This is a genomic window from Fusobacteriaceae bacterium (genome assembly GCA_031272775.1).
GTDB lineage: Bacteria > Fusobacteriota > Fusobacteriia > Fusobacteriales > Fusobacteriaceae > JAISST01.
Genome location: JAISTB010000005.1, coordinates 1 through 168,712 on the forward strand (window position 1 = coordinate 1; position 168,712 = coordinate 168,712).

The window sequence follows — 168,712 nt, forward strand, 5'->3', positions numbered from 1 at the left end:
TTGAGCGTCTTCCAAAGCAACTCAAATGTGTACTCAAAACGCTGAACTAATCCTTCTTGTTGCAAATCATCAAAATCATCTATTTCTTTGTCCTCCAAGGCGGACCGAAGTAATGTAAATGCCTTGACAAAGTGTTTGAACCTTTGCTTCCAACGAATCTCCTGATCTTCCATCTTATTCCATCTCCTTCAATCCGGCTCGCTGATTCCCCCCTCTTTCCCCATAAAATACCACATTTACAAGGATTTGTCAATCATGAAAACAATTTGCCCACATATTCAGCCTGATATAAAAATAGACAGGCGTCGTCCCGTCCATTTTTGTTTTCATTGTAAATCTCTTCAAATCAAGCAAGTATACCACATGACCTTTTTATCCTCAATCAAAATGCCTGTGTAAATACTCCGTGACTGCGGAAATAACTTCCGCCGCATTGTCGATCTGCCTTTTAGCATCTTCCGCAGACACCTCGAAAAAATCCTGATAATCCGTGTCACTTCTTATCGCAAAGGCTGTTCGGACAAAATCCGATATTTCCGCATCAAAAGTCCTCGTTTTAATATACTCCCGCTGAAAATACGAAATTACCGCCGAGTGTTTTTTAAAGTCTCTTCCGTCAAGGGCCAAGATGGCTCTCAATGCATTGAACATCGCGTAATAAGATCGCGAAGCGCTACTGTTATAACTGTCATGATCATACAGTAATTTTGCATCCGCCAGAATTTCATTCGCAGAGTTTATTCTATATTTTGCCAATTCTCTATTGCTGTCCATCGTACACGATCCCCTCCGCAAGCACATTTTGATAGAACGGAATGGAATCTTGCCATTCCGTAAACGTCTTTTTGTCCTGCAAAGTGAACGAGTGAAATACTCCATATTCGAGATCCAAGCCGGTTCCGTAATGGGCGAAATCATAGCGATATTTGGCGAGCTCTTGCCGCTCGACATCCGCAATGATCATGATATCGATATCCGATTCCTCATCGTAGCTTCCTTTGGCATAAGAACCGAAAAGAATAACCGAATCCAAACGGTTGCCGAAAAGTTCCCGAGCATATCCGTTTACCTTCCCCAGCATTTCCTTTACCTGCTCCTGCCTCATGCTCATGATCTCACCTCTTGCCTGTTTCATTCAAAATTATTATGCGCGCCCCTCAATCCCTCGGCTTCATCAACGGGAACAGAATCACGTCCCGGATGGACGCGGATCCCGTCAGGAGCATAACGACCCGGTCCACGCCGATCCCCATGCCGCCCGTGGGCGGAAGCCCGTATTCCAGCGCCTCGACATAGTCGTCATCAATAACCGGCGTCGCTTCATCATTGCCTCGGACGGCTTCCTCCACCTGGGCCTCAAAGCGGCTCCTCTGGTCAGAGGGGTCCATGAGCTCCGAAAAGGCGTTGGCGTATTCCCTCGCGTCAATGAAAAGCTCGAATCGTTCTGTAAACCGCGGGTCTTTGTCATTTTTCCGGGCGAGCGGCGAGATCTCCACGGGATGGCCGTAGACGAAGGTCGGCTGCACAATTTTTTCCTCGCATTTTTCCTCAAAGAACTGATTGATCACGTGCCCCACGCTGTTCATATGGGGCGCGAGCTCCACGTGATGGGCTTTGGCCAGGGCTTTGGCCTCCTCAAAGGTCATGGGCTGGAAGAAATCAATGCCGGTTTCTTCCCGAACCAGTTCCACCATATGTTTTTTCTGGAAATTTTCCAGGATGATCTCTTTGTCGTTGTAAATAATTTTGCTTGTCCCGTTGATTTCCTTGCAAAGCCAGGTCAGAAGGCTCTCGATGAGCTCCATCATCACCGAGAGGTCCGCGTAGGCCTCGTAGAGCTCCACCATGGTGAATTCGGGATTGTGTCTCGTGTCCATGCCCTCGTTCCGGAAATTTCTACCCATTTCATATACTTTTTCAAGGCCGCCCACGATGAGCCGTTTCAGGAACAATTCAGGAGCGATCCGCATGTAGAGGTCCATATTGAGCGTATTGTGGTGGGTGATAAAGGGTCTCGCGTTGGCGCCGCCCAAGATGCTGTGCATGAGAGGCGTCTCCACTTCCAGATAGCCGCGCTTGTCCAGGAACTCCCGGATACCGCTGACGATCCTTGTCCTTTTGATAAAGGTCTCCCGGACGTCCTTATTCATGATGAGGTCCACATATCTTTTGCGGTAGCGGATTTCCACATCCTGCAGGCCGTGGTATTTTTCGGGAAGCGGCCGGATATTTTTGGAGAGCAGCGTAAATTTCAATACCCGCAGCGTGAGTTCCCCCGTGGTCGTCACAAAGAGCGGTCCTTCGACGCCGATGATATCCCCGACGCTGATCTTTTTCACGATGTCAAAAACCTCATCCCCCAGGGCGTCTTTGCGGATATAAATCTGAATTTTTCCCGAAAGATCCTCCAAGTCCGCGAAATAGACCTTTCCCTTGCCCCGGAGCGACATGAGCCGCCCGGCGGTCTTGTAGGTCACGCCGTCATCTCCCGCTCCCGCGATGAGATCCGCGATCCTGTGCGTCCGTTCATAGCGTCCCCCGAAAGGGTTCACGCCGAGATCCTTGATTTCATTGACCTTTTTCCATTTTTCGGTCATAATCGGATCTTTTTCAATGATATCGAAATATTTTTCCACTTTTCACTCCTCGATGTTTTTTATTCGTTTTAATTCAATGTTGATAATAATGCTGTACTTTTTTCGCTCCAGGACGAACCCGGGAATTTTTGCCGGATATAGGTCAGGTAATTCCGGCATTCCGAAATATTGCCCAATTTTTGCGACGTGAGTCCCAGATTGTAATAGAGCTCGGCCTGCCTTTCGGCGGTCTTTTCAGATAACAGAGCGGATCTGTAATTATTGAGGGCGACCTGGTATTTGCCGGTGTTGTAATTGCATTGCCCCATGTAATAGTAAATCCGAGCGGTTTCCGTATAATTTTTATTGACGGAAAGGGCTTTCTGGAAAGAATCGAGGGCCGACGCGTAATTTCCGCTCCGGTAGGCCTGCTCGCCCGCGGTGTAATAGCCCTGGAACGTCTCATAATTTTTGGCGGCCAGCTGCTGCAAGGGTGACGCGCCGCCGGGGGTAAGGGTCCCCGGAGTCTGCCCCGCCGGCGTTTCCATGGCGCCGCTTACGTATCTTTGCCCGCGGACGGGATCTCCGTTTTTGAGGTACCAGTTGCCCACATAGCTGGCGATTCTCTCGTCGGGCGTATCCCTGTAGACCTGCTCGAGGAATTCCGCTTCCCGTCTCGTGATGTTGTCCTTGGCCAAAAGGACATTGGCGACTTTCTCGTTGGTCTCCCTGTCCATGGACGAATATTCCAGCAGCACGCCGTCAATGGCCACATCGGTTACCCCTGTGCCGTAGAGGGCGTCGGCCACCATTTTCCGGTCGGCGCCGGAAAATGTGCTGTATTTTTTGAGGAAATTGTATTCGCTGCGAACGGTCCTGGCGTCCCGGGAGGCCCCGGCCGCTTCCAGCAGCCGCATAGAATTGTCTTTGGTGTAGGCGCCGTTGGGGAAAATGATCTTGTAGAGCGCGACGCTGTCTTTGAGGCCCGTATAGTTCCTGTTGTCAAAACAGCGGATCACGATTTCCCGGAGCTCGCTTTCGGAAAATTCATATCTTGAAGAATTGCTGATCGTAATCCTGCGCTCCGAGGCGCCTTCGGTCACGACGGTCACGAAATTTCCCTCATAGATACTCCGGAAAATCAGGTTTGTCGTGACTTTCCGCAAATCATAGGAAGAATTTTTCGGACTGGAAACCATCCGGAAAGTGCTGTCCTCCCGGGCAAGGGGGATATAGAGGTATTCCCCGATATAACTCGCCGCCGAGACGACGTCGGTCGTGCGGATCGTCGTCCGGCTTTTGTTGTTCTTCATATCGGCCGAAAGCTCATCCAATATCCGGGTCGGCGTGGATTCCGTCAGAGTGATCCTTTCCCTGGGCAGTTTTTCCGCCGCCACAGGCCTTGAAATCCCCGTATACATGCCGTAGCCGCCGCCTCGGGACCTGCCGCCTCCTCCCGTACATCCGACAATGAGGAGTGAAACTACCGTTACGCTGAGAAGCTTGATATTCATCTTTCCTCCATTTTTCATTTTTCTATAGTCATGTCCGCAGATCAAAAGTAGTCTTTGTCATCGGCCTCGTACAGGTCGTCGATGATGTCGATGGCCTTGTCGTCTTTGTCATAATATTCGTCGTCATCGTAATCGATGAGGTCTTCGTCGGGCTCGTACTCGTCGTGCCAGTAGGTGAGCACTTCCGCCGTTTCTTCCTCATCCTCGACAAGGCTGATATCGTCTTCATCCTCGTCATATAAAAAAACGTAATAATCCCCCTCGGCTGATTCGGCGATGATATAGTAGTTGTCCTCATAATCCACGCTTTCCTTTACATAAAATTCCTGTTCGTCATCGTCGATGGTGTAGTAAAAACTATCGCCTTGTGAATACATGTTTCCCTCCTTGACAAAATTACAGCAAAAATATACATTATTTGTTTCATATTCTATTTGTGGTATTTCCCGTGGTGCAAAATACTGAAGCCCCGATAAAGTTGCTCCAGGAGAATCAGGCGCATCAGCTGGTGGGGAAAAGTCATCCGTGAAAAACTGAGCGCGTAATCGGCCCGGGCCGCCACTTCCGGCGAAAGACCGTCGGAACCGCCGATCACAAAGACGAGTCGGCCCTTTCCTTCCGTCGCAAGCGCCTCGAGCTTCCCGGCGAATTCTTCCGAAGAGAGGCTTTCGCCGCCGATGGCCAGAAGAATCGTATAGCCCTTCAGCTTTGCCAGTTGCCCGAGGACCGCGGCAGATTCTTTTTCCACGGTAAGGGCCTTAGTGTCGGCGCCGCTTTCTTCTTTGATTTCAAGGATCCGGACGTCCGCCCAGGGCGACAGCCGCTTGAGGTATTCCCGGCAGCCCGCCGTCAGGTAATCTTCTTTGAGTTTTCCCACGCAGAGGAGCGTTATCGTCACGGCTCACTTCCTTCCAAAGCGCTTTTCGAGGTCGTCTTCGCTAATCCGGATAAAGATGGGCCGCCCGTGGGGGCAGGTATATTTTCCGATTTCATGAAGCCTTCTTATTATATCTGTCATTTCTTCATTTGTCAACCGCTCATTTGCTTTGACCGAACCCCGGCAGGCCATGGAAATCAAGATATTTTCCCGGATATCGACGTCTTTGCCGTCCTTGATATTTTGTAAAATTTCCCGGAACACATCGGCGACGCTGTCCCTGAACTCAAAGGTCGGCACGGCGAGAATCGCGATCTCATTCTCTCCGCGTTCTTCAAAGTCGAAACCGAAGGCGGAGAAGATCTCCCGATTGTCGGCGATCAGCTGCTTGTCCCGGGGATCGACCGGCAGGGCAAGCGGCGTAAGCAGCAGCTGTTTTTCTATGGATCTCCCGTAATATTGGGCTTTCAGGCTTTCGTAGCGGATGCGTTCGTTGACGACATGCTGGTCGTAGATCTCGAGATTGCCTCCGCGCTCGACAAGGATATAGGTCCGCAGCAATTGACCGATCACGCGAAAGGGCGTCCATGACCCGGGAGTCGTTTTTTTCTCCGGCTCGGGCGTCTGTCCGGCATGGTTTTCACGGTCTGCTTTTCTCGGCGTGTCAACGGCGCTGCTGTCCGCGAAATAGGACTCCCGGAAAAAATCCGCGGGTCCGGAGGATTCTCCGGTCTCAAAGCCCGAAGTCGCCGGTTCAAAGACCATCGGCGGGCTTTCCGTCCGGAGCGTGGGCCAGGCGGGACGCTCAGGCGCGGCGGGCTCGCCGGATTCAATGATTTCTCCCGGCGCCGCCGACCAGGGATTCGGGGTCATGACGAAAAAGTCTTCGTTCCCGGCGATGGCTTCCCGCACTTCCCGGGCCACATCCCGGAAGATGTTGCTCTCGTTGGAAAATTTCACGATTTTTTTTGACGGATGGACATTGACGTCCACAAGGGCCGGATCGAGCCTCAGATCGAGGATCACAAAGGGATACTGCCCCTTCATGAGCTTCGTGTAATAGCCTTGAAGGACGGCGTCTTCCAATAATTTGGAGCGCACGGGCCTGCCGTTCACAAAAAGAAACATGGCGTCCCTGCCGCTTTTGTAGAGCTCCCGGTTGCCGAGGCGGCCGAGAGAAAAGGCACGCGAATTTTTGAGGGCGTCGGGCGAGAAAAGTTCGGCAATCGCGTGATCCAGGCCCCGTCCCGAGGTTTCGAGCGCCTTTCTGCCGTCCAGGGCAAGGGATATGGCCACGTCGGGATTGGCCAGAGCCTCCCGGATCAGGATGTCTTTGATGTTGGCGTATTCCGTCGCCGCTTTCCGGAGAAATTTGAGCCGGGCGGGCGTATTGAAAAAAAGCTCGCGAACTTCGATGGTCGTCCCCCGATTCATGGCAAACTCGTTGAGGGAAGTAATTTTCCCACCCGATACCGTGATCCGGTGCCCTACGGGGTCTTCCTCCGCCCGGGAAGAAAGCGTCATTTTTGAAACCGCGGCCACGGAAGACAGAGCTTCCCCCCTGAACCCGTAACTCGTCAGCCGAAAGAGGTCTTCCTTCGCGGATATCTTGCTGGTCGCGTGACGCTCCACGGACAGGAGCAGATCATCCCGGACCATGCCCCATCCGTCATCCCGAATCGTCAGGGTTCGCCCGCCCTGACGGATATCCAGTAGAATTTTTTTGCTTCCGGCGTCAAGGGCGTTTTCCAAAAGTTCCTTGACCATGCCCGCCGGGTTGTCGACGACTTCGCCGGCGGCGATCATATTGGATACCGCTTCGTCCAGAATTCTGATTATGCCCAAATTTGATCCCTTCTTCATTTGTCCTTTTTTACATTATACGAAGAACAGGCCGGAATTTCAAGGGTTTTTTATATTTTCCCGGAAAAAAACAAAAAACCCGCGAAATCGCGGGTTTTTCTTTGCTCAGCGGTAACGTCCGCCGCCTCTCCTCGGGGGAGGAGGCGGCTGCCTTCTCGGCGGGGCAGGTCTGTGATTGTAATTGTTGCTTTCGTTGACGGCGATCAACGCCCCTGTGGTGATGAGGCCGCCTGCGAGAAGCTCGCTGTTTGTACAGCCTGTCATGGTCGAAAGGGCGCCAGCGATCAATACGGCTATGACAATGAGTTTTTTCATATGTTTTCCCTCCTTCGGGCATGGGGTTGGTGTTTCGCTTTTATTCAGTTATACAGGAGTTTTTTGTCTCCATGATGTCGCGGGCGGTCTTTTTTTGTTACCCTTCGCCCTTGGCCCGGATCTCCCCGGTCGCGTACTCATATTTGCTCAAAACGTTGCCGTCTTCGTCAAACTCAAGGATCGTCCCCTCCGGTTGGCCCCCGGCGTAGCAGACTTCTTTTTTCAACTTCCCGCTCTTGTAGTAGCAGCGGAGCTTGCCCTCGGGTTTGTTGTCCAGCCAGTTGAGCTCCCATTTGACCTCGCCGGTCCGGTAGTAGTTTCGCGAGAGACCGTTGGCCCGGTCGTTTTTGTAGACGCACTCCTCCTTGACGGCCCCGTCCTTGTAAAAACTCCGGGAAACGCCTTCTTTTTTCCCTTTTTTATAGATAATCCGCCACTTGATCTCGCCGGTTTTGAAAAAGCCGGTGACGGGTCCGTCAACCAGGCCTTTTTTATAGGTCGCGATAAATTTTTTGTTCTGTTTTTTGTCGCTGTCCCAGGTGATCCATTCCCCCTCCCTGAGACCGTCGACGTAATTTCCCGTCGAGAGCAGGAGATCTTTACTGTTGGGAGAGACGCCTTTCAATTCTTCAAAATACCCGTTTTTTTTGCTTTCGCTCATTTTGCTCACCTGGTCTTTCCCGCTTTGTACGTGTAAATCAAAAATCCGGTATTGAACTTGGTATCGTTTCGGGAGTCGTTTATGTTTTACGGGCTGTCTCTGAAAATCGAAACGCATTTTTGTTTGATCAATTATACCACAAATACCAAATAAATTATACGGAAATTTTTGCTTTTTTCCTCAATTTTTTTCCGGTTTTTTTGAGGGACCCCGATCAGCGTGAATTGTATTTCTGCATGAGTCTTTCGGTATCCATATCCCGGATAAAGTCTTCGGCCGCCTCCTTCGCAAGCGTCAGCATTTCGTTGACCGCGTTCTGTTCTTCTTCGGGGAATCTCCCCAGCACATAGTCAATGGTCTCCATGGTCGGGCGTCCGACGCCGCATTTGACCCGGGCAAAATCCTCACCCACGTGTGCGATAATGGATTTCAGTCCGTTATGGCCCCCCGATCCCCCCTGGATCCGCACGCGGATCCTGCCGACCGGAAGGTCGAGATCGTCATGGATCACCAGAAGCTCCGTCCTGGGATCGAGTTTGAAAAAGCGGATGACCTCAATCAGAGATTCGCCGCTGTCGTTCATGTACGTCATCGGTTTCAAAAATAGGATTTTCTCGCCCTTTACCGTGGTTTCCGCCAGCAAACCGCGCATTTTTTCCCGCTCCGTCGTCACGCCAAAGGCGGCGTACAGCCGGTCAAGTACGCAAAAACCGACGTTATGCCTCGTTTTCGCGTAACGTTCGCCCGGATTGCCCAGACCCGTAATCAGTTTCATGGTTATTCTCCTGTTTCTTTCAGCATTCGGCGCTGTAGTGGAATTTCGCGAGGCCCCCGAGGGAGGTCTCCCGGTATTCCTGTTTCATGTCCCGGCCGGTTTCGCCCATGGTCCTGACGACTTCGTCAAAGGAGACCATGTGCTTTCCGTCGGTAAAAAGGCAGTACACGGCGGAATCAAAGGCTCTGGCCGCCGCGACGGCGTTTCGCTCGATGCAGGGGATCTGGACATAACCCCCCACGGGATCGCAGGTCAGGCCCAGATGATGTTCAAGGCCCATTTCCGCCGCATATTCGATCTGATCAAGGGTCCCGCCCAGCAAAAAACAGGTCATGGCCGCGGCCATGGCGCAGGCTGACCCGACTTCGGCCTGACAGCCTCCTTCGGCGCCGGAAATTGTGGCGTTTTCCTTGATCACATTGCCGATGAGTCCGGCGATCGCGAGGCCCTTCAGGATTTCCCGCTCCTTGAGCTCATATTCCTCGGCGAGGGCGTACAACAGCCCCGGGACAATGCCCGCCGCCCCGCAGGTGGGGGCCGTGACTACGATGCCGCCGCTCCCGTTTTCCTCGGCCACCGCCAGCGTATACGTAAATATTTTCGCCAGAAGCCCCGTCTGGGACTTCATGGTCCTGACTTTTTTGTAAAAGCTGTTGGCCCGCCGCTTCAATTTGAGGCTGCCGGGCAAAATCCCCGTATGCTCGACGCCCTTTCGTACGGCCTGACGCATGGCGGCCCAGATGTCTTTGAGGAAGGAAAAGATTTCCTCCCCCTCAAAGGCCGTCACAAATTCCCAATATTCCCTGTTTCCCTCGTCACACCAGTCCCGAATTTCCGAAAAACGCGTGAAGGGGTAGATTTTTTTCACGTCCCGCCGGGGTTCCCCTTCACCGACGATGGTCCCGCCGCCTACGGAAAAAACGAGCCAGTTGTCCAGTTCCTTGCCCTTTTCATTGAGGGCCGTAAACTTCATGCCGTTGGGATGGAAGGGCGGGACGACCTCAGGCTTGAAGAGAATTTCGATCTCCGCCGGCAAAAGGGTCTTTTCGATGACGGCGTCTGTCAGATGTCCCTTGCCGGTCAGGGCAAGGGAACCGTAGAGCTCGACCCGAAAATATTTGCCGTTAGGGTGTTTTTCCCGGAAGGCCCGGGCCGCCCTCTCGGGTCCGATGGTGTGGGAACTGGACGGTCCGTTCCCGATTTTGAACAATTCTCGCAGCGTATCCATTCGCGGCGCCTCCTGATTTCCGTATGTCCTATTGTTGTCTGATCTCTCCGCCGTATTTTTTCGCGATGATCTGTAAAATCTTTGTGGTGATTCCGTTGATTTCCTTTTCCTCGAGGGTGTCGTCCTTGTTCCGGAAAACGAAGCTGATGGCCACGGACATCTTGTCGGGGGCGATGTTTTCCCCCCGGTAGATATCGAAAATATCGACTTTCTCGATGAGGGCCGAGGCCTTTTTGATGTCGGCCAGCATATCGCCGATGACGGTTCCCTTATCGACGACGATCGCCAGGTCACGGGTCGCTTCGGGGTATTTGACGAGGGGTTCGTAGGTGATCTTGGTGTTTCTGTATTTTCCGATCTTGACGAGATTGAACTCCGCGACGTAGGGCGTCTCTTTCTTGATCTCGAGGGCTTCCTGCACGTCGGGGTGGATCTGCCCGAATGTGCCGACAACGTCTTTTCCGACTTTGATATCGGCGCTGCGGCCGGGGTGGAAGGCCTTGTTTTTGCTCCGCTCGATGTAATATTTCTTTTTCATGCCGAGATATTCCAAAAACAGCTCCACATAGCCCTTGAGCTTGTAAAAATCAAAGGCCGCGGGTTTGGATTCCCAGACGGAACGGTCATGCCGGCCGGCTATGGCAATGCAGGCGTGGAGTTCCTCTTTGGCGAGATCCCCTTCGGCCCTATAGACCTTGGCGACCTCGAAAAATCGTAAATCCGTAAAATTCCGGTTCAGATTGTCCCTGAGATTGAGAAGCAGGCTGTAGATCAGGGACGTACGCATAACGGCCATATCGGGACTCAAAGGGGCCAAAAGCGTGATGGTCTTCGCGCCCGGCGTAAAAAGCTCCACGGCTTTTTTCGAGACAAAGGAATAGTTGATGACTTCCTGAAGCCCGATGGTCTTGAGAATGGCCTTGGCCTCATCGGAAAAAGCGATATCCGGATCCTTGACGCCCGAACGGATGCTTTCCACGGGCATACGGGGCTCGATGTTCTTGAATCCGTACATGCGGATCACTTCTTCGTAGATATCGGCGGGAATCTCGAGATCCCTGCGGTAGGAAGGCGGAATTACCGTGATCCGCTCTTGACTTGAATTCTTGATCGCGATGCCGAGACTCGTAATGATCTTGGCGATCGTGTCGTAGCCGATATCCTTTCCGACGAATTTGTTCAGCTTTTTGAGGTCAATATTGATTTCCGTGGGCTTCAGGCTCTCGGGGGACTTGCCCCATTTGTCGATGAACTCACAGAGGACGTCGCCCCCCGCGATTTCCGCTATCAGCGCCGCCGCCCGCTCGCTGGCCGCGTCGATATTCTCGATATCCACGGCCCCCCGCTCATAGCGGTACAGGGCGTCTGTGGTCATGCCGAAGCGTTTTCCGGTAAGTCTTGTGCTTTCGGGCTCAAACCACGCCGCTTCGAGGAGAATGTTTTTCGTCGTGGGCTCGATCTGGCTGCCGAGGCCGCCCATGACGCCCGCCAGGGCCACGGGTTTCTCCGCGTCGCAGATCAGAAGCTCCCCGTTTTCCATTTTTCTTTCCACTCCGTCCAGCGTCACGAGGATCTCGCCCGGTTTCGCCTTCCGGACCACAATGGTCTTTTTCCCCAGCATATCCAGATCAAAGGCATGGAGGGGCTGATTGTATTCAAACATGACAAAATTGGTAATGTCTACGATATTGTTGATGGGTTCGTGGCCCATAGCCCGTATTCTCGCCTTGAGCCATTCGGGGGATTCGGCGATGGTCACGTTCTGGATCACGCGCCCCGTATACCGCTTGCAGCGCTCGCCGTCCTCGATCCGGATCGTCGCCTCGGAAGACGTCGTCTTCATGGTTTCGTTCAGGATGACCTGGGGATATTTTACCTTGCGCTTGTAGTAAGCGGCCAATTCCCGGGCGATCCCGATATAAGAGAGACAGTCGGGCCGGTTGGGCGTGATCTCCAGTTCGAAAATCACATCGTCCAAACCCGCGTATTTCCGGTATTCTTCGCCTACAGGGGCGTCTTCCGGCAGGATGATGACGCCGCTCTTGTCGCGGCCCACGCCCAGTTCCGCCTCGGAACAGACCATACCGCAGGATTCCACATCCCTTTTGACGGCTTTCTTGATCTTAAAGTCCCCGGGGAGCACGGCCCCGATTTTGGCGACGACCACCTTGTCGCCCAGCCGGTGGTTCGGCGCGCCGCAGACGATCTGGACCGGCGCCCCTTCTCCGATATCGATCATCAGCACTGTCAGGTGGTCCGATTTGGGGTGCATTTCATAACTTACGATTTTTCCGATCACGACGTGATCGAGATGTTCTCCGGGATAATGAACCGCTTCCACTTCCTGGCCGATCATGGTCAGGGTTTCCGTCAGTTCCTCCACGCTTTCCTTGAGTTCGATGTATTGTTTTAACCAGTTTAACGAGATTAACATGAATTCCTCCGCCGCATATTCTCTTTATGCTGTTTTTTTCTTTTCTTTTTTCGGGATATGATCTATTTGAATTGTTTTAGGAAACGCACGTCATTTTCAAAGAAGGCCCGCAGGTCGTCGATGCCGTGTCGCAACATCGTAATGCGCTCCATGCCCATGCCAAAGGCGAAACCCGTGTATTTTGACGCGTCGTAACCCACGTATTCGAGCACCTTGGGGTTTGTCATGCCGCAGCCTAAAATCTCGATCCATCCGCTTCCCTTGCAGACCCGGCAGCCCTTGCCGTGGCAGAGCACGCACTCGATGTCCATCTCGGCGCTGGGTTCCGTGAAGGGGAAGAAATGGGGCCGGAAACGGACGTTGGTTGTCCCGAAGACCCGCCCGGCGAAGTGCATCAAAACGCCCTTGAAATCGGCGAACGAGATATTTTCCCCGACGACAAGGCCCTCGATCTGATGAAACATCGGCGTATGGGAAATATCGTAGTCGGGCCGGTACACGCGCCCCGGCGAGATCATCCGGAAAGGCGGCGTATGCGAGAGCATATAGCGGACCTCCACGGGAGACGTGTGGGTCCGGAGCACGACGTCGTCGCTGATGTAAAACGTGTCTCCGGGATCTCTGGACGGATGGTTTTTCTGGATGTTGAGCCCGTCAAAATTGTTTTTCACGTACTCCACTTCGGGACCGTCGGCCACGTCAAAACCGAGATCCATGAAGATTTCTTTGATAAAATCCGTCGTTTCGGTGATCGGATGCAGGGATCCGGTCTCCACGGGTTCTCCGGGAATGGTGACGTCAATGGTCTCCGCGATCAGCTTTTCTTCTTTCAATTTCGCGGAAAGCTCGGCGAATTTTCCGTCTAGGAGCGTCGTAAAATATTCCTTGGCCTCGTTGAGCGCCTGTCCGGCCGCCGGTTTGTCTTCCGGCGCGAGATTTCGCATCTCTTTGGCGAGTTCCGTCAGCGCCCCCTTCTTCCCGAGGATCTTGATCTTCAGGTCCTCGAGGTCGTTGAGAGCCGCGGTACCCGCGATCTTTTCCCGGTACAGGGTCTTGAGCGATTCTATTTTGCCTTTCAATTTGTCCTCCCCAATAAAAAACTTGATTATTTTTATATATTTTTTGTTGCTTTTCTCTTTGTAGGCTATGGATCAAGGGATTTGTGTGAAAATGAGATCCTGTCGCCGTCGATTTCCACAAGGCCATAACGGCCGTCTTCGGCGGCGCCGGGATTGAACAGGCTTAAGCTTTCCCCTTCTTCAAGATAAGGCCGGTGGGTATGCCCGAAAAAGGCGATTTTGACGCCGATCGCCAGCCCCCTTTCCCGCAGTCTGTCATAGGTCCGCTTGACCTGATATTTGTGCCCGTGGGTCAAAAGGACCGGATGACGCCCCAGATACGTAACCAGCTCGTCGGGCCGGCCGTGGGTGAAAAAATCACAGTTGCCGGGGACGACGCTGCAGGGCGTGTCGGGAAAGAGCTTCGCCAGCTCCTCCCCGTCCCGGAGATGATCGCCGCAGTGGATCATGACGTCGGGCCTTTCCGCTTCCACCATGCGCGCCAGCGTATTCAGTTTTTTGTGGGAGTCGGAAACGACGAGGATTTTCATGGCTTTTCCCTATCCGATAAATATGGGCGCTTTACATTTTTCGATGAGCTTGATGCCGTTTTTCCCGATGATTTTCTCAAAGAAATAGCTCCGGCTCAAGTTGCCCATGATCAAAAGATCAAAAAGATCGATCCGTTTCAGGATATTTTCGTAGCTGTCGCTCTCCAGGGCCTCGTGAACGACGATTTTCCCCTTGCCTTCCAGGTATTGCTTCAGGATATTTTCCTCGAGCTTTTTGTTGATGGAGGCCGAGGCGAATTTTGTGATCTCCGGAAAAAGCGTCGTAAAATGGTAGCAGCTGCGGTTGATCTTTACGCCGTCGTCGTTGGCGATCAGGACGTTGTCAAGCTTTTTCAGGGGATTTTCTCCGATGAAGATGATGCACTTGTAATTGCCTTTGAGGATGCTGAGGGTTTTTTCGCTGAAGACTTCGTTTTTCGCCATCAGGAGCAGATCGCAGGCCTTCATTTTTTCGGTCACGATGTCGACGAAGAGCCCGATATCCACCTCCAGCTCGTTTTTGATCCCCTTTGCCCGCAGGAGCGCCTGAATATGCTCCACATCGGCCTTTTCGATTTCTTCCCAGCCCTGGAACAGCATGGGCGAACGGCCGCCCAGGATCATGCTGTCCCCGGACGTAGACATGACGCGGTTTCGGGAAATGTCCTTGATGTAGAGCGGGACAATCTCAAAATCGCAATTGTTCTGCAAAAACAGCGCGCTTTCGAGGATCTTTTCCCTGTCCAGCTCATTTCCGAATAACAGCAGCGCTTTACGCATGGTAGCCCTCCTTTTTTCCTTTGGTGTTACCGACAGTATATTGTACACTTTCCGGGGAAATCAGTCAACTGTTCCCTGGTCATCGTCGTCGCCGAAAGCGGTCTCATCACCGTTTTCGTCGTCTTCATTTTTTTCCGGCTGTTCCGCCTTGAGGGCGGCTTCGGCGTCAAATATGGACATTTGGGGCGTGTTCTGGGCCTGTTCCTCCTCGTCCTCGTCGTCTTCGGAACGGACGATGGTCACGGATACGAGTTTCTCGTCCTCGGTGACGCGCATGATGCGCACGCCCTGGGTCGAGCGGCCGAACAGCGAGATGGTCTCGACGCCGACTCTGATCACGACGCCGTTGGAAGAAATGGCCATGATCTGCTCTTTGCCGGTTACCGCAAGAACGGTCACGACGTTTCCGGTTTTTTCGCTGCATTTGATGTTGATGACGCCTTTGCCGGATCTGGCTTGCAGCGGATATTCATCGATTCTGGTCCTTTTGCCGTAGCCGTGCTCGGTGACGGTCAGAACAAACGTGTTCTCCTCTTTGATCAAAAGCGCCGAGACGACCTCGTCCCCTTCCCGGATATTGATGCCCCTGACGCCCATGGTGTCGCGACCCGTTGAGCGGACGTTCTCGTCGCACTTGAAGCGGATGGCGTAGCCGAGTTTTGTGGCGATCAGGACCTGCTCCCGGGCTTTGTCCTCAATGAGGCCCACATAGATGATGTCGTCGTTTTCCTTGAGCTTGATGGCCTTGAGGCCGCTGCTGTTGATGTTCCTGAAGTCGGCCAGGGACGTCATCTTGACGAGACCGCCCTTTGTGATAAAGATGATCTCGGCCTTGGGCTCAAAGTCCCGCGTCACAATGACCGAGCGGATCTTTTCGTCTTCCCGGAGCTTGATGATATTGGCGATGAGTTTGCCCCGGGCCTGTCTCGAGGATTCGGGGATCTCGTAGACCTTGAGGTTGAAGACCCTGCCTTGATTCGTAAAGATCATCAGCGTATCCAGGGTTGTGGCCGATTCGATGGACTCGAGATAGTCGTCCTCAACGGTATTCTGGCTCGAAACCCCTTTGCCGCCTCTTCGCTGGGCCCGGTATTTGCTCAGTTCCATGCGCTTGACGTAACCGCGGTTTGTCAGCGTGATGATGACGCTTTCGTCCTTGATCAGGTCTTCCTGGGTGATCTCCAGATGTTCGTCCTGAATCACGGTTCTGCGCGGATCGTTGTATTTGTCTTTAAGATAGTTCAACTCGTCCTTCATGATCCCGTAGATCTTGTCGTCATGGGAGAGAACGTCTTTGAGGCCCGTGATATAGGCGACCAGCTGCTGGTATTCGTTTTCGATTTTTTCCCGTTCGAGGCCGGTCAGGCGCTGGAGCCGCATATCGAGGATGGCCTTGGCCTGGGCCTCGGAAAAGGCGAATTCGTTTACGAGGGCCGCCCGCGCCACGTTCACGTCCCGGGCGCCCCGGATGATGGCGATGATCCGGTCGATATGATCAAGGGCAATCCGGAATCCGGCCAGAATATGGGCCCTTTTCTCGGCCTTGTCAAGATCGTACTTCGTCCTTCGCACAATGACGTCAAAGCGGTGCTTGATGTATTCCTCCAGCATTTCCTTCAGCGTCAAAACCCGCGGGATATTGTTCACGAGGGCCAGCATAATGACGCCGTAAGTGCTCTGGAGTTCCGTGTATTTGTAGAGCTTGTTCAAAATCAGCTCCGGTTCTTCGCCTTTTTTGACCTCGATGACGATCCGGATTCCTTCGCGGTTCGATTCGTCCCTGAGGTCCGAAACGCCACTGACGCGCTTATCCCGCACGAGATCGGCGATGCGCTCGATGAGCGTCGCCTTGTTCAGCTGGTAGGGAATTTCGCTGATGATGATGTTGGATTTCCCGTTTTTGAATTCTTCGATGTCGGCTTTGGCCCGGACCCGTATCTTGCCGCGGCCCGTCGTGTAGGCGTCCAGGATCCCGCTACGACCGTCGATGATGGCGCCCGTGGGAAAATCGGGCCCCACGATATAGGCGCAGAGGTCTTGCGAGCTCAAGTCGCGGTTGTCGATCAAGGCCGTTATTCCGTCGACCAATTCCCCCAGATTGTGCGGGGGAATGTTTGTGGCCATGCCCACGGCGATCCCCGTGGTTCCGTTCAAGAGCAGGTTCGGGAGCTTGGCGGGCAAGACTTCCGGCTCGTCCAGGGAGTCGTCGAAGTTCTTTCGGAAATTGATCGTGTTTTTGTCGATATCTTCCAGCAATTCCTCGCTGATTTTGCTCATGCGAGCTTCCGTATACCGCATGGCGGCGGCGGAATCGCCGTCGATGGAGCCGAAATTGCCGTGGCCGTCCACAAGGAGATAGCGGTAGTTGAAATCCTGCGCCATGCGGACCATGGTGTCATAGACCGCCACGTCGCCGTGGGGATGGTATTTACCGAGGACTTCTCCGACGATTCTCGCGGATTTTTTGAAGGGTTTGTTGTAGTTCATGCCGAGGTCGTTCATGGCGAAAAGGATCCGCCGGTGAACGGGCTTCAGGCCGTCCCTCACGTCGGGAAGGGCCCTGGCGACGATGACGCTCATGGAATAATCCAGGTACGATGTTTTGAGCTCATCTTCGATATATCTGTTTTGAATTCTGTCCGTTAATGTTGACATTCCTTGATTTTCCTCCGGTTTCTATTGATCAGGCTTCGGATAATTAGATATCCAGATTTTTTACAAACTCCGCGTTTTCTTCGATGAATTCCCGGCGGGGCTCCACTTTGTCCCCCATCAGTTTGTCAAAAAGCATGTCCGCTTCCCGGGCGCTGTCGATGGATACTTGCAACAGGATCCGGTTTGCAGGGTCCATGGTCGTTTCCCAGAGCTGTTCGGGATTCATTTCCCCGAGTCCCTTGTACCGTTGCAGCGTATAGCCTTTTTTCTCGGGGGCCTCGGGCTGGGGGGCCTGGGGTTCGGCGAAAATTTCGTCCTCATCCCCCGCGGCCTCCGCGGGTTCCTCGCGGATTTCCTTCGCGCCGAAGGAACCGGTAATTTCCGCCAGTTCCCGATCGTTGTAGGCGTAGTAGATTTTTTTGCCGAAGGTGATCTTGTAGAGCGGCGGCTGAGCAATATAAACGTTTCCATTTTGAATGAGCTCAACCATATGCCGGTAGAAAAAGGTCAGCAACAGTGTCCGGATATGGGCCCCGTCCACGTCGGCGTCGGTCATGATGATGATCTTGCCGTAGCGGAGTTTGCCGATATCAAAATTGTCGTCGATATTGGTCCCGAAGGCGATGATCATGGATTTGATCGTATCGCTCTCAAGGGCCCGGTGGATCCCCGCCTTTTCCACGTTGAGGATTTTCCCCCGGAGCGGCAGGATGGCCTGGTTGTAGCGGTTTCTGCCCTGTTTGGCCGAGCCCCCCGCGCTGTCTCCCTCGACGATATAGATCTCACATTCGTCGGGATTCTTGGACGCGCAGTCAGCCAGTTTCCCGGGCAGCGCCCCTATGGACAGGGGACTCGCGCGAAATACGGATTCGCGGGCTTTTTGAGCCGCTTCTCTGGCCTTTTTGGACATCAGAATCTTTTCGACGACCAATTTTGTCGTATTGGGATTGTCCTCAAGGTAGATCTTGAGGTCCGCGCCCACCACGGAGGAAACAATGCCCGACACCTCGGAATTTCCCAGTTTCGTCTTTGTCTGTCCCTCAAACTGGGGCTGGGGCACCCGGACGGAAACCACGGCTACGACCCCCTCACGGATGTCGTTTCCTTGCAATTTCCCGTCTTTTTCCTTAATATATCCCTGATCCTTCCCCACATCGTTGATGATCCGGGTCAGGGCGGTCCGGAAACCGGCCACATGGGTCCCGCCTTCGTGGGTATTGATGTTGTTTACAAAGGAATAAATGACCTCGGCCTGATCCATCGTATAGGTCAGCGCCACTTCCACGGCGACTCCGTCCGAGTCCCCGCTCATAAAGATCGGCTCCTTGACAATGATGTCCTTGTCGGGATCCTTGTCGGAAACGATTTCCTTGATGAAATCGACGATGCCGCCGTCAAAGCTGAAGACGTCTTTTTTGTTGGGCTCTTTACGCAAATCGAGCAGCGTTATCTTGAGACCTTTGTTGAGGTAAGCCAGTTCTTTGAGCCGCTGTTTCAGGATCGTGTAGTCGAAGACCAGCGTCTCGAAGATCACGGCGTCGGGCTTGAAGCGGACCGTGGTCCCGTGCTTTTCCGATACGCCGATTTCCTTTACGTCCTCTTCGGGGGCGCCGCGATTGTATTTCTGGTACCAGATCCGTCCGTCCCGTTCGACCAGGACCTCCACCCAGAGCGAGAGGGCATTGACGACGGATATACCCACGCCGTGCAGTCCGCCTGAGACTTTATAGTTGTTGTTTTCAAATTTGCCGCCGGCGTGCAGGACGGTCATAACGATTTCAAGGGCCGATTTACCATACTTCGGATGAATATGCACCGGTATGCCCCGGCCGTTGTCGATAACTTCGATGATGTTGTCGGGCAGGATTTTGACGAGAATCTCGTCGCAGTAGCCCGCCAGGGCCTCGTCCACGGAATTGTCCACAATCTCCCAGACCAGGTGGTGGAGTCCCCTTTCCGATGTGGTCCCGATATACATACCGGGGCGCTTCCGGACAGCTTCCAGTCCTTCGAGGACCGTGATGCTCTCGGCGTCATAGTTCTGTCCGTTGATCATTGCTTCATTACTCATTGATTCCTCCCATTCGTTTTGTTGAAACTCTATATCAAGGGCGTTCTTTTTTCAGGAATACGCCCAAAAGTTTACGCGCGCAGTTGAAATTTCAGCCGGTTTACGGCAATCTCTCCGCTCTTGTCCAGTTCGCCGAAGAGCGTTTTGATTTTTTCGAGATAGTCCGGCCCGTTCATCGTCATAAAATGGAGTATGGTGGGGTTGTCCACGAGGACGTGGAGCGTATCCCCCCTGAGGGTCGAGACCCGGGAATATTCCGCCAGTTCGCCGGCGACGCTTGCCCAATGGGCCCGGATATAGCCGGCCTGCATTTTTTTATCCCGTCTGAGCCAGGCGAGGAGCAGATCTCCCACAGGCGTGATTTCATCCATTGTCGATCTCCCCTTTTTCCACGATCCAGGCGGCGCAGGGAATGTCCAGTTTTTCCGTGGCGCTCATGAAGATCTGGATATTTCGTTTTTCCAAATAACGCAAAAGGCTGTAAAGCCTCGTTTCGTCAAAGTAAGAGGTGATGTCGTCGATGAGGAGAACCGGCACTTCTTTTTTGTTCCGGAGGATCATATCCATCTCGGCCATTTTGAGGGAAAACAGAATGGACTTTTTTTCCCCCTGGGAGGCCGTCGTCTTCGCTTCTTGCCCGTTCAGATAAAAGAGGAAATCGTCTTTCTGGGGGCCCGTCAGGGAAAATCCGAGGAGGGTCTCCTTTTGGCGCAATTTCCCGATTTCTTCCCGAAGGGCCTGTTCGATCTCGGGCAGGGTTTTTTTCCGGATATTGCCGAGGGCGCAGGCATAGACGAGTTCCAGTTCCTTTGTCTCATCGAAGAGCTTGCGGTAATTGAGGCTCAAGACCGACGAGAGGATCCGCACGTAGTCCACGCGCGTTTTCATAATGGCCGCGCCGGCTTTGACAAATTCGTCCTCGTAAACGGAAAACTCGTCGTTTTTCCAGATTTTTTCCTTGAGGTATTTGTTCCGGATTTTCAGCAAATTTTGAAATTTTCCTGCGGTCCGGAAGAAATCCGGATCAAATTGGGCGATTTCCCCGTCAAAGAATTCCCGCCGCACATTGGGCATGCCGTTGATGATCGCGACGTCTTCGGGGATGTAGGCCACGACGTTGAATTTCCCGTAAAAATCCTCGTAGGGAATCCGTTTCCCGTTCCAGACAAACTCCTTTTTCCCTTCAAGGAGCTTGACGATCAGCTTCTTTTCGCTGACGGAATCCACATAGGCCGCGTGGGCCCCGCATTTTGTCCGGCCGAATTTTACAAGCTCCCGCTGATTCTTCGTCCGGAAGCTCTTGCCGGTACTCAAAAAATAGATGAGCTCAAGGAGATTGGTCTTGCCCTGCCCGTTTTTGCCGTAGAGCAGGTTGATCCGGGGGGAAAAGGCAAGGGAGGCGTCCGCGAGGTTTCTGAAATTGACGTAGTTCACTTCCGAAATATACAAATGTCCGCTCCTTGAGGCTCATTTGACGACCCGGATCGTTTCTCCGGCCGTCTCCGCCCGATCGCCGGCGTAGAGTTTCCTCCCCCGGCGCAATTCGGGCTCGCCGTTTACGGTCACAAGGCCTTCGAGGATCATGCCTTTGGCCTCTCCTCCGCTTCCCGCGATGTCGGCCAGTTTCAGGAGCTGGTCCAGTTTGATGAATTCCGTCTTGAGCCGGATGGTTTTCATGGCTGTAGTCCTTTCTTGCGTTACTTTACTTTCCGCGCGTTTAATATTTGACTCTGGCGTCCTTCACGATCTGATCGAGGAAGGCGTCAAGGGCCATGGCGGTCTGCTCGTTGGAGCCGTATTTGCGGATGTTGACTTCATTTTTGGCCACTTCATTTTTCCCGATTACGAGCTGCACGGGGACCTTGTACTTCCCGTTGGCTTCCCGGATCTTGTACCCGATGGTCTCGACCCTGTCGTCGACCTCCGCCCGGATGTTCCGCTCCAGAAGCTCCTCATGGATTTTTTTGGCGTAAGGAATGCAGTCGTCGTTGATCGTGAGGATCTTGACCTGGACCGGGGCCAGCCACAGCGGGAAAGCGCCGGCGTAGTGTTCGATGAGGATGCCCACGAAACGTTCGATGGAACCGAACAGGGCCCGGTGGATCATAATCGGGCGTTTTTTCGATCCGTCTTCGGCGATATAGGCCAAATCAAAGCGCTCGGGCAGGTTCATGTCCAGCTGGATCGTGCCGCACTGCCAGATCCGGCCCATGGAATCCCGCAGCTTGAAATCGAGCTTGGGTCCGTAAAAAGCGCCGTCTCCGGGGTTCAGCTTGTAGGCGAATCCGGCCTTTTCGCAGGCGAGGGCCAGAGCTTTTTCCGCGATGTCCCAGGTGGCAATCTCGCCGATATATTTTTCTTCGGGCCGCGTCGAGAGCTCTATGGTAAAATCGAGGTTGAACACGTCATAGACTTTTTTGTAGAGCAGAATGACGCCGCAGATTTCATCGGTGATCTGATCCTCCCGCATAAAGATGTGGGCGTCGTCCTGGGTAAATGTCCGCACCCGGAAGAGTCCGCTCAAAGCCCCGCTGGCCTCATGTCGGTGCACGAGACCGAGTTCGCCCGTCCGGATCGGGAGATCCCGGTACGAATGTATACTATTTTTATAGATTAACATGCCGCCGGGGCAATTCATGGGCTTTATGGCAAATTCCGTGTCGTCGATTTCCGAGGTGTACATGTTTTCCCGGTAGTTGAACCAGTGTCCCGAGATCTCCCAAAGCTGCCGGTTCAGCATGATGGGCGTCTGGACGAATTCGTAGCCCGCTTTCCGGTGGACTTCCAGCCAGAAGCTCTGCAGGGCGTTGCGGAGCGCCATGCCCTTTTCGAGCCAGAAAGGAAAGCCCGGCCCGTACTCGCTGATCATAAAAAGATCAAGTTCTTTGCCCAGTTTCCGGTGGTCTCTCTTTTCCGCCTCTTCCATCATCTTGAGGAAGCCGTCGAGCTTTTCCTGGGAGGAAAAGGCGTAGCCATAAATCCGTTGCAGCATTTTGTTTTTGGAATCCCCGCGCCAGTAGGCGCCGGCCACCGAACGCAGCTTGAAGGCCTTGAGGGCCCCCGTGGACGGCACGTGGGGACCGCGGCACAAGTCGATGAATTCCCCTTCCTGATAAAAGGAAAGCACGTCTCCCTGCGCGATTTCTTTGATAATCTCCACTTTATAGGGTTCGTCGGCCTTTTCAAAGAAGGCGACGGCCTCGTCCCGCGTCATTTCCAGGCGCTGGATCTTGATATTTTCTTTGACGAGCTTTTTCATTTCCGCCTCGATCAGAGGCAGATCCTCTTCGGTAAATTCCCGGGGCGGGTCGAAATCATAGTAAAAGCCGTTTTCGATGGCGGGCCCGATGGCAACCTTTGTCCCCGGAAAGAGCCGGATGACCGCCTGGGCCATCAGATGAGCCGTGGAATGGCGGATGATCTCCTCGCCTTTCTCGCTGTCCCGGGCAATAAAGGAAATCCCGGCCGCTTTTGTATCTTCGGTAAGGGTCGCGCCCATGTCGAAATACCGGTCCCCGATTTTGGCGGCGACCGCTTGCTTCGCGACGCCGTCGCCCATTTCCTTGGCGACCGCGAACAGGTTCAGCCCTTTTTCAAACGTTTCTTTCATCTTTCTGTTATCCTCCTCAGTTTTCATTTATAAGAATTTCACTTCAATCGTCCAGCACATGCTCGGGCTTGATCCCGTCAAAGAGCGTGGCCTTGGGGGAAACTTTGCCCTTTGCCCCTTTGTCGGCCCCGATGCCCAGAATGGGATTGCCGGGGAACGTCAGGAGCTTGAATTGCAGAGCCACCTTCCACTCGTAATCTTTGGCCGCCGAATTATAGCCGGTCTCATAGGCCACGGACCACTGATAATAGCCGAATTCCTTGCCGATCTCTACGCCCAGCCCCTCGAGGGCGCCTTTTTTTCTGTGCTTGTTGAGGACCTGGCTGCGGGTCTCGTAAATATGCCCGTAGGTCTTGATTTCCCAGCCCCGGCTGGGTTTACCGATCTTGGCGTGGAGGGAAATCTTGTGCTCTTTGTCGAGCTTGACCCAGTCGGTCCCGGACCAGCCGTTATTGATGGTCATCGACCAGCCGACCCCGATCCGGTTGCGGGAATAAACCAGTCCGCCGTTGATTTCCTGCAGCGAACGCAGATAGTCTCCGGTACGCCGGTAGCGGGCCTCGTTGATTTCTCCGCGGATCCATACCCGGAAATTTCGCCGGAAATTCCCGGTTGAAAACAGCTCGTCGCGGATCCGGTCGATATTGAAACTGTGGATATTCCGCGTATTCTGGCGATTCCGGAGGATTTCTCGTACCCGGTCCAGTTCTTCGGGCGTGAGACTTTCTCCTTCCTTATTATACTCCTTTTTCCCGTAATTTTCCAGATCTTCGTTGAAAAGTCTGTTGTCCCTGTATTCGTAGGCCAGATAGAGCACGTTGATGTTCCTCGCGTTGTAGCGCTGCCGGCCCAGGACGAGTTTTTTTCCGGCGTCCTCCTTGTGCCGGTACGTCGAATAGGATGCCGTATAGCGGTGTTCAATGTCGCCGGTATCCACATACTGCACGAGATACGTGCGGTTGTCGGCGTCGATTTCCCGCATCCCCGTGCTCAGATTGTCCCGGATGTCGGAACCCACGCCGTAGCGCAGCGCGAGCGTATCGTCATTTTTGAAGCGGTAGCGCCAGCCATAGCTGTCGAGGACGACTTTTTCCCGGCTGTCGTCGGCGTTTTTCATGTGTTCAACGGCCGAGCGGATCGTGTCCCTCGTGTAGTTCAGGCTGTGCCGGCCGTAATTTACCGTGACGCCTATATTTTCATAGCCGAGGTTGTTGAAATTTTTATCGTCAAGGCGCTCGTCGGTATAGTACCGGTTTTTTTTGTACCAGGCCGAAGCCTTGGTTTCGTTGTCGAGAAGAAAATCCAGCCTGTGCCCGAGGATTTCGTTTTTGACCAGGCCGGGCATACCCGCGTCCCAGGCCTTTTTGTAGTCGACCGTATAGCGGGTTTCGGTGTTGCCCAATTCAAGATTGAGACTGTCCGTGACCTCGATTGCGTTTTCCTTGCCGTAGAGCCGGATTTCCTTGGCCGTGGCCTTTCGCCCGCTGTCCCGGGCCGCGGGTCCCGTTTTCAGGGAACCTTCGTCATAGGCATATCGGGTTCCGGTCAAAAGGATCTTGTTCGTCAGGGAAAAATCCACGCTCCGCCCGGGGTCGTTGGTATTGTCCATAAGCGTCAATGAGTGGTTAGCCTTGATGATGCCCCGCAGTGACGCGTCCTCCCCCGTCGTCGGGGTATCGGTCCAGGGATTGTGGCCCTCTTTATAGACGTCATAGCGCAAATCCGCCGATATGGCGGCTTCTCCGAATTTCCCGAGGGAAATCTCCTCTTTTTCCGCGAGGATTTCATAAAAATCCGATTTATTGACGTATTTTCGGGACGAGCCGTCATAGAGCCCTTCCCGGGAGAGGAATTCCTCTTCCGTCCGGCCCGCCGTCACCCGGATTCGGTGATCTTCCGTGGAGATATCGGCCCAGGCCGAGACTTCGCGGAAATTTTGCTCCAGGAGCGTTTCAAAACGATTGTATTCCATGTCTCTGGGGTTGTTGGCGATGAGCCCGGTCCGGAGGGCGTCTGTTCCCCTGTCGAGGATCCGCCGGTATTCGCGCATATCCGCCCCCAATTTCAGCGTATAGTCCCGGGGGAGTTGATATTCGCCGAGGGAAATCCGCAGATCCTTGCTGTCATAACGCACGTATTCCCGCACGGTCGTCGGGTTGTAGGAATAGCGGAAACGCGTTCCCAGCAGGGACGACACGGTCACGAGGGAATCGAGGTTCGGATCCCGCTCAAAATTCTGCAGAGGGCGGAACTTGTCGCCGTTTTTCTCGTCGTAACTGAAACCGACCCGGCGTTTTTTGTCAAAGGCCTCGAAGCCGAAGTTTTCCGCTCTGGATTTGTCGTCGGAAGCTGTCGATCCGGGATCCATATCGTAGAGATACTGGTAGTAGCCGCCGATCCGGTAGTCGTCGTTGTCCTTGATCAGGGAAAAATGCGAGTAGAGGTCGTTGTCGGTGACGCTGCCGTAGTTGATTTCGTCGATGATGTCGTAGACCATGAGGCTGTAGCTTCTCTTGTCGTCGGTCAGCTTCAGGATCCCCTTGAAGGAAATATCCTCCCGGGGGCCCATGCCGTGTAAGTCCGCGTCCAGCGAATAAAAGCCGATATTGCCGTCAAAGGCCGGCCGCGCGGTGGGGATGGCGTCGGCGGGATTGTCAAACCAGTTGCGGCTCTCATAGGTATTGATGAGCTCGTCAAGCTTTGGGATCATGCTGCGGGTCCCGTACCAGGAATTAAAGGAAAATCGGCCGTAGCGGTCATTGTACTCGTGGCTGACGTTCCAGCGATAACGCTTGCGCTTCTGCTCGTATTCCATGGGATTGCCCGCGCGCATGCCCTCCGTGGCTTTGCTGTAGACGAGATAGTCGTCAAGATTGACCTTCGTGGTCCCGAAGCGTTTCGTCGTGAACCAGTTTTCCCAGCGCCCGATCAAAAATCCCATCTTGTCGGCGAATTTGGGCGCGAAGCCGCCCCGGTAGCGGCTGTCCTTTTTCCCATACAGCACGCCCCAGCTGAGCTGCCAGCCGTAATAGTCGTCGCTGGTCCATGTCGGGAAGAGCGGCACTTCCGAGCCTGCCCGGATATTTTGCCGGAACCAGGGGAAGCGGAAGGGGAAATAATCTTTTTTCCCTATGAAAAAATCGCTGTTCCGGAGCGTCACTTGCTTGTCGACTTCGACCACGATACGGTCCGACAGAAAATGATAGCCCCCCTCCCGGATGTCGCTTGTGGCGACGACGGCTGAATCCGTGGTGATCCGGCCCTTTTCGAGGGTAACGACGCCGTTTTTGTATATGATCCGGTCGCCGCCGAAATAAATCCGCGTGTTGGGCGGCTCGGCCAGCGTGATTTTCGAAACGTCCAGATAGCCGAAGGCCCGGTCAAAGACCCCTTCGTCGCCGGAAACGCTGATTTCCCCTCCTTCCGCCTCGATCTTGATCTTGACGATCCCGGGATCGATTTCGGCGATAAAATCGCCTTCGGCGTAGACGGTTTTCTGATCGGCGGCGCGTCTGACCGTAAAGGCCTTGATCTTCATCTGCTCGTAGTTGAGGTTCACCCCTTCGGGGGAATGGACGGTGTCTTCGGAAAAATCGACGTCAAGAGACTCCGACACGCCAAAAACATCCTCGCTCTTGGGGGATTTGGTCGCGCCTGCATCCGGGAGCGCGAACTTATTGCCCGCGTTGAGGGCGCCGGCGCACAAAATAAAGAAAATCATGGCGCAAATCCGTCTTTTCTTCATGGTCCGTCCTTGCGTTTATCTTCTGGCTTTACGCCTTTTTGATGAGTTTATAGAGGTTCAGGGCGAATATGGTCTTGAAGTCCGCCGTGGCTTTTTCGATTTCCCCCAGGTCCGCCCAATGGTCCTCAAGGATCTCCCCTTCGTCGAGACGAAGGCGCTCGGGCTTGCCGGCGGCTTTTTTCAATTGCGCGATATAGACGAAGAGCCTCTCGGTGCTGCACCCGGGCGAAAGAATCAGGGATTTTTCCGGCGTGTAGAGCAGCGTATAATCCCCGGGCCCGTAGCCCGTTTCCTCCCGCAATTCCCTGTGGAGCGTCGTCAGCGGATCTTCGCCCGCTTCCATGATGCCCGCGGGCACTTCAAGGAGCTCTCCCCGGTAGCCGGGCCGGTACTGTTTCACCAAGAGGGCCTTTTCCCCGGCCGCATCCAGAAACAGCGCCGCGATGGCGTTCGGTTTGTCAAGATACTCCAATGTAAACCCGCTCGCGGGGTGGGGCTCCGTCGCGATTTTCAAAAATTTCAGTTCTTCCGTTTTCATTCCTCCCGTGTTTCCTCCTCTTCGTTTTCTTTTTCTTCCTCCCTGCGCCGGATCAGGAGCAGCACTTCATGGAGCTCCTTTTGCTTTTGCAGGTAGGCGTTTCTGCTTTTTTCCCTGTGGCTGGCGACAACTTCCATGACCGGATGCAAAACCCCCGCGACGATCCCCGCCGCAAAGCCGTTGTTGTAGAGATTGAGCCCTCCGTGGACGACGCCGATACTCTGCACGACCGCGATGTGGAGCCAGCCCGCGACGATTCCCCAGTGGGCTCCGTAGACGCCCGGAATGGGGGCCAGGGCCGTGGCGAAGAGCGCCGAAAGGATGATCGTAAACGTCGACGTGTCGGTTCCGTATTTGCCCAGCGAAACCCCGATCAGGATCGGTATCGTATTGAAAATGGATTCTCCGTAGGCCGAGAAGCCCACCAGCGTAAAGATCGCCGCGAGGAAGGGCCCGTTCAGGGTCATGCCCCAGATGTAGACAAAGGCCAGGCCGATAAAACCCATGACGCCCATGTTGATCAGCGTCGCGCCGAAGCCGTATTTGACCACAAAATCGGCCTTGTATCCGCTGTCTTTGAGCAGGGCCGGATAGCCCCGGAACGAGTTCCCGTTCAGGTAAAAACCGATGAGGATCAGGGAAAAGAACAAAAACATGCAGATGATCCGCAGCGACAGGTCATATTGCGTGGAAATGAGGCTCCGCGGCGTCACGTTGAATTTGTACAGCTTCAGGATCGAAGTCGTCACCGCTCCGATGATTCCCCCCACAAAGCCCAGATTGTAGAGATTGAAGCCTCTGTGGAACTCAAAGAGTTTTTTTGAGAGAGGCGTCACGATAAATCCCAATATAATCCCCAAAAGCAGCGCGTTGATATAGGAGGTCTCATGCCCGTCCACCCGGAAGGCCACTTCGCTCACAAAGGGGGCCAGGGCCGTGGAAAAGGAGATGGCCGGGAAAACTTCCTTGAATTCCGTATGGTCGTAATAGCCGTACAGGATGCCGCCCAGGTAAAAGGGCAGGATGTTGAAGATATTCTTCCCGAAAAAGGAGAAGCCGTAGACCGTAAAAAACGAGGCGAGATGGATGCCCGAGATCTTAACCCTCAAAAGCTTGACGAGGGCAAAATTAAACGCGAAGATCAGCGTGGCGTTCAAAAAGGTGGCCCCCACCCCGCCGATCAGGAAATAGTCCGTAATGAGAATGGCCTGGGATGTGGCGATGGTTTTGAGCCCCTCAAGGATGTTTTCGTCGTTGACCATGACATCAAGCCAAGCGAAAAGGAAAAGCAGCAGGCTCGCCAAGACGATCGTCAAAACGGCTGCCCTTCTCTTTCTTTCTTCTGTAAGTTCCAGCATAATTCCTCCGGATGCAAGTCCTTCCGACCGTGTTTGAGTTTCCGGATCGAAAAAACGGTATACAACATGATATTATGTTTTTCGAAAAAAGTCAAGTTCGGATGTTTGATTTTCGCCCCCTTTTCTGAAATATCATTTGACAAATGGGAAAAACTGTGATAATATGTAGCTTGCATGGAAGGCTATCCTAATTGGTAAGGAACCGGTCTTGAAAATCGGCGTCGTAAGACTTCAGAGTTCGAGCCTCTGGCCTTCCGCCATACGTCCGGTGAGATGCCCGAGAGGCCGAAGGGAGCAGTTTGCTAAACTGTCGTACGGGAAACCGTACCGTGGGTTCGAATCCCACTCTCACCGCCAGCAGAAAATAACGAACGTTCACTTCCGGCGTCGCGCCTCGTAAACGTTCGTTTTTGGTTTATATCGCTCTATTTTGGGGCAACCGCCCCGTACAAAAACCGCTCCTCTTAGTCGGTTTTGCCATGATTTCCGCGTCCGTCGGAGCAACCGCCGCAATGCTTTTTGCCCTGCGGGCCGCGGCCGCCCTTGCCGCCTTTGCCGCGCTCCCCGAAGCCCCTGCCGCGCTGCGCCATGAAGGCTTCCATGGTTTCCCGGCGTTTCTCAAAATCCTCATCGGGGAATCGCTCCTCGCAAGCTTTGATGATGCGCCCGAGGGTTTCCGAAAAGGCCGCCAGCTCCGCATCGCTCACCCCGTCAAGGACGCTTTCCGTCCCGGACGCTCTCTCATTGACGTTCCCCGCTGCTTTGGCGCCTTCTTCCGTCAGCTTGATGATGGAGACGCGTTTGTCCTCCGGAGAGGACTCACGGGTGATATAGCCGCTCTTCTCGAGTTTTTCCAGCAGTTGCGCCGTGGATTGCTTCGTAAGACCCAGCAACCAGGTGAGGTCGCGTTGGCTGATTTCCGGTTTGATTTTTAATATTGCGAGGACCCGTCCCTGCCCCATATGCGGGTCGCGGGTATTCTCGTCGCGCCCGGAGCCGCGGAAAGACGCGCGGCGCATCAGCATTTGCAGTTGTCTGAGTTGTTCTGCTACCGTTGTTTTGATTTCGCTCATTGTGTTTTCCTCCTTGAAGTGATCTTTATTTTGTTCATAATTTGTCCAATACCTGACCGTCATGTACTTGACTGATTGTAGTATAGCACGGCTTTGATTTTTTGTCAAGCACCTGACTAAATATTTTTCAATATCTTTTCCAAGCTGCAAAAAGTTGCAAAATCTGCTATTATATAGGCGCAATAAGTTGCAATCCCCCTTCCAAAAACATATTTCTTGACTTTTTCCGCGTTTGCTGATATAATACTTAAGCTGGCCAGGTTGTCAGCATGAAACAAATGAATATCATTTCAAGAAGAAACGCCTGTTTCTCACCTTATGGACCCGTAGGCGGTCACATCGGGTTATGATGTACAAAATTCGATTGCATAATTATGCAGTTTTGTATTGAGCAGGGTTTCCGTACCCTGTTTTTCTTTATCATGGAGGTGTGTATTATTTCTGAAAAGGTTAGAATCAACGACAAAATCAGAGGGAGGGAGTTCCGGATTATTTCTTCCACCGGAGAACAGCTGGGGATCATGGATCTTGCGGCCGCGATGAATCTCGCGTCCGAGCAGGGCTATGACCTCGTCGAAATCGCTCCCAACGCCAATCCGCCCGTTTGCAAAATCATGGATTTCGGAAAATTCAAGTATGAGCAGACCCGGAAAGCCAAAGAGGCGCGGAAAAATCAAAAACAGGTCGTTGTGAAAGAAGTGAAGGTCACGGCGAGAATCGATGACCACGACCTCGATACGAAAACCGCGATGATAGAGAAATTCCTGTCGAAAGAGCACAAAGTCAAGGTGACGCTGATGCTGTACGGGCGCGAGCGCATGCACGCCGCCCGGGGCGAGCAGACCCTCAACGAAATTGCGGAAAAATTTCAGGAAATCGCTGAAGTTGACAAAAAATACAACGAAAAGCAGAAATATCTCATGCTTTCACCGAAAAAAGCCTGAGCAAATCATTCTTAGTGGAGGAGGTAACACCAAATGCCAAAAATGAAGACCCACAGAGGGGCCAAGAAGAGAATCAAAGTGACGGGAACCGGGAAATACGTGATCAAACATTCCGGCAAAACCCACATCCTGACGAAAAAAGACCGGAAGCGGAAGAACACGCTGCGAAAAGACTATGTGGTCGGGGAAACATTGAAAGAGCATATGAAGGGACTTTTGCCCTACGGAGAAGGAAGATAAATCTATAGGAGGTTTTGATCATGAGAGTAAAAACAGGAATTGTCAGAAAAAGAAAGCATAAAAAAGTCCTTGACGCGGCCAAAGGATTCCGCGGAGCGTCGGGGGACGTCATAAAGCAGGCAAAACAGGCGACAATGCGGGCCATGGCCTATTCCACCCGGGACCACAAAGTCACGAAGCGGAAAATGCGCCAGCTGTGGATCATCCGGATCAACTCCGCGGCGCGGATCAACGGGATTTCTTATTCCACATTCATCAACGGCCTGAAAAAAGCGGGCATCATTCTCGACAGAAAAGTCCTGGCCGATATCGCCCTCAACAACGCGGCCGAGTTCGCGAAACTGGTCGATAACGCCAAAGCGGCGCTGTAAGGTTGCAAATTCAAACATAAGACGCTTCTCTTTGCCCCGGCATCGGGTACGTTGATACAATGGCGGAAATAGCTGAAAATAAGCCATTGCGCTTACATAAACTTCTAGGAGACAGGCAGAATACATTCGCTGTGGTTCCGGGCAGTAAGACCAGGTTTCGACTGATATTGGAGCCGATGAAGGAAAACGGGCGCGTTTTCGAAGATTTTTCAGATTTGCCGTTGGTTTATAAAAAAGAAAGCTATCGTTAAAGTACCCGGGCGGGGGCTTCCGCTCGGGTTTTTTAATTTTAAAAAATGTCGCTTTTAAAGCGACCACTTCCCGATAAAAATGTGCTAAGATGAAAGTACCCGAAACGCGAGGGAAGTTTTTCCCCGGCGGGACATTCGGCCATTCGATATGACGGGAGGTAAAAAATGAAAGAAAATTTGACGGAACTTGTGGCAATTTTGGACAGAAGCGGCTCCATGCAGGGCCTGACGGCGGAAACCATCGCGGGCTACAACAAGTTTCTCGCGGAACAGAAAGAACTCCCCGGAGAGGCAAACCTGACGACGATCCTCTTTGACGACCGCTACGAGGTTCTTCACGAAGGCGTTCCTCTGCGGGAAATCCGCTTCATCACAGAAAGAGAATACTATACAAGGGGGTCGACCGCGCTCCTGGACGCGCTGGGCAAGACCATCAACGCCGTTGGGGCAAAATTGGCCCAGACGCAGGAAGAAGAGCGCCCGGGAAAGGTTTTGTTTCTCGTAATCACCGACGGCTATGAAAACGCCAGCCGAGAGTTTACGGCGGAGCAGATCCGGCAGATGGTGGAACATCAGCGGGAAAAATACAAGTGGGAATTCCTATTTCTCGGCGCGAATATTGACGCCTTCGCGACGGCCTCTTCCATGGGGATCGCGCATGCCTACAACTATACGGCCGATAAAATACGGACCGGTATTATCTATAGCGCGCTGTCCTGCGCGACCAGGAGTTTTCGAAAATGTGCGAATCTCTATGAGGACGAGACCTTCGACGCATTGATGAAAGAGGCTTATGTGGGGCCGAAAGACAAGAAACAGAAGAAATAAAGGGGAAGGGGGCTGTAAAATACCTGATTGACAAAAAACCAAGAATGTGGTAAAGTAAAAATATCAAAATACCAAAATTTCAAGGAGCAGACAATGACTACAGCCCAGACAACCCAACTGAATAAAACAATATCAATTTCTTCAAAAAACCAGATCACAATTCCCAGGCAAATCATGGAGTATTTAGGCTTTGAAAAAGAAGCTCGAATCAAGGTTGTTGGAAATTCTCTTTTGGTAACCCCGGTCAGAGAAGAGAGCAGCGAATTTTCCGAATATATTTTAGCGGATCTGATCAAAGAGGGATATTCCGGGGATGAATTACTTGAAGCCTTCAAAAATAGGCAAAGAGCGATAAAACCGGCGATTCAGGATATGATTGAACAAGTCTTGAAAGGAAAACTTTATACGCATGAAGAAGTGTTCGGAGTGAAGACGAAATGACTTCACTCCTTTATTCGCCGGCAGCTGCGCGATATTTCAAAAAAATGAAAGACGCGCAGTTGAAGGCCAAATTCGAAAAAACAATACTCATGATTCAAGAGGATTATACTGTAACTTGATGAGCCGGTATCAGACCCTACAAGAAAAAATAATTTTGTAAACCGCCTTTTGTATGATATCATCAAGAAAACAACAAGATATGATAAAAGGTTTGGGGATCCGTATGAACACGAAATTAGATGCAGATTTAAAAATTATCATAAATGAAATTCAGGCCATATTGCCTGGCGCGCGCATCATCTTGTTTGGCTCTTATGCGTCTGGCAGGGAAGGCCGGGACAGCGACTTGGATCTCTGCGTCGTTGCGGACCATTTTTCCGGTCGTAGGCTTGATATGATGCACGCGATTCGAAAAGCCGTCGCTGGAAAAATCAAATATTCCCTGGATATTCTTTTGTACCGAAACAGCGAATTTCAAGAATACGCAAAATCAAGGCCGCGACTTGAATATACAATTGCAAACGAGGGGGTAGTTGTGAATGCCTGATCGAGAGCTTGTTTTGGCATGGTTGAACTGGTAGAAAGGGATATGAAAAATGCCTTGCAGCATGCAAAGGAGATATTGATGCTGTTATTCCAATACTTCAAAATAAGGGCATCACGCTCGAAAGCTGATGAAAAAATCTGCGCCGGATAGGCGCAGATTTTAACTTTAAAGACTGCTTCTCGTTACAATGCAAGCCAAACTTATACGGTTATTTTCAGCCCCCTCTCCGAAGGGGGCAGCGAAGCCGCCGGGGGTTGCGCCGCCCTCCTCACAAAAAAATGTCGCTTCCAAAGCGACCATTTCCCAATCGAAATATGTTATGATATCACTATAGGCCCTGATCGCTATCCATCATAAATTATACGAAAATTGTATCAGCAGGAAAACGGGGTAAAAAATTCTCAAAAAAATATTTTTCAGAAAGACAAAATCTGTCGTTCCCTCTGTGCTATACTATTCCTGACAAGCAAGCGTGACGTAGTCAACGTTCAGATTCAACCATGGGTTGCGGGATCGTAAGATCCCCCAGCCCCCTTTACATCCATCATGGATCATGCGGAAATACTCTTGTGTCAAAGGCATCGGAATATATCTCAATTGTCCGTGGTGGATTTTTTATGGTCCAAAAAGGAGGTAAAACATGCCTGTTCCCAAGTATGGGTATTCGGTAAAAAGCGATTGGGTGAGAAAAATCATTTCTGTCGCGGTAAAGATGACGGATTTTCTCGGCGGGCGTCTCGATGTGTTTGCGGATGTGTCTGCGATTCCTCAGTCGATCAAGGTCAAGGGGGAGGATTGGCCGCTTCAGAAGCGAAATTTCTACGGTCGCTCGACGGCGCCGGAAACCAATAGTTGCGTGATGTATGAGGCGTTTTACGGGAAATGAGGTTGTCGGAGCGCCCGGGGGCGGGGGACTGCGGGGGAGTCGGCCGGGAAATTGCGGAGTGGGCTGGAGGGCTGTTTGTGGCCTGTAGGTTTTTGCATATTTCCGATATGCGGGAAAAAGGCGGAATTTTGGGGGTAAATGAAAAGGGGGTTGTGGGTGGCGTGTGGTCTGCAATTGTGACAAGGGTAAAGATGAAGGGCGGAGTTTTGGGGGGTTGAGGGGGTGAAATTTATCAGGTATAATTGTGAGCTGTCACATAGATGAAAAGCCGGTAAATTAGCTCGCTGTGTAAATTTTCTATGTGCCAAAATCATCAAAAAAGACACAAAAAATAATTTACTCTCCGAAATTGGCTTTTTTGTGGATTATCCATAAAAAAACCCGTAACTTGCGGGATTTAAGGCCTTGACAATCGGCGCCGAGTAGGCTATAATAGAAGCAATTGAACGCACAATTATACCTGATAACTGACAGCCTTCACATTTCTGACAAAATGCCGATTTGACGCGCCCTTTTGACGAATAAAGCTCCAAATTTCGTATTGCACTGGCTGAATTACGCACACAATTGTAAAAAGTACAAAAATATAAATCCACCAACGTTTTACGGGAATACGACCCTCAAAATAGAGGCATTTGCCTTGATCGTGGTTGGCATGACCTACAAGATCTTTGCTGAAATTTGATCACGCCAGAGAACAGGATCCCAAGGCAGCATTTTCAAGAAGATTTACCGGTTTTTCGATACTGAGAGGCCTCCCAAACGAGAGCGGACATTACAAAAGATCAAAGCGAGGAGAAAATGACTAAGAAATGCAGGGATTGCCATCACTACAGCGGAATGAAATGTGATCTGGGGCGCACTCTACGCACCAGAAGCCCATCCTCAACATGCGCCTTTGCGGATCCCACAAAAAAATGGTGCTGTAATTGCCGCTTTTACCAAAACGAAGTCTGTAACCTTCGCACGCCTCGCAGAACAAGCGTAACCTCTACTTGCCCGAATTTCACGAAACATATCATGGTATGAGGAAGACAAAGTAGCTCTGAAGTCCATTAGAGGAACAACTTTTATCATATAAAACAAGGAGGATTCATGAAAGAGTATTCTGTAGAAGAAGTTCAGAAACGGATTAGCGAAATTCAACGGGAGAATAAAATTCCGGGTATTTTGATTTGTGGCCAGACTGGAGCCGGAAAATCTTCCGTAGTAAACTATATTTTCGATGAGTCTGTTTCAACAGCAGGTGTAGGAACCCCGTGTACCAAAGGTATCAAATTATATCAGAACAACACAGTAAACATCTATGACAGCGAAGGCTATGAAATAGGGAGCGAAAAACAAGCACATTATGAAAAATTGATTTTCGATGATTTTTTACTTCAAAAAAAAGGATACACTGAAGATTCTATAAACATCATCTGGTACACGATTTCTGCCGCTGGAAAGCGATTTACAGATCTTGATATAAGCTTAATTAAAAAAATCTCTCAAGAAGGATTTCCGATATGCGTATTACTCGCCAAAATAGATGAATTGGATGACAAGAGTTTATTGGAACTTGAAAATGAATTAAAGAAAGCTTTGCCTGTTTTTCCTATTTTTAAAACGAGTATCTTGGCAAAAAACGACGAAGCGGTGGCGAAATATTGTGACTGGGAAAAAATCATTACATGGACGTACGAAAAATTGCCCGAAAACCTGAAATTTAGATATGTATCCGCATTGCAAGAATGTCTTGAATTAAAACGAAATACAGCCGATAACTACATAAATCTGGCTTCTCTCGCTGCTGCGGGGATTGCAGCGTCGCCGATTCCATTCAGTGATGCGGCGCTTCTGGTTCCTCTCCAGACAGGATTACTCATGGAAATTTGCTCTTTGTATGGAATCAAAATCAGTAATTCAGGCATATTTTCCTTTGTTTTGGATATAGGAGTCAGCCAATTGGGAAAATCTATAGCGGGAAATCTTATTAAGCTTATCCCTGGCATAGGTACTGCAATCGGTACAATGATCAATGTAACCGTCGCATCTACAATCACAAAGGCTGTCGGAACTGCACTTTCTGAGGCTATTTATATTCAGTGTAAAAAATCGACTGAAGGAAAAGCTCCTGTAATCGACATTGAAGCGATCATCTCTTCCGGTGAATTTATAAAAAAGGTCATAGAAATGTATAAATCTACAAAGGTATAGGTGTTGTCGTGAACTGTGAAAACCATAACAACATTATGATTTTAGGACAGACCGGAACCGGAAAAAGTTCCTTGATTAACTATCTTGCTGGAAAAGAGGTAGTCAAAACGGGAATAGGGAGACCTGTGACACGTAAAGGTCAATGGGATAAAGTAGCCTTTGCCTCACCAAACAACCCGGAAAAAGAAATTACCATAATTGACAGTTGGGGCCTTGAAGCCAATAAAGCTGAAGAATGGAAAAAGGAAATATTGGGTAAACTCAGTGAATCTATCTCTTATGAAGAGATGATCCTTGGGACCATTTATTGCATATCTTATTCGAATGCAAGAATACAGGAATTTGAACTGGATTTGATTAAAGTAATGCTGGATACCGGATACAAAATCATTATTGCTTTTACAAACTCAGATGATAGCGCCTATCAAGAAAAGAAAATCAAATATAGAGAAATTTTTAACACTCATTTTTCAACCTATACCGGGCAATATTCTATGATCGACGTATGCGCCTTTTCAGTTCCAAAAATTGGTCAACCAAAACCGAAAGGAACTTTCGGCCGAGAAGAACTCCTTAATGTTTTGGAGTCAGATGCACGAAGCAATTTTATAAAAGTTTATAGATCACATCTAAATTCGTGGAAAGAAGAAAGCCAAAATACGTTGAAAATATGGTATACACAGAGTTTTAAAAAAGCCCATGAATTTGAGGGTCGATTTCATGATACAAATACTACGATCGCAAAAAAGATAAATGATGAGATCAACATAGCGTTCAAAAAAAGCTGTGATAAAATTTCTACCAAATTTGTTAATTATATGCGAGACGCCCAAGGCTATTACGACATGTTCTCAGGGACTTTTTCAAAGACCAAACTTACTGGATTACGGAAGTTCAAAGACGTTACGTTTTCAGCTACAATAGTGGGAGAACTATTTAACAAATATGTTGTCAAAGAAGATCTCAAAAAGGGATTGAAAGACGCCATCTGCAGAACTAAGAATGAGGCAACAGAAAAAATTAACCTAAGTTACTCTGAGGCACTCAAAATAATTGCTTAAAAAGGTGATTTTCATGACGCAGACGCAAAATCTCTTATTTTTGAATAATATAAGCGATGAAACAAAAATAAACATTTTTCTATGTGGACAGACAGGGGCGGGTAAATCTTCTATTGTGAATTATATCTTGAAGGAGAATCTCGCGAAAAACAGCGATACCAACGTTACAACAAAAGGGATAAAATCCTATCATAAAGGCGACCTGGGAGAATTGTGGGATAGCGACGGGTATGAAATCAATAATCAGGAGCACTATAAAAGCCTTCTGCATGATTACTTTAAGTTGAGAACACAAAACAACTATGATGAAGTTCTATTGACATGGTTCGTGGTAAACGGAGCCACAAAACGCTTTACTTCTTACGATCAACAATTGGTAGAACTTATTTCCAAAAAGGCAGGCCACATTGCGATAGTAGTAAACAAGATCGATGAACTGAGTAGTAGCCAGTTAAGTCAATTTAAAGATTCCATAAAAAAGCAAAATCCAGAAGGAAATATTTTTCTTGTCAGCACAAAAGCCGTTGAAAACTCAGAACTCATAACATTTTGCGAATGGGATGCTTTGTTCGATTGGACTTACAAAATTGGAAATTCAGGTAATACTGTAATTCGCTTACTGCAACAGCGAGCGGAAAGCGGAGATACGGAAGCTCAAAAGGAATTAAGTATTCTGTTTGAAAGCAAAAATGCGTTCCTGCTGGCAATCAAGTACATAAAATTAGCGGCAAATGCCGGCGATAAAGCAGCATGGGTGAAAATGAAGGAACTGGCAATCAAACATGCAATTTCAAATCAAACCAAAAGCTGATAAAGGAGGAACAAATGGGGAGCTATCGATTTGATCATGATCTTGAATTTTTCAGAACATGTTCGCATGAAGAACTTGAAGAGCTGGAAACCATTCTGATCTGGGGGACGAAGAAGAATAAAGATCAGAACAAGCGGAATATTTCAGAGCAAATTACACGCGAACCTTTGTGGAAGGAATTCCATGAAACGGACAGAACGAAATATTGGTCATTGCTGGCAAGAGAATTACAGGAATATGGGGGCAATACAATTATCAACACAGGCAGAGGTGGCGGCGTATACTATAGAGAAATTCTGGAAGATGTAATGAAAAAAGTAAAAACACCTTTTGACGGGTCACTTAGCACCTCTGTTAATGAACAGAATTTGTTATCCAAGGTCTTTGCAGATTCTATGTGTAATTTTTCCAAAGAACAACAAGAACGAATCATTAGAGAGTTGGATAAAAATGGCTTTCCATCAAATCTGGCTGAAATAGGAACTGGGATAGTAGAAATGCTAAAATTGGGAGGCATGGGAACAGTGATCAGTTACTTTACGGGACCTATTGGATGGTTATATGCGGGGGAGTGGATAATATTTGGACCCGCATACCGGATAACTAAACCTGCCGTGATTCGAGTCAGTATATTGAGAATAATCAAAAGCGCTGAACTGAACAATGAAGCAAATTGCTAAAAAATTATTATAGGTGGTACCCATGCGTGAATTCATAGCCAAATTGAATTTAAAAACTATCTTGCAAATATTGATTCTTCCAGCTATTTCTTATGTCCTGCATATAGCCTATCGCAAAAACAAGTTTATCAGAACACGATTGAGAGGATTGGGATCTTGGATCGGAAAATTGCTTGACATAATCTTAGACCGCCCTCCTAAACCGAAACCCGAATCTATAAACGAGACGCCATCCATTCAAGACAATGGCAAAAATATCGAAACCAAATGCCCTGAATTTACCGAGCAATACCAAGCGCAGAGGCAAAAACTGAAATCTCCGACCATTTTCGTTTGTGGCTATAGCCGCAGCGGGAAGAAATCTCTCATAGATGCCGTTTTCTCCAGAGTCGTTCAAGCCGAAGTAGACGATGCAGACAGCGAACTGACGCAGGACTATGTTGGATATCTGAAAAATGATCTCGTCATTTGGAAATCTCAAAATTGGAAACCAGAGCGCACAGATGACGCGTTCGAAGCGCGGATAAAAGACTTTTTCCAAGAAAAGCGGACAGATGAAGGGTCTTTGATCTGGTTTACTATCCCAAGTGATGCTGACAGTTTGAAATACGAAAAGACCTTTCTGAAGAACATTTTCAATCCGGCAAAAGACATCGTAGTTATTACAAAATGTGATCTTAAAGATAAGAAAAAAGCGATAAAAATATTACGAAAAGAAATCATGACTTGTAACGTTCCCAAAGATCGGATTATTGAGACCAATGAACAACCCGAAGGTTATGATAAGCTTGCATCACTTACTCTCGCATCTCTTGCTGAACCCTATAAAGATGTCTTTGCAGACGAACAGACAAGACGAACTGTCAAAATTGAAATGATCAAAAGCAAACGAAAAGCGGTGGATGCAGATGCAATAATTAAAAATGCCATAGATAGCGCTTCCGCCAATATAAAAAGTTCAATTTCTATTTCAAACATCAACAACTTTTTCCCGATACAGTTCGGCATGATCGGCAAGCTGGCAGCATTGTTTGGTTTGGATGATGAAATGCAGAGAAGAGTGAAATCTCGAATCTTGCCTGACATCTCCAGGGTAGACTCTCTTTTGCACGATTTGATTCCGAAATATGAAGGAAAGGTCAATGCCAAAACGGCTAAGCAATTGACAAAAGCGATCGGCCTGTACGCTAAAGAGAGCTTTCAGGCGGCAGTCATTGGGAAAATTGAAGGAAAAACAGATAAAGAAATCATAGAATTTGACAAAGCTCTTTTTAAAAAATGTTACACGAAAGCTCAACAAGGGCTGTTGGACAAGCTCAAAGCACATGTATGGAAGCGAAGAGCATCCACAGAGAAAAGTTCTGCTTCTAAATGACGCTGAAAAGAAAACTCCCCGCAAAAAACAAAAAAAAATTTACACAACGACAAAATCTGTCGCCCGTCATGTTGTATACTATACTCACAAGGCGGGCGACTCCTCTGAACAAAAGCGAAACAAGAGGAATCGAGGGCTGAGCCGAAAATAAGGCCCAAAGCCTAAATTCCGCCTTGAAAACGCTTGATTGGAGGAAAAAATGATGGTTACAAATTTGAAGGAAATGTACGCGCCCCGATGGCAGGAAAAAGTCCTGCAAAACCTTGACAAGGGCGACCTTGAAAGCTATGCCAAAGCCCTGCTTGAGGCAAGGGAGATCTTCACGGAAGCCGTGAAAAATTCAGAAATCGAAACTACTCTCTTTGCCGAGATCTTTACGATGGATGAAAACAGCCTGGACGAAGCGAACAAAGTAGCGGACGCCTGCGAAAGAACGCTGACGCAAGGCCTCAAGCCTCGCTGGCTGACGCTCAAACGCGTCGACGAAGCCTTCCAGACTTATGAGCTGGCCCTCAAGATCCTCAACGCGATCAGGAGATTCGAGGAAAAAGATTATTGGATCGTTGTCGACAGGCAGCTTGAGCTTTATCAGTGGAAAAAAATGACCGCCCCTTCTCTAAAAAACCTTGGCACTGGAGGTAGCAATGAAAAACCCTGATTTGAAAAAAGAAAACGGAACCGAACCGCAGGAAAACACAAAAAAAGTTCTCCCGATACTCGACCGGGCGGAACTGGACCGAAGACTGGAAAAAATGTCCCGGAGCCTCATCTATCGGGCAAAACAAGCAGTTAAAAGAAAACTGTTGAACCGGGGAAAATCCTTTGATAAAGTGCGCCCAGAGATTTTCATTTCTTGCTATTTGGTCGCTCCGCCGTATAGAAAGGTTTCTACAATAAATGACATCGTAAACAAAATCAAAGCTCTGGGGTATGACGCCATGTTGGATAAGCAGAAGGGCTTGACCGAAGACGACAGAGGCCGCTTTGTTCCCAGCAGCCTGGTTTTCAAATTTAAGGCCAAGGGAGCAGAAGAATATCATGTGGCCGCGTCAGACGACCGGAAAGATTACGAGGACGCGCTGAGTTTTCTCGAAGGAAAGAAAACCGGTGATATCGAGCGGATCAAGCGGATGCTGGGGCTGGAGGAAGCGCCTTCGGGCGATACAGCAGACGGCATGGACGAGAAGAAACAGGATAAAGAATAAGCGAACAGATCGCAGGGAGGCAAAATGCTGGGGATTGAGATCCCGCAAACGATCAAGGACAAAATCCTCGAGAGAGACAGGGACGCGGATCGACAAAAATCGAAATAAAAAGACCGTGAAAAAAATATTTTTTATAACGACAAAATCTGTCGTTGCTCATGTGCTATACTGAGTTTGAAGAGAAAAAAACCAATCAGTCAGGAGGTAAACCCTATGCAAGCGATCGGCGTAAGAATTCTGATTTTCGCTGTCATCGTTATTAACGGGATAATCTGGCTTTGTTCGTCCGATTAGCTCGGCGGGGTAAGAATAGGCATTGCATTCATAATAAGGGGAGGTTGATTTTTTGAAAAAATATGAACTCACTGCGCAAAAGAGAGTAAAAAGAGACGACGGATTCCGCCACACGCTTTACCGAATCCGTGCCTTGCGTGACTTCGAAGATGTGCTCGAAGGACAACCGGGCGGCTGGGTGGAATCAGAGAAAAACCTTTCCCAAGAGGGGAATTGCTGGATTTATGACAACGCCGCAGTTTACGGCAGGGCAGTTGTTTCCGGAGACGCAAAGATCAGAAATTTTGCCCGGATTAGCGGAAACGCCGAAATTTGTGACGAAGCTTCCGTCCGTCATTACGCTAAGGTGGATGGGGAAGCGATCGTCAGAGGCGGCGCGTCGATTGAGGATTTTGCCTGTGTAAAAGACGGCGCCGTCGTAGACGACCTGGCAAAAATATCTCAAAACGCATGCGTCATGAATCACGCACAGGTATCGGGCGAGGCTGAGGTTTACGGAAATGCCCGGATTACCGATGACGCCAAAGTCGGCGAAGGAGCAAAGGTCTACGGAAATGCGCTTATCGGAAAAATGTCTCTACTTTTCGGTGAGTCCGAAGTTTATGACAACGCCCGGGTAATCGGGGATATCTTTGGGGTTTCTGACAATGCGAGAGTCTACGGAAACGCGCTTGTCAACGGAGAAACCGGATACGCCAGCGATACGTCATTTATTTGCGATAACGCCTTATATGCTTCCTGCGGAAGTTTGACAGAAAATGCAAGCGTTTCAGAAAACGCGCATGTATATGATTTTGCCAGCCTCAATGACAATGCCTCCGTAGAGGGAAACGCAACCTTGAGAGATAACGCCGAGATTTGCGGCGACGCCATTGCCTGCGGCAACGCCATTGTCAAAGAAAACGGCAGAGTTGAAGGCGACGGCCTTGTTTCAGACGATGACGTAGTCGACGGGGAAAAGGTCATCACGGAATAAGCCTGATCTTGTAAAAATCTAAAGGAGGACTCATGAAAAAATACGAATTGACAGCAGAAAAGAAAATCTGGATCGAAGACGAAGAAGAACGCAAAATCCTTTATCGTATCCGAGCCCTTAGAAATTTTGATGATGTTCTGAAAGGAGAACGCGGTGGTTGGGTCGAGTCGGATTCCAACCTCTCTCAAGAAGGAAGTTGTTGGATATATGATGATGCGGTTGTTATCGGGAACGCATCCGTATCGGAAGACGCAAAAATTTACGCTTTTGCCGTGATAGGAGGAAACGCCCGGATTTCAGGGAACGCTTGGATTAGCGACAACGCTTGTGTGGGGGATGACGTGACCGTATGTGAATATGCCGGTCTTTCAGACCAAGCCAAAGCGCTTGATTCGGCTGTCATCAAAGGAGAAGCCACGATCTTAGGAAACGCTGTTATCATCGGTCACGCGGAGATTTCCGGAGGCGCCCGGGTAAAGGGAAATTCAAGAATCAATGAAAACGCGAAGATTTACGACGACGCAGAAGTAGAAGGAAACGCCATGGTCACTGGAGAAGCCCAGGTTTACGGCAATGCCCTGGTCTGCGATAATGCACTTGTAGGAAAGAACGCCAAGATCTATGAAAATGCCCGCATTACCGGAAACGTCATGATACTGGGACAAGCGGAAGTATATGGCAAAGCCCGGATAGCGGATAACGCGAAAATTTACGAGTCGGCCAGAATATTTGATGAAGCCTCTATCGGAGGAAACGCGAGGATTTTTGACAGCGCGAAAGTATATGACAGCGCCGGAGTGACAGATAACGCAACCGTAAGCGGAGATGCGGAAATTTACGGAGATGCCGTTATCGGAGGCAATAGCGTGATTACAGAGGGCGAAAAGATATTCGAGTAATCGTGAAATACCATTCGGACAGGAGGCGGCAAAATGAAAAAAACCTCAGGCACAACCAAAAAAAAGAAAGAAACGGCAGAAAAACTCGCGGCCATCAAGAGTCCTTTTTTGAGGTCCATCCTTGAAAAGGCCCCCATGGCCTTGGGCAACTATGATTTCATTTTGAATATCCTGAGCAGTTTCACCGGAGAGAACGAACCCCCGTATCTGGATCTCCTGATGGAGGAAGCCGCTATTTGGGGCATCATGGATAAAGAATATGCCGATGGCGAAAAATATATTTTTGTGGATTGCCATCCCTTTGAGATCTGTGCAGAAACCACAAGAAAAATCGCTGCGGAAATCCTTCCGATCACTTACGACCTCGAGAACAAATATGCGGAAAGATGGCAGAAGGCCATGAGGAAATGCAACCCGGAAATTCCCCTGAGCTGCCGGATCGCCCTGTCGGATGCGGGTGCGTTTTTCGAGGAGACTGTCGTGGAAGTCATCAAAGAAGCGGCTCACAGAATGTATGCCCCGAAACGGCTGTTTGGAGACCTTGTCGGCAGGATAACAGGTATTGATTTCGTAACCCCCGTATGGAGAGGGGTAGCAGGATTGGCTTTAAGTACGGCTGAGGGATTTCGTGATATATTGGGAACGCTTCCCGGGATTTCCAATCTTCACGCCCTCTTTGAGGCTTGGGTTCTTCGGGAAATGTGCGAACAAGGTGAGGAAGCGCCAACAGTAGAAGAAGCGCTTGGGGCAATGAGAGAAATCTGTCTTGCCCTCCGGGATCTGGGAGCAATTGATCAGGTGACCCTGGATTCTTTTATGGAAATGACGAATTTGGATGCGCTCTTTAAGGGAAAACTGAAAGAGAAAATCAAAAAAAACCGCACAATGGATTTGGGAAAAAAATACGCTGAAAGATGGAAAAGCAAAATTCCGTGCGTATTGGATCCTGAAAATTCCAAAACCTTCCGTCTCGTCTTGCTACGCGCGGAGCAAATTTTGCAGCTTGCCTTGAAAGATCTACGGATTGACGACGAAAGGCTCCGGCAGGCGGAAAAAAGCGCCTTGATTTCCAATTTGACCGAGCTTGCTGAGGCGAGAGATCTTCAAGCTCGACTTATGGGCAAAGAAGTCGCTGCGGATTATGCGGAAGTGAAGACAGCCGTCGGAGAATACGAGACGGCCCTGCTGGCGTTGAACGCGTTATAAGGGAGGAGGGTAAATATGCAAAACGGTTTTGAAAGATTTCTTGAATTCACTGCATCCGGGATTGTTAAAGTAATTATTGAGATCTTTAAAGCGATCGGCGCAAGAATTCTGATTTCCGCTGTTATCTTTATTATCGGGATAATCTGGCTTTGTTCGTCCGATTAGCTCGGCAGGATAAGAATCGGCATTATCAATATTATATCAGGGAGGTGTACAAATGAATATTTATAATGACTGGTATGTACTTTCGCTTGTAGTCGTTGGTGTGATTATCGCGGCCTGGATCAAGAACCGCGAATTAATTATAAGACTTTACAAATCGTTTAAAGATTACAGACTACAAATGAAAAAAGACAGAGAAAAGTACGAAGAACATGAAAGAAAAATGACAGAAGAGTACGGTCCAAGGGAGTGGGCCAGAATTAAAGAACAAAGACGGAATATTTTTTACACAGACTGGTATACCGAATACGAAGACCGATACAAAAAAAGATACAAAAAAAGAAGGTCTTAATTTAAGACCTTCTTCAGGGAGCGCGGAAATATGAGCGAAAATGGACTAACGGCAGCCCAAGAAACCCTAAATGTGATACTTGACTTATCGTTGCCGTAGGATTTTTATACTGGAATTATAAAGGCGGAAAAAAATGAAAAACCTTGATCCCCACATCCCCACATCCGCGATTCTCGAACTGACCTACCGCTGCAATCACCGGTGCAAATTCTGCTTCTGCCCCTGGGACGCGCCCGAAACAGCCCGCTATCCCTACGAAAAGGGGCAAGAGCTGACGCTCGCCCAATGGAAGGAAGTCCTCGATATCCTGAAAGCCCAAGGCGTGCGCGCCCTGTCATTATCGGGCGGAGAACCCCTACTGCGGGAAGACCTGCCGGATCTGCTTGACGCCATCCGGAAAGACGGAACCCTCAACCGGGATTCCAAGATTGTCGTGATCTCAAACGGCAAAGCCATGAGCGAAGACTGGCTGAAGCGCTTCAAAAAATATGACGTCCATCTCACGCTGTCTCTTCCAGGGATTGCGGCTTTTGAGGAACTTACCGGAACCGATAACGCGGGCGGCGTCCTCCACTGGCTCAGCCGCGCCCATGAAGAGGGCCTCACGACCACCTGCAACATTCCCGTTACGAAAAAAAATCTCCATGAGCTTTATGAAACCATAGGAAACGCCCTTCTGGCCGGGGCCGACATGGTCCTCGTCAATCGCTTCCTGGTCGGCGGTCGCGGCGTCGCCAACCGTACGGAACTGGAACTTTCAAACAAAGAAATCAACGAAATGCTCGATATCGCCGAAGAGGTTTTGGGAAAAGGAAAGCGAAGAGGCTACACCGGGACGGAAATCCCCCGCTGCGTCATTACAAAAGGGGTGGAACACTATAAAAGCATCGGAATCGGAACCTTGTGCGGGGCCGCGAAGACTTTTCTCGCGGTCGATCCGGCGGGCAATCTCCGGGTCTGCAACCACTCGCCTTTTGTGGTCGGGCATGTCTTCGACAAAGATTTCATCACCGACGGCGCATATTGGGACAGATTTCTCAAAAGCGACTACAAGCCGGATTTTTGCAGAGGCTGCAAAGATATTGAACGCTGCGATTGCGGGTGCAGAGAGGCCTGCCACATCGTGGACGGAGATTTGGGGGCCTGCGACAATCTCCTCCCGCTCCGGTGAGTCATAGGTCGTGGGACCGCGCCATGATCATTCCCGGATTCCCTTGAAATTGCCCTTCAACGCATGATCGTTCCAATTCTCAGGAAGAGGAGTAGAGATTTGTGGAAGGAAAGATGCTGTAGACGTAATTCGATTCACTCATCCAAATCCTCCATGTCCAGAGCATTTCTTAATTCAGCGGCGGTTTTATAGGTTTTGGCGCCATTAGCGACCGCTTCATGGGCTTCTTTTACGTCCTGTTCCAAATTTGGCAACCAAGCATAGGGGAAGGAGGATCCGCAACCAATTCAAAGGGAATGCGCCGGGTTATTCGTACCTGATACAGAGCGAGGTTGATGTAATCACTGATTGTCATTCCCATTGCGTTCAGGATTTCTTCAGCTTCTTTTCGGACATCGGGATTCACCCTTGCATGAATGTTCGCTGTTTTTGAATTTTTCGATGCGATCATAGAAATCACTCCTCGTATTAAGGTTTTAATAAAAGTATGCACGAAATGGGTCGCAATGTCAACACAAATTTAAGATTCATTGCCGTGAATATGGCTCTGTAACCAAAAATCTGCGCTGCATTTGCGCAGATTTTTTCAAAAAGACGAAAATTCCTCAGAATCTCCCCTTCGCAAGGGGAGACGTCGGCCGCCGGGCCGACAGAGAGGTCGAGGCAAGCGGGGCGAGCAACTTCCAGGCGTAGCAGCCACAGCCGAGACTGAATATTCGCCCAGCGTAACTAGCCAAAGATATTCTTCTTGACATTGTGCGCATATCGTGCTAAAATAAGGCGAGAATAAACCAAAGCGCGAGGTGATCAGATGATGTCAACAAATATCAATATCAGAACGGATAAAGAATTAAAATCGCAAGCTCAAGCCCTTTTTGCCGATTTGGGATTGGATATTTCAACGGCGGTCAATATTTTTTTAAGACAGGCTGTCTATAAACAGGGAATTCCTTTTGAAATCTCAAAATCTGCTGATAATTTGAAAAACAAAAAACTCCCTTTTTCTACGCTAAAAGGTGTTCTGGCCGGAAAAGTTACGATGGCAGACGATTTTGACGCTCCGATGGAAGAATTTACGGAGTACATGTGATGCGTTACCTGCTTGATACACATGCGTTAATTTGGTATATGGAAAACTCCGATAAACTTCCATCTCAAGTTAGAGAGATTATTGAGCAAACCGGAGATAGTATTTGTATTTCAGTAATTTCTCTCTGGGAAATTGCAATTAAAGTTTACAACGGAAAGCTGAACTTAAAAATCTCTTTTGATGAATTACTTGATATCGTTGAAGCAAGAAAATTTAATCTATATCAAATTACAAACCGATATCTGAAAAGCCTTTCGGCGTTGCCATTTTTTCATAAAGATCCATTTGATAGGCTTTTAATTGCAACAGCAATCGCTGAAAAAATGACTTTGGTCACTGCTGACACAAATATTCATCAGTACAACTTAAATTGGATTTGGTGATATCAGCCGATCCTTTGTTCATTAGTGCAAATCCACAATATATTGTTATATACCATGCGCAAAAGGAGTATAGCTGAAAAATTAGGCGTGACGAGGCAGACCGTAATTTATAAGCTGCTGTATTTTGCGGTATTCTACAGGACCGCTGATACGGCCAACAGGAGCTATTCGGATGAAGTATGAGGTATTGCCGGAATTTGAACGAGAGTTTAAGAGGCGCCGTGATCATTCCCGTTGGGGAGGAATCGGCGTTATGAGGCGCTTGAAAATATTTTTGTGCTCCTCGTGGATATACACATCGAAAAAATCGAGACTCTTGTAGGGGCTGACGAGTTTTTGGATCGCCTCCTGCCAGATTTTGCGGTAAAAGGCGTAATCGCCCGCTTCGAGTTCCGACGCCGCGAGATCCCGGTAGATAAATTCGACCTCCCGTTTCCGGAGTTCCGTCAGGATCAGCTCCTTGATCCGCGGGAAATTTTCCGGCGTCAGTTCGCTCAGGGAAAAATACGCGACCAAAAGCTCCCGGGCCGCGTTTTTTTGATGGAGGAGCTTTCGGAGGGCGCTTGCGACAAAAGACGGGTCAAGACGTTTGAGGATTCTCCCCGCGTATTTGCCGCGCCACGGAATAAATGGCATAAAGGAGTCTTCCCGGTGCAGCCGCGAAAAGCGGATGTCTAAGATCCGGAAGCCTTCCGCCAGCGAGCGTCTGCGAAACACATCCTTTTTCAGTCCCAGATCGACGAGATAGCGGCTTCCGATATGATTGAAGGCCGAAAAGGTCAGATCCTTTGAGTTTCCGTAGTTCCGGATATTTTCTTCGTAATCGCTCTTGTCCGGAAAATCCTTCAGGTATTTTCCCAGGACAGCCGGACGCTGCCGCTTGATGCCGACGGCGTTGAACGTATGGCAAAGGGGCGTCCGTCCGTAGAGCCGGTCGGCGTTGATCGCCGCGAACTGCACGATTCCCCCGCCCAGCGAATGTCCGCAGAGCGCGATGGCTTGGGGATCCAGATGAAATTCCTCCACGAGCCGCCGGAAGACCTCCACGCCCTCCAGCAACTGCCGGGAAATGGCCCCTATGCTGATGGCCACGTCGGCCACCACAAAGTCTTTGTAGACTTCCTCGAGGGAAGAACTCTCGCTCCCCCGGTACGCCAGCGCGTATTCGTCCCCCTTCCGGAAAACGACCGCGTAAAAGCCGCTGTTCTTGATGATATTGCGGCGGGCGCTGCGGTTGTCGACGTAAAAGACCGACCATTCCCGTAAAACTTCCGAAAAGGTCTCGAGAAAAATCTCTCTGTAGGCGGCGTCGCTGATCACGAATACGTTGCAGCTGAGTCGGTTTTTTTTGTCCGCGCGGAAAAGCTCCGCCAGATTTTTTCCGTAGTCCTCAGGCGCGAAGTCACAATAGGCCAGGATGCTCAATAGCAGGAATTCCCCTTCGGTAATCACAATCTCACGCTTCCTCATGAAAAAGCAGACCTGAGGATTCAGGTCTACCTTGGTCTTATCATTTTACTCCGCTTTCTTGCCGCGTCTTCCTTTGGGTTTCGGGGTTTCCGCCGGGGGCGTATCCGCGCCTTCCGCCGCCGTTTCAAGGACGATTTCCGCCGCAGCGGGGATTTCCGTTACGGAAATTTCCGCTACCGGGAGATCCGCCACGGGAACCGCGTCGACGAGGATTTCTTCCGTCGTGACGATTTCAACGGGCACGGCTTCCGCCGCCTTTACTCTTCTGCCGCCGCGCTTTTTCGGCGCCGCCGTTTCGGCTTTGGGGGCTTCGGCAACTTTGGGTTTTCTGCCGGGCCGTTTCTTTACGGGCGCAACCGGCGTTACGGCTTCATTGGCCACGACTTCGGGCAGGGCCGCGCTTTTCCGTTTCCGGGTTTTTACGACCTTCGCTTCCGCCGGGGCTTTGACTGCTTTAACCGCTTTGACGGCTTTTGCGGCCTTGACCGCCTTTGCCGCTTTGACAGGTTTTTCCGCTTTGACGGCCTTCACGGCTTTGGCCTTTTTGACGGTTTTCGTCTCTTTTACGGGCTTTTCCGCCTTCACTGCCTTCGTTACTTTAACCGCTTTTTCTGCCTTGGCTGCTTTGACCGCTTTGGTCGCTGGCGCCGCTTTTACGGCTTTGGCCGCCTTCACGGCTTTCGCTGCTTTTACGGGCTTTGCGGGTTTTGCTGCTTTTGCGGGCTTCGCGGCTTTGGCCGCTTTCGTTACTTTAACCGCTTTTTCAGCCCTGGGGGCTTTTTGAGCGGGCCGCAGGTCTTTTGCTTCCGCGTAAAAGTTCAGCAGGATGTCCTCAAGGACGTCTTTCTTCCTGCTCCGGGGCGGCAGCGACACCCGTAAAAACACATGGGCGATTCGCTTGAAATCCGCAAACTCCACCTTTTGCGCCCTGCTCAGTTTGATTTTCGCTTTTTTCGGTTCGGCCGCCTTCGCGGCCTTCACTGCCTTTCCGCCCTTGCCGCCTGTCTCCTCAAGGAGCTTCGCCACAGGCAAATCAAAGACCTTCGCGAATTCCTCCAGTTTGTCCAGGGACATGCCGTTGCGTCCCGCTTCGATTCCGGCTATGCTGTTTCCCACTCCGCTGTATTTTACTTTTTTCGCCAGTTCTTTTTGTGTGATCCCCTTTTCCTGTCTGTACTTTTTTACGTTTTCACCTAAGATTTTTCTGATTTTCAATGGAACCTCCAAATATAGATTTAATGGTATATTGAAAAGATATTTGCCCCATGGTGAATGAATCATACGCAGGTGTTTATTTAAGCTTGTAATATTTTCAATCGCATGGCTTTAAATTACCCATATAATAGCACAAATCTTCCGCTTTGTCTACAACAGAAATAAGTTTTCAATATATTCTTTGATCAATATGTTTTTTTGTAGCGTTCCTTGATAATTCCTTTTTTGTACGCGTTGAGAAGCTTTTTCAGATCGTTGACCTGCCGCTGGAGTTCCCTTCCGATATCGGTATCCCGTACTCGGGTACGGTTCTTGACGTCTTCGACGATCCGGGACGAAGACAGGATGTCTTTGCCTTCGACGATGGCCTTTTCTCTCGATTCAAAGGGCTCGTGGGACACCAGTTTCAAGCCCCAGGAATTGGAAATCAGCGTATAGCCCGCGATGCCGGTTTCCTTCTGGTAGGCCTTGGAAAATCCGCCGTCGATGATGAAAAGTTTTCCGCCGGCCTTGATGGGCACCTCGCCCTTTTTCACCTTCACCGGCACATGGCCGTTGATGATGTGGGAGATCGTGGGATTGAGGCCGAATTCCTCAAGAATCATATCGCAGATGTCTTCCTTGTCGTAAAGGCTGTAATATGGATTTTTCATCTCCGTATGGGTCGCCTTGTCGTCGATGAAATAGCGCTCAAAGGTCTTCATGGCGTGCTTTCCGAAAAGCGGCGAGTACGGTCCGCACCAGAGATACCAGATAAAATCAATATACTTTTGATTCCGCGCGGGATTTTCCCTGGACAGATAGGCCGTGCGAACGATCTTGTCCAGTTCGTCCAGATATTTTTTTCCCTTGATTTTTTTCCCGAAGACGTCCACGTCCTGGAAGGTCCCGTATTCCCTGAGCGGGATGCAGCCATGATACAGGAGATTGTTGTTGTAGCATAAATACATGCTCCCCTTCGTGATCAGGAACTCCACGTGGCGCTGCAATTTTTCCGAGCGCAGGAAAAATTTCTGGAGCTTCGTCATGATTTCCTCTTCGCGCTCCGTGAGGCGCAGCGGATCTTCGGGATCCACGGTGGGGAAATTTTTGTCGTTCAGGGGATAGTCGACGCCGTCCACGTTGAGCGTCCAATCCTTGTAATTGAGCCGGGACAGGCAGTCCCTGTCATCCATCTGCCACTCGGGATACTGCCCGATCAGTTGCCCCTCAAGTTTGAACTGGATCACGGATATAGCCTTGTGAATACGCGCCATGAACTTGCTTTTTTCGCCCTCTTTGGGCATGAACCGGACGCAGGGGTCGTTGCCGTAGGTATCCATGGCAAAGGTCGCCAAAGGCAGCAGATTGATGCCGTAGGCCTCATCGAGGATGTCGTTGTTGGAATAGCGCGCGCAGATCCGGACCACATTGGCGATGCAGGCCCGGTTGCCGATGGCGGCCCCCATCCAGAGCATATCGTGATTGCCCCACTGGATGTCCGCGTCGTGGTAGCGCTCCAGGAGATCCATGATCAAATGGGGGAGCGGTCCCCGGTCATAGATGTCGCCTACGATATGGAGCTTGTCGATAATCAGATGCTGGATCAGCCGAGAAATAGCCACGACAAAGGAACGGGCCCGACCGATGGAGATGATCGTATCGATAATGCTCTCCACGTATTCGCGCCGGTTGACGAGGTCTTTGCGCTCATAGATCAGCTCCTGCAAAATGTACTGGAAATCGGGCGGCATGGCCTTTTTGACCTTGGAGCTCGTGTACTTGGACGAGACGACGCTGCAAACCTCGATGAGCCGGTGCATGACGCTTTTGTACCACATGTCGATGTTCCGGCCGCCCTGACTCAGCAGATCGATTTTTTCCCGGGGATAATAAATCACCGTGGCGAGCTCGGTTTTTTCGAAGTCGCCGATGGTATCGCCGAAAATGTCCTTGATTTTTTCCTTGACGGCGCCCGATCCGTTGCGGATCACATGGTCAAAGGCCTCGAATTCCCCGTGGATATCCGTGAGAAAATGTTCCGTTCCCTTGGGCAGATTGAGGATCGCCTGCAAGTTGATGATTTCCGTCGTGGTCTCCCCGATGTTCTTGAACCGGGCCGCGAGCAAGCGCAAGTATTTGAGCTCGCTGTCCGATTGGGCCTGTGTTCTTTCGTTCATGATTGTTTCAGCCACATGATCACCTGCTTTTTAGGTTTTTTGCTTATGGGAAAATACGGGCGTGGAATCCACGCCCGCATACCGGTATACGCTGTGTTATTTGTTGAATTTCAACGCCGCCTGAGCCGCCGCCAGTCTCGCGATGGGCACGCGGAAGGGGGAGCAGGACACGTAGTCAAGGCCCGCTTTGTGGAAAAATTCCACGGAGCTGGGATCGCCGCCGTGCTCGCCGCAAACGCCGATCTTGAGGTTGGGTCTTGTGGCCCTGCCGCCTTTCACGGCGCCTTCGATCAGTCTGCCGACGCCCACCTGGTCCACCCGGGCAAAGGGATCCGATTCGTAGATCTTGGCCTTGTAATAGGCGTCGAGGAACTTCCCCGCGTCGTCCCGGGAGAAGCCGAAGGTATACTGGGTCAGGTCGTTTGTCCCGAAGGAGAAGAATTCGGCTTCTTCGGCGATCTGGTCGCCGAGGATGGCCGCCCGAGGCGTTTCAATCATGGTGCCGATCATATAGGTAATGTCGGACTTCTTGTCCTTCTTGACCTGCTCGGCCACTTCGATAACGGTGTCTTTGATATATTTGAGTTCTTTTTTGTCGGTAATGAGCGGAATCATGATTTCGGGCACGATGTTGTAGCCCTTTTCGTTTTTGACCTCAATGGCCGCTTCCATGACTGCTTTCGTCTGCATTACGGTGATTTCGGGATAGGTCACCGAAAGCCGGCAGCCCCGGTGTCCCATCATGGGATTGAATTCGTGGAGTTCCACGCATTTTTCCTTGACCTGTTCGGTCGTGAGGCCCATGTCTTTGGCCAGCGCCGCGATTTCCTCGTCCAGCTGCGGCAGGAATTCATGCAGCGGGGGATCGAGATAGCGGACGGTCATGGGTCTGTCGCCGAGGGCTTCGTACATGGCTTTGAAGTCGGCCTTCTGGAAGGGCAGCAGCTCGTTGAGGGCTTTCTCCCGGGCTTCCTTGGTATCGGAAAGGATCATCTGGCGCATCTTGTGGATCCGCTTTTCGTCGAAGAACATGTGCTCGGTCCGGCAGAGGCCGATCCCTTCGGCGCCTAATTTCACGGCGTTTATGGTATCCCGGGGCGTGTCGGCGTTTGTCCGGATCTTGAGCGTCCGGAATTTGTCGGCCCATTCCATGATCCGGCCGAAATTGCCGCCTATGGCCGCGTCTACGGTCTTGACGTCGCCGAGGTAAATTTTGCCCGTGGATCCGTCGAGGGAAATGTAATCCCCTTCTTTGACTTTGGCGCCGCCCAGTTCAAAGTATTTTTCCTCTTCTTTGATCTTGATGTCGCCGCAACCGGCCACACAGGCGGTGCCCATGCCCCGGGCCACAACGGCCGCGTGGGACGTCATGCCGCCCCGGGCCGTCAGGATGCCCTGCGCGGCGTTCATGCCTTCGATATCTTCGGGAGAGGTCTCCAGTCTCACCAAAACGACCCGCTCCCCTTTTCCGCCGACCCGTTTGGCGTCTTCGGCGGTGAAGTAGACTTTACCGGCCGCCGCTCCCGGAGAGGCCGGAAGGGCAGAGCCGATTTCCTTCGCTTTCTTCAACTCCGCCTGGTCAAAGGTCGGATGGAGCAGCTGATCGAGGGATCTGGCCTCGATTCTCGTGACCGCTTCCTCAATCGTGATTTTCCCCTCGTCGACAAGGTCGCAGGCGATCTGAAGCGCGGCGTGGGCCGTGCGCTTGCCGTTTCTCGTCTGGAGGAAGTAGAGTTTTCCTTCCTGGATCGTAAATTCCATGTCCTGCATGTCGCGGTAATGCTCTTCGAGCGTATTGGCGATCCGCATAAATTCCTTGTAGCACTCGGGCAGGTCTTCCTGCAGCTTTGTGATGGGCTGGGGGGTCCGGATACCGGCCACGACGTCTTCGCCCTGGGCGTTGATCAGATATTCGCCGTAGATTTTCTTTTCGCCGGTCGAGGGATTCCGCGTAAAGGCCACGCCCGTTCCGGACGTGTTGCCCATATTGCCGAATACCATGGTCTGGACGTTGACGGCGGTGCCCCAGTCGCCGGGGATGTCGTTCATCCGGCGGTACACGACGGCCCGCGGGTTGTCCCAGGAAGAAAATACCGCGCGCACGGCGGCCATCAACTGCTCAACGGGATCCTGGGGGAAGTCGGAGCCGATTTTTTCCTTGTACAGCACCTTGTATCTGGCGATCAGTTCTTTCAGGTCGTCGGCCGTGAGGTCCGTGTCGTATTTGGCGCCTTTGGCTTCTTTGACTTCGTCGATGATGCCCTCGAACAATTTCTTTTCCACGCCCATGACGACGTCGGAGAACATCTGGATAAAGCGCCGGTAGGAGTCATAGGCGAATCTCGGGTTGCCGGTCTTTTTCGCGAAGCCTTCCACCGATTTGTCGTTGAGTCCCAGATTGAGGATCGTATCCATCATGCCGGGCATGGAAACCCGGGCGCCCGAGCGGACGGAAACGAGCAGCGGATCGTCCATGTCGCCGAATTTTTTCCCGTTGACGGCTTCCAAGTCCTTCAAGTAAGAAAAAATCTGATTCTTGATGTCGTCGGATATTTTGAGCCCGTCGGTGTAGTAGTCCGTACAGGCCTCTGTGGTCACGGTGAATCCCGGGGGAATGGGCAGGCCCAGATTGGTCATCTCGGCAAGATTCGCCCCTTTGCCGCCCAGCAGATTTTTCATTCCCGCGTTGCCTTCTTTAAATGCGTACACTCTTTTCATGTTTTTCCTTAAAACCTCCTGATCTTTATCGTTCTGAAATGTTGTAAACTTGTCATACTTTGCCCTTGCAGCCGTCGGCCCCGCCGCGCTCCGGCCCCCTGTATACAAAGGAACGAAGACGGAGTGGGGCTTCTATATTATAATACAAATTCCGGATAAAAGCAATTGTCAGTTTTTTTATTTATAAAGGCCATATTGCCCGATATAGGCCGCAACTTCCGGAGAAACCATTTGCCCGATATCCCTGCCTTCACGGATCGCCGCCCGCACTTCAGTGGACGAAAGGGGAAAATCCGGACTGTCGGCCTGAAGGATGTTTTCGTGGCGCAAGAGGCCCCTGTACCCCGCCCGCTTGAGGACAATGACGCGGCTCAAAGCCAGAATCCCGCGGTAATTTTTCCATTGGTCGAAATACGCGAGGGAATCCTCCCCGATGATCTCATAGTATTGATGCGCCTCCCCGCAGAGTTTGCGGAAGTTGCGCAGGGTGTCATACGTATAGGCCGGTTCGGGGTCCCGGACCTCCATATCGGAAACGATCACGTCAGGCATGCCGGCAAAGGCCAGGCGGCACATGGCGAGCCGGTCTTCGGCGGAAGCGGCGCCCTCCGCCCGGTGGGAAGGCACGCCTACGGGGACGACGAAGAGCTTTTGCAGCGCGTAACGGGGCATAACCCAGGAGACCACGGCCTCGTGCCCCAGATGGACCGGATCAAAGAGCCCGCCGTAAATCCCGATATTCATGGGCTCTCCTCCCACAGTTTTGTGATTTTCTCGAAAAGGGGCGCGACAAAGGGATTTTCATCTTCTTTATTTCCGATACTACGACAAATATTGTCGTACTCAAAGTTTGCGATCCGGAGAAAAGCCGCTTCATCGGGCACGTAGCGTTTTACCAAAAGAAGATACGCCGCCAAGGCCAGCCTGCCCCGGGGAGGGAGGTCCCCGTCGCCCGCGGTCTTTTCCCAAAGCTCTCGCGGGGAAAATCTCCCGTCGGTCAGCTCACCGGGATCGTAAAAATCATCCCGGTATTTGACGGGATAGCTCAGCGAGAGATGAAAGAGGGCGTCGTCAAAGTCTCCTTTGCGGTCAAAGTCCGCGGGAAAATTGATCATCGCCACTACCCAGAGGGCCTTGAGACTCTTGATCCGGCCCGTCAGGGCAAATCTCGCCAGCGTTTCAAAAAACAGCGCCTTATCCCGTAAATACAGCTCTTTCCCGAAGCGTCTCGCGTAGACGAGATCGCCCCGGGCCATGGTCTTGCAGAAGCGGTCGTGAACGATCCCGCCGTCCAGCCCCGATAGCCGGTCAATCTTGGAGATCGCGGCTTTTTCCGCGGGATCGGCCTCCGCAAAGAGCGCGGCCGTCAAAAGTTTTTCCTCATCCAATAACGAAAAAACAGGGAAGGCGTAATGAAACGCTTTCCTTGTGACGGCGCCCTTGGGATCCCAGGAAAACCAGCTGCGTCTGTCGAGATAAGCGGCAAATTCACGCAACAGGGCTGTCTTCCCGCCTTCCCGCAGCATTTTCCCGACGGCCGCTTCATCCCGGTTCCCGATGATCGCCTGGAGGCGTTTGTCGCGCCCGGCCGCAAGGGCCGCCCGTTCCCGGAAAGCGGGCTCTTTCAAGATTTTTTTTCTATTCTTCATGGCTTTACGCTCCGACCGGTTTCAAGGAATTATCCTCAATCATGGTAAATTCGATCTTGAGGACGAGGAGATTTTCAATCTGTATGCCCTCGGGCATCTTGACGAGGTCCTTTTCCGTCGTCAGGATGAAGGCCGCCCGTATGCTTTCGGCCCGTTTCTGGATCATGTTGAGGTCCCGGGGTTTCAGATTGTGATGATCGAGAAAGTCGATTCGTTCAATATAGGATGGATTCAGGGAAATCACGGTTTTCTCGAAATTGAGGGGATTGGCCAGTCCCGAAAACAACAGGATCCGCTTGTCTTTGATCCAGAACAGGGGCTTCGGGTTTCCGTAGACGTCGCACAAGGCGACGACGCCGTGCTTGGCGAGGGATACGGCCTTGTTTTCCCGGAATTTCAGGAAGCGCCTGACCGTCTCCACTTCCTTTTCGCTGGCGAGATCCGATTTGGTGATAATAAATTCGCTGGCCCGGGGCATGGCTTTTCGAAAATTCTCCCGGAGCCGTCCCTTGGGCAGCAGTTCCCGGTAGCCGAAAGGGTTCGTGGCGTCCACCAAGACGATGTCCCGGTCCCGTTTGAGCTTTCTGTGCTGAAAGCCGTCGTCAAGGATAATCGTATCGACGCCGAAATGCTTTTTCGCGAAGAGACAACCCCGGTAGCGGTTTGCGCTGACTATAACCGGCACATTGAGGTTGAGGGCGTGCATATAGGGTTCGTCGCCGCTTTCGAGGGCCGTGGAAAAGATCATGACGCCGTCGCTGACCAGGAGCGGCTCCCGTTTCCGTTTGCCCCGGTAGCCCCGGGAAATGACGGCGACGCTGCGCCCCATTTTGCGCAGGCGCTTCGTATAATACTGGACGGCGGGCGTCTTTCCGGTCCCGCCCACGGTGATGTTCCCGATGCAGATGATCTCGACGCCGGCGACGCTCCGGACCGGCAGGAGCCCTACGTCATACAAAAAATTCCGGCAGGTGGTGATCAAATAATACACATAAGATAAAAACTTCATGAAGTTCCTCTTTTTCTTTCTTTGGGCGGCCCTATTTCTTCTTCATGGCCGCCTGGGCCTCTTTGGCCGACACGGCGGTTCCCTTGTTTTCCCTGAGGAATTCGTTGAGTCGCTCCCGCAGATTGACGCCGGGGATTTCCGTCACGCCGATCTCCTTGTTCATGGTCACGCCGATGATGCCGTCCGATTGGGTCATGGTCGTCTTGTTGTGGGTGATCAGGATGAACTGGGATTTTTCGGTAAATTCCTTGAGCTTCTTCAAAAGTTTCATCGTATTCGTCTCGTCGAGGGCCGATTCGATCTCGTCGAGGAAGGCGAAGGGACTGGGTTTGTACATGAAGATCGCGATCACAAAGGCAATGGCGACCATGGATTTTTCGCCGCCCGAGAGCAGAGACAGGGGCAGGCGTTTTTTGTTTTTGTATTTGACCGAAATGTCGATGCCGCACTCGTCAAAATTGTCGGCATCAATGACGTCGAGCTTTCCGTCCGAATTGTTGAGGGTCTCGGCGCACATCACGGAGAAATTGGCGTTGATCGCGTCATAGGCCTGATAGAACAACTCCCGGATATTCCCCTCGATTTCGCTCTTCATTTCCTGAACTTTTGCCTTTCCGTTGACCATATCGTCTTTCTGGCGTTTGAGCTCGGCCACGGTCTTTTGCAGTTCTTCAAATTCATCAATGGCGAGCACATTAACGTCGCCTAAGCTTCTGAGTCTGCCGTCCAGGCGCTTGAATTCCTCTCTGGAGGCCGTCAGCTCCCCGTCGGGGATTTCTTTCGGCGTAACCTGCTCCAGCGGTTTCAGTTCCTCTTCCAGCGTCAGCAGGTCCTGACTGTATTTTTCGATGTTTTTTTCGGCAAAGGCGATTTCGTTTTCCCGCTTGCCAAACTCTTCCTGCTCGGAGAGCCGTTTGTCGTTGATTTTTTCCCGCTCTTCGTCCAGTTTTTTGTCGGCCGCCCGGAGATCTCCGGCGCCGCCGGTCCGCTCGTCGTACTGCGCCTCAAGGTCTTTGATATCGCCGACCAGTTTTTCGATGGCCTCTTTGAATTCGACGATCAGCGCTTCGTTTCGCTCAATGTCCTTCCGGTCGTTTTCGATTTCCGTCTCAAAGGTGAGGATCTCGTTTTGGATGTCCGCTTCAGTTTTCAAGGCCAGTTCGATCCGATTTTTGAGATTCATATAGCGAATCCGAACCGTTTCGTTTTCTTTTTCCTTTTCCCCGATCTTCGCGTTGATTTTCGTCAGGGCCTTGTCGTCTTCGACAAGCTCCGCCTGCAGGGTCGCCTTGAGGTCCTGAAGTTTTTCCCATTCGTCGCGGGTTTCGCCGATCCGGCGTTCATACTCGGCGATGGTTTTTTCCGAAAGCTCGATTTCGGCCTTGATCACGTTGCCGTTCCGTTCCAGGGCGTCTACGGCCGCGCCGGCGGTCACCAGGTCTTCCCGGATTTCATTCAGATTGTCCTCGAGGTCTTTGATGGCCTTCCCCAGCGCTTCGCCGCTATTCTCGATTTCTTCGATATCCCGACCCAGTTGCGCGTATTCTCTTCTGTCCTTTTCGATGACGATCTTGAGCGCCTCGGTTTTTTCGGTCAATTCGCCGATCTCACGCCTTCTCGACAGCAGGACATTGGCGCCGCCTTTTTTGGAAACGCCGCCGGTAATTCTTCCCCGGGCGCTCAAAAGCTCGCCGGAAAGCGTCACGACGCTTCCGCCGAAGAGTCCCTTTTTCACGATGACAAGGCCCGTGTCCATGTTTTCGACCACGAGCATGTTGCCCAGGACAAATTCCGCGGCCTTTTCGTATTTTTTGTCCACGGCGACGAGGTCCGCGGCGATGCCGATGACTCCCGTAAGGCTCGATTGGAAGGTTTTTTTGCCGCCGGTTTTGATCGTATCGAGGGGAAGGAACGAGGCCCGTCCGGCTTTCCGGAGCTTCAGCATCTCGATACATTCCTTGGCCGCGTCGCCGGTCTCGACGATGATGTCCTGCAGGTTGCCGCCTGCGCCCGCCGTGACCGCCCGCTCATAGCGCTCGGGGATGTCCACGAGGGAGGCGAAGGTCCCGGCGATGCCTTTGATCTCGCTGCCCAACACTTCTTTTACCGCTTCGCTGTAGCCTTCGTTTTGCTCTTCCGCCGTGATCAGGGTACTGAGCCGCTGGCTGTCCGTGTTGTACTGCATCGTATCCTGTTCGATTTTCCGGCCCAGCGCCGAATGTTTTCTGCTCTTTTCATCGGATTCCGTCGAGAGCAGGGTTTCCTGTTCCTTCTTTTCGTCAAGGAGTTTTTCCTTGACGGAGATTTCGGCTTCCTTGCCGATCTTTTCGCTTCTGGCCTTGGTGATGTCCTTTTCCCACTGGACCAGTTCCTTTTTCCGGGCGGCGACGGCGTTTTTTTCGTTCGTTATCCGGCTGCCCTGTTCCTGCGCCTCGATATCCCGCCGGTGCTGATCCATTTCATAGTTCTGGATTTTCGTATTCTTGGCGTCATATACGCTCTGGAGCTCGTTCTTTTCCTTTCTCAAGGCCTCGAGTTCCGCGTCTTTTTTTGTGTTTTCGCTTTCGGCGGCGGCCACTTCCTTTTCGTCGGCCAGCCGTCCGGCTTCTGTATCGGCCAGCTGTTGCTTTTTTTCGGCGACGCGGTCTCCGGTATATTCGATTCTCCGTTTGAGCTGATCAATGGCGCTTCCGCAACCGTTGATTTTCTCGCCGTTGACGTCCCGTTCGCTCTTCTTTTGCGAAATGGCGTCGCTCAGATCCTTGTTTTGGGCGTCGAGCTCCTCCATGCGCCGGTCGATTTCTTCTTTTTCGGCCTTGATGGCTTCCTGTCTCGCCACCAGAGCGGCGATGGACGCTTCAAGGAGCTTTTTTTCGTCTTCGGCCTTGATTTTTTTCAGTTTTTCCGCTTCAAGCTGCCCGGTCCGGAGCGTCTGCTCCGTCAGGTAAATGCCTTTGGCGAGCTGATTCCGGGCGTCCCGGATCTCCACAAATTTCACGGCCTCTTTGGCCTGCTTTTCCGTTTTATCCCGGTTGGCCTGCTTTTCATTCAAAATGAGATCAAGATCCTCGAGGCTCCGGTCAAAGCTCTCGAGTTTTTTCTCGGTGTCCTGTTTATTGCTGATGAGCTTTTTCGTGCCCGCCGCTTCTTCGATAATGCTCTTGATTTCTTTGGGTTGGGAATTGATGATGCGCTCGACCTTGCCCTGCCCGATTACGGAATAGGCGGATTTGCCGATCCCCGTATCGAGGAACATGTTGTTGATGTCCTTGAGCCGGACCCGCCTGTCGTTGATGAAATATTCATTCTCCAGAGCGCCTTTTTTGTGGCTCAGCTTGCGGGTGACCTTGATGTCGTCGCTGTCGTAGTCAAAGTAACGGTCGAGATTGTCGAGGGTCAGGGAAACTTCGGCGTAATTTACATTTTTGATCTCTTTTCCGCCGGAAAAGATGACGTCCGAGCTTTCTTTCGCCCGAATCGTCTTGTAAGACTGTTCCCCCAGGACCCAGAGAACCGCGTCGAGGATATTGGATTTGCCGCTGCCATTGGGGCCTATGATGGAGGTGATCCCCTTGTCAAATTCAATATATTTCCGTTCTCCGAAAGATTTGAACCCATAGATTTCTATGGCCTTTAGATACATGACATCACCCTGCGAATGAGTATAGATACGCAACAAAACCGAGGAGCGCCGGTTCGTCCGGCTCCCGTCGGAAATCATCAGTTGTTTCAGGCAAGTACATTATACTATTTTTTTGCGGTTTTTGAAAGCGTTATTTAATTTTTCCGCCATATTTTTTTTATCTTTGACCTTTTCGGAAAAATGATGTATCATAGGATAGGGAAACCCGTCGACGGGAAATATTTTTGTTGTAAAAAAACCGCGGGGAGCGGAAAAAGGACCGGAAAGCAGATGAAAGCTGAAGAAAGAATTCACCCCGAAGCCTGTGAATTGATGAAAAACGCCATAGCCGAAGCGGGCGGCAACGAAGTGTTCTTCCGCGGGATCCCCGACGACCGGGGGATCGTCATGAAGGCCCAGGTGCTCGCCCGGGGCAATCGGGGATCCGTCCCCGCCATTTTGAAGATCATGCGGAAGGGCGAGGTCATCCTCCACAACCATCCCTCGGGTTATCTCTACCCTTCGGACGCCGATACGGAAATCGCCTCGGTCTACGCCAACGCCATGGCCGGCGCCGCCTATATCATCAATAACGACGTCACGGAGCTCTATGTGATCACGGAACTTCTGACCGACAAGAATGTCCCCATCGATATCGGACATTTTTTTGCGGAAGACGGGATTCTCCTCAGGACCTTCCCCGATTTTGAATACCGCAAAGAGCAGCTGGAAATGGCGCTTCACATCGAAGAGGGGCTGAACAGTGAGACGAAAATTATCGTCGAGGCGGGGACCGGCACCGGAAAGACCCTCGCTTATCTGATCCCGGTCATCAAATGGGCCAAGCTCAACAAAAAACGGGCCGTCATCAGCACGAACACCATCAATCTCCAGGAACAGCTCCTCAACAAGGACATTCCGATCGTCAAGAAGATCATCGGGGAGGACTTCAAATACCTCCTCGTCAAGGGCCGGGGCAATTATCTCTGCAACCGGAAATACAGCAAGGCCGCCGTGGGGGAAAATATAGACGTCTCCGATTTCAGCCACGAGCAGAGCGTCCAGATCAAAGAGATCCTCAAATGGGGCGCTTCGACCCTGACCGGAGACCGTTCGGAGCTGGCCTTTGAGGTGGACGGGACGATCTGGGAGCATTTTTCCAGTGAAACCGACGTCTGCGCCGGGAACAAATGCCGCTTCCGGGATGAATGTTTCTTTATGCGCTCGCGGAATGAAAAGCGGCAGGCCGACATTCTGATCACGAACCACCACATGTTTTTTTCCGATCTGGCGATCCGCAAGGAAACAGGCTTTCAGACGGATTTCGCGATCATTCCCGACTACGGGCTGGCGGTCTTTGACGAGGCCCACAACGTCGAAAAGGTAGCCCGGGATTATTTTTCCCTGGAAATTTCCAAATACGGCTTTACCAAAGTCATGAACTATATTTACGCCTTCGAGGGCAAGCGGAAAAAGCAGGGCATGCTGGAAAATCTCTATCACTATCTGCGTACCTCGGCAACTGAAGATAAGGACGAGCTGCTCAAAGACCTCGACGACGTCAGGAAGGCCCACAGGACGCTTCTTACCGCCGGAAGGGAGTATTTCAACTACATCATCGACAGCTTCTCCAAGGGTCAGGAAGGGACCTTCACGTTCCGGATCAAAAAAGAAGAGATCGGCATGAACCGTTTTCTCGAGCGGATGGCCTTTTACCGAGAGGAATTTTCCAAAGAATATCTCGCCTACAGCAAAAAAGTCATGCGCCTCGTGACGCCCCTGGAGGACGATCCCGATCCCGAGGGGACGGTTTTGGACTTTGTCAAGTACCTGAAACGGCTCGACGCCTTTTTCAATACGCTCAAATTCGTCAACGCCTTCGAGGACGAAAACTATATCTACTGGATTGAGGTCAACAGCAAGAAAAGCAACGCGAAGCTTTTGGCCACGCCGCTCAAAATCGACCAGGAACTCAAACAGCACCTGTATCTCCATCTGCGGCAGATTATCTTTACGTCTGCGACCATCGCCATCGGCAGGAGCTTCGCCTATTTCAAGGGCTCTCTGGGCCTAAGCGATGAGCAGACCATCGACAAGGCCATCGCGTCACCCTTTGACTATGACCGGCAAATGAAGGTCTATGTGCCCCACGACGTGCACGAGCCCAACAGCGCCGCCTTCGCCGGAGAAATTTCCGAATATCTGAAGGGTCTTCTGACAAAGTCCATGGGGAAGACCTTCGTGCTCTTTACGTCCTACAAGCTCTTGAACTATGTCTATTACATGATACGGGACGATCTGGAGACGCTGGGGCTCGATCTTTTTATCCACGGCATGGCCCCCCGGACGAAGCTTCTCAACATGTTTCTCCAGAGCAAAAATCCCGTTCTTTTCGGCACGGACTCCTTCTGGGAAGGCGTCGACATCAAGGGGAGCCAGCTGAGTTCCGTGATCATCGTCAAACTCCCCTTTAAGGTCCCCAACGATCCCGTGACCGAGGCCATTATCGAGCATATCGAGTCCCAGGGACGAAATTCCTTCCTCAATTACCAGGTTCCCGAGGCCGTGATCAAATTCAAGCAGGGGATCGGGCGCCTGATACGGAGCAAAAGCGACCGGGGGATCATTACGATCCTGGACAACCGCGTGATTCACAAGCGCTACGGGCATTACTTCCTTGAGTCCATTCCCACGAGGAATACGCTGGTGGCGTCCAAACTCGATATTTTAAATGATATCGGCGTTCTGTTCTGAAAGCGCTTGTATTATTCCGGAAAATGTGATATAACCTTAAGATAAGCTGTCAACGCAAACAAGGGAGGCCCCATGAAAACCATCAACCTGTTCGGGATCAGGATTTCCCTCGACATTAAAAAGAACATGAAAAACGACCTCAATCGCTATTCCCCCGCGTCCACCATGCGGGAGAAGATCCTGTACCTGATTTTGATCATGGTTATTTTTGTACTGAGCTCGAAAATTTTCCTGATCTACCACAACAAAAGCTACAAAGTCGGGCAAATCGCCGAAACGGACATCTACGCGCAAAAAAACATCGTATTTCGCGACGACGAGGCCAAGGAAAAGATCATCGACGACATGATCAAGGCTTCGGGCAGAGAGTATGTGTACTCGGGCGAGGCCAAGGGGCTGTATCTTTCTTATTTTCACGACTTTTTTACCGAGATCCGGGAAGTAAAGACGCGGGTTTTGCCCGAGGTCCATATGAAGGACTTCGAGAAAAAAATCGGGAAGAGCATCCCGGAAGATATTATCAAATCCCTTGTGGCCATGCCGGATAACGATCTGGAAGCGCTGCAGAAATCCACGGAGGATTTCCTGACCCGGGTCTTTGACGAAGGGGTTTACCTCGATACGGTGGAAACCCGGATGAGCAAGGAGGCTATGGCGGAATTGGCCGCTTTTCCCGTGTTGCAACGCCGTCTCGTGGACTTGTTTCTCGTGGCCAACTACAAATACGACGCCGAAAAAACCAAGCGCAAAATCTACGACAAAGTGTCCCAGATCCAGGACCAGTATCTTGAGATCAAGGCGGGGACGCTATTGGTCAAGACCGGGGAGATGTTGACCGAAAAAAAGATCCGTATCCTTGAGAGCGCCAATATTTATTCGCTCCGGAAGGGGATCTTTTATTTCGCCGGCAATATCCTCTATCTGGTCCTCGTGTCCGTTGTCTTTTACATGCTGCTGTTCACACAATTCCGGGAGGAGATCCTCGACAAGGGCAAATACCGGAGTACATTTCTGATCCTGATCGTGGTCTTTCTGGCCGCGAGAATTTTCGGGGACAAATACCTCTACGGGCTGCCCATCGATACGGGGCTGTTTTTGCTGGTACTCATTACGAAAGAGCGCTTTTCCAAAGTCATGTTTCCCTTTATGCTGATCTACATGCTGCCCCTGGCCGAATACAATCTGCTGTATTTCTTTATTTACGCGGTGTCCTTTCCGCTGACCTGCTACATGATGCGGGACGTGACCACAAGGGCCAGCATCATCTCGACCGGCGTCAAATCCGCCATGTTCCGCGTATTTTTGTTTTTTATCCTGACGCTGCTTTTGAAAATCGACAGCTCCTACCTGATGCTCTTCGGGGCGGAGCTCCTGATCGCGGGACTCGTGTCGGGAACGCTGGCCGTCGCGCTTTTGCCCTACTTCGAGCGGACGTTCAATATCCTCACGGTCTTCAAGCTCCTGGAATTGGGCGATCTCTCCCATCCGCTCCTGAAAAAACTCTCGGTGGAAGCGCCGGGGACCTTCAGCCATTCCATGATGGTCGCAACTCTTGCCGAAAAGGCGGCCATGGCCCTCAATCTGAACCACATCTTCGCCCGGGTGGCCTGCTATTACCACGACATCGGAAAGACGAAGCGTCCGAAATTTTTCACGGAAAACCGCGAAGGGGAATCCAATCCCCACGACGACATTTCACCCTTTATGAGTAAGCTCATCATCGCCAACCACACGAAAGACGGCGTGGAAATGGGGCGGGAGGCCGGAATTCCACTGGAGATCCGCAACATCATGCTCGAGCATCACGGCACGACCCTGATCGCCTATTTTTACAACAAAGCCAAGACCATCGACCCCAACGTCTCCGAAGAGGATTTCCGCTATCCGGGACCGAGGCCCCGCAGCCGGGAAGCGGGGATCATTTTGCTGGCCGACGCCATAGAGGCCGCGGTCCGCTCCCTTGACGACAAGACGCCCAAATCCATGGAAACCATGATCCGGGCGATTATCCGGACAAAAATAGAAGAGAATCAGCTTGAGGACACATTCCTCACGTTCAAGGACATTGAGGTCATCATCGCCTCCTTTATCAAATCCCTTGCGGGCATACACCATGAGCGCGTGAAATATCCCGGTCAGGAAGCGCCGAAAGCCCTGGAGCACAAAGCATGAGTAAATCCGTGATTGAAATAAATACCGATATTATCGATTTTGACATTCCGTCGAACGAAAAGGACATACGGGACTACGTGAGCCGCGTGCTGGCGAGGGAATACCCCTCTGAAAAGCCCGTCTACCTGTCACTTCTTTTGACAAGCGACGAGGCCATCCGCGTCATCAACCGGGAATACCGGGACAAGGACGCCCCCACGGACGTCATTTCCTTCGCCTACCATGAGACAGGGGATTTCGACGTCGGCCCCTACGACACGCTGGGGGATATCGTGGTTTCCCTCGAGCGGGTGGCGGCTCAGGCCGCCGATTACGGGCACAGCGAAAAGCGCGAGCTCTATTATGTGATCACTCACGGAATTTTGCACCTTTTGGGCTATGACCATATGACGGAAGACGACAAAAAGCGCATGCGGGAAAAGGAAGAGGAGCTGTTGGGCGCATTCGGCTATACCCGGGACGAACCCGTAGAAGGCATGAAAAAAGCGTAATGAGGAGAACCATGGGGGACAAGAACTGGCGCAAGCATTCCTATATCGAGGGCATCAACACGGCAATCATGGGGATTATCGACGCGATCCGAACGGAATATCACATGAAATTCCACTGTTTTTGCACGATACTCGTGATCGTGGTGTGCCTGTTTTTGAATTTGACCCGGACGGAGCTCTTTGCCCTCAGCGTCAGCATCGCCCTGGTGTGGGTGGCGGAGCTCTTCAATACGGCCGTGGAGACCGTCGTCGATCTCGTGACCGAAGAAATTGATCCCCTGGCCAAGCGGGCCAAGGACGTGGCTTCGGGGGCTGTTCTCGTGGCCGCGGTCAACGCGCTGCTCGTAGGATTTATGGTCTTCGGACGGACGCTGGAGTTTCAGGTCGCGAAGAATCTCTCACGGATCCGGAACTCGAGCCCCGCACTTTTTATGCTGATCATCGCGGTCCTCATGGCCCTGGTGATCGCGCTGAAGCTCATCTTCAAAAAAGGAACGCCTCTAAAAGGCGGGATTCCCAGCGGGCACAGCGCTCTGGCCGCTTCGCTTTTTACGATAATTTCCGTTGTGACGAAAAATACCAAGGTCGTGGTTTTGGCCTTTCTGATGTTGATCCTCATCATGCAGTCCCGGGTGGAAGGACGGATCCACACGCTTTTGGAAACAGTCCTGGGGGCCTTCCTCGGCTGGATTGTGACTTACGCGCTGCTACGCTTGTTTATCCGATAGAACAACGTTCCGGAAAAAGGAGACGATATGAAAATTCTGCTTTCAACAGTCCTTACCTTGCTTTTTGTGATGGATCCCTTCGGGAACATCCCGCTTTTTATCACGGCCCTCGAAAAAGTCCCCGATGTACGCAGGAAAAAGGTCCTGCTGCGGGAACTCCTGATCGCGCTCGGGATCATGATTTTTTTCATGTTCGCGGGGCACCGCTTTTTGGCCATCATCCAGATCAAGGACTCGTCGTTGCAAGTGGCGGGCGGCTTGATTCTGCTCTTGATCGCGATCAAGCTCGTCTTCGGGACCGATCAGCGCGTCAAAAGCGACGAAAAAGAAGAGGAGCCGTTGATCGTGCCCCTCGCCATTCCGCTGGTGGCGGGTCCCGCCGCCCTCAGTATGATCGTCATCCTGGCGGCGCAGATCTCATGGCTGCTGCTTTTTACGGCTATTCTCACGGCTTCGGTTCTGAATTCGGCCGTGCTGCTCTGTTCGCTCCCGATCAGCGGTATTTTGGGAAAACGGGGTCTGATCGCCATTGAGCGCCTGAGCGGCATGCTGCTGACCGTCATGTCCGTCAACATGATCATGTCGGGAATCGCGACTTTTTTGACCGTCGGAAGGTAGATGAACCATGCAGAAAACAATTCCCCATTCCCGTAAAACGCCCCTCCGGCACGCCATTTTCCTCTTCGTCCCGATCCTTTTCGCAATGTTGGTCTCCGGCTCCGCGCAGTCCAAAGATCTGCCCCGGGGGGCGCGAAACGCCATAGCTCTGATGTTTGCGCCCAAAGAGGAAAAAGACGCCAGCGGCGTCATCCACAACACGATCCTGAGGCGGGAAAGGGAATGCGATCTGTCCCGGTTCCGGCTGTCGCAAGCCACTTTTTTCGCTCAATACGACCCCCTGAAACTCGTTGAAAATGCCCCGTCGCTGCAATATGTGAAAAGTTACCGCTGCGCTATCCGGGACGGGATTGTCCTCAAAGTCGCGTTTGAATACAAAACGGTCCCCGCCTCCTACAACGCGCAGTTGGCCCGGGCCGCCGAAAAAGCGGTAAAAACGATTCTCAAGCAACTGCAATCCGACCACACCGAGGCGGAGCTTGTCTGCGCGATCAGCGACTACATTGCGTTAAACTGCCGTTACGCCTTTCTCAGGGACGGAAAAAGCCCCGATCTGGAAGCCGGCAACGCTTACGCGGCGCTGGTCGGCCGAAGGGCCGTCTGTGACGGATACGCTGGCGCTTTTTTATTGCTGGCAAAAATTTTCGGCCTTGAAGTCCGGAAAGTGACCGGCGTGACGCAGCCCGGGAATGTGGACCACGCGTGGAATCTCGTAAAGGTCGACGGCAGCTGGTATCACGTCGACGTTGCCTGGAACGATCCGAGCCCCGACCGGGCGGGCTATGCCGGACACGCGTATTTGTTGCTCTCGGATAACGCCATGGGTAGCCGGCGCGGCGCGAAAGAAGTCCACGCCTCCTGGCGCAGGGACATCCCGAAAGCGAACAGCCGGAAATACGACAACGCCTTCTGGCGGTATGAACGCAGACCGATTTCCTTCGCAAAAACGCATTTTACCGCCTATGAGGAAAAAATCACCCGAATGTCCTTTGAAGACGTCATCAGGGACGCGGTCCAAAAAAAAGTCGAAGCAAATGTGGAACGCTTCGGTTATCACAAAGATATCCTGACGGAAAAAATGCGCCTGCTTTATCCAAAGATCGGCTTCCGCTATGAAACTAACGACGAGGGCGTCGTGTTGAGCCTTGGCCGGTGGGAGGGAATTTGACGACGCCGGAAGCGCGGGCGCGCGGAACTTTTCCTTGACAAGGGGGAAATTTTATGATAATCTAATATCAAATGTTAGATTATCATAAAAAGGAGGCCCCATGTACATCAAACGCCATATCGAAGAGGCTGTCCGGAAACGCAGCCGGGAAAAAGGGGCCGTTGTCCTGACCGGGCCCCGACAGGTCGGCAAAACAACCCTGATGGAAAATCTCGTTCCGGATTTGCCGAAAATCACCTTCGATTATCTGGATATCCGTCGATCCGCGCAAAATGAGCCCGGCGCCTTTCTGGAACTGAACCCGCCGCCGGTTTTTATGGACGAAGTGCAATATGTCCCGGAATTATTCCCCTACATCAAAATTCATCTCGACAAGAGCAAGCGGAAGGGGGCCTTTTTTCTGACGGGCTCCCAGAGTTTTGCGCTCATGAAAAATGTGACGGAAAGCCTCGCGGGACGGGCGGGTATTCTGGAACTCACGGGGCTTTCTCTCAGGGAAATGCGAAATGAAGCCTGGACGGCGCCATTTTTGCCGACGTCCGATTATTTGTCGGAACGAAAAAAACGCAAAATTGATCTGCCGCTAAAATCCGTATGGGAGATCATCCACAGGGGAAGCCTCCCGGAATTGTTTCAAAATCCGGAAATCGACTGGCAGAATTATTATTCGGACTACATCAAAACCTATATTGAACGGGATGTCCGAAAATTGACGCAAGTGGCCGATGAAATGCAGTTTCTGCAATTTATGAGCGTTTGCGCGGCCATGACCGGACAGCTTCTCAACTTGGCCTCTCTCGCCCGGGATGTCGGCGTCAGCGAGCCGACGGCCAAAAGATGGCTTTCGATCCTCAAGACCAACGGGATTGTCTATTTGCTGAAGCCATATTCCAACAACGCGATCCTCAAAGCGGTAAAAACCCCGAAGCTGTACTTCCTGGATACAGGATTGGCGGCATATCTGACGCGCTGGCTGACTCCGGAAACTCTGTCTTCGGGCGCCATGAGAGGAAGCTTTTTTGAATCCTTCGTTGTGGCGGAAATTCTGAAGAGTTACTATAACGCCGGAAAAGAAGTGGATTTGTATTTTCTGCGGGACGGAAACCAGAAAGAAATTGATCTGCTCATATTCCGGGACAACACGCTCTTTCCGATGGAGATCAAGGCGACCGTCAATCCCTCGGCCGGCGATATCCGCCATTTTCAGATGCTCGCGGCAATTCCTGAGATAAAAACCGGAGCGGGCGGCGTTATTTGCCCGGCCGGCGAATTGCTGCCCTTGCAGGGGGAGCATAAAATTATTCCCCTGTGGGCTGTGTGAAGAAGTTGATCAATCAACCTTTTTTGAAAAAGGAGACAAAAAATGAGCTTGACAAACTATGTGGCGGGGATAGACCTCGGAACATCCAGCGTCAAAGTCTTGATTATGAGTGAAAAAGGCGATCCCGTAGGGCTTGGACAGGCGGAATACGACATCCATACCCCCAAGATGCTGTACGCCGAACAAGATACCGAAGCCTGGTGGGAAGCGACAAAAGCGGCCGCCGCGGAAGCGCTCAGGGAAGCGAAAGTCCCGCCCGAAGCCATTGCGGCCGTCGGATTTTCCGGTCAAATGCACGGGCTTGTGGCCTTGGACAAACACAAACGTCCGCTTGCGCCCGCCATCATCTGGATGGACCAGCGCTCGGCCCGGGAAGCCGCCGATATTAAGACCCTCGCGGCGGAATTGATGGAGACGGAACTCTGCAACCAGCCCGCGGCGGGCATGTTGATCGCAACGCTCCTCTGGCTGAAAAGAAATCAAGCGGAACTCTATGATAAAATCGCCTGTGTCATGCTGCCCAAGGACTATATCCGCTTCCGCCTGACAGGGCTTATCGGGGCGGAATATTCGGATGCCAGCGCGACGCTGGCCTTTTCGGTCAAAAATAATTGCTGGTGCCGGGACTTGATCCGGCGCGCGGGTCTCCGGGAGGATATCTGGCCGGATATCTATGAAAGCACGGATATCGCGGGGCCTGTCTGCAAAGAAGCGGCGGCGGAAACCGGCTTTTCGGAAAAGACCCTCGTCGTATACGGAGCCGCCGATTCCGCGGCGCAACTGACCGGAAACGGCGTCGTGGATGAGGGCGTCGTCTCCTGCAATATCGGGACCGGCTCTCAGCTGGCAACCGTTGTGAAAACGCCTCTTTTCGACAAAGAGATGCGGGTCCAAACCTGGCGCTACGTCATCCCCGGACGCTGGTTCGTCCAGGGGGGGACCTTGAACGGCGGAAGCGCCCTCAACTGGCTCAAAAATAAAGCGCTGCAAACCGCGGCGTCCTATGCGGAACTGGACGCCCGGGCCGCGGAAATTCCCGCGGGATCCGAAGGACTCATCATGATCCCCTTTCTGGCGGGAGAACGGACCCCCTTTCTGGACCCCTACGCCAAGGGCGTGTATTTCGGTCTCAGCATGAAACATGAGCAGGCTCATCTTGTCCGGGCCACCATGGAAGGAATCGTCTACAACCTCAAAGAATGCGCCAAAGTCTTTGACGAAATGCGGCTTTCCAACGCGAAGGTCATCTCCTCGGGCGGAGCGGCCAAAAGCGCGCTCTGGCGGCAAATTCAGGCGGATATCCTCGGGATGCCCGTCTATACCACAAAGACGAAGGAAGAGGCCTGTCAGGGAGCGGCTATCCTTGCGGCCGTGGGTTGCGGCATGTTTCAAGACGTCCGGGAAGCCTGCCGGGCCATTGTGCGGGTCAACGACAGGCCCACGGAGCCTGTCGCGGAAAACAGGAAAATCTACAGCGATCGGCAGGCGGTCTTCGCCGAATTGTACCGGCGGATCAAAGATCTTTATCCGAAGATCTTAACTTGATAGAAGTTGACAAAGGGTTTGAGGGGGAGAAATGACAAAAAAAGAAATCGCCGCTTACATCGATCATACGAATCTGAAGCCGGAAGCGACGAAAAATGACATTTTGACTTTATGTGAAGAGGCCAAAGAAAACCGCTTTGCCTCGGTCTGCATCCAACCGGTCCATGTGGCGCTGGCGAACGGCGCTCTTGCAGGCAGCGGCGTCAAAGTCTGCACGGTCGTCGGTTTTCCCCTGGGGGCCGGCAGCCCAAAAACGAAGGCTTTTGAGGCGGAACTGGCCGTAAGCGAAGGCGCCCGGGAAGTGGATATGGTCATCAACATCGGGCTGGTCAAAGAGGGCAATTACAAGGCCCTCGCAGAGGACGTACGGGCAGTCGTGCAAAGCGCCAGGAAAAAAGACGCCGGAATCCTCGTGAAGGCGATCATTGAGACCTGCCTGCTGAGTGAAGCCGAGAAAACGAAAGTCTGCGAAACCCTGCTTACGACGGGCGCCGATTTCGTCAAAACCTCCACGGGATTTTCCGCCGGAGGCGCGACGATAGCTGATGTGAAGCTCATCAAAGGAGTTGTCGGGGACAAAATGAAAATCAAGGCCTCCGGGGGAATCCGAACCGCCCAAGACGCTCTGGCCATGATCGCGGCCGGCGCGGACAGGCTCGGGTCCTCAAGCGGCGTCGCGATATTGAAGGATTTTGAGGGGTAAAGCCCCCCTCAGTTCTTACCGAACAGCCGCTTGAAGCTGAAGCCCCCTTCCGAGCCCGAGCGGGCCTTGGAATAGAGGTCAAAAGCCACGGCCCCCAGGAGCACGAAACCCTTGATGGCCTGCTGCCAGTCTATGCTGACGCCCATGATGGACATGCCGTTATTGAGCACACCCATAAAAAGGCCGCCCACAATGGCCCCGATGACGGTACCGATGCCGCCCGTCGTCGACGCGCCGCCGATGTAACAGGCCGCGATGGCGTCAAGCTCAAAGCTCTGGCCCGCCTTGGGCGTCGCCACATTGAGCCGGGCCGCGAAAACCATACCGGCCAGCGCCGAAATAATCCCCATATTCGTGTAGACCCAGAACATGACCCGTTCTGTTTTGACGCCCGAGAGCTTTGCGGCCTTCATATTGCCGCCGAGGGCGTAAATATGCCGCCCTTGCACGGTGCGGGACGTGATGAAATGGTAAAAGGCCACGAGTATTCCCAAGAGCACAAGGATGTTGGGGAGCCCGCGGTATACCGCAAATACCAGCATAAAAGCCATGATGACAGCGGAAATGCACGTGATTTTGAGCGCCCAGATCCCCGGCGGGAGCAGATCAAAGTTGTATTCCTTCTGTTTTTTTCTTTTTTTGATTTCGCTCAAGATAAAAAGCCCGGTCAGTACAAGGCCGATCACGATGGTCAGCAGGTGAAATTTCGTCTTTTCGCTGATCACGAGTCCCCCCAGCGGATCGGGGATGTAGCCCGAGGACAGCAGCTGAAACACCTTCGGAAAGGGGCCTTTGGACTGCCCCTTGAGGATAACCTGGGCAAGGCCGCGAAAAATCAGCATGCCCGCGAGGGTTACGATAAAGGCCGGCACCTTGATGTAGGCGATCCAGAATCCCTGCCAGGCCCCGATGGCCGCCCCTACGAGCAGCGCCAGGATCATGGCGAAAAAGGAGTTCATATGGCAATCGACCATCATGACGGCCGAAACCGCTCCCACAAAGGCCACGACGGAGCCTACCGAAAGATCGACGTTGCCGGTCAGGATGCACAGCAGCATGCCGATGGCCAGCACCAACACGTAACTGTTTTGCAGCACGAGGTTTGTGAGGTTCACCGGCCGGAACAGCACCCCTCCGGTCAGGTATCCAAAGAGGATCATGGCGGCCGCCAGGGCGATAACCATGCCGTACTGCCGCGAGTTCTTTTTCAAAAGCGCAAATAACGTGTTCATATTTTCCCCCTATCACATCCGATGTCAGTTGTTGAGGATATGCCGCATAATCTCTTCCTGGGTGGCGGTTTTGCCTTCCAGCTCGGCCGTGACGCGCCCTTCGCTCATGACGTAGATGCGGTCGCTCATGCCGATGATTTCCGGCATTTCGCTGGAAATGAATATGCAGGCCATCCCCCTTGCGGCAAGATCATTGATGATCGTGTAGATTTCGTACTTGGCCCCGACGTCAATGCCCCGGGTGGGCTCGTCGAGGATGAGGATCTTGGGATCGGTGAAGATCCACTTGGAAAGAACCACTTTTTGCTGGTTTCCGCCCGAAAGATTTCCGGCCAGCTGCAAAATCGACGGCGTTTTGGTATTCATGCGGGTTTTCAATTCCTCGGCGGCGCGGATTTCCTCATTTTCGTCGATGACGCCGGTTTTCGCGACTTTGTTCAATTTTGCCAGCGTCGTATTTTCCTTGATGTTCTCGATCATGATGAGGCCGTATTCCTTCCTGTCTTCGGTCACATAAGAAAGCCCGTGCTCGATGGCCTTGGGAATGCTGGAGAGGTTGACTTCCTCTCCGTTGATCCAGGTTTTTCCGCTGATGTTGGCGCCGTAATACTTGCCGAAGACGCTCGTGGCGAATTCCGTGCGGCCCGCCCCCATGAGGCCGGCGAGACCGACGACCTCGCCGGCCCGCACGTTGATATTTATGTTGTCGAGCATTTTCCGCTCGGGATATTCGGGATGATAAACGGTCCAGTCCCGGACTTCAAAGACGACGTCCCCGATCTCGTTGTGGCGCTTGGGGAATCTGTCGGTGATTTCCCGGCCGACCATGCCCTTGATGATCCGGTCTTCGCTGATGGGATCCGCGCCGACCTCAAGGGTCTCGATGGTTTTGCCGTCCCGGAGGATCGTTATGCTGTCGGCCACTTTCGCCACTTCGTTCAGCTTGTGGGAAATGAGGACCGACGAAATGTTGTGTTGGGTTTTGAGTTCGACGAGCAGGTTCAGCAGATTGTCGCTGTCCTTTTCGTTGAGGGCCGAAGTGGGCTCGTCCAAGATCAAGAGCTTTACATCCTTGGCGAGGGCCTTGGCGATCTCCACGATCTGCTGCTTCCCGACGCCCAATTTGTTTACGGGCGTATTGGGGTTTTCGTCGAGTCCCAGTTTTTTCATATAGACGAGCGCGTCTTCCCGGGTTTTGTCCCAGTTGATGATCGAGCGCTTCGCGCGCTCGTTGCCCAAAAATATATTTTCCGCGATCGTCAGATACGGAGACAGGGCCAATTCCTGATGAATGATGACGATCCCGGCCCGTTCGCTGGCCTTGATATCCGAAAAGCGGCAGGGCTTTCCCTCAAAGCTGATCTCCCCCTCATAGGTCCCGTGGGGATAGACCCCCGAGAGGATTTTGACCAGCGTGGATTTCCCCGCGCCGTTTTCCCCCACGAGGGCGTGGATTTCTTTTTTCCGGACGCTGAGCGTCACGTCGTCCAGCGCCTTTACCCCGGGGAAGGTCTTTGTGATATGCTTCATTTCCAGAAGGACATTTTCCATGCGTTCACCTCGAGAAAAGATCCGTAAGCGGCGCAAAGGAAGGGGAGACGGCTTGTTGCCGTCCCCTTCGACCTTTGCCCCTGAAAGGATTTTTATTTGATGCCCAACTGATCTTTTGTATAGTATCCGGTCTTTTCAACGAGTTCGCTGACGGCGTTATCCTTGAAAATCGCGGTGGACTGAAGCAACATGGACGGAACAACATAGGGTTTGCCGTCTTTTGTGCTGCCGTTCTCATAGTCCGTGGTATTGTTGACTTCGGGTTTCTTTCCTTCCATGATCGCTTTCAGCATCTCAACGGTGGCCGCGGCCAGTGAGCGGGTATCCTTGAATACCGTCGCGTACTGTTCGCCCGCGATGATGCTTTTGATGGAAGCGAGATCGGCGTCCTGTCCGCCAACGACGGGGAGAGGCTTTCCGGCGGAGCCGTAGCCGACGCCCTTGCAGGCCTGCAGGATGCCGAGACTGATGGGATCATAGGGCGAAAGGGCCCCGTCCAGCGTCTGGTTCGTGTAGAAGGCGGAAAGCAGGTTTTCCATTCTCGCCTGGGCGGCGGAACCGTCCCAGCGAAGGGTACCCACGACGTCCATGCCCTGCTGACCGGAGCCGATCTTCAGAACGCCCTTGTCAAAGTAGGGTTTCAGGTTGTCCATGGCGCCGTTGTAGAAGAAATAGGCGTTATTGTCATCGGGAGAGCCGCCGAACAGCTCGATAACCTTCGGCTTGTCTTTTGTGGCTTTGTCAAGCTCGAGCCCTTTGATCAGGATGTCGCCCATCTGCTGGCCCACTTTGTAGTTGTCAAAGGAAACGTAATAGTCCACATAGGGGCTGTTCCGGATCAGTCTGTCATAGGCGATAACCGGAATACCTGCTTCATGCGCCTTTTCCAGAACGTCCGTCAGTGAGGAACCGTCGATGGACGCGACCACGAGGGCTTTCACGCCTTTTGTGATCATGTTCTCGATCTGGTTTACCTGATTTTCGATAATGTCGTCGCCGTACTGCAAGTCGGCCTGATACCCCAGAGCTTCCACGCCTTTCTTGACGCTTTCGCCGTCAGACAGCCAGCGTTGCGCGGAACGGGTCGGCATGGCGATTCCGACGGTACCTTTGCCCGCCGCCAGGGCCAGCGAGGCAAATACCAGAATCAGTGCTGCTGCGAAAAATTTTTTCATAAAGTCCTCCTTCTATAATTTTGTGTTCGTCTCATACAGGTAGATTGTTTCATTGCAGACCATGATGATCCAAATTATTACAAAATTTCCGGTGTTCTTTCAGTGAAAAAATCAAGCAAAAATTTTCATGCTATTATATTATACCCCATGTACGGATAAAAATCCATGGATTTTCTTTCGCTTTTTGGGGGGAATTTTTTGTGTTTTTTGATGCGTCGGATTGTTTTTTGAGGAGGATCGGTCATTCCGCTATTTCATTTTTTGATAAATTTTGAAATAAGAGTAGAATTTTTGATTCTTATTTCATTTTTCTTGAAATTTTGAAATAAAAATGCTAAAATACAAATATTATTACAACAAGGAGGATCCTCAATGCAGAACCGCGCCGGAAACTGGAAAAAAAATCTGACCGGGGAATTGTCTTTTCTCTCCTTTGTGCCCGCGCCACTGCCTCCGGATCCGCCGATCGCATTGAGCGATGAGCTTTCGGGGCTTCTTTCGGACGCCAACAGGCAAATCGCGAAACTGGATGCCATGGCCGCCTTTATCCCCGACGTCAACCTGTTTGTTTCCATGTATGTGAGAAAGGAAGCGCTGATGTCTTCCCAGATCGAAGGAACGCAAGCCACCCTTGAAGATATTCTCGATCCGGCCGTCGAACAGAATACAAACCGGAATGTGGCCGATGTCATCAACTACGTCAAAGCCATAGAGTTTTCAACGCAACGCTTGCGGGAACTGCCCCTTTGCAATCGCTTGCTCAAAGAAACCCACGCGATCCTTATGGAAGGGGTCCGGGGACAGGAAAAAAATCCCGGAGAATTCCGCCGCTCGCAAAACTGGATCGGCGGACAAGGCAGCACTTTGAAAAACGCGCGCTATATCCCCCCCGCGCCGACGGATATGGAGACCGCCATGTCCGATCTGGAAAAATACATGAACGAAGACAATCAACAGGATCTTTTGATTCAAGCGGCGTTAATCCATTATCAATTTGAGACCATCCACCCCTTTTTGGATGGCAACGGTCGAATCGGCCGCCTTTTGATTCTCCTTTTCCTCATGGAAAAAAAGCTCCTTGTGAAGCCCGCCCTGTATATTTCTTATTTCTTGAAAAAAAATCGGGTGGAGTATTACGACCGGATGACGGAAGTCCGGATCAAAGGAAATTACGAGCAGTGGATTCGTTTTTTTCTCGACGCGCTGGTCCAATCCGCGTCGGACGCCTCGGAAACCATCATGAAGCTGCTTTCTTTGCACGAAAAAAACTCGGGCATGCTAAACGCCCGGGCGAGAACTTCAAAGCATGTGTTCACGCTCTTTTCCTACGTGGAATCCAATCCCATTATCAATATCCAAAAAACGGCAAAAGCCTTGGGGCTTTCCTACGGAGGGGCGTCCGGCGCAGTAAAGCGGCTGACGGAAGCGGAGATTCTTGTCCGGATGAACGGGAATCGACGAAACCGGATTTTCGCTTATCAAGCGTATCTGGATATTCTGAAAGAGGGGACGGAGATGTAAAGGGGCATTCGTTCTAAAAAGTGTAAGCTGAGAACATTTATTGGAACCAATAAATGTAATACGCTTGCATTTTTTTTCTTTTTTTGTGTATACTATGGGCAAGAGGTGATTCGATTGGAGCGAATATTGACGCAGGATCTGCTTGCCTGGAAAAAAAGACTTTGATTTTGTCCGAATAGCGCAAAACGCCATCTATCAGAATTATATCGCGGACATGGCAAAATATTCCACGCCTGCGGACGCCATCAAAACCATTGCCGTATATGACAGCATTCCCGTGCAGTTGGCCAAAGAGAATAAAAAATTCCCGTATCGCCTGATCAAAAGCGGCGTGCGGGCCAGCGCCTATGAATTTTCGATGGATTGGCTCAAAAAAGCGGGCGTTATCATTTCTTGCAACAAAATCACGGAAGGACAGGTTTCGCTGGATTATTACAAAGATCAATCCTCTTACAAGATTTATCTGTCCGATGTCGGTCTGCTGACCGGCAAAAGCAATCTGCCGGCATCTCTCATCCTTGCGGACTCCTCCATCGGCAGCGGCGTCAAAGGGGCCTTAACCGAAAATTATGTGGCGCAGGAACTCGTGGCGGGCGGGCATATTCCCTTTTATTGAGAATCCTGCGGAAAAGCGGAGTTGGATTTTGTGATTCAACGCAAAGAAGAAATTCTCGCGATTGAATGTAAATCTGCCGAAAGCGTCAAGGCCAAAAGCTTGAACCTGTTTTTGAAAAAATACAACCTTCCCTGGGGAATCCGGATTTCCGCCAAGAACTTCGGTCTGGCGAATCAGAAAAATCGGTTCCCTTGTACGCGGTTTTCTGCATTTAGAAAACTCCTCCCCGGGTATCCCGATTCTCCCCTTGCGCGCGCCCCCATTTGTCTGCTATAATGAATGAAGGCATCCCACATCGATGAAAAAAGGAGAAGCGTATGACAAAAAAACAGGAAACCGGCGGATTGGCAAAGCTGCAAGGGCGGGCGGCAAAGCTCGCGGACGAATACCGGAAAGAATTTGAAGCGATCAGCGATTATATTTTCAAGCATCCGGAACTGGGACTGGTGGAAGTAAAATCGGCGGCTTATCTGACGGGCAAGCTGCGGGAACACGGTTTCACGGTCAAGGAAGATTACTGCGGATTCCCTACGGCCTTCCGGGGGGATTTCGGAGACAAAAAAGGACCGGCAATCTGCTTTCTCCCCGAGTATGACGCCCTTCCCGGCTACGGGAAAAACAAGGACAGGAACGGACACGCCTGCGGACACAACTGGATCGCGGCGGCTACTCTGGGCGCGGCCATTGTGCTCGCGAAAATGAAAGAAGATTTTCCGGGGCGGATCGGCGTCATCGGAACCCCTGCCGAGGAAACGCTGGGCGCCAAGGTCAACATGGTCAATGACGGCGCTTTCAAGGATATCGACGTCGTGTTTCAGGTGCATCTGGGCGACAAGACCAATATCGCCACCCGGGCTCTGGCCATCGATTCGCTGAAATTCGAATTTTTCGGAAAGACGGCCCACGCCTCGGCCTTTCCCGAAGAGGGGATCAACGCCCTCGACGGCGTCAACCTCATGTACGCCGGGATCAACGCCCTGCGCCAGCATGTGACTTCCGACGTAAGGATACACGGCGTGATCCGAAACGGCGGCCTCGCCCCCAATATCGTCCCCGATTACGCGTCCTGCGAGTTTATGATCCGGGCGGAAAAAAGGGAATATCTCGATACCGTGACGAAGAAAATCATCAATTGCGCCAAGGGCGCCGCGCTCATGACAGGCTGCAAAATGAAATTCTCCCCCGTGGACAATCCCTTTGACAATCTCTTGAATATCCCGGCTTTGCAGGATCTCATGGCTGAAAATCTCACGGCCGCCGGCGTTACGGACATCTGTCGCGGCGTTCCGGGCGGGGCGGGTTCCTCGGACATCGGAAACGTCAGCAAGGTCGTCCCCACCATGTATACGGAAATCGGCGTCAAAACCGAAGAAAACTGCTTTGTGCACAACGAAGCCTTTCTCAGGTATGTCAATTCCGAACAATCGAATCATTTGTTGAATCAAGCGGTCAAAGCCATGGCAACAAGCGCGCTGGCGCTCTACACGAACACGGAACTGATGAAAACCGTCCGGCGGGAATTCAAGGAATTGAGCGGAAAATAAAGCCAAATTCATTAAAAAAATGAATTATTATCATATAATCTATATATTATCAATCCTTGACAAAAAGTTGTATAATACGGTATCAATTTAACAAAAAGAATAGAGGCGCAAATGACAAGAGTAGGCGGATGACCGCCGAAAGGGGATTTTGCCGAAACGGAAGAAATTTCGTTGGGAATACAAAGAACATTTGTATTACTGTCATCGGGGGACCGATGGAGAGCTATTCTGTGGAATATTGAAAACGAAGTTGCTCCGCAATTTGTTTTCCCATGACACAGGTGTAGCCGCCTGTGTTTTTTTATCCCGGCAACATACGAAGCAAATAATTTTATTTTCTCAATTGGAGGGCGTATCATGGCAGAAAATATCGAACAGAACAAGAAGACTTTCAAAATGCCGCACACATTTGTCCTGCTGATCGGCTTGCTGATCATCGTGGCCATCCTGACCTGGATCATTCCGGCGGGAGAATTTACCAGAGAGCGCAATGAAGTACTCAAGCGCACGCTTGTGGTACCCGGGTCATTCAAGTATATCGACAGGACTCCCGTGGGACCCTGGGGCGTTGTGCTGTCTCTCGTCAAGGCCATGCAGGCCGTATCGGACATCATTTTCTTCATTTTCTTCGCTTACGGTTCCATCTATATGCTGATCAAGACCGGCGCTTTCTACGGCGGTCTCGGAAAACTCATGAAGGCCATGCACGGATCGGAAGCCGTGATTTTTCCGGTGTTCATGTTCTTATTCGGGATTTGCGGATCCACATTCGGCATGTATGAGGAAACCTACGGACTGATTCCGGCCTTTATGGGAATCTCCGTGGCGCTGGGCTATGACGCCCTTGTGGGAGGCGCGGCCGTCATATTGGGCACGGCAACGGGCTTTGCGGCGGCGACGCTGAACCCCTTCACGATCGGGGTCGCCGCAGGGATCGCGGAGTTGCCGCTCAAAAACGGGCTCCTGTTCCGGATCGTTTGCTTCATCGTGTTCGAAGGAACGGCAATCCTCTATTTGATGCGCTACGCGAAAAAAGTCCGGGAAAACCCCGATTCTTCCCTCGTCAAAGGCCTGGATTTCAAATTCTCGGCCGGCATGACCCGGGAGCAGATGGAAGAGCTGCCCTTTACGACCAAGCACAAGCTGACGATGCTGACCTTCCTCGCCTGTGTGGTTATGCTGATCGTCGGCGTAATCAAATGGGAGTGGTACATCAATGAGCTTTCGGCCCTCTTCATTATCACGATGATCGTGGCGGGACTCATCAACGGCTTTTCCTTCAGCAAGATCGCCTCGACCTTTGTGGAATCCATATCGGACGTCGTGTTCGGCGGACTGGCCGTCGGAGTCGCCCGTTCGCTCACGATTGTCATGACCGACGGTCATATCATCGATACGATCATCAATTCCGTGGCCAATCTGATCGCGTCCCTGCCCAAGGCCGTCTCCTCCATCGGGATGGTCATCGTGCAAAATTTCATCAATTTCTTTATCCCCTCGGGCTCGGGACAGGCCGCGGCTTCCATGCCGATCATGGCCCCGCTGGCCGATACGATCGGGATCAGTCGGGAAGTGGCGGTTTTGGCCTTCCAGTTCGGCGACGGCTTCTCCAACATGTTCTGGCCCACCTGCTGCGGAACGCTCTGCGGGCTGATGAATCTGCCGATCGACCGCTGGTACAAGTTTATCACGCCGCTCTTCGCGATCATGGTGGCCTATCAATTTATCTTTATTTCCGTCGCCAGTTTTATCTTCAAATAAATTTTCTTGAAGAGCAAACCCCGCGAGCTCAGAATAGCGCATAAATTCAGGCGTCCTTTGTGAAGAAGGACGCCTTTTTTCATTACGTCAAAAATTACAAGAAAGAGACGGATTGGATTTCACAGAGTCATGCTATGATAAGTCATACCAAATGTGTTGTTTTTTTCATAAAAGTTTTTTTCTTTTCTCATTTTTCATTTCATACGGGCAGGGCGCAAGGGGATTGCGCCCTGTTTCAATATCCGGATGGTTTTTTCCAGGGTATACAGCGTCCCCTTCTCGAACCGAAGCTGTATCGGCCAAATTTCGACGCCGGCGTCCATGGCCTCATAAAAGGCCGCGGCAAACGCAGGGTCTGTCTCGATTCGGGGCCGGAAGGCGAGCGAATCCCGCAGGACAAGAAAAAGAACGGCGGCCCTGGCGCCGCTTTTTTTCATGGCCATAAGCGTTTTCAGGTGCTTTGCGGCCCGCTCGCTGGGCGCGTCGGGAAACATGGCGACTTTATCGACGGACAGCGAGACGCCCTTGACCTCCACCCAGATGTCTTGCAAGCGGCGTCCCGATTTGCGTTGGACAAGCCAGTCGAGGCGGCTTTCCCCGCAGCGGACCTCCGCCCGCAGATTTTCCGCCCGCCCGAAGGGAGACAGGGCCGGATCGCCGAGGATCCGCCCGGAAATCTCCCGGTGCAGGGAGGAATTGATCAGGATTTCCTCTCCGTCGTCGGACAGAGCCGAAATGACGTCGTATCCGGTTTTTCTGTGAACGCCCGGCCCGGCTTTTCTGACCGTCAGCCTGTTCCCCGGAAACAAAAGCTCCCCGAGCCTTCCCGAATCATGGAGATGACAGGGTTCGGCCGCGCCGTCAATTTCCGCCAGCACAACAAAGCGGTTGGGGCGGGAGAGAAAGCGGGCGGAAAGGCAGGGGGAGACGATCATTACGGGAGTCATGGCTCAGTCCTCGGCGCTTTTTTTCTCGAAAGTCAGCAGGATGGGCGTTCCCTCAAAGCCGAAGGCCTCGCGGAATTTGTTTTCGAGATAGCGGACATAGGAAAAATGCACGAGTTCCGGATAGTTGCAGAACAGGACAAAATGCGGCGGCCCCGCCGAGACCTGCGTCGCGTAATTGATTTTGACGACGCGTCCTTTCCGGGTGGGCGGACTCGTCAGCATCATGGCGTCCTTGAGCACATTGTTCAGGATGCCCGTTGAGACGCGTTTTGTATATTCCACATAAATTTTATCCGCAATACCGAGGAGCCTTGTGGCTCGCTGTCCGGTCTTCGCCGAAATAAACTCCACCGGCGCGTAGGACAAAAAGGGCATTTCCGTATAAAGATAGTCCCGGTAATGCTTCATCGTATTGGTCTCTTTTTCGATAAGGTCCCACTTATTAACCACTAAAATAATCGGTTTTCTTTCTTCGGCGGCGATGGCCGCGATTTTTTTGTCCTGATCGGCGAGGCCTTCTTTTCCGTCGAGCATCAAGAGGCAAATATCCGCCCTGCGGATGGTCTTGACGGCCCGCAGCACCGAATAATACTCGAGACTTTCCTCGATTCGTGATTTGCGTCTGATCCCCGCCGTATCGATGAGGATGTACTTTTTTCCTTCAAATTCGATCAGGGTATCGACGGCGTCCCGGGTGGTGCCGGCGATTTCGCTGACAATGCTCCTTTCCTCCCCCGAGAGTTTGTTGACGAGAGAGGATTTTCCCGTATTGGGGCGGCCGACGATGGCCAGTCTGAGGGCCCCTTCCGCCTCGTCGGGAAATTCAAGGACAGGCATGTTTTCCACGACCGCGTCCAGCATATCGCCGAGGTTGACCTTGTGCGCGGCGGAAACGGCCGTCATCTGTTCGAAACCGAGACCCCAGAAATCATGGACGCTGTCGGCCTGGGTTTCGTAATTGTCGATCTTGTTGACGACGAGAAGCACCGGTTTTTGCTTGCGGCGCAGAACGTCGGCGATTTCCTCGTCAAGGGGATGGATCCCCGCGCGGCCGTCGACGACAAAAAGGATGACGTCGGCCTCGTTCATGGCGACTTCGGCCTGCTCGAGGATCTTGGTCATCATAAAATCCTTGTTTCGGGGCTCGAGACCACCGGTATCCACAAGGACGAATTCTTTTCCGTTCCACTCCGTATCCCGGTACAGCCGGTCCCGGGTGACTCCGGGCGTATCGTCCACAATGGCGATCCGGTCTCCCACGAGATGGTTAAACAGCGTGGATTTTCCCACATTGGGTCTCCCCACAATGGCGACGACGGGCTTCATGGCTTCACCTCGATTTCCCGGGCGTTGTCGATCTGCTCGTCAAGGGAAGCCTTGATGGCCACAATGGCCACCTCCAACTGCGAGAGATCGGGCTCCCGGGTCGTGATCTTCTGCAGCAGAAGACCCGGCGATACCAGGAGTCGCACCCATTTTTTATCCATATGGCGGCTGCTGTACCGCTGCAGTTCATAAGAAATTCCGGCGATCAGCGGCATCACGAGAATCCGCAGGCCGAAGCGCTGCAAGATCCGGGCCAACTGCCCCGCGGGGGGCGTCACGAAGAAATCCACCAGAGAAAAAACCACGATGGCGATAACCATGACGGTCAAAAGAAAACTCGTCCCGCAGCGCACATGGAGCTTCGTGTAGCGCTGGGCCGTCTCGGGCTTGAGTTCGGCGAAATTTTCATAGGCCGCGATGGATTTGTGCTCGGCGCCGTGATATTCGTAGACCCTGCGCACATCGGCGTAAAAGGTGATGACCCAGATATAAAAGACGAAGAGGGCCAGCCGGAACAGCGACTCAAACAAATTGGCGTAAAGCCGATTATTTTTGAATAAAAACCCGCTCAATACCGAGGGGAGCCCGATAAAGATCAAAATCCCCAGGGCCAGGGATACGACGGTCGTCAGAACCGCCTGCTTTTTTGTTAATTCCTGCTCCCCCTCGTCCGCCTGGCTCGCCGAGAAAGTCAGTTCCCGGACGCCGGTCACAAGCGCCTCGAAGAGGGAAAAGGTCCCCCGGATAAACGGGATTTTCGAAATCCGGTTGACCCGGTCGGAGATCTTCGTCCGCTTGTAAACAATCTCTCCGCTGGGCTTCCTGACGGCGGTGGCGATCCAGTTGGGGCTTCTCATCATGACCCCTTCGATAACCGCCTGTCCGCCGATATTCATACGTTCTGTCATTTTTTCTCCTGTCTATCGCACACACTTCAAGATCACAAAGGTCAGGTCGTCTTCCTGCTCGGAATCCCCGCGAAAGGCCGTGACTTGTTCAAGGATTTTCTCCTTGAGCCGGGCCGGGCTATTGTCGTGGTTTTCGAGAATGATCCGCTTGACCCGGTCAATGCCGAAGAGTTCCCGCTCTTCGTTGGCGGCCTCCGTCAGACCGTCGGTATAGTAAAGCACGAGATCTCCGGTCTCCAGCCGCAATTCGCCTTTTTTATAGTCATAACGCTCCATAAACCCGATGGCGACCCCTTTTACGCAATGGGATTCGATCGTCCGGCTCGCGGCCCGGTAAACGAGAATCGGCGAGTGGCCGGCGTTTGAAAAATAGAGCGTTTTGGTATCCGCGTTGTATTTGCTGTGAAAAATGGTGATGAACATTTCTTCCGAGATATCGGGATAGATAATCCGGTTGAGTTCATTCAAGTCTTCCCAGGGCTTCGTGTCGCCGACAATCGAAAGCGTCTTCAATACCGAGCGCCCGAGGGCCAAAAGAAGCGCCGCCGGCATTCCTTTTCCGCTGACGTCGGCGATCGTTACCGAAAAGGAATTGTCGCCGGTTTTCGTATAATCATAGTAGTCGCCGCCGATTTCCTTGGCCGGCTCAAAATAATTTGCGATCTCAAGGCCGCAGATTTCCGTTATATCCTTGGGAATGATCTGGCGCTGGATCCGGGCCGCCACTTCGAGCTCCTGGGACATGCGTTCCTTGACGAGCAGGTCCGCGTAGATCTGGGCGTTGTTGATGGCGATGGAAATCTGGATCACGAGAGCGGAAATCGTCTCCTCGTCGATGTCGTTGAGCTTGTTTTTATCTTCGATGACGTAAATGACGCCCAGTTCTTTGCCCTTCACGTTGAGCGGATACACCATGACAATCTCGTCTTTGTTGATCGCGAAGCTTTTCGAGAGTTCCTCGTAGATCTTTTTATAGTCGGAGCGCCGAAAATTCTTGAGTTCTTCCGGGGAAAAGCCGACTTCCCCCCTGAAACGGATGCCCCCCTTCGTTTTTTTATTGACCAGGGTCCCGTTTTCCCAGAGATACAGCGAGATCCGCCGCACGCCGGTCAACACAAAATAGGCGTCCACAATGATGTTGATGATTTTTTTCAGCTTCAACGCCGAAAGGGCCGAACGGGAAATGGAATTCAGATTCGAGAGGTTCTCAACCTTGCGTTCGAGGATATGGTTGCTGTATTCCAGCTGGCTGGACTTCACGACAAGGGAATTATAGGTCATCTCAAGCTCTTTCCGGTATTCTTTGAGTTCCGTGATCGAGTGATCCAGCTCCAATTCCTGTTTTCGGATCTTGGCCAGGGTTGTCTCATATTCGGCCTTGATCTCGTCATCGGGAAAAATCTGAATTTCCTGCTTTTCCCGCAGGTTTTTCAAGATATTGATCATGACGAGGCTCGTCTCTTTTTTCCTGCGCTCAACCTGGACATAGGAGTAGATAATCAGCGCGAGGACGATAAAAGGCAGGATTAAATACAGTATCATTCGATCACCCATTCCGGATCTTTTTCATTAAAGGGGGGGATTGCTCTCGGAGTGTCCTGTTTTCGAACAGTCACGCCGCGTTTTTCCGACGCCGACTCTTCCCTAAGCGTAAAGGCGCGGAGGTCTCTGGTTCGGATTCCTGATGTTTCTCCGTTTTTGATTTCTTTCAGCGTCTTGATGGCTTGGATTGCGGGGATAATTTTGTAATGCCTGAGCGTCGCGCTTTCCTTTTCCGCCGTCAGCGTGATTTTCCCTTCATAGAGTCTTTCGGGGTCCCCTTTGCGAAATATGAGGAGCGCCGCCTCCGATTCCTCCGCAATCCGGGCGTATGCTTTTTCCGCGATATAGAGCGGATATTTTTCCGCCGCGATGATTTCTTCCGCCGCCCCGTCCGCTTCGATCACGAGATCGGCCAGGATTTCGGGCAGCGTCTCTATGGCTTGTTTTCGGTTTTCAAGGATCTCCGTAAACAGCTCCCGCTTGTCAAATTCCGTATAATTCGCTTCGGGATCATATTCCTTCTCCCTTCCCGCGTAGCGCAGCCAGTAATAGTATTGTTTGTTGACGATGCCCTGCAACTCTCCGAATTCTTCGGGCCAGGCGACGGGAAAGGCCGCCGCGATCGCCTGTTTTTCCCCTTCGTCAAGCTCCGAGGCATAGCGGGCGTAGATCTCTTCCTCCGGGAAGGGTTCACCCCTTCTGATTTGCGCCAGATCCGTGAGGAAGGCTGCCGGCAGGATCAGGTTCAGGGATTTCTTCCCGAGCAGGAGCCTCGCCCCCAGGACGCCCAATTCCTTCAAAAAACGGTCTTTGGCGGCGATATCCCTCGGATATTCGGGCCGGTACAGGCGGTAGATTTCCGGGCTGTCCTTTTTCACGGCCTTCGGAAATTCCACATAGCGGATCCGGTCTTTCCGGCGCACGAAAACGGATCCCCGGCAAAGGGGCGTGAAAAAGATCCCCGTCAGCAGTAACGCCGTGATCGCGCGTATTTTTTTTCCGCTCATGCCGCTCACTTCCCCGTTTGCGTTTCTCCGATGGTCTCGCGAATCCGGACCGCGATTTCTTCAGGTACCAATTGCTTCAGCGCTTCTATGGGCTGCTCCGCGATTTTCGCGACGGAACCGAATGTTTCAAGCAGAAGTTTCCGGCGCTTGGGCCCTATGCCGGGTATCCTGTCCAGGGCTGAAGAGATGACCCGTTTGCTCCGGAGTTTCCTGTGGTAGGTGATGCCGAAACGATGGGCCTCGTCCCGGACGCGCTGGAAAATCTTCAGCGCTTCCTGATCCTTCGGAAAGCAGTAGGGCTCGCTTTCCCCGTATTTGTAGATTTCCTCGTCCCGTTTCGCGAGACTCAGAAGCTCGGCGATCCCTTCTTTTCCCAGTTCCCTGAAGATTTCCCCCGCCGCGTTGATCTGCCCCAGACCGCCGTCGATGAGGACGACGTCGGGGAATTCCTGCGGCTCCAGCTTGCTGTAACGGCGCGTGATGACCTCGCGCATCATCATAAAGTCGTCGGGCGTATCCTTGCAGCGGATCTTGAATTTCCGGTAGTCTTTCTTGGACGCCCGTCCCTCAACGGAGACGCTCATGGAGGCCACGGCGTCCTTTCCCTGGATGTTGGAGATATCAAAACACTCGATCTTGCGCGGGTAGCGCTTCAGGCCCAATGTGTTGTAAATCTTGTACAGGCCCTCCTCGATGACGCTCTTTCTCTTGTAATAACTCTCGATGTCCCGTTTGAGGTTTTCTTCCGCCATTTCGAGCAGTTCCATCCGGCGGGACTTGATTTTCGGAAAATGGAGCTCGATCTTCCGGCCGGCGTATTCGTCCAGAAGCGCGGAAAATTGTTCCGCCTGCGTTTCGATCTGCTGGGAAAAGACAATGTTGCGCGGGATCGGATGCCTGTCATAAAAGGCCAGCAGCGCCACTTCGAAAATGTCCTCGTACAGTTTTTCCTTGAGGTCAATGGTCGAGGAGAGTTTGCCGATGATCTTGCCCTCGCGCACGTTGAGTACGCATAAAAACGCGGTTTCCCCTTCCACCCGAAACGTGAAGATGTCTTCGTCGAGGTCCTTTCCGTATTCGGTGATCTGGTTGCTGACGGCGTTTTCAAGCTCGGCGATCTGCTCGCGATACAGGATGGCCTTTTCAAATTCCATATTTTGCGAGGCCTCGTCCATCTTTTTTTTGAGGCGCGAAATGACGTCGCGTCCCTGCCCTTTGAGGAGGTCCATGGCCGATTCGATCTCCGAGGCGTACTCCTCCCGGACCTCTTTGTATACGCAGGGGCCGAGGCAGCTTTTCATAAAATATTTGAGACAGGGTCGTCCGTAGACTTTTTTCATGTCCTTGTTGCAGTCCCTGATTTTGAAGAGCCGGATAATGGTGTTCTTGAGATGGGTCCCGCCCGAGGGATAGGGCCCGAAATAAAAGGCGTTTTTGCTGTCAAGGGTCTTTGTGGTCCGCAAGATCCGGATATTGGGGAATTCTTCCCGGCTGATCCGGATATAGGGGTAGGTCTTTTCATCCTTCAGCAGAATATTATACTTGGGCATGTTTTTTTTGATCAGGTTGTTTTCGAGCAAAAAGGCGTCCACTTCATTTTTGCAGAGGATAAAGTCGATGTCTTCCACATGCCGCACCAATTCGCGGGTCTTCTCGTCGCCGTGCTCGTGGTTGAAATACGACAACACGCGATGTTTGAGATTTTTCGCTTTCCCGATATAAATGATCTTCTTTTCCCCTTTCATCAGGTAGACGCCGGGGCTGTCGGGGATATCCTGTAATTTTTCCCGCAAACTGTCCTTTACCAATTTCCCCTCTCCTTCTCCCGATGACTCAGGTACAGGTTGAGATTCTCCTTTTTCAGCAATTCCCGGTACAACAGCCACGCGAGGGCTACGGAACGATGCTTGCCGCCGCTGCATCCCATGGCGATCGTCAGATGCTTTTTCCCTTCTTTGATGTAGTTGGGGATTAAAAATTCGAGTAAATCAATCAATTTTGTATAAAATGTCCGCGTCACTTCATGGCTCAGCAGGAAATCGAGGATTTCCTTATCCTCACCGTTTTTCGGCTTCAATTCCGCGTAATAATAGGGATTGGGCAGAAAGCGCACGTCAAACAGCAGGTCGACGTCTATGGGGACGCCGTATTTGAAACCGAAGGACGTCACATGGATCGTGATATCATTGTGGGGGTCCTGGATCGCCAGGGCCCTTTTCAGGACATCGGGAAAATCCTTGGGGTTGATGTCGCTGGTATCGATAATATCCGAGGCCCTGTCCCGGATGACGGACATGATCTCCCGCTCTTTCCGGATGCTTTTGAGCAACGTATCCGCAATCAGAGGATGCCGCCTTCGCGTCAGGTTGTAGCGGTTGAGAATGGCCTCTTCCGACGCCTCCAAAAACAGCAGAAAATAGGGCGTCTTCTCGTAATCGAAGCGGTCGAGGATATCCGTCAGCTCCTCCGCTTTGCGCAAAGAGCGGATGTCTATTCCCAGCGCCACTTTTTCCCGGTTGGACTGCAAAAAATGCGGGACAATTTCGCAGGGCAGATTGTCTACGACATAAAAGCCCAGGTCTTCCAGCAAGTTGACCGCGGTGCTCTTTCCCGCGCCGGAAAGTCCCGTAATGATAATGAGCCGCTTTTGCCGCTGTTCCATAGGAGCGCCTCTTTCTTCGAGAATCGTAAGAGAATCACATTTTTTCAAGGGTTTCAATGCCCAAAAGACCGAGTCCGGTTTTGAGCGTCAGGCTGACGGCCTTGCTCAGCTGACCCCGGGAATACAGCACGCCGTCCTCCTGATTCAGGATCGGGCAGGCGTTGTAGAACGTGTTGAATTTTTTCCCCAACTCAAAGAGATAATCGGCGATGATGTTGGGCCGGTAGGTTTCCGCGGCCTTGAGGACCGCCATGGGGAAAATGAGGATTTGCGCCGCGATGGCCCTCTCCTGGGGTTCCGTGATGACGATGTCCCTGCCGTCTCCCACAGGCTTTCCTTCGGCCTCGGCCCGACGCAGAATGGAGCGGATCCGGGCATAGGAATACTGCAAATAAGGGGCCGTGTTCCCCTCAAAGGAAAGAATCTTGTTCCACTCGAAATGGACGGGGCTCTGCCGGTTTTGGGAGAGATCGGCGTATTTGATGGCCCCCGTGCCTACGACTTCGGCGATCCGGTTTTTCTCTTCCCGGGTCAGATCGGGGTTTTTCGCGTCGACCGTCGCGAAGGCCCTGCGCTTTCCCTCGTCAAGGAGCTGTTCGAGGCGGATCACGTTCCCCGCCCGGGTCGAGAAGGCCTCATCGCCCATGGTCATGATCCCAAACCAGGCGTGGCTCTTTTCAAACTGCCAGCCCAGCATATCGGCGATCTTGAAAATCTGGCGGAAATGGTCCTGCTGCCGCTCGTCGGTCAGATAGATCAATTTATTCACATGATAATGGCTGTTTCTGAACTTGATCGTCGCGATATCCGACGTCGAATACAGAAACGCGCCGTCTTTTTTCTGCACGATGCAGGGAAAGAGCTTGTCCTTTTCGTCAAAGAAGACCACGAGGGCGCCGCCGTCCTCGACGGCCAGCTTTTTATCGACGAGCTCCTTGATGACGTCTTTCATGAGGTCGTTGTAAAAGGACTCGCCGTAATAGGTGTCAAAAACGACGCCGAGCCTTTTGTAGAGTTTATCATATTCTTTGAGGGACTCGCTGATGAATTCCTTCCAGAGCGTATAATTTTCCGGGTCTCCGTCCTGGAGTTTTTTCAGCTCCGTCCGGGCCTGCTCTTCCAGGGCGGGGTCCTTCTCCGCCTCATCGGCGAAGCGCACATAGACCCGCTCAAGTTCCTCGATGGGATTTTCTTCATAGGCCCGCCGGTTGAGCCATTTGCGGTAGCCGATGATCAGTTTGCCGAACTGCGTGCCCCAGTCGCCGATATGGTTGTCGGCGATCACATGGTAGCCGAGGAAGCGCAGGATCCGGGTCACGGCGTCTCCGATAATCGTCGAGCGCAGATGGCCGATGTGCATTCGTTTGGCTATATTCGGGGACGAATAGTCGATAATCACGTCGCCCGCCGTATCGAGAAAGGAAAAATCATAAGTTTCCGTCAGGGTCTGCCGGACGGCGCTGCCCAAAAAGGAATTTTTGAGGAAAATATTGATAAAACCGGGGCCCGCTACTTCGAGGCGTTCGATAATTTCATTTTCCGGAAGGGCGTCCCTGATTTTTCCCGCGATATTCCGGGGATTGTCCCCGATGATTTTCGCGTTCATCATGGCAAAATTCGTCTGGAAATCCCCGAATTCTTCCTTGGTGGCGAGGGTGATTTCCGCCGGCCTCACGGGAAGCGCGCCGTAAAGGGTTGCGATGGTTTTTTCAATGATTCCCGCGATGGCTTTATCCACAACAAGCATAAATTCCTCCTGACATACTGCGTATTTGCTTTGTACAAGGCTTGAACAAAAAAGTGGCGGTCCTCTGCCCGTCACATCAGAAAAACTCCGGCCTACCGCCTTCGATACAGTTTTAGCCGCCAATAAATAAGGTGGTAACCAGATGAAAACAGCATACAGAGTCCGTAATCTATTGAGCTTCAATAATTCGTGACTTTGCTGAGCTACTGTAATCAGCGCCGATCCCGTGACGACATTAGGCCCAAAACCTCAGGAAACTAGCTTGCAGGCCAGAATTTTCTTTAGAGACATTATAACACGTTTTCCGTAAATTTGCAAGTTTAACTTTCTTCCCGTTTGAGATGAAGCTCTCCAAGCTGCCTGTCGTCCACGGGTCCGGGGGCTTCGGTCATCAGACATTGCCCCTTGTTTGTCTTGGGGAAGGGGATGACGTCCCGGATCGACTGCTCCTTGAGCAGGACCATGAGCCAGCGGTCGATGCCGAAGGCAAGCCCGCCGTGGGGCGGCGCGCCGTAATTGAAGGCGTCCAGGAAAAAGCCGAATTTTACTTTCATTTCCTCCTCGGTGAGGCCCAGCCGGTCAAAAACCTTCCGCTGGATCTCCGGGTTGAAGATCCGGATGGAACCGCCGCCGATCTCAAAGCCGTTCAGGACCATATCGTAGGTATTTGTGCGGATATGCTCCGTTTCCCCCGCGAGAAAGGCGTCCATGTCCTCGTCCTTGATGGAGGTGAAGGGATGGTGTTCGGCCTTCCAGCGCCCCTCTTCCTCGTCGTAGCTGAACATCGGAAAATCCACGACCCAGAGGAATCTAAAGGCGTTCTGGTCAATGAGGCCGAGGTCGTTTCCGATCCGCAGCCGGATCGCGCCCAAAGCGCCGTAGACGACCTTCGCCCGGTCGGCGACCACGAGGATCACATCGCCCGGTTTGGCTTCCGTCCGGAGGACGATCTTTTGCAGCGTATCTTCGTCAAGGAATTTGGCGATCGGGGATTCTATGCCGTTGGGGCCCATTTTGAGCCAGGCGAGACCTTTTGCGCCGAAATAGGTCTTGGCCAGGTCTTCGTACTCGCCGAGGATTTTCCGCGTGAATTTTTCGTATGCGCCCGGGGCCGTGACGGCTTTGACGACGCCGCCCGACTGTGCGGCCAGGGAAAAGGCCTTGAATCCGGAATCTTTAACGATATCCGTGAGGTCTTTTAACTCGACGCCGAAGCGCAAATCGGGCTTGTCGGACCCGAAGCGCTCCATGGCCTCCCGATATTGCATGCGCTGAAAGGGGTAATCGGCCGTTTCGCCGGTGATTTCCGCGAAGACTTTCTTCGCGAGGCCCTCGATCGTATCCATCACGAGATTCTGGTCCGCGAAGGACATCTCGATATCGAGCTGGGTGAATTCGGGCTGCCGGTCGGCCCGGAGATCCTCATCCCGGAAGCATTTGGCGATCTGATAATATTTTTCAATCCCGGCGATCATGAGAATCTGCTTGAAGAGCTGCGGCGACTGGGGCAGGGCAAAAAACTTCCCGGGATTGGTCCGGCTGGGGACGAGAAAGTCCCTTGCCCCTTCGGGCGTAGATTTTGTGAGGATCGGCGTATCCACATCGATAAATCCGGCCTCGTCCATATATCTGCGGATCGCCATCAGCATTTTGTGCCGCATCTTGAGATTGTTCAACATACGGGGCCGCCGGAGATCCAGATAGCGGTAGGTCAGACGGATATTTTCATTGAGCGTCGGATCCACGGTACTGACCTGGAAGGGGAGCGTATCGCATTCGTTCAGGATCGTCACGGCCTTGGCGGCGATTTCGATCTCTCCGGTCGGCAGGTTGGGATTTTTGCTCTGACGTTCCCGGACCCGGCCTTCGACCCGCAGGACAAATTCGGGCCGGAAGCGCTTCGCCAGTTTGACGAGGGCTTCGCCGGAATCTTCGGCGCTGACGACGATCTGGGTCTTGCCTTCCCGGTCCCGCAGATCCACAAAGGTCACGCCCTTGTGTTCCCGCAGCGTGTCGATCCAGCCCGAGAGGACGACGTCCCGTCCGGCGTCTCCGATCCGCAATTCCCCCAGATGATGCGTTCTGTACAACATGGTTCCTCCTTACGCTTTCAGCTCATGGAAAATCTTTTCCATGACATTGTTGAAGGGCAGTTCTTCCTGGGTCCGTTTTTCAAAATCCTTGAGAATCACCCGATTTTTATTGATTTCATCTTCGCCGAGGATCACGCAGAATTTGACGCCCAGGCGATCGGCTTTTTTCATATGTGCCTTCATGCTTCTTTCCGTGTAGTCAATGGCGGTCTTGAATCCGCTGTTACGCAGGACCTGCGAAATTTTGACGGCCTCATCGCGGGCCTTTTCCCCGAGCCAGGCTACGTAAATCACGTATTTAGCGGGAAGGAAAGCGTCCAGGAGCATCATGATCCGCTCCACGCCGGCCGCAAAGCCCACGGCCGGAATGTCCTTGTCGCCCAGCTGTTTGAGCAGGTTGTCGTAGCGACCGCCGCCCAGTACCGCCCCTTGCGCCCCCAGTTTGTTCGTCACGATCTCGAAGACCATGCTGGAGTAATAGTCCAGTCCCCGTACGAGACGGGGGTCTTCGGTAAATTTGATGTTGAAGACCCCGAGGTATTTTTTGACGGCTTCGTAATGGGCCCTTTCCGCCTCATCGAGGGCGTCGATGATGTTGGGCGCGTCTTTGACGATATTTTTGCAGGCGTCGACTTTGCAGTCCAGGACCCGCAGGGGGTTGGTGTCCATGCGGTTGCGGCAGTCATCGCAAAGCGCTTCCCGGTGAGGTTCGAGCCAGGCCAGCAAATTGGCCCTGTAGCGTTCGCGGGTGGCCGTGCCGCCCACGGAGTTGATCTTGACCTCAAGGTCGCTGATGCCCAGCGTCGAGAGCAGGAAATACCCGACTTCGATGACTTCGGCGTCGGCTACGGGCGAGGGATCGCCCAGGACCTCGATGCCGATCTGGTTGAATTCCCGCTGTCTGCCGGCCTGGGGCCGCTCGTAGCGGAACATGGATCCGTTGTAATAAAACTTGGAAATGTCCTCCTTGGCGTAAATGGCGTTTTCCAGATAGGATCTGACCACGGAGGCCGTATTTTCCGGTCTCAACGTAATGCTGCGATCCCCTTTGTCCAGGAACGTGTACATTTCTTTTTCCACAATGTCCGTCCCCTCGCCGACGCCGCGCCTGAACAGGTCCGTCTCCTCAAAAATCGGCGTTTTGATAAAGGTATATCCGTAATCGGAGAAAATCCGCGCGGCGGTATCGCTGACCCAGATGTATTTTTCCGCGTCCTCCCCCCAGATGTCTTTTGTGCCTCTGACGGCCTTGATCAATTTCATCCTATCCTCCTGAATGTTGCCTTATTCATATTCTATATATGTATGGTATATTTTAATGTATCTCTCATTATTTCTTAATTTCAGTTGAAATTTACGCTCAGGACTGCTTTTTGTTCCAGAGCTTCTCGATCTTTTCTTTGATCAGTTTTTCATTTTTATTGTCCCCGGGCGTATAGTACCGCTTTTTTTCCTGCATATAGCGCTGCTCGATGAAATTTCCCGGGTAGTCGTGGGGGTAGAGATAGCCCACGCAGTTGTGCTGGATGTTGATCGGGACCTTGTCCATTTTTCCCGCCTCTATATCGGAAAAAACGTCGTTGATCGCGTTGACAACGGAGTTGCTCTTCGTGGAAATGGCGATGTAGATGACGGCCTGCGCGAGGATAATCCGGATCTCGGGCATACCGATCCGCTCGCTGGCCGAAAGGGCCGCGTGGGCCACCAGCATGGCTTCGGGGTTGGCCATGCCCACGTCTTCGCTGGCGTGAATCATGATCCGGCGCGCCACATAGCGCGGGTCCTCTCCGCCGTGCAACAAGCGGCCCATCCAATAGACCGCCGCGTCGGGGTCGCTGCCGCGCATGCTCTTGATCATGGCGGAAATCAGGTTGTATTTGTCGTCGGCCTTGTGAAAGGACGCCTGCCGCTCCCGGAACAATTCCAACACTTCGCGATCGCTGAGTCCCACACAGCTTTTCTGATAGAGCTCAAGATAGTTGATGGCGATTCTGGCGTCGCCCTGAGAAATGTCGAGGATACAGTCGAGGATCTCATCGGATACTTTGTCGGCAAGCTCGAGGTAACTGAGACCCCGGGTCAGGATCGTCCGGATGTTTTCCCGCGAAAGGGGCTTGAACTCGAAGAGCATGACCCGCGACAGCAGGGCGTTGTTGAGGCTGTAGTAGGGATTTTCCGTCGTGGCGCCGATCAGGGTCAGGATGCCGTTTTCGCTGTAGGAAAGCAGCGAATCCTGCTGGAGTTTGTTGAAGCGGTGGATCTCATCTAAAAAAAGAATTGTCCGGGTGTTGTAGAGCTCGATATTTTGCTTTGCCGTGTCCACGACCTTTTTCAGGTCCGCGAGAGAAGCCGTCGTCGCGTTCAACGTCTCAAAGTTGCATTTGAGCGTCTTGGAGATGATCTCACCGAGGGTGCTCTTACCCGATCCCGGCGGACCAAAAAAAACGGAATTCGTAATATTTCCGGTCTCAATCAATTTCCGTAAAACCCCGTTTTTCCCGAGGATTTTCTCCTGCCCGATGAAGCCTTCAAGGGAATCCGGCCGGAGCAAAAGAGACAGGGGCTTCACATTTTCGTAGTTGCGCGTGAAAAGATTCATAGGCCGACACCTTTACAGCAAAAAAAGCCTGGCGTTTATTCGACAGGCCTTGTTATCGCTTGACAAGATACAACAATAACGCGCTTGCAATAAAGACCACTGCGACGATTTTCGTGATTTTGGCCAGAGGGCCGCCGTCTTTGGAAAGGCCGAACACGCTGTTTGTCGCGCCCATTCCGATGCTGCCCGCCATGCCGTTGCTCCGGTCGGGCTGGATCAGGACGAGAATAATCAGGAACAGCGCCGCCACGAACAGAATCAGGGTAAAGATTGTGCTGAGTCGCATTTTTTGTTTCCACCTCCGTTTCACTGTTGAAACGCATAAATTATACCACAAATCCCTTTTTTTATCAAGCAATTCATCGGAAACGGGGGAATTTCCCAGAAATTTTCTCTTATTCCGCTACGCCCAAAAGCGGCGCGTCGTAGGCGAAAAGCGTGTTGTTGATCTCAAAAATATCATATTTTCGCATGGAGATGTAATTTTTCACGACCACGTCGAGCAGGATACTCCCGGAAAAGGCAAAACCCGCCCGTTTCATGAGGTCATCGGCCTCGTCGGGCGTCAATTTCAGCGCCACGATCAAAGCCAGGACGGTTTTTTTGCTTGGCGTATAATTGGGATTTCGGATTTTGCTGAAGAGCTTGCGGTCGATATTGGCCCGTTTGTAGACTTCCACGTCCGTCAGACCCTTTGCGGCGATCAATTGCATGAGGATCGTCGAAAAAGGTTTTTCCAGCTCGACGTTGACGGCGAGCGCGCCGTGGATCATTGCGCCGATTTTTTTCATTACCGGAAATTTATTGTCTGCTAATGTTCCAGGATGCTTCCGGTAGCTCTCTGTTATGGTTTGGCTTTTTGTTTTTGCGGAAGCTCGCGAGATTTCCATTGGCCTTGGGTCTTCGTTCTCATGGAGCAGATCGAACCTTTCGGAGAATTCCAAATCAGCTTCCGCCGGCCCCGGGGCGTCATAAAGAAGCCCCTCGATTTCTCCCCGCAGCGCCGCTGCTATGGGGGCCTGGATCGGCTCAAAGATCACGAGATAAACCAGCGGCTCCGCCTCGTTCGCCAGGAGATAATCCCGGATGCTCTCCGTCGCCACCCGCAGGGCTTCTTTTTTCGGATAGCCGAAGATCCCGCTGGAAATCAGCGGAAAGGCGATGCTCTGGCAGCCGTTTTCCACGGCAAGGGCGAGGCTTTTTTGATAGGACGAGCGGAGCAGCGCCTCTTCGCCGTGCATCCCGTCCCTGTACCGGGGGCCGGCCGTGTGAATGACGTATTTTGCAGGCAGGGCAAAACCCGGCGTGATGACGGAAGCGCCCGTCTCAATGGGCGCCAGCTTGTCGCAGGCCGCCTGCAGCTCCCGACTTCCGGCGGCGCGAAATATGGCGCCGCAGACGCCGCCGCCCTGCAAGAGATGCTCGTTGGCCGCGTTCACAATGGCGTCGACCCGCATTTTTGTAATATCCTGACGGACAATCGTTAAAGGCATGGTTTCCCTCCCGAAATCATTCTTCCCGTAAGTCGTCTTTGTCCCAATTCGCGGGATTATTGATGATGTATTCCGCGATGTGAGCGTATTCGGCCTCATCGCGGATAATGCGTTCGTAATAATTGCGTTGCCATAATCGCTTGTTAAATGATGACCAATTCTCTTGTTTTACGCCGTCCGCATATCGTTTCGTCGTCAGTGTTTTGATACGGTGAACAATATCATTCAACGACAATCTCGTAGGGGCAACCCCCTGTGGTTGCCCCGCACATTCGGGCGATTGCCTATTTTCAGGGCAGGCACGGGGGCCTGCCCCTACGATTTCTATGATCAGGTGGATATGGTTTTGCATTATCGTATATTTGCCTAGTCGGATGCCGTCATAATGGTTTGGCATTTCATCCAACACCGATTTTATCATCTTGCCTGCACCATTCAACGTCATCCCTTCATTCATAATCTCCCCAAACAGACATCTGCGGTCCTGCACGCAAATCGTCACGAAGTACGCCCCGTTCTGCGCATAATCATAGCTTTTTAATCTGACGCTTCTGCGATGGTGTATATCAGGATTGTATCTCATCCCAACCTCCGCTGGTTTGGTTTATTGCATCAAAAAACAAAATTATTGGGATTTGTAGGGGCAACCCCCTGTGGTTGCCCCGCACATTCGGGCGATTGCCTATTTTCAGGGCAGGCACGGGGGCCTGCCCCTACGGTTGGTTTTATCTCTATTGACAAAATTATCGCGGATTACTGTCTTCTTTACTATTATACACGATCCGCTCTCGCTTTTCAATCAGAACTTCCCCTCATCTCCCCCGCCATTTTTATTTTTTTTGTAATTTTCCGAATTTTGTGCTATAATACTATTACCCCGTTTTTTCTTTGCGGGTTCAGAGGAGGCCATATGAAAAAGAGAGTCCTGTTATATACAGCTTTTCTGGTGTGCTCATTTTTCATTTTCTCTTCCCGGTACGACACGTACCGCTTAAAGGCAGCCAATTACCAAAAATTTTACGCGAATATCAGAGCGCAATTGGACGAAAGAGAACGCCGGGAAGTCAAAGCGCAACCGGAGAAAATAAAAGAAGAAAAGAATCCCGCCGCGCCGGACTTTTTTGTATTTCACGCCGGAACATCGGTGAAAAAGCCCTCGGGGCCGAATCCCGTGCGTCTGGTCAGCACCCAGGACAAGTATTTCCGGACCATTGTCGTGAAAGCGGGCAAACCCAAATTCGTCGCCAAGGTCAAGGACCTGAAGCCCAGAGCGGGAAAAAGCAGAAAAGCGGTCTTTATCGATACGCTGGTGCCCATTATTGAAGATATCCACAAGGACATCAAGCTGACGCGCACCCGGGTCGAGAAAATCGCCAAAAAAGGCAGCCGGAGCAAGAGCGACGAAATTTTCCTCAAGGAGCTCTTCCTCTTGTATAAAGTCGAAGGAAACAGCATCGCCAAATTGCTGGACAAGCTCGTCATCGTACCGACGTCCCTTGTGCTGGCCCAGGCGTCCCTCGAGAGCGGTTGGGGAACTTCCCAGATCGCCGTCGGCGCCAACAATCTCTTCGGAATGAAATCCTTTTCCCGGGACGGGCGCGGCTACAAGATGGGAAAGAGCTACTACAAGCGCTATGATTCCATCAAGGATTCCGTCGAGGATTACATGCTGACTCTGGCCCGACACAGGGCCTACGGCAGTCTGCGCAACGCCATCATCAAGGGGGAAAATTCCACCGAGCTCGTGCGCCATCTGAACAACTATTCCGAGCTCAAGGCCGAATACGGCCGGAAGGTCGGGCAGGTCATCCGGGCAAACAATCTGTATTCCTACGACGCATAGCGCGCAGATACATTTTTCTCTTGACGTTCACGGCCGAATAGGTTATAATATATGAACGAACTTTAAAATATTTTAAAACGAGGGAGGTATACCATGCACGTGATAGATAAGGATGCCTGCATCGCCTGCGGCGCCTGTGAAGGAACATGTCCCGTCGGCGCCATTGCGGCCACTGACGACGGCAAATACGGAATCAGCGACGCTTGCATTGACTGCGGCGCCTGTGCCGGCGGATGTCCCGTTTCGGCAATAAAAGCGCAATAAGGCAAAACAAGAGGAGCCGGTCGGCTCCTTTTCACTTGGAGGAGTGATCATGTGGCGGGATATGGGCTGGTATCTCGAATCGGAAGAATTTCTAAGTCTGGGCGCGAGGGCTGTCTTTACGGGGAAGGCCTTCGGCGACGCCAAAAGTCCGGAAACGACGCGACTCCGGGAGCTGCCCGGAATCGGGGAGAAAGCGCTTTGCGCGGGACATCAGGTCCACGGGGAGCAAATCACGGTCGTGGACGAACCCGGACCGCTTTATCGCGAGGACAATGACGGCTTCCTCACGAACCGGGACGACGTCGTCCTCTATACGAAATACGCCGACTGCCTGCCGGTTTTTTTGCTGGACCCCGCGACAGGCGCCATGGGCGTCGTCCATTCGGGATGGAAGGGCTCTTTTGCCGCCGTCGGTCTTTCGGCCCTGCGTCTCATGGAGCGGCGCTACGGAAGCAAAATATCCGATATCCGCATCTTGTTCGGGATCGGGATAGCCGGTCGCAACTACGTGGTTTCCGGAGATTTCCGCGGGCTTTTTGCCGGAAAATTTCCGCCTGCCGTGACCGGAGAGGCCTTTTCTTTCCGGGAGGGAAAAATTTTCTTTGACAACCAGACGTTCAACCGCCTGCTCTTTCGGGAGGCTGGAGTCCCTTCCGCCCATATTTTCACGAATTCCCTCTGCGTCTATGACGATCCCCGCTTTTTCTCCTATCGTCGGGAAAAAGAAAATCCCGGACGAAACGCCGGGATTATTTATCGCCTGTAGGCTCCAGGGCCACGAGCAGGATATTTTTCATGTTTGCGAGCCGCTCCCGGATTTCAGCCGGGAGTTTTACTTTACAGCTGATTTTGTCGCCGTAGCCCCGTTCAATGATCTCAACGCGCTCGTCTTTGAGGAGGGCTTCCGCTTCCCCGGCCCTGTCGTAGGGAAATTCTACAATATATGTCCATTTTTGAATAAATTCGACGGGTCCGGCGGCTTCTACCGCCAATTTCGCGCAGCGGGCGTAACTTCTGACCAATCCCCCCGCGCCCAGTTTGACGCCGCCGAAGTAGCGGGTCGCCACGACGACCACATTTTCGACGCCCATATAACCCAGCACGTCGCCCATGGGTTTGCCGGCGGTTCCGGAAGGTTCGCCGTCATCGTCGACGCGGTAATATTCCTGCCCCCGCTCCGTGACCTTCCAGGCGCTGCAATGGTGCGTGGCGTCGGGATATCTGGTCCGGACGGCGGCGACGAAGGCCTCGGCTTCGGCCCTCGTGGAAACGGGACCGATGGATCCGATGAACTTCGATTTTTTCTCTTCAAAGGAGATTTCGGCTGCGTTTTTTACGCTTTTCATAGGGCATCATGTATCCTTTTGCGCTTTTCCGCGGATCACAAGACCCGTCCCGCGAAAGCGCATATTTTCATTCCGGTACTTGATCCAAAGGATCAGGGCGAAGCAGAGGCCGTAAAAGAGATACAAGAGCAGAGGCGAGGCCGGACTTTGGACCGGCAGGGTAAGCCAGGGCAATTTGCTCAAGGCCCCCAAAAGCCCCGTAAAGACTTTGAAGACAAGTTCCGCGGGCCACAGCAAAAGAAAGCCGAGACCGAAGTTTTGCAGCATGAGGCAGCCGAAGGCCAGAGAAATATAGAGACTCCCCAGGGGAAGCATGACGAGATTGCTGAAGAGCGCCAGAAACGGTAACGCGCCGAATTCCCAGACCATGACCGGCGTGAGAAACAGCTGGATCACAAGCGTCAGGAGAAAAAGGTCGATCCACCTGGACTTTTTCGGATAAACCCGCTCCTTGATCCGGGGAAAGACGCTGACAATGGCCACTACGGCCAGATAGGAGAGCTTGAGGGACGTCTCGCCGGCGCTCAGGGGATCCGCGAACATACTCCAAAGAAAGGATGCGCAGAGGGATTTTTCCGCGTCCACATTTTCGTAGAAGATCTTTCCGGCTATGGTCACGAGCACCATGATATAGGCCCGGGAAAGAGAGGGCGAATTTTTCACGCCCGCGAAATAGAGCGTGATCGCCAGAAGGGCCAGAAGATAGCGCTTTCTGCGCATAAGCGGCAGTTTCCCGGCCCCGAAGAGGATAAAAGAAAACACGATCCCGATATGAAGCCCCGAAAGCGCCAGCAAATGCGAGGTTCCCGTGTAGGAAAACTTCTCCCGGGTCCCCCGGTCAAGGCGGCTCGTGTCGCCCAAGACCACGGCCATATAGAGATTCCGGAAATCAATGGGGGCCTTCTCCAAAAGCGCTTCCGCCCTGGCGGTAAAATAACGGGAAAGGGCGTTGGGCGGAATCTCTGTCGCCGAACTTTTCTCTATGGTGTATGTCCGGATTCCGTGAAAGTCTTCTATTTTCGTAATCGTTCCCTCAAGCGCGTATCGCCCGTCCCGCAAATATCCGACCTTGGCGTAGCTTTTGCGCCGGGGGGCTTTGCCGTCCAGCCGGACGATCCGCCCGCGCCCCTCAAGGAGTTCCAGGCCTATGCTTACGCGGTCGCCTGTCGCATATTCGCCGAAATTGACAAAGGTCAGGATCCGGAAAGCGAGGAGCAGTGGAAAAATCACCGTCGCCGCTTTATTTTTCCCGGAAAAACACGCCCCGCAAAGGCCCGCCGCAAGGCAGACCGCTATCCCCGCCCGGGGGCCGCCGGCCTGAAAGGCGCATAGGGTAAAAAAGCACTCCAATGACAGCACATAAATCAGTTCCATCGTACGACCATCCTTTTATTTTTTAATCTCTATAAATATAGTAGAATATAAACGAAACGGCGAATGACGCGGCTGAGACGAGCATTGTGAGATAAATGCCGCTTTTTTCGACCGTGTGGCCGACGCCGGTTATCGCTTCCCGCAGGCCAGCGCTGCCTCCGGAAACCAAGAGGATCGGCAGGATCAGGATCGAGAGCATAAAGGCCATTTTTAAAAAGAAACCCTGGATTCCGAAGCAGACCCCTTCGATGTGTTGCCCGCTCGTTTGGCTGATCTTTGAGCCGATTTCGCTCAACATGGCCGGCGGGAAGATGAAAGCCGCCCCCGCGATGGGGATGCCCATCAGGGCAAAGAGGACAAAACCGAAGGAGACCGGAAGAAATTTTCCCAGAAAGAACAGCATGGCGGTAAAGATGACCAAAAGCGTAAGACATGCCAGCATGACCCGCCGGTAGCCGTATTTGGCCGAGAGCTTGTTTGTCGGGTAGAAAAAGAGCGCCGACATGCCGAAAAGAATCGCCGACGCCAAGGTGATGGCGCCCTTGCCGTAGCCCATGATGTCCTCCACAATATAATTCATGGCGGCCCTGAGGTTGTTGAAACCCACGAAAAAGAACAGGAGCCCAAAGAGATACAGCACAAAAGCTCTGTTTCGGAAGGCGATTTTGAGCGTATCCCGAAAATTGGCCTCGTTGGTCCCTCCTGTGGAATACTTGTTTTCGGGAACGAGAAAGACCGTCACGAGCCCGCCCGCGAGGCAGAGTACGCAAAGGATCATGACCATGCCCCGGACGCCCCGGGTCACGTCCCCTTTGCCCAGAGTCTTGATCAGAACGCCGGGGAGGATCATGGCCACGGCCGTATAGACCAGCCGGAAAATGGACTGCCACGTCGAGAGGTTGAGCCTCGTTTCTTTGGTATTACCGATCTCCGGAATCAGCGCGTTATAAGGGGCCCCAACGATCGTATAAAACGTAAAAAACAGCGATCCCGTGATCGCGAGATAGATAAAGCTCGTGATTTCCCTGCCCACCGGCGGATAAAAAAAGGCCAGCGTCGTCAAAACCAGCGGGAGGATGCCAACGGCCACAAAGGGAATCCGCCGCCCCCAGCGGCTGTGAAAGCGGTCGGAGGCGTAGCCCACGACGGGGTCCGTGACCATATCGACGAAGCGGGAGATCACCAGGGCCAGCGAGATCAGGAGCGGGGCCATGACGGGCTTCAATCCCGAATTTTCCGGCGGCAGATAAAAATACAGCAGCCATTGGGAAAAAATCTGGTCCACGATGGCGTAACTGACGCCGACGCCGTAGAAAATCTGTATGCTGCGCGGTAAAATTTTCGTTTCCGTTGCCTGCATGGAAAACACCATCCTTTTTATTGTTCTTTCCATATCATGTGATAGAATATTTCGGATTTTCTGGAAAAATTGATCAAATCAATCCGTGATCCGGAAAATTTCCTGGTGCAATTCTGCCATGTCGTGAGGATCTTTTCATTGCCGGTTTTTTTCAGCGCGTTGAGATAGCTCCGGCCCCGCTCGTTGTACCGCAATACGCGGACATAAGGGATTTCCGTCCGGGCCGCGGCCGTTACGGCCTTGGTGAGACCCAAAAGCGCGTGAATCAAAATGCGCTGCGTTCGCGCGGCCGTGTAGCGCTTCGTTCGCACGGCTTCAAAAAAAGCGGGAAAAGCCTGGTGTTTTTTGGCCGCCGCCGCAAGCCGGTTTTCAAAGCCTTCCTCCATATCCTGGATTTCCCCAAGGAGTCCGGGATCGGAGAGGATCCGGTAGCGGAGCAGCGGATAGCAGGCGTTGAGATCGACCAGAAGGCCCCGGTGGCCTGAGTTCATGAGGACGCGTGCCGTTTCTTCGGGGACGTAAGCGTTGTCATAGTCCCCTGCCGCGATCCTGGCCCGGATTTCCGAACTGCTTGTGATCCCGTCCCGTACATCGGCCGACGATTCCCGCCGCTCGATTCTTTTTACGGGAATGAGCGCCATGGGTTTCCCGTGGGCGCGGGCGGCGCGGATATACTCGACGCCCAAAATGTCGTTTGCCTCCAAGCTCGCCTCCGTTTCCAGAGCCAGCGCGTACGCCTTGGGAAAAGATAAACCTTCTTTGAGCCTTTGCCTGAGCTTTTCCCGGAAGCGAACCGTTTCCGTCCGGGCCGCGACGCTTCCCAGAAGGGCCCGATCGTTGCATTCGGAGCCGAAGACGATCCGTCCGCAACCCAGTTCCCCGAGGATGCCTACGGCCCCCCAGGCGAAGATTTCCGCCGTTTGCGTCGAATAAAAAGGCGGGAGTTCCGCGACGAGATCGACCCCCGCGGCTATGGCAAGGTCCGCCCGCTTTTCCTTGGGCAGCAGGGCCGGTTCCCCCCGCTGGACATAATCCCCGCTCATGACGGCTGCCATTACCGCGTCCGGGGCAAGCTCCCGGGCTTTTTGCAGATGCAGGGCGTGCCCGTTGTGAAAGGGGTTGTATTCGACGATAAGGCCCGTGGCTTCCATGTTTCCTCCCGGAGGCGATTGCTTTACGGATTCATTATAGCATATTTTTCGTCTTTTGTAGACGAATTCTTTCAAATAAAAAGCCGGTCTCTTTCGAAGAACCGGCTTATGTAAGCGGTATTGGTAGCCCCAAGGGGAGTCAAACCCCTGTCTGCAGAGTGAGAATCTGCCGTCCTGATCGCTAGACTATGGGGCCGGTTGAGAAAAAATTTCCAGCGAATACTATTATACACGATTTTTGGGATTTTGTAAAACCTTTTCTTTGAAAATTTTGCCGAATTTCGCTTTTTTTTTGCTTTTTTCCTTATTTCAGCGCGCCGTGGCTGATAAAGCCGTCGATCTCGGCGTCGGTGTAAGAAAATCCCCGCAGGACTTCCCGGGTCTCTCCCAGGGAGGCCGCTCTGCCCGCGTGGACATAGCTTGCCGGCGTTTCCGAAAACTTGAAGGGGCTTCCGATCTGCCGCACGGTTCCGCCGCCCTCGACGGGGACGTCAACGACCATTTGCCGCTCCCGGGCGAGCCTGCTTTCAAAGACTTCGTTGAGATCGAGGACGGGCTCGAAGCAGCAATCGGCGTCGGCCATGAGGGTCTTCCACTCGGCGAGGGTCTTCCCTTTGATGATCGCCCGGATTTCCGCCTTTACCGCGGGATCCCCCTCGATATTGCTGTCCGCCCATTCGTCATGGCCCAGGCGCTTGCAGAATTCCCGCTTGAATTTTTCCTCGAGGCCGCCGAAGCTTACGGTTTTGCCGTCTTTGGTGGCATAATTGTCATAGATGGTCCCGCCGTTCAAAAGCGCCGCGCCCGGCTTCGGGGCCTGCCCCGTCACGAGGCACGCCGCCCCTTCGATGGCGTTCAAGGCCATGACGCCGTCCGTCATGGAGATATCGATAAATTGCCCTTTTCCGGTTTCCATCCGATGGATCACGGCCGCCAGGATACCGATTATCGCATTACAGGAGCCCCCCGCCAGATCGGCGATCTGGATTCCCGTCAACTGCGGCGCCATGTCTCCCGTTCCGGAATACCCGGAAACGCCGCCCAATGCCAGATAATTGATATCGTGCCCTGCCCTTTGCGACATGGAATTTCCATGCCCGTAGCCCGTTATGGAGCAATAGATCAGCCCCGGTTGTATGGCCGACAGGGTGTCGTAGTCCAACCCGAGACGTTTCATCACCCCCGGACGAAACTGCTCAATGAGGATATCGTAGTCCTGAATCAGGCGCTTGACGATCTCCACGGCCTCGGGTTCCCTGAGGTTCAGAAGAATCGAGCGCTTGTTCCGGTTGAGCTGGGCCGTCACCGCCGAACACCCGTTTTCCGCGATCAGGGGCGGCTGCCGCTCCAGAATATCCTGTCTCGTCCCTGTGGTCACCCGCAACACCTCCGCCCCCAGGTCCCCCAAGTGCATGGTTGCCAGGGGTCCGGGCAAAAGCGTTGAAAAATCAAGGATTTTTAAATTTTGTAATGCTTTTCCCATTTCATGATTACCTCCCTTTAAAATGCCCCCCAAAAAAAACAATAGACCCGTCTGCGCAAGTCTATTGTCTCTAAAAAGTATTCTATCATTAAAGCGTGTGAGAGCAGGTATATGCCGGTTTATATTCCCGCCCGATACCGGTTTTGCGCTTTAATTTGTTTCTTTTCCGATTGCGTTGACTTTCGCCGCCAGTCTGGATTTTCTCCTGGACGCTGTATTTTTCTTGAGTATGCCTTTGCTGACCGCTTTGTCCAGCTCTTTGTAAGCGACGGACAGCGCTTTGTTGGACGCTTCGGTATCGTTTGTCTCAATGGCCGCCACTACTTTTTTCGCCATGGTTTTCACTCTCGTCTTCACTGACTGGTTCCGCTCCCGGTGCTTTTCTGCGACGAGAATTCTCTTTTTCGCGGATTTGGAATGTGCCAAAATAAACCTCCTGATGATTCGCAATTTCTACATAACGTCATAAAACAAACAAATCTCAATATTTGCCTGTTTTAAGTTACAAAGAAACACTTTTTGTACAATGGACCATTAGTATTTTAGCATATTTTTCGGAAAATGTAAACTTTTTTTCGCGGTCAAGATCTTCTTAGCGGACAAATTCCTCGATCCGGTCAAAGGCCTCCTTCATGAGACCGAGGTCCAGGGTGCAGGCGATCCTGACAAAACCGGGCGTTCCGAAGCCCGCGCCGTCGATGACGTTCACATTGTATTTCCGGAAGAGCTCGTCGGAAAATTCCGTTCCGGACATGCCGGTCCCCCTGACGTCGGGGAAGAGGTAAATGCCGCCTTGGCTCTTGAAGCATTTCAGCTTGGGCATTTTGGCGATTCTGTCGTAGCAGTAGTCTATCCTTTCGCGAAAAATGGGGACGTTCTTCGCCCGAATCCGCTCATAGTCCAGCATGGCGTGGTAGGCGGCCCTTTGGGAAGGCGCCGGCGCGCTGTAGACCATGGGTTCGTTGGCGTATTCCATGACTTCGACGAGCCTGTCCACGACGGAGATCACGTAGCCGACCCGCCAGCCGGTCATGGCGAAATTCTTGCTGTAGCTGCAGACGGAGATGCAGCGGTCCTGCATACCCTCTATGGTAATGGCGGGGATAAAAGCCGTGTCGTAGGAATAATAGTCATAGACCTCGTCGGCGATAACCAGCAGATCATATTTGACGGCCAGATCCCGGAGGATCTCGAGGCTCTGTCGGCTGTAGCAGACGCCCGAAGGATTGCCCGGCGTATTCATGACGATGGCCTTGGTCTTCGGCGTAACGGCAGCTTCGATATCTTCCCTGACGAGCTGGAAGTTGTTTTCGAATTTTGTCTGGACAACGACGGGCGTTCCGCCGTTTGCTTTGATTTGCAGCGCGTAGAGGGGAAAATAGGGCGCCAGCAGAATGACTTCGTCGCCGGGGTTCATGATGGCCAGCATGGTCAGGTACAGACCGTGGGAGGCGCTCGTCGTGACGAAGATGTCTTTGGGCTCAAATTCATAGTTCGTAAAACATTTTTTGTGGTAGTCGCTGATAAGTTTCCGCAGATCCATGAGCCCCTGCGGGTCCGTATAGTGCGTATAGCCCGCCTTGGCGTCGGCCATGGCCTTTTCGATGACAATCTCGTCTGTGGTGATGTCGAGATCCCCGATCCCGAGATTGATAAAGGGCAGTTTGCTTTCCGTTTTCCTGGCGCTCCCCATGGGCCTCGCCAGCACGGCAAATTTGTCTGATATGATCGATCGCATGTGTTCCCTCCGTAAAACAAGGTAAGTGGTCGGGCGGAAGCGTCCGCCCGACCTTTCTGTTATGATTTCCTTTTGTTCCGTTTCAGATCTTATATTTTTCCCGCAATTTCTTGACCGTCCCGTCGTCGATCAGGCTCTGCAGGGCCTTATTGATTTTCTCCAGGAGCTCCGGATTGCTTTTTACGACGGCAATGGCCTTGTCTTCCTGCTGCAATACGCCCACATACAGCGTCTTGGTCTTGTTGTTTTCATAATATTCCTTGGCCACGGACTCGTCCATAACGATGGCGTCCACTTTTCCAGCGATCAGAGCCATCAGGGCGGCGGTGTTGCTGTCATAGGACATTACCTTGGAATCCTTGATCTTTTTGGCGGCCGCTTCTTTCGTGGTGCCGAGCTCCGCGCCGTAGGTCTTTCCTTCGAGATCCTTGGGATCCATGCTCTTGATGGGATTGATCGTGTTCGTCAGAATCGCCGCCGGCGAGGAAAGATAGGGGATCGAGAAGTTCACGTTTTTCGCTCTTTCTTCGGTAATGCTCATGCCGGCGATGGCGACGTCAATGGTTCCCGTCTGCATGGCGGGAATGATGCCCTTGAATTCCCTGTTGTCCCACTTGTACTTGAAGCCCGCCCGTTCGGCCACGAGCTCGATCAGGTCGGCGTCAAAACCGCTGATTTTATTGTTTTCGATGTATTCGAAGGGCGGATATTCCGCGTTGGTCCCCACGATGTACACCTTGTCGTCAGCCATGAGCGCGCCGCTAAAAACGACCAGCAACAGCATAAACAGTTTTACAATCTTCTTCATGATAACCTCCGTCTGTGATAGAATTTAAGATAAAAAAACACCAATTCCTCTCATAGAATCAGTGTCGGGTACACAAGATCAACGTCGTTTCCGGATGAAAAAAACGCAAAGAAGACACCGCATCTAATCGAGGATCCTCAGATAAGCGGACCTGTTGTGAACTGCCTTCCTGCGCCTTGCCGTCATGATGTTCCTCCCAAAATGGAAATTTTTTGTCATTTCCGAATAATAGGGATTATAGCCGATCTTTATTTTTTTGTCAATACTTTTATAAAATTTTTCCCCGGGTTTTCCCCAAGTTGTATAAAATCCGGTGAAAAATGCTCAAAAACGAAACAGGTTTGAAAAAAAATTGCGGGAATAATACGGAAACAGTTGACAATTTTCCGTTTCTGTATTATAATGGCAAAATAGTTATTCTTTCATAATTCACATTGATAAACTTTTGTTACACGCGTACCAATTTTAAGGCAATTTTTTACATCTGCACAGGTTTACTTCAAAATTTTACATCATGTAGTGAGGAGGGTTTATTTTATGGCAGTAGAAGCAGTACAGAAAAAATCTGTTCTCGACAGATTTTTGAGCGCCGTGGAACGGGTGGGAAACAAATTGCCCGATTCCAACTTGTTGTTTATTTTGCTGGCCCTGGCGGTCGCGGTAATTTCAGCGATCTGCGCGGCGGCCAATGTTTCCGCCATTCATCCGGCCACAGGGGCCGAGATCAAGGCATGGAGCATTTTGACCAAAGAGGGCATCCGCTGGGCCATCAAGGCCACATTGGTGAATTTCACCGGATTCGCGCCTCTGGGCGTCGTAATGGTCGCTCTGGTCGGCACCGGCATTGCCGAAAAAAGCAACTTTTTGACGGTATTTATGAGTAAAATCCTTGGATCCGCGCCGCCGAAACTGGTGACGGCCGCGATCATATTCGTGTCCATCAACGGAAATATGGCCGGCGACTCGGCGTTCGTATTCATGCCGCCTCTGGCCGCCGTCGTGTTCCTGGGTCTCGGAAGATCTCCGATGCTCGGCATGTACATCGCCTTCGGATCCGTTGCGGCAGGATTCTGCGCGAATCTCTTCATCAACGGCCTTGATTTCCTCATTGCGCCGCTGACCGCCCAGGCCGCCAAGTTCATCGACCCGGCCTATGAGACCACAGCCGCCAACAACTGGTATTATCTGATCGTTTCCTGTATCCTTTTGACCATCGTGGGGACCCTTGTGGCCGAGTACTTCCTGGCCCCCCGCTTTGAAGGCGTGGACATCAGCAAATACAATTTCGACAAATCCATGCTCAACTTGACGCCCCAGCAGCAGAAAGGACTCAAATGGGCGATTATTTCCCTTGTTCTCGCGATCCTTCTGATCGTTGTCCTCTGTATCGGCAAAGAAGCGCTTTTACGGGATGAAAACGGCTCCCTGATTTCTCTGGGATCCACGCTGATGGCGGGGCTTCTGGTTGTGACGACGTTCCTCTTCTTTGTCCCCAGCGCCGTGTACGGCTTCGTATCGGGACAGTACAAGAGCCACAGGGATCTCTTCAACAGCATGACCGAGGCTTTCAAAGACATGGCCCCCTACGTAATGCTCTGTATCTTCTGCGGACAGTTTACCGCTTACTTCAACAAGAGCAACCTCGGCGCCATCCTGGCCATCAAGAGCGCGGAGCTGCTCCAGCCCGTAAAACAATATCCGATTCCGCTTTTGGTGGGTATCGTTATCATTTCCTGCATCGTCAACCTCTTTATCGGTTCCTCCTCGGCCAAATGGACCATCCTGGCCCCGGTATTCGTACCGATGATGATGATCCTGGGCTACGACCCGTCTTTGACCCAGATCGCCTACAGAATGGGCGACTCCATCACGAATCCGCTGTCCGTGCTCTTCCCCTATTTCCCGATTCTCTTGGGAATCGCGCGGCGCTATGAGAAAGAAACCGGCGTCGGCAGCATTGTGGCCAACATGATCCCGATTTCCTTCTGTTTCGGCGTGACCTGGATCGTGCTGCTCATTATCTGGGTGGTCTTCAAACTGCCGCTGGGACCCGGCGGACAGTTGTTCCTGCCGAACTTCCAGGCTTTGCTTTCGGCGTTCCACTTTGCGTAAGGTCTGCCGGACGCTTGCGCTGTCAAGTCGTGTAAGATTCAATTGAGCATAGCGCATCAATTGCCGGGGGATGTTCTTCGAGCCTTTCCCGGCAATTTTTGTGCATTTACCCCACAGGAGGACAATGGACATCAAACAATTGGCGGAAAAATACGAAAACTGGATCATCGGGCGCAGGCGCTGGTATCACGCCCATCCCGAACTGACCCGATACGAAGAAAAAACAACGGCGGCTCTGCTCGCTGATATGCGTGAAATGGGCATTACGGATATACAGCCCTTTAAGGAGGGCTGGCACGGCTTTATTGCCGCGATAAAGGGAAGGGGGCCCGGCGGGACTGTCATGCTCAGGGCCGATATCGACGCCCTTCCCGTAAAAGAAGAGACCGGATTGCCTTTTGCCTCTGAAAACGAGGGAAAAATGCACGCCTGCGGTCACGACGCCCATATGGCCATGCTTCTGGGCGCGGCAAAAATTCTCCGGGACATCCGGGATGAATTTCCGGGGACCGTGAAGCTTCTGTTTCAGCCCGCGGAGGAATGGGGACTGGGCGCGCCGGAAGTCATGCGGCAGGGAGGACTCGAGGGCGTAGACGCCCTCTATGGCGTTCATGTCTGGTCAAGTCTGCCGGCCCTCGCGTTCAATTTTGAATCCGGAGACCGGATGGCGGGCGCGGGTAAGGGAAGCATCGTCATCAAGGGGGCTGGCGCCCACGGATCCGCCCCCCATCTGGGCCACGACGCCATTGTGGCCGCAAGCGCCGTAGTCATGGGGATCCAGACGATTGTGAGCCGTATGCGGGATCCGCTGAAGCCGCTTGTGGTCGGCGTCGGTACCATAGAAGGCGGCGAGGGTTACAACATCATTCCCTCCCGCGTGGAAATGAGTCTCACGATTCGTTTTTACGACGAGACCCTCGGCAGAGCCGTCGGAGAAATGATCCGGGACGTGGCGGAAAGGACAGCCAAAGCCTACGGCTGCGAGGCGGAAGTCAGCTATCATTTCGGCGTAAAGCCTCTTAAAAACAGCGCCGCCAATCTTGTCCGGATCGCGCAAGACGCGGTTACCAAACTGTACGGGGAAGAGAGTTTGCTTCCCATGGAAAAGCTCACGAGCTCGGAAGATTTTGCCAACTACGGGGAAAAAGTTCCCTATGTCTTCGGTTTTGTGGGCGTACAGAGCCCCGATGTCCCGGGTTCGGAGCAAAACAACCACAACAAGTGTTTCACGGTGGACGAGCGAATCCTCTCGCGGGGGGCTGCGGTCGCGGCGCAGTTCGCGCGGGATTATCTCAAAGAAAGCGGGGTGGAAAAATGACGGATATCGGAAAACTCGCCGGAGTGGCGAAAGATTATATCATTGAGCGGAGACGCTGGTACCACAGTCATCCGGAGCTCTCCTTCAAGGAAGAAAAAACCACGGAGGCCATAATTTCTGATCTCAAGGCCCTCGGCATTACGGAAATCACGCCCATGACCGGCGGCTGGTACGGCTGCGTCGGCGTCATCGAAGGGAGAAAAGAGGGCCCCACGGTACTGCTGCGGGCGGATATCGACGCCCTTCCGGTCACGGAAGAAAGCGGGTTGCCCTACGCCTCACAAAATCCAGGCGTTATGCACGCCTGCGGGCATGATACGCATATCGCCATGCTCCTGGGCGCGGCCAAAATCCTGCAAAGCGTCCGGGCGGAACTCCCGGGCAGGGTAAAGCTCCTGTTTCAGCCGGCCGAAGAATTTGTCAGCGGCGCCAAGGAAGTCATCCGGCAGGGATTTTTGGACGACGTGAACGCCTGCTACGGCGTACACATCAACTCGGTCCTGCCCTCGGGGGCCTTTGATTTTTGTGAAGGGGAGCGCATGGCCGCCGGAGACGGTCTGAAGATTACCGTGGAAGGCATGAGCGCCCACGGGTCGGCCCCTCATCTGGGCCATGACGCCATCGTGGCGGCGGGCGCGATCATCGGCGGCGTTCAGGCCGTCGTCAGTCGCTTCAACAACCCGCTTTCCCCTCTTGTCGTCACACTGGGGACGATCCACGGCGGGCAGCGGGCCAACATTATCCCCCAAAAAGTCGTTATGGAAGGGACCGTCCGCTATTTCGACCGGAATCTAATGACCAAGGTCATCGACGAAATCAAACAGGTGACGGAAAACATGGCCGCCGCCTACGGTTGCGCGGGATCTGTGGAGTACAGGCACGGCGTCGATCCCCTGAGCAATACGGACAAGCGTCTTGTGGAGCTTGCCCGAGGGGCCGTCACGAAACTTTTCGGGAAGGACAAGCTCATTGACCTTGAAAAAAATACCGGCGGGGAAGATTTTTCCTTTTATATGGACAAGGTCCCCGGCGTTTTCGGCAATGTGGGGGCAAGATCCGACGCGATTCCCGAGTCGGCCCTGAGCCTTCATCACGAAAAATTCTCGCCCGACGAGGAGGCCCTCGCCAAAGGCGCGGCGGTGGCGGCGCAATTTGCCGTGGATTACCTCGCGGCCGGAAAATAATCCGCAAAAATATTCTTTGCCGACTATTGAATTCTCAGCCAAAGTGTTATAAAATTTTAGAAGAAAAGAAAAAGCAAGGGGGAGTATTATACTGAAAAACACATGAGGAGGCTGTATGAAATTTTTATTCGCGTCGGATTCATTCAAAGGAACGCTCTCGTCGGAAAAAATCATCGAACTCTTGAACATAGCGGCAAAAAAAGTCTTCCCCCAATGTGAGACGGCCGGGGTACTGATCGCCGACGGCGGCGAAGGGACTGTGGAAGCCGTCATCAAGAACACGAAGGGGAAAATGGTCTCCCTCGAGGTTCACGGACCCCTGATGGAACTCAGGAAGTCCTATTACGGGGAAATCAACGAAAAGGAAGCGATCATCGAAATGGCGGCGGCTTCAGGCCTTCCCATGGTTCCGCCCGAAAAGCGCAATCCGCTCCTGACGACAACCTGCGGGACGGGGGAATTGATCAAGACCGCCCTTGACAAGGGCTTCCGGGATATCGCCATCGCCATCGGCGGGAGCGCCACCAACGACGGCGGCATGGGGGCCATGAGGGCGCTTGGCGTCAGATTTCTGGACGCGGAGGGAAAGGAACTGGAAGGAACGGGACAGGATCTGGAAAAGGTCCGGGATATTGATCTGAGCGGGATTCATCCGGCCGTGGCGGAGACAAAATTCACGGTCATGTGCGACGTCAACAATCCGCTGACCGGCGAAAGGGGGGCCACATTCACCTTCGGCAAACAGAAGGGCGGGACCCCGGAAATCTTGAAGCGGCTCGAAAGCGGCATGATCAACTACGCCGGGGTTGTGCTCGCCAAGACCGGCGTCGACGTGGACAAAATTCCGGGCGCGGGCGCTGCGGGAGGCCTCGGGGCGGCCCTTTGCGTTTTTCTCAAGGCAACGCTCAAATCGGGGATCGAAACGGTCCTTGACCTCATTCATTTCGACGAACTGCTCAACGATACGGATCTCGTCATTACCGGAGAAGGGCGCATCGACTGGCAGTCGGCCTTCGGCAAGGTTCCCAGCGGCATCGGCAAGCGCTGTCGGGCGAAAAACGTGCCGGTCGTAGCCGTCGTCGGCGGTATGGGCGACGGGGCGACGGATATTTACGAGCACGGCGTACATTCCATCGTGACGACGGTCAATACGCCCATGCCTCTCGAAGAGGCCCTGAACCGGGCCGAAGAGCTCTATCTCGACGCGGCGGAACGAACGTTCCGGGTGCTCAAGGCGGGCATGAACCTCAAAAAATAAGCAACGTGACTGAAAAAAAGCTGGCGATCACCGCCAGCCTTTTTTTCTTTCCACCGCTACGATACTGTCCACATTGTCGTTTTCAAGATCCGTCAGCAGGCGGTCCACATTGCCCGGCGCGGGCTTGTACCAGGCCTTTTTCCCGAAGTAGGTCTTGAGGTTTTCAGGGCCGAACTGCAAGCCGTAGCGGGCGTAGATTTCGTTTCTCAGCACATAGAGCTCCGCTCTCGAGCAGCTCTCGAGGTATTCCCTCGTGAAGCGCTCCTTGTCGCTGGGGAAGAGGTAATCCCCCGTCCAGCCATAGACGTCCTCCAACGTCGCCGGATCATAGAACCCGGCCGTCGCCTCTTGCCCGGCGGGTTTCGTGTCCGCTGCAGCCGTAATTTCTTCCACTTTCGCCTCTGTGGACGCAACGGCCGTTTCGACAGGCTTTTCTTCGCCCGCCGTCACCGCCACTGCGCCGTCTTTTTCCGCCGGCGCCGGGGAAGCGCTTTCTCCGGATGGGGTTTCAATTTTGACCGCTGCGGGTTCGGCGGATTTCACGTCAGCCGCGGGCGCCGTCTCCCCGGAAGGCTTTGTGTCCACGATCGCCGCCGCCGCTTCGGCGGGCTTCGTATCCGCCGCGGCGACCTCGATTTTCTTTGTCATGATTTCCGTGTAACCTACGGAATACTGCTCGAGATCCGGGCGCAAGTTGTTGAATTTTCCGACGAGGCCTTGGAATTTTGTCTGGGCCACGGCCTTGGTCCCGATATCGGTGGATGAGGCCAGCTCCAGCACGTCCGTGATCTCCGCAAAGAGGTCGATACAGGCGTCAAGACCGTTTTTCAACTTTTCATGGGATTCGGCGAAATCCGCCGGGGGCTTGAGTTCGTCAAATTTTTGGTGATGGGCTTTCAAGATTTCCCCGATATCCTTGGAGACGCTGAGATTTCTGGCGATGGCCGCGGGATCCTGATTTTTGATGTCGACGATGAGCTGCAGGGCCTTATTCAGGGAATTGGTCAGCGAGACGTCCATTTCCCGGATCGTCTCCCTGTAGGCTTCGAGCTGCTCCACGCCGGCGGTTTCTTTTTCCGTCGCCTGTGGCGTCATATTTTGTGCGTGCGCGAAAAAAGAAAAGAAAAGCAGGGTAAAACAGAAAAATTTTTTCATGATGCCTCCGTGTGTCCGGTCCGATGCGATATAACCGGTATTTGGGATTTGTCACACATTCTGCGCTGAATTGTTTCTGGTTATAGTCCATATTATACCAAAAAATCCGGATTCTGTAAAGTTCGGAAACAATTTTCTTTGGCTTTTCTTTCTTTAATTTTTAAGGCCTAGACGGTCCGTTCGTTTTTGGGTGACATTGTAAAATTCCCCCGCTTTCTGATTCTTTCCCTTGACCGCCATTGAAAAATCGTGATATAATAGTATAGATCCACGAGATTTATTTTACGCCGGTCGCAGGGAGGGATCGCAATGAACGGAATCATCCAGCTTTTCAAATTTATGACCCGCTTCCCCCTTTTCGGATCGACGCCGGAAAATGAGGGCGAGCTGGGCAAAAGCATGAAATTTTTCCCGCTGGTCGGCTTTGCCATCGGCGTCGTGTTATACATCTTTTTATGGATCCTGGCAAAACTTTTGCCGGGGGGTCATATTTTCGTGATCACGACGATTATCGCCGCAATCGGGGTGATGATCACCGGAGATATGCACCTGCGCGGGCTTGCCGCCACCTATGACAGCATATTCAAATACCGGAGCAGGCAGAAGATGCTGGACATGATGAAAGACGACGTGTCCATCGGGACAAACGGCGCTATGGCCCTGGGCATAGCCCTTTTGCTGAAAATCTTCCTGCTGGGGGCCATGCTGCCCAAATATCCGTCCCTGATCATGCTCGTTCCCGTGGCCGGAAGGCTCAACTGCGTCGTCAACTGCACGTATATCGGCGCGGCGAAAAATACGGGCAAGGCGAAACTTTTCGCGGACAATACCAAGGTCGCCGACCTCATGGCCGCCGTCCTGATCACCGTGGGCGTCGTTGCCGTATCGATGATCTTTGTGCCGTCCTTTGCCAACTACAGGCTCATCTTGTTTTTCCTGACCCTGTTCGCTTTCGCGGCCACGGTCATCGCCGGCTACCTGTTCGGCTACTGGATGAAAAAACGAATCGGCGGAATCACCGGCCATACGCTGGGCGCCGTCGTCGAGCAGAGCGAGGTGCTGTTTCTGCTCATAATCTATATGGTCCTCGCGGGGACATTCACCGGGTACTTGTAAAAACCGGGAGTACGGAATCATTTTCCACGATCCGGAAGTGAAAAATGGAGGGAAACAAAGGAAATGACGGTCATCGGCGCCGGATCCGGGAAAAATACCGGAAAGGCGGCTATGGGAGCTTTCTCGATTATGAGATCGTGGAGCTGCTCCTGACTTATTGCATCGGCAGAAAAGACGTGAAGCCCATCGCAAGGGCGCTCACGACGAAATACAAGCATATCGAGGACATCTTGCGGGCGGACGCGGCCGAGCTTTTGAAAATCGACGGCGTCGGGGAGAATACCGCCCTGTTTTTACGTTTGATCGGGGATATCGCGACCCGCCTCTACGGAGAACGACTTGCGGACGTGGATCTCGTCACGCTCAAAAACAAAAACGACTTGCTGGCTTTTTTGCGAGGCAATCTGGCCTTTTTCTCCGTCGAGAATTTTATGGTCATCTACCTCGACGTGAAAAACCGCATCTTGAAGCATGAGATCCTCTTTTCGGGGACCATCGACAAAAGCGCGGTCTACCCCAGGGAGATCATCCGGGAAGTCCTGAACCTTGAGGCAAAATCCGTGATTTTCGCCCACAACCACCCCTCGGGCGACGTGGAGCCTTCGACGAAGGATAAGGAATTCACGACCCACATGCACCGCGGTCTCAGGGAATTCGACATCGCGCTGCTGGATCACATCATTATTTCACGGGATTCCTATTTCAGCTTTCTGGAATACGGGACTCTCCGTTAAGGCAAAAAAGGAGGATTGAAAATCACATTGGAAGAGAGAAAACACGCGCCGTCCTACCACGGGCGAAATCCGGAACGGCAGGGGCCGAGGGCTGTGGAACGGCGTAAAACAGATAAAAACAGCGTTTTCAATATCGTCGGCGTCATCTTTGAGGTCACGCGGAAACGATATTATTTTGAAGTGGTCGATAACGGCGACTACAAGAAGGGGGACTATGTCATCGTGGACACGGTCCGGGGGCAGGAAATCGGCCTCCTCTATACGGACGTCATGCCCATGTCTGAGCAGCAACTGGTGCTTCCGCTGAAGCCTGTCCTCAAAAAAGCCAACCCCAAGGAAATGAAAAAATACGCCCAGCTGCGGGACGAGGCCAAGTCGGCCTTTCTCATTTGCAAGGAAAAGATCGCGGAACACCGCCTGCTGATGAAGCTCGTGGAATCCGAATACACCTTTGACAAGACGAAGCTGATTTTTTATTTTACCGCCGACGGCAGGATCGATTTCCGGGATCTCGTCAAGGATCTCGCCAATATCTTCAAGCTGCGGATAGAACTCCGGCAAATCGGCGTCCGGGACGAAGCGCGAATTCTGGGATCCATCGGACTTTGCGGCAAAGAGCTCTGCTGCCGCACCTGCATCAACAAGCTCGACTCCGTCTCGATCAAAATGGTCCGGGATCAGGGGATCGTCATCAATCCCGCGAAGATTTCCGGCATCTGCGGCAGGCTCCTCTGCTGCATGAATTATGAGTATGACCAGTACGAAGAAGCCCTCCGGGATTATCCGGCCGTGAACCAGAGCGTCATGACGGAACAGGGCAAAGGTAAGGTCATTTCCATCAGTCCCCTGAGCGGCTATCTCTTTGTGGACGTGGAAGGAAACGGCGTCATGAAGTTCGACCTCGACCAGGTGACCTTCAACCGCCGGGAAGCGAGCAAGCTGAAAACATCGGGCCCTGACGGGAAAAAGAACGGCAGGGAACCGGAGAAGGATTTGGACAAAGAATTGGAGAAAGTCCTCGAACCCGGCGCGGTTGAGGAATAGAGGAGAAAATGACGGAAGAATCGTTTATCCGGGGGCCTTATGGCTTTACCTCCGATACCCTGGCCCTCGTCCGCTTCTTTATCCGCTGCCGGCGGGAGAAGCGGGAAGCCGACGGGAAAAAACAACCCGCGATTTTGGATATCGGCACGGGAAACGGGATTATCCCGGTCCTTCTGGCAAGCGAAGGGGGATACCGGAACCTGACCGCCGTGGAGATCCAGGAAGGCGCCGCGGCATTGGCGCGGCAAAATTTCGAGGATGCGGGCATCGCTTCCGACGTGACCCTGATCCATGGAGACGTGCGGGAATTGAAGGCCGGAAACCGTTTTGACGTTGTGATCTCAAACCCGCCCTATATGGCGGTTGACGGGCGAAAAACCAATTTGCTCGAAGAAAAGGCCCGATCCCGGCACGAACTCTCCCTGACGCTGGAAGACCTCGTGGCCTCGGCCAAAAGGCTGCTGAAGCCCGTGGGAAAGCTCTATCTCGTGTACAAGACGACGCGCTTTCCCGAGCTCTTGCAAACCCTCGCGGCCTGCCATTTCGCGCCCGGCCGGACCCGATTCGTGTACGGCGCGCCCGGGAGGCCTTCCCACGCGGTCCTGATTGAGGCCGGAAAAGGGAAAGGCGGTCCCTTTACCCTTGAGGAACCTTTGTATCTCAATTCACAAACGGAGGAGGAAGCATGAACGCGTTCACATTCTACAACCCGACCCGGATCTTTTTCGGAGAAGGGGCCATTTCGAAACTGGAAAAACAACTGAAGGAATACGGGAAAACCGTTCTTTTGACTTACGGCGGCGGCAGCATCAAGAAAAACGGCGTCTACGACGCCATCATGGCCGTGTTCGCCAAAACCGGCAAGACCGTTGTGGAAGTTTCGGACATCATGCCGAACCCCCGGACCGAAAAAGTCTACGAGGGGATCAAGGCCTGCAAGGAACATCATGTGGACTTCATCCTGGCGGCCGGCGGCGGTTCCGTCATCGACTGCACAAAGATGATCGCGGCGGGGGCAAAGACCGACGAAGATTTCTGGGACGCCTTTTTCGTGAAAAAACTCAAATGTCAGGAAGCGCTCCCTTTCGGCGCGGTACTGACGCTGGCGGGAACGGGTTCCGAGATGGACTGCGGCGGCGTCATCACCCAGTGGGACACCCAGACGAAGATTTCCTATTTCAGTCCGCTGCTGTTCCCGAAATTCTCCATACTGGACCCCACCTATACATATTCGCTGCCGAAAAATCAAATGATCAACGGCGCCATGGACACGCTTTCCCACGCCTTTGAGCAATATTTTTCCCGACCCGACGAGAGCAATCTCTCCGACGATCTCGCCGAAGCCGTCATGAAAAACGTCATCGAAAATTTGAATACGGCCATCGCCGATCCCACGGACTATGTGGCCCGCTCAAACCTCATGTGGTGCGCCACCATGGGCCTCAACGATCTGATCGGTCTCGGCAAGGAGCAGGACTGGATCACGCACAAGATCGAACACGCCCTGTCGGCCTTCTACGATGTGCCCCACGGCGCGGGACTCGCGGTCGTCCACCCCAATTACATGCTCTATACCTACAAAAATGGCGTAAGCAAATACGCCCGCTTTGCCCGGAACATCTGGCATGTGGACCCGACGGGCAAGACGGAGGAGCAGACGGCGCTGGAAGGGATCCTGCGTACGAAGGACTACCTGAAATCCATCGGCGCGCCGTCCACCCTGGGCGAACTTGGTGTGCCTGAAAGCAGTATTGAAGCCATCGCGGAGAAGACCATCCTCTACAAGACAAGCTATTCGGACCTCAAGGCGGAGGACGTCAAAGCCATCCTCCGGTTGTGTCTGTAGGAAAAGGGGGAGTATCGTGAAAAAGAATCTCAAATACATCCTTTTGGCCGTGGTGGTTCTGGGCGTGCTGATCACTTTTACGGCCCTTGTGAAACAGGCGGGCATCGTCCCCATCGGGGCGGGCCTCGGGCTCATTATCCTCGGGATCGCCGCGCTCTTTACGCTGTGAACGCTTCAACAGGATCAAAATAGATTTTACCAATTTTACACGGGGGGAACATGAAAACATACGCAATCACGGAAAAGGGGATTTTACGGGAGGCTCAACGCAAAGACGCGGCCCTTGTGCTGGAATTCATCCGGGGGCTCGCCGAATACGAGCATTTGCTGGATATGGTGGAAGCGAGCGAAGAGGGCTTGGCCCGCTATCTCTTTGACGAGAAGAAAGTCGAGATCCTGATCTGCGAGTACGAAGGAAAAGCCGTGGGGTTCGCGCTTTACTTCCACAATTTTTCGACTTTCCTCGGAAAACCGGGCCTCTATATCGAAGACCTCTTCATCTTGCCGGAATACCGCGGAAAGGGTCTCGGCAAAGGGATGTTGACGACGATCGCGCAAATCGCCGTCGAGAGAAACTACGGACGCGTCGAGTGGGCCTGCCTCGACTGGAACGAACCCTCGATCCGCTTTTACAAGAGCCAGGGCGCCGTCCCCATGGACGAATGGACGATCTTCCGGCTGACCGGGGAAAACCTCGCGAAACTGGGCGCGCCCGGAGAGAAAAAATAAATGCTGAAAGACGCGCCGGCTTTTTATCGAATGTGCGTGTTTCCGGCGCTGTGGGAGGAAATTGTGTTCCGGGGAACGCTGCTTTTGCCTTTTTCCCGAAAATATCCCCGGATATCGGTATTGGCGACTTCCGTCCTCTTCGCCCTCATTCACGGGGGCCTGTACCCCAAGGTTTACGCGTTTTGCTCGGGCCTCATCCTGGGGGCTGTGGTCATCAAGACCGGAAAATTATGGCTTACGATCCTGCTCCATTTGATGAATAACGCCCTCGTTTTTTTCTTTATCCTGAAATAATCGGTTTTTTCCGGGAGGTAGCGCATGGATCCCCTGTGGCTCACCTGGGCCAAAAAACTCCAGTCCGTCGCCCAATCGGGGCTGGCTTATTCGGACAATCCCTACGACCGGGATCGCTACGAGCAGATCCGGGAGATTTGCGTCGACATCCTCTCCCGCTATACGGAAGCCGGCGAGGAAAAAATCCGGACGCTCTTCGCCTCCGAAGACGGCTACCAGACCCCCAAGGTCGACGTCAGAGCCGCCATTTTCAAGGGAAACGAGATCCTTCTGATCCGGGAAAAAATCGACGGCAAATGGGCCATGCCCGGCGGCTGGGCCGACGTCGATCTCTCGATCCGCGACAACATTGCCAAGGAAGCCCGGGAAGAGGCGGGCTGCGAGATCAAAATCCGCCGCATGGTGGCCGTCCTTGACCGGCAGCGCCACGTGCGGGACGCCTTCCCCTTTTCCGTCTACAAGATCATTGTGGAGTGCGACTACGTGGGCCAGCATTTTGAAAAAAACACCGAGACCTCGGCATACGGCTTTTTTACGCTGGACAATCTGCCGACGCTCTCTGAAGGCCGGACGAACCGCAAGCAGTTGGAGCTTTGCTTTGCCGTAAGAAAAGAAGCCGCCCACGAAGTGATCTTCGACTGAGCGGCCTTGAATCTGTCCTATATGTGATAAAAGACGCGTTGCGGCGCGTCTTTTTAACTTTCCTCCTTCGCTTTCTCCTTCAAGACCGTCCGCAGAGCCCAGATCCCCATGGGGACCGAAAGCAGGAACGTACAGACGTCGGCTACCGGAATGCAGAGCTGGATGCCGAGGACGCCCAGGGCGGGGACGAGCGTATAAAGCAGCGGGATCAGGAAAAAGCCCTGCCGGGCGAAGGCCAGAATGCTGGCGGGAATGGCTTTTCCTATGGTCTGGAGCATCATGTTGTTTAAAATAATCCAGGCAAAGAGCGGGTAGGTCAGACTCTGGAAGCGCAAAGCCAGCGCCCCCACCCGGATTACCTCGGCGTCGTCTTTCCGGAAGAGGGCGATAATCTTCGGAGAGAAGATAAAGGCCGCCGCGCCCAAGAAAACCAGGAAGATGACCGCGGTCCTCAGGCAGACCCAAAAGGCCTTCTTTACCCGGTCATAGCGTCCGGCGCCGTAATTGAAGCCGCAGACGGGCTGAAACCCCTGTCCGAGGCCCAAAAGGGCCGAATTGGACATCAGGAAAATCCGGTTGACGATGGCCACCGCCGCGATAACCGCGTCTCCGTAAGCGCCCGCCGCGTGATTCAAAAGGATCGTCGCGATGCTCTGGAGGCCCTGCCGGAGGAGCGAGGGAAAGCCGCCCCGGATCATTTCCCGGTAGACCCAGAACGAAGGAGAGAAAGCCTTTACGCGGATCCGCACATTTCCCGGGGCCGAATTGCAACCGACCACGAAGAGCAGAAGACAGCTGAGCGTCTGGCTGATCATGGTCGCGAGAGCCGCGCCTTTGACGCCCATGCCGAACGTGAAAATAAAAAGCGGATCGAGACCGATATTGAGGATTGCCCCGGAGACCATGCCGATCATCCCGAAAAAGGCACTCCCCTGAAAGCGGAGCAGATTGTTCAGCATCAGAGACGAGACCATGAAGGGCGCGCCCAAAAGGATATAGCGCAGATAATCCTTGGCGTAGGGGAGGATGGTCTCCGTGGCGCCCAGGGTCCTGGCCAGAGGCGTGAGGAAGATCGAGCCCGCCGCGAGAATGCAACAGCCGATGAAAAAGGCCGTGATAAAACCCGTAGCCGCCATTTTTTCGGCGTCTTCCATCTTGCGGGCGCCCAGCGCCCGGGAAATATAATTGCCGGAGCCGTGGCCCGTAAAAAAGCCCACGGCCTGGATGATATTCATCAGGGAAAAGGTGATGCCCACGCCGCCGGTGGCGCTTGTCCCCAGAGCGCTTACAAAATACGTGTCCGCCATGTTGTACAGGGCCGACACGAGCATGATGACCATGGTCGGAATGGCCATTTTGACGAGCAGTCTCCCGACCGGAGCCGTCGTCATCAGGAGAAATTTCTCGTCCTGGGCTTTGTCTTTCATAAAAAATCCGCTCCTTCGCGTGGTGTATCGCGCAATCGGCGCTTTGCCGCGATGCAATTTCATGTCATTCTGATTTCAGTTTAGCACGTTTTTGCCCTCATGTCCACCGAAATTTGCTTGTTACCGGAAGTTTTTGCTTTCCCGATGATTTTTACGCACAATTTATCCATTTTTTACTTGCCAAATCGTCATAATATGTTATAATGAATTATTAAGGTACAGAAGGAGAGTGAAATGAAAAAGTTACCTATCGGCATTGACGACTTTGTTAAGCTTGTCGAAGACGGCTATTATTATGTCGATAAGACAATGTTGATCGCCGACTTGCTGGAGCACGGCGGCGAAGTGGTGGTGCTGGAAAGGCCGAGGCGCTTCGGGAAGACGCTGACCCTGCAGATGTTGTTCCACTTTTTCGATATTTCACGGGCGGAAACCAGCAGACCGATTTTTGAAAAGCTGGCCATCGGCAACACCCAATACATGTCCGAATTGGGCAAATACCCGGCGGTTTTCATGTCTTACAAAGACATCCAAGCGCGGAACATGCAGCAATTCCGGACGAATTTTCACAAGAGCATACGCTATTACCTCAGCGAATGTTCTTTTCTGCTGGACAGACTCGGCCCGGGGGACACCGAGGTGTTCCACGATTTGGTAAAAAATGAAAATTCCATTTTCCTCAACAACGCGCTTTTCTTTCTGACAAAATTTTTCTCTACTTATTATAATCAACGGGTGGTCCTTTTGGTTGACGAAATCGAGAGCCTCAGCGCCTATTGCGAATCCGAAGAGGCCTATGAGGAGATGTCCGCCTTTCTCCGGATCCTCTATTCTTCGGTCACCAAAAGCAATCCCTATCTGAAATTCTGCCTGATGTGCGGCATCATGCGCTCGTCCCGGGAAGGATATTTCACCGACGTCACCAACGCCCGCTTCGTTTCCGTCGTGGACGAAGGCTTTGAGACGGTCTGCGGCTTTACGACGGAGGAAGTGCAGACGGCCTTGGCGCAATACGGTCTCTCACAGTACGCCGACGCCGTTCACGAATGGTACGGCGGCTACAAATTCGGCGGAACGGAGATCTACAATCCCTGGTCCGTCGTGCAGTTTATTGCGATCAAGCGCTTCGCGCCCTATTGGGTCCAGACGAGCAACGACGAAGTGATCAACTTCATTTTCCGGATGTCGCTGGATACGGTCTATCACGACATGTTCAATCTCTTCAACGGGGAGAGCATAAGGAAATTTGTCTTTAAAAGCCTGCCCTTCCGTGATCTCATGGCCCGGAAGAAAATCTGGACCCTGCTCCTGTTCAACGGATACCTGACGGCGGAACAGGTCTTTGACGAGACCGGCTACTGCCAGTTGAGTCTTCCGAACAAAGAAACCTTCCTCTTTTTCCAAAACGGTTTTTACGAAAAATTCATCGGCCTCAACAACCTCCATTTTGAGGAGCTTTTGAATTCCCTGCGGGGCAACAACCTCAAAGGAGAGAATTCCTTTGAGACGAATTTCCAGGAAATCTTCAAGGCCCGTCTTCCGGAATTCACGGCGGAGAATCAGGAGGTCTTCTATTACGGTATGATCGGCTGCATGGTTCTGGCGCTCAAGGACGAATACAAATGCTACACGAATATCGAAGGGAAGACCGAAAAAATCGAGCTCATCCTCGAACCCAAGGACAAGAACCGGGACGGCTTTGTCTTTTCCTTCAAAATGGTGGGAATCGGCGGCAGTTTCCGGGAGACCATGGAAGAAGGCCTCAAGGGCATCGACCAGAAAAAATACCGGACGCTTTTCTTTGAAAATGGCGTAAAACGGGCAAGCGCCGTGGCCATCGCCATCTATGAGGACATCCTGCGGGTGTCCTGCGTGACTTTGTAGCGGGAAAAGAGCCGACACTTAAGGCAAGCGATTGATTCCGGGCGGCACAAAAGGAGATGAGGCGCTCATGTGTTACTATATTACGGGAATGATCTCCAAAAGAAGCAACATGGAATATATCAATATGGTGGCTACCGTATTCGACATGGAATTCCGGCGGTGCAAAAACAGATTTGTCCAGGCCCAGCTGGAAAGCGACGAATACTACATCCGAAAGTATTCGGAATTTTGTGATTGCGATACGCCGCTGGGCTTGAAAAGGCGAAAACAACCGGAGCTTTGCCACCTCAAAGTGGATTTTCAGCTGGAAAACTGGATAAATTTTATAAATATAATTATCGTTGAAAAACGCCTGACAGACAAATTCGGGATTTTATTGCATTTTTACGAAGACGGCAAACCGGAAAAAGAAGACATCCGGATCAAGGCGCGAAAACCGGTCAAAGCCACAAAAAGCCGACTCATGAACATCGAGGAGGACGTCCTCTATGTCTTCGGCGCCTGATCGGGGGAGGAACTTGGATGAAAGAAATTCTCGTGATTACCGGCAGCCCCAGAGTGGGCGGCAACAGCGACAAAATGGCCTGGGCCTTTGCCCGGGGGGCCGAGGGAAAGGGAAACCGCGTCTCGTATTTTGAGGCGGGAAAAAAGGATATCCTCGCTTGCATCGGCTGCAACACCTGCTTCACCAGAGGGCAGGCCTGCTCCTTTGACGACGATTTCCGGGAGATGGCGCCGCTTTTGGAAAAGGCAGACGCCGTCGTATTTTGTACGCCGCTCTATTACTATTCCTTTCCGGGAAAAATGAAAGCGGCCATCGACAAATTTTACGCCTTCCTCGTGGGAAAACACGATCTGCGCGGCAAGGAATGCGCGCTGCTCGCCTGCGGATACGGCCACCGGCCCGATGAGTTCGAAGCCCTGACCAAGCTCTATGACCTGATTTATTGCGGTCTCGGGTGGAAAGACCGGGGGCGGGTTCTCGTCCGGAAGGCGCTCCGGATGGGGGATATCGAAAAAACCGACGGATTGCGGCAGGCTGAGGAGCTTGGGGCGTCCTTTTAAAGCATAAGAAAAGCGGAGGGAAAAACATGGAAATCAAAGAGCAATCGATCCATAAACAACGGGCGCTGCTGGCGGCCCAGGTGGTCAAGAATCTCCAGCGCCGACGCTATGAGGCGTATTTTTGCGCGACAAAGGAAGAAGCCCTCGAAAAGGCCCTGTCGCTGATCCCCGAAGGATCTTCGGTCGCTTGGGGCGGATCCCTCTCCGTCGTGGATATCGGGCTCGTGGACGGGATCAAAAAGACCCCGGGGCTCAAGATCATCGACCGGGACCAGTCCAGGACCTGGGATGAGCGCATGGAAAAAATGCGGCAGTCCCTGCTCTGCGACGTCTATTTCAGCAGCACGAACGCCCTTTCCGAAGACGGGATCCTCGTCAATGTGGACTGGCACGGCAATCGCGTGGCCGCCCAGATCTTCGGGCCCAGATCCGTCGTCATGATCGTGGGCATGAACAAAGTCTGTAAAACCAGGGAAGAAGCGTGGAGCCGGGCGAGAAATTACGCGGCCCCCATCAATATCTTCCGTATCCTCGGAGACGCGCAGATCAGCGGCGGCGCCGCCAAAAAAAACACGCCCTGCGCCAAGACAGGGACATGCAGCAATTGTATCAGCGAGGACTGTATCTGCTCATACATCGTGGAAACGCGGGTCTGCCGCTTTCCCGGACGCATCAAAATCATCCTCGTCGGAGAGGAATTGGGCTTCTGATATCGGCAAAAAAAATGGATCAATCGGTTGACTTTGCGCGGCGAAACAGGTATACTATAAGCACTTCATCAAGTGAAAGATTTTTCACTTGCCCGGAAAATTATAGATTCAAGGAGGAAAGCAGGACATGAAAAAAAACACGATCCTGATGGTTGTCGTGTCCGTAATTGTCGTAATCATCCTGATGTTGCTGGATGGCCTCAAAGGCAGCGGCAGTAAGTACATCGGCCAGGCCGACGGCTACGGCGGAGCGAGCAATCCCATCAAAGTAGAAGTTTCTTTGGACGCGGACAAAAAAATCACCGATATCCGGGTTCTCTCCCACGGAGAGACCGACGGGATCGGAACGATGGCAATCGACATGCTGCCCGCGCAAATCGTGAATACCCAGACCGTCGACGTCGACAACGTCGCGGGAGCGTCTATTTCCAGCGGCGGCTTGAAAAGAGCAATTTTGGACGCGTTGGCAAGCGGCGGTCTCGATATTGCCAAATATCAGAAAGGGGCGTCTGTGGCGAGCGCTCCGGCCAAAGCGGAGCCCGCCAAAACCGAGCCCGCCAAAGTGGAAGCGGCCAAGGCCGAGCCTGAGAAAACCGAAGCGGCAAAGCCGGAAGAACCGCCGTTCGATCCCGGCCATAAGGACGCCGTCATTGACGTACTCGTCATCGGCGGAGGCGGCGCCGGCATGACATCGGCCATCGCCGCGGCCGAAAAGGGCGCACATGTTGTCTTGCTTGAAAAAATGCCCATTCTGGGCGGCAACACGACCTATTCCACGGGCGGCATCAACGCGGCCAACACGGATCTCCAGCGGGAGGCCGGCATAACGGACGATTCGGAAGAGATTTTTTACGAGGACACCATGAAGGGCGGCCACAACAAAAACAATCCCGAGCTCGTCAAGACCCTGACCGAAAACGCCAAAAACGCCGTTACCTGGCTGATCGAACGGGGGATGGACCTCAAGGAAGTCGGCATGTTCGGCGGGGCCAGCAAGAAGAGAATCCACAAGCCCACAGGCGGAAAGGCCATCGGGCCCGTCCTCGTGGCGGCGCTCAAGAAAAAAGCCGAAGACCTCAAAATCGATATCCGGCTTGAAAACAAAGTCATCAAGCTACTCAAGATCAACGGCCGCGTCGTAGGGGCCGAAGTGGACAACAAAGGGCATTTCTACAGAATCTTCGCCAAATCGGTCATCATCGCCACAGGCGGTTTCGGGGCCAACCCCGAAATGGTTTCCCAATATAACCCCAGCCTCAAGGGCTTCGGCAGCACAAACAGCAAAGGCATAACGGGCGACGGCATAAAGCTTGTGGGCGACGCAGGCGGGCAACTGGTCGATATGGAACTGATCCAGACCCACCCGACCGTGGTGCACCAGGCCGCCGATATGATTACGGAAGGCATCCGAGGCGACGGCGCGATCCTCGTCAACCGCGAGGGAAAGCGCTTCATCAATGAACTGAAGACCCGGGACGTCGTTTCCGAAGCGATTCTGGCCCAGACCGGCGGCAGCGCCTTCCTCGTCTATGACCAGGAAGTGGCCGACAAGGCCGCGGCCTACAAGGGTTACGTAAAATTCGCGAAGCAGGGCAATACCATAGAGGAACTGGCGAAAAACGCCGGGATCAATGAGGCGGATCTCGTGACGACCATGAAGCTCGTGGCCCAGTACGCGGAAAATCAGTCGGATCCCGATTTCCAGAACGACAAAGGACTTGTGAAGCCGCTGACCAAAGCGCCTTTCTACGCCATCGAAATTTCCCCCGCCGTGCATCATACCATGGGCGGCGTCAAGATCAACACAAAGGGCGAAGTGCTGGGCGCTGACGGTAATCCCGTGGCGGGACTCTTCGCCGCCGGTGAAGTGACCGGAGGCGTTCACGGGGATAACCGTCTCGGCGGAAACGCCGTCGCGGACATCGTCGTATTCGGAAGAATCGCCGGAGACAACGCCGCCGATTACGCCAAGTCCATCTCCGCAGCTACGGATCCGGGAAAACTGGAGGCTTACCTCAAAGACCTGAATGACGCCCTCAAGGAATACAATATCGTCGTCGAGCTGATCAATGACCAGCTGCGGCTGCTCCTGCCGGGCGGGCTGACCTTTGACGTCGGCAGCGCGGCCCTCAAAGAGGACTTCAAGAAATCTCTTGACGCCATCAGCGTGGTGCTGAACAAATATCCCGATACGGCCGTATTCGTGACCGGCTATACGGACAATACCGGCGCCAAGGAAGCGAACAAGAAACTTTCCGAAGACCGGGCGAAGAGCGTCGTGGACTACATGATCTCCAAGCAAGTGGACGGCGACCGCTTCTATTCGGAAGGCTATGGCGAACTTCACCCCGTCGCGAGCAACGCCACCGATGAGGGAAAAGCCAAAAACAGACGCGTCGAGATTCGCGTACTGACCTCCTACTAAAAAAATTCCCCGGTAATGGGCGAAAAACCCTTACCGGGGATTTTATTTTTTAACGTTGACCGACCTTTTTAATCATATCGAAGGAAACGATGAGGGTCATCTGAATTTTCATTTCCTGAACGACGGAAATGGGAACGGAGAAATCCTCGTCGGCCGCTGCCGCCGGCGAGGCCGCCGCGTCAAAGACGGCCATGCGGGCATTGGCCTGACTCTGGCGATACTGAATGGGGCGCGCGGTGTTTTCCTGCACATAGCGGACGTCGCCTACCTCAAAACGTCCGGCTTTGGCAATGGCGGCGGCTTGATCGAGGGCGTCGCCCATGGCGATCTCATAGGCAAGCAGTTTCGACGCCTTCCGGGTCTTTTCCGATACGCCGTATTGCGGTTCGTCCAGGACCACGATATCCGTGGGTTCGATTTTTTTATAGACGTCTCCGATTTTTGCGGCGATGTCAAACTTGACTTTGAGCCGGTGCACGACGTCGGCCGAGTCCTTTACGGTCCCTGATGTGGTGACGACGCCGTATTGAAGCGTTTCCATGTTTTCCGGCTTCACGCCGATTTCTTTGGTGAGAAAATTCTTGAATTCCGTCATGACTTTCGTATTTTCTTCCGTGGCCTTGAGTTTCGCGGTTTTGCTGTCGCCCATGGAAAACTTGCTCGCGTTGGTCTTAAGCTCAAAGGTCAGATAAAAAAACTCCGGATTCATCTGGATCGTACCGCTGCCGACCATGTTGTCGAGAGCGCCGATCCGGATATACTGGCCGCCGTATTGGAGGCTCTCCCGTTCATATTGGAGCTTCAGGAGCTGTACCTGTTCGGCCGTGTATTTTCCGGCGTCCAGATTGAGGTTGAGAACGGATTCTTGCGCCATGGCGAGGGTTCCGTCCAAGGCAAGCAGAATTGCGACAAGGATTTTTTTCATAAGAAACCTCCGGTTTTGGGATAATATTCTTTATACCATATTTTTGTGGCGGAGAAACAACAGGGGAAAAATTCGAAATTTGGCTTGACAGCGGAGGCTTTCCGGCATACAATGAAAGATGGAGGAAAGAAAATTGCGCTTAATTGAACTTGTGTTGATCGGTATCGGCCTTTCCATGGACGCCTTCGCGATCTCCATCGCTTTGGGACTCTCGGTCCCGAGGGCGGGCATCCGGGAAATCGCCATGCCGGGAATTTATTTCGGAGGCTTCCAGGCCCTGATGCCTGCCGTCGGCTATTACGCTGGGACGCGCTTCGTGGATCGGATCAAGTTTCTCGACCACTGGATCGCTCTGTTCGCACTGGGCATTATCGGGATCAACATGATCCGGGAGAGTTTTTCGAAGGAAGCTTCCGTCCAGTACAGCTACAATTGGGGGAAAATGTTGGTTTTGGCATTCGCGACCAGTATTGACGCCTTTGTGGTGGGGGTCACCCTCGCCTTTCTTGCCGTGGGCATATTCCGCGCGGCTTTCGTCATCGGGTTCGTGACGCTTTTGATCTGCATGGCGGGCGTCGTGATCGGCCGTCTCTTCGGGGCCAGGTATCAGCGCAAAGCTGAATTTTTCGGCGGCCTTGTACTCGTCGCCCTCGGTCTCAAGATCTTTGTGGAGCATGTGTTTCTGTAAAATTACCGCTTGCAAAAAACCCGCCAAAATGCTATAATATAACTTGCCCTGCTCGGGACTCGGATCCCGGGCCAAAACCACAGGGAGGAGGTAAACATGAAGCGATACGAACTGATGTTCATCATCAACCCCATTCTGACCGAGGAAGCGCGGGAAGCGGCCATCGAGAAAGCCTGCGACATATTGAAGGCTTCCGGCGGCAACATCCTCAAAGCCGACAAATGGGGAGAACGGAAATTGGCTTATCCGATTGATAAGAAAAAAACAGGTTTCTATGTTTTGGTCACTTTTGAGATCGAAGGAACCGCGCTGACGGAAGTCGAAAGAAAGCTCAACATCGTTGAGGAAATCATGCGCTATATCCTGGTCAAACAAGACGACTAGACCCTTGCGGATCCCGGACAGAAGTGAAAAAATCAAAAGGAGGAAGAAATGCCGGAATACAGAAGAAAGAGAGCGAAACTTCGGGTAAAGGCAGAGGAAATTGATTATAAAAACGTGGACCTTTTGAAAAGGTTCGTTTCCGACAAAGGAAAGATCAATCCCTCCCGCGTTACCGGCGCCAACGCCAAATTGCAGCGGAAAATCGCCAAAGCGGTCAAGCGCGCGAGAAACATCGCCCTGATCCCTTATACCAGAACGGAAAAATAATCGCGATCCATCAAAAAAGACCGCCGAAGGAGCAGTTCCCGGGCGGTTTTTATTTTCCGGAAAATTCACAAAAGGATCTGTCGTCGATCGGATACTATTGACAAGCAAAAAGGAATGGGGTATAATTCTACCATGACGCGGACACAAAAATGTCCGGAAAACACAGGGAATGATTCAGGTATCACTAATTATGGAGGTGTACTATGAGTACAGAGAGCAAATCCATATGGGGGAATGTCCCCATACTGGACACCATCAACAAAGTCCCCGGCGGTCTGATGGTCGTACCCCTGATCCTAGGCTGTCTCGTGAATACCGTTGCGCCCAACGCGCTGATGATCGGCAGTTTTACAACGGAACTCTTCAAAAAAGGCGCCCTGGCCCTGATCGCGGTACTGCTTTTGTGCAGCGGCGCGCAGATCACGGTCAAGACGGCAGGTCTCGCCCTGTGGAAGGGCGTCGTCCTCAACGCGAGCAAGGTGCTCCTTGGCGTCATCCCCGCTCTTGTGGTCGGGAAGCTCTACGGGCAGCACGCGACCTGGCTGGGTCTCACGCCCCTTGCCATGGTTTCCGCCATGTCCAATTCCAACGGCGGACTCTTCGCGGCCCTCGCGGCAAAGTACGGCGATGATTCCGACGTCGGCGCCGTAGCCGTTTTGTCCAGTAACGACGGACCCTTCTTTGAAATGGCCTTTATGGCGGGCGCGGGCCTGGCCAATATCCCTTGGCTGACGCTCTTTGCCGTTGTGGTGCCGATCATCGTCGGCATGATTTTGGGCAACCTGGACGACAAGTTCCGGGAATTCCTGAAACCCGGCGTAATGCTCTCCATCCCTCTTTTCGCCTTCCCGCTGGGCGCGGGCCTGAGCCTCAAGCAGCTGGCTTCCGCCGGACCTCCGGGGATTCTCCTGGGCCTTTTGACCGTAGCCGTAACGGGAATCGGCAGTTTCTTTGTCTTTAAAGCGCTCGTACCGAAAAAATACCGGAGAAACGGCGCCGTCGGCGCGGCTGTGGGAACCACGGCGGGAAATGCGGCGGGTACGCCCGCGGCCTTTGCGGCTGTGGATCCGTCCTTCGCCCCCTACGCTGCCGTAGCGACGGCTCAGGTCGGCGCCTCGATCATTATCTCGGCCATCCTGACGCCCTTTATCGTGGATTTCCTCTACAAGCGGGAGCTGAAGAAACAGGGCCTCGCCGATGAGGGCGGGGGAAAGGTAAAAGCAGGCGGAACGGATCTCTAGACAAACACATCAATATACGGAAAAAAGAGACTGCCGCGACGACGGCGGCAGTCTCTTTTTCTTTCTCTGTATAAAATGTTAACGCATGGGGAGAATATCGATTTCCACTCTTCTGTTACGGGCCTTTCCGCGCTCGGTGTTGTTGCTGGCGACGGGTTCCGATTCGCCGTAACCTACGGTTCGAATTCTCCGTGAAGAAACGCCCCGCCGTACGAGATAATTTTTGATGCTCTGGGCTCTGCGCTCCGAGAGATCGAGATTGTAGGAGGCGCTGCCGTCGCTGTCCGTGTGGCCCGCCACAACGATCCGCGTTTCGGGGTAGCGGATCAGAACGTCCGCGATATCATCCAAGGCGTCGTAAAAAGCCGGACGGATTTTGTACTGATCCGTACCGAAGGTCACGCCGCCGGGAAGATAGAGATTGAGGTTTTCCCCCTTTCTTCTGACTTCCACATTGCCGCGGCCCAGGCGAGAGCGGAATTCCTTTTCCTGATTGTCCCGGTAGGCGCCCCAGCCGAGACCCGCCAGCGATCCCACGGCCGCCCCCACCAAAGTCCCCTTGGTATTTTTGCCGACGGCCTGACCGACAAGAGCGCCGACGCCCGCGCCCACCAGCGTCCCCTTTCCTTTGCTGCTTCTTGCCAATGTATTTGCCGAACCAAGCAACAGTCCCGAGATCAGAAAGCCCGTAATCAGTTTTTTCGTCATCTTTAAAACCTCCTTATTTAATATGGGATATTTTGTGATTGGTTCTATTTTACATGATCTGTATGGCGCGAATATTTCAGTGACAAGAAAATAATCTCGTTGTTTTTTCATCGTTTATTGACATTTTCCGGAAATTCCGTTATAATACAAATATGACAAAAAAGACAACTTCGGAAGATACCGCATTCCAGATCAGATTTGGCGCATAAGCGGGGGTTCGTATGTCCATCATCAGAAAATTAACGCGATATTTCGGTTTCGTTCCCCTTTTTTGCTGCCTGCTCTACGGGGAGGAAGTGGTGGATATGCCCCCCGGACAGGCTACAGACAGCGAAATAAAGGTGCTTTTGACCTTTGACGACGGTCCCGGCCCCTATACGGAAAAGCTCCTTGACGAGCTCAAAGAAGCGAGCGTTCACGCGACGTTTTTTGTCCTCGGATCCCTCGCGAAAAAAAATCCCGACGTGATCAAGCGCATGGCCGAGGAAGGACATACCGTGGCCAACCACACCTGGTCCCACCCGAATCTCCTGACGCTGAATTATCCGAAACAGTTGAGCCAGATCAACCGGACCACCGCGATCCTTGAAGAGCTGACCGGGCAGAAAGTCAAGTTTTTCCGTCCGCCCTACGGCAACGCGGGAAAGAAGCTCGAGCAAGCCCTCGATCTCGTGACCGTGCGCTGGGGTCCCTACGATACGAAGGATTGGGCCGAAAAAAACAGAAAGCCCGCCGTTGTGGCCGATAAAATCCTGCAAGGGCTCGTCAACGGATCCATCATCCTGCTCCATGATCCCCACAAATCGACGGTGGAGGGCGTGGCCCTCGCCTTTTCCAAAATCAAAGAACAGGGGCTTTCCGTGCGCTTTCTCTCTTTGGATGAATATTTCAGCCTAAACGATATTGCGTACAAACCCGGAACGGCCATTTCTTCTTTCGTCCCGAAAAAAGCAAAGAAGCCGCCGGCGGCAACAGATGAAGGGCCGGAAATCACAAGCGCGGAAGTAACCCTCCTGAGGCGTCCCGCTCTTGCGGCAGCCGGCAGGGAAAGCCGGACGCCCGCTCAGGTTTTGGTCAAAAAAACCGCCGTTTCTAAGTCAGTGGCGGCCGCCCGGAGAGACGAACCGCTGATCACGCGGATCCAGCGGGCGAGAAAACTGAGTCCCGAGGAGATCGCCGCCGAACGGGAAAAGAGCCAAAAACGATTTCGCAAAAAAAAGTGGTTCCTGTAAGAAAACAGGAACCGCTTTTTTCATGAACCCCGATCCTACTTCGGTCGTATGAAAATCCGTTTACTTCGATTGGCCCTTGCCGCTGCGATCCGTATATTTCGTGTGGAAGAATTTGTGGGCCAGTTCCCCCTTGTAAGGCTCGCCGAGATATTTGGCGTAGAGCTCCTTGACAAAGGCGTTTTCGTGGGACATTCGGATATCCTTGTGGTAATCCAGATCCTGGATGGCCTCGTAACGCTTCTTGATGACATTGAAGTCTCCGTTGTGGAAAGGCTGTCCTCCTCCGCCGATACAGCCTCCTTTGCAGGCCATGACTTCCACGACGTGAAACTGCTCTTCCCCGGAAAGAATCTTTTCGACCACTTTCCTGGCGGCCCCGAGTCCGTGGGCAACGCCCAGACGCAGCGTCAGTCCGTCGTTTATTTTCACCTCGGCCACGCGGACTTCCTCGAGTCCCCGCAGCGCCACAAAATCGAGATTTTCCAGCTTTCCGTCGGTCACCCACTCGTAGAGCGTTCTGGCCGCGGCCTCCAAGACCCCGCCTGTTCTTCCAAATATGCTGGCGGCCCCGGTGGATTCACCCATGGGATCGTCAAATTCTCCGTCGGGCAGCGCGGCGAGATCGATGTTGTACTGGTGAAACAGCCTGGAAAGTTCCCGGGTCGTGATGGAATAATCCACATCGGGTATGCCGTCTCTGGTAAATTCTTCCCGGGACGCCTCGTATTTTTTGGCGAGGCAGGGCATTATCGATACGCAGACGATGTCCTCCCTGGGAATATTTTTGTTCTTCGCCCAGATCTCCTTCGTCATGGCGCCGAATATCTGCTGGGGGGATTTCGTCGACGAAAGATTGCCTAAAATCTGCGGGTAGTTCAATTCCGAAAAGCGCACCCAGGCGGGACAGCAGGAGGTAAACAGGGGAATCTTGACGGATTTGTCCCCGGCGAGGGCCTTTTCCAGCCTGTGCTTCAGCTCCGTGGCCTCTTCCATGATCGTCACGTCCGCGGCGAAATTCGTGTCAAAAACGGCGTCTATTCTGAGTTTCCGAAGAGCCGTGACGACTTTTTTCGTCACATCCGTACCGCCGGGCAAATCAAAGAGTTCCCCCAAAGCCACCCGCACCGCGGGCGCCATATGCACAACGACCGTCTTTTTGTCGTTGCCGATATCTTCAATGAGCCGGGTGTAGTTGTCGGTCTCCGAAAGGGCGCCGACGGGGCAGACCGCGACGCATTGTCCGCAAAAAGTGCATTTGGTCTCAATCAGGTCCGCGTTGAAGGCCGTATTGACCACGGCGTCGAAACCGCGCCCGAGTCCCGTGAGGATTCCGCAGTTCTGGATGTTCGCGCAAATATTCTCACATCGGCGGCACATGACGCATTTGGCGAGGTCCTTCGTGATCGAGACGGATTTCTGTTTGGGCTGCTGGGCGTGATGCCCCTCGAAGCGGAGCTCCCGGAGTCCGAAATCCATGGCGATCTTCTGCAGTTGACAAAAACCGTTTTTCCCGCAGGTGAGGCAGGTATTGGGATGGTCGGAAAGTAGAAGTTCCAGGATCACCTTTCTGCGGTTCATGACATTGGCCGAATCGGTGATGACTTCCATGCCTTCCCCCACGGGGGTCGTACAGGAAGGGACAAGCCTCCCCATGCCTTTGATTTCCACGACGCAGATCCGGCAGGACGCGCAATTGTTCTTGAATCCGATCTCCTCCATATTCATGTAACAGAGATTGGGAATTCTGACGCCGACCTTGGCGGCGGCGTCCAGGATGGTCGTCCCCTCGGGGGCGACTACGGTTTTGTCGTCTATTTTCAATTTGATCATCTTCATAATCGTATAACCTCCCTGAGTCCTTATTCCATATTGACGGCGTTAAAGCGGCAGGCGCTGTAGCAGGCGCCGCACTTGATACAGAGCTCCTGGTTGATCGTATGGGGCTTTTTCGGAAATCCCGTGATGGCCATGACCGGGCATACCTTGGCGCAGGCCGTGCAACCGATACAATTGCTCTCGTCGATCCTGTAGACCAGAAGCCCCTGGCAAACTTTGGCGGGACAGCGTTTTTCCACAATATGGGCGATGTATTCGTCCTCAAATTTCTGCAGCGTCGAAAGAACCGGATTGGGCGAGGTCTGACCGAGACCGCAGAGCGACGTGGTCTTCACGGTTTCCGCCAGGGTCTTCAGAAGTTTGATGTCCTCCAGTTTCCCGTTTCCGGTCGTAATCCGCTGCAAAATCTCGAAAAGGCGGGTATTTCCGACCCGGCAGGGAGTACATTTCCCGCAGGATTCGTCCAGCGTGAATTCCAGGAAAAACTTGGCGATGGCGACCATACAGTCGTCCTCATCCATGACAACCATACCGCCGGAACCCATGATGGCCCCCTTGGCGCTCAAGTTGTCAAAATCCACCTGAATGTCGAGATCCGCCTCCGAGAGACAGCCTCCCGAAGGTCCGCCGGTCTGGACCGCTTTGAATTTTTTCCCATTTTTGACGCCGCCGCCGATCTCAAAGATGATCTCCCGCAGCGTGATCCCCATGGGGACTTCGACGAGGCCCACATTGGCGATTTTCCCCGAAAGCGCGAAAACTTTGGTGCCGGGGGAACCGGGCGTTCCCACTTCTTTGAACCAGGAAGCGCCGTTCAAGATGATCCCCGGGACGTTGGCGAAGGTTTCGACATTGTTGACGACCGTCGGCTTCCCTAAATATCCGCTGTCTATGGGATAGGGCGGCTTCGAGGTGGGCTCTCCGCGCTTTCCTTCCATGGAGCGCAATAGCGCCGTTTCCTCGCCGCAGACAAAGGCGCCGGCCCCCAGTCTCAGCTCGATGTCGAAGGAAAAATCCGTCCCGAAGATGTTTTTTCCGAGGAAGCCTTTCCTCCGCGCCGCTTCTATAGCGACGGAAAGTCTGTGCATGGCCAGGGGGTATTCGGCCCGGATGTAAACAAAGCCCTTGACGGCCCCGATGGCGTAAGCGCCGATAACCATACCTTCGATCACCAGATGGGGGTCGCCCTCGAGGACCGAGCGGTCCATAAAAGCGCCCGGATCTCCTTCGTCAGCGTTACAAACGATATATTTCTCGTCGGATATTCTGTTGAAAGCCATTTCCCATTTGAGCCCCGTGGGGAAACCCGCTCCGCCTCTGCCCCGGAGACGGGATTCTTTCATTTCCCGCACGATTTCTTCCCGGGTCATGGACGTCAGCGCTTTACGCAAAGCCTCGTATCCGTCGTTTTGAATGAAATCCTCAATGTTCTCGGGATCGATGATTCCGCAATTTTTGAGCACCCGCCGGACCTGTTTCCGATAAAATCCGATCTCGCCGGGATTGTATACTTTCTGTCGGGTGTCCGGATCCGTGTAAATGAGCCGGTCCACGATTTGATGTTTCATGATGTCGCTTTCGATGATCTCCCGGGCGTCTTCGGGCTTCACTTCCAGATAAAAATTGTTTTCCGGCAACACGGCCACGATGGGGCCTTTTTCGCAGAACCCGAAGCAACCGGTCAACGCAGCTTCCACCTGATCTTCCAGCTTGTATTCTCCGATGACTTTTTTCAGGTTGATCAGGATTTCTTCACTCTTGGAAGAGAGGCAACCGGTTTCTCCACAGACGAAAATTTTTCTCTTTTCCATGCTATTCCTCCCTGCATATTTTTCGGTTATTCGTGCACATTCGCCTTTTCCCGGTATTGCTCCAGGATCCCCTTGACGTCTTTGGGCAATACCTTGCCGTGAACGTCCTTGTCGATGACGATGACGGGGGCCAGCATACAGGCCCCGAAACAGCGCAGGCAGTCAATGGAAAACACGCCGTCCTCCGTCACCTGGCCCACTTCCACATTCAGGACCCGCTTCAATTCTTTCAATACCTTCTCGGCGCCGCGGACATAGCAGGCCGTTCCCAGACAGACGGAAATTTGGCGTTTCCCTCTGGGTTCCGTCGTAAAATAATTGTAAAAGCTGACCACTCCGTTGACTTTCGCCACGGGCGCGCCGATCTTGTCCGCGATATATTCCTGCAGTTCCCGGGGTAAATAGCCGAACAGACTTTGCGCCTTGTGCAGGATGGCAATCAGTTCTCCTTCTTTTTCTTCAAAGGATGAAATAAAGGCATCCAGCTCTTGAAAAAGTACGTTTTCGCCTTTGCAAATCATAAGTCCTCCTGAGTGCATATTTATTAGAGATTTAATCAGGAAATCGTGATGAAAATGATTCTGTTTATTACTTCTTTATATACCACTGGAATACATAAATTTCAAGTAAGTTTGGCGGAAAAATTTAAAAAGCGCGGCGCGTTCCTTCGGGCCGCGCCGCACATGGTTCACAGTTCTTTTTTATTTCGCTACGATATTAACAATTTTGTCGGGAATCGTGATGATTTTGACTACGGTTTTTCCCGCTAAATGCTTCCGGATATTGGGGAGCGCCAGGGCCGTCCGCTCGAGGACCTCGCTGGATGTACCACGCGCCGTATCGAAGGTCCCGCGCATTTTCCCGCTGATCTGGACCGCCACGGTCGTGATATCCGTATGGATCAAGTTTTCGTCGTAGGCCGGCCAGGTCTCGTTGAACACATAGCCGGAATTGCCGTATTCCTCCCACAGCTCGTCGGCGAAATGGGGTACGAAAGGCGAGAGCATGATGATGACATTCTTGAGGGCAAGGCCGAAGACATTTTTCGAAAGATCCGTCGCCTTTCCCAAATCAAGGATGTCGGCCTTGAAACTCTGCAATTCGTTGGTGAGTTCCATAATGGCCGCGATAGACGTATTGAAATGATAGTTGTCCTCGATGGAATCCGTGACTTTCTTGATCGTCTGGTTGAGCTTGATCAAAAGGTCTCTGTCCCGGCCGGCAGCGGCGCTCATATCGACGGCGGCGAATACGGCGTCTTCTTTATTCTCGAGGGCCAGTCTCCACACCCGGGAAAGAAAGCGCTGGGCCCCGATCAGGCCGTTTTCGTTCCATTCGAGCTCTTTTTCGGGCGGCGCCGTAAAGATAATGAAAAGCCGCGTGACGTCGGCGCCAAAGGCCGAAATCATCTCTTCGGGATCGACGCCGTTGTTCTTGGACTTGGACATTTTTTCGATCCGGATAACGAGTTCTTCGCCGGTCTTGGCGGAAAAAGCCTTCTCGCCGCTGCGGGTGATTTCCGTCGGGTAGAGGAAGCGGTTTTCCTTGGGGGAATAATAGGAGGGCCCCAGCACCATGCCCTGCGTCAGCAGGCGGGCGAAGGGTTCGTTGGATTTTTTGAGCCCGAGATCCCGCAGGATTTTCGTAAAAAACCGCGCGTAAAGCAGGTGCATGACGGCGTGCTCAATACCCCCGATATACTGGTTGACCGGCGTCCATCCGTCGACGATCACGCTGTCAAAGGGGGCGGTATCATTATTCGGGTCGCAGTAGCGGTCAAAATACCAGGAAGAATCGACGAAGGTATCCATGGTGTCCGTATCCCGCCTGGCGGGTCCGCCGCAGACAGGGCAGACGGCATTTTTGAAGGATTCCGAAGTCTCCAGGGGATTTCCGGCCCCACTGAAAGACACGTCCTCGGGGAGCTTTACGGGCAGATTCTCGTCTTTTTCCATGACGAGGCCGCATTTGGGACAATAGAGCGCGGGAATTGGCGTGCCCCAATAGCGCTGCCGGGAGACGCCCCAGTCCTTCAGACGATACTTGACGGTCCGCGTGCCCTTTTGGTTTTCCTCCACAAAGAGCGCGATTTTCTCAAGGGCTTCCTCTTGCGGCATCCCGTCAAACTGAGCGGAATTGGTCATGACGCCTTCATCCACATAGGCTTCGGTCATGGTATCGGCGTCGAGTTTGATTTCTTCTTTTTTTGCCTTGTCCCAAGGGTTGACGACAACCCGGATCGGGAGCTTGTATTTTTTCGCGAAGGCGAAGTCCCGCTCGTCATGGGCGGGCACGGCCATCACGGCGCCGGTTCCGTAATTCATCAGCACGTAATCGGCTATCCAGAGCTCTACTTTTTCGCCGGTAATGGGATTTTCCACATACCAGCCCGTGAATATTCCGTTTTTCTCGCGGCCTTCGGCGCTCCGCTCAATGAGATCCGTATTTTTCATGCGGGCCACGGCTTCTTTGATGCCGGGATTGACCGCGATGATCTTGTCGACAAGGGGATGCTCAGGGGCCAACACGCAGTACGTCACGCCGTAGATCGTATCGATACGGGTCGTGAACATCGGAAGGTCTTCTCCGTTTTCGACGACTTTAAAGACGATTTCCGTGCCGTAGGATTTTCCGATCCAGTTCTTTTGCATGATCAGCACTTTTTCGGGCCAGCCTTCCCGGATCTCGTCATGGCCGGAAAGAAGTTCCTCGGCGTAGTCTGTGATCTTGAAAAACCACTGTTCCAGCTCTTTTTGAATTACCGAAGTCTCCGGATGCCGCCAGCATTTTCCGTCTTCGACCTGTTCGTTGGCCAGGACCGTATTGCAGTCGGGGCACCAGTTGACCAGGGATTTTTTCCGGAAAACCAGTCCCTTTTCATAGAGCCGCTTGAATATCCACTGGTTCCACTTGTAGTATTCGGGGTCACAGCTGGCGATTTCCCGATCCCAGTCATAGGAAAAACCCATAAGCTTCATCTGACGCTTCATGTTGGCGATATTGGTTTTTGTCCAGACCGCGGGATGCGCTCCGTGCTCGATGGCGGCGTTTTCCGCGGGAAGCCCGAAGGCGTCCCAGCCCATGGGATGAAGGACATTGAAGCCTTTCATTTTTTTGTAGCGGGTCAGCACATCGCCGATCGTATAGTTTCGAGCATGCCCCACATGGAGCTTTCCCGAGGGATAGGGGAGCATTTCGAGGACATAGTAGTTTTCCTTGCCGGGGACTTTGTCCGGCGTCTTGAAAATTTTCTCCCGCTCCCATTTTTCCTGCCACTTTTTTTCTATTTCCCTGAAATTATAGTCTTTCAAAACAGTCACCTCATCAGTTTATCGGGTTATTGTATGATGCGCCCGGGCGATTCCCGAAAGGATCACGCCGCAGGCGACGGATACGTTTAGTGAATTGATTTTGCCGTACATGGGGATTTTGACCAGGACATCACAGTGTTCCCGTACTTTTTTCCGGATCCCCCTGCCTTCGTTGCCCAAGACCAGGACGGCTCGGTCGGCGTAAGGTTCTTCCGAAAAATCGCGCCCGGCGCTCCCCTCGGCGCCGTAGATCCAGAAGCCCAGAGTTTTCAGGCGGTCCAGGGCGAGGGAAATGTTGATGACCTTGCAGATCGGCACATGCTCGATGGCCCCCGTCGACGTCTTGACCACGGTTTCGCTGATCCGCGCGGCGTTACGCTCGGGAAGGATTATTCCTCCTACGCCGAAGACCTCGGCGCTTCGGATGATGGCCCCCAGATTGTGCGGATCCTGGATTTCATCGAGGACCAAAGCGATACATTTTTTCATGGGCGCCAGCCGTTCGAGCATCTCCCCGAATTCCAGGTAATAATTGTATTCGCTGAGAATGAGTGACACGCCCTGGGAATTGAGCGTCCGCTTGTCCGTATAAAAAATCCGGATATTGCGTTCGCCCGCCAGTTTTTTCACAAGGAGTAAACGCTCGTCCCGCGCCCCCTTGTAAATCTCTATCTTTTCAATATTGTTTTCCCTGTTCCGCAACGCTTCTATTACGGGATTGATGCCAATTACTCTATCCATGGATTTTTGCAGACCGAAGGCTCTTACAACCGGATCTTGATCCTTTCGATCTCCGCTCCTAACTTTTTTAGTTTTTTATCGAAAATTTCATAACCCCGATCCACGTGGTAGATCCGGTTGACGACGGAAGTTCCCTTTGCCATAAGCGCCGCCAGGACCAGAGCCGCTCCGGCCCGCAAGTCGCTCGCCATGACGTTTGCGCCCGAAAGTTCCCTGACTCCGGTGATCTTGGCCAGATCGCCGTCGACGCTGATCTGGGCGCCCATGCGGTTCAGCTCCGCCACGTGCATGAAACGGTTTTCGAAGATCGTTTCCTTGATCTCGCTCTTCCCCTTGACCAGGGACAAAAGCGTCATCATCGGCGCCTGGATATCCGTCGGAAATCCGGGGTGGGGCATGGTCACCACTTCCGCGGGCGAAAGATCCGACAGTTTCGATAAAATCCGCAGCGTATTTCGCGTAAAGCGGTATTTGAGACCCATTTCCTCGAGTTTCAACAGGAAGCCGTTCAGATGCTCACGATTGACGCCGCTCACGGTGACATCGCCCTCAAAGAGGATCGCGAGGATGATATAGGTCGCCGCCACGATCCGGTCGCTGATGATCGTATGCTCGCCGGGCGTCAGTTTCTTTACGCCCTCGATGACAACGGTGCTTGTGCCGGCCCCCTTGATCTTCGCGCCCATTTTGTTGAGAAAATCAGCCAGATCCTCAATCTCAGGCTCCCGGGCCGCGTTTTCGATAACCGTGGTCCCCCGGGCTTTCGTCGCCGCCATCATGATGTTTTCCGTCGCGCCGACGCTGGGCATATCGAGGATAATGCCGCCTCCGGAAAGGCCGTTTTTCGCGACCGCGTCCACATAGCCGTTGACGATTTTGTATTTGACGCCCAGGGCCTCAAAGCCCTTCAAATGAAGGTCCACCGGCCTTAGGCCGATATTGCACCCCCCGGGTAGAGACACGTTGGCTTTTCCCGCGTAGGCCAGGATCGCGCCCATGGCGAGAAAGGAGGCCCGCATTTTCTTGACGATCTCATATTCGGCCGTCAAGGTACTCAGGCCGTTATTAGTGATCTTGTAGGCGTGGGGGCCCGCTTTTTCCACAAGGAGACCGAGGCTCGTCAAAAGCTCGATGGACGTCTTGATGTCCCGCAGATTGGGGACATTTTTCAGCGTATAGGTCCCCTTTTCCATGAGCGTAGCCATAAAAACCGGGAGCGACGAATTTTTCGATCCGTCAACCCGGATTTCCCCCATCAGCCGTTTTCCGCCCGTGATCCGGAATGCCTCGACGCCAACCATTTGGAAGACTCCTTGTATTTTTTCGGTAACTATTGAATTATATCACAAAGCAAGCTTTTTGGAAAGCGGAATTTTACTTTGCCTTCCCGAGATAGGCGGCTTTGACGGCTTCGTTTTCCAGAAGCTCCGCGCCTGTGCCGACGATGGTGATTTCTCCCGTCTCCATGACATAGCCCATATCGGCCGCTTTGAGGGCCATATTGGCGTTTTGCTCGATGAGCAGAATCGTCACGCCCTGCCGGTTGATTTCGCGGATAATGGCAAAAACGCCCTGCACGATAAGCGGCGCCAGACCCAGCGAAGGCTCGTCCATCATGATGAGTTTCGGCCTTGACATGAGCGCCCGACCGATGGCGAGCATCTGCTGCTCCCCTCCGGAAAGGGTGCCGGCCATCTGCCACGAGCGGTCCTTCAAGATCGGAAACAGCGTATAGATCCAGTCGAGGTCCGACTCCAGCGAATCGTTTCTCATAAAGGCCCCGATTTTGAGATTCTCCAAAACCGTAAGATTGGAAAAAACCCTTCTCCCTTCGGGAACGAGGGTAATGCCCTCGGCAACGACGGTATCGGTGGGCTGTCCGAGGAGCTCTTTGCCGTCAAAGCGGATGCTGCCCGTGGCAGGCACGAGCCCCGCGATGGCCCGGAGCGTGGAGCTTTTTCCGGCGCCGTTTGAGCCCACGAGCGTCACGACCTTTCCTTTTTCCACGGAAAAATTGATGTTTTTCACGGCCCGGATGCCGCCGTAGGCGACGCTCAGGTCTGTGATGGTCAATAAATTGTTGTCCCTATTCATCCTGCACCCCCAGATAGGCGTCGATAACCCGCTTGTTGCGCTGGATTTCCGGCGGGGTCCCGCTCGCGATCATTTCCCCGAAATCGAGGACGTAGATCCGGTCGGAAATCTCCATGACGAGGTTCATGTGATGCTCGATCATGAAGACCGTCAGCCGAAAGTCGTCTTTGATTTTCTGGATAAACGCAGTCAGTTCGTCCGTTTCCTGGGGATTCATGCCGGCCGCGGGCTCGTCCAGCAAAAGGAGCGAAGGCTGCGTCGCGAGCGCTCTCGCGATCTCCAGATGACGCTGCTTGCCGTAGGGGAGCGCGCTTGAAACCTCGTCCCGCAAGTCGGCGAGGCCCACGATTTCCAAAAGCTCAAGGGCCCGTTTGCGATTTTCCCGCTCTTCCCGTAAGTTCAGACGAAAAATGGCCGAGAGGAAATCGGCTTTTGACCGCATATGGGTCGCGATGAGGATGTTCTCAAAAACCGTGAGACGCCCGAAAAGCCGGATATTCTGAAATGTGCGGGCAATGCCCAGCTTTGTGATTTTATCCGGCGTATGCCGTATGGTTTTTGTATATTTCCCGACATTTTGGGCTTTGCAGATCTTTTTCATGCCGCCCTTGGGAAAATCGGAGATGATGCAGTTGTCCCTGAAATACACGGCGCCGTTGGTGGGGGCGTAAACGCCGGTCACTACGTTGAAAGCCGTGGTTTTCCCCGCGCCGTTGGGTCCGATCAGGGCGACGATTTCCCCTTCGTCCACGACGAGGGAAAGGTTATCGACGGCCACAACGCCGCCGAATTGCATCGTAATATTTTCAAGTTTCAAAACATGCTCAGGCACCGGAACCACCCGCCTTCCTTCCCGCTTTCCGCTTCAGCAGTCCGCGGTATTTCTTGTCTTTGAACCAGAAGTAAATTCCGTCCCAGGAAAATTCCTTCGTCCCCATGATTCCTTTGCGGAAAAAGAGCACGACGAGCATCAGAAGTATTGAAAAGATGACCATTCTGAGTCCCGGGCGGAACAAGGGAACCGGTATGTTCCCGATCATGAGCGGGCTGTCAAAGAAACGCAGCCATTCGAGGCCGTAAGTGATCACAAAGGAAGCGAGGACGGTCCCCGTTACGCTTCCCATGCCGCCCAGCACCACGATCAGGAGAAAATTGTATGTCAACGTAAAATAAAACTGCTTGGGGTCAATGGTTGTGAGGAAGGACGCGTAAAGTCCCCCCGCGATGGCGCTGAAAAATGCGCTCACCGAAAAAGCCAGCTCTTTGTGCAGCGTAAGGTTGATGCCCATGGCCTCGGCGGCCACATTGTCCTCCCGGATGGCCTTGAAGGCCCGACCGTAGGACGAATTGATCAGGAGCATCATAATGCCGATACAGAGAGCGGCGATACCGAACACGGTAAACATGGACGTAATCGGCGGGATGCGTTTGATGCCGAAGGCGCCGTTGGTGATCGTGGGCATGTTGGTGAGGACGATCCGGATGATTTCCGAAAAGCCCAGCGTCGCGATGGCCAGATAGTCGCTTTTGAGCCGCAAGACCGGGTAACCGATCAAAAGGGCCAGAACGGCCGCGATCAAGCCTCCGATGAGGATGGCCGCCACAAAAGGCAGGCGCATTTCCACAAGCCAGGGCGCCATGGGCTCCACATAGAATATGGATTTGATGCTAGCCTTGGGGATCGTGAAAACGGCTACGCTGAATGCCCCTATGGCCATAAAGCCCGATTGCCCCAGGGAAAATAGCCCCGTAAAGCCGTTGACGAGATTCATGGAAACGCTGACGATCGCGTATATTGCGGATAAATTTAATATTCTTTTGACATAGGGCGAGCCCAAATGGCCCCTATCCACCGCAAAGAGAAAGATCACCGCGACAGCGACAAGACAGACCGTACATAAAAATTTGATTTTCTTATCCATGGGCGCTCACACCTTGTCCGTTGTCTTTTCCCCCAGGAGGCCTGTGGGTTTGACGATCAGCATAATAATCAGAAGCGCGAAGGCGAAAGCGTCGCGATAGCCCGTCATCTTCGGGAAAAAGGCGATCAGCATGGGCTCCGTAATCCCGAGGATGAGCCCGCCCAGGACAGCGCCCGGGATGTTGCCGATCCCGCCGAAGACAGCGGCGATAAAACATTTGAGGCCCGGCATCACGCCCACAAGGGGGAAAATGCTCGGGTATTTGGCCCCCCAGAGGATGGAGCCGATAGCGGCCAAAAAGGAGCCGATTCCGAAGGTCGTCGAGATGACCCGGTTGATCTTGATCCCCATGAGTCGCGCCGTTTCATAATCTTTGGAAACCGCCCGCATGGCCATCCCCATTTTCGTCCGATGGACGAGAAACATGAGCGCCAAAAGCAAAAATACCGTAATGATGGGGGTTACCACAGTCACCAGCTGAAAGGACACGCTGCCGAACTGCACAACCTTCGTCAAAAAGGGAATGTTGGGGTATCCCTTGGGAACGCCCGTAAAAATATAGATCGCCAGATTTTCAAGCAAATAGGAGGCGCCGATGGCGGAAATCATGATGGACATCCGCGGGGCGTCCCGTAAAGGCTTGTAGGCGCTTCGTTCCAAAAGCATCCCCAGCAGCACCGTCATCAACAGCACGAGGGGGATTGACAGATAGACCGGAAGCCCCATTCCGGCCATGGTGACCATCATAAAATATCCCGCCATCATGAAGACGTCGCCGTGGGCAAAATTGATCAGGAGCAAAATCCCGTATACCATGGTGTAGCCGATGGCAATCAGGGCGTACAGGCTCCCCAGGGACAGCCCGTTGATCAGGTGCTGGATAAAAATACCGGAGCTCATAGAAGCTTTCCTCCCGCCAGCGGATAAAAAGAATGAAAAGCTGCCCTGCGTTAATTCCAAACGACGAACGTAAGGCAGCTCTATTCATCCGCTTATTGTTGATTGTTCATTGATTTTTTCTTATTTGCCGACGCTCTGGCTGCTCAGGTATTCAAACTTGCCGCCTTTGATGACTTTGATGACCGCGAAATCCTTCTGCGCGTCGCCGTTTTCATCAAACTGGAACGAGCCCGTTACGCCTTCGAGACCCTTTGTCTCCGTGAGGGCTTTGCGGATCGCTTCGCCGTCTGTGGATCCGGCCCGTTTGATGGCGTCCAGGATCACAAAGTACGCGTCATAGCCCAGAGCCGCAACTGCGGGGATAATGGGATCCTTTCCGCCGAGGAAGCCCTTGAAGCCCGGAACGAATTTTTTCGCTTCGGCGGTGGCGGCGGAATTGTTTTCGTCAAAGAATGTCGAGAGCACAACGCCTTCGGCCGCGTCTCCGGCTACCTGGATGATGGACTCGTTTTCCCAGGTGTCGCCGCCCATAATGAGGGCGGAAATCCCCAAGGCCTTGGCCTGTTTGATGATGAGACCGGCCGATACGATGGACGAAGGCGCGAAGATAACGTCAGCGCCGGCGGATTTGGCGTTTGTCAGGATGGAATTGAAGTCCTGCTCATTGGTCTGGAACTGCTGGTCGGCCACGATTTCTCCGCCCAGTTTCTTGAACTCGCGCGTAAAGAAGCTGCCGAGCCCCGTGGAATAGTCGTCGCCCAGCTGGGTGATGACCGCCGCTTTCTTCTTGCCCTGGGCGATGGCGTAATTGGCCAGAACCGTGCCCTGGAAGGGGTCGAGGAAGCAGGCGCGGAAATAGAATTCGTTGCCTTCGGTTACCATGGGATTCGTACAGGAAGCGCCCATGGCGGGAACTTTGGCGTTGCGGAAAATGTCGCCGGCGGCGATGGATACGCCCGAGCCGTAGGAGCCGATGACGGCCACGACTTTTTCTTTTTCCACAAGTCTCGTGGCGGCTACGACCGCTTCGGCTTTGTCGGATTTGTTGTCCACAATGACAAGCTCAACTTTTTTGCCCAATACTTCAGGATAAACTTGGTTGGCGTACTTGATCCCGTCGACTTCCTGGGATCCGCCGCCGCCGTTTTCGCCGGTCAGCGGTTCAAAAACGCCGATTTTGATCGTGTCGTCAGCGGCGAGGACTTTTTCGCCGTATCCGATGGTAAACGCGGCGGCTACAGCGAGAACTGCGGCCATCGATAAAAACAATTTTTTCATGCAGGTTACCCCCTTGAAAATGTGAGTTTGGATTTTTGGCGCCGGTGAAAGGCCGATGCAATACTTTATGACAAATATAGTAAAAATATATCACTTTTTTCGCTATTAATCAAGTAAAAGTTGAAAAAAATAAATGGAACGGAGGAGGCTTACCCGATACCGTGGGATTTTACGTGATTTCAATGGATTTTTTGTTCATTGACAGGCGGATTTAGAGGGTTAAAGGTAGACACGCCGGGCGATTTCGGGTATAATATAATAAAGAAAAGGCGTCGGTTACAGCACCCTAACCAAATGGTTGCAGCAATTTCGTGAATCTGGAGACATTGTCGCCCGAGGATCCGGAAATTTCTCATCAGATGAACAAAAAGAGATTGCACGTCTTAAACGTAAACTTCGCGATACAGAGGATGCACTTGAAGTCCTAAAAAAAGCTATCGACATTCTGGGAAAATGACAGAAAGTGTCAAGAAGTTCCACATTTATGAGCATTGGTAGCGATAGTCTATGGGCGAAGCTTAAGGACTGTAATAAAAGGAAGGAAAAACACTTGACAAATTGAGGAGGAAATAATGAAAAAGGTATTTAAAGAATTGCAAAGTATGATGGTTCTGCCACTTGGTGGTGGCTTCGGTCGCCGGGTGACCGTAGTACTCGCGCCGACCTTGACAAACGTGAAGCCTGGGTGTCGTCGCTCGGCAGAGAGGTCGAGCCCCATCGTCGGTTAATTCTGCATCGAAGCAACCCCCGTAAGGGCGATTTAAATTTTTTCAAGCTTAATTTTGTACCCCAATGTGTTCAAAACTCTTTGAAACGTACTGAAGTTTATTTTTTCCGCTTCACAGCTGCGGATTTTCTGTATGACCGTCGGAGAGACACCGACAAGTTCCGCCAATTTTCTTACGGATAGCTTCTTTTCCTGCATTTGCTCCAACACAAACTCCGACAGGAGAAATTGTTCATATTCCCGGTCGAATTTTTCTTTTTGCTCTGGAACTGCGGTTATGAATTTATCGAATGTTGTCGCCATCATTTCTCCTCCTGGTTTCTGTTCAAGTAATCAATGCGGTATTTTGTCGCCTTTTGGATCTCATTTTCCGGTAGTTTTTCACTTTTCTTATAAAAGCCATTCGTAATGACGATCCTCTTTCCGCGGACGAAAAAGGACAAATATCTGTCTGGTTGCGGTTTGAACGCAAATATATTATTTCCTTCATACCGAAATTTTCGGGTATCAATAATTTTTCCGAAATCAGCCATTTTCTTCACCAATAACAAGAACTTGCGCTTCTGATCATCGGAAACGGATAGAAAATACTCAAAAGCTTCACTATAACCACCTTTATCGTAATACCATTCTACGGTATAATAAATACCGGCATATACCACGCAGGTATCATTATTTAGCATTGGAACAACCATGTGTACTCCCTTTGTCTATTATCATATTTATTGTATCATAAATATGATACGAAGTCAAGGTAGTTTTTACTGATATAAAATTCCTCAGAATCTCCCCTTCGCAAGGGGAGATTCGCGGGTATTATTTGTAACAAGCGTCAAATCTTTACTTTTGGCGCGGGCGGCGATAAGCATATCCAAATGACCGATCAAATTCCCTTTTTTTGCAAATCCGCCCTTTTCTTCCACATTCCGACGCGGCAATAGCGTTAAAATCAAGAACCGTCACGCCTGCGAGAAAGGCGGCCAGTTTCCCCATATTCGACAATCGTTTTGCCCCGAGGTACAGGCTGACTTCGATATATACTCCTTTGAAAGTTATGTCAAGATTTTTTGGAAAAAACGACATTTTCACCGGACCGCATCGAAAAAACTTGCCCTTTCCTCAGTTCCGTGGTATATTATAATGAAGACTGAATTTTAGGAGGTGTTTCCGATGGAACAAATCTTGGAACTGCTGAATCAAAACAAACTTGCCGACGTCCGCAGACTGATCACGGAAGAAAATCCCGTCGACATCGCGGAATTCTGCGAAGAGCTGTCGCAGGAGCAATGCCTCAAATTGTTCCGCATCCTTCCGAAAAACATCTCCGCCGACGTGTTCTCCTATCTTTCCATCGAAAAACAGCAGGAGATCATTGAAGGGATCACCGACAACGAACTCAATTTCATCATCAACGAAATGTATCTGGACGACGCCGTGGACGTTGTCGAGGAAATGCCCGCCAACCTCGTGGACAGGATCTTGCGGACATCCTCGCCCGCCACGCGCAAATTGATCAACCAGTTTCTGAATTATCCCGAAAACAGCGCCGGCAGCGTCATGACCGTCGAGTATATCGCGCTGAAAAACACGCTGACCGTGGGGGAAGCCCTCGAATACATCAAAAAAAGCGATATCGACAGCGCCAGCTACGACACCTGCTACGTCATCGATCCCAAGCGTAAGCTGATCGGCAATATCTCGTTCAAAAGCCTCGTCTTTTTTGACGACGTCCTCGATATCGTGGACGTCATGGAGACGAATATCGTCATGACCACGACGACCCAGGACCAGGAAAATGTCGCCGAGCTCTTCCGGAAATACGACTTGACGTCCATGCCGGTCGTCGATACCGAAGAACGCCTCGTTGGAATCATCACCATCGACGATATCGTCGACGTCATCGACCGGGAAAATACCGAAGACTTCCAGAAAATGGCGGCCATTTCCCCCTCGGACGAAGAATATCTCAAGGAATCCGTCTTTTCCCTGGCCAAGCACAGGATCCTCTGGCTCCTGATCCTCATGATCTCGGCGACCTTTACGGGCCGGATCATCCGTCGCTATGAGGAAGTCCTGCAATCGGTTGTTGTCCTCGCGGCCTTTATCCCCATGCTGATGGATACGGGCGGAAACGCCGGATCCCAGTCGGCGACGCTGATCATTCGCGGGATCGCGCTGGGGGAAATTACCCTGAGCGACATCTGGCGGATCATCTGGAAGGAAACCCGGGTGAGCGTCATTGTAGGCGCGGCCCTTTCGGTAATCAATTTCGCGCGGATCCTGTTTTTTGAGCACGTGCCCTCACAGGTCGCCCTGGTCGTCAGCGTCAGCCTCTTCATCACCGTCGTCATGGCGAAAGTCGTGGGCGGCGTGCTGCCGGTCGTCGCAAAAGGTTGCAAAATGGATCCCGCCATTATGGCGAGCCCGCTGATTACGACCATCGTCGACGCCTGCGCGCTCACGATCTATTTCGCGCTTTCGACGCACTTCCTGCATCTCACGGCTGCGGCGGTATGAGGGAAAATCATGAAGAACACCGTGATCCGATACCAATACGACGGCAGCAATTTTTACGGATCCCAGAAGCAGGCCGACAAAAGGACTGTGCAGGGGGAAATGGAGCAGGCCCTGCGCTTCATTCTCAAAGAGAAAATCCGGCTGATTTCCGCGGGCAGAACGGACCGGGGCGTACACGCCCTCGAGCAGGTTTCAAATTTTGACAGCAGGCTCACGATCCCCTACGACCGCTTGTTTCTGGCCCTTTCCAATCTCGCGCCGCCCGATATCGGCATTCTGTCCGTTGATGAGGCGGAACCCGCGTTTAACGCGCGATTTTCGGCCAAAGAGCGGGAATACCGCTATGTCCTGACCGAACGCAAATCTCCCTTCACGGCCCGCTATCAGACTTATGTGGAACGCCTGCCGGAAATCGACAGATTCCGCGAGATCATGGCCCCCCTTGAAGGGGAGCACAATTTCCGCAATTTTATGCTTGTGGATACCGTGGAAAAGAATCCGGTCAAGAATATCTTTTTCATCCGAATGGAGAACATCGGAGATACGCTTGCGGTAACCGTTCGCGGGAATTCCTTCGGGAAATCCCAGATCCGGCTGATGCTGGGCGCGGCCCTGGACGTCTATTGGGGGAAAAGGCCCGCCGACTATATCCGGAGAATGCTGGCGGAACCCGATAAATTGCTAGAGCGAAAGCTCGCGCCACCCAACGGCCTTTATTTGTCCCGGATCATTTATTGAACGGGTTCACAAAAACGACATCTTATTCCGCGACCGGATTCCCCCTCCGGTCTCTTTTTTAAAGATCATACAACTTTGTAATCAATACAAAAACAGACGATGTTTAAACTTGTTTTGTTCAATGATGTTCAGATAATTGACATATTTCTGAGTTCCCTAAACGTATACAAATCGCCTGTTTCAGAACGAAGTGTTTTTTGGTCGTGCTATTTCCGAACAGTCCAAAAAAGATTTTTTCCACAGAATTCTCCGTGTTTTTTGTGTCCTTGGGAAATGCGGGAAAGCTGATATTACCCCTTGCGGACCTATGAATAAGGGGAATAAGCCACGAAAAGGACAGCGAAGGGCGCCGGATTTTATTGCAATAAAATGAAAATAAATGTTGACAAAATCAGAATTTCTAAGTATTATAAAAGAAGAATCATTACAAAAGTGTTTTTCTTTAATTTGTTGGGCCGAGAAAGAGGTGAAGGGCATGCAAGTTGAGAATATAGGCAATTTCTTAAAGAGCAAAGACATAAGACCTTCCTACCAACGAATCAAAGTATACCAGTATTTAATCGAGCACAAGAATCATCCTACTGTGGACATGATCTACAAGGCATTGGGTCCTGAGATCACGACCTTGTCAAAGACCACCGTATACAATACTTTGAACCTCTTTATACAGCACGGGATCGTAAACATGATCGTCATCGAAGAAAATGAAACCCGCTATGATGCCGATATGCACACACATGGCCATTTCAAATGCGTGAAATGCGGTAAGTTGAATGACGTGATGTTGCCGGAAGACGTCATTGACAGAATCACGGCTGAGGGTTGCGACGTTAAAGAAAAACATATCTATATGAAAGGGCTCTGCAGGGAATGCAAGGAATCCGTCAACAAATTGGTATGAGGACTTTTCCCTGAAAACCTGCGCGACCGGTTTTCGCGTGATCATACGCCGGAGATCGGGCTGGATTAGTTTGTGCCCGAAATCTTGGCGATATAGGAGGTATAAAACGATGTCCTACGGAAAAATCTGGAAGGAAAAGGGCGGAAAATCAGTAGTGGAAGTCGTATCCCGGGATTTTAACGAGGCGGCGCTCTCGGATAAATTCGAAGCGCTGGAAGAAAAGAGCCAGGACGCGGCCGTGGAAAAACACGTCCCCTATGTTGAAGAAACCGCCGAAGGCTATGTGGTCAAGGTCGGCAAAGCCGCCAAACACCCCATGGCGCCCGAACATTTTATCGAGTTTATCGAAATCCTCGTCGACGGTAGCTTCCTGTACAGGAAATACCTGAACCCCGGGGAGGAACCCGAAGCGCTGTTTCAAGTCCCCAAGGGCGGAAGCGTCAGCGCCAGGGAATATTGCAACGTACACGGCTTATGGAAAAATCAGTAAAACTATTTCAGGACAAAGGTGATCAGACATGAAAAAATACGAATGCAAGCTCTGCGGCTATATCTACGACCCCGCCATAGGCGATCCCGATAACGGCGTTGCTCCGGGCACGCCCTTTGAAAAATTGCCGGCCGGCTGGGTATGTCCACTTTGCGGCGCGGAAGTCGCGGAATTTGAGAAAATAGATTAAGCTCCGAACGTGAAAAGCGCCTGCGCGGCGCTTTTTTTCTAAAAAAATAAAAATTTTTCTTTACAAATTCACAAAGAAAAAGCATAATATGATTGTGGAATTTATTCGATTGCAGATGTGGAGAGAATCAGATGAAAAAGCAAATCAAGAGAATCATCATCGCCAACACCGGAAAGATCAGAAGTATGGTTCTTTCGATCCCGACGTTTTTTCTGGCCAAAAAGATGTATCCCGAGGCGGAAATCGTGGTCCTCGCCAGGCGCTACAACTATGAGATCGCGAGAAATCTCCCTTATATCGACCGGATTTTCATTCTCGAAGATTATAAGAAGACCGAGGTGGAAGACAAAATCGCCTATTTCAACGCGGACGCCTTCATCGCCCTCAACGAGGACAAGTACCTCGAAAAGATGGCCAAAGCCAGCCGCGCAAAGATTCGGATCGGCCCCATCAGGAGCTTTTCGGCGCTCTTGACCTGGAACAAAGGGGCGGTGCAACTGCGCTCCAAAGCCGCCAAAAACGAGGGCGAATACAATATTGAACTTTTGAAGAAGCTCAACAGAAAATTGTACGCGGAAAATTATACGCTCAATACGAAGCTCTGGCTCAGCCCCGCCGGTAAAGTGGCCGCCGACGCCTTTTTCAAATCCGGCAATATCGCGGGGCCCGTACTTGTCGTGAATCCCTTTACGGCCGGATCGGGGAAGAATCTCTCCGACGAGCAGTACGCCGCCCTCTTGAAGAAATTTCACGCGAAAAACCGGGATGTCCGGGTGATCATCCTCTGCGAAATCGATCAGGAAGACCGGGCCGCAAAGCTCATGGAAAACGCCGGAAACGAGGGCATTCTCATCTTCCCCAACGGCGGGGATCTGCTGAATATCGCGGCCGTGATCGACAAAGGCAGCCTGTATCTGGGGCCCGTCGCGGGACCGACCCAAATGGCGGGGGCGCTCCGGAAGCCGGCTATCGTCATTTGCCCGGCCCGGCCCAACTACGGCAGAGAGCGCTGGGGCCTCCTCGGCGACGAAAAGGCCATCTACATCACCCCCGACGGCAGACCCGGCAAGAAGGAAAATTACCGGAAAAAGAACTTTGAAACCTACGACCGGGAAGTCGAGGACCTGATCCTGACGGAGCTCGGAAAATTTTTCCGCTTTCATGCCTGAAACGCGTAAGGGGGGATCCCGATCAACATATTGATTATTCATACGGCCTTTATCGGAGACGTCGTCCTTGCGACGCCGCTGATCGCAAAGGTCCGCGATACCTGGCCCGGCGCCGCGATCAGCTTTCTGACCACGAAGACCGCCGCGCCCATACTCGAAAACAACCCCGCCCTGACGGAAATCCTCGTCTATGACAAAAAGGGCTCCGATCGCGGGATCAAGGGCTTTCGGCGCATTGTCCGGCGGATACGGGAAAAACGTTTCGACCTCGCCCTGATTCCCCACCGCTACCTGAGAAGCGCGTTGCTGGCTTGGCTGGCGCATATTCCGCAGAGGACGGGTTACGACCTGTGGCCGGTCAGACTCTTTTATACAAGCCTTGTGCCCTATCAAAAAAATATCCCTGAGGCGGACCGCCTGCTGGGCTTCGCCCCGGGGTCGGGACAAAAAAACTATCCAGTCGCCCTGTTTCCGGGACCTGAAGCGGATCAAAAAGCGGCGGAATTGCTTGGGGAAACCGACGGAAAAGCGCTGATCCTTGTGGCTCCGGGCAGCCGGTGGTTCACGAAATGCTGGCCTCTTCAATATTACAGCGAACTCCTTTCGCGCCTGCGAGAGCGAAGCGACGCGGTAATTGCCCTTATCGGCGGCAAAGAGGAGGCGGCGCTGCCCCTTCCCGCGGGCGAGGGAATTCTGGATTTGCGCGGAAAAACCACGCTGCCGGAGCTGGCGGCGGTCATCTCCCGGGCCGCGATCCTCGTGACCAACGACTCGGCGCCGGTACATATCGCGAGCGCCTTTCCCGGGGTGCAAATCCATGTATTTTTCGGGCCGACAGTCAAAGAACAGGGCTTCGCGCCCCGATCGGCCAATGCCGTGATCTATGAGGCAAAGGGGCTGTCGTGCCGCCCCTGCGGACGTCACGGCGGAAAGCGCTGCAAAGCCGGACATTTCCGCTGTATGATGGACATCAAGCCCGAGCTTGTCCTAAAAAGAATCGAAAACAGTCTCCGTGAGCGATATGATGCTGAAAAAAACGCCTGACCACATGACCATACGCTATGCGACGCCGGAAGCGCTGCGTTTGTATGACGCCGTTCAACAGGGCGCTTTTCGGGCGCTGCGCGTGCTCAAAGACGACGCCCGCAGCTATGTGGCCCTCGTGGAAAGCGAGGCCGGTCAGTTTGTCTATAAAATTCCCCGGGAAAAAAACAGAAGAAAATGGCAGCGCTTTTTATCAATATTTCGGGGCAGTCAAAGCCTGCGGGAATATCAAAATATCTCCGGGATAAAAGACCTCGGCTTTCTCTGCGCGACGCCCCTGGCGGCGGCGGAAAAAAGACGCGGCCCCTTCGTTACGGATTCCTTCTTTCTGTACAGCTGGATCGAAGGTCGGCAGGCCACGGCCGGGGAAGCCCAAGACATCGCCAAAATCCTGAGAAAAATTCACGATTTGGGCTATTTGCACGGGGATTCCCAGCTGGAGAATTTTGTCGTCAATGAAAGCGAACAAAATAAATCGATTTTTCTGATCGATACCCGCTTCCGGCGGAATATCTACGGCAAATTCGGCGCGGCCTACGAGATTTTGTATCTCAAAGACAGTTGCCATGAGGAAAATATTCATTTTGAAGAAGAACAGTCTTTTTTTATAAAGGAGCCCGGCTTTTTTTCCGGTACCTCCAAGTTTTGAGAAACTTGAAAAGGATTTGCGGAAGACGATGAGAATACTGATAATCCGATTGAGCTCCATAGGGGACGTCATTTTGACGACGCCCGTCATCGACGCCTGGAAGGAAAAATACCCCGAAAGCGTCGTGGATTTTCTCGTAATGGCGCAATTCAAAGACGCCGTCAGCGGAAATCCGGCCATCGACCATCTGCTGACCTTCGACAAAACCGTGGTCAGGACCCGGGAAGAGATCCGGCGCTTTGCCTTAAGCCTCAAGGTCAACGGCTATGACTGCGTGTTCGATTTGCACGGCAAACTCCGCTCGCGTCTGATTACCCGCTATCTGGGCGCGAGGACCTTCACCTATCACAAGCGGAGTCTCTGGAAAAGCGTCCTCGTGGCCTTGCACCTGATTCGCTACCGGGTGGACGACACGATCGTACGGAATTATTTCGGCGCCTTTGGCGATTTCGGTCTCTCTTACCGGGGGGAGGCCCTGAAGTTTTATTTTTCCGAAGCGGATAAAGCGAAAACCGCGCCTTACGCCGGCAGACCGGTCCTGGCCCGGGGGGCCTCGAAAAACACGAAAAAATGGCCGCTGGAGTATTTTTCCCGGCTGGCGGCCCTGCTTCACACTTGTTACGGAAAGGAAGTCGTCCTCATCGGCGGAAAAGAAGACGCGGCCGATGCCGCCGCGATCGAAGAGGCCAATCCCGGTTGCTGCGTCAATCTCGCGGGAAAATTGAGCCTCAAGGAAAGCGGGGCTTTGCTTTCCCAAAGCGCCTTTCTCGTCTGCGCCGATTCGGCGCCCTTTCACATGGCGCGAGCGGCGGGCATTCCGACCTTTGTCATTTTCGGGCCCACAAGCCCCGGCATGTTCGACTTCGGGGAAAGAGACGCGCTTTTTTACGCCGGCGTCCCCTGCTCCCCGTGCAGCCTGCACGGGGACAAGAAATGCCCCGGAGGAAAAGGCCTGCGCTGTATGCGGGAAATTACCCCGGAAATCGTCATGGAAAAAATCACGGAAACCATCAAAACAGAGGGATAAAGCATGTCCGGAACGGAAGAAACGAGAGAACAGAGACTCAGGCGAAAGGAACAGGCCCTGGATCTGGCCCTGGGTCAGATCAAAAAAGACTTCGGCGAAGGATCCATCATGCGTCTGGGCGATAAGGCCGACAAAACGGAAGGCGCCATTTCCACAGGGAGTCTGCTTCTCGATTACGCCCTCGGCCAGGGCGGCGTCCCCCGGGGGCGGATCATTGAGATCTACGGCGGGGAGAGCTCCGGAAAAACCACAGTCGCCCTCCATATCATCGCCGAAGCGCAAAAAAATGACGGCATCGCCGCTTTTATAGATGCGGAGCACGCCCTTGACCCCAAATACGCCGCGGCCATCGGCGTCCGCACGGAAGAGCTGCTGCTGGCCCAGCCTGATTACGGGGAACAGGCGCTGGAAATCGCCGACATGCTTGTCCGCTCGGGATCATTGGACGTCATCGTTGTGGATTCCGTGGCGGCCCTCGTCCCCAAGGCCGAAATCGACGGGGAGCTCTCCGACCAGCAGACGGCGTTGCAGGCGCGGCTCATGTCCAAGGCGCTCCGGAAAATTGTCGGAAACCTCGGAAAATCCGAGACCGTTCTGATTTTCATCAATCAGATCCGGGAAAATATCAGCCCCTACAACTTCGGACCCCAAACGACCACCACGGGCGGAAAAGCGCTCAAATTTTACGCTTCCGTGCGGATGGAAATCAAAAAAACCGGTAACATCAAAGAAGGCGATATGATCGTCGGCGGGGAAACCCTCGTCAAGATCACAAAAAACAAAATGGCGCCCCCCTTCCGGGAGGCGAATTTGCGGATCGTCTATGGCAAGGGCATCGACCGTGAAAACGAAATGATCGATATGGCCGTGGCCGCGGGCGTTGTGGAAAAAGCCGGTAACGCCTACCGTTTCGGCGACCTCGCGCTGGGGACCGGAAAAGCCGCGGCGAGGGAGAAACTGGAGCAGGATCCGGCGCTTTTCGCGCGGATCCGGGATGAGGTCATCGCCTTTATCGACGCGTAAAAAGGGAGTCGCAAATGGACGCAAGGGAAAAGCTGGAGGAACGTGTTCGCGAGTACGGGATTTCCCTCTTGAAGCGACAGGATCTTCCGGTAAAGATTTTTCGGGAAAAGCTTTTGAAAAAAATCCTCGGAGACGCGGCCCGAAAGGGCGGGGCGCTTTCCTCTGAGGCAAGCGCCGCCGCGGAAGCGGCCGTTGAAAAGGTCACAGCCTCTTTTTTGCGGCTCGGCTACCTCGATGACGGCGCTTACGCCGAGGCTTTCATCCGCGCCCATGGCTACGGCGCGAAAAAGCTCGCCTGGGCTCTGCGTCAAAAAGGGATCGATCCCGAACTCTGGACGGACAAAATCGCGGAAAACAAAGACAGAGAGCTTGCGGAGATCAAAAGGCTCGCGGCGAAACAGCAAGGAAAAGACAGGCAAAAGGTCATCGCTTCCCTGGCGCGCAGGGGATTTTCGCTGGAAGATATCCTGAAAGCGCTCTCGGATGACGAATAAGGAGGTTGTGATGCCGGGGACCATCTATGTATTGCTGACTGGATTGCTCTGCTTTATCTATATTACGATCGTCTACCTGCCCGCGGTTTACTTTTTGCCCGAGCGAAAAAGCGTGCTCCTGGCCCGAAAGGCCATCGGGATCGTCGGAAAGGGCCTGGTCAAAAGCGGCGCGTTCAAGCTGAAAGTCACCTGGAAAAAAGAAGACGAATTCCAAGCGCTGGATCCTAAAAAAGGAATTATTTTTGTATGTAATCATCAGAGCAATCTCGATATTCCCATCGTCTACACGGCGCTCAGGGGAAATTTCGGCTTTGTCGCGAAAAAAGAGATGAAGCACTGGCCGTTTTACGGCGTCTGGATGCGGAAAATGAAATGCGTTTTCCTCGACCGGAACAATCCCCGGGAGGGGCTCAAAGACATCAAAAAGGCCGTTGAAGTCGTGAAAGAAGGCTATCCGATGCTGATTTTCCCCGAAGGGGAACGCTCGCCCGACGGTACGATCCACCCATTCAAAAAAGGCAGCTTCAAACTGGCTCTCGACACGCGGGGGATCGTGATTCCCGTCACGATCCGGGGCACATTTGCCGTCCAAAGGAAGGGGCAGTGGCGAATCCATCGGGGAAAAGACGTCGAAGTCGTCGTGGACGCTCCGATCGACGTCAGTCTGCTGGGGCCTGACGAACTGAAGACCCTTGACAAACGCGTGCGGGACATTATTATCGATAATTTTACGGCGTGACCATAAACCGGAGAAGCAAAGAAAAGAAGAAAGAGGTGCGGCAAGTGATTATTTTGGGCATTGAAACATCCTGCGATGAAACATCCATCGCGGTCGTAAAGGACGGCAGAGAAGTCCTGTCGAATATTATTTCCTCCCAGGTGGACATCCACCGGGAATACGGCGGGGTAGTTCCGGAAATCGCCTCCCGCCACCATATCCGGAATATCCCGTCCATTCTGGACGAGGCTCTGACGCAGGCTGGCGTTACGCTCAACGACGTGGACTACATTGCGGTGACCTACGCGCCGGGCTTGATCGGAGCGCTGCTCGTTGGGGTATCATTCGCCAAGGGCCTGGCTCTCGGGAAAAATATCCCGATCATTCCGGTCCATCATCTGAAAGGACATATTTTCGCAAACTTCATTGAGCAGGACGTCCCGCTCCCCTGCCTGGCCCTCGTGGTCTCGGGAGGGCACACGAATCTTGTCCTGATCGATGAAAATTATGAATTTACCAATGTCGGCGGAACCCTTGACGACGCGGTGGGGGAATCCCTCGACAAAGTCGCCCGGATTCTCGATCTCGGCTATCCCGGCGGCCCCGTCATCGACAAGCTTTATTACCAAGGGGTCCGAAACTTCCTTACATTGCCGGATCCGCGGGTCGGAAAGTATGAATTCAGCTTTTCCGGTCTGAAGACGGCCGTCATCAATTATGTCAACAGCTCGAACATGAAGGGGACCTCCTTCCGGAAAGAAGACATCGCGGCGTCCTATCTCGGCAAAGTCGTCGATATCCTCGTCAGAAAGACCATCGCCTGCGCGCGGGAGCACAATGTGCGCGGCATCCTGATCGCCGGCGGCGTCGCGGCCAATTCCCTGCTCCGGAGCGAGCTCCGGGAAAAGGCCGAAGCGCTGAATATACCGGTATTTTACCCCGCCATAAGGCTCTGCATGGACAACGCGGCCATGATCGCGGCCGCGGCCTGGTACAAGCTTTCCAATTTGCGGAAAGAGGAAAGGCACAAAATTTTCGCCGGAAATGACCTGAACGGGGTCGCCGCCCTCGAGATCGAGGAGGATCTCTATTAGGGACCGCAGAAAAAAGGGCCAATTTTTCTTGACCGGCTCCCAACAGTTTGATCTCATGGAAAATGTCAGCGAGTCGCTGGCGGGAAGAATCGGGATGTTGGCGTCAGCCAACCGACCGCGCAACGTTGGCTTTCGATTCTCGCGGCGTCCAATCTCGTGTATTTGCTGAAATCTTATCACAACAATCTGACGAAACGGGCCGTCAAGATTCCCAAACTCTATTTTCTTGATACCGGTACATTATTTATAAGAAGGATTGCGCCAAAGCTTGCACGGGCCGCGGCGCTTTTTTATTTGAGCGCCTTTTGGCGCTTCTCCGGCCACTTTTATTGTACCTCCTACAAATTTAAAACAATTTTAGAATATTTTCTTGCTTTTTCTTTGAAAATATGCTATAATTCTGTCACAGACTTATGACAAATTACATTCGCATAAAATCTGGTTTGAAGTAAAAAGTCAGAATCGAAATCCGTCCTGATTTTTTGTTTTTGCGGGTCAGAAGGCGGAACAATAGTAAAAAGGATATTACACGCGCAAAAGAATATTGCGTATAGAAACACTGGGCGTTAAGGTTAATTTTTGGAAGAAAAACGCACCTATTTCAGAGGTCAAACAGAGGAGAAATAATGACAAATTCGACAAAAAATAGAGCTGAATCCCGCACAAATGCCGAAATTTCAAGGAATTTCCGGGCATACCTCACCCTGTCGGCGTTCTTGCTCGCAGGCGTAATTTCCAGGGCGGCCGCATTGCCCCTGCCCCCGGCCGAAGCCTCGGCCGGCGTGCTCCTCAATCAAACGACGGAAGCATTGCGGGAACGGGAAATCAGGCAGGAATTGCGGGAAGAAAAAAAACGGGACCGGAAAGGCATCGAAGCCCCGGAAATCAAAAAAATGCGTGATGAAGGCGGAAACTCCTTCACGTTTTTGTTGCGGGAACTGAAAATTACAACCTCGGAAGTGCTGGGGTCCGCCGAACTTGACCGGATCAAAAAAGACTATGTCGGAAAGAACGTAACGGTCGGCGATCTCTATGAGGCGGTCAACAGAATCAACGCCCTTTACGCGGAAAAAGGCTATATCGTCTGCAGGGCCTTCCTGCCGCCCCAGGAAATAGACGGCGGCGTCGTGAGTATCCTCCTCGTTGAAGGAAAGACCGCCGATATCGCGATTGAAGGGAACAAGACGACAAAAGCCGGCTATATCCTCGACAGAATAGATCTGGTCAAAGGCCTTGTCTCCAATCTGGGAGAACTCAACAAAAGTCTCCTGCGCTTCAACGGAACAAACGATATCCAGACGCGCATCCAGCTAAAAGCGGGTAAGGCCTTCGGAACGACGGATTACCTCCTGACCGTGACAGAACCGAAACATCACCAATTCGTGGTTTTCGCGGACAATCAAGGTTCGGAGTCCAGCGGAGAATACCGGGCGGGCGTCGGTTACACGAACACAAGCCTTTTCGGCTTCCGGGATCAATTTTCCCTGACGGGCGTCTGGACCGGCGGAACGCGCTCCGGAGGGCTTTCCTACAGTTATCCGATCACGAGAAAAGGAGCGCGTATCGGCGCGCATTTTTCCCTCAACAGCGTGGAAATCATCAAAGGCGATCTGAAGGACGTCGACGTCAAGGGCAATTCCTACAGCTACGGCCTCAACATCAGTCATCCCTTTCTTGTCGGCGAAAAATGGAAGATCGATGGGGCGCTCGAATGGGCGCGGCAAAAGATCAAAACCGACATCATGACCTACGAGTGGGTCAATGACGACGTCACGCATTACGAGGCTTCGCTGACCATCAAGCGCTACGGAACGAAAAGCCTGTGGTATATGCGCCACGGATTAACTCACGGGAGCTGGAAAGCCCTGTCCCAGACAAGCAAAAACTATTTGAAATATGAGCTTTTCTCAATCTGGCAGCGGGTTTTCGCCAAAAACAAGACGCTCAGCGTGAAAGTAAACGGACAATGGGCCTTTGCGGATTATCTGCCGAGCTCCGACCAGTTCTACATCGGCGGAGCGGCCAGCGTCAGAGGCTACGCGGAAAACCTGATGGGCGCCGACAGCGGAATTTCCGCCAATGTCGAGTACGCGATCCCGCTGGGGAAGCGGGCGGAAATTTTCGCCTTCGTTGACGGCGGACTCACCCACGGCAAAAACGCCTGGGACGACAACAAGATCGCGGGCGCCGGACTGGGCGTAAAGCTCACCTTGCCGAAGGGGGCGCAGCTTTCCCTGTCTTACGGGATTCCGCTGATCAAAGAGATCAATAACGCCAAGGTCGATTCGGGGAGGCTTTACTTCACGGCCGGCTACAGATTTTAAAAGACGGAAAACAGAGCGTAAGAGCTTAGGGGATAACTTGGATACTTGCGGGACACAGCTTGCGGAGGTGCAAAATGGACAAAACAGTCTTGAAACAAACGGAAAAATGTCTGAAACGATGGATTAAAGAAAAACATATCGGTTTTACCACGGCGCTGCTGGTGGGATTTTTGATTTCGGGGGAAATTGTGGTGGGCGCGTCGGAAATTCAAAGAACCGGCGACGAAACCAAATTAAGCCCCACGGACAGCCGATTTGAGATTTACGCGGAAAAAGTCAACGGGGAGAATGCTTTCAACCGCTTCGGGAAATTCAGTCTCGGAGAAAATGAAATCGCCAACCTGTACTTTAAAGAGGGCGCCGATAAGCCTGAAGCAAGCAATCTCTTTAATTTTGTACGGGAAAAAATCAGCGTCGACGGGACCGTAAACGCCGTCAGAGACGGAAAAATCGGCGGGAATTTGTATTTCCTTTCGCCGGAAGGCATGATTATCGGGACAAAGGGCGTCGTTAATACGGGCTCTTTTTATATGATCACTCCCGAAGGCGACAAATTCGACGCCGCCATGGCTAACGCGCAGAACGGGACCCTTTCAAGCGGCATTGTCCCCGACAGCGCGGGAAACGTGAATATCCCGCTTAATCCCGAAGGAACGATCACCGTTCGGGGAAAAATTTTCGCCACGGACGACATCTCCCTGCACGCGGCCAAAATCACCATAGGCGACAGCAGCGATACCTTCGAAACGGCGACCTCCGGTACAAATAAAGGCAAGCGGACGAACAAGACCGCCGTTCTCAAAACGGGCGTCACGAATTTCGGAAGCGTAGACGGCTTCGGCAATGTCGTCAATATAGCGGATATCGCGTCGAGCGGCCTCGAAACGGGAGCCCTTACGGCAACCCGAACGCCGGGCAAAGGAAATATCACTCTGGCGGCCCGGGCCGTAAAAGCAAAATCTACGCAAATAGTCGATGATATCGTCAATGACGGGAATTTCGGCAATGTGGATGAGCTCATCCGCCACGAGATCAAGGCGGAAGTGGACAGCTACGGCACGCTGGACGCGGCGGGAAACGTCAACATTTCCGCAATAGCCACAAACGGCGACTATTTGAAGACGGAACTGGGCAGAGAACTCTACGATACGGAATATTCCATCGCCGACGTCAAGGCCTCAGTCAATATCCATGACGGATCCATCGACGGCGAAGACGTCGACATTTCCGCAAGAGCGGTCAACTTCTACGATACGCCAGATTCGGTAAAATGGGGCAGCTTCGCGGTAACGAATCTCCTGGGATCCACAACGCCCTTTAATTTCGGCGGGGCTCTGGCCCTGCTTTCGGCCGAATCCGACGTCAACGTGAAACAAAGCGTCTGGATTACGGCCCGGGAAAACCTGAAACTGGAATCCAAAAGCGATGCGTACGCCATATTAGGCGCTTCCACGGCGCTCTTCAAAGGGAATAATTACTACCTCAAAGGGGCCAACGCCATTCCCAGCCTCGCCCTGGCCTATGTGAAAATGGATGTGGACGCGGATCTCACGATAGAAGGAACGCTCACGGCCGCAAAAGCGCTGACCGCCGAAGCCAAAGCCTCCAACGAAATGAAAGCGGCGGCAACGGAAAGTACCATTGCCAACGACGCGCAATTCGGCGTCGCGGTTTTGATTTCCCAAAATACAAATCACGCGAAAGTCGATGTCACTGATACCGCGAAGCTGGAGTCCGCCGGCGCAATGACCATCGAAAGCACGGCCACAAATTCCATTACTTCAGAGGCGGAAGCGAAATTGGGCGACAGCGGCGTCGCCACCGTTACCGTAAATTACTCCGAATACGAGAGCAGCGCCGACATCAATATCGCGGGAAAACTGGAAACGAAAGGAACGGCCGCGGATCTTACCGTATCGGCCGTCAACCGGACCACAGACAATGAAATTCTGACCACGTCCACAGACGGCTTGAGCAAATTCAATCAAAAGATTAGAGGATCGGGATCAGGAGTCGGCCAGATTCTCGATACGCTCAAATCAAAAATGAACGCCGAAAAAAGCGAGTCAAAAACAGAATTTTTGAATATGCTGAAAGCGGGCGCCGCCGTAACGGTCGTCGATCACAAAAATACCGCCGACGTCACGATCAAAGGAAGCGCGGATCTCAAAAGCACAGGGAACCTCGAGGTATCGGCGCAAAATACCGTGGAGGACGTGCATATGGAAACGGCCAGCGACGTCTTCACCACTCAAAAGGATGATCCAGACAAAGTCGCAGTCAGCGCCGGCGTGGCCGTGGTGGACATCGAAAATACCGCCAATGTAACGGTGGAAAACGACGCGAAATTCAACGCCGACAAGGATATCACCCTTGAAAGCGCCGTCAATATGGAATATAGGCGCGTGGAGCGGATGGCCAAAGAATTGACCGACAGCTTCAATGCCATCGGCGACAGCGCCGAACTGTTGCCAGAAAATTTGAAATCGGAATTTGAGGGGATCAAATCCATGTTTGAATCCTTCTGGAACCAGGTTTCAGGCACAACCGACGCGCTGGTCAGCGGGGAGATTTTTGAAATCGATATTCCCGGAGAGAGCGGCGGCAAAAAAAGCGGCTCCGCCATGGAACTCTTGGGCTATATTACCGGGGAAGCCAGCGGCTTTTTCGAAAAAATCGGCGTCCAGATCGACGCCCTGACGGAAGAGAAAAGCCCCACTTATGATGATACGACGCCGACGTTTTATATGCTGACGGCTCTCAAGGACACGCTAAGCAGAGCCACAAGCTTCGCTTCGCCGGGAAGTTACGCGAATTTCAACACAAGAAGCTCCACCGA

General features: G+C 52.6%; 154 protein-coding genes, 3 tRNA genes and 1 other annotated feature. Of the genes, 78 read left to right on the plus strand and 79 right to left on the minus strand.

Annotation, left to right across the window (positions count from 1 at the left end; genetic code table 11):
- The 25 genes from LBQ97_00920 to LBQ97_01040 all read right to left on the minus strand — a co-directional run.
- Nucleotides 1–173, minus strand: a 173-nt coding sequence (locus LBQ97_00920) for a nucleotidyltransferase substrate binding protein (GenBank protein MDR1831278.1), incomplete at its 3' end; no start/stop codon positions are given.
- A gap of 205 nt (nucleotides 174–378) precedes the next feature.
- Nucleotides 379–774, minus strand: coding sequence for a HEPN domain-containing protein (locus tag LBQ97_00925; protein ID MDR1831279.1), 396 nt, complete (start codon nucleotides 772–774; stop codon nucleotides 379–381).
- Nucleotides 761–1,111 (minus strand): nucleotidyltransferase domain-containing protein, encoded by a 351-nt coding sequence (locus LBQ97_00930; protein MDR1831280.1) that lies wholly within the window; start codon nucleotides 1,109–1,111, stop codon nucleotides 761–763. Before LBQ97_00930 ends, LBQ97_00925 begins: the two co-directional genes overlap by 14 nt.
- Nucleotides 1,112–1,157: 46 nt before the next feature.
- Nucleotides 1,158–2,636, minus strand: coding sequence for a lysine--tRNA ligase (lysS, locus tag LBQ97_00935; GenBank protein ID MDR1831281.1), 1,479 nt, complete (start codon nucleotides 2,634–2,636; stop codon nucleotides 1,158–1,160).
- A gap of 29 nt (nucleotides 2,637–2,665) precedes the next feature.
- Nucleotides 2,666–4,090 carry a tetratricopeptide repeat protein gene (locus LBQ97_00940; protein MDR1831282.1) on the minus strand — a complete coding sequence of 475 codons (1,425 nt, stop codon included), beginning with the start codon at nucleotides 4,088–4,090 and terminating at the stop codon, nucleotides 2,666–2,668.
- A 41-nt stretch (nucleotides 4,091–4,131) separates the two neighbouring features.
- On the minus strand, nucleotides 4,132–4,467 hold the full coding sequence (locus LBQ97_00945; protein ID MDR1831283.1) for a hypothetical protein: 336 nt from the start codon (nucleotides 4,465–4,467) through the stop codon (nucleotides 4,132–4,134).
- Between the two features lie 53 nt (nucleotides 4,468–4,520).
- Nucleotides 4,521–4,988, minus strand: coding sequence for a 23S rRNA (pseudouridine(1915)-N(3))-methyltransferase RlmH (locus tag LBQ97_00950; protein MDR1831284.1), 468 nt, complete (start codon nucleotides 4,986–4,988; stop codon nucleotides 4,521–4,523).
- Nucleotides 4,989–4,991: 3 nt separating this feature from the next.
- Entirely contained in the window at nucleotides 4,992–6,812 is a 1,821-nt protein-coding gene (gene mutL, locus LBQ97_00955) for a DNA mismatch repair endonuclease MutL (protein MDR1831285.1), read from the minus strand.
- Nucleotides 6,813–6,935: 123 nt separating this feature from the next.
- Nucleotides 6,936–7,145, minus strand: coding sequence for a hypothetical protein (locus tag LBQ97_00960; protein ID MDR1831286.1), 210 nt, complete (start codon nucleotides 7,143–7,145; stop codon nucleotides 6,936–6,938).
- Nucleotides 7,146–7,242: 97 nt separating this feature from the next.
- The gene (locus tag LBQ97_00965) at nucleotides 7,243–7,806 is read right to left on the minus strand and encodes a hypothetical protein (protein MDR1831287.1); all 564 of its coding nucleotides are present in this window, start codon (nucleotides 7,804–7,806) and stop codon (nucleotides 7,243–7,245) included.
- A gap of 214 nt (nucleotides 7,807–8,020) precedes the next feature.
- Nucleotides 8,021–8,581, minus strand: coding sequence for an aminoacyl-tRNA hydrolase (gene pth / locus LBQ97_00970; GenBank protein ID MDR1831288.1), 561 nt, complete (start codon nucleotides 8,579–8,581; stop codon nucleotides 8,021–8,023).
- A 19-nt stretch (nucleotides 8,582–8,600) separates the two neighbouring features.
- A complete protein-coding gene (locus LBQ97_00975) occupies nucleotides 8,601–9,809 on the minus strand; it encodes an L-serine ammonia-lyase (protein ID MDR1831289.1) in 1,209 nt (402 codons plus the stop codon).
- A gap of 28 nt (nucleotides 9,810–9,837) precedes the next feature.
- A complete protein-coding gene (gene pheT, locus LBQ97_00980; protein ID MDR1831290.1) occupies nucleotides 9,838–12,243 on the minus strand; it encodes a phenylalanine--tRNA ligase subunit beta in 2,406 nt (801 codons plus the stop codon).
- A 62-nt stretch (nucleotides 12,244–12,305) separates the two neighbouring features.
- A complete protein-coding gene (pheS, locus tag LBQ97_00985) occupies nucleotides 12,306–13,310 on the minus strand; it encodes a phenylalanine--tRNA ligase subunit alpha (GenBank protein MDR1831291.1) in 1,005 nt (334 codons plus the stop codon).
- Between the two features lie 77 nt (nucleotides 13,311–13,387).
- The gene (locus tag LBQ97_00990) at nucleotides 13,388–13,852 is read right to left on the minus strand and encodes a YfcE family phosphodiesterase (protein ID MDR1831292.1); all 465 of its coding nucleotides are present in this window, start codon (nucleotides 13,850–13,852) and stop codon (nucleotides 13,388–13,390) included.
- A 9-nt stretch (nucleotides 13,853–13,861) separates the two neighbouring features.
- Entirely contained in the window at nucleotides 13,862–14,632 is a 771-nt protein-coding gene (locus LBQ97_00995) for a hypothetical protein (protein MDR1831293.1), read from the minus strand.
- A gap of 60 nt (nucleotides 14,633–14,692) precedes the next feature.
- On the minus strand, nucleotides 14,693–17,287 hold the full coding sequence (gene gyrA, locus LBQ97_01000) for a DNA gyrase subunit A (GenBank protein ID MDR1831294.1): 2,595 nt from the start codon (nucleotides 17,285–17,287) through the stop codon (nucleotides 14,693–14,695).
- 43 nt (nucleotides 17,288–17,330) lie between these two features.
- Nucleotides 17,331–19,343 (minus strand): DNA topoisomerase (ATP-hydrolyzing) subunit B, encoded by a 2,013-nt coding sequence (gyrB, locus tag LBQ97_01005; protein ID MDR1831295.1) that lies wholly within the window; start codon nucleotides 19,341–19,343, stop codon nucleotides 17,331–17,333.
- Between the two features lie 86 nt (nucleotides 19,344–19,429).
- Nucleotides 19,430–19,729 (minus strand): DUF721 domain-containing protein, encoded by a 300-nt coding sequence (locus tag LBQ97_01010; GenBank protein MDR1831296.1) that lies wholly within the window; start codon nucleotides 19,727–19,729, stop codon nucleotides 19,430–19,432.
- Nucleotides 19,722–20,807: a DNA replication and repair protein RecF gene (gene recF, locus LBQ97_01015; GenBank protein MDR1831297.1), complete on the minus strand. Its 1,086-nt coding sequence runs from the start codon at nucleotides 20,805–20,807 to the stop codon at nucleotides 19,722–19,724. The genes LBQ97_01010 and recF overlap by 8 nt, the downstream gene beginning before the upstream one ends.
- Before the next feature lie 18 nt (nucleotides 20,808–20,825).
- On the minus strand, nucleotides 20,826–21,035 hold the full coding sequence (locus tag LBQ97_01020; GenBank protein MDR1831298.1) for an RNA-binding S4 domain-containing protein: 210 nt from the start codon (nucleotides 21,033–21,035) through the stop codon (nucleotides 20,826–20,828).
- A gap of 40 nt (nucleotides 21,036–21,075) precedes the next feature.
- On the minus strand, nucleotides 21,076–22,995 hold the full coding sequence (gene thrS, locus LBQ97_01025; protein MDR1831299.1) for a threonine--tRNA ligase: 1,920 nt from the start codon (nucleotides 22,993–22,995) through the stop codon (nucleotides 21,076–21,078).
- Between the two features lie 16 nt (nucleotides 22,996–23,011).
- Nucleotides 23,012–26,713, minus strand: a complete 3,702-nt coding sequence (locus LBQ97_01030; protein MDR1831300.1) for a hypothetical protein — start codon at nucleotides 26,711–26,713, stop codon at nucleotides 23,012–23,014.
- A gap of 28 nt (nucleotides 26,714–26,741) precedes the next feature.
- Nucleotides 26,742–27,251, minus strand: a complete 510-nt coding sequence (locus tag LBQ97_01035) for an NUDIX hydrolase (protein MDR1831301.1) — start codon at nucleotides 27,249–27,251, stop codon at nucleotides 26,742–26,744.
- A complete protein-coding gene (locus LBQ97_01040) occupies nucleotides 27,248–28,606 on the minus strand; it encodes a DUF1576 domain-containing protein (GenBank protein ID MDR1831302.1) in 1,359 nt (452 codons plus the stop codon). Before LBQ97_01040 ends, LBQ97_01035 begins: the two co-directional genes overlap by 4 nt.
- Before the next feature lie 179 nt (nucleotides 28,607–28,785).
- Between LBQ97_01040 and LBQ97_01045 the strand changes: the two genes are divergently transcribed.
- Nucleotides 28,786–28,869: transfer RNA gene (locus tag LBQ97_01045), tRNA-Ser, on the plus strand.
- A gap of 7 nt (nucleotides 28,870–28,876) precedes the next feature.
- A tRNA-Ser gene (locus LBQ97_01050) sits at nucleotides 28,877–28,966 on the plus strand.
- Nucleotides 28,967–29,073: 107 nt separating this feature from the next.
- Here the strand turns inward: LBQ97_01050 and LBQ97_01055 are convergent.
- Nucleotides 29,074–29,682 carry a MarR family transcriptional regulator gene (locus tag LBQ97_01055; protein ID MDR1831303.1) on the minus strand — a complete coding sequence of 203 codons (609 nt, stop codon included), beginning with the start codon at nucleotides 29,680–29,682 and terminating at the stop codon, nucleotides 29,074–29,076.
- A gap of 286 nt (nucleotides 29,683–29,968) precedes the next feature.
- Nucleotides 29,969–30,107 (plus strand) — a sequence feature (ribosomal protein L20 leader region).
- Here LBQ97_01055 and infC point away from each other — a divergent pair.
- The 19 genes from infC (at nucleotide 30,105) to LBQ97_01150 (ending at nucleotide 46,581) form a co-directional block, all read left to right on the plus strand.
- Entirely contained in the window at nucleotides 30,105–30,626 is a 522-nt protein-coding gene (gene infC, locus LBQ97_01060; GenBank protein MDR1831304.1) for a translation initiation factor IF-3, read from the plus strand. Its footprint overlaps the feature before it by 3 nt.
- 33 nt (nucleotides 30,627–30,659) lie before the next feature.
- Nucleotides 30,660–30,866, plus strand: coding sequence for a 50S ribosomal protein L35 (rpmI, locus tag LBQ97_01065; GenBank protein MDR1831305.1), 207 nt, complete (start codon nucleotides 30,660–30,662; stop codon nucleotides 30,864–30,866).
- 20 nt (nucleotides 30,867–30,886) lie between these two features.
- Entirely contained in the window at nucleotides 30,887–31,237 is a 351-nt protein-coding gene (gene rplT, locus LBQ97_01070; protein MDR1831306.1) for a 50S ribosomal protein L20, read from the plus strand.
- A 416-nt stretch (nucleotides 31,238–31,653) separates the two neighbouring features.
- On the plus strand, nucleotides 31,654–32,316 hold the full coding sequence (locus LBQ97_01075) for a VWA domain-containing protein (GenBank protein MDR1831307.1): 663 nt from the start codon (nucleotides 31,654–31,656) through the stop codon (nucleotides 32,314–32,316).
- Between the two features lie 93 nt (nucleotides 32,317–32,409).
- Complete coding sequence (locus LBQ97_01080) at nucleotides 32,410–32,757, plus strand: AbrB family transcriptional regulator (protein MDR1831308.1); 348 nt, start codon at nucleotides 32,410–32,412, stop codon at nucleotides 32,755–32,757.
- A 172-nt stretch (nucleotides 32,758–32,929) separates the two neighbouring features.
- The gene (locus LBQ97_01085) at nucleotides 32,930–33,304 is read left to right on the plus strand and encodes a nucleotidyltransferase domain-containing protein (protein ID MDR1831309.1); all 375 of its coding nucleotides are present in this window, start codon (nucleotides 32,930–32,932) and stop codon (nucleotides 33,302–33,304) included.
- 640 nt (nucleotides 33,305–33,944) lie between these two features.
- The gene (locus tag LBQ97_01090; protein MDR1831310.1) at nucleotides 33,945–34,190 is read left to right on the plus strand and encodes a hypothetical protein; all 246 of its coding nucleotides are present in this window, start codon (nucleotides 33,945–33,947) and stop codon (nucleotides 34,188–34,190) included.
- A 1,095-nt stretch (nucleotides 34,191–35,285) separates the two neighbouring features.
- The gene (locus tag LBQ97_01095; protein ID MDR1831311.1) at nucleotides 35,286–36,389 is read left to right on the plus strand and encodes a DUF697 domain-containing protein; all 1,104 of its coding nucleotides are present in this window, start codon (nucleotides 35,286–35,288) and stop codon (nucleotides 36,387–36,389) included.
- An 8-nt stretch (nucleotides 36,390–36,397) separates the two neighbouring features.
- On the plus strand, nucleotides 36,398–37,450 hold the full coding sequence (locus tag LBQ97_01100) for a GTPase domain-containing protein (GenBank protein ID MDR1831312.1): 1,053 nt from the start codon (nucleotides 36,398–36,400) through the stop codon (nucleotides 37,448–37,450).
- A 13-nt stretch (nucleotides 37,451–37,463) separates the two neighbouring features.
- A complete protein-coding gene (locus tag LBQ97_01105) occupies nucleotides 37,464–38,261 on the plus strand; it encodes a GTPase domain-containing protein (protein ID MDR1831313.1) in 798 nt (265 codons plus the stop codon).
- Nucleotides 38,262–38,275: 14 nt separating this feature from the next.
- The gene (locus tag LBQ97_01110; GenBank protein MDR1831314.1) at nucleotides 38,276–38,941 is read left to right on the plus strand and encodes a DUF3944 domain-containing protein; all 666 of its coding nucleotides are present in this window, start codon (nucleotides 38,276–38,278) and stop codon (nucleotides 38,939–38,941) included.
- Between the two features lie 22 nt (nucleotides 38,942–38,963).
- Complete coding sequence (locus LBQ97_01115; protein MDR1831315.1) at nucleotides 38,964–40,316, plus strand: hypothetical protein; 1,353 nt, start codon at nucleotides 38,964–38,966, stop codon at nucleotides 40,314–40,316.
- Between the two features lie 199 nt (nucleotides 40,317–40,515).
- Entirely contained in the window at nucleotides 40,516–40,974 is a 459-nt protein-coding gene (locus LBQ97_01120; GenBank protein ID MDR1831316.1) for a hypothetical protein, read from the plus strand.
- The gene (locus LBQ97_01125; GenBank protein ID MDR1831317.1) at nucleotides 40,961–41,521 is read left to right on the plus strand and encodes a hypothetical protein; all 561 of its coding nucleotides are present in this window, start codon (nucleotides 40,961–40,963) and stop codon (nucleotides 41,519–41,521) included. The genes LBQ97_01120 and LBQ97_01125 overlap by 14 nt, the downstream gene beginning before the upstream one ends.
- Before the next feature lie 346 nt (nucleotides 41,522–41,867).
- The gene (locus LBQ97_01130; protein MDR1831318.1) at nucleotides 41,868–42,791 is read left to right on the plus strand and encodes a hypothetical protein; all 924 of its coding nucleotides are present in this window, start codon (nucleotides 41,868–41,870) and stop codon (nucleotides 42,789–42,791) included.
- 32 nt (nucleotides 42,792–42,823) lie between these two features.
- Nucleotides 42,824–43,690: a hypothetical protein gene (locus LBQ97_01135; GenBank protein MDR1831319.1), complete on the plus strand. Its 867-nt coding sequence runs from the start codon at nucleotides 42,824–42,826 to the stop codon at nucleotides 43,688–43,690.
- A gap of 219 nt (nucleotides 43,691–43,909) precedes the next feature.
- Entirely contained in the window at nucleotides 43,910–44,896 is a 987-nt protein-coding gene (locus LBQ97_01140) for a hypothetical protein (GenBank protein ID MDR1831320.1), read from the plus strand.
- 217 nt (nucleotides 44,897–45,113) lie between these two features.
- Nucleotides 45,114–45,410 carry a hypothetical protein gene (locus tag LBQ97_01145; GenBank protein ID MDR1831321.1) on the plus strand — a complete coding sequence of 99 codons (297 nt, stop codon included), beginning with the start codon at nucleotides 45,114–45,116 and terminating at the stop codon, nucleotides 45,408–45,410.
- A gap of 133 nt (nucleotides 45,411–45,543) precedes the next feature.
- Nucleotides 45,544–46,581: a radical SAM protein gene (locus tag LBQ97_01150; GenBank protein ID MDR1831322.1), complete on the plus strand. Its 1,038-nt coding sequence runs from the start codon at nucleotides 45,544–45,546 to the stop codon at nucleotides 46,579–46,581.
- A gap of 229 nt (nucleotides 46,582–46,810) precedes the next feature.
- Here the strand turns inward: LBQ97_01150 and LBQ97_01155 are convergent, their stop codons facing one another.
- On the minus strand, nucleotides 46,811–47,032 hold the full coding sequence (locus tag LBQ97_01155) for a type II toxin-antitoxin system RelB/DinJ family antitoxin (protein MDR1831323.1): 222 nt from the start codon (nucleotides 47,030–47,032) through the stop codon (nucleotides 46,811–46,813).
- 363 nt (nucleotides 47,033–47,395) lie between these two features.
- Between LBQ97_01155 and LBQ97_01160 the strand changes: the two genes are divergently transcribed.
- A complete protein-coding gene (locus LBQ97_01160) occupies nucleotides 47,396–47,671 on the plus strand; it encodes a type II toxin-antitoxin system RelB/DinJ family antitoxin (GenBank protein MDR1831324.1) in 276 nt (91 codons plus the stop codon).
- Nucleotides 47,671–48,054, plus strand: coding sequence for a type II toxin-antitoxin system VapC family toxin (locus LBQ97_01165; protein MDR1831325.1), 384 nt, complete (start codon nucleotides 47,671–47,673; stop codon nucleotides 48,052–48,054). The genes LBQ97_01160 and LBQ97_01165 overlap by 1 nt, the downstream gene beginning before the upstream one ends.
- A 225-nt stretch (nucleotides 48,055–48,279) precedes the next feature.
- On the opposite strand, the gene LBQ97_01170 is transcribed toward LBQ97_01165, so the two are convergent.
- The 8 genes from LBQ97_01170 to smc form a co-directional block, all read right to left on the minus strand.
- Nucleotides 48,280–49,524 carry a hypothetical protein gene (locus LBQ97_01170; GenBank protein MDR1831326.1) on the minus strand — a complete coding sequence of 415 codons (1,245 nt, stop codon included), beginning with the start codon at nucleotides 49,522–49,524 and terminating at the stop codon, nucleotides 48,280–48,282.
- Nucleotides 49,525–49,569: 45 nt separating this feature from the next.
- Nucleotides 49,570–50,739, minus strand: coding sequence for a helix-turn-helix domain-containing protein (locus tag LBQ97_01175; GenBank protein ID MDR1831327.1), 1,170 nt, complete (start codon nucleotides 50,737–50,739; stop codon nucleotides 49,570–49,572).
- A gap of 185 nt (nucleotides 50,740–50,924) precedes the next feature.
- Nucleotides 50,925–52,898, minus strand: coding sequence for a fructose-1,6-bisphosphatase (locus LBQ97_01180; GenBank protein ID MDR1831328.1), 1,974 nt, complete (start codon nucleotides 52,896–52,898; stop codon nucleotides 50,925–50,927).
- A gap of 96 nt (nucleotides 52,899–52,994) precedes the next feature.
- Entirely contained in the window at nucleotides 52,995–55,616 is a 2,622-nt protein-coding gene (gene ppdK / locus LBQ97_01185; GenBank protein MDR1831329.1) for a pyruvate, phosphate dikinase, read from the minus strand.
- Nucleotides 55,617–55,793: 177 nt separating this feature from the next.
- Nucleotides 55,794–56,360: a nicotinate (nicotinamide) nucleotide adenylyltransferase gene (gene nadD, locus LBQ97_01190; protein ID MDR1831330.1), complete on the minus strand. Its 567-nt coding sequence runs from the start codon at nucleotides 56,358–56,360 to the stop codon at nucleotides 55,794–55,796.
- Nucleotides 56,357–57,265, minus strand: a complete 909-nt coding sequence (locus tag LBQ97_01195) for a hypothetical protein (protein ID MDR1831331.1) — start codon at nucleotides 57,263–57,265, stop codon at nucleotides 56,357–56,359. The genes nadD and LBQ97_01195 overlap by 4 nt, the downstream gene beginning before the upstream one ends.
- Before the next feature lie 4 nt (nucleotides 57,266–57,269).
- Nucleotides 57,270–58,274 (minus strand): tetraacyldisaccharide 4'-kinase, encoded by a 1,005-nt coding sequence (lpxK, locus tag LBQ97_01200; GenBank protein MDR1831332.1) that lies wholly within the window; start codon nucleotides 58,272–58,274, stop codon nucleotides 57,270–57,272.
- Between the two features lie 31 nt (nucleotides 58,275–58,305).
- Nucleotides 58,306–61,995: a chromosome segregation protein SMC gene (smc, locus tag LBQ97_01205; GenBank protein ID MDR1831333.1), complete on the minus strand. Its 3,690-nt coding sequence runs from the start codon at nucleotides 61,993–61,995 to the stop codon at nucleotides 58,306–58,308.
- Nucleotides 61,996–62,187: 192 nt separating this feature from the next.
- Between smc and LBQ97_01210 the strand changes: the two genes are divergently transcribed.
- The 9 genes from LBQ97_01210 (at nucleotide 62,188) to deoC (ending at nucleotide 73,396) form a co-directional block, all read left to right on the plus strand.
- On the plus strand, nucleotides 62,188–64,650 hold the full coding sequence (locus LBQ97_01210; protein MDR1831334.1) for a DEAD/DEAH box helicase: 2,463 nt from the start codon (nucleotides 62,188–62,190) through the stop codon (nucleotides 64,648–64,650).
- A 72-nt stretch (nucleotides 64,651–64,722) separates the two neighbouring features.
- Nucleotides 64,723–66,822 carry an HDIG domain-containing protein gene (locus LBQ97_01215; protein MDR1831335.1) on the plus strand — a complete coding sequence of 700 codons (2,100 nt, stop codon included), beginning with the start codon at nucleotides 64,723–64,725 and terminating at the stop codon, nucleotides 66,820–66,822.
- The gene (ybeY, locus tag LBQ97_01220) at nucleotides 66,819–67,313 is read left to right on the plus strand and encodes an rRNA maturation RNase YbeY (GenBank protein ID MDR1831336.1); all 495 of its coding nucleotides are present in this window, start codon (nucleotides 66,819–66,821) and stop codon (nucleotides 67,311–67,313) included. The genes LBQ97_01215 and ybeY overlap by 4 nt, the downstream gene beginning before the upstream one ends.
- A gap of 11 nt (nucleotides 67,314–67,324) precedes the next feature.
- Nucleotides 67,325–68,041 (plus strand): diacylglycerol kinase, encoded by a 717-nt coding sequence (locus LBQ97_01225; protein ID MDR1831337.1) that lies wholly within the window; start codon nucleotides 67,325–67,327, stop codon nucleotides 68,039–68,041.
- 27 nt (nucleotides 68,042–68,068) lie between these two features.
- Nucleotides 68,069–68,659 carry a MarC family protein gene (locus tag LBQ97_01230; GenBank protein ID MDR1831338.1) on the plus strand — a complete coding sequence of 197 codons (591 nt, stop codon included), beginning with the start codon at nucleotides 68,069–68,071 and terminating at the stop codon, nucleotides 68,657–68,659.
- Between the two features lie 7 nt (nucleotides 68,660–68,666).
- Nucleotides 68,667–69,827 carry a hypothetical protein gene (locus LBQ97_01235; protein MDR1831339.1) on the plus strand — a complete coding sequence of 387 codons (1,161 nt, stop codon included), beginning with the start codon at nucleotides 68,667–68,669 and terminating at the stop codon, nucleotides 69,825–69,827.
- 100 nt (nucleotides 69,828–69,927) lie between these two features.
- Nucleotides 69,928–71,148 carry an ATP-binding protein gene (locus LBQ97_01240; protein MDR1831340.1) on the plus strand — a complete coding sequence of 407 codons (1,221 nt, stop codon included), beginning with the start codon at nucleotides 69,928–69,930 and terminating at the stop codon, nucleotides 71,146–71,148.
- A 42-nt stretch (nucleotides 71,149–71,190) separates the two neighbouring features.
- On the plus strand, nucleotides 71,191–72,693 hold the full coding sequence (gene xylB, locus LBQ97_01245) for a xylulokinase (GenBank protein MDR1831341.1): 1,503 nt from the start codon (nucleotides 71,191–71,193) through the stop codon (nucleotides 72,691–72,693).
- A 31-nt stretch (nucleotides 72,694–72,724) separates the two neighbouring features.
- Nucleotides 72,725–73,396 (plus strand): deoxyribose-phosphate aldolase, encoded by a 672-nt coding sequence (gene deoC, locus LBQ97_01250; protein MDR1831342.1) that lies wholly within the window; start codon nucleotides 72,725–72,727, stop codon nucleotides 73,394–73,396.
- Between the two features lie 8 nt (nucleotides 73,397–73,404).
- On the opposite strand, the gene LBQ97_01255 is transcribed toward deoC, so the two are convergent.
- From LBQ97_01255 to LBQ97_01265, 3 genes are all read right to left on the minus strand, one after another.
- Entirely contained in the window at nucleotides 73,405–74,628 is a 1,224-nt protein-coding gene (locus LBQ97_01255; GenBank protein ID MDR1831343.1) for a sugar ABC transporter permease, read from the minus strand.
- Nucleotides 74,629–74,652: 24 nt separating this feature from the next.
- The gene (locus LBQ97_01260) at nucleotides 74,653–76,179 is read right to left on the minus strand and encodes an ATP-binding cassette domain-containing protein (protein MDR1831344.1); all 1,527 of its coding nucleotides are present in this window, start codon (nucleotides 76,177–76,179) and stop codon (nucleotides 74,653–74,655) included.
- Between the two features lie 92 nt (nucleotides 76,180–76,271).
- Nucleotides 76,272–77,354 carry a sugar-binding protein gene (locus tag LBQ97_01265; protein MDR1831345.1) on the minus strand — a complete coding sequence of 361 codons (1,083 nt, stop codon included), beginning with the start codon at nucleotides 77,352–77,354 and terminating at the stop codon, nucleotides 76,272–76,274.
- A 372-nt stretch (nucleotides 77,355–77,726) separates the two neighbouring features.
- On the opposite strand from LBQ97_01265, the gene LBQ97_01270 reads away from it, so the two are divergent.
- The 4 genes from LBQ97_01270 (at nucleotide 77,727) to LBQ97_01285 (ending at nucleotide 82,796) form a co-directional block, all read left to right on the plus strand.
- A complete protein-coding gene (locus LBQ97_01270; protein MDR1831346.1) occupies nucleotides 77,727–78,875 on the plus strand; it encodes a Fic family protein in 1,149 nt (382 codons plus the stop codon).
- A 214-nt stretch (nucleotides 78,876–79,089) separates the two neighbouring features.
- Nucleotides 79,090–79,491, plus strand: a complete 402-nt coding sequence (locus tag LBQ97_01275; protein MDR1831347.1) for a DUF4143 domain-containing protein — start codon at nucleotides 79,090–79,092, stop codon at nucleotides 79,489–79,491.
- Nucleotides 79,492–79,808: 317 nt separating this feature from the next.
- Nucleotides 79,809–81,035, plus strand: coding sequence for a M20 family metallopeptidase (locus tag LBQ97_01280; GenBank protein ID MDR1831348.1), 1,227 nt, complete (start codon nucleotides 79,809–79,811; stop codon nucleotides 81,033–81,035).
- A gap of 357 nt (nucleotides 81,036–81,392) precedes the next feature.
- Nucleotides 81,393–82,796 carry a TIGR00366 family protein gene (locus LBQ97_01285; protein MDR1831349.1) on the plus strand — a complete coding sequence of 468 codons (1,404 nt, stop codon included), beginning with the start codon at nucleotides 81,393–81,395 and terminating at the stop codon, nucleotides 82,794–82,796.
- A gap of 194 nt (nucleotides 82,797–82,990) precedes the next feature.
- On the opposite strand, the gene sfsA is transcribed toward LBQ97_01285, so the two are convergent.
- The 14 genes from sfsA to LBQ97_01355 form a co-directional block, all read right to left on the minus strand.
- Complete coding sequence (sfsA, locus tag LBQ97_01290; protein MDR1831350.1) at nucleotides 82,991–83,743, minus strand: DNA/RNA nuclease SfsA; 753 nt, start codon at nucleotides 83,741–83,743, stop codon at nucleotides 82,991–82,993.
- A gap of 3 nt (nucleotides 83,744–83,746) precedes the next feature.
- Nucleotides 83,747–85,069 (minus strand): ribosome biogenesis GTPase Der, encoded by a 1,323-nt coding sequence (gene der, locus LBQ97_01295; GenBank protein MDR1831351.1) that lies wholly within the window; start codon nucleotides 85,067–85,069, stop codon nucleotides 83,747–83,749.
- Nucleotides 85,066–85,977, minus strand: a complete 912-nt coding sequence (locus LBQ97_01300) for a DUF1385 domain-containing protein (protein ID MDR1831352.1) — start codon at nucleotides 85,975–85,977, stop codon at nucleotides 85,066–85,068. Before LBQ97_01300 ends, der begins: the two co-directional genes overlap by 4 nt.
- A gap of 12 nt (nucleotides 85,978–85,989) precedes the next feature.
- A complete protein-coding gene (locus LBQ97_01305; protein MDR1831353.1) occupies nucleotides 85,990–87,519 on the minus strand; it encodes a PP2C family protein-serine/threonine phosphatase in 1,530 nt (509 codons plus the stop codon).
- Nucleotides 87,516–88,526 (minus strand): hypothetical protein, encoded by a 1,011-nt coding sequence (locus LBQ97_01310; protein MDR1831354.1) that lies wholly within the window; start codon nucleotides 88,524–88,526, stop codon nucleotides 87,516–87,518. The genes LBQ97_01305 and LBQ97_01310 overlap by 4 nt, the downstream gene beginning before the upstream one ends.
- A gap of 5 nt (nucleotides 88,527–88,531) precedes the next feature.
- On the minus strand, nucleotides 88,532–90,334 hold the full coding sequence (gene uvrC / locus LBQ97_01315) for an excinuclease ABC subunit UvrC (GenBank protein MDR1831355.1): 1,803 nt from the start codon (nucleotides 90,332–90,334) through the stop codon (nucleotides 88,532–88,534).
- Nucleotides 90,328–91,188, minus strand: a complete 861-nt coding sequence (gene rapZ / locus LBQ97_01320; protein ID MDR1831356.1) for an RNase adapter RapZ — start codon at nucleotides 91,186–91,188, stop codon at nucleotides 90,328–90,330. Before rapZ ends, uvrC begins: the two co-directional genes overlap by 7 nt.
- A gap of 34 nt (nucleotides 91,189–91,222) precedes the next feature.
- Nucleotides 91,223–92,935, minus strand: a complete 1,713-nt coding sequence (gene argS / locus LBQ97_01325; protein ID MDR1831357.1) for an arginine--tRNA ligase — start codon at nucleotides 92,933–92,935, stop codon at nucleotides 91,223–91,225.
- Between the two features lie 320 nt (nucleotides 92,936–93,255).
- Entirely contained in the window at nucleotides 93,256–95,028 is a 1,773-nt protein-coding gene (aspS, locus tag LBQ97_01330; protein ID MDR1831358.1) for an aspartate--tRNA ligase, read from the minus strand.
- A 9-nt stretch (nucleotides 95,029–95,037) separates the two neighbouring features.
- Complete coding sequence (hisS, locus tag LBQ97_01335) at nucleotides 95,038–96,291, minus strand: histidine--tRNA ligase (GenBank protein ID MDR1831359.1); 1,254 nt, start codon at nucleotides 96,289–96,291, stop codon at nucleotides 95,038–95,040.
- Nucleotides 96,292–96,388: 97 nt separating this feature from the next.
- Entirely contained in the window at nucleotides 96,389–97,627 is a 1,239-nt protein-coding gene (locus tag LBQ97_01340) for a replication-associated recombination protein A (protein MDR1831360.1), read from the minus strand.
- Between the two features lie 52 nt (nucleotides 97,628–97,679).
- Nucleotides 97,680–97,913 (minus strand): preprotein translocase subunit SecG, encoded by a 234-nt coding sequence (secG, locus tag LBQ97_01345; protein MDR1831361.1) that lies wholly within the window; start codon nucleotides 97,911–97,913, stop codon nucleotides 97,680–97,682.
- Between the two features lie 109 nt (nucleotides 97,914–98,022).
- A complete protein-coding gene (locus LBQ97_01350) occupies nucleotides 98,023–99,120 on the minus strand; it encodes a macro domain-containing protein (protein MDR1831362.1) in 1,098 nt (365 codons plus the stop codon).
- Between the two features lie 16 nt (nucleotides 99,121–99,136).
- Nucleotides 99,137–99,703, minus strand: coding sequence for a transposase (locus LBQ97_01355; protein MDR1831363.1), 567 nt, complete (start codon nucleotides 99,701–99,703; stop codon nucleotides 99,137–99,139).
- Nucleotides 99,704–100,159: 456 nt separating this feature from the next.
- Here LBQ97_01355 and LBQ97_01360 point away from each other — a divergent pair, with 456 nt between their 5' ends.
- From LBQ97_01360 to LBQ97_01370, 3 genes are all read left to right on the plus strand, one after another.
- A complete protein-coding gene (locus LBQ97_01360) occupies nucleotides 100,160–100,963 on the plus strand; it encodes a glucosaminidase domain-containing protein (GenBank protein MDR1831364.1) in 804 nt (267 codons plus the stop codon).
- A gap of 93 nt (nucleotides 100,964–101,056) precedes the next feature.
- Nucleotides 101,057–101,227 (plus strand): 4Fe-4S binding protein, encoded by a 171-nt coding sequence (locus LBQ97_01365; protein ID MDR1831365.1) that lies wholly within the window; start codon nucleotides 101,057–101,059, stop codon nucleotides 101,225–101,227.
- 49 nt (nucleotides 101,228–101,276) lie between these two features.
- On the plus strand, nucleotides 101,277–101,993 hold the full coding sequence (locus tag LBQ97_01370; protein MDR1831366.1) for a polyphenol oxidase family protein: 717 nt from the start codon (nucleotides 101,277–101,279) through the stop codon (nucleotides 101,991–101,993).
- On the opposite strand, the gene LBQ97_01375 is transcribed toward LBQ97_01370, so the two are convergent.
- The 9 genes from LBQ97_01375 to LBQ97_01415 form a co-directional block, all read right to left on the minus strand.
- A complete protein-coding gene (locus LBQ97_01375; GenBank protein MDR1831367.1) occupies nucleotides 101,977–102,573 on the minus strand; it encodes an IMPACT family protein in 597 nt (198 codons plus the stop codon). The genes LBQ97_01370 and LBQ97_01375 overlap by 17 nt on opposite strands.
- Nucleotides 102,574–102,579: 6 nt before the next feature.
- The gene (locus tag LBQ97_01380) at nucleotides 102,580–103,947 is read right to left on the minus strand and encodes a ComEC/Rec2 family competence protein (protein MDR1831368.1); all 1,368 of its coding nucleotides are present in this window, start codon (nucleotides 103,945–103,947) and stop codon (nucleotides 102,580–102,582) included.
- A 22-nt stretch (nucleotides 103,948–103,969) separates the two neighbouring features.
- Entirely contained in the window at nucleotides 103,970–105,307 is a 1,338-nt protein-coding gene (locus tag LBQ97_01385) for an MFS transporter (GenBank protein ID MDR1831369.1), read from the minus strand.
- A gap of 17 nt (nucleotides 105,308–105,324) precedes the next feature.
- Nucleotides 105,325–106,458 carry a nucleotidyltransferase family protein gene (locus LBQ97_01390; GenBank protein ID MDR1831370.1) on the minus strand — a complete coding sequence of 378 codons (1,134 nt, stop codon included), beginning with the start codon at nucleotides 106,456–106,458 and terminating at the stop codon, nucleotides 105,325–105,327.
- A 121-nt stretch (nucleotides 106,459–106,579) separates the two neighbouring features.
- Nucleotides 106,580–106,654 (minus strand) — tRNA-Glu (locus tag LBQ97_01395).
- 108 nt (nucleotides 106,655–106,762) lie between these two features.
- Nucleotides 106,763–107,941 carry a CoA transferase gene (locus LBQ97_01400; protein ID MDR1831371.1) on the minus strand — a complete coding sequence of 393 codons (1,179 nt, stop codon included), beginning with the start codon at nucleotides 107,939–107,941 and terminating at the stop codon, nucleotides 106,763–106,765.
- A 150-nt stretch (nucleotides 107,942–108,091) separates the two neighbouring features.
- Entirely contained in the window at nucleotides 108,092–108,367 is a 276-nt protein-coding gene (gene rpsT, locus LBQ97_01405) for a 30S ribosomal protein S20 (protein MDR1831372.1), read from the minus strand.
- Between the two features lie 166 nt (nucleotides 108,368–108,533).
- Nucleotides 108,534–109,679: an aminotransferase class I/II-fold pyridoxal phosphate-dependent enzyme gene (locus tag LBQ97_01410; GenBank protein MDR1831373.1), complete on the minus strand. Its 1,146-nt coding sequence runs from the start codon at nucleotides 109,677–109,679 to the stop codon at nucleotides 108,534–108,536.
- Between the two features lie 82 nt (nucleotides 109,680–109,761).
- Nucleotides 109,762–110,487, minus strand: coding sequence for a basic amino acid ABC transporter substrate-binding protein (locus tag LBQ97_01415; GenBank protein ID MDR1831374.1), 726 nt, complete (start codon nucleotides 110,485–110,487; stop codon nucleotides 109,762–109,764).
- A 537-nt stretch (nucleotides 110,488–111,024) separates the two neighbouring features.
- Between LBQ97_01415 and LBQ97_01420 the strand changes: the two genes are divergently transcribed.
- The 4 genes from LBQ97_01420 to LBQ97_01435 all read left to right on the plus strand — a co-directional run bounded on the left by LBQ97_01420 (nucleotide 111,025) and on the right by LBQ97_01435 (nucleotide 116,359).
- Nucleotides 111,025–112,599, plus strand: coding sequence for an AbgT family transporter (locus tag LBQ97_01420; GenBank protein ID MDR1831375.1), 1,575 nt, complete (start codon nucleotides 111,025–111,027; stop codon nucleotides 112,597–112,599).
- Nucleotides 112,600–112,723: 124 nt separating this feature from the next.
- Nucleotides 112,724–113,917, plus strand: coding sequence for an amidohydrolase (locus LBQ97_01425; GenBank protein MDR1831376.1), 1,194 nt, complete (start codon nucleotides 112,724–112,726; stop codon nucleotides 113,915–113,917).
- Nucleotides 113,914–115,101: an amidohydrolase gene (locus LBQ97_01430; protein ID MDR1831377.1), complete on the plus strand. Its 1,188-nt coding sequence runs from the start codon at nucleotides 113,914–113,916 to the stop codon at nucleotides 115,099–115,101. Before LBQ97_01425 ends, LBQ97_01430 begins: the two co-directional genes overlap by 4 nt.
- A 115-nt stretch (nucleotides 115,102–115,216) precedes the next feature.
- On the plus strand, nucleotides 115,217–116,359 hold the full coding sequence (locus LBQ97_01435; protein MDR1831378.1) for a glycerate kinase: 1,143 nt from the start codon (nucleotides 115,217–115,219) through the stop codon (nucleotides 116,357–116,359).
- 27 nt (nucleotides 116,360–116,386) lie between these two features.
- Here the strand turns inward: LBQ97_01435 and LBQ97_01440 are convergent, their stop codons facing one another.
- Nucleotides 116,387–117,514, minus strand: a complete 1,128-nt coding sequence (locus tag LBQ97_01440) for a YARHG domain-containing protein (GenBank protein ID MDR1831379.1) — start codon at nucleotides 117,512–117,514, stop codon at nucleotides 116,387–116,389.
- A gap of 309 nt (nucleotides 117,515–117,823) precedes the next feature.
- Here LBQ97_01440 and LBQ97_01445 point away from each other — a divergent pair, with 309 nt between their 5' ends.
- The 9 genes from LBQ97_01445 to LBQ97_01485 all read left to right on the plus strand — a co-directional run bounded on the left by LBQ97_01445 (nucleotide 117,824) and on the right by LBQ97_01485 (nucleotide 123,919).
- Nucleotides 117,824–118,630, plus strand: coding sequence for an adenosylcobinamide-GDP ribazoletransferase (locus tag LBQ97_01445; protein MDR1831380.1), 807 nt, complete (start codon nucleotides 117,824–117,826; stop codon nucleotides 118,628–118,630).
- A 44-nt stretch (nucleotides 118,631–118,674) separates the two neighbouring features.
- Complete coding sequence (gene radC, locus LBQ97_01450) at nucleotides 118,675–119,364, plus strand: DNA repair protein RadC (GenBank protein MDR1831381.1); 690 nt, start codon at nucleotides 118,675–118,677, stop codon at nucleotides 119,362–119,364.
- A gap of 93 nt (nucleotides 119,365–119,457) precedes the next feature.
- Nucleotides 119,458–120,408 (plus strand): stage 0 sporulation family protein, encoded by a 951-nt coding sequence (locus LBQ97_01455; protein ID MDR1831382.1) that lies wholly within the window; start codon nucleotides 119,458–119,460, stop codon nucleotides 120,406–120,408.
- An 8-nt stretch (nucleotides 120,409–120,416) separates the two neighbouring features.
- Nucleotides 120,417–121,097: a methyltransferase gene (locus LBQ97_01460; GenBank protein ID MDR1831383.1), complete on the plus strand. Its 681-nt coding sequence runs from the start codon at nucleotides 120,417–120,419 to the stop codon at nucleotides 121,095–121,097.
- Complete coding sequence (locus tag LBQ97_01465) at nucleotides 121,094–122,254, plus strand: iron-containing alcohol dehydrogenase (protein ID MDR1831384.1); 1,161 nt, start codon at nucleotides 121,094–121,096, stop codon at nucleotides 122,252–122,254. The genes LBQ97_01460 and LBQ97_01465 overlap by 4 nt, the downstream gene beginning before the upstream one ends.
- 16 nt (nucleotides 122,255–122,270) lie before the next feature.
- The gene (locus LBQ97_01470) at nucleotides 122,271–122,423 is read left to right on the plus strand and encodes a hypothetical protein (protein MDR1831385.1); all 153 of its coding nucleotides are present in this window, start codon (nucleotides 122,271–122,273) and stop codon (nucleotides 122,421–122,423) included.
- 50 nt (nucleotides 122,424–122,473) lie between these two features.
- Complete coding sequence (locus LBQ97_01475) at nucleotides 122,474–122,983, plus strand: GNAT family N-acetyltransferase (protein MDR1831386.1); 510 nt, start codon at nucleotides 122,474–122,476, stop codon at nucleotides 122,981–122,983.
- Nucleotides 122,984–123,277, plus strand: coding sequence for a CPBP family intramembrane metalloprotease (locus tag LBQ97_01480; GenBank protein MDR1831387.1), 294 nt, complete (start codon nucleotides 122,984–122,986; stop codon nucleotides 123,275–123,277).
- A 24-nt stretch (nucleotides 123,278–123,301) separates the two neighbouring features.
- The gene (locus LBQ97_01485) at nucleotides 123,302–123,919 is read left to right on the plus strand and encodes an NUDIX hydrolase (GenBank protein ID MDR1831388.1); all 618 of its coding nucleotides are present in this window, start codon (nucleotides 123,302–123,304) and stop codon (nucleotides 123,917–123,919) included.
- Nucleotides 123,920–123,972: 53 nt separating this feature from the next.
- On the opposite strand, the gene LBQ97_01490 is transcribed toward LBQ97_01485, so the two are convergent.
- Entirely contained in the window at nucleotides 123,973–125,346 is a 1,374-nt protein-coding gene (locus tag LBQ97_01490) for an MATE family efflux transporter (protein MDR1831389.1), read from the minus strand.
- A 234-nt stretch (nucleotides 125,347–125,580) separates the two neighbouring features.
- On the opposite strand from LBQ97_01490, the gene LBQ97_01495 reads away from it, so the two are divergent.
- The 5 genes from LBQ97_01495 (at nucleotide 125,581) to LBQ97_01515 (ending at nucleotide 131,430) form a co-directional block, all read left to right on the plus strand.
- A complete protein-coding gene (locus LBQ97_01495; GenBank protein ID MDR1831390.1) occupies nucleotides 125,581–127,230 on the plus strand; it encodes an AAA family ATPase in 1,650 nt (549 codons plus the stop codon).
- 67 nt (nucleotides 127,231–127,297) lie between these two features.
- Nucleotides 127,298–127,735: a hypothetical protein gene (locus tag LBQ97_01500; GenBank protein MDR1831391.1), complete on the plus strand. Its 438-nt coding sequence runs from the start codon at nucleotides 127,298–127,300 to the stop codon at nucleotides 127,733–127,735.
- A gap of 17 nt (nucleotides 127,736–127,752) precedes the next feature.
- A complete protein-coding gene (locus tag LBQ97_01505; protein ID MDR1831392.1) occupies nucleotides 127,753–128,295 on the plus strand; it encodes a flavodoxin family protein in 543 nt (180 codons plus the stop codon).
- A 26-nt stretch (nucleotides 128,296–128,321) separates the two neighbouring features.
- Nucleotides 128,322–129,005 (plus strand): lactate utilization protein, encoded by a 684-nt coding sequence (locus tag LBQ97_01510; protein MDR1831393.1) that lies wholly within the window; start codon nucleotides 128,322–128,324, stop codon nucleotides 129,003–129,005.
- A gap of 127 nt (nucleotides 129,006–129,132) precedes the next feature.
- The gene (locus LBQ97_01515) at nucleotides 129,133–131,430 is read left to right on the plus strand and encodes a flavocytochrome c (protein ID MDR1831394.1); all 2,298 of its coding nucleotides are present in this window, start codon (nucleotides 129,133–129,135) and stop codon (nucleotides 131,428–131,430) included.
- Between the two features lie 49 nt (nucleotides 131,431–131,479).
- On the opposite strand, the gene LBQ97_01520 is transcribed toward LBQ97_01515, so the two are convergent.
- The gene (locus LBQ97_01520; GenBank protein MDR1831395.1) at nucleotides 131,480–132,355 is read right to left on the minus strand and encodes an SIMPL domain-containing protein; all 876 of its coding nucleotides are present in this window, start codon (nucleotides 132,353–132,355) and stop codon (nucleotides 131,480–131,482) included.
- Nucleotides 132,356–132,488: 133 nt separating this feature from the next.
- Here LBQ97_01520 and LBQ97_01525 point away from each other — a divergent pair, with 133 nt between their 5' ends.
- From LBQ97_01525 to LBQ97_01540, 4 genes are all read left to right on the plus strand, one after another.
- Nucleotides 132,489–133,043, plus strand: coding sequence for a manganese efflux pump MntP family protein (locus tag LBQ97_01525; GenBank protein MDR1831396.1), 555 nt, complete (start codon nucleotides 132,489–132,491; stop codon nucleotides 133,041–133,043).
- A gap of 96 nt (nucleotides 133,044–133,139) precedes the next feature.
- Entirely contained in the window at nucleotides 133,140–133,427 is a 288-nt protein-coding gene (rpsF, locus tag LBQ97_01530) for a 30S ribosomal protein S6 (protein MDR1831397.1), read from the plus strand.
- A 48-nt stretch (nucleotides 133,428–133,475) separates the two neighbouring features.
- Entirely contained in the window at nucleotides 133,476–133,694 is a 219-nt protein-coding gene (gene rpsR / locus LBQ97_01535; protein MDR1831398.1) for a 30S ribosomal protein S18, read from the plus strand.
- 203 nt (nucleotides 133,695–133,897) lie between these two features.
- The gene (locus LBQ97_01540) at nucleotides 133,898–134,935 is read left to right on the plus strand and encodes a 2-keto-3-deoxygluconate permease (protein MDR1831399.1); all 1,038 of its coding nucleotides are present in this window, start codon (nucleotides 133,898–133,900) and stop codon (nucleotides 134,933–134,935) included.
- Between the two features lie 78 nt (nucleotides 134,936–135,013).
- Here the strand turns inward: LBQ97_01540 and LBQ97_01545 are convergent, their stop codons facing one another.
- Nucleotides 135,014–135,643 carry an OmpA family protein gene (locus LBQ97_01545; protein MDR1831400.1) on the minus strand — a complete coding sequence of 210 codons (630 nt, stop codon included), beginning with the start codon at nucleotides 135,641–135,643 and terminating at the stop codon, nucleotides 135,014–135,016.
- Between the two features lie 221 nt (nucleotides 135,644–135,864).
- Between LBQ97_01545 and LBQ97_01550 the strand changes: the two genes are divergently transcribed.
- On the plus strand, nucleotides 135,865–136,875 hold the full coding sequence (locus LBQ97_01550) for a polysaccharide deacetylase family protein (protein ID MDR1831401.1): 1,011 nt from the start codon (nucleotides 135,865–135,867) through the stop codon (nucleotides 136,873–136,875).
- A gap of 60 nt (nucleotides 136,876–136,935) precedes the next feature.
- On the opposite strand, the gene LBQ97_01555 is transcribed toward LBQ97_01550, so the two are convergent.
- The 11 genes from LBQ97_01555 to LBQ97_01605 all read right to left on the minus strand — a co-directional run bounded on the left by LBQ97_01555 (nucleotide 136,936) and on the right by LBQ97_01605 (nucleotide 150,768).
- Entirely contained in the window at nucleotides 136,936–138,711 is a 1,776-nt protein-coding gene (locus LBQ97_01555) for a [FeFe] hydrogenase, group A (protein ID MDR1831402.1), read from the minus strand.
- Between the two features lie 23 nt (nucleotides 138,712–138,734).
- Nucleotides 138,735–140,522: an NADH-quinone oxidoreductase subunit NuoF gene (locus LBQ97_01560; GenBank protein MDR1831403.1), complete on the minus strand. Its 1,788-nt coding sequence runs from the start codon at nucleotides 140,520–140,522 to the stop codon at nucleotides 138,735–138,737.
- Nucleotides 140,523–140,548: 26 nt separating this feature from the next.
- The gene (locus tag LBQ97_01565; protein ID MDR1831404.1) at nucleotides 140,549–141,043 is read right to left on the minus strand and encodes an NAD(P)H-dependent oxidoreductase subunit E; all 495 of its coding nucleotides are present in this window, start codon (nucleotides 141,041–141,043) and stop codon (nucleotides 140,549–140,551) included.
- A gap of 180 nt (nucleotides 141,044–141,223) precedes the next feature.
- The gene (leuS, locus tag LBQ97_01570) at nucleotides 141,224–143,833 is read right to left on the minus strand and encodes a leucine--tRNA ligase (GenBank protein MDR1831405.1); all 2,610 of its coding nucleotides are present in this window, start codon (nucleotides 143,831–143,833) and stop codon (nucleotides 141,224–141,226) included.
- An 18-nt stretch (nucleotides 143,834–143,851) separates the two neighbouring features.
- On the minus strand, nucleotides 143,852–144,574 hold the full coding sequence (gene rlmB / locus LBQ97_01575) for a 23S rRNA (guanosine(2251)-2'-O)-methyltransferase RlmB (protein MDR1831406.1): 723 nt from the start codon (nucleotides 144,572–144,574) through the stop codon (nucleotides 143,852–143,854).
- A gap of 23 nt (nucleotides 144,575–144,597) precedes the next feature.
- Nucleotides 144,598–145,875 carry a UDP-N-acetylglucosamine 1-carboxyvinyltransferase gene (murA, locus tag LBQ97_01580; GenBank protein MDR1831407.1) on the minus strand — a complete coding sequence of 426 codons (1,278 nt, stop codon included), beginning with the start codon at nucleotides 145,873–145,875 and terminating at the stop codon, nucleotides 144,598–144,600.
- Between the two features lie 73 nt (nucleotides 145,876–145,948).
- On the minus strand, nucleotides 145,949–146,668 hold the full coding sequence (locus LBQ97_01585; GenBank protein MDR1831408.1) for an ABC transporter ATP-binding protein: 720 nt from the start codon (nucleotides 146,666–146,668) through the stop codon (nucleotides 145,949–145,951).
- Nucleotides 146,661–147,464 (minus strand): ABC transporter ATP-binding protein, encoded by an 804-nt coding sequence (locus LBQ97_01590; GenBank protein MDR1831409.1) that lies wholly within the window; start codon nucleotides 147,462–147,464, stop codon nucleotides 146,661–146,663. The genes LBQ97_01585 and LBQ97_01590 overlap by 8 nt, the downstream gene beginning before the upstream one ends.
- 28 nt (nucleotides 147,465–147,492) lie before the next feature.
- On the minus strand, nucleotides 147,493–148,590 hold the full coding sequence (locus LBQ97_01595) for a branched-chain amino acid ABC transporter permease (GenBank protein ID MDR1831410.1): 1,098 nt from the start codon (nucleotides 148,588–148,590) through the stop codon (nucleotides 147,493–147,495).
- A 6-nt stretch (nucleotides 148,591–148,596) separates the two neighbouring features.
- The gene (locus LBQ97_01600) at nucleotides 148,597–149,490 is read right to left on the minus strand and encodes a branched-chain amino acid ABC transporter permease (protein MDR1831411.1); all 894 of its coding nucleotides are present in this window, start codon (nucleotides 149,488–149,490) and stop codon (nucleotides 148,597–148,599) included.
- A gap of 120 nt (nucleotides 149,491–149,610) precedes the next feature.
- Nucleotides 149,611–150,768 carry an ABC transporter substrate-binding protein gene (locus LBQ97_01605; GenBank protein MDR1831412.1) on the minus strand — a complete coding sequence of 386 codons (1,158 nt, stop codon included), beginning with the start codon at nucleotides 150,766–150,768 and terminating at the stop codon, nucleotides 149,611–149,613.
- A gap of 572 nt (nucleotides 150,769–151,340) precedes the next feature.
- Here LBQ97_01605 and LBQ97_01610 point away from each other — a divergent pair.
- On the plus strand, nucleotides 151,341–151,496 hold the full coding sequence (locus tag LBQ97_01610) for a hypothetical protein (GenBank protein ID MDR1831413.1): 156 nt from the start codon (nucleotides 151,341–151,343) through the stop codon (nucleotides 151,494–151,496).
- Nucleotides 151,497–151,528: 32 nt separating this feature from the next.
- On the opposite strand, the gene LBQ97_01615 is transcribed toward LBQ97_01610, so the two are convergent.
- From LBQ97_01615 to LBQ97_01625, 3 genes are all read right to left on the minus strand, one after another.
- Nucleotides 151,529–151,801: a helix-turn-helix transcriptional regulator gene (locus LBQ97_01615; GenBank protein MDR1831414.1), complete on the minus strand. Its 273-nt coding sequence runs from the start codon at nucleotides 151,799–151,801 to the stop codon at nucleotides 151,529–151,531.
- A complete protein-coding gene (locus LBQ97_01620) occupies nucleotides 151,798–152,190 on the minus strand; it encodes a type II toxin-antitoxin system RelE/ParE family toxin (GenBank protein MDR1831415.1) in 393 nt (130 codons plus the stop codon). Before LBQ97_01620 ends, LBQ97_01615 begins: the two co-directional genes overlap by 4 nt.
- Before the next feature lie 145 nt (nucleotides 152,191–152,335).
- Nucleotides 152,336–152,584, minus strand: coding sequence for a hypothetical protein (locus tag LBQ97_01625; protein ID MDR1831416.1), 249 nt, complete (start codon nucleotides 152,582–152,584; stop codon nucleotides 152,336–152,338).
- Between the two features lie 81 nt (nucleotides 152,585–152,665).
- On the opposite strand from LBQ97_01625, the gene mgtE reads away from it, so the two are divergent.
- From mgtE to LBQ97_01700, 15 genes are all read left to right on the plus strand, one after another.
- A complete protein-coding gene (gene mgtE, locus LBQ97_01630; GenBank protein MDR1831417.1) occupies nucleotides 152,666–154,012 on the plus strand; it encodes a magnesium transporter in 1,347 nt (448 codons plus the stop codon).
- 9 nt (nucleotides 154,013–154,021) lie between these two features.
- The gene (gene truA / locus LBQ97_01635) at nucleotides 154,022–154,750 is read left to right on the plus strand and encodes a tRNA pseudouridine(38-40) synthase TruA (GenBank protein MDR1831418.1); all 729 of its coding nucleotides are present in this window, start codon (nucleotides 154,022–154,024) and stop codon (nucleotides 154,748–154,750) included.
- A gap of 475 nt (nucleotides 154,751–155,225) precedes the next feature.
- The gene (locus LBQ97_01640) at nucleotides 155,226–155,651 is read left to right on the plus strand and encodes a transcriptional repressor (protein MDR1831419.1); all 426 of its coding nucleotides are present in this window, start codon (nucleotides 155,226–155,228) and stop codon (nucleotides 155,649–155,651) included.
- A gap of 109 nt (nucleotides 155,652–155,760) precedes the next feature.
- Nucleotides 155,761–156,141: a desulfoferrodoxin gene (locus tag LBQ97_01645; protein MDR1831420.1), complete on the plus strand. Its 381-nt coding sequence runs from the start codon at nucleotides 155,761–155,763 to the stop codon at nucleotides 156,139–156,141.
- A gap of 28 nt (nucleotides 156,142–156,169) precedes the next feature.
- On the plus strand, nucleotides 156,170–156,331 hold the full coding sequence (locus tag LBQ97_01650; protein ID MDR1831421.1) for a rubredoxin: 162 nt from the start codon (nucleotides 156,170–156,172) through the stop codon (nucleotides 156,329–156,331).
- 131 nt (nucleotides 156,332–156,462) lie between these two features.
- On the plus strand, nucleotides 156,463–157,500 hold the full coding sequence (locus tag LBQ97_01655) for a glycosyltransferase family 9 protein (protein ID MDR1831422.1): 1,038 nt from the start codon (nucleotides 156,463–156,465) through the stop codon (nucleotides 157,498–157,500).
- Nucleotides 157,501–157,530: 30 nt separating this feature from the next.
- Nucleotides 157,531–158,544, plus strand: coding sequence for a glycosyltransferase family 9 protein (locus LBQ97_01660; protein MDR1831423.1), 1,014 nt, complete (start codon nucleotides 157,531–157,533; stop codon nucleotides 158,542–158,544).
- A complete protein-coding gene (locus LBQ97_01665; protein MDR1831424.1) occupies nucleotides 158,522–159,193 on the plus strand; it encodes a lipopolysaccharide biosynthesis protein in 672 nt (223 codons plus the stop codon). The genes LBQ97_01660 and LBQ97_01665 overlap by 23 nt, the downstream gene beginning before the upstream one ends.
- 28 nt (nucleotides 159,194–159,221) lie before the next feature.
- Complete coding sequence (locus LBQ97_01670; protein MDR1831425.1) at nucleotides 159,222–160,220, plus strand: glycosyltransferase family 9 protein; 999 nt, start codon at nucleotides 159,222–159,224, stop codon at nucleotides 160,218–160,220.
- Nucleotides 160,221–160,223: 3 nt separating this feature from the next.
- Nucleotides 160,224–161,243 (plus strand): recombinase RecA, encoded by a 1,020-nt coding sequence (gene recA / locus LBQ97_01675; protein ID MDR1831426.1) that lies wholly within the window; start codon nucleotides 160,224–160,226, stop codon nucleotides 161,241–161,243.
- Between the two features lie 14 nt (nucleotides 161,244–161,257).
- Nucleotides 161,258–161,737, plus strand: a complete 480-nt coding sequence (locus LBQ97_01680) for a RecX family transcriptional regulator (GenBank protein MDR1831427.1) — start codon at nucleotides 161,258–161,260, stop codon at nucleotides 161,735–161,737.
- 10 nt (nucleotides 161,738–161,747) lie between these two features.
- Nucleotides 161,748–162,476, plus strand: a complete 729-nt coding sequence (locus LBQ97_01685; protein MDR1831428.1) for a 1-acyl-sn-glycerol-3-phosphate acyltransferase — start codon at nucleotides 161,748–161,750, stop codon at nucleotides 162,474–162,476.
- Between the two features lie 44 nt (nucleotides 162,477–162,520).
- Complete coding sequence (gene tsaD / locus LBQ97_01690; GenBank protein ID MDR1831429.1) at nucleotides 162,521–163,549, plus strand: tRNA (adenosine(37)-N6)-threonylcarbamoyltransferase complex transferase subunit TsaD; 1,029 nt, start codon at nucleotides 162,521–162,523, stop codon at nucleotides 163,547–163,549.
- A gap of 716 nt (nucleotides 163,550–164,265) precedes the next feature.
- Nucleotides 164,266–165,873 (plus strand): BamA/TamA family outer membrane protein, encoded by a 1,608-nt coding sequence (locus LBQ97_01695; GenBank protein MDR1831430.1) that lies wholly within the window; start codon nucleotides 164,266–164,268, stop codon nucleotides 165,871–165,873.
- Nucleotides 165,874–165,947: 74 nt separating this feature from the next.
- Nucleotides 165,948–168,712, plus strand: a 2,765-nt coding sequence (locus LBQ97_01700; GenBank protein MDR1831431.1) for a leukotoxin LktA family filamentous adhesin, incomplete at its 3' end; no start/stop codon positions are given.

Bases quoted from the DNA above. Each gene is read 5' to 3' on its own strand.
- ppdK (MDR1831329.1), bottom strand. From the start codon at position 55,616: ATGAAAAGAGTGTACGCATTTAAAGAAGGCAACGCGGGAATGAAAAAT.
- LBQ97_00965 (MDR1831287.1), bottom strand. From the start codon at position 7,806: ATGAGCGAAAGCAAAAAAAACGGGTATTTTGAAGAATTGAAAGGCGTC.
- LBQ97_01255 (MDR1831343.1), bottom strand. From the start codon at position 74,628: ATGAACACGTTATTTGCGCTTTTGAAAAAGAACTCGCGGCAGTACGGC.
- LBQ97_01500 (MDR1831391.1), top strand. From the start codon at position 127,298: ATGTGTTACTATATTACGGGAATGATCTCCAAAAGAAGCAACATGGAA.
- LBQ97_01540 (MDR1831399.1), top strand. From the start codon at position 133,898: ATGAGTACAGAGAGCAAATCCATATGGGGGAATGTCCCCATACTGGAC.
- LBQ97_01545 (MDR1831400.1), bottom strand. From the start codon at position 135,643: ATGACGAAAAAACTGATTACGGGCTTTCTGATCTCGGGACTGTTGCTT.
- LBQ97_01605 (MDR1831412.1), bottom strand. From the start codon at position 150,768: ATGAAAAAATTGTTTTTATCGATGGCCGCAGTTCTCGCTGTAGCCGCC.
- LBQ97_01555 (MDR1831402.1), bottom strand. From the start codon at position 138,711: ATGAAGATGATCAAATTGAAAATAGACGACAAAACCGTAGTCGCCCCC.
- LBQ97_01615 (MDR1831414.1), bottom strand. From the start codon at position 151,801: ATGATGGCGACAACATTCGATAAATTCATAACCGCAGTTCCAGAGCAA.
- rlmB (MDR1831406.1), bottom strand. From the start codon at position 144,574: ATGGATAGAGTAATTGGCATCAATCCCGTAATAGAAGCGTTGCGGAAC.
- LBQ97_01600 (MDR1831411.1), bottom strand. From the start codon at position 149,490: ATGAGCTCCGGTATTTTTATCCAGCACCTGATCAACGGGCTGTCCCTG.
- pth (MDR1831288.1), bottom strand. From the start codon at position 8,581: ATGAAACTGATTACGGGTCTGGGCAATCCGGGCGAACGTTACGCGAAA.
- LBQ97_01670 (MDR1831425.1), top strand. From the start codon at position 159,222: ATGAGAATACTGATAATCCGATTGAGCTCCATAGGGGACGTCATTTTG.
- LBQ97_01120 (MDR1831316.1), top strand. From the start codon at position 40,516: ATGATGGTTACAAATTTGAAGGAAATGTACGCGCCCCGATGGCAGGAA.
- LBQ97_01550 (MDR1831401.1), top strand. From the start codon at position 135,865: ATGTCCATCATCAGAAAATTAACGCGATATTTCGGTTTCGTTCCCCTT.
- LBQ97_00925 (MDR1831279.1), bottom strand. From the start codon at position 774: ATGGACAGCAATAGAGAATTGGCAAAATATAGAATAAACTCTGCGAAT.
- LBQ97_01490 (MDR1831389.1), bottom strand. From the start codon at position 125,346: ATGAAAGACAAAGCCCAGGACGAGAAATTTCTCCTGATGACGACGGCT.
- LBQ97_01155 (MDR1831323.1), bottom strand. From the start codon at position 47,032: ATGATCGCATCGAAAAATTCAAAAACAGCGAACATTCATGCAAGGGTG.
- murA (MDR1831407.1), bottom strand. From the start codon at position 145,875: ATGGTTGGCGTCGAGGCATTCCGGATCACGGGCGGAAAACGGCTGATG.
- LBQ97_01110 (MDR1831314.1), top strand. From the start codon at position 38,276: ATGGGGAGCTATCGATTTGATCATGATCTTGAATTTTTCAGAACATGT.
- LBQ97_01080 (MDR1831308.1), top strand. From the start codon at position 32,410: ATGACTACAGCCCAGACAACCCAACTGAATAAAACAATATCAATTTCT.
- LBQ97_01650 (MDR1831421.1), top strand. From the start codon at position 156,170: ATGAAAAAATACGAATGCAAGCTCTGCGGCTATATCTACGACCCCGCC.
- LBQ97_01420 (MDR1831375.1), top strand. From the start codon at position 111,025: ATGGCAGTAGAAGCAGTACAGAAAAAATCTGTTCTCGACAGATTTTTG.
- LBQ97_01620 (MDR1831415.1), bottom strand. From the start codon at position 152,190: ATGGTTGTTCCAATGCTAAATAATGATACCTGCGTGGTATATGCCGGT.
- LBQ97_01140 (MDR1831320.1), top strand. From the start codon at position 43,910: ATGGAGGAAGCCGCTATTTGGGGCATCATGGATAAAGAATATGCCGAT.
- LBQ97_01240 (MDR1831340.1), top strand. From the start codon at position 69,928: ATGTACATCAAACGCCATATCGAAGAGGCTGTCCGGAAACGCAGCCGG.
- LBQ97_01515 (MDR1831394.1), top strand. From the start codon at position 129,133: ATGAAAAAAAACACGATCCTGATGGTTGTCGTGTCCGTAATTGTCGTA.
- LBQ97_01410 (MDR1831373.1), bottom strand. From the start codon at position 109,679: ATGCGATCGATCATATCAGACAAATTTGCCGTGCTGGCGAGGCCCATG.
- LBQ97_01165 (MDR1831325.1), top strand. From the start codon at position 47,671: ATGCGTTACCTGCTTGATACACATGCGTTAATTTGGTATATGGAAAAC.
- LBQ97_01400 (MDR1831371.1), bottom strand. From the start codon at position 107,941: ATGGGAAAAGCATTACAAAATTTAAAAATCCTTGATTTTTCAACGCTT.
- LBQ97_01030 (MDR1831300.1), bottom strand. From the start codon at position 26,713: ATGAAGAAAAGACGGATTTGCGCCATGATTTTCTTTATTTTGTGCGCC.
- LBQ97_01095 (MDR1831311.1), top strand. From the start codon at position 35,286: ATGAAAGAGTATTCTGTAGAAGAAGTTCAGAAACGGATTAGCGAAATT.
- sfsA (MDR1831350.1), bottom strand. From the start codon at position 83,743: ATGACTCCCGTAATGATCGTCTCCCCCTGCCTTTCCGCCCGCTTTCTC.
- LBQ97_01350 (MDR1831362.1), bottom strand. From the start codon at position 99,120: ATGCCTTTAACGATTGTCCGTCAGGATATTACAAAAATGCGGGTCGAC.
- LBQ97_01480 (MDR1831387.1), top strand. From the start codon at position 122,984: ATGCTGAAAGACGCGCCGGCTTTTTATCGAATGTGCGTGTTTCCGGCG.
- argS (MDR1831357.1), bottom strand. From the start codon at position 92,935: ATGCTTGTTGTGGATAAAGCCATCGCGGGAATCATTGAAAAAACCATC.
- LBQ97_01170 (MDR1831326.1), bottom strand. From the start codon at position 49,524: ATGAGGAAGCGTGAGATTGTGATTACCGAAGGGGAATTCCTGCTATTG.
- thrS (MDR1831299.1), bottom strand. From the start codon at position 22,995: ATGAAAACTGAGGAGGATAACAGAAAGATGAAAGAAACGTTTGAAAAA.
- LBQ97_01445 (MDR1831380.1), top strand. From the start codon at position 117,824: ATGAACGGAATCATCCAGCTTTTCAAATTTATGACCCGCTTCCCCCTT.
- smc (MDR1831333.1), bottom strand. From the start codon at position 61,995: ATGATTTCCGACGGGAGCCGGACGAACCGGCGCTCCTCGGTTTTGTTG.
- LBQ97_00945 (MDR1831283.1), bottom strand. From the start codon at position 4,467: ATGTATTCACAAGGCGATAGTTTTTACTACACCATCGACGATGACGAA.
- mgtE (MDR1831417.1), top strand. From the start codon at position 152,666: ATGGAACAAATCTTGGAACTGCTGAATCAAAACAAACTTGCCGACGTC.
- LBQ97_01645 (MDR1831420.1), top strand. From the start codon at position 155,761: ATGTCCTACGGAAAAATCTGGAAGGAAAAGGGCGGAAAATCAGTAGTG.
- hisS (MDR1831359.1), bottom strand. From the start codon at position 96,291: ATGAAATTGATCAAGGCCGTCAGAGGCACAAAAGACATCTGGGGGGAG.
- LBQ97_01440 (MDR1831379.1), bottom strand. From the start codon at position 117,514: ATGAAAAAATTTTTCTGTTTTACCCTGCTTTTCTTTTCTTTTTTCGCG.
- secG (MDR1831361.1), bottom strand. From the start codon at position 97,913: ATGCGACTCAGCACAATCTTTACCCTGATTCTGTTCGTGGCGGCGCTG.
- LBQ97_01150 (MDR1831322.1), top strand. From the start codon at position 45,544: ATGAAAAACCTTGATCCCCACATCCCCACATCCGCGATTCTCGAACTG.
- LBQ97_01310 (MDR1831354.1), bottom strand. From the start codon at position 88,526: ATGAGCGGAAAAAAAATACGCGCGATCACGGCGTTACTGCTGACGGGG.
- LBQ97_01210 (MDR1831334.1), top strand. From the start codon at position 62,188: ATGAAAGCTGAAGAAAGAATTCACCCCGAAGCCTGTGAATTGATGAAA.
- LBQ97_01300 (MDR1831352.1), bottom strand. From the start codon at position 85,977: ATGACAGAACGTATGAATATCGGCGGACAGGCGGTTATCGAAGGGGTC.
- LBQ97_01055 (MDR1831303.1), bottom strand. From the start codon at position 29,682: ATGAGCGAAATCAAAACAACGGTAGCAGAACAACTCAGACAACTGCAA.
- LBQ97_01125 (MDR1831317.1), top strand. From the start codon at position 40,961: ATGAAAAACCCTGATTTGAAAAAAGAAAACGGAACCGAACCGCAGGAA.
- LBQ97_01390 (MDR1831370.1), bottom strand. From the start codon at position 106,458: ATGGAAGCCACGGGCCTTATCGTCGAATACAACCCCTTTCACAACGGG.
- LBQ97_01160 (MDR1831324.1), top strand. From the start codon at position 47,396: ATGTCAACAAATATCAATATCAGAACGGATAAAGAATTAAAATCGCAA.
- LBQ97_01365 (MDR1831365.1), top strand. From the start codon at position 101,057: ATGCACGTGATAGATAAGGATGCCTGCATCGCCTGCGGCGCCTGTGAA.
- LBQ97_01475 (MDR1831386.1), top strand. From the start codon at position 122,474: ATGAAAACATACGCAATCACGGAAAAGGGGATTTTACGGGAGGCTCAA.
- LBQ97_00930 (MDR1831280.1), bottom strand. From the start codon at position 1,111: ATGAGCATGAGGCAGGAGCAGGTAAAGGAAATGCTGGGGAAGGTAAAC.
- LBQ97_01380 (MDR1831368.1), bottom strand. From the start codon at position 103,947: ATGGAACTGATTTATGTGCTGTCATTGGAGTGCTTTTTTACCCTATGC.
- LBQ97_01090 (MDR1831310.1), top strand. From the start codon at position 33,945: ATGCCTGTTCCCAAGTATGGGTATTCGGTAAAAAGCGATTGGGTGAGA.
- LBQ97_01105 (MDR1831313.1), top strand. From the start codon at position 37,464: ATGACGCAGACGCAAAATCTCTTATTTTTGAATAATATAAGCGATGAA.
- LBQ97_01145 (MDR1831321.1), top strand. From the start codon at position 45,114: ATGAATATTTATAATGACTGGTATGTACTTTCGCTTGTAGTCGTTGGT.
- LBQ97_00975 (MDR1831289.1), bottom strand. From the start codon at position 9,809: ATGGATACGCTGCGAGAATTGTTCAAAATCGGGAACGGACCGTCCAGT.
- LBQ97_01565 (MDR1831404.1), bottom strand. From the start codon at position 141,043: ATGATTTGCAAAGGCGAAAACGTACTTTTTCAAGAGCTGGATGCCTTT.
- LBQ97_01415 (MDR1831374.1), bottom strand. From the start codon at position 110,487: ATGAAGAAGATTGTAAAACTGTTTATGCTGTTGCTGGTCGTTTTTAGC.
- LBQ97_01505 (MDR1831392.1), top strand. From the start codon at position 127,753: ATGAAAGAAATTCTCGTGATTACCGGCAGCCCCAGAGTGGGCGGCAAC.
- LBQ97_01685 (MDR1831428.1), top strand. From the start codon at position 161,748: ATGCCGGGGACCATCTATGTATTGCTGACTGGATTGCTCTGCTTTATC.
- LBQ97_01430 (MDR1831377.1), top strand. From the start codon at position 113,914: ATGACGGATATCGGAAAACTCGCCGGAGTGGCGAAAGATTATATCATT.
- LBQ97_01260 (MDR1831344.1), bottom strand. From the start codon at position 76,179: ATGGAAAATGTCCTTCTGGAAATGAAGCATATCACAAAGACCTTCCCC.
- LBQ97_01590 (MDR1831409.1), bottom strand. From the start codon at position 147,464: ATGCAATTCGGCGGCGTTGTGGCCGTCGATAACCTTTCCCTCGTCGTG.
- LBQ97_01370 (MDR1831366.1), top strand. From the start codon at position 101,277: ATGTGGCGGGATATGGGCTGGTATCTCGAATCGGAAGAATTTCTAAGT.
- LBQ97_01595 (MDR1831410.1), bottom strand. From the start codon at position 148,590: ATGGATAAGAAAATCAAATTTTTATGTACGGTCTGTCTTGTCGCTGTC.
- LBQ97_01665 (MDR1831424.1), top strand. From the start codon at position 158,522: ATGATGCTGAAAAAAACGCCTGACCACATGACCATACGCTATGCGACG.
- LBQ97_01340 (MDR1831360.1), bottom strand. From the start codon at position 97,627: ATGAATCTTTTCACGCGCAACTACGAAAATGTGAAGCCCCTGTCTCTT.
- LBQ97_01195 (MDR1831331.1), bottom strand. From the start codon at position 57,265: ATGAAGAATAGAAAAAAAATCTTGAAAGAGCCCGCTTTCCGGGAACGG.
- LBQ97_01465 (MDR1831384.1), top strand. From the start codon at position 121,094: ATGAACGCGTTCACATTCTACAACCCGACCCGGATCTTTTTCGGAGAA.
- LBQ97_01680 (MDR1831427.1), top strand. From the start codon at position 161,258: ATGGACGCAAGGGAAAAGCTGGAGGAACGTGTTCGCGAGTACGGGATT.
- deoC (MDR1831342.1), top strand. From the start codon at position 72,725: ATGACAAAAAAAGAAATCGCCGCTTACATCGATCATACGAATCTGAAG.
- LBQ97_00995 (MDR1831293.1), bottom strand. From the start codon at position 14,632: ATGCGTAAAGCGCTGCTGTTATTCGGAAATGAGCTGGACAGGGAAAAG.
- LBQ97_01075 (MDR1831307.1), top strand. From the start codon at position 31,654: ATGAAAGAAAATTTGACGGAACTTGTGGCAATTTTGGACAGAAGCGGC.
- LBQ97_01655 (MDR1831422.1), top strand. From the start codon at position 156,463: ATGAAAAAGCAAATCAAGAGAATCATCATCGCCAACACCGGAAAGATC.
- LBQ97_01275 (MDR1831347.1), top strand. From the start codon at position 79,090: ATGGCAAAATATTCCACGCCTGCGGACGCCATCAAAACCATTGCCGTA.
- LBQ97_01115 (MDR1831315.1), top strand. From the start codon at position 38,964: ATGCGTGAATTCATAGCCAAATTGAATTTAAAAACTATCTTGCAAATA.
- LBQ97_01460 (MDR1831383.1), top strand. From the start codon at position 120,417: ATGACGGAAGAATCGTTTATCCGGGGGCCTTATGGCTTTACCTCCGAT.
- radC (MDR1831381.1), top strand. From the start codon at position 118,675: ATGGAGGGAAACAAAGGAAATGACGGTCATCGGCGCCGGATCCGGGAA.
- LBQ97_01215 (MDR1831335.1), top strand. From the start codon at position 64,723: ATGAAAACCATCAACCTGTTCGGGATCAGGATTTCCCTCGACATTAAA.
- LBQ97_01235 (MDR1831339.1), top strand. From the start codon at position 68,667: ATGCAGAAAACAATTCCCCATTCCCGTAAAACGCCCCTCCGGCACGCC.
- LBQ97_01610 (MDR1831413.1), top strand. From the start codon at position 151,341: ATGAAAAAGGTATTTAAAGAATTGCAAAGTATGATGGTTCTGCCACTT.
- recA (MDR1831426.1), top strand. From the start codon at position 160,224: ATGTCCGGAACGGAAGAAACGAGAGAACAGAGACTCAGGCGAAAGGAA.
- LBQ97_01435 (MDR1831378.1), top strand. From the start codon at position 115,217: ATGAAATTTTTATTCGCGTCGGATTCATTCAAAGGAACGCTCTCGTCG.
- LBQ97_01280 (MDR1831348.1), top strand. From the start codon at position 79,809: ATGACAAAAAAACAGGAAACCGGCGGATTGGCAAAGCTGCAAGGGCGG.
- aspS (MDR1831358.1), bottom strand. From the start codon at position 95,028: ATGTTGTACAGAACGCATCATCTGGGGGAATTGCGGATCGGAGACGCC.
- LBQ97_01375 (MDR1831367.1), bottom strand. From the start codon at position 102,573: ATGAAAAGCGTAAAAAACGCAGCCGAAATCTCCTTTGAAGAGAAAAAA.
- LBQ97_01305 (MDR1831353.1), bottom strand. From the start codon at position 87,519: ATGATACTGTATTTAATCCTGCCTTTTATCGTCCTCGCGCTGATTATC.
- LBQ97_00940 (MDR1831282.1), bottom strand. From the start codon at position 4,090: ATGAATATCAAGCTTCTCAGCGTAACGGTAGTTTCACTCCTCATTGTC.
- rpsR (MDR1831398.1), top strand. From the start codon at position 133,476: ATGCCGGAATACAGAAGAAAGAGAGCGAAACTTCGGGTAAAGGCAGAG.
- LBQ97_01270 (MDR1831346.1), top strand. From the start codon at position 77,727: ATGCAGAACCGCGCCGGAAACTGGAAAAAAAATCTGACCGGGGAATTG.
- gyrB (MDR1831295.1), bottom strand. From the start codon at position 19,343: ATGATCAACGGACAGAACTATGACGCCGAGAGCATCACGGTCCTCGAA.
- LBQ97_01285 (MDR1831349.1), top strand. From the start codon at position 81,393: ATGGCAGAAAATATCGAACAGAACAAGAAGACTTTCAAAATGCCGCAC.
- LBQ97_01230 (MDR1831338.1), top strand. From the start codon at position 68,069: ATGAAAATTCTGCTTTCAACAGTCCTTACCTTGCTTTTTGTGATGGAT.
- LBQ97_01640 (MDR1831419.1), top strand. From the start codon at position 155,226: ATGCAAGTTGAGAATATAGGCAATTTCTTAAAGAGCAAAGACATAAGA.
- LBQ97_01560 (MDR1831403.1), bottom strand. From the start codon at position 140,522: ATGGAAAAGAGAAAAATTTTCGTCTGTGGAGAAACCGGTTGCCTCTCT.
- der (MDR1831351.1), bottom strand. From the start codon at position 85,069: ATGAAGCCCGTCGTCGCCATTGTGGGGAGACCCAATGTGGGAAAATCC.
- LBQ97_01135 (MDR1831319.1), top strand. From the start codon at position 42,824: ATGAAAAAATACGAATTGACAGCAGAAAAGAAAATCTGGATCGAAGAC.
- LBQ97_01510 (MDR1831393.1), top strand. From the start codon at position 128,322: ATGGAAATCAAAGAGCAATCGATCCATAAACAACGGGCGCTGCTGGCG.
- LBQ97_01035 (MDR1831301.1), bottom strand. From the start codon at position 27,251: ATGAAAACGGAAGAACTGAAATTTTTGAAAATCGCGACGGAGCCCCAC.
- LBQ97_01225 (MDR1831337.1), top strand. From the start codon at position 67,325: ATGGGGGACAAGAACTGGCGCAAGCATTCCTATATCGAGGGCATCAAC.
- LBQ97_00990 (MDR1831292.1), bottom strand. From the start codon at position 13,852: ATGAAAATCCTCGTCGTTTCCGACTCCCACAAAAAACTGAATACGCTG.
- truA (MDR1831418.1), top strand. From the start codon at position 154,022: ATGAAGAACACCGTGATCCGATACCAATACGACGGCAGCAATTTTTAC.
- LBQ97_01485 (MDR1831388.1), top strand. From the start codon at position 123,302: ATGGATCCCCTGTGGCTCACCTGGGCCAAAAAACTCCAGTCCGTCGCC.
- rpmI (MDR1831305.1), top strand. From the start codon at position 30,660: ATGCCAAAAATGAAGACCCACAGAGGGGCCAAGAAGAGAATCAAAGTG.
- LBQ97_01085 (MDR1831309.1), top strand. From the start codon at position 32,930: ATGATATCATCAAGAAAACAACAAGATATGATAAAAGGTTTGGGGATC.
- infC (MDR1831304.1), top strand. From the start codon at position 30,105: ATGGAGGTGTGTATTATTTCTGAAAAGGTTAGAATCAACGACAAAATC.
- gyrA (MDR1831294.1), bottom strand. From the start codon at position 17,287: ATGTCAACATTAACGGACAGAATTCAAAACAGATATATCGAAGATGAG.
- LBQ97_01385 (MDR1831369.1), bottom strand. From the start codon at position 105,307: ATGCAGGCAACGGAAACGAAAATTTTACCGCGCAGCATACAGATTTTC.
- LBQ97_01425 (MDR1831376.1), top strand. From the start codon at position 112,724: ATGGACATCAAACAATTGGCGGAAAAATACGAAAACTGGATCATCGGG.
- ybeY (MDR1831336.1), top strand. From the start codon at position 66,819: ATGAGTAAATCCGTGATTGAAATAAATACCGATATTATCGATTTTGAC.
- LBQ97_01355 (MDR1831363.1), bottom strand. From the start codon at position 99,703: ATGAGATACAATCCTGATATACACCATCGCAGAAGCGTCAGATTAAAA.
- LBQ97_01585 (MDR1831408.1), bottom strand. From the start codon at position 146,668: ATGAATAGGGACAACAATTTATTGACCATCACAGACCTGAGCGTCGCC.
- LBQ97_01265 (MDR1831345.1), bottom strand. From the start codon at position 77,354: ATGAAAAAATTTTTCGCAGCAGCACTGATTCTGGTATTTGCCTCGCTG.
- rpsF (MDR1831397.1), top strand. From the start codon at position 133,140: ATGAAGCGATACGAACTGATGTTCATCATCAACCCCATTCTGACCGAG.
- lpxK (MDR1831332.1), bottom strand. From the start codon at position 58,274: ATGAAGTTTTTATCTTATGTGTATTATTTGATCACCACCTGCCGGAAT.
- xylB (MDR1831341.1), top strand. From the start codon at position 71,191: ATGAGCTTGACAAACTATGTGGCGGGGATAGACCTCGGAACATCCAGC.
- rapZ (MDR1831356.1), bottom strand. From the start codon at position 91,188: ATGGAACAGCGGCAAAAGCGGCTCATTATCATTACGGGACTTTCCGGC.
- rplT (MDR1831306.1), top strand. From the start codon at position 30,887: ATGAGAGTAAAAACAGGAATTGTCAGAAAAAGAAAGCATAAAAAAGTC.
- LBQ97_01020 (MDR1831298.1), bottom strand. From the start codon at position 21,035: ATGAAAACCATCCGGCTCAAGACGGAATTCATCAAACTGGACCAGCTC.
- nadD (MDR1831330.1), bottom strand. From the start codon at position 56,360: ATGAATATCGGGATTTACGGCGGGCTCTTTGATCCGGTCCATCTGGGG.
- pheT (MDR1831290.1), bottom strand. From the start codon at position 12,243: ATGTTAATCTCGTTAAACTGGTTAAAACAATACATCGAACTCAAGGAA.
- LBQ97_01495 (MDR1831390.1), top strand. From the start codon at position 125,581: ATGAAAAAGTTACCTATCGGCATTGACGACTTTGTTAAGCTTGTCGAA.
- LBQ97_01180 (MDR1831328.1), bottom strand. From the start codon at position 52,898: ATGAACGAAAGAACACAGGCCCAATCGGACAGCGAGCTCAAATACTTG.
- LBQ97_01520 (MDR1831395.1), bottom strand. From the start codon at position 132,355: ATGAAAAAAATCCTTGTCGCAATTCTGCTTGCCTTGGACGGAACCCTC.
- LBQ97_01010 (MDR1831296.1), bottom strand. From the start codon at position 19,729: ATGGATGAAATCACGCCTGTGGGAGATCTGCTCCTCGCCTGGCTCAGA.
- LBQ97_00960 (MDR1831286.1), bottom strand. From the start codon at position 7,145: ATGAAAAAACTCATTGTCATAGCCGTATTGATCGCTGGCGCCCTTTCG.